The following is a 230,686-nucleotide window of genomic DNA, read 5'->3' as shown; positions in this document are numbered from 1 at the left end:
GGCCTTGCTGAGGTTGCTGGTCCACACACCGGCGGCCAGGCCGAAGATGCTGTCGTTGGCGATGGCCAGGGCTTCTTCCGCGGTGTCGAAGGTGATCAGCGACAGCACCGGGCCGAAGATTTCTTCCCGGGCGATGGTCATGGCGTTGGTCACGCCGTCGAAAATCGCCGGCTCCACGTAAAGGCCACCGGTGGCTTCGAGGGTGCGACGGCCGCCCGCGATCAGTTGCGCGCCCTGGTCTTTGCCGACCTGGATGTAGCGCAACACGTTGTCCAGTTGACGCTGATCGACGACCGCACCGACGGTGGTTTCCGGATCGAGTGCGTGCCCCGGTTTCCAGGCTTGCAGCGCTTCCACCAGCAGCGGAATGAACTGCTCGCGAATCGAACGCTCCACCAGCAAACGCGAGCCGGCGGTGCAGACTTCGCCCTGGTTGAAGGCAATCGCACCGGCCGCCGCTTGTGCTGCCGCGCGCAAATCCGGCGCGTCGGCGAACACCACGTTCGGGCTCTTCCCCCCTGCTTCGAGCCAGACGCGTTTCATGTTGCTTTGCCCGGAATAGATCAGCAGTTGCTTGGCAATCGCGGTCGAGCCGGTGAAGGCCAGCACGTCGACGTCCATGTGCAACGCCAGCGCCTTGCCGACGGTATGACCGTAACCCGGCAGGACGTTGAACACGCCTTTGGGGATGCCAGCGTCCAGTGCCAACTGGGCGATGCGGATGGCGGTCAGTGGCGACTTTTCCGAAGGTTTGAGGATGAACGAGTTGCCGGCCGCGAGCGCCGGGGCGAACTTCCAGCTGGCCATGATCAACGGGAAGTTCCACGGCACGATGGCGGCGACCACGCCCGCTGGCTCGCGGGTGATGAGGCCCAGTTGATCGTGCGGCGTGGCGGCGACTTCGTCGTAGATTTTGTCGATGGCTTCGGCGCTCCAGCGGATCGCGTTGGCGGTCGCCGGGATGTCGATGTTCATGGAATCGTTGATCGGCTTGCCCATGTCGAGGGTTTCGAGCAGGGCGAGTTCTTCCTGGTTGGCCAGGATCAGATCGGCGAAGCGGATCAGGATGCGCTTGCGCTCGGCCGGGGCGAGGTTGGCCCAGATACCGGATTCGAAGGTGCGACGCGCGACGGCCACGGCTTCGTTGGCATCGGCTTCGTCCGTGCTGGCGACGTTGGTGAGGAAGCGACCGTCGACCGGGCTCATGCATTCAAAGGTGTCGCCACTGAGTGCCGGGCGGTATTGGCCGTCGATGAATGCGCGGCCTTCGATAGTGAGGGACTGGAAGCGTTGTTCCCAGTCGCTGCGAGTGTTTGTCATGGTTGTGACTCGACGCAGAGGAATAAGAAGTCGTTGGAAGGTGGTGTATCAGGCGAATTGCATCGCTGACTGCGCGGCCGTCTTCGCGGGCAAGCCTCGCTCCTACAGATATTGCAGCGTGCACGGCTTCTGCGCCAGGCACTTCTCCCTGTAGGAGCGAGGCTTGCCCGCGAAGAGGCCCTCACATTCAATATCGAAAGTAATTGCCCCACCGCTCAACCCATCAGACGGTATGCAGATACCAGTTGTACTCAAGGTCGGAGATGGAGTTCTCGAACTCGGCCAGCTCGCTTTCCTTGCACGCCACGAACACGTCGATGTACAGCGGGTCGATGTAACGGGCCATGACTTCGCTGTCGTCCAGCTCGCGCAATGCATCGCGCAGGTTGTTCGGCAGGCTCTGCTCGTTTTGCTCGTAGCTGTTGCCTTCCACCGGGGCGCCCGGCTCGATCTGGTTGGTCAGGCCGTGGTGAATACCGGCCAGCACCGACGCCATCAACAGATACGGGTTGGCATCGGCACCCGCCACGCGGTGTTCGATGCGCACCGAATCGGCGGAACCGGTCGGCACACGCACGGCAACGGTACGGTTGTCGATGCCCCAGCTCGGCGAGTTCGGTACGTAGAACTGCGCGCCGAAACGGCGGTATGAGTTGACGTTCGGGCACAGGAAAGCCATCTGCGCCGGCAGGGTCTCGAGCACACCGCCGATCGCGTGTCGCAGCGCGGCGTTCTGCTCGGGATCCTCGCTGGCAAAGATGTTGTTGCCTTCTTTGTCGAGAATCGAAATGTGCACGTGCAAACCGTTGCCCGCCTGGCCCGGATACGGCTTGGCCATAAACGTGGTGTCCATCTCGTGGTCGTAGGCGATGTTCTTCACCAGACGCTTGAGCAACACCGCGTAGTCGCAGGCCTTTATAGGGTCGTTGACGTGATGCAGGTTCACTTCGAACTGCGCCGGGGCGCTTTCCTTGACGATGGCGTCGGCAGGAATGCCCTGCTCTTTCGCGCCTTCAAGGATGTCTTGCAGGCAGTCGACGTATTCATCCAGGTCGTCGATCAAATACACCTGGGTCGACACCGGACGCTTGCCCGAGACCGGCGAACGTGGCGATTGCGGGCGACCGTTCACGTTGTCCTGGTCGATCAGGTAGAACTCAAGTTCGAACGCCGCGCAGATGGTCAGGCCCATGTCGTCGAACTTGCGCACCACATTGGCCAGCACTTCACGCGGGTCAGCGAAGAACGCCTCGCCTTCCAGTTCGTGCATGGTCATCAGCAACTGCGCGGTTGGACGCTTCTGCCACGGCTCGATGCTCAGAGTGCCAGGGATGGGATAGCAGATTCGATCCGAGTCGCCGATGTCCAGACCCAGGCCGGTGCTTTCCACCGTAGAACCATTGATGTCCAGAGCAAACAGAGACGCCGGCAGGTTAATGCCTTTTTCGTAAACCTTATGAAGACTGGTGCGTTCGATGCGCTTGCCGCGCACCACACCGTTCATATCCGCAATCAGAAGGTCGACGTACAAAACCTCAGGATATTTCTTAAGGAATGCGTTTGCTTCGTTGAGTTGAACGGTACGCAGAGGGACCGACATGATGCACCTATTAGCTGTTAATTATTATGTTCACTACCTTGTTGCGAGCCCAGTCAACCCGAACGGCAAAGTGAAGTCAATAGCGAACACTTGGCCTCTCCACCTTTATTTTCGGGCCTTTTTGGGGGACGAGAGTGCCGTAACGGTCTTGAGCACCGCGTAAACCCTGAGGATCGGACGATCGGCGTTTAGAATTTTTTACATGAGAGTTGTTAATTAAAATCAACAAGGCTAAGCTCCGGAAAAGCTCGTTCAAGTGTGAAACTTCGAGGTGATAAAAATGGCATTCAAGCCATTGATCGGCGTTACAGCGTGCGTCAAACAGATTGGCCTGCACCCCTACCACATCAGCGGCGACAAGTACTTGCGTGCTGTCAGCGTTGCGGCTTTGGGGCTGCCCGTCGTTATTCCTTCCCTAGGCGAATTGACCGATATCGACGACCTGCTCGCGCAGCTCGACGGTCTGTTGCTGACCGGCTCGCCCTCGAATGTGGAACCCTTCCACTATCAAGGCCCGGACAGTGCCCCCGGCACGGATCACGATCCGGCGCGGGACGCCACCACCCTTCCTTTATTACGTGCAGCCATTACGGCGGGCGTGCCGGTGCTCGGCATCTGCCGCGGCTTTCAGGAAATGAACGTGGCGTTCGGCGGCAGCCTGCACCAGAAGGTGCATGAACTGCCCGGCATGCTCGATCACCGGGAAGCGGACAGTCCCGAGCTGGCGGTGCAATACGCCCCGGCGCATACCGTGACGGTGCAACCGGGTGGCGTGTTCGAAGCGATGGAGTTGCCCGCCGAGTTCAGGGTCAATTCGATTCACAGTCAGGGTATTGATCGATTGGCGCCAGGCCTGCGCGCCGAAGCGGTTGCGCCGGACGGTTTGATCGAAGCCATTTCGGTGGAACACAGCCAGGCGTTTGCCGTCGGTGTGCAATGGCACCCGGAATGGCAGGTCCTGTCGAACCCGCCCTACTTGAGCATTTTCCAGGCGTTCGGTGATGCGTGCCGGCGACGGGCCGCGTTGCGTAAAACCCGCTGACTTAAAACAACCCTTTACTGCCCCCGCGAGTCAGGCGGGCGTGTCTTTGCGCGTCCGTGACTTGCGACAACAACACACTGCGATAACAACAAGTACTACCAGGCAGCCAGGACGGCGGCGCCGAACAAGCCCGATCGATGCGGATCAGGCGAGCGCAACCTCTTGTAGGAGCGAGGCTTGCCCGCGAAGGCGGAGTGTCAGTCGACATCATCGATACCTGATACACCGCCTTCGCGGGCAAGCCTCGCTCCTACAGGGTTCGTGCTCCGACTGAACCTGTCCGGGCTAGCAATCCACTCTTAAGTCAGGCCGCGTTGGCCCGACGACTGAAACCTGTTGGGAGTTTCACATGGCAAACGCCTCCAGCATCTACAGGAAGGCTCTTGAGGGTCACCAGGCACCAAAAAAGGTGCTGGTGAAAGTCGACCGCGTCACCAAGAAATTCGACGAAACCACCGCGGTGGATGATGTCTCGCTTGAGATCCATCAAGGCGAAATCTTCGCCCTGCTCGGTGGTTCCGGCTCCGGCAAATCGACCCTGCTGCGCATGCTCGCGGGCTTCGAGCGCCCGACCGAGGGACGGATTCTGCTCGACGGTGTCGACATCACCAACATGCCGCCGTATGAACGGCCGATCAACATGATGTTCCAGTCATACGCCTTGTTCCCACACATGACAGTGGCGCAGAACATTGCCTTCGGCCTCAAGCAGGACCGTTTGCCCGCCAGCGAAATCGACGCCCGCGTTGAAGAGATGCTGCGCCTGGTGCACATGACCCAGTACGCCAAACGCAAACCCCATCAATTGTCCGGCGGTCAGCGTCAGCGCGTGGCCCTCGCCCGCTCCCTGGCCAAGCGTCCGAAGCTGTTGCTGCTCGACGAACCGATGGGCGCCCTGGACAAGAAGCTGCGTTCGCAGATGCAACTGGAGCTGGTAGAAATCATCGAACGGGTCGGCGTGACCTGCGTGATGGTGACTCATGACCAGGAAGAGGCCATGACCATGGCTGAGCGCATCGCGATCATGCACCTGGGCTGGATCGCGCAGATCGGCAGTCCGGTCGACATTTATGAAGCACCGGTCAGCCGCATGGTCTGCGAGTTCATCGGCAACGTGAACGCCTTCGAAGGCACGGTGGTGGAAGACCTTGAAGGTCACGCGATCATTCACAGCCCGGACCTGGAACAGAAGATTTACGTCGGTCACGGCGTCAGCACCTCGGTGCAGGACAAGTCGATCACCTACGCGATCCGCCCGGAAAAAATGTTGGTCAGTACCCTCAAGCCGGACACTCGCTACAACTGGTCCCAAGGCAAGGTGCATGACATCGCCTACCTCGGCGGTCACTCGGTGTTTTACGTGGAATTGCCTGGCGGCAAAGTCGTGCAATCGTTCATGGCCAACGCCGAACGCCGTGGCGCGCGACCGACCTGGGACGACAAAGTCTACGTGTGGTGGGAAGACGACAGCGGCGTGGTACTGCGCTCATGAAAACACTCAATCAGCGGTTCATGCGGCTGATGCCGAGTGGTCGAAAGCTCGTCATCGGGATTCCTTTCCTGTGGCTGTGCCTGTTTTTCCTGTTGCCGTTCTTCCTGGTGATGAAGATCAGCTTCTCGGAAGCGGCCCTGGCCATTCCTCCTTACTCCGAGATCTACACCTTCGCCGAGCAGAAATTCCAGCTGCTGCTGAACCTCGGCAACTACTCGCTGCTGACTCAGGATGAGCTGTACATCTCGGCCTACTTCGGCTCGTTGAAGGTCGCGTTTTTAAGCACATTGATGTGCCTGGTGATCGGTTTTCCGATGGCCTACGCGATCACCAAGGCCAGCAAGGAAACGCAAAACGTTTTGCTGCTGCTGATCATGATGCCGACCTGGACCGCGATCCTGATCCGCGTGTATGCGTGGATGGGCATCCTCAGCAACAACGGTTTGCTCAACGGTTTTTTGATGTGGACCGGGCTGACCGATCACCCGATCGAGATCCTCAACACCAACACGGCCGTGTATATCGGTGTGGTTTACGCCTACTTGCCGTTCATGGTGCTGCCGCTGTACGCCAACCTGGTCAAGCACGATCAAAGCTTGCTGGAGGCGGCGTCGGATCTGGGTTCGAGCAACTTCAATAACTTCTGGAAAATCACCGTGCCGCTGGCCAAGAACGGGATCATTGCCGGTTGCATGCTGGTGTTCATTCCGGTGGTCGGTGAATTCGTGATTCCGGAGCTGCTGGGCGGCCCTGAGACACTGATGATCGGTCGCGTGCTGTGGCAAGAGTTCTTCAATAACCGCGACTGGCCGGTGGCGTCTGCCCTGGCGGTGGTGATGCTGTTAATCCTGATTGTGCCGATTCTGCTGTTCAACCGCAGCCAGGCCAAAGAGATGGAGGCACGGGGATGAAACGCTTCGGATTTTCAAAGTTCATGCTGATTTTCGGCCTGTCGTTTATCTACTTGCCGATGCTGATTCTGGTGATCTACTCGTTCAACGCTTCCAAACTGGTGACGGTCTGGGGCGGCTGGTCGTTCAAGTGGTACGCCGGTCTGCTCGACAACACGCAACTGATGGGCTCGGTGGTGCGCTCGCTGGAAATCGCCTGCTACACGGCGATTGCGGCGGTGGCGCTGGGGACGTTGGCGGCATTCGTGCTGACTCGCGTGACGCGCTTCAAGGGTCGCACCTTGTTTGGCGGTCTGGTGACCGCGCCGCTGGTGATGCCGGAAGTCATCACCGGCCTGTCGCTGTTGCTGCTGTTCGTGGCGATGGCGCAGTTGATCGGCTGGCCGATGGAACGTGGCATCGTCACCATCTGGATCGCCCACACCACGTTCTGTGCGGCGTATGTCGCGGTGGTGGTCTCGGCGCGTTTGCGTGAGCTGGATTTGTCCATCGAAGAAGCGGCGATGGACCTTGGGGCGAAGCCGTTCAAGGTGTTTTTCCTGATCACCATTCCGATGATCGCGCCGTCACTGGCGGCCGGCGGCATGATGTCGTTTGCCCTGTCGCTGGATGACCTGGTGTTGGCGAGTTTCGTCTCGGGGCCGGGTTCGACGACCTTGCCGATGGAAGTGTTCTCGGCGGTACGTCTGGGGGTGAAGCCTGAGATCAACGCCGTGGCGAGTTTGATTCTGTTGGCCGTTTCGATCGTGACCTTCATGGTCTGGTACTTCAGCCGCCGTGCCGAAGCCACCCGCAAACGTGCGATCCAGGAAGCGATGGACCAGACCGCGAGCGAATCGTGGCAGCAACCTGAAAAGCGAATGGTGGAAGCGGCGGTTTAGGTTGTTGAGTTAACTGTGGCGAGGGAGCTTGCTCCCGCTTGAGTGCGCAGCACTCACACAATTGGCAGGGTTGCCAGAATTCTTGGGGCCGCTTCGCAGCCAAGCGGGAGCAAGCTCCCTCGCCACAGGTTGTGTATTGCCCCACAGGTTTTGTGTTTACCGCATTTTTGCTTTGTGTCACTGAATAAAAAGAATGGAGTTGTACCGATGAAAATGTTTGGCAGGACTCTGCTGACACTGTCCTTAGTGGGCGCGATTGCCACCGTTGCCCAGGCCAATGACAAGGTTCTGCGCGTCTACAATTGGTCGGATTACATCGCCCCGGACACCGTCAAGAAGTTCGAAGACGAGACCGGCATCCGCGTGACCTACGATGTGTTCGACAGCAATGAAACCCTTGAAGCTCGTCTGCTCGCTGGCAAGTCCGGCTACGACATCGTGGTGCCGTCCAACAGTTTCCTGGCCAAGCAGATCAAGGCCGGGGTCTATCAGGAACTGGACAAGTCGAAGCTGTCGAACTGGAAAAACCTCAACCCGGTGCTGCTGAAAAACGCGTCCGCCAGTGACCCGGATAACGGCCACGCTTTCCCGTACATGTGGGGTTCGATCGGCATTGGCTTCAACCCGGCCAAGGTCAAGGAAGTGCTCGGCGCCAATGCACCGACCAACTCCTGGGACTTGCTGTTCAAACCGGAAAACGCGGAAAAACTGAAAGCGTGCGGCATCAGCTTCCTCGACTCGCCTACAGAAATGCTCCCGGCGGCCCTGCACTACCTGGGTTATCCGGTGAACTCCCAGGACAAGGCTCAGATCGCCGAAGCCGAAGCGCTGTTCATGAAAATTCGGCCGTCGGTGGCGTACTTCCATTCGTCGAAATACATCTCCGACCTGGCCAACGGCAACATCTGCGTCGCGGTCGGTTACTCCGGGGACGTGCTGCAAGCCAAGGCGCGAGCCCAGGAAGCGGGCGACAAAGTGAAGATCGATTACAGCATTCCGAAAGAAGGGGCCGGCAGCTTCTACGACATGGTCGCGATCCCCAAGGACGCGGCGAACGTGGAGAACGCCTACCTGTTCATGAACTTCCTGATGCGCCCGGACATCATCGCCGAGATCACCAACAACATCGGCTACAGCAACGCCAATGCGGCGGCCACACCGTTGGTGGATGAGGCCATCCGGGATGATCCGGGGTCGTATCCGCCGCAAGCGGTCATGGCGACGCTGTATGCGATTCCGGATATGCCGATCGGCGTTCAGCGCGTGATGACTCGGGGCTGGACGCGGGTGAAACTCGGGAAATAGTCGCTCAATGATCGTTCCCACGCGTGGGAACGATCACTATCAAAGTTTCCGTTCACGTAGCGCCTTACCACCGCTGCATCCTCTCTGACGAACGGCCTCACCTGGCTTCCTCGGTTAAGGTGAACTTAGGCGCCCTCCTCGGGCGCCTTTTTTTATGCAAGGGCCAGCGGCCATTCCGCCAGCGCCCGATACCGCCCCTTATGGGATTCAAACAAGACAAAGCGATCAGCCCGCAGGACAAACTCGGGCGGCGTCGCGGACTCAGGCACCGGCATTCGATAATCACGCATCAACGTCAGGTGCGGCCGAAACGCCTTCGGCGTCTCTTCAACGCCAAACGGCAACATCGCCTGTTCCAGCGCATACACCAGACGCAACAACTCCGGCGGTGCCTGCTCCGGCGCCAGGACCAACACCCCTGCCCGGCGCCAGACCTCCATTCGATCCAGCGCCAACCTCAGCGGTATACCCGGTATGTGGACCTTCCCGGCCGCCGTACAGATCTCGCCAATCTGCGCCACGCCGACAGCCCCCAAAAACAACAATGTCAGGTGAAAGTTTTCCGCCGGCACCGGACGCCCGCTGCGCAGCTCAAGGGCGCTGCGCCATTGAGCAATGGCCTTGCGCTGCTCCGGCGGGCAATTGAGTGCGAAAAACAGCCGCTTGAACGGTTCACGGGATTCGTCAGTCATGCCTGGCAGCTCCTGACATGCACGTTATAGTTGAACCAACCGAATCAACGGGAGGGGGCCATGCGACAGATCATCAGCAAAGAGCCATGGTGGGCAATGCCGCCGAAACCGGGGCAGGATGAGTCCGAGCTGGAATGGGGCTGGCTGGTTCACTATAGCGAAGGTGAGCCGCGCTTCGAATTCGTCAGGGAGCGGCCGACGGACAGCGAGATCCGCAACCGCAAAAGTTGCAGGATCACCCCGTCGCCGGAGTGATCCTTTCGACGGGATCAGGCCTTCACGATCATTTCAAAACCACCAAAGACCAGGCGCTGGCCATCGAAGGGCATCGGATTGACGTCCGGCTGCATCCGCGGATCGTTCATCATTTTGTCCATGCCCGCATTACGGGTGGCCTTGTCCGGCCAGATGATCCAACTGAACACCACGGTTTCGTCCTCCTTGAGTTTCACCGCCATGGGAAACGAGGTTACTTTGCCGTCCGGCACGTCGTCGCCCCAGCATTCAGCGACGCTGAGCGCGCCACATTCCTTGAAAATGACCGCAGCGGTCTCAGCGTGTTTCTTGAATTTTTCGCGGTTGGCGGTGGGCACGGCAGCGAGGAAGCCATCAACGTAGGACATGGTGTTTCTCCTTCGGTTATGGAACGGTCTGCTGGGTAGTCGATTCTTTCGGGCTCCAATCGACAGCGCCGCCGCCCGAACTGACCGACGGTACGTCGGCGCTCTCCGCCAGGTTGCCCTCGATCTGCGCCGCCATGTACAGCGTCCCCGCCATGACGCCGGAGGTCGGGTTCTGCACCAGTTTCATCCAGGCCTTGTCGAACGTATTGCCCAGGCTGGCGCGAATCAGCGCTTCGCTGTCCGGCCGGTCATTGGCCTGAATAATCGCCCGAATGCCGGCTACCCCCACCGAAATCAGTGCGCCGGCCAGTTTCCCGGCTGCTGCGGCCACCGCACTGGCCGCGCCTCGCGGGGCCATTTCGGCCTCCATCCGTTGACTGGCGCGCTTGGCCACCGGCGCCATGGCGGTGTCGGTCGAATCAACGCCTTTGTCGCCCCCCGCCTTGTGGATTTTCTCGATCAACGCCGCGTAGGCCGGCAACGAATTCAGCGGTTGGGTGTGCACGACCTGATACAGCGACGCATCACGCGCGGGCGGTGGCCCGAGTGCAATCGCGGGAATTTTCTGGATGCGGCCGTTGAGCTGGGCCATCGGCACGCCGTGGCGCTGGGAGATTCGCTGCAGTTCCTCCTGAAGAATGTCCACGTAGAAGGCCGTCGCCAAGCCGAGAATCGCGTCGGGATCGATCTCTACCGCGACCGGCGCCAGCACGCGTTTCTGGTATTGCTCCAGCAGGTAGGCCGCCAGGCGCTTGGCCGAGGCATCCTGCTCACCCTTGGCACTGAGGCTGTACCAGCTGACCTTCACCGATAGCCATTCCTGGGTCCAGTAACTGCTGAACCAGGGAATGAAGTTCTCTTCGGTCAGTTGGTAGACCCGCGTGCGCCAGTAATCCATGGCGCCCCGGGCATAGATTTTGGTCTGCTCGGTCGCGGACTGCGACGCGGCGACAATCTCCTGGTCCACCTGCCGCCAGGTGCTTTGCGACACCACCACGACCGGCGCCACCACCGGGGCACGCACAGGCGTGGCGCATCCCGCCAACACCACCATCACGGGGACGATCAGCGAACGCAGGTTCAAGATCGCGGTTCCTACAGTGTTCCCCGGACGGTATGTCCGGTGTTCAAAGGACTGTTTATTTGAGTATAGGTGGCGGGGTTTGTTCGTTTGGAGCTGGTGGTGTTTTCCAGGGCCTCATCGCGAGCAGGGTCGCTCCCACAGTGGTCTGTGGTGAAACACAGGCTTGCGAACGACGCCAATCCATGTGGGAGCGCGCCTGCTCGCGATGGGGCCCTGAAGATCACCATCAACGGCGTCGATACTCACCATCGCGACGATTGCCTTCCGCTAAAAAACCGCCAGGCGCAGGATCAACCCATCCCAAGGCAAAACCCCACACCGGAGGGGAAAATCATGTTGATCCATCTGCTGACCTGCCTGGCCCTGACGGCCGTTACGCTGACTGTCTTTTCCTACATCGTCCTCGCCAAGGAGCGCAGATCATGATCCACGCCATTACCCTTTGCGTAAGCTTCCCGGTGTTCGGTAACAACTTCTATTCGCAGCCATTCGTCTCTCGCAAAGAGCTGTCACTGGTGTTCGACAAAAACTTCGAGGCATTGCTGATACCGGCAGCCGCGAACCACTTCAACAATGAAGTGGTCGGGCTCAACGATCAATTCCGGTTCCTCAATGACGTGTTGGTTGAACACCTGCTGGAGATCGAATTGGCCCAGAGCGCACCTCGGTCTTCGCGTCAGTTCACGTTTTAGGATCAGGCGGGCCGACGAACGGCCCTCACCTTGCCACTATTGCCTCCGCCGCAAAAAAATCGGTCCGCACCGTCGGACTCAAGCCCTGACACGCCGACGCCGGTTGGTAGCGTGAGGCTTTCCAGCACCTCGCCGGTGTTCGGGTCTACTCGCCGCAATTCACCTTCCTCACCTTCCCAAGTGCCGTGCCAGAGCGCGCCTTCCACCCAGGTGACCCCGGTGACGAAACGGTTGGACTCGATCGTGCGAAGAATCTTGCCGGTGTCGGGGTCGATTTGATGGATCTTGCGCTCGCGATACTGGCCCACCCAAAGCGTGCCTTCAGCCCAGGCGAGCCCTGAGTCGCCCCCACCGCCGGGCGCCGGAATGGTGCCGAGTACACGACCATTCGAAGGATCGATCTTCTGAATGCGATCCTCGGCGATCTGGTACAGGTGCCGGCCGTCAAAGGCTGTTCCGGCATGCGCGGCGACATCGATGGAACGAGGCGTCTTACCGCTTACAGGGTCGAGGGCGTTGAGTTTTTCTCCGGAGGCGAACCAGACATGCTCGCCGTCATAAGAAACGCCATGCACGGCGTCGACGCCCGGAAAAGGTCCGTATTCGTGAATGATCTCGGCAGATGATTGCTTCATGGTTGCATCCTCTTCGTTGGGTGGTGGGATGGATCCTAGTCACCCGGCACCCAAGCTGTGAGTAACAAAGTCGTCGCGAATCCAGGCAGCGGCGGCGTCATCCAGCGCCGGGCGCGCCCGCGACCAAACGATTGCACTTTGCCGGCGGTTGCCAGCGAATCGAGGGCCCGTTGCACCGTGCGTTGACTGGCCTTCAGCGCCAGGGCCAGCGCCGAACTCGACCATGATTCCCCGTCGGCGAGGAAGGCCAGCAGCGCCGCCTGCGGCTCTTCGACGGGCCACGCCAGCACGACAACGTCATCAGCACTCTCTGGTTGCAGCGCAAACCCGCGTTTCGTCGCACTGATACCGGCCAGGGGTTTCAGCGCTTTGCGAAGCCGACCGATTTCGACGCGCAGTCTGGCGCGATGGGATTCATCGGTGAGCTTCTGGCGAAAGGCCTGGGTGATCAGTGTTTCCCGCGCCACATCCTCGGGCCAGGCTTCGGCCAACGCCCGCACGAGGGCGAACAACACCGGTCGTTTGGCCAGGGACACCGACATCCCCGCGCCGCGCACGCCGTATCGGCACGCGTCGACGACCAGAGACGGTGAACTCAGCAATGCTTCCACCTCATCCAGCCGCAGGGGGCGTTCTTCACCCCGGGCAATCAGTCGCGCAGCGGGCGTGTCGAGGACTTGAGCGGCGTGTTCAACTTCGGCGGTGAGCGCGGGAATACCGGCGTCTGAGGCCGCACGTTCGGCCCTTTCGAGCGCAGACCGCGCCCTTCTTGTTTCGAGTCGCCGCACGGCGATCCCGGCCACCACTAATTCATGAACGACGCGCAATGCCGGCGGCAGCGGTGCGGGGTCGAGCTCGGCGAGCAAACGGTCGACCTCATCCAGACGCCCGATCAACAACAAACGTCGAACCTGCAAATACCGCGCATGGGCCGCATTCGCGCCATCGCCATGCGCCTGCAAAGTCACTCGCGCCGCTTCGAGCGCCTTCACCGGCCAGCCGAGATCCCGTGAAGCCAGGGCGATTTCGGCCTCGGCGACCACGCACCGCGCCCGGGCCACAGGCGCTTTCGGACCGAAGGCGCGTGCGGCGCTGCGCACCAACGCCTTGGCCCGGACCAGATCGCCCAATTGCGCCATGGCGATGCCGCGAAGCGCCAGCGCAGGGGCATCGTCGCGCAAGGCAACCCGGTTCAGCGCACCGAGGGGATCGCCCGCCGCGAGTGCGTGCGCTGCGGCGGTGATCAGTGAGTCCATTTAAATTGCGCCACAGGTGTCACTCCCACGGTTCGGTGCCCGTAGATGAGTTTATCTCACGCCCACCCAACCTGTGGGAGCGAGCCTGCTCGCGAAGAGGCCGGCACATCCAACATCGATGACGACTGATCCAGCGCTTTCGCGAGCAGGCTCGCTCCTACAGGGAATGTGCTTGACCAACGGGGGTGGTCACCGCGGGCGTTTGGCGTCTTGCAACCACTCGCGCGGGCTGGAACCGGTTTTACGACGAAACGCCCGGGCCAGCGCCGAGGGGCTTTCGTAGCCGACTTCATCGGCGATCAGCGCGATGGACTTGCCCTCACGCAAGCGTTTCTGCGCCAGGCTGATCCGCCAGCTCACCAGATAGTCGACCGGCGTCTGCCCCACCACCGAGCGAAAGTAGTCGGCGAAACTGGCCCGGGACATATTGGCTGCCGCCGACAGTTCGGCCACGGTCCAGGCCTTGCCGGGCGCGTCGTGCATCAGGCTCAAGGGGCGCGCCAGGCGTGGGTCGGCGAGACCGGCCATCATCCCGGGCGTCTGGTCACGGCTGGTCAGGATGTGCCGCAACAACTGAATCACCAGCAGTTCGAACAGCCGATCCATCATCGCTTCGCGACCACAAATGCCGCCGAACGCCTCGCTGAACAGCCAGTCCAGCGTGCCGGCCAGGGTCGGGATGCTGTCGAGTTTGAGCACCAGGTATTCAGGCAGCGCGGCCGCCAGGGCGTTGCCCGCCCCACCGTCGAACTCCAGAGAGGCGCACACCAATTGAGTGCCCGACGCTTCGCTGGCGAACAAGCGGTGACGATAAGGTCGCGGGAAAAAAATCAGCGTCGGTTCATTGAGCTGCAGGACTCGCTCATCAGCCAGTTTGAGCGTCAGTTCGCCAGCCTGAAGCAAATGCAGGTGTCCGGTGGCCTGGTCGCCATCGAAGGACGTGACGCCGCAAAAATCGCCACTGTGGAAAGTGCCGGCACTGACACCGAAATGCGTGAGCAAGGTGGACAAGCGATCCATGGAACGACTCCCCGGGGAACATATCTGGACGATCTGTCGCATATCCTCGACGATTTGCACCCTTAAGGCCAGCAATGATCCATAGCATGGACCCCGTACCCAGCGCATACCGCGCTTGAATCGACGGAGTCTCAACATGAGCCGCATCGCCCCCCTGAACCTTGAACACGCCACCGACACCACTCGCCCGCTGCTGGAAGGCGTGCAGAAAAAAATCGGCTTCTTGCCCAACGTCTTCAAGACGCTGGCCCATGCCCCCGCCGTCCTGTCGGCCTATCTGCAACAGTCGGTGGCCCTGGGCAAAACGTCCCTGAGCGCCCCTGAAAAAGAAGCGATCTTTCTGGCCACTTCGCAGGTCAACGGTTGCGACTACTGCCTGGCGGCGCACACCGTGTTTGCCGGCAAGGCCGGGCTGTCCGCGCAAGACATCGTCAGTGCTCGACACGGCCAACTCAACGCATTTGCCACGCTGGCCCGGCAAATCACCGAAAGTCGCGGCCACCTGAGTAACGAGCAGATTGAAGCGGCGCGTGCAGCCGGCATCACCGATGCCAAGATCATCGAGGTGGTCGCCCACATTGCCTCGCAGACGCTGACCAATTACCTCAACAACCTGGCCCTGACCGACATCGACTTCCCTGCCATCGATGCTTGAGGCGGATGTCTGACCCGAGGAGTACACCCCATGAGCACTGTGACGCTTTACACCACCGACACCTGCCCTTATTGCCGCAATGCCAAGGCGCTGCTGGCCAGCAAAGGCATCGCCAGCCAGGAGATCAATGTTCAATCGAACCCCGGAAAATTCCAGGAAATGCTCACCCGCAGCGGTCGTCGCAGCGTGCCGCAGATATTCATCGGTGACACCCATGTCGGAGGCTTCGACGACCTGGCCAAACTGGACCGTCAAGGTGCCCTGCTATCGATGCTGGCCTGAAGCTGCAATCCAAACCCCCTCCCTTTAACCGGCAAGACTTCTATCAGCCCATAGAAGTCTTGCCACGTCGTATTGCCACTATTCATTAAATTTTTGCTAGGTTGTACGATGACCGATGAGTCATTCATAACAACAAGGAACTCCCCATGAAAAAAGTGAAAGTGCTGATTGGTTTTCTGTGCCTCTTTAGTGGCTACGTGATGGCAGCCCCTGCTCCGGGCGAGAAGGATGTGGCGCAGGCGGTGGACCATCTGACGCAAGCCATGCTCAACAAGAACATCCCCGAACTGAAAGCGCTTACTGCTGAGAACCTGACCTACGGGCACTCGAGCGGCAAGGTCCAGGACAAGAAAGACTTCATCGCCGATATCGAAACGGGCAAGAGCGCTTTCAAAACCCTGGAAATGCAGAACCAGACCATCACCGTCTCGGGTGATGTAGCGCTGGTTCGTCATCATTTTTCGGCACAGGCGATCAAGGGCACCGAGGTGGTCCCGACTGAAATCGAAAACTTCCAGATCTGGCAAAAGAAAGCTGGCAAATGGTTGCTGGTAGGCCGGCAAGCCTTCCGCATCTGAATAAAAAAATCCCGCCCAAGGTGACTTGAGCGGGATTTTTCATACAGGCAGCCTTATCGAGACAGCTGCTTATCAGGCCACAACCGGAATCATCGGATCCGCAGCCGCCAGCGCAGTTGCGCGGTCAGCGGCCGGCGGATAGATCCACACCGTATTGATCTGGGTCTTCAGCGATTTGCCTTCCTCCTTGACCAGTTTCACCTGGCGATCCCAACCCTCGGTGTACACCGCGCCCCACGCACCCAGATCCAGACAAGTAACGTACTTGGGCTGGCTGTACGCCTTCGGCGACACGCCCAGGATTTGCGCAGCGACGTTGTTGCCGGCATGACGCCCCAGCGAGATCGCGTGCTGGCAGGTCATCATGGCGTAGTTGCCGATGTCATCCGCGGCGGCATAAGCCACATCACCGGTGGCAAAGATGTCGTCCTGACCGATGACTTTCAGGTGGGCGTCAACGTGCAGGCGACCGAGGTGGTCGCGTTCGGCCGGGATCTGCTCGGTCAGCGAGCTTGCCCGCACCCCGGTGGTCCAGACCACAGTCTTGGCGTCGATGCGTTGGCCATCGGCCAGGGTCACACCGTTTTCATCGACAGCAACGACCGACGACTTCAAGCGCCATTTCACGCCCAGCTCAGTGCTGGCTTCGGCGATCGACTGGCTGATTTCGCTGCCCATGGACGCCCCGACTTTTTCACCGCGATCGACAATGATCACTTCAATGTCAGCGTCCTCGCCGAGGATGGCCCGCAGACGCGCCGGCATTTCAGTCGCCGTTTCAATCCCGGTAAAGCCGCCACCGGCCACAACCACGGTGTTTCGAGCTTTACTTTGCGGCAGGTTGGCCAGGGATTTCAGATGGTTTTCCAGGCGTATCGCCTGTTCAATCTGGTCCACGTCAAAGGCGTGTTGGGCCACGCCCGGAGTGTTGGGCAACGCGAGACCGCTGCCGGTGGCCAGAACGAGTTTGTCGTAGCTGCACACCTGTTCGGTACCCGATGCATCGGTGTAGCCGACTTGTTTTTGCTGCACGTCGATGGATTGCGCTGCGCCCTTGATGAACTTCACACCGACGGCATCGAACAGGTCGCCAAGGGGTGCTGCCAGTTGATGAGCATTCGGCTCGTAGAAGCGTGGACGCACCCGCAGCTCGGCCTGAGGCGCCAGTACCGTGACGTCTACGTGGTTGTGATCATGGATGTCCAACAGGCGCGTGGCGCTCAATGCCGTCCACATGCCACCGAAACCTGCGCCGATGACCAGAATGTGCTGTTTCATTGTTTTAACTCCGAAGAAGACCAAAGACTGAACTCGTCGCCGAGCTAACAACGGCGACTATAGTGATCCGAGTTACAGGACGCAACAACCTTCTATCGATGGTTATCATCACACATTCAGATACCTCGACAATCCAGACACAAGCTTCGATCTATATGCAGAACGGGACAGACAGGCGATCAAGGGCATGCCGATGCTTCGTTGCACCCCTGACAATCGGCTGGTAATATTGGCGACTCATTCAGTCGGAGATAACCATGTCTCTCTACAGCGCGGGCGTTGAGTACGGCATTCACTGCCTGCTTTTTCTGGTGGGCGATTACGGCGACAGCCGTGAGGCAAGCGTGCGCGACCTCGCTGAGCTGCAAGGCGTGCCGCTGGACTACCTGGCGAAAATTTTCACCAAACTGGCCAAGGCCAAACTGGTGGTCGCGACCGAGGGTGTGCGCGGCGGGTTCAAACTGGCGCGGCCGGCGGACGAAATCAGCGTGCTGGACATCGTTAACGCCATTGATGGCCAGAAGCTCATCTTCGATTGCCGTGATATCCGTGGGCGTTGCGCGTTGTTTGAAGGCTCCCCGCCGACGTGGGCAGTGGAAGGTCATTGCTCGGTTCACGCCGTCATGATGACCGCGCAGCAACGCATGGAAGACGCCCTCGCCCAGCAGACCATTCTCGACCTTGCCCGCAGGGTCGGACGTAAAGCCCCGGCCGAGTTCGGCGCCCAGGTGGACAACTGGATCAATGATCGTCGGGAAAGGAAAACGGTGACCGGCACTCAGCCCGACGGCGAACAGATCATCCCGGTGACCGATATTTCCGACTGACGATTCGTCTGGGGCGCTCTATGATTAAGGCCCATGACGACCTCCGCTCCGATCCGCTCACCCTGCCCGCCCGGCGCCTGCATCTGCGGGCGAGACCCGTTGCTGGAAACACCGGGCGCGGACGTGCGCATCCTGTTTCTGACCCGACAGGAAGAAAAGCGTCTGCTCGATCGTCTGGAAAACCTGGAAAGCCTGGCTGACCTCGAACGCTTGCAAAACCGCATGTACGCACAACTGGGCATCCGCGTGGACATCGTCCCCAGTTTCAACGAAGTGCGAACCATGCGCGGCATCGGCATCACCCTCGGCGAGTTGCCGGGCTTGTGCCGCAAGACCCGCCAGTCGATCCCCGCCGCGATTCGCCGCAGCCTGGAGAAACGCCCGGAGATCGCCTTCGAGATCCTCAACGCCAATGACCTGTTGCGCGACGCGTGAGGTCCGTACCGATGAATCCCCTTCTCGAATTCCCCGTGACCGACGAAATACTGACGTCCTACGCCCTGGCGATCGGTGCCGATTTGTTGGGTTATCGCAATCACATTTACCGGGTGCTGAACTTCTACCGCGCGATCAGCGGCATTGAAGGCCTGCCCTCCGAAGCCGTGCAGATCGCCGGGGCGTTTCACGACCTGGGCATCTGGACCGATCAAACCATTGATTACCTGGAACCCTCGGTGCGCCTGGCCACCGACTACCTCGCCAATCGGCAACTGTCGCACTTGAGCGGCGAAGTGACGGCACTGATCCTGGAACACCACAAAGTGCGGTCCTATGCTGCCGACCATGCGCTCAGCGTCGAGCCCTTCCGACGCGCCGATATCATTGACGTGTCGCTCGGCCTGCTGACGTTCGGCCTGCCGCGGGCCTACATCAAAACGGTGAAGTCGGTACTGCCCAATCATGGTTTTCACGGGATGCTGCTCCGGCAAACCGCACGGCAATTCCTGCGCTCCCCGCTCAAACCGCTGCCAATGTTTCGCTGGTGATGGAGTCGTCGGGCAGGGATTGGTGCGAAAAGATCAGTTGAATCCGGCCATCGCCAACCATGCTGTAACGCTCATGAGACAGCTGCCCATCACTGTCAATTACTACTGGATATTTCCCAGTTCATACCTACGCTCTTTCGGGGGATACCCCATTTAAAAAAGGTCGGGGGGCCTGACTTCGGTACTTATCAGTACGCAGGAGCTGCTCATGAACCAGACAAAATTAACCCGGTTGTTTGCTGTTTCAATGTTGTTGTCTGCAATGGTTCTACCCGGCATCACCCAAGCGGTCGACAAACCCGCCCCCAACATCGTGGTCATCATGGGCGACGATATTGGCTGGTCCAATATCGGCGTCTACAACCAGGGCATGATGGCCGGCCGGACCCCCAACCTCGACCAGCTCGCTGCAGAAGGCATGCGCTTTACCGACTACTACGCCGAAGCCAGTTGCACCGCCGGGCGTGCCAATTTCATTACCGGTGAACTGCCGATCCGTACCGGCATGACCACGGTCGGCCAGGCCGGCTCACCTGTCGGTATTCCCGCTGAAGCGGTCACCATTGCCACCGCGCTCAAGGCCATGGGTTACTCCACTGGCCAGTTTGGCAAAAACCATCTGGGCGACTTGAACGAATTTCTGCCCACCGTGCACGGGTTCGACGAGTTCTTCGGTTACCTCTATCACCTCGACGCCATGGAAGACCCGGCACACCCCAATTATCCGCAAGAACTTCTGGCCACCGTTGGCCCGCGCAACATGGTCCACAGCTGGGCGACCACCACCGACGATACGACGGTGATGCCGCGCTGGGGCAAGGTCGGCAAACAGAAAATCGAAGACGCCGGTACGCTCTATCCCGAGCGGATGAAAACCGTCGACGACGAAATCCGCGACAAGGCTTTCACCTTCATCGACAAGGCCAAGACCGATAACAAACCGTTCTTCCTGTGGCTGAACCCGACCCGCATGCACATCGTCACGCACCTGTCCGACAAGTACGAAGCGATGCGCAATTCGCAGAATGGCTGGTCGGAGCAGGAAGCCGGCATGGCGCAGCTCGATGACATCGTCGGCGACGTCATGGCCAAGCTGAAAAAAGACGGCATGGATGACAACACCATCGTGATTTTCACCACCGACAACGGCGCGGAGAACTTCACCTGGCCGGATGGCGGCACTACACCGTTTGCCATGGGCAAAGGCACCGTGATGGAAGGTGGCTTCAGGGTTCCGGCGATCGTTCGCTGGCCGGGCAACGTACCGGCCAACACCGTGGCCAATGGCATCATGTCCGGCCTGGACTGGTTCCCGACCCTCGTTGCCGCCGCCGGCAACCCGAACATCGCCACCGAGCTGCTCAAGGGCAAGCAACTGGGCGACAGAACGTACAAGGTCCACCTCGATGGCTATGACCAGACACCGATGATCACCGGTAAAGGTCCGTCGAACCGGCATGAAGTTTTCTACTTCGGCGAAAGTACGCTGGGTGCGATCCGTATCGATGACTTCAAGTACCGCTTCATCGATCAGCCCGGTGGCTGGCTGGGGGCTAAGGTCACGCTGGACATGCCGGTCCTGACCAACCTGCGGCTCGACCCGTTTGAACGCGCCGGGTGGCCGGAAAACATGGCAGCCAGTGGCTCACTGGAGTACTTCGAGTGGTTCAAGTTCCAGTTCTGGCGCTTTGTGTTTGTACAGCAGCAGGTGGTCAAACTGGCTGAAACGGCGGTTGAGTTCCCACCCATGCAAAAAGGCGCGAGCTTCAACCTGGAAGCGGTCAAAGCCAGGATCGAAGCAGCCCGGGCGGCCATGGCCAAGTAGACAGGCGAATTACACGGGTGGCGGATGCCAGCCACCCGCGTTCATGACGGACATCCGCTGAGGTGATCCATGCAATTAAAAACAGCCGTCCTACCCGCCTTCACCCTGTTTGCGCTGTGCTGCCAGCAGGCCCAGGCCGGCGGCATCATGCTCTATGAAATCGGCACCGATAACGTGGGGCTTGCCAACGCCGGTGCCGCCGCCCGTGCACAAGGCCCTTCCACCATCGCCAGCAATCCGGCGGGCATGAGTTATCTGCCAGGTACGCAAATTACCGGCGGATTGCAGGTGCTCTATGGCGACCTGAGCTTTGATCGCGACTCAAACACCAACGGCACGGGCAGCGGCAGTGGCAATGCCTTCGACCCGATTCCCGGCGGCAGCTTTTTCATCAGCCATCAATTCGATGACCACTGGAGCGTCGGATTCGGCAATTACGGCGACTTCGGGTTGGCGGCCAACTACGACAACGACTGGTCCGGGCGCTATTTTGCGCAGAACGTCAGCCTCGCCGGTTTGTCGTTTGTGCCCAGCGTGGCGTATCGCTTCGATGATCAATGGTCGGTAGGCGTCGGTGTGAAAGCCATGTACGGCATGCTGCAAGCGCAAACCGCGATCGATCGTTCACCCTTTGGCTTCACCGACCGCAGCGACGGCCAGTTCAAGTACAAAGACAACGATTGGGGTTTTGGGGCGAATGTGGGAGTGATCTACGCCCCGCAACCCGGCACCCGTATTGGCCTGGCCTACACCGGCAAGGTCGATCTGGACTTCGAAGACCGGCTGGATGTGAAAGGCGACGGCCGTTTGCTGGAGCGCGTCAACAACACCAATACCCAACTCGACATGACCGTGCCGCAAACCGCGACCCTGAGCCTGTTCCAGCAACTCGACCCGCGATGGGCCTTGCTCGCCTCCGTCAACTGGCAGGACTGGTCCGAGTTCGGCGATATCGCGGTGCAAGTCGACACCACCGCAGTCGGTTCACAATCGACCACCGTCGACGCCCATTTCAAAGACACCTGGCAACTGGCCCTGGGCGCGCAGTACCAGGCCACCCCGCAGCTGTTGTGGAATTTCGGCGTGGCTTACGACAGCAGCGCCGTTTCCGACGGCAACCGCACATTTACCGTGCCCATGGACGAATCCTGGCGCGTTGCGGCTGGGGCCACCTATGCTCTGAACAAGGTCACCGACATTAACGTCAGCTGGGCCATGGTCTGGCTTGGCGACATGCCGGTCGACCAGACCAAGTCCACGTCGGGCACTCGAACTTCCGGTCAATTCGACAATGCCTGGATTCAAGCGGTGACCGGAAACATGACCTGGCGTTTTTGATGCCTGCAATCGAAAAAAAAGACAACCCCCATGGAGCACACACCACAATGAACCTGTCCCGGAAATTATTCATCGGCGTCGCATTGACCAGTCTGCTACTCGGGGGCTGCACCTCGAAAGTCACCGAGAAAGACCAGTACTCGGGCTTCCTTACCGACTACAACAACTTGCAGCAAGTCACCACCACCAGCGGCGAAACCGCGATGCGCTGGGTGAGCCCGTCCTGGAATCCAAACGCCTACGACACCGTGGTCTTCAACAAACTGGAGCTCTATCCGGCGCCCAAGCCGACCGAGCGGGTCAATCGGCAAACCCTGGATGAACTGCAGAACTACATGACCAGCAAGGTCAAAGGTGTGTTGGGGCAGAAATACCGCGTGGTATCGAGCGAACAATCAGCGCCGGGCGGTTCAAAAAAACTGATCATGCGCGCGGCGATCACCGGGGTGAATGCCGAAAACGAAGGCATGAGATGGTATGAAGTGGTGCCTGTCGCGGCCGTTGTCGGTGGTGTTTCCGCTGCCAGCGGGCATCGGGATCAGGACTCCACGTTGTTCATCGAGGCCGAGTTTAAAGACGCCAGCACCAACCAGACCGTGGCCAAAGTCGTGCGCAAAGTCTTCGGCAGCACGCTGTCCAATGCCAGCCAGGAAATCACCGCCAAAGACTTCAAAGTGGCGATCGACAAACTGGCCAGCGATTTGCAGGCGTTTGTCCGGTAGCGGCAGCTGCAAAGAACGCGACTAACCAAGACGCTATTTTTTCATTCCGACCCGCCGACGCATGTCGGCGGTGATGGTTTGCCGGGTTTTCTTCAAGTCCGCCCATGGTTCATCACCCACTTCAGCCAGTCGTTCCTGCACGTTGTGGATATTCCACTGATTACCGCCCTTGAGCTCTGCCACCTCTTCCCGAAAAATCGGCACTGACACCGGCAACCCTTCGCGGGTGCGGGCGGCATAGGCGCAGATGGTAGTGGCACCCAGTCCATTGCGCAGGTAATCGATGAAGATCCGCCCGACGCGATTCTTCGGCCCTGACACCGCCGAAAAGCGCTCCGGCAGCAACTTCGCCATGTAGCTGACAATTGCGTGGCTGAAGTCCTTCACCTCGTCCCAACCGTGCTTTCGGGTCAGCGGCACCACCAGGTGAATCCCCTTGCCGCCGCTGGTCTTGAGGAAGGCCTTGAGCCCCAGTTCATCCAGTACCGACAGCGTCAGCTGAGTCGCCTCGACCATGCTTTTCCACGGCAGCGCCGGGTCCGGATCGAGGTCGAGAACGAAGCGGTCAGGTTTGTCGAGATTCTCCGTGGTAGCGTTCCAGGTGTGCAGTTCCACCGTGCTCATCTGCACGGCGCCAATCAGCGCTTCGGCGTTGTTGATGATCATCACCGGTTGGCCGGTGACGTCCTTGTCCAGCGTGGTGATGCCCGGAATGGCCAGGCGCTCGGCGTTTTTCTGGAAGAACAGCTCGCCGGCGATCCCGTCCGGGGCGCGCACCAGCGCCACCGGCCGATCCTTGAGCTCGGGCAGAATCCATTCGGCGACGCTGGCGTAATACTCCGCCAGCTGCACTTTGGTGGTGCCGCTGCTCGCATCGATCACCCGGTCCGGGTGGGTGATGCGCACTTTGCCGTCGCCGAGGCCGACTTGTGAGGGCGCGGGCGCTGCCTTGGCCGTTTTCTTTTTCGTCGCGGTGGCCGGTTTGTCAGCGGCGGATTTCCTGCTGGTCTGGGCTTTCACGGCTTTCGCACGCTCCTCGGTGATGTCTTCGGCGGGCTTGTCATCGCGCAAGCCATGGAATACGGCATGGCGCACCGACCCGTCCTTGGTCATCTCGGCGAACGCGACTTCGGCGAGCAACACCGGTTTGAGCCAATGCACACCCTTGGCGTCGAAACCGGTCGGCGGATTGACCACCGCCGGTTTTTTCACCTGCAACGGTTTGAGCTGTTCATAAATGTGCTTGAGCGTGGTCTCGTTGAAACCGGTGCCGACCTTGCCAGCGTAGCGCAACTCGCCACTGTCCCGGTCATGCAATCCCAGCAGCAACGCGCCGAAGGCATTGCGCGCACCTTGGGGATCGGTGAACCCGACCACGACGAATTCCTGCCGATGTTTGCACTTGAGCTTGATCCAGTCACTGCTGCGCCGTGACACATAAGGCGACCCCAGGCGCTTGCCGATCAGCCCTTCCATCTGCATTTGGCAGGCACTGTTGAGCAAGGCTTCCGGCTCCTCGCCGAACGCGTCGGAGAAGCGCAGCAAAGGATCTTTATTGGGTTTGAGCACCGTTGCCAGCGCGACCCGCCGCTCCTCGACCGGCACCTCGCGCAGGTCCACGCCATTGAGGTAAGGCATGTCGAACAGGTAATAAAGGATGTTGCCGCTGCGATTGGATTCAAAGGCATTTTGCAGCGCCTGAAAGTCCGGCACACCCTGCTCGTTAGCCACCACCATCTCACCGTCGAGCCAGGCGGACTCCAGGCCCAGAGCGGCCAGCGCCTCGGCCTGTTTCGGCAATTTGTGGGTCCAGTCGTGGCCGTTGCGGGTGAAGAGTTTCACCTCGTCGTGGTCGATGCGCGCCATGATCCGGTAGCCGTCGAACTTGATCTCATAGCTCCACTCGCCCGGCGGGGCTTTTTCCACCAGCGTCGCCAATTCCGGTTTGAGCTGGTCGGGCAGCCTGGCCTTGTGAGCCCCGGTGAGTTGCGCCGACTGCTGTTTAGCCGGGGCCTTGCGGGCCGGCTTCTTCACCGGTTTGGGCTTGGCGGCGGTCTTGGCCTTTTTGGGGACAATGGTGCGGTCACTGAGCACGCTGTCGGGCTCGGCGGCGACCACATCGTAATCACTCTCGGGTTTCGCCGCGCTGTCCTGATGTTTGATCAGAAACCACTGCTCCTGCTTGCCCGGCATGTGCGTGCGAACCAGGTTCCACAAGCCGCCGAGTTTCTCGCCTTGCAGCTCGAACTTGAGCTTGCCTTTGGCATAGGCCTTGGCCGGATCTTCCTGGGGGATCCACACGCCCCGGTCCCAGACAATCACATCGCCGGCACCGTAATGCCCTTCCGGAATGCTGCCCTCGAACGTGGCGTAATCGATCGGATGGTCTTCAACGTGGACCGCCAGGCGCTTGACCTTGGGGTCTAGCGAGGGGCCTTTCGGCACGGCCCAGCTTTTCAGTGCGCCATCGAGTTCCAGGCGAAAGTCATAGTGCAACCGCGAGGCATCGTGCTTCTGGATACAGAACTGCAAGGCATGGTCTTTCGCAGTTTTCTTGCCTGAACGTTTCGCGGCGGGCTCAGAGGTCGCCGAAAAATCGCGCATGCGGTTGTAATCATCCAGATTCTTGTTCATGGCGCACCTGTTGGCTCGACGCGTCCCCCAATGCCGGGGCCGATGCGCGTGACGATCAAGGCCACGACCGCAATCCGCTCCACCCGTTGATAGCCGGGCGTCAGCAACTCTTCACCGAACACATCGGGATCGAGTTCGCGATAGGTCCAGCCGAACATCGGCGATTCAAGGCGCGGGGTCAGTGCCTCAAGAAACGGATCCTGGCCATCGATCATTGCCACCCCGGTGTACAACACCAAAGAGCCACCGGGCGCCAGTCGAAGCAACGCCTGCTCGACAATGCGCAACGATAACTGCGCACCGAGAGCGCCGCCACCATGCCGGTAAGCGCGCTCGGTGGGGTCGGCCATGTAGGGCGGATTGGCGACGATCAGGTCGAACTGGCCGTCGACGTCCTGCAGCACATCGCTGGCCTCGACCGTGACGTTAGCGACTTCCGCCAGGGCCGCGTTGACCGCCGTCAAACGCAGAGCCGCGGGATTGATATCGACGGCCAGCACCTCGGCTTCACGGCGTGCGCGGGCAATCACAATCGCCCCGACACCCGCGCCGCAACCAATGTCGACGGCGCGCCGGATCGGCGCGAAGGATTGTTGAAGATGAGCGTGGATCAGCTGCGCAAACCGGTAGCTGTCCGGTCCGAAAAACACCGCGTCCGCCGCGTCGGTGGGAAACCCCGAGTGCACGAACAGCAAATCATCGAGGCTGGACCAGCGCACGCGGCTTTTCAGTCGGCCGTTGCTTTCTTGCAGCACGCCCGCCTCCTGCAACTGCCGCTGTTCATCGGTCGACAGCAGGCCCGGTTCGAATGAGCGCGACCAGCCGAACACGTCGCGCAAGGTCCGGGCGTTTTGCCCAAAGGCACGGTCGTTGACCCGCTGGTGCGTGAGCGGCGTCGGGGTGATAAACCGGTAACCATCGGCCTGCAAACGGCGCCCCAGCTGCACCAGCGCCAGATCGGCAGCGCCCAGTTGTTCTTCCTGATTCATGCCGTGCTCCTATCGCAGGCTGGATTTGAGTTCGATGAACCGTCGCGTAGCCATCAGGCCGGCTGGATGGGAATGCCGATGGGCCGACAACCACGGGATCAGCACGGGCATCTGCTCGTGTGCGGCAAGCCCCTCCAGCGAGGTTTGCAGGCTCTGGATATCCGGGTCGTTGTCGGGCACTGGCGGTTCTGTCGCGACACTCGTGCCTCGGCGGACCGCTGTGGCTGAGCGCTCAGGCGTCCAGTTGCCGGCAATCCAGTCATGCAGCAGCTGTTTTTCATAGGGGCTGAATACGCCGAACATGGCGGCACCATCCCCCTCGATCAACTGCCAGAAGCGACTGGCCTGAGGATCCTGTCCGCGCTTGATCCAGCCCTTTTTTTCCATGGCGGCAAGGAACCCTGGCAACTGCTCCGGCGCGGACAGCCACTGGTTGACGGTCTTGCCTTCAAAACGGCAGTAGTCGGAATGCATGTGCTGGCCGAACGGACGCTTGCGCTCAAGCATGTTGAGCAGCTCGGCGTCGAGGTCGAACGACTCGATGATCGCGCGACTGCCCTGCCCCAGATCATTGAGTCGATAACCCAGCGCAACCCGACGCAGAAAGTCTTCACGATCGCCTTCCACCGGCAGCAGTTGCAGCACCGACTGCACGGCTTTTTGCGCGTGGCCGGTGCTGGCGTTGTCGATGGTCACGTGCAGGGTGAAGTAATACGGATCGATGCCCAATTCGCTGAGTTCATAGGCGCTGATCAGCAGGTGCAATGGCAGCTGTTCGTAGCCCAGGTTGTAGCCGATCACCTCCGGCAAAAACTCGTCGGCGGATTCGCCCAGCGCCAGTTGTATCGCGCCCTGCAGGTAATGCTCATCGGCGATCACCCCAGGGTCTTGCAGACCATGTTCGGCGAGCAGCTTGCGGTAGATCACCACATGATTCTGCGCCGGGTTGCCGTCGCCGAGCTCTTCCAGATAGGTGCAGATCAGCCCTTCGAAACGCGGATCGCGCCACTGACGCAACAGGCCGTACAACCAGGCGCCGTCGACCAGTTTGGTCGGGGCCACGGCTTGCAGGAAAAACAGCGCGTGCGCCTTGTTAGTGAAAAACTGCCGGGGCCCGCCTTCTTTGCGTTGTTGCAGGTAGTCGGCGTATTGGCGGGCAACGTCGACGCTGTGGTGTTCGACGAACGATTGCAGGGCCGACAGGTCCGTTGGCATTTCTTGAGGCAAGTGGGTGGCGTGTTCCAGCTGCACTTCGAGAAAGCTTCGCGCCAGAGCACGCCGTTGCTCGGGATCGACGCCCAGCAGCAGGTGTTCATAGGCTTGTTTAAGGCTCCCGGCGGCCGGGATCGGGTGTTCGTGGGCGGGCCGCGATTCAAGTCGTGTCAGGGCAGTCATGGGCGCATCTCTCGGTCTAAGGCCAGTGGCAGGACGTTGAATCAACACGTCTCTACATCAGCAGAGCGATTTGCCCGGAGAAAAATTCAATCGACGTTGAAATCGCCCTGACGGACGGACCTGTGCAGCACCGCCCGCCCGGTGCACGCGGCCTATAATCAGCGGGTACGGGGTCATCTTCGGAGAGCAATCATGCGAACGGTGCACGTCATCGAGCAATCGCCGGCACCCGTAAATGTCGTGGGCGAGGCGATCACCATCCTCGCGGGCGGCGACCTCAGCAAGCCCTTTGAGATGCATATCCAGGAAGGCGTGCAAGGCGGTGGGCCGCCGCTGCACTTTCATCCGTGGGACGAGGCGTTCTATGTGGTCGACGGCCAGGTCGAAGTGACCGTGGCGGGCAAGTCCACCACCGTCTCGGCCGGGGGGTATGTGCATATCCCCGGGGGTTCGATCCATGCCTACAAGAACATCAGCCCTACCGCGAAGATGATTGGCGTGGTGTCGGATCCGCGGGGCGGGCAGTTTTTTGCGGCGGTGGATCAATTAAGGGTACCGGAGGATTTACCGCGGATACTGGAGATTGCCGAAGCGTACGGGGTTATTTTCCTGGTGCCCAAACCGGCAGTTTGACCGCGTTATCGTTCTTCGCTAGCAGGCTAGCGCCCACAGGGACCTTGCGCACACCGCAAATCCACTGTGGGAGCTGGCCTGCTAACGAAGGCGGCCTGAAAGACAACCCGGTTTAACGGGCCCCTAAACCGCACCACCCTTGGCCTGCTGCTCCAGATGCACTTGCAGCTCAGGGTCGATCTTCAGCGCCGCCGCCAGCTCATCCAGATAGTTGCGCTCGGCATCCTGCTGATCGTCCACCAGCATCACGCTGGCCAGGTACATCTCTGACGCCATGCCAGGATCCGTCGCCGACTGCGCCACATCAGCGGCATCCAGCGGCCGGGCCACTTCGTCATCCAGCCATTGCTGCAATTGCGGGTCGTCGGTGTGACGGCCCAGTTCGGTACTGATCATCTGTTTCTCGGCGTCGTCGATCCGGCCATCGGCCTTCGCTGCAGCAATCAACGCCCGCAGCACAGCATGGCTGTGCTCCTCGACTTCCGGACCAGACAAAAGATCTACGGTGCGCGGTGCCTGTTGCAGCGCAGCCGCCTGACTGCGTTGCCATGCCTGATACGCCTGGAAGGCCATCATCCCGAGCGACGCCAGGGCCGCATAGTTGGTGCCGCCACTTGAGCGGGTCCGGGTCGAGCCGCCCAGCGGTGAGCCACCGCCGAGCAGGCCACCGAGCAAACCACCCAATCCGCCCCCGCCCATGGCTGAACCACCGCCACCGCCCAACAAGCCGCCAAGCAACCCGCCCAGACCGCCGTCGATGCCGCCCTGGGCAGATGCGCCACCCTGTCGCTCCCTGGAGCCCTGGCCGGCCCGCAGGAGTTGTTCGAGCAAATCGCTGGTGTTCATGACGACGTCCTCATCGATGGGAGTGACCCGGTCAGGCAACAATAGTCCTCGCCGGCAAATGCGCCATTACCGTTTGGCCTGTGGCGAGGGAGCTTGCTCCCGCTAGAGTGCATAGCACTCACAAAAACCGGCATTGCTGCCACATTTTTTGGGGCCGCTACGCAGCCCGGCGGGAGCAAGCTCCCTCGCCACAAAAACGGGTAAGCCTGTGTGCCAGTGTTCAGTGAACAGCACTGCAGATTAATCCAAAGTATTTTTTGCCGGCCCAGCTAAGATTTACTGGCGGTGAACCTTATTCCCGGATTTCCGGTCGATACCTGCAACCGAACCGGTTTGCCGCCGCCCTTGATAATGAGGGTGATGACTGGCTTGCTTCATCTTTCTGGAGAACGCCCCCCGTGATATCCACCCTACACATCGCCAGACTCAAAGCATGGGGCGCCCATGGTTTTACCGCCACCGGCGTGGTCACTGCCTTCCTCGCCACCCTCGCCTTGCTGGAAAACCAGGCCACCAACTGCCTGCTGTGGCTGGGCGTGGCCCTGATCGTCGATGGGCTGGACGGTGCCCTGGCACGCAAGGTCAATGTGCAGTCGGTGTTGCCGAGTTTCGATGGATCGATTCTCGATCTGGTGATCGACTACCTGACGTATGTGTTCATCCCCGCGCTGTTCATCTATCGCTACATCCCCTTGCCGGACTACACGCTGCTGCTGACCGTGTCGCTGATTCTGGTTTCGTCGCTGTTTTGCTTCTGCAACGTCAACATGAAAAGCAAAGACAATTACTTCCAGGGCTTCCCCGCCGCCTGGAACGTCGTGGCCCTGTGCCTGTACATCATTGCCCCATCGCCGTGGATTACCTTCCTGACGATCATTGGCCTGGCCTTGCTGACCGTGACCCGCATGAAGTTCCTGCACCCGTTTCGCGTGCGCAAGTTCATGCCGATCAACATTGCCGTGACCGCCATCTGGCTGCTGTGCAGCTTGTCGCTGGTGGTCAATCACCCGGTCATCAACCCGATGGTCATGGGGCTTTGGCTGCTGATGTCGGCTTACTTCCTGGGGATCTGCATCTGGCGCACCGCCATGGAGTGGTTCGACGGATCGCGCCAAAAGTAACGCAGCATGGCCATCCATATCGTTCGACTCGGCTCGCCGCGCCTGCCTGATGAAGGGTTGCGGATCGGCACGGTACGCCGCCCCCCTCGTGGTGTACCGAAAGCCGATTTCGCCCGTCGGGACTTTTATGATGTGTGGCAGCCACTGCTGTCGCCGAGTGCGGAACTGGTGGCCGAAGCCAAAGTGGCCACCGATGACAAAGCCTGGGAAGCCTTTCGGCGCAAGTTCAAGGCGGAAATGAACCACCCGGCGCCCAGTCAACTGCTGGATCTGCTGGCCGCCCTCTCCCATCAAACCGCGCTGGCGGTTGGGTGTTATTGCGAGGATGAAGCGCATTGCCATCGTTCTGTGTTGCGGGAGTTGCTGGCAGCACGCGGCGCACAGATTGCCTAGATCCCTGTGGGAGCTAGCCTGCTAGCGATGACTGCTTTCCAGCCGATGTAGATGTCGACTGACACTCAGCCATCGCGAGCAGGCTCGCCCCCACAGGGGAATTGGATGTTCAAAGGACTGAGGTAGCACCATGAAACCGCAAATACGGCCCGCCACCGCAGCTGACGCGTCCGCCATCAGCCAGGTCATCATCCAGTCGCTGCGCCAGTCCAATGCCCTGGACTACTCACCCGACATCATCGAGCAGGTGGAAAAGAGCTTTTCCACCGAGTCCATTCGCACGCTGCTGACCCAACGCCAGGTCTTCGTCGCAATGATCGACAGTCATATCGTGGCCACGGCCAGCCTTGATCGCGATGTGGTACGTAGCGTCTTTGTCGACCCGACTCAACAAGGACGCGGCCTCGGGAGGCAATTGATGGCCACGATCGAGTCCATCGCCGCCGAAGCCAAAATCGAGGTCTTGCGCGTCCCCTCCTCCATCACCGCAGAAGCCTTCTACTTCAAGCTGGGCTTTCGAAAAGTCCGCGACGAATTCCACGGAGCCGAGCGCACGGTCATCATGGAACGGCGACTGACCTCCCTCTGACTGCCACGCCCACCCAACCCGCGCCGGTCTGACGGACGGGAGGTCGATCATGGTCAATACTTAGGGGATTGAACGACGCGGGAGGTTCGACATGTCTGGTCAATCACGCTTCATGCTGGTCGCCTCGCCACTGATGGAACACAGCCCCGCCTTCGACAGAGCCGCGGCGCTGGCCAAGGCTGAAGATGCGGCGTTGCACATCGTGGCGTTCGATTACCTGGAAGGCCTGGCCACCGCCAGCCTGGTCAACGAAAAGGCCTTGGAACAAATGCGTCTGGGCTACGTCGATCGACACCGCCAGTGGCTCGAAGAACAGGCCCGTCCCCTGCGCAAGATCGGCGTCCACGTCACCACCGAGGTGGCGTGGGTCGAACGCCCGCTGGAAGAAATCCTGATTCACCTCAAAGAGCAGCCGATGGACGTGCTGATCAAGGCGCTGGAGCACGAATCTCTGCTGTCGCGGTTGTTGTTTACCCCGCTCGACGTGCATTTGCTGCGTGAATGCCCGGTGCCGCTGCATTTTGTCAGCCATGCCGTTCACGCCCTGCCACGCAAGGTTGTCGCGGCGGTCGATCCTTTTCATCGCGATGATCACTACAAAACGTTCAATGACCGGATCCTGCACGAAGCGTCGAAACTGGCGAGTGCCTGCAACGCCGAGCTGGACGTGGTCTACGCCTATGACCTTTCCTCGATCAGCGCAGACGAGTTCGGCTTTGACAACGGCTCGGCGTTTTTCAACTCCGGCAAGGCCAAGACCCTGTTCGACTACCAGGAGGACGCCTTCAATGAATTGGCCGAGCGCAACGGCATCGCGCCCGAGCAGCGGCACATGATCATGGGTAACCCGGCCAAGGTCCTGACCCGCTATGTCGACGCCTACGACGTCGACGTGATCGTCATGGGCCGGGTCGGCCATCGCGGTCTGGGCCGGTTGATCGGCAGCACAGTGGAGCACCTGCTGTACAAAATGCCCTGCAGCGTGTGGGTGGTGTACACCGAGCGGGTGGATGAGTAACGCCCTCTACAAAACACCGCATCCCCTGTAGGAGCGAGGCTTGCCCGCGAAGACGGAGTATCAGTCGACAACGATGTTGCCTGACGCTCCGTCTTCGCGGGCAAGCCTCGCTCCTACAGGGTTTTGTGTCGTCTGGTTAACGTCGGGTGATGACGACCTCCAGGTATTCACTCGGCACCACCACCGATTTCTCTCCCGCTCTGTTCATCCGGTTGATCAGCTCAGTCAGGTCGCTTTCAAAGGCTTGGGCTCCCTCGGGAGACAGCGCCGCGAAGGCCTTGTGGACCGGGCCGTACCAGGTGCGAAACGTGTCGATGAAGTGCGCCGCCGAGCGATAACGGAAGTTGAAGGTGCGGCGCGTCACCTGGACCTGAAAGTCACGCTCATCGAAGTGCGAGTGCAACCAGGCTTCGGTTCCCCAGTTTGAAGGCGGTTGTGCGCCTGGCGGTGGCGGCAGGTGTTTGCCCAGGGTCTTGAACATCTGGCCGACAAAACCTTCAGGCGTCCAGTTGGCCAGGCCGATCCGGCCGCCAGGACGGCAGACCCGCGCCAGTTCTGAAGCCGCTTTGGCCTGATCCGGCGTGAACATCACGCCGAAGGTCGAGAGCACCGCATCGAAGCTGGCGTCTTCGAACGGCAGCGCCTCGGCGTCGGCGACCTGGAAGGTCACCTCCAGGCGCTCGGCCCGGGCCCGGTCTTCGCCGCGCTCCAGCAGCGCCGCCACGTAGTCGGTCGAGGTGACGTTGCAACCTCGGCGTGCAGCGGCGAGCGTCGCATTGCCGTTGCCGGCGGCCACGTCCAGCACGCGTTCGTCGCAGAGCAAGTCACAGGCTTCAGCCAGTTGCTCGCCGACAATTTGCAGGGTGGTGCCGATCACGGCGTAATCGCCACTGGCCCAGGAGACCATCTGGCGGTTTTTCAGGGCAGTGAGATCAAGGGGGGTGCTCATTAAATCTGCTCCGTAAGGATTGGAACGCAAGCCCGGCTTACTCCGCCGTGGTCGGATCGATGATGTTCATCACCTGGGAAATGCGGTTGGCCGGGAAACCGCTCTGCCTCGCGTGCTCCTGGATCAGCGCTTCGCTCGGCGAGATGTACACGCAGTACAACTTGTCACCCGTGACATAACTCTGAAGCCACTGCACCTGCGGCAAGTCGCGCAATGCCCGGCAGGACTTTTGCGAAGCGGCTTTCAAATCCCTTTCTGACAGTGTTCCAGCACCTGGAATCTCGCGTTCTATGACGAACTTTGGCATGGCAACCTCTCAGTCTTGTTATTGATGACAGGGTCGGCAGTGGCCCTGTAGGCAAACTATCGCTCCGGCGCGGGCCGGCGTCCTGCCCGATCGTCGGGCAACACTGCCCGATCGTCCGGAGAATTCACGTTACCCGGCAACGCGCTCACAATCAGAAAGCCCTTAGTCGCATGGGAAGTCACCATGGACGCCCTGTCCCAAACCCTGCGCGTCGTCCGCCTGGTCGGCGCGATTTTCATCAATGCCAGGTTCACGGCACCCTGGTGCTACCAGTCGCCCAGTGCCGACACGGCGGCCCCCTTTCTGGAGCCCGGTGCCGAGCGGGTGGTGATATTCCACCTGATCACCGAAGGCCAGTGCTATGTCGAGATGGGAAACGCTGCGCCGCTGCGCCTGACCGCCGGCGATGTGGTGGTGTTCCCCCAGGGCGATGCCCATCGCATGAGCTCGCAACCCGGTCTGACGCCGGTCACCGGCAAGCGGCTGGACGTGGTGCTGGCGCGCCGTCCCCGGCAACTGAGTTACGGCGGAGGCGGCGCGGTCACGCGACTGGTGTGCGGTTATCTGGCCTGCGATACGCGGTTGGCGGGCATGTTGCTGACGGGATTGCCGGCGGTGGTCCGGGTCAATGTGCGCGGCTCCAATGCCGGAATCTGGCTGGAATCATCGGTGCGTTATGCCTTGGCCGAAGCACGCTCGCCCAGGCCCGGGGGCGAAGGTGTGTTGGCGAAACTGGCCGAGGTGTTGTTCATCGAGGTGTTGCGCCTGTACATGAACGAATGCGGTGAAGGCCGGACCGGCTGGCTGGCCGGTGTGGGTGACCGGATCGTCGGTGCCGCCCTGAATGCGCTGCACAAAAAACCCTGTCACGCCTGGACCCTGGATGAACTGGCGCGAACCGCCGGCACCTCAAGGTCGGTGTTGGCGGAACGCTTTGCGCAGTTGGTGGGGAGTTCGCCGATGCAGTACCTGACGCAGTGGCGGATGTTGCTGGCGGCGAACCTGTTACGCAGCAGTAACAGTTCGTTGATGCGGATTGCCGAAGAGGTGGGCTACCAGACCGACACGGCCTTCAGCCGTGCCTTTCGTCGAGAGTACGGCGCGCCACCGGCGGCGTGGCGGCGCAATCAGGAGAAAAAACCAATGGCCCGCGGCGCGCAGCCTGTGAGCCATTGATGTCGAGGGTTACGCCGAAGGTGCCTTGGCCTCTTCCAGCAGTTGCTGGATCATCTTTTCCTGGGTTTCGTAGGCGCCTTCACCGAAGTGGGTGTAACGCACCTGGCCCTTGGCGTCGATCAGGTAGTGAGCGGGCCAGTACTGGTTGTCGAAGGCGCGCCAGATCGCGTAGTTGTTGTCGATGGCCACCGGGTAGGTGATGCCGAGCTTTTTCACCTGGTCCTTGACGTTGTCGATGATGCGCTCGTAACCGTATTCAGGGGTGTGGACGCCGACGACCACCAGGCCATCCTTTTCGTATTTTTTCGCCCAGTCCTTCACATACGGCAGGGTGTGCTGGCAGTTGATGCAGTCGTAGGTCCAGAAGTCCACCAGCACCACTTTGCCTTTGAGCGAATCATTGCTCAGCGCTGGCGAGTTCAGCCACTGGACGGCACCGGACAGCGACGGCATGGCACCCTGGGCGTTGTCCATGGAGTCGGCCTTGACCTTGCTGACGAAGTAGTCGACGACTTTCGGCACGGTTTCTATCACGCCCTTCTCGAGGCTGCTGACGCCTTCGGACGAGGTGCCGGCCAACAGTGTCCGGTCGGCACCGGTGGAAATCACCGCCACGGTCGCCAGCACGGCAACACCGGCACCACGACGCAACCAACCAGTGACCGGGATCGACACTTTCAAGCGATTGACCAAACCGCGACCGGCGAAGATCAAGGTCCCCAGGGACAGTGCGCTGCCCAGGCCGTAGGCCAGCAGCAACAGGCTGGTCTGTGCGTTCGCACCCTGGAGCATGGCGCCGGTGAGAATCACCCCGAGGATCGGGCCGGCACACGGCGCCCAGAGCAGCCCTGTGGCCACACCGATCATGACCGAACCCAGCGGGCCGGACATTTTGCGGGTGTCGGGATCAAGGCGATTGCCCAGCGCCACGAACGGACGGGCCATCCAGTCACCGACACGGGCGGAAATCAGCGACAGAGCAAACAATCCCATCACGAAGAGCGCGACGTGACGACCGGTGTTGTTGGCTTGCACCACCCACTCGCTGCTGACCACCGCCAGGCTGGCGATCAGGGCAAAGGTCAGGACCATGCCGCCGAGGGTCAGCAGAATGGATGAACGGGTGCGTTTGACACCAGCGAACAGGAACGGCACCACCGGGAGGATACAGGGGCTGAGGACGGTCAATATGCCGCCCAGAAAAGCGATGAGAAACATGGTAATCACCTTGAAATAGAGAAGAACAACACACCACCTACCCCCTGTAGGAGTGAGCCTGCTCGCGATGGCGGTGTGTCAGATAACACTGATGTCGATTGACACTCCGCCATCGCGAGCAGGCTCGCTCCTACACTGGAATTGTGGTGTTCACAAAACAGGGTTCGGGCATCAGGCCTTCTGGTTTTCCTGTAGCTGACCTTGCGGCGTGCGGCTCGAGCCGTCCTGTGCGAGCAAGGCATGAGCGCCCTGCTCGGCCACCGGCGTCAGCTGGAAGCAGGTCGCACTGCCACAGCTTTTCTGTTCAACAGCGGCATTGGCATGGGCAGCCGCGCCGGCTGCGGAGAAAGCAACAGCGGTCAAAAAGCGGGTGACGTTGTTCATGGTGTTCTTCCTGTTTCAAAGGGGTTGGCAATCGGTCCGCGAAGGACTCAGTTGTCCGCGTTGCAGCCGTCAGCAAATTTGCGGTAATCCAGCACCTGGGTTTTGTGCTGGGAATCGAGGTAGGTCAGCTGGGCATTCACAACCCCGCAGGAAGGCGCGGCGTCTTCTTTCAGCGACAGCACTTTCTTGATGTCAAGGTGGGTGCCGTAGGTGTAGGTTTTGGCGCTGACATCGGCGGCTTCGGCGCGGGCCGACAAGGTGCAGATGTTCAGGGCGGCAAACAGGCAAGCGGCGTAGATGGCTTTGGTGTTCATGGCGGTTTCCTCAAGGCTTCAATGGGTAGGTCGTTCGATTGAGCAGAGGCGGTGTGGGTTGCCTCGATGGAACCCATTAGAAGCTCGCGAGGTATCTCGTCTGTGTCGAAAACAGCCGCGTGTAAATCGGTACGTATCAAAGCCGGCCCCTGATACAGAGCGATACAAAACCCCTGGAAAACCGCATTTTTGCCTTTGCATGTATCCGTCGCTACGCCAGATACACTGCAATACAAAGGGCTGCGGGCGAGCGGGCCAAGGCCCGATAGACTGCGCAACATCCCCCATTGATAGAGGCTTGGCCCCCATGGAACACGTCGATCACATTCTCATCGTGGACGATGACCGCGAGATCCGGGAACTGGTAGGCAACTACCTCAAGAAGAACGGCCTGCGCACCACGGTCGTCGCCGATGGACGCCAGATGCGCAGCTTCCTTGAGTCCACGCCGGTGGACCTGATCGTGCTCGACATCATGATGCCGGGCGACGACGGCCTGATGCTCTGCCGCGAGTTGCGCGCCGGCAAACACAAGGCCACGCCGGTGCTGATGCTCACTGCCCGCAACGACGAAACCGACCGCATCATCGGCCTGGAAATGGGCGCCGACGATTACCTGGTCAAGCCGTTCGCCGCCCGTGAACTGCTCGCGCGAATCAACGCCGTACTGCGCCGCACGCGGATGCTGCCGCCAAACCTGGTGGTCACCGAAAGCGGTCGCCTGCTGGCGTTCGGGCGCTGGCGCCTGGACACCTCGGCCCGGCACTTGCTGGACGAAGACGGCACCATGGTCGCGCTCAGCGGTGCGGAATACCGATTGCTGCGGGTGTTCCTCGATCACCCGCAGCGGGTGCTCAATCGCGACCAGTTGCTCAATCTGACCCAGGGCCGCGACGCCGATCTGTTTGACCGCTCCATCGATTTGCTGGTTAGCCGCTTGCGCCAGCGCTTGCTGGACGATGCCCGCGAACCGGCCTACATCAAAACCGTGCGCAGTGAGGGCTATGTGTTTTCGCTGCCGGTGGAAGTGCTCGGTGCGCCGTCATGAACCTCACCCTTCGTTGGCCCCGCACCCTGGCCTCGCGCCTCTCGCTGATCTTTCTGATTGGCCTGATCCTGGCGCAGGCGCTGTCCTTTGGCGCGCAGTATTACGAGCGTTACGAAAGCGCAAAAAACACCATGCTTGGCAATCTGGAAACCGACGTCTCGACCTCCATCGCCATTCTTGACCGCTTGCCAGCCGAAGAACGCATGGGTTGGCTGCAACAACTGAACCGCCGCAACTACCGTTATTTGCTCGACGAAGGTTCGCCGGGCGTGGCCATGAGCGACACGCCCATCGCGATGACATCGATCAAGGACGCCATCGGCAAGGATTACCCGATGACCGTGACGGACATTCCCGGCGAACAGAAACACTTTCAGGTGCACCTGAAACTCGCGGACGGCAGCCCGGTGACCATCGACGTCAGGCCATCGATGGTGCCGTTGTCGCCGTGGTTGCCCATCGTTCTGCTGGGCCAGTTGGCGCTGATGATCCTCTGCACCTGGCTGGCGGTGAGAATCGCCATCCGCCCCCTCACCCGCCTTGCCGAGGCCGTGGACAACCTTGATCCCAACACCCACGCGGTGCACCTGGACGAAAAAGGCCCGACCGAAGTCGCCCATGCCGCCATCGCCTTCAATTCGATGCAGGCACGCATCGCCGCGTACTTGAAGGAGCGCATGCAACTGCTGGCGGCGATTTCCCACGACCTGCAAACCCCGATCACCCGCATGAAACTGCGCGCCGAATTCATGGACGACTGCAGCGAAAAAGACAAACTGTGGAGCGATCTCAGCGAGATGGAGCACCTGGTGCGCGAAGGCGTGGCCTATGCCCGCAGCGTTCACGGCGCCACCGAAGAAAGCCGCCGCACCGACCTCGATTCATTCCTCGACAGCCTGGTGTTCGACTACCAGGACGTGGGCAAAGACGTGACATTGGGTGGCAAAAGTGGCGCGGTGATCGACACCCGGCCCCATGCCTTGCGGCGGGTACTGGTAAACCTGACGGATAACGCTCTGAAGTTCGCCGGCGCCGCCGAGCTGTGGGTGGAAGCGAAAAACGGCGGCCTCTCGGTGAAGATCATGGATCGCGGACCGGGCATTGCCGAAGAGGAACTGACCCATGTGATGGAACCGTTTTATCGGGTTGAGAATTCGCGCAATCGCAGCACCGGCGGCACAGGGTTGGGGCTGGCGATCGCGCAGCAATTGGCGTTGGCGCTCGGGGGATCGTTGACGTTGAGCAATCGTGAGGGCGGCGGGTTGTGTGCGGAGTTGAAGTTGCCGCTTCGACCTGGCAGTCAGTAAACAGACACAAAGGCCAAGGAAAGCCTTTATATTGTCGGACACCGTCGTGCAGCAGCCGACGGCGATGCCCTGATAGCAACCGACACTTATATGGATATTGGCAAAATGGATGACAACCGAAGGCCCATCAAGACGCGCTCTGCGGGCTGGGCGAAATACATCACCGACCTTCTGGTGAAACGAGACATCTCCCCCAATCAGATCTCCGTCGCCAGCATCGCCTTCGCGCTCGCCGGGGCGGTGGCACTGAATCTCGATAACGGGCTCATCGGCTCGATCCTCTGCACCGTCGGCATTCAATTGCGCCTGCTGTGCAACCTCTTCGACGGCATGGTGGCGATCGAGGGCGGCAAGAAATCCGACATCGGCAGCCTCTACAACGAATTCCCCGACCGCATTGCCGACAGCCTGCTGATCGTCGCGCTGGGGTATGCCATCGGCTACGCCGATCTCGGCTGGTTCGCGGCGCTGGCCGCGGCACTGACGGCGTATGTCAGGGTGTTCGGCGGTTCGATTGGCCTGAAGCAAAGTTTCATCGGCCCAATGGCCAAGCAGCATCGAATGGCCGTGATGACTGTGGCCCTTCTGTTGAATGCCGTCGAAGCCAGCGTTTATGGCACTCACTACGTGCTGTTGATCGCGCTGGTCGTCATCGCTGTCGGTTCAGCCGCGACCTGCGTCACGCGCACGCTGGCCATCTCGCGCCAGCTCAAGGGGAATGCTCATGTGGATCAGTAACGCGCTGATTTCTGTTCTTCGCTTCCTGATCGGCGTCACCGCCCGATGGGAAAGCCCGCCGGACCTGACACGCCAGCGCATCTATTTCGCCAATCACTCCAGCCACATGGACACCCTGGCAATCATCGCGGCGCTGCCCCCGGAAGCCCGGGTGAACGTGAAACCGGTCGCCGCTGCGGATTACTGGGGAAAGAACAAATTTCTGTCGTACATCTCGCAAAAAGGCCTGAACGCAGTGCTGATCGAGCGAAACCCAGCGCCCGGCGTCAACGTGCTGGAGCCGATTTTCGATGTGGTGCGCGCCGGCCATTCGATCATCATCTTTCCGGAAGGCACGCGTGGTAGCGAGGCGTTGCCCGGTCCTTTCAAATCAGGGCTGTACCGTTTGGCCGAGACATTCCCCGAGGTGGATCTGGTGCCCATCTACCTGGAAAACCTGCATCGCTCCATGCCGAAAGGCAAACACGTCCCGCTGCCCATTATCTGCACGATCCGTATCGGCGACCCGCTGCCGAGGATAAGCGGCGAGGAAAAACAGGTGTTTCTGGATCGGGCGCGTGAAGCGATTGTGAGGTTGTCGGAATGAATCTTGACGAAAAGTTCTTGTGGTTCTTCGGCGCCATTGCCGTCCTGTTGGCAATCGCTTCGGTCATCGGCCGGATTCTGGCGAAGCGCGCCAAAACAGAAAGCTCGATGTCGACCATCGAGAACCTCAACCAGCGGGTGAATGCCTGGTGGGGCATGGTGATCATCTTCTTCGTGTCCTACCTGCTGGGCGGGAACGCGACGGTTATTCTGTTCGGCTTCATTTCGCTGTTCGCGCTCCGGGAGTTCATTACCCTGACGCCGACCCGGCTGGGCGACCATAACGCGCTGTTTTCGGCGTTCTTCATTCTGATCCCGCTGCAATACGTGCTGATCGGCACGCACTGGTATTCGCTGTTCACCCTGTTGATTCCGGTGTACGCGTTCCTGCTGTTGCCGGCGATTGCGGTGCTGAGCCAGGACACCGACGCTTTTCTGGAACGGGCGGCCAAGATTCAGTGGGGGGTGATGATTTGCGTCTACTGCATCAGCCACGCGCCGGCCCTATTGCTGCTGGACCTGGAAGGTTTCAAGGGGCAGAACGCGCTGCTGCTGTTCTATCTCGTGTTCGTCGTGCAACTGAGTGACGTGTTGCAGTACGTGTTCGGCAAACTATTCGGCAAGCACAAAGTTGCGCCGCTGGTGAGTCCGTCGAAAACGGTGGAAGGCTTGGTCGGTGGCGGTCTGTCGGCCACGTTGATTGGCGGGTGCATGTTCTGGATGACCCCGTTCAGTTTCTGGCAGTCGCTGCTGATGTCGCTGGTGATCGTGGTGATGGGTTTTCTCGGTGGGCTGGTCATGTCCGCCATCAAGCGCAGCCTGAGCGCCAAGGATTGGGGGACCATGATCAAAGGGCATGGCGGCATGCTGGATCGGATGGATTCGATCTGTTTCGCGGCGCCGATCTTCTTTCACCTGACGCGGTATTTCTTTTCCGCCCCATAAAATAGACACCACCCCCTGTCAGTGATCGTTCCCACGCTCTGCGTGGGAATGCAGCCCGGGACGCTCCGCGTCCCTGAAGCGGACGCGGAGCGATCGGTGAGGCATTCCCACGCAGAGCATGGGAACGATCATGCAAACCCAATCACCCCTTCCCCATGCATCTGCCGCAACAATGCCGTGCCACTCGCCATAAACTCCGGCGATCCAACGGCCCCCGCCTCCACTGCCAACCCTTCCAACTGCGCCTGCCCGTCCAGCTCGGGAAATTCCTCGATCCGCTGCAACAACCGCCACGCCAGCGGGCTCAGCTCGGAAAATTTCACACTCCAGTCCTCGGCTCGACGCACCAGCAGCAAAGTCGGTTGAGCCGGTGGCGCTTCCGGTTGATGATCCGGCCCCACCAACTGCACCGGCCAGGCATAAGCCAACGGCCACGCCAACGGTGACACCAGCAACGGTCGCGCCAGAATCAACGCCACATCACTCGGCGGCAACGGCTCCGCTTCGGACTGTTGCAACGCCATTTCGACCCACTCGTAATGCGCCAGCTCCACCATGAACGGAGGCCACACACCTTCGCTCAATGCACTCGGTTCCGAGGCCAGGAACTCGACAAACTCCTGGGCGATTTCGCCGAATTTCGGGGTACGCGCACGACAGTCCCGCAGGAAGATCCGTACCAGCGAACGCCAACGCTCATCACCGAGAATCTTGATCAGCACCGGAAAGGTCCCGCTAAGCAACAACGACAGGTTGGAAAAAATCAGGTCGCGGTAAACCTGTGCCCGCGCCACATCCATCCCGGCTGGCGGCGCGCAATGGTCCGGGTCACGCAGGTACAGACCCAATGTGTTTTGCTGGTCAAACAGGCCTGGCTTATCCACGGTTCACCCCCTCGGCCTGCAAGCGACGAATAGTCTGCAATTCAGTCACCAGTTCAGAGAACGCGGGGAAGTTGAAATCCCGCTCCAGCAATGTCGGCTGTGCGCCAAACCGGGCGTAGGCCTGGGCCAGCAACGACCAGACCACCGGTTTCACCGACGCGCCATGGGTGTCGATTTTCAACGTATCGGACTCATCGAAGTGCCCGGCCACGTGCATCGCCACCACCCGGCCCGAATCGATTCCGGCCAGAAAGGTCTGCGGATCGAAGCCATGGTTGATCGAGTTGACGTAGACATTGTTGACGTCCAGCAACAGGTCACAATCGGCTTCACGCAGGACCGCGTTGGTGAAGGTCACTTCGTCCATATCCTGCTGGGGCGCGGCGTAGTAGGAGACGTTTTCCACCGCCAGGCGCCGGCCGAGAATGTCCTGGGCCTGGCGAATTCGCGCGGACACGTGGTGCACCGCTTCTTCGGTAAACGGCAACGGCAACAGGTCGTAAAGGTGACCGTCATCGCTGCAATAACTCAAGTGCTCGCTGTACAGCGGCACGTTGTAGTGATCGAGGAACACCCGCACTTCCTGCAAAAACCCGACGTCCAGCGGTGCCGGCCCACCCAGCGACAGCGACAAGCCGTGGCAAGACAACGGAAAACGCTCGGCCAGGGCCCGCAGCGCATGGCCATGGGCGCCGCCGATGCCGATCCAGTTTTCCGGCGCGACTTCCAGGAAATCGTAATCGCCGGTACGGGCGGCCTGGAGGTCCTTCATTAATCCGCGACGCAAGCCAAGCCCGACGGTCGCTTTCGCTGAGGTGATGGGGGTCTGCATGGTGTCGATCTCAAGGGTTGCCAGTACGGAGTCACAGTTAACCGAAGCGATGTATCGGGGCTGTGTTCCGGTTCGGCAGAACATCGTGGCGGTTGTATCGCCGACGGGCCTGTACACACTCCGGTACAGACCCTTCGGCAGGCGTTACGCCAGGTCGTATTTCTCGCGTACCAGATGGCCGATGCCGATGCGATCGAGCACGTTCATCGGGCACAGGAAGGTCACGCGCACGGTGCCCGGCAGGCGGCTGATGTCGATCGAGCCGGTGATGGTCGCGCGGTTGAGCACTTCGTCATACGGCAAACCGGTGACCGAAGCGGCACGTTTCAAGCCGTTCTCGACGGCGACGTTGAGGTTCTCGCCGCTGCCGATAAAGGTGATCGGCCCGCTCTGCTCGATTTCATGCTGACCCCAGCGCTCGCCCAGTTCGCGGACTTTCTGCCGTTGTCGGGCATTCATGGGCCGGGCCATCGGCGGCAGATCGTCGAGGTTTTGCAGGAGGATCGGCCCGTCCAGGGTCAGGTTCTTCACCACTTGCACCACCACTTCGGTTTCCCCGGAGCAGTCGGTGGCGTGCCCTGCGATCTCGCCGTTGCCTTGCTGGGCGTGCATGTCGCCCATGTACACACCGGCCCCCGGCACTTTCACCGGACAGATCAACACGCAGCCTTCGCGGATCGAGTTGGTGTCCATGTGGCCGTCGGTCTTGGCCGCGTGCAGCTCTTCGCGGGTCATGCCGAAACGGTGTGGGGCGTTGATCAGGTATTGGCCGAAATCGGCGCAGTTGTGCGAATCGGGCAAGTCACGGGACGGCGTGGTGCCGATGTTGCCGAGGAACGGGCGCATGTGCGCGGCAACTCCGGGGATGTCGGCACGGGCCAGAGACAGGATCGAATGCTGGGCGGCGAATTCCGGCAGCGCCGACATTTCAGAGGCATTGCCGGCCAGTCGGTTGGCGACGTCCTGGTTGACGGTCAGGCTGACCTGATTCTGTGCATCGAACACGATCACGTAGCCATGGCTGAAGCGAAACGCACTGACCTCGGCGCCGCAGTTGTTACAGCGAATCGACTCCTCGCCAATGCCTTCGACATGACTGGCCGGGTGGTCGGTGCCGCACTTGGAGCAAAATTTGGCGACAAACGGGTCGCCGTTGTAGCGCCCCTCAACAAAGCTCATGACCCCGGACGACGTCGCCAGCGAGGTGACGCGCATGCTCTTGATCTTGATCGCCACGGCGTCGCCGATTTCCGCGCCAGCGATGGCCACCGGTTGCGTCACTTCGTGGCCGCCCTCGAAGGCGGGCGTGATCATCGGGCCCCAGCAACCCGGCGGTGTGCCGGTGATCAGGGTGCCGCCGTCGGCCAGAGGGCCGAGCATCGGCTGGCTGGGGCCAATGAGACCGTTGGTGTACTGATCGACGCGCAGATGGTTGACGGGAGCGGATTTCAGGTCGGTTTCAGGCACGAGCGTGGTCATTATTGTTCCCTTCACGGAGTCACGAGCAAAGACGGCCGCCTGTTGCGACGACCCTGAAAAGTGCCTCGACAGCCCCGGATTTCGGGCGCTGGTTAGCCTTTACAGTTCATCGCAGGTTTGTATCTGGTCTGTGTTCGGTGGGAGCCGCGAATGAAGTGGAATGTATCGGGACGGCGGCTGGATACAGTGCGATACACATCGCAAATTCTTGCAGGAGCGAGGCTTGCCCGCGAAGACGGAGTGTCAGGCAATACTTTTGTCGACTGACACGGCGACTTCGCGGGCAAGCCTCGCTCCTACAGGGATTTGTGTCGGCCAGGGGAATGGCGCTTTCGTCGCTTCAGGCCGCCGCGCACGGGGCTCGGACTAAACTTACTGCACGCGGGACGTGCACAGCGTCCTGTTCATTCCCACGACCACCGCCCAGAGGTGTACGCCTCGATAAACAAGGCCTCTGGACCGTGATCCTGCTGAAGGAGCACATGTGATGGACGAGGCCAGACTGAATGACTTCATGGGCAAACTGGTGAACGACATGGGCGGCGCGGCGATGCTTGCCAACGTCATCCTCGGCGAAGAGCTCGGCCTGTACCGGGCCATGGCCGACAGTCAGCCGATCACCCCTGAAGCACTCGCCGACAAGACCGGCTGCAACCCCCGCCTGCTGCGCGAATGGCTCAGCGCCCACGCCGCGTCCGGTTACATGGAACACGAGGGCGGCCAGTTCCGCCTGCCCGAAGAGCAAGCCCTGGCGCTGGCGATCGAAGATTCGCCGGTCTATATCGCCGGCGGTATCGGGGTGGTCGCGTCGTTTTTCCATGACAAGGACAAACTGGTCAACGCCATGCGCGGCAACGGCGCCCTGGCCTGGGGCGATCACCATCCGTGCATGTTCAGCGGCACGGAGCGGTTCTTCCGCCCCGGGTACAAAGCGCACCTGATCGCCGAGTGGCTGCCGGCCCTGGAAGGCGTGGTCGCCAAATTACAGGCGGGCGCCAAAGTCGCCGACATCGGCTGCGGACACGGCGCCTCCACGGTGATCATGGCCCAGGCGTTCCCGGACTCGCGGTTCGTCGGCTTCGACTACCACGCACCGTCCGTCACCGTCGCGACCCAGCGCGCCGAAGAAGGTGGCGTGTCCGGGCGTGCGCGGTTCTTTCAGGGCACGGCGAAAAGCTTCCCCGGCGACGACTATGACCTGATCTGCTATTTCGACTGCCTGCACGACATGGGCGACCCGGTGGGCGCGGCGAAACACGCCTATGACGCTCTGAAACCGGACGGCACGGTGCTGCTGGTGGAACCGTTCGCCAACGATTCGCTGGACGACAACGTCACCCCGGTTGGCCGGCTGTTCTACGCCGCCTCGACCTTCATTTGCACGCCGAACTCGCTGTCCCAGGAAGTCGGCCTTGGGCTCGGCGCTCAGGCGGGTGAAGCGCGGTTGCGCAAGGTCTTCACCGAAGCGGGGTTCAAGACTTTCCGGCGGGCCACGGAAACGCCGTTCAACCTGATTCTGGAGGCGCGAAAATAACCACGCCGCTCACGGGCTCGCATTCGGCAGGTTGGCAAGTGCTACGCTGCAAACACTCAAGATACCCGGAGTGTTGAACATGCTTGACCGCCGCATCCACGAACAACTCGACCGGCTCCAGCAGCTGATGGCCGAGCAGCCGTTCATGGTCCTGACCGGCGCCGGCATCAGCACCCCGTCGGGCATTCCAGACTACCGCGACAACGAGGGCGTTCGGCGTGGCCGGCAACCGATGATGTATCAGGAGTTCCTGTCGGCCCCGGAATCACGGCGCCGCTATTGGGCGCGGGCGATGCTCGGCTGGCCGCGCGTGCGCCAGGCTCAACCGAACGTGGCCCACGAAGCCCTGGCCAGTCTGCAAAGCAGCCGGCAGATCAGCGGGCTGATCACTCAGAACGTCGACACCTTGCACGATCAGGCCGGCAGCCATGATGTGATCGAACTTCACGGCAGCTTGCACCGGGTGCTGTGCCTGGACTGCGGACAGCGCAGCGAGCGGGATTCGATCCAGCACCTGATGGAGGCGCAGAATCCCTATCTGGCCGGGGTCGATGCGGTGCAGGCGCCGGACGGCGACACGTTGCTGGATCCGGCGTTCGAGGCGCGGTTCCAGGTGCCGCATTGCCCGCATTGCGCGGGTGAGCGGATGAAGCCGGACGTGGTGTTTTTTGGCGAGAACGTCGCGCAGGTGACGGCGGCCAAAGCCATGGCGGCGGTGGAACAGGCGGCGGGATTGTTGGTGGTGGGCTCTTCGTTGATGGCGTATTCGGCGTTTCGCTTGTGCCGGGTGGTGGCGGATCAGGGCAAGCCGTTGATGGCGATCAATCTGGGCAAGACCCGGGCAGATGACCTCCTGGATATGAAGATTGAGGCCTCGTGCGAACAGCTGTTGCCCTTGCTGGCACAGCACCTCTCCTCTTCATCACCCTAAACCCCTGTAGGAGCGAAGCTTGCTCGCGAAGGCGTCGTGTCAGTCGACTTCAATGTTGAAGGCGCCGGCCTTTTTGCGGGCAAGCCTCGCGCCTACAGGGGATTGTGATCAGGGCATGGACACTCGCTCGCCCAGATTCTCGGCTTTGAGGATATCGAACAACGCCTGCGCCGCCGCCGACAGTTCCACTCCTGGCTTGGTCAGCACCCCGATCGCCCGCTCCACCACCGGGTCGCGCAAGGTAATGCACCGTGCGCCCAACTCGCGCATCTGCCCGGCGCACAGGGCTGGCACGGCGCTGACGCCCAATCCGCTGGCCACCATCCTTCCGACTGTCGCCAACTGATGGCTTTCAAACTCCACCGGCAATTTCATCCCCCGGGCCTGCAAGTGTTCTTCCAGCATCACCCGTACCGTCGACGGACGCTGCAAGGTAATGAACGGTTCCTGGAGCAACGTCTGCCAATCAATGTCGTGCCGTTGCGCCAAGGGAGAGTCGTCCGGCACCACGGCAACGAAACGGTCCATATACAACGGCGTGAATGCCAGCGATGAACTCTGCGACGGCTCAAACGCCACCCCCAGTTCCACCTGCCGGTCGCGCACCATTTCCAGCACTTGCTCGTTGATCACGTCGTTCACCGTGACGTTGACCTTGGGATAACGGGCGCGAAAAGTCTTGAGGATCGGCGGCAGCAGATTGCCGGCAAACGACGGCATTGCCGCCAGGGTCACGCGCCCGCGCTGGAGGGTGAAACGCTGGCGCAGTTCATCCTCGGCGTTGTCCCAGTCCGCAATCAGCCGGCGAGCCAGGGGCACCAGGGATTCGCCTTCCGCCGTCAACGCCACATTACGTGTGTTGCGGGTGAATAGCCGGCCGCCCAGCCCCTCCTCCAGCGCTTTGATGGTCAGGCTCAAGGCCGATTGCGACAGGTGCAACCGCTCGCAGGCCACGGCGAAACTCAGGCTCTGGGCCACGGCCAGGAATGCGCGGATCTGCTTGACTGTCATGGGCGCGGGCTCCAACGTATTAAAGATAAGTGATTGGTGAGTTTTATCTATCAATCAACCTTAAAAATCAACTTAACAAATAAATCATCCAGCGAGACACTCCTACCCCATACGGCTAGCCAGCCGCCCACAAAGAATAAAAGAGGTGCATATGGCAGGTTTCGACAAGCGCGTGAGTTCCTATGAGGAAGCTCTGGCAGGTCTTGAAGACGGCATGACTGTGATCGCCGGCGGCTTCGGCCTGTGCGGGATCCCGGAAAACCTGATCGCCGAGATCAAGCGCAAGGGCACCCGTGACCTCACCGTGGTTTCCAACAATTGCGGCGTCGATGGTTTCGGCCTCGGCGTGTTGCTGGAAGACCGGCAGATTCGCAAAGTGGTGGCCTCCTACGTCGGTGAGAACAAACTGTTCGAAGACCAACTGCTCAAAGGCGAAATCGAAGTCGTCCTGACCCCGCAAGGCACCCTCGCCGAAAAAATGCGCGCTGGCGGTGCCGGCATCCCCGCTTTCTTCACCGCCACCGGCGTTGGCACTCCGGTTGCCGATGGCAAGGAAGTGCGCGAATTCCATGGCCGCAAGTACCTGATGGAAGAATCCATCACTGGTGACTTCGCCATCGTCAAAGGCTGGAAAGCCGACCACTTCGGCAACGTGATCTATCGCCACACCGCCCAGAACTTCAACCCGCTGGCCGCCACTGCCGGCAAGATCACCGTGGTCGAAGTCGAAGAAATCGTCGAACCCGGCGAGCTGGAACCGTCGCAGATCCATACCCCTGGCATCTACGTCGACCGAGTCATTTGCGGCACGTTCGAGAAGCGCATCGAACAGCGCACCGTGCGTAAGTGATCCCCAGCCCCCGGACCTGAAGGAAAAATAACAATGGCACTTTCCCGCGAACAAATGGCTCAACGCGTCGCCCGCGAAATGCAGGACGGCTTTTACGTGAACCTGGGCATCGGCATTCCGACCCTCGTTGCCAACTACATCCCTGAAGGCATGGAAGTCATGCTGCAGTCGGAAAACGGCCTGCTCGGCATGGGCCCCTTTCCTACTGAAGAAACCATCGATGCCGACATGATCAACGCCGGCAAACAAACGGTGACCGCGCGTATCGGCGCGTCGATCTTCTCATCGGCCGAGTCCTTCGCGATGATTCGCGGGGGTCATGTCGACCTGACCGTGCTGGGCGCCTTTGAAGTCGACGTGCAAGGCAACATCGCCTCGTGGATGATCCCCGGCAAACTGGTCAAGGGCATGGGCGGCGCCATGGACCTGGTGGCCGGCGCGGACAACATCATCGTCATCATGACCCACGCGTCCAAGGACGGTGAGTCCAAGCTTCTGTCCAAATGCAGCCTGCCGCTGACCGGCGCCGGGTGCATCAAGCGTGTGCTGACCGACCTGGCTTACCTTGAAATCGAAAATGGCGCGTTCATTCTCAAAGAACGTGCGCCGGGCGTCAGCGTCGAAGAGATTGTCGCCAAGACCGCCGGTAAACTGATCGTGCCGGATCACGTTCCGGAAATGCAGTTCGCTGCCCAGTGAGGAATTCTTCCATGCAAGACGTCGTTATTGTTGCCGCCACCCGAACCGCCATCGGCAGTTTCCAGGGCTCGCTGGCCAATGTGTCCGCCGTTGACCTCGGTGCCGCGGTGATCCGTCAGCTGCTGGCGCAAACCGGCCTGGACGTTGCTGAAGTCGATGAAGTGATCATGGGCCAGGTGTTGACCGCCGGTGCCGGGCAGAACCCGGCGCGCCAGTCCGCGATCAAGGCCGGCCTGCCGTTTACCGTGCCGGCGATGACCCTGAACAAGGTCTGCGGCTCGGGTTTGAAAGCCTTGCACCTGGCCACTCAAGCGATCCGCTGCGGCGACGCCGAGGTGATCATTGCCGGCGGCCAGGAAAACATGAGCCTGTCCAACTACGTCATGCCCGGAGCCCGCACTGGCCTGCGCATGGGTCACGCGCAAATCGTTGACACCATGATCAGCGACGGCCTGTGGGATGCGTTCAACGATTACCACATGGGCATCACCGCCGAGAACCTGGCGGACAAGTACAACCTGACCCGCGAGCAACAGGACGCCTTCGCCGCGGCCTCGCAGCAGAAAGCCACGGCTGCCATCGAAGCCGGGCGTTTTGTCGATGAGATCACACCGATCCTGATCCCGCAGCGCAAGGGCGATCCGCTGTCCTTTGCCACCGATGAGCAACCGCGTGCCGGCACCACCGCTGAAGCGCTGGGCAAACTGAAACCGGCCTTCAAGAAGGACGGTTCGGTGACTGCCGGTAACGCCTCGTCCCTGAACGACGGTGCCGCCGCCGTGATCCTGATGAGCGCCGACAAAGCCAAGGCCCTGGGTCTTCCAGTGCTGGCGAAAATCGCCGCTTACGCCAACGCGGGCGTCGACCCGGCAATCATGGGCATCGGCCCGGTCTCGGCCACGCGCCGTTGCCTGAGCAAGGCTGGCTGGTCCATCGACCAATTGGACCTGGTCGAGGCCAACGAAGCCTTCGCCGCGCAATCCCTGGCGGTGGCCAAGGATCTGGAATGGGACTTGAACAAGGTCAACGTCAACGGCGGCGCCATCGCCCTCGGTCACCCGATCGGTGCGTCGGGCTGCCGGGTGCTGGTGACCCTGCTGCACGAAATGATCAAGCGCGACGCCAAGAAAGGCCTCGCCACCTTGTGCATTGGTGGTGGTCAGGGCGTGGCTTTGGCGATCGAACGGGCGTAAAGCGTTCAACAGACTGCGCGGGGACCCACGAAGAACCGCGCAGTCTGGTAACACCCCCGGTGTTCCTGCGTTGCAGGCTTTTGTGGCGAGGGAGCTTGCTCCCGCTGGGTTGCGAAGCAGCCCCAAAATCCCGGCAATTGTCGAAGATTTTGCGAGCGCTTCGCGCTCGATCGGGAGCAAGCTACCTCGCCACAGTCAGTATCTGTCTGGGCTGACAGTCATCAGAAGCACCGGGTTCTTTTTTGCCCCAGCCTTCAGGCAAATCTCACCAGGTTCAGCGTGGGCAACGGGCCGCCCGGAAAACCGCGTTATCGTTCATCGCGAGCAGGCTCGCTCCCACAGGGTTTTGTGTTCACCTCAGATCCACTGTGGGAGCGAGCCTGCTCGCGATGAGGCCGGCCCAGTCACCCCAAAAATTGCAAGATCAACCAGCTATTCGCCCCACTGATCACCCCAAACAACCCCCACGCCAACACCCGCGTCGGCCAGCGATTCACAAACGGTCCCATCAATTTGTGATCGTTGGTCATGCGAATCAGCGGGTACAACGCAAACGGCAACTGCAGACTCAACACCACCTGACTCAACACCAGCAACTTGCCGATCGCATTGTCACCCATCAGCCAGACGCCGATGAACGCCGGGATCAACGCCAGCCCCCGGGTAATCAGCCGTCGTTGCCAGCACGGGATCCGCAGGTTCAGATAACCCTCCATGATCACCTGCCCCGCGATGGTCCCGGTAAACGTCGAACTCTGCCCGGACGCCAGCAAGGCCACCCCGAACAACACACTGGCCAAGGCGCCGCCCACCAGCGGGTCGAGCAAGTGATAGGCGTCCTGGATGTCCACCACATCGGTATGCCCGCTCTGATGAAAGGCCGCCGCGGCGAGGATCAGGATCGCCGCATTGACCAGCAGCGCCAACGCCAGAGAGCCAATGGTATCGATCCGCGCCAGTTTGACCGCGTCCCGCTTGCTGGCCAGGTCCTTGCCGATCATTCGGGTCTGTACGATCGAGGTGTGCAGGTACAAGTTATGCGGCATCACCGTGGCCCCGAGGATGCCAATGGCCAGGTACAGCGGCGCGGCATCGCCAATGGCAGACAGGGACGGCGTAAATCCACGGGCGACGTCCGGCCAGTACGGCTTGATCAGCAGCAACTCGACGAAGAAGCACACGCCGATGGTGCTCACCAGCACCAGCATGATCGCTTCCAGGCGGCGGAAACCACGGTTTTGCAGGGCCAGCACCAGCAGCGTGTCAAACGCGGTCAGCGCGATGCCGACAGTCAGCGAACAGCCCAGCAGCAAGTGAAAGGCCAGCGCACAGCCGAGCACTTCCGCCAGATCGGTGGCGATGATCGAGATTTCCGCCAGCACCCATTGAGTCCGCGCGGTCCGTGTGCTGTAGCGCTCCCGGGACAGCTGCGCCAGATCGCGGCCGGTGGCGATGCCCAGGCGCGAACACAGACACTGCACCACCATCCCCGCCAGACTCGCCAGCAGCACCACGAACAACAGGCTGTAACCAAAACGCGAACCGGCCTCGATGGCGGTCGCCCAGTTGCCCGGGTCCATGTAGCCGATGGACACCAGCAAGCCAGGACCGGCAAAGCGCAGCATGCGTTTGAAAAATGAAGCGTTGGGATCAACTGCAACGCTGCCCGCCACTTCCGGCGGGCAAAACGGCGCAGTGCCAACCTTGGGCAAACTGAATTTCACGGACACATCCGTCGACAGGTGGAAAAGCGCAGCTTAGACGTTTCAGCCCCTGCGCCCAAGGGGCAAATGCCCGGGTATCAGGCGCCGTGGCGGCGGAAGAACAAGGTCACCTGGCCCAATTCAACACCGAACTTGGTCATGGCGGAGCGATTGGCCATGGTGTTTTCGTCCAGCAAGTACATCCAGTCGTCGAAATGCACCTGGTAGACCTTGTCGTCCACCGGCAGGCTCAGTTCATAGCGCCAGTGCAGCGCGTTGCCGGCGACCTCACCGCGAGACTCGCCGACCACATCGCCGGCCGTACCGCGCCAACGGCCAGGGCCGTCCGGGTACAACGTCCAGACACGGGTCTGCTTCGTGCCGTCGCTGTAGGTAAAGGCTTCATGCATGATCAGGTTCTGACCGTCCATTCGGCTGTTGATCAGCACATGAAAGCGTTTGACCACCTCGCCCGAGCGCTTCTGGAACATTCCCCAGCCATCCACTCGCCCGACGAAGAACCCGGGTAGATCGAGCTTGGGGTTTTGCTCGCTGTAATGCTGCACATCGACGCTGCAACCCGCCAGGCAGACGCACAACACCAGCAGCAGATTTTTCAACATGTCATGCACCTCAAGGCTTGGCGCTGCCCAGCAACTGCTGGCGCAACTCCGGATTACGTGTACGTGGGTCGAGCCAGATATCGAAAAAGGCCCGGGCGAATTGCGGGTCTTTCACTTCGTGTTGCGGCTGCTGGCCGACAAAGAACCGCGCGCCCTGCCCCGGCAAATAAACGCCGGTAATGCGCATGCCGGCTTTTACGTCGACGAACGACTGTTGCATCTGCACCTTCCAGCGCTCGAGTTGCTCGGTGCTGACCGAGGCGCCGGACAACCGCTTGATTTCATCGACACTGGCCTGCACCAAATCATCGCGGGAAATGCTGCGCTGATAGATCAGCTCCAGGGCAAACGGCTGGTCTGGCGCCAAAGGCCGGGCTGCACTCCAGAGCCGAGCGTTGTAGACATCGAATCCGAACACCCGAAACTCGCCGGCACCGATGATCTGCGCGCCGGGCAATGCCTCCTGCCAATTGGCCAAGGCCTGGGTGCATGACAATCCCAGCAACAACACACCGTGATACAGGCGCAACCGGAGTCTGTTCATCGCGTTTTTCTCACCATGGGCATCTGTTAAAAACTTATACGCAAAGCTACGTTTTGTACAATTATTTGAGTTGCAAGTTTTGTATACAAAACCCCCTCATTCCTAGAGCAATCCTGCGTCCGCAGTGCTAACGTTGGCGCCTCACTCAGGTCGGAGACGTGTGCGTGCTGATGCTCAAGCTGCTGGTGATTCCAGGCTTCCTCTTGTTGATTTCCCTGGCTGGCAAACGCTGGGGCCCCAGCGTGGCCGGTTGGCTGTCGGGATTGCCGGTGGTGGTCGGGCCGATTCTGTTCTTCCTTGCCATCGAACAAGGCCGGGTGTTCGCCGCTCAATCAGCGACGGCGGCGTTGTCGGCGATGTCCGCGATGATTGCCTTCTGCGTGACCTACGCCCAGGTCGCTCAACGGGCAGGATGGCCATGGGCGTTGACCATTTCACTGCTGGTCTGGTCCGCCGTGGCCGTGGTGCTCTCGCTGATACCCCCCTCGCTGATGTTCTCGGTGATCGCGGCCGCCACCGCGCTGCTGGCGGCGCCGTACCTGTTTCCCAGTGTGCAACCCATCGTTACAGGCCCGGCGCCGAAGTCCGACAGACTGCTGCTGCGCATGATGGCCGGCGCCCTGCTCACCCTCGCCGTGACCTTACTCGCCAGCACCGTCGGCGAAGGCTGGAGCGGTTTGCTCGCGGTGTTCCCGGTACTCGGCAGCGTGATGGCGGTGTTTTCCCAGCAAACCCGCGGCCCGGCGTTTACGGCAGCATTGCTGCGGGCGACGGCGACCGGCATGTATTCGTTCGCGGCGTTTTGCCTGGTGTTGGCGCTGGCGTTGCCCGACATGGGCATGAGCGCCTTTGCCCTCGGTGTTGCGGTGTCCGTGGGGATGTTGGGCATAACCAGGCGCTTGCTGGCGCGACCGATCAACTCGACGACCGAGACTGGACGATCAGCGATCAAACGCTAAGCTCCTTCACATCCAGAGGGCCAGGATGTCGCCCGCTACGTGCTGAAGGAACAGACATGAGTCTCGCATCGTCCCTCGTCCGTCCCCCCCACTCAGCCACCGCCGTTGGCGTGATCGCGATAGTTCTCTGGTCCTGCCTCGCGCTGTTGACCACCCTCACCGAAGGCATTCCGCCCTTTGAACTGCTGACACTGAGCTTCGGCATAGCGTTTGTGGCGAGCCTGGTGATTCTGGGTCGGCGCGGGCTCGCCGGCTTCAGTAGCTGGCGACAGCCCTGGGCGGTATGGGTGACCGGGTTCGTCGGCATTTTCGTTTATCACGCGCTGTATTTTTTCGCGCTCAAAGTAGCCCCGGCGGCCGAAGCCAGTCTGATCAACTACCTGTGGCCGCTGTTGCTGGTGCTGCTCTCGGCGTTCTCGGCCGGGGAAAAGCTGAACAAACGGCAAATGCTCGGCGCACTGCTGGGGCTGGCCGGCACCGCGTTCATCATGCAACAACACGGTCCGGAGGCTGGCGCCTCGATGCCCATCGCCGGTTATCTCGCGGCCTTCGGCTGTGCGGTGATCTGGGCCGGTTACTCGGTGATCAACCGACGGTTCAACAACGTGCCCAGCAGCATCATCGGCGGGATCTGCGGTATGTCGGCCGTGTCCGGTCTGATTTGCCATCTGGCCTTCGAAACCACGGTACTGCCTGATCCCGGCCAATGGACCGCGATTGTGGTGCTTGGCCTCGGGCCGGTCGGGTTGGCATTTCTTGCCTGGGACCACGCCACCAAACACGGCAGTCTGGCGACGCTGGGGGCGCTTTCCTATCTGGCACCGTTGATATCGACGTTACTGCTGCTTGCCGTGGGACGCAGCCAGGCCGGTCCGATCCTGATCATCCCTGCCGTGTTGATCATCGCGGGGGCGGTGATCGCCACGTCGAGCGCAAGCGATAGAGCGCCCGCAACACGTTCAATTGTTCCGAACGAGTAAAGCTACCGAACCCGATGAACGTTGCCCTGCTACTCGAAGCGTCTGGCTACGCGCATTACATCCTCGGCGAGAACGGCCTGGCGGCCTACCCGAACGTCAAGCGTCTGTTCGATGAAACAGCGCCCGCCCGGGCGCCCAGCGTGCGCAGGATCTCAGGGAGAAATGGGTGTTCAAGACCGAGTTCAACGAAGAAACCCGTCATAACCTGTTAGCGCAAAATCAGGCCTGAGACTGTGGTGAGGATGGTTTTCGGCAGCTGCTACAAATCGTGTTCCATGGGATGATTGCGGCGAATGCGCGATCATCCCTGGAGTTTCCGAATGTCATTGTTGAGTAAAAAAGCCGTTGTCCTGTTACTGACGGCGGCCGCCAGCCTGGGGGCGTTGAATGCCTCTGCCGCCAAGGCCACCGCCAGCGATAAAGCGCCAACGCAAGTGGTCTCGATGCTCGGCGGCAAGTTCAAGTTCACCCTGCCCAAGGGCTTCATCGCCAACCCGCTCCCGGCCGGCGACGCGGCTACCGGTACAGCCGGGGCAACGGGCACCATGTACACCAACCAGACCACCAAAACCGTCGTAATCGCCGCTGAAAACACCATCCCCGGTGGCGCCAACGTCAAGGATAACGACGGTCCGTTCCTCGACTCCGCAGCGGCCGACTTCGCCTCAGAACAAGCCAAGGCACTGCCGGACTTCACCAAACTCAGCGAAAAAAGCCTGACGCAGAAAGGCACCGGTCTGGGCTTGCGGCAGATCGACAGCACCGCCACCCAGGGCGGCGGCAAAACCCTCGACACCACAGTGATGGCCGCGTCCAACACGCGCATGGCGATCGTTCAGGTGATTTCCCGCCTCAGCGACAACGGCGGCCACGAGACGCTGGTCAAGCAGATCGTCAGCGGCAAATAAGCTTCAGGGGTTGAGGCGCTGCAACCAGGCGCTCAAATCCTGCATTTCGGTGGCACTGATGCTGTGACCGACACCGGGGTAGGCATGAAACTCAGGCTTGAGAGACAGGCTCTGTAACAGGCTGTTGGCCTCGGTGCCGTCGATGTACGGCAAGCGTTTGTCTGCCGTGCCATGACCGATGAAGATCGCCAGCTTCTGGCGTTTTTCATCCGGTTTGAGTTCGGATTTCAGCACCGGCAGAATCCGCCCGCTCAGCGCCGCAATCCCGCCGACGGCTTCGGGATGACGCAGCGCCACCTCGTAGGACATGATCGCGCCTTGACTGAAACCCACCAGGAATACCTTGTCGGGTTCGGTGTGATACTTCTTCGCCGCCTGTGCAATGAAGTCCAGCAGCACCTGGCCGCTGGCCTTCAGATCATCGGTCTCACCGTTGTAGGCAGCGTTGCCCTTCTCGCGAAACCACTTGTAACTGCCCTCCTCCATCACCATCGGTGCCCGCACTGACAGGAAGGTGTATTGCGCAGGCAATTGATCCTTGATATCGAACAGGTCCTGCTCGTTACTGCCGTAACCGTGGAGGAAAATCACCAGGGGCTGGTGGCGGGACTCGGGATGCGCCTGCTCAAGGTATTTGAGCGGCAGATCAGTGTGCAGCGGGGTTTCAGCGTGGACGGTGGCCGAGGCCAGCAGCGTCAGCAGAGCGAGAAACTTCAACATAAACCTTCCTTCACAAGTGCAGGATTCGGGGGGAGCCTAACACTGTGCGCACAGCAAGGGGATTTGTGGCGCTGTTGATGCCGTCTTCGCGAGCAGGCTCGCTCCCACAGTGGATGTGTGTCGCACATCAAACCTGTGGGAGCGAGCCTGCTCGCGAAGAGGCCTTTGGCAATGGCGACAACCCTCAGTCGTTAACCAGTTTCCCCACCCGAATCACCTCACGCCCCGCCACCTTCGCCTGCCACGTCCCCGGCTGCGTATACCGCCCGCGATCAATCGCAAACAACACACCGCTGGTCCCGGCGCGCACGGTTGTCACGCGGTCGCTCAGCGGATCAACCACCTCAAACAGCGCATCGCCCTTCTCCACCCACTCACCCGAATCACGCAGAAAACTGACCACCCCGTGATGCGGTGCAAACAGGTATTCGGTGCCCTCGAACGGCATGCCTTCACAGCACTCGCTGGGTGCCGCAGGCCAGGTGCCCGTGATGAAACCCTGCTCGGCGAGAAACCCCAGAATCGCCTCGCAATTGGCCTGGGCCTGATCGACTCGCGTATCGCCCATGCTGCCCAGTTCCAGCGTCGTCGCCAGATTGGCCGGGGGAATCGCCGCCTCGGGGAAGGCCCGCGCCAGGCGCAGCCACGGCGACGAACAGGACTCATCGAATGAACTGCCGCCGGAGTCTTCACAGAGCAACGCCACCCCGGCCTTCAGACGCGCGGCCAGGGATTGCCACTGCGGCCAGTGTTGTGGCAACGCATACAAATGAATGGCCGCATCGAAATCGCAATGCAGGTCCAGCGTGATGTCAGCCTCGCAGGCGTGCCGCAGCAGCAGGCGGTGCATGGCTTCCAGCTGCGAAGCCGGTGCCGGCAAGTCGTCGAGGACTTGGCCCATGGTCTGGCGAATCAGCGCGATGTTGGCCTGCGCATCTTGACCCAGCTGGTCGCCAATCAATGCGGCCACCGGGGTACTGAGTTCAACGAAGGCGCGGTTGAAGTTCTTGCCGCTGCCCAGCTCGAAGCGCCCCATATGGCTGCCTTGCAGGTGCTGGTCAAGGCCGATCGGATTGGCCACCGGCACCAGCTCGATCACGCCCTGCAACTGGCCCTGGGTTTCGAGTTCGGCCAGGCGTTTCTTCAGCTCCCAGGCTGTGCGCATGCCGGGCAACTCGTCAGCGTGCAGGCTGGCCTGGATGTAAACCTTGCGAGGACCCGCGCCGTAACGAAACACGCTGAGGGTGCGTTCGGTGCCCAGGTGGCTCCAGGGCAGAGGATGGTCGATGCGTTGCATGGTCACTCCTGAATGGCTGAACGGCGAAAATCACCTGTGGGAGCGAGCCTGCTCGCGAAAGCGGTGTGTCAGTCAACATAAATGCAGCTGACCTACCGATTTCGCGAGCAGGCTCGCTCCCACAAGGGATTTCATTTCAACACAGAGAGGGCATAAAAAATGGCAACCGCGTCAACGGTTGCCACTTTTTTGAACGGCGTGATTACTGGCCGTAAACGTCAAAGTTGAAGTACTTGTCTTGCACTTGCTTGTACTTGCCGTTGGCGCGGATTTCGGTGATGGCGGTGTTGAATTTGTCGGCCAGCGCAGTATCGCCCTTGCGCACAGCGATACCGGCGCCGCCGCCGAAGTACTTGGCGTCTTCGTAGGTCGGGCCGACGAAAGCGAAGCCTTTACCGGCGTCGGTTTTCAGGAAACCGTCGTCCAGGTTGACCGAGTCGGCCAGCAGCGCGTCTACGCGACCGGACACCATGTCCAGGTTGGCTTCCTGCTGGGAGCCGTAGCGAACCAGGTTGATACCGGCCGGAACCAGCACTTCGGTGGCGAAGCGGTCGTGGGTACTGGCGCGCAGCACACCGACTTTCTTGCCCTTGAGTTCGGTCAGCGGGTCCTTGATGTCGGTGCCTGCCTTCATCACGAAACGGGCCGGGGTGTGGTAGTACTTGATGGTGAAATCGACGTTCTTCTTACGATCGTCAGTGATGGTCATGGACGACAGGATCGCGTCGATTTTCTTCACTTTCAGTGCCGGGATCAGGCCATCGAATTCTTGCTCGACCCAGGTGCACTTCACTTTCATCTGCTCGCACAGCGCGTCGCCGATATCGACGTCGAAACCGGTGAGTTTGCCGTCAGGGGTTTTCATCGAGAATGGCGGGTAACCGGCTTCGATACCAATGCGGATCGGCTTGGCGTCATCGGCCACGGCGGTCAGGGACAACATCGACAGTGCCAAGGCACCAAACATCACTAGCTTCTTCATTTATAACTCCTGTGTGCGGAGGCTTTTATTGGCAGCTTTCGAATGACTTTCGGTCGGTGAAGATCGAAGTGGCCGGCAGTCTAGAATGGCTTCTAATGGGCAAATTGTTTTTAAGCGACAAATACTTATAGAAACGTGGCTGCTCCATTCAAAGCCCTTGAAGCGTGCGCCAAGGCGGTGCAAGGACTGTAGGACAAGCCCTTTTTTCAGACAAAACCTACACGCAAAAACTACAGAGAGTACCGATGCCCACCTTGAATCTGATCCAGCACCACCCCGCCGAAGGTCCAGGCGCCATTGCCGATTGGGTAGCGTCCAGAGGGGTGACGCTGGACATCTTTCGCGCCGACCTCGGCCAGTTACCGCCGGTTAGCGCGGCGCCCGTGATCGTGCTGGGCGGACCTTATGAATCCAACGCCGGGCCGGCGTGGCTGGAAGCAGAACGGCAGTGGCTGGCGGCCAGCCTGGATCAGGGCGCGGCGGTGTTTGCGATTTGTCTGGGGGCGCAGTTGCTGGCGCTGAGCCTGGGTGGAAACGTGCGGCGGATGGATCGATCCGAAACCGGCTGGACCACCGTGACGTTCGTCGATGGCCGGACGCTGAAGGTGCTGGAGTGGCACGAAGACGCAATCGACTTGCCGCCTGATGCGCAAGTGCTGGCCAGCAGCGATCAATGTGAACAGCAGATGTATCGCGTGGGGCCGACGCGGGTGGGCTTGCAGTTTCATCCAGAGTGGAATGCGGAGTCGGTGGCCATGCTCAATGCGCACTTTGGAGAGGAGTCGCCGTTGCCTCGGGGGCAACAGGACAGCGCCGCCCATGCAGCCGTGTTCGAGTGGTTGCAGGCAACGCTGGATGGGTGGTGGGCAGCGTGCTCAAGCAGTCGCTGAACTAAGGATTGACGGGCTCCTGTGGCCAGTGAGCCTTTGTGGCAACGGAGCTTTTGTGGCGAGGGAGCTTGCTCCCGCTGGAGTGCGAAGCGCTCCCAAAAATCTTCGACAATTGCCAAGATTGCGGGGCTGCTGCGCCACCCAGCGGGGGCAAGCTCCCTCGCCACGATGGTTCAGCGGTGTCTGAATATCAGCATTCGCAGCCGATGACGGTGGTGGCAGGCTGTCGCACTGCAACACTCAACTCAAGCCCCTCATCCAGCCACCCGGTCACGCCGCCGATCATCTCCTTGACCGGGTAACCCAGCGCCGCCAGCTTCACCGCCGCCTTGTGCACACCGTTACAGTGCGGCCCGGCGCAATAGACCACAAACAAGGTGGACGTCGGGTAACCCGCCAGGCTCTCGGCGGTGAGCAGGCGTCCGGGAATGTTGATCGCGCCGGGCACATGCCCGCGTTCGAACGCTAACGGTCCGCGAACGTCCACCAGGACAAAATCCACATCGCCGGCCTGTTGGCTGCTGTACACGTCGGAACAATCGGTTTCAAAGGTCAGACGGTTGCTGAAGTGCATCAGGGCAATGGCCGAAGGGGCTGCGGGAATGGCGCGGACCTGGCTGGTCATGGGCTGTACTCCAAAGTCTTGAGTGGGTATGAGAAGACTTTATCCGCCCGACGCTTGCGGCTACAGTGGCGCACAAGACACTTACCGGGAACTTTCCGCCAAATGCAACCGAACCCTGGATTGGTCGCGATTCTGGTCTACGACGGCCTCTGTACGTTCGAATTCGGCATCGCCGTGGAGATCTTCGGCCTGGCGCGGCCGGAGTTCGACTTCCCTTGGTACGAGCATCGTATCGTCGCCGTGGATCAGGGCCCGATGCGCGCCATGGGCGGGATTCAGGTGCTGGCCGATGGCGGCATGGAACTGCTCGAAGAGGCCCGCACGATCATCATTCCCGGCTGGCGTGATCGCAACGCGCCGGTACCGGAACACGTGCTCGCCGCCCTGCGCCAGGCGCATGCGCGGGGAGCGCGGTTGCTGTCGATCTGCTCCGGTGTGTTTGTGCTGGCGGCGACCGGCCTGCTGGACGGTCATGGCGCCACCACCCATTGGCGCTATGCCGCTGAGTTGGCCGAACGTTTTCCGAACATTCGGGTGGACCCGGATGTGCTCTATGTCGATTCCGGTCAATTGATCACCTCGGCGGGCAGCGCGGCGGGGATCGATGCGTGCCTGCACCTGGTGACGCGGGACTTAGGCACGCAGGTTGCCAACTCAGTGGCGCGGCGCCTGGTGATGTCGCCGCAACGCACCGGCGGTCAGGCGCAGTTTATTCCTACGCCCGTCAGCCCGACGCCGCGCAGCGATTTGTCCCGTGTCATGCAGTGGGCACGGGAACGCTTGCACGAACCGCTGGAGGTTCGCGAACTGGCGAGCGAGGCGGCCATGAGTGAACGCACGTTCCTGCGTCGGTTTACCGAGGCCACCGGCATGCCGCCCAAGGCGTGGTTGCAGCATGAGCGGCTGGCGCGGGCGAAGGAGTTGCTGGAGAGCACCGGGCAAAACACCGACCAGATTGCCGCGCAGTGTGGGTATCGCTCGGTGGAAAGCTTTCGCGTGGCGTTTCGTGGGGTGGTGGGCGTGCCGCCGTCAGTCTATCGGGAGCGGTTTGGGCGTGGGGTCAAAGCCATTATTTGAGGTGCGGTTGAGGGCCTCTTCGTGGGCAAGCCTCGCTCCTGCAAAGGCGACGCAATACCTGTAGGAGCGAGGCTTGCCCGCGAAGACATCAGCTCAGGCACCGTTTACCTCAAGGCTTGCGCAACAGGTAAGTATCCATAATCCACCCATTCGCCACCCGCGCCGCCTTGCGCACCCGCTCAATCTCCGGCGCCACGTCCTTGAGCTTGCCGCTGATCAGGATTTCATCCGGCGTCCCCAGATACGCGCCCCAGTAAATCTCCGTCTCCTGATCCGCCACTTGATGGTAGGAATCCTCGGCATCGAGCATCACCACGAGGCTGTCGGCATCGCTCACTTGCCCCGCCGCCAGCCGTCGGCCGGTGGTGATTTCAATTGAGCGGCCGATGCGATTCAGCGGTACCTTGTGCTGCGCCGCCAGCGCCTGAACGCTGGTGATTCCGGGGATCACGTCATACTCGAACGCACAACGGCCCGAGGCCAGGATCGCCTGCAAAATCCGCAGGGTGCTGTCGTACAACGCCGGATCGCCCCACACCAGAAAACCGCCGCACTGGCCGTCGGACAGTTCCTCATTGATCAGCCGCTCGAAGGTCTGCTGCTTGGCGAGGTTCAGATCGTCGACACTGGTCTTGTAGTCCACCTCCCCGCGCTCGCGTTCCGGGCTATGGGCTTGGACGAAGCGGTAGTCGTGACCGGTGATGAAGCGCTCGCAGATCTCACGGCGCAGGTCGATCAATTTGTCCTTGCTCTGGCCCTTGTCCATCAGGAAAAACACGTCGACGAGGTTCAGCGCCTTCACGGCCTGCATTGTGATGTAGTCAGGGTTGCCGGCGCCGATGCCGATGACCAGCAGCTTCTTCATCAAATTTCTCCTTCAAGCAAGCGCAGGCGCCAGCGGCCGGTGAACCGCAACTCGACGGCCGACAACGGTTCGACGTCGATCAGGTTGAATGCCTTGGCCTGCAACACCTGCGTCAGTGCTGCGCGAATGACAAAGGGATGGGTGATGGCAAGGACATGCCCCGGTGTTGCCACAAGGGCCTGGAGCCACTGCGCCACGCGTTCACAGAGTTGCGCGACCGACTCACCGCCATGGGGCGCCGAGGTCGGATCATCTAGCCAGGTTTGCAGTGCCTCGGGTTCGGACTTTTGCAGGTCATTGATCCGCACCCCGCTCCACCGTCCGAAGTCACAATCCCTCAGTGCCGAAACGATTTCAACGTCATTGCCAAACAACTCGGCGGTCTGCTGCGTGCGCAACTCCGGCCCACAGAGCACCCGTGGCGCCCCCTCGAACTGACCGCTGCGCGAACCCTTTGCCAATTGGCCATAAAATTCCAACGGCTCATTCGTAGGAAAACTCGCCAATTTTTGTGCGACTGTTCGCGCGTGGCACATCAGGGTCAAACGGGTTGCCTGCACGGTTTATCACCCTGTCGATGAAATGGAAAACGGCTCGATGCCGCCGATAATCACGCAATTGTGCCGCAAGACGCTTGATCCAGGGCGTTTCGTTTGCATCAGTACCGACGCGACGCGAGCTTGTTTAACCCATTAAGTTAGGCAATCTCTGACACCCGTGTGGGCGATGGACTACAAAGCCAGTCGACTTCCGTGTAGCCCTCAGCGCACGGGCTTTTCGCCCCATTTTGGGGCCTTAAAAAACCACGGAAAAATTCGCTAGACATGTAGCATGCGCTACATAAATACTGTTTTAGCGATTTATGAAACAAAACCGACATACCCATCCAGCAGGAGCCCGGATGCCCTCTCTCAGAGACCTGATCACCGATCCCGCCCTGGACCTTACGCCGGCGGAACGCAAAGTCATCCGTGCCTTGCTGGACCAATACCCGCGTAACGGGCTGGGACCGATGTCACGCTTGGCCGAACATGCCGGTGTCAGCGACCCCACCATTGTGCGGCTGGTGAAAAAACTGGGTTTCAGCGGTTACGCCGATTTCCAGGATGCCTTGCTCAGTGACATGGACCACCGCCTCCGGTCCCCCAGCGCCCTGTTGCAGCTTCGTTCTCATGTTCAGAAAGACGACGCCTGGAGCCATTACCTGGCGGACACCCATCGGGCGCTGGTGGATACCCATGCACTGACCCAACCCGAAGATGTGCGGATTCTGGTGCAGTGGCTGCTCGATACCCGTCATCAGGTTCACTGCTTTGGCGGGCGCTTCAGCAGTTTCCTCGCCAATTATTTGCTCAACCATTTGCGCTTGCTGCGCCCGGGCTGTTTCGCCCTGGAAGACAACGCACAACTGCCGGACCGGCTGTTCGACGTGCAGCGTCAGGACGTGGTGCTGGTGTTCGACTATCGCCGCTACCAGTCACAGGCCCTGCGCGTAGCCAATGCGGCGAAAAGCCGATACGCCCGGGTGGTGTTGTTCACGGACATCTATGCTTCACCGCTGCGGGAAATGGCCGACCTGATTATCAGTGCGCCGGTGGAATCGGTGTCGGCCTTCGACACCATGGTTCCGGCGCTGGCCCAGATCGAGGCGCTGATTGCCTGCCTGACCCTGCGCAGCCCGGAGCTGGCCGATCGCCTGGAAGGCATCGATGCCCTGCGAACCGATTTCGCCACCCACCTGCTGGAGGATAAATAAGGATGTTCACGCTCCCCCACCACTCGCCCCGGGACTTGCCGTTCACTGCCGATCACACCGCGCTGTTGCTGGTGGACATGCAGCGTGCCTGGCTCGAACCGCAGTTCGACCCGCACCTCAACGGACCGGATGGCGAGTACTTCCTGACCCGCACCCACATGCAGGTGGTGCCCAATCAACGCCGGTTGCTCAGTGCCTTTCGCAGCGCGCAGCAAAATGTGCTGCACACGATCATCGAAAGCCTGACCGCCGATGGCCGCGACCGCTCGCTGGACCACAAGCTCTCGGACATGCACTTGGCCAAGGGCAGCCCCCAGGCGCGGATCATCGACGACCTGACGCCGACAGAAAACGAAATCGTCTTGCCCAAGACTTCTTCCGGGGTCTTCAACTCCACCAACATCGACTACGTATTGCGCAACCTTGAAACGCGGCACCTGATCATCGCCGGCATCGTCACCGACCAGTGCGTGGACATGGCGGTGCGTGACGCCGCCGACCGTGGCTACCTGGTGACGCTAGTGGAGGATGCCTGTGCGACCTACACGCCGGAGCGTCATCAAGCCTGCCTGAACGCGATCAAGGGTTACTGCTGGATCACCGACACCCAGACCGTGCTCGGCCGGTTGCAGGAGATGCAAGCATGAGCGAACGCCTGTCGCCGCTGCCCATGACCACCCTCGTCACCACCGACCTGATCGGCGTGACACGTGGCCGTTCGTTCCCGACGGACGAACTTGAACATTACCTGGCGACGGGCTGCGGCTGGGTGCCGGCCAACAGCGCCCTGACCCCGCAAGACATCATCGCCTCCACCAACCCGTGGGGCGCCTATGGCGATTTACGCCTGATTCCCGACCTGAGCAGCCGGGTGACAGTCAGTAACGGCCCGGATGCCGCGGCCCCGGCGCTGGACTTCATCCACAGCGACATTCACGAAACCGATGGCCGCCCGTGGGGCGCCTGCCCACGCACGTTGTTGCGCAATGAAGTGCAGCGGTATCGCGCCAAATTGGGCTTGCAGGTCAACGCCGCGTTCGAACATGAATTCAACCTGAGCAGCGGCGCGGCCGATCAGCTGGCGTTCTCCCTTGAGGCCCAGCGTCAGGGCGCCGAGTTCGGTGGCTGGCTGCTCAGCGCCCTGCGCGCCGGTGGCGTCGAACCGGAAATGTTCCTGCCCGAATACGGCAAGCATCAATACGAAATCACCTGCCGCCCCGCCCTCGGCGTGGCCGCTGCGGACCGTGCGGTGAACGTGCGCGAGATCACCCGCGAGATCGCCCGGCAGATGGCCCTGGACGTGAGCTTCGCGCCGAAGACGTCCGAACATGCCGTGTGCAACGGCGTCCATCTGCATGTCAGCCTGTTGGATCTGGACGGCCAACCGCTGATGTACGACGCCGGCACGATCAATGGCCTGTCGACCCTCGGCCAGCACTGGGCCGCCGGCATCCTTCATTACTTGCCAGCGTTGTGCGCGTTTACCGCACCGACACCGGTGTCCTACGAGCGCTTGCAGCCGCATCACTGGAGCGCCTCCTACGCCTGCCTCGGCCAGCGCAACCGCGAAGCGGCGCTGCGGATCTGCCCGACCGTGAGCCTGGGCGGCAAATCGGTGGCGGCGCAATACAACCTGGAATTTCGCGCCATGGACGCCACGGCGTCGCCGCACCTGGCGATGGCCGCGCTGCTGATCGCCGGTCGCCTGGGCATCGAGCAACGCCTGGCCTTGAACGCGATCACCGATGAAATCCCCGATTCCCTGAACGAAGAACAACGCCAGGCCCACGGCATCGTCGCCCTGCCCGCCTCCCTTGCCGAGGCGCTCGAGTGCCTGCGCAATAGCGAGGCGCTGATCGAAGCCCTGCCGAGCGCGTTGATGGACACCTGGTTCGCCCTTAAAACCGAGGAACTGACGCTGACGGAACAGCTGTCCCCCGCCGAACGCTGTGAGCACTATGCACGCCTGTACTGAATCCGCTGAACTTGGCCTGTACACCGAGCCCGCGTACACCCTGAGCCGCGAAGACTCGGCGCACCCGTTGATTCTGGTGTGTGAACACGCCAGCCGTTTTATTCCATCCGGGTTGAATGACCTGGGCCTGAGTCACGACGCGGCCCGCGAGCATATCGCCTGGGACATTGGTGCGCTGGCGCTTGCTGAAGGTTTGTCCCAGGCACTGGGGGCGACGTTGCTGGCGGCCAATTACTCACGGCTCTTGATTGACCTCAACCGCCCGCGCCATGCCCCGGACAGCATCCCGCTGCAGAGCGAGATTTATCCGATACCGGGTAATCGGGATCTGGACGAAGTCACGCGCGAGTACCGCCGCGAATGCCTGTTCAAGCCGTTTCATGCCCGGCTGCAAACCTTGATCGACCAACGAATCGCCCAAGGGCGGCCGGTCCGGGTGGTCGGCATTCACAGTTTCACCCCGGTTTTCCACGGCCAACCGCGCGCGCTGGAAGTCGGCGTGCTGTTTGGCGAAGCCAGGGACTACGCCCAACGATTGATTGACGGGTTGAGCCAGCACCCCTTGAAGGTTGCCAGTAATGAGCCGTACAAAATCAACCCGCTGGGCGACATGACTGTGCCGGTCCACGGCGATGCACGGGGACTGGAATCGGTGTTGATCGAGGTGCGCAACGATCTGCTGCGCACCGCTGAAAACGTCAGTCGCTGGGCAGGTTATCTGGCTCCGCTGTTGTAAAAAATCGCGTCAAACCCGCAGCATGCAGCTGCTTTCATCCCAAGGAGTAGGGCTTCATGGAATTAGAAGAATTCGGCTACAAGCAAGAGTTGCAACGTAGCCTGTCGCTGACTGACCTGGTGGTGTACGGGATGATCTTCATGATCCCCATCGCCCCGTTCGGTGTGTACGGTTACGTCAACGCCGAAGCACCCGGCATGGTGCCGCTGGCCTACATCATCGGCATGGTGGCGATGCTGTTCACCGCCCTGAGTTACGGCAGCATGGCGCGGGCCTTTCCGATTGCCGGCTCGGTGTATTCCTACGCGCAACGCGGCCTCAACCCGCACGTCGGGTTTATCGCCGGCTGGCTGATGCTGCTCGATTACCTGCTGATTCCACCGCTGCTCTACGTGTACGCGGCCATGGCGCTGAATCACCTTTACCCTGACATCCCCAAAGTCGGTTTCATTCTGGCGTTTCTGGTCAGCGCGACCTTCGTCAACCTGCGGGGGATTACATTCACTGCCCGCATGAACATTGTCTTTCTGCTGGCGCAACTGGTGGTGCTGGGGATCTTCCTGTTCTACGCCTGGAATGCGCTGCACAGCGGCGGCGGTAACGGTCAACTGACCCTGGCGCCGCTGTACAACCCGGACACCTTCAATTTCGCCCTGCTGATGCAAGCCGTGTCGATTGCGGTCCTGTCCTTCCTCGGTTTCGATGCGATCTCCACCCTCGCCGAAGAAATCAAGGGCGACCCTGGCCGCAGCGTCGGCAAGGCAGCGCTGATTACACTGCTGGTGATGGGCGTGATCTTCGTCGTGCAAACCTGGATTGCCACAGACCTGGCGGCCGGCATGGGCTTCACCTCCGCCGACACCGCGTTCTATGAAATCGCCGAAATCGCTGCCGGCAGCTGGCTGGCAACCCTGACTGGCGTGGCCACCGCCCTGGCCTGGGGCGTGGCGGTTGCCATCACCTCGCAAGCGGCGGTATCGCGTCTGCTGTTCGGCATGGCCCGGGACGGCAAGCTGCCGAAAGTGCTGGCCAAGGTTCACCCGAAACACAACACCCCCTACCTGAGCATTTACCTCGTAGCGGTACTGTCGCTGGTGATCTGCTACCTGTTCATCAACTCGGTGGACACCCTCACTTCGCTGGTGAACTTCGGCGCGCTGAGCGGTTTCATGTTGCTGCACCTGACCGTGATCAATTACTACTGGCGTCGGCAGAAGTCCGGCCAGGTGATCCGTCACCTGGTCTGCCCGGTCGTTGGCTTCATCATCGTCGCGGCCATCATGTACAACATGGGGGTCGATGCACAAAAACTCGGACTGATCTGGATTGCCCTGGGCCTGGTGTATCTGTTTTTCCTCAACAAACTGGGCGCCAGCACAGCGTTGCCCGACCCGAGCAACGGCTGACAAGAAAAAGAGCGGCGTCTGACAAGAAATCAGGCGACCGCCGATTTAATGCGTGGAAACCGACAGTGATAGTCAGGTTCGGCACACAGCGCCGAACCCTTTGATACAGGAGTACATCCATGCTGGTCTTACGCCCAGTCGAGTTAGCCGACCTGCCCCAGTTACAGCAACTGGCGCGCGACAGCCTGGTCGGTGTCACGTCCTTGCCGGATGACACTGAACGCCTGCGCCTGCGAATTCTCGACTCCTGCGCCTCGTTCGACAAAGACGTGGAAGGTCATGGCCCGGAGAACTATTTCTTCGTGCTGGAGGATCTCGCGGCCCGGCGTCTGGTGGGGTGCTCGGAGATCCTTGCCACCGCCGGCTTCAACGAACCGTTCTACAGTTTGCGCAACCGTCACTTCAACAGCGCCTCCCGGGAGCTGAACATCGAGCACGGCGTACCGGCGTTGTCGTTGTGTCAGGACCTCAGCGGCCACACCTTGCTACGGGGCTTTCACATCGATACGGCGCTGGTGCGCACGGCGTTTTCGGAGTTGCTGTCCCGGGCGCGCCTGTTGTTCATTGCCGCCCATTCGCAGCGTTTTGCGCGAGCGGTGATCACCGAGATCGTCGGCTTCAGCACCGAGGAGGCGCAATCACCGTTCTGGGATGCGCTGGGCAAGCATTTCTTCGACCTGCCCTACGCCGAAGCCGAACGGCTCTGCGGTCTGGAGAGCCGGACCTTCCTCGCCGAACTGATGCCGCAATACCCGATCTACGTGCCGATGCTGCCCCAGGCTGCGCAGGATTGCATCGGCCGGATCCACCCCGATGGCCAGGAGGCCTTCGATATTCTTGAGCGTGAGGGATTTGAAACCAACAGCTACATCGACCTGTTTGACGGTGGGCCGACGCTGTACGCGCGCACCTCGAACATTCTCTCCATCGCCCAAAGCCAGACCGGCACGGCGCAACGGGCTTCGCTGATCGATGCGTGCGGCCGTTACCTGGTGAGCAATGACGCGCTGAAGGACTATCGCGCGATCGTCGCCGAGTTGAATGTCCAGGCCGGGCAACCGGTGGGGTTGAGCGCCGAGATGTGTGCCGCCCTGAACGTCACCGATGGCAGCCCGATCCGGCTGATTGCCCTGTGAGCAGCACCCGGCCCCATGCCCAACGACAGCGCCCGAACTGGCGCGAAGAAGGAGCTGCATCATGATTGTCCGCCCGGTTCGCATCACCGACCTGCCCGCCTTGATGGATCTGGTGCAACAGGCCGGCCACGGGTTTACCACCCTGCCGGCCAACGAAGAACGCCTGGTGCACCGGGTGCGCTGGGCCCAGCGGACCTTCGCCGAGCAGGTCGAGCGTGCCGATGCCGATTACCTGTTCGTGCTGGAAGATGACGATCAGCAAGTGGTCGGCATCAGTGCGCTGGCCGGTGCCGTTGGCCTGCGTGAACCCTGGTACAACTATCGGGTCGGGCTGACCGTCAGTTCGTCGCCGGACCTGGGTATTCAACGGCAGATTCCGACGCTGTTCCTGAATAATGAAATGACCGGGCAATCGGAAATCTGCTCGCTGTTCCTGCGCCCCGATCAACGCCACGGCAGCAACGGTCGGTTGCTGTCCCTGGGACGCTTGCTGTTCGTGGCCGAGTTCCCGCACCTGTTCGGCGACAAACTCATCGCCGAACTGCGCGGCAGCGCCGACGAATACGGCTGTTCACCGTTCTGGGACAGCCTGGGCCGGCACTTCTTCAAGATGGATTTCAGCCACGCCGATCACTTGTCGGGGCTGGGCAGCAAATCGTTCATCGCCGAACTGATGCCGCGCCAGCCGCTTTACACGTGCCTGCTCACCGAACAGGCCCAGGCCGTCATCGGCCAGGCCCACCCAAACACCGAACCGGCACTGAAGATCCTCAAGGCCGAAGGTTTTGTGCATCAGGGTTACATCGACATCTTCGACGCAGGCCCGGTGATCGAAGCCCCGGTCGCGAAAATCCGCACCGTGCGCGACAGCCAACCGCTGGTTTTGGCTATCGGCACGCCCGACGAGCAGGCCCCGGTGTGGCTGATCCACAATCGCCGCCTGGAGAACTGCCGCATCACCACCGCCCAGGCCAGGCTGGTGGGCAACAGCCTGGTCGTCGACCGACTCACGGCCAAACGCCTGCAACTGCAACCGGGTAACTCGGTGCGGGCCGTGCCGTTACCCAATCGGCAACAGCAGGCGGTGGCAGCGTGATCAGATCCTGAGTCCACCCCCACCCTTGTGGTAAGTGGGGTTCACCTGTGGCGAGGGAGCTTGCTCCCGTTGGGCTGCGAAGCGGCCCCAAAACTGCCACCCTAATCTATTTTTCCAGACACACCGCCCCCATCGTTTTACGACTGCTGCGCAGCCGAACGGGAGCAAGCTCCCTCGCCACAGGTAAACCCGCTCGCCACAGAGGTCCGCGTTTATCTGAGCCCCCCGCAAAATTCGTCATCATCTTCCCCTCCTTCGCGTGATAGCCTTTTGTTCCTTCGGCGTTGACACCTTTGCTCAAGCCTTTCCATTCCTTTGTATTGGTGGAACTCATATGTCCAGGCTTTCTCATCAAGATTTGCGCCGTAACTTCCGCGAGCTGTTTGCTTCCAACACCTGCTATCACACGGCGTCGGTCTTCGACCCGATGTCGGCCCGCATTGCCGCTGACCTGGGGTTTGAAGTGGGCATCCTCGGCGGTTCTGTTGCCTCGTTGCAGGTGCTGGGCGCTCCCGACTTTGCCTTGATCACTCTCAGCGAGTTCGCCGAACAGGCCACGCGCATCGGTCGAGTGGCCCAATTGCCGGTCATCGCCGACGCCGACCACGGCTATGGCAACGCGCTCAACGTGATGCGCACCATCGTCGAACTGGAACGCGCCGGCATCGCCGCCCTGACCATCGAAGACACCCTGCTGCCGGCGCAATTCGGCCGCAAATCCACCGACCTGATCGGCGTGGCGGAAGGCGTCGGCAAGATTCGCGCGGCACTGGAAGCCCGGGTCGACTCGGAAATGGCGATCATCGCGCGTACCAACGCCGGGATCCTGCCGGTTCAGGAAGTCATCAGCCGCACCTGTCATTACCAGCAGGCCGGTGCGGACGGGATTTGCATGGTGGGCGTGCGGGACTTCGATCACCTCGAACAGATTGCCGAACACCTGAGCGTGCCACTGATGCTGGTCACCTACGGCAACCCGCTGCTGCGCGATGACAAACGCCTGGCCGAACTGGGCGTGCGGGTGACCATTGATGGTCATGGCGCGTACTTCGCGGCGATCAAGGCGACGTATGACAGCCTGCGCGAGCAACGGCAGATCTTTACCCAGGCGTCGGATTTGAGCGCTACCGAGCTGACTCATACGTATACGCAGCCTGAGGAATATATCCGTTGGGCAGAAGAGTTCATGAGTGTGAAGGAATAGCGCCGCAGCTTGTTGCGCTGTAGGACATCGATTTTACTAACACCAAAAATCCCTGTGGCGAGGGAGCTTGTCGGATCGCCGCACCGTCCCGCTGGGCTGCGAAGCGGCCCCACGAAAAAGGGGAGGACTGCTGCACAGTCCCGCGGGAGCAAGCTCCCTCGCCACAGGGAACAATTTTCAGCGCTTCGCCAACTCCATGATCATCCGCGACAGCAGATAAATCCGCGGCGCTACGCTCTCTACCTCCGCGTATTCTTCAGGCGTATGAATATTGCCGCCGACAATCCCGAACCCATCCAGTGTCGGCGTACCCACCCCGGCCGAGAGGCTGGCGTCTGCCGCCCCGCCGCTGCCTTCTTCCGTCAACTTGCGCCCGATCTCGCCGTAAATCCCCTGAGCCATGGCCATCAGCCGATCCGATTCCGCCGTTTGCGGCATCGGTGGCAAACCGCGTTGTAGCGTGGTGGTGACTTCGGTATCAGGAATCAGCTTGTCCTTGGACACCCGCGCCAGGTCCTTCTCGATCCGGTCGAACTCTTCCGGTACCGCCGCCCGCACGTCGGCCTTGGCCGTGGCCTGGTCCGGAATCACGTTGGTGCGGTCGCCCGACTTGATCACGGTGAAGTTGATGGTGGTTTTCTTCTCGGCGTCGCCCAGTTTGCCGAGCTGCAGAATCTGGTGCGCCGCCTCCATCGCCGCGTTACGCCCCAGCTCCGGCGCAACACCGGCATTTGCGGCTTTGCCTTTGACTTCCACCACCGCCGTCGCGCTGCCTTTGCGCCACACCACCAGGCCATCCGCCGGGCGGCCCGGTTCGAGGTTGAGGGTCACGTCGTGGGCCTTGGCGGTTTTCTTGATCAGGTCGGTGGCGATGTCCGAGCCGGCTTCTTCGCTGGCATCAAGCAGGAAGGTGATTTGAGCGTAGTCCTTGAAATCGAGGTTTTTCAGGACTTTCAGTGCGTAGATCCCGGCGACGATGCCGCCCTTGTCGTCCATCACGCCCGGCCCGTAGGCGCGGCCGTCCTTGATATGAAAAGGGCGCTCGGCGGCCGAGCCTTCCTTGAACACGGTGTCCATGTGCGCCATCAGCAGAATTTTCGCCTTGCCGGTGCCTTTGAGGGTCGCGATCACGTGGCTGCTTTTGTCCGGTGTGTTGGGTACCAGTTCGATGGTGGCGCCGAGTTTTTTCAACTCGTCGATGGCGATGTCGCGCACTTGCGTCAGCCCGGGTTCATAGCCGGAACCGGAGTCGATGTTTACCAGACGCTCCAACAATTTCAGGGCTTCACCCTTGTACTGTTCGGCGTCGGCGAGGACTTGTTTGTGGGGTTCGGCGAAGGCTGCAGGGGCGAATGCGCCGAGGGCGAGGGTCAGGCCTAGGCTGGTGGCCAGCAGGGAACGAGGGAGATTGAGCGTCATGAATCGATCCTTGTTTCGTGTCGGGGGTCAAAAACACCCTACCTGACTACGGCGCACGGCTCTAGACCGAATGCGACGCACACGAACCTGAGGCCGATCCCGCAGGGGGATGTGTGCAGGCCCTCAGACCGGGTCGAGCAGCTCGTGATGGGGTTTGCCGTCTATGCGGTAGATCACGCGGTTGCGGCCGGTGGTCTTGGCTTGGTAGAGCGCCTGGTCGGCATCATTGAGCCACAACGTGGCGTCGGTGTGTGACGGGTCGAATGCCGCCAGGCCAATGCTCAAGCTGACTTTCAGCGCCGGGTTCTGCTCGTAGCCCAGGGTCGCGAAGCGATCACGCAAGGCGTCCATGGCAGCCGCTGCGCTGTCGAGGGGCAAATCCGGGAGGAGCACGCAGAATTCGTCGCCACCATAGCGCCCCGCCACATCGGTCGCCCGCAGGTTCTGCTTGAGCATTTTGCTCAGTTGCCGCAGCACGATGTCCCCGGCGACATGGCCGTAGGTGTCATTGATGGTCTTGAAATGGTCGATGTCGATCAACGCAATCGCCCCGCCCTGCTGCTGGCGTTGGCAACGCTGGAATTCAACTTCCAGCTGGTCTTTCCAGGCGCCATGGTTCAGCAGGCCAGTGAGGCTGTCGGTACGGCTCAGGGCCAGCAATTCGCGTTTTTGGCGGCCCAGGGTGGTGGCCTGTTGAAAACAGATCCAGCCCAGCGCCAGCGGATACAGGCTCAGCAAGGGCAGACAGGCGTAGAGCTGCAACGGGCTGGTTTGCGCAACGAAGGCCGGTGTGAACACCAGCAGGCCGACACCCACCCCGAGAATCTGCGCAACCGTGCCCACCAGCAGGAACCGCAAACCGCCGATCGCCACGTTGTTCATGGCCATCATGGACAGCGTCGCCGCGCTCGGCAGTGGATTGAACTGCATGGCAGCGACCCAGAATCCACCGAGAAAGGCGTCGACGAGAATGTTGCGATGTTCGGCGTGAAACGGCACCTTCGCCCGACGCGCCCATTGATAGGCAACATGCGGCCAGAGCACGCCATTGACCACCATCAGCACCCAGACCCACGGCGCCGGGTTGAGTGGATACATCGCCGCGCCTACGCACAACAGGCCCAAGGCCAGGCCCAGGGTTCGCGATGTATAGAGCCTTCTGGCCAGTGAAAGCCCTTTTCCTCCCGTTTTTCCCATAAGGGCCTCTGCGTCACACAACGGAACCCGACAAAACACGGGGTGCGGGTGTGGTGGGAGTCTATCAGGGCAACGTTAAATAGCCATCACCGGCGGGCAGCCTGAATCCTGCGCAGTCTTTGTCGGCCATGTTTGGGCTATACATGAAGGAAGAGTTGGATAAACAACGATAAAGGAGACCCATGCAGACTTTTCAGGTGTTGATCATCGGCAGCGGTTTTGGCGGTCAGTGCGCGGCGATCAATCTGCTCAAGGCAGGCATCGACGATTTTCGCCTGCTGGAACGACGGGACTTTTTTGGCGGCACCTGGTGCCAGAACACCTACCCCGGCGCGGCCGTCGATGTGCCCTCGCCGCTCTATTCGCTGTCCTTCGCCCCTTACCGCTGGACGCAAATGTTCGCCGATCAGGCTGAACTGCATCACTACACCCAGTACGTGGTGGAGCACTTCGGCCTGCGGGACAAGGTCGAACTGCAAGCCAATGTCGAGCGCATCGAATGGGACGCCGACGGCCAGCGCTGGGCGGTGCACACCGGCGCCAAAGGCACGTTTTACGCGCAGTTCCTGATCAACGCGACGGGGCCGCTGAGTCAACCGGTGGTGCCTCATTTCGAAGGCCAGGAACGCTTCCAGGGCACGACGTTTCACACCAACAACTGGGATCACACCTTCGATTACCGGCACAAACGTGTCGCCATCGTCGGCAGCGGCGCCAGTGCGGCCCAGGTCATTCCGACCATTGCACCAGACGTCGAGCACCTGCATGTGTTCCAGCGTACGCCGCACTGGGTGTTGCCCCGCGCCGACCGTACCTTCGGGCCTTTCCAGCGTTGGCTGCTGGGCCTCAAACCGGCATACAAACTGCTGCGCTGGATGCTCTACTGGCAGTTCGAATCCCGGGTGATTGCCTTCAAATACTCGAAACCGGCGATCCGCATGGTCCAGCAACACGCCCTGCGCTTCCTCAAGCGCCAGGTGCCTGACCCCGAATTGCGCCGCAAACTGACACCGGACTTCACCATCGGCTGCAAGCGAGTGATCGTATCAAGCACCCTCTACCCGGCACTCGGGCGCAGCAACGTGACGCTGCACAGCCGCGAACAAGGCATCGCGTCCATCGACGAAACCGGCATCGTTACCCTGGACGGTCAGCACATCGACCTGGACCTGATCGTCTGGTCCACCGGGTACGACGCCACCGACGGGGTGATTTCCTACCCGGTCACCGGTAAAAACGGCACCCGGCTCAAAGACGTCTGGGCCCAGTACCCGCGGGCTTATCTGGGCACCAGCCTGCCGGACTTCCCCAACTTGTTTATCGTCACCGGGCCCAATACCGGCATCGGCCACACCTCGGCGCTGTTCATCATCGAGTCACAGATGAATTACATCCTCGATTGCATCCGCACGCTGAAAGAAAAGGGTTTGCGCAGCATCGAAGTACGCCCCGAGGCAGAACGTACCTACACTGAGATGATCCACCGTGAAATGGAGCGTACCGTCTGGAAGTCCGGGGGCTGCCACAGTTGGTATCAAAGCAAGAGCGGTCATGTGATCGCCATGTTCCCGGGGTTCAGTTTCAGCTATCACCGGTTGACCCGGGCACTGAAACCCGCCGATCACATTTTGTCCTGATCACGTAAAAGGAAGATGCCTGATGCTTGTGTTGGTTGTCCTTATCGCGGTTTTTGTGGCCTGGAGCTGGCTGAGTTACCCGGCCATCGGCTATTGGCTCTATGACCTGAATATGGCCCTGGAAGCCAAGCTGTATCGGCTGCACAAAATCGTCGTACCCATCACGGAAATGACCGTCTCGACCTGGCAAGGCGGGCCCTATGAAGCGTCCAGCAGTGTGCTGATGCTGCACGGCTACAGCGCCGACAAGAACATCTGGCTGCGCTTCGCCCGGCATTTTGTCGGCAACTATCGGGTGATCATCCCGGACATCGCCGGTCACGGCGAAACCGGCTTCAAGGCCGGTGGCGGCTATGACATCCCGCTGCAGGCCAAGCGGATGATTCAGCTGCTGGACGTTTGCGGAGTCGAAAAGGTCCATGTGATCGGCAATTCGATGGGCGGCTACATCGCCGCGTGGCTGGCGGCGACGTACCCGGACCGGATTGCCTCCGTCGCCCTGATCGACCCGGCTGGCGTCACCGCCCCCGAGGCCAGCGACCTGGAGCGACATCTTGCCAAGGGGCACAACCCGTTTCTGATCAACTCGCGGGAAGAATTCCAGCGCTTCTACGCCATGACCATGGCCGAGCCACCGTGGGTGCCGGGCGTGGTGCTGGACGCCATCGCCCAGCGTTATGAACAGAGTCGTGATGAGCTGGAAGAAATCTTCAACGACTTCCGCGCCAGCCCGCCGATGGAGCCCAAACTCCCAGACATCAAGTGCCCGGCGCTGCTGCTATGGGGGCGCAAGGACCGTCTGATCGATGTCAGCAGCGTGGCGGTCTGGAGTAAAGGCATTGCTGATTTGCGCGTGGACATCTGGGACCACATTGGCCATATGCCGATGGTCGAACAACCGGCCAATACGGCGCGGTTGTATCGGGAGTTCCTCGGATCGCTGCGTTCGGAGAGCCGTTCGCACCTGTAATCCCCAATCAATCCTGCAGGACCGCCGCCCGCTCGCTCCTACAGGGTTTGTGGGCAACCAATAGTGCGAAGCAGTCCTTGGCAGAATGAAGTCCGTAAGATTCTTCGTTTGTCGGCGTTGCAGAAGGCTGCGATCTTTTCCCCCATCCTTCACGTCACCGCGCCAGGAATTTTTTTCATGAGCCACCCAAGCTTCGTCAGCCCTGACCTGATCCGCCAACGCTTCTCCAAAGCGATGTCCGACATGTACCGCGAAGAAGTGCCGCTGTACGGCGCGCTGATGAAGCTCGTAGAGCAGACCAACCGTCACGTGCTCGACAGCGATCCGCAGGTGGCCCGCCAGCTGAACAGCACCGGCGAAATCGAGCGGCTGGACCTGGAGCGTCACGGCGCAATCCGCGTCGGCACCGCTGGCGAACTGGCCACCCTCGCACGATTGTTCGCGGTCATGGGCATGCAACCCGTGGGCTATTACGACCTGACCCCGGCCGGCGTGCCGGTGCACTCCACCGCGTTCCGCGCCGTGCATGAAACCGCCCTGCAAGTCAGCCCGTTCCGGGTATTCACCTCACTGCTGCGCCTGGAACTGATCGAAGACCTGGAGCTGCGAGCCTTCGCTCAATCGGTGCTGGATAAACGCCAGATCTTCACCCCGACAGCCCTTGCCCTGATCGACCGCGCCGAAACCGCAGGCGGTCTGAACGAACAAGAGGCGCAGGACTTCGTCGAACAGGCGCTTGAAACCTTCCGCTGGCACCACAGCGCAACCGTCACCGCCGAGCAGTACCAGAAACTCAGCGCACAGCATCGCCTGATTGCCGATGTAGTCGCGTTCAAAGGCCCGCACATCAATCACCTGACGCCGCGTACCCTGGACATCGACATCGTCCAGGCGCAAATGCCCGCCCACGGCATCACGCCCAAAGCCGTGATCGAAGGCCCGCCCCGCCGTCAGTGCCCGATCCTGCTGCGCCAGACCAGTTTCAAGGCGCTCGACGAGCCGATTGCCTTCACCGATCAAGCCGGGACACGCGGCAGCCACAGCGCACGCTTCGGTGAAATCGAACAGCGCGGCGCGGCGCTCACCCCGAAAGGACGGGCACTTTACGACCGCCTGCTCAACGCAGCCCGTGATGAGTTGCAGGACTTCCCCAACGAGGCCAATGCCGCACGCTACAACGCGCTGATGACGCAGCACTTTGCAGAATTCCCTGACACGTATGAAGGCATGCGCCAACAGGAACTGGCGTACTTTCGTTATTTCGTCACGGAAAAAGGCCTGGAGGCGGATGAGCTGAAATCGTTGTCGCTAGACGATTTGCTCAGTGGCGGGTACTTGCGGGTCGAACCGTTGGTGTATGAAGATTTTCTGCCGGTCAGTGCGGCGGGGATTTTCCAGTCGAACCTGGGGGATGCGGCGCAGGTGAATTATGGCGTGCATTCGAACCAGCAGGCCTTTGAACAGGCGCTGGGGCGGCCGACCATTGATGAATTGGGCTTGTATGCCGAGACGCAGCGGCGTTCGATCGAACAATGTTTTGAGACTTCGAGATTGTCGCGTCTGATTTGACTCAACGAACTGCCAGCCGATTGCAATGTGTGGCGAGGGAGCTTGCTCCCGCTTGAGTGCGCAGCACTCACAAAATCTCCGTCATACGTAGAATTTTTGGGGCCGCTTCGCAGCCCAGCGCGAGCAAGCTCGCTCGCCACATAGAATCTTCAATCCGCTGAGATTCCGTGTTTAGCGGAGTTTTGCCAACAGCGCCTCAGCGGCAGCCTCGGACGACGCCGGGTTTTGCCCGGTGATCAGCAGGCCATCGGTGAGCACATAACTTGCCCAATCCGCGCCCTTGGAATACTCACCGCCCTTCTCCTTCAGCATGTCCTCCACCAGAAACGGCACGACCTTCGTCAGTTGCACCGCCTCTTCCTCAGTGTTGGTGAACCCCGTCACCCGCTTGCCTTTGACCAATGGCTGGCCATCAGCACCCTTGACGTGACGCAGCACACCCGGTGCGTGGCAAACGGCCGCGACCGGTTTATCCGCCTTGATGAACGCTTCGATCAGCGCGATCGAGTTCTTGTCTTCGGTCAGGTCCCACAACGGCCCATGACCGCCCGGGTAGAAAACCGCATCGTAATCTTGAGCTCTCGCGCTGCTCAGAAGCGCGGTAGACGCCAATGCAGACTGGGCTGCGGAGTCTTTGCGAAAACGATCAGTGGCAGCAGTTTGTGCATCTGGCTCGTCGCTTTTCGGGTCCAACGGCGGCTGGCCACCCTTGGGCGAAACCAGGGTCAGTTGAGCGCCGGCATCCTTAAAGGCGAAGTACGGCGCGGCGAATTCTTCCAGCCAGAAGCCGGTTTTCTTACCCGTGTTGCCCAATTGATCGTGGGACGTTAAAACCATCAGGATTTTCATGTCGTTCTCACTCCACTTCCAGGTTGTTCGGACGCTCGACGGCGCTGTTTTTATGGACCACTCAGCCCATCGATTCGTTGCACCGAGTTCCAGACACCTTCACGTGATGGCGCAAAGCCTTGCTGTGCAAGAAGTTGCGCACTGCTCGCACCAAACACGCTTGCAGGATCGCTGATCGCCCGGCCTGCCAGGCTCTCCGGCCAAGTGCGCAAGTTCTTGCGCAGTGCTGCGCAAGAACTTGCGCACATTCATGCGGCGCTCCTTGCAAAAACCTTCCCGGCACTTTAAAAAAATCCTCAACACCTTGATTTATATAGCCTTAACCGTTTCTGGCACGGACCTTGATAACAGTCAGGCACCCACCGGGCGATACCGCCTCCCGGGCACCCTCACTATATTCAGCAAGGAGCACATCCATGGCTACTCCAGCGTACATGTCCGTCACTGGCGAAAAACAAGGTCTGATCACCGCCGGCGCATTCACCGCCGACTCGGTTGGCAACACTTATCAAGAAGGTCACGAAGACCAGGTCATGGTTCAGGCTTTCAGCCACGACGTGATCATCCCGCGTGACCCACAGTCCGGCCAGCCAACCGGTCAGCGCGTTCACAAGCCAGTCGTGATCACCAAGGTCTACGACAAGGCTTCGCCACTGCTGCAAGCGGCTCTGACCTCCGGCGAGCGCATGAGCGAAATCGTTATCCAGTGGTACCGCACTTCGGCTCAAGGTACCCAAGAGCACTATTACACCACCAAACTGGAAGACGCGATCATCGTCGCCATCAACAACAAAATGCACAACTGCCAGGATCCGTCGAACTCGCACTTCACTCACCTGGAAGAAGTGCAATTCACCTACCGCAAAATCACCTGGACCCACGAAGTATCCGGTACTTCGGGTTCCGATGACTGGCGTCTGCCGGTCGCCTAAGTCAGGCTGACCGTCACAAGCATCGGCCAGCTCTGCTGGTCGATGTTGTTTCCGCCCTTCCAGAATTTCGCGTCCGTTGACCCGGTTTCCGGGTGTCAGCGCATGCCGCAGCACTGCACGAGGAACAAGGGATGTTCGCGCCGGCCAATCAAACTCACTTTGCCCTGACCATCGAAGGTCTTTCCAGCGACTTCCAGGTCTTTTCCCTGCAAGGTCGGGAAGCCATCAGCCAGCCTTTTGTGTTTGAGGTGGAGCTGGTCAGTGAACAGCCGTCCCTGGACCTCGAGACCCTGCTGCACAAACCGGCCTTTTTGCAGCTCTCGCCTGACGGCAGCGGCATCCATGGCCTGATCTATCGCGCCGCCCAGGGTGATTCCGGCAAACGCCTGACCCGCTACGCGGTGACCCTGCGCCCGCAACTGTCCTACCTTGCGCACCGCATCAACCAACGCATCTTCCAGAACCTCAGCGTGCCGAAAATCATCGGCATGGTCCTTGAAGAGCACGGCATCCAAAGCAACGCCTATGAATTCAAGGTCGGGGCGATCTATCCCGAGCGCATTTATTGCGTTCAGTACGATGAATCGGACCTGCAGTTCATCCAGCGCCTGTGCGAGGAAGAAGGTATCCACTACCACTTCCAGCACAGCGCCACAGCCCACAAACTGGTGTTCGGCGATGACCAGACGGTGTTCCCGAAACTCGCACCCGTGGCCTACCAGCAAGACTCCGGCATGGTCGCCAACAACCCGGTGATCAAGCGCTTCGATCTGCGCCTGGAAACCCGCACCAGCCGCACCACCCGCCGCGACTACGACTTTGAAAAACCGCGCCTGACCCTCGAAAGCGAAAACCGCGGCGACGCCCTGCCCGACCTCGAAGACTACGACTACCCCGGTCGCTTCATCGACCGTGAGCGCGGCAAACACCTGGCCAAGCGCAACCTGGAACGCCACCGCAGCGACTTCCAGCTTGCCGAAGGCAAAAGCGATCAGCCGTTGCTGATCAGCGGCCATTTCCTGGCCCTGACCCAACACCCGAAAGCCAAATGGAACGACCTGTGGCTGCTGACCGAAGTCCTGCACGAAGGCAAACAGCCTCAAGTGCTGGAAGAGTCGGTGACCAGCGACACCACCAGCCTCAAGGGCGATTTCCACCAGGGTTATCGCAACCGCTTCCAGGCCACCCCGTGGGACGTGCCGAACCGCCCGCCGCTGACGCAGAAGAAGCCACGCATCCTCGGCAGCCAAAGCGCCGTGGTCACCGGGCCCAAGGGTGAAGAGATTCACTGCGACCAGTACGGCCGAGTCAAAGTGCAATTCCACTGGGACCGCGAAGGCCAGGCCGACGACAAGACCAGCTGCTGGCTGCGCGTATCCTCCGCCTGGGCCGGCGCCCACTACGGCGGCATCGCCATCCCGCGGATCGGCATGGAAGTGCTCGTCACCTTCCTCGAAGGCGACCCCGACCAACCGCTGATCAGCGGCTGCCTGTACCACAAGGAAAACGTCGTCCCCTACCCGCTGCCGGCGAACAAAACCCGCAGCACTTTCAAAACCCTCAGCTCCAAGGGCGGTGGTGGCTTCAACGAACTGCGCATCGAAGACAAAAAAGGCCAGGAACAAATCTTCCTGCACGCCCAGCGCGACTGGGACGAAAACGTCGAACACGACCAGAAAATCCGCGTCGGCAACGAACGCCACGACACCGTCGAGCAAAACAGCTACAGCGAATTCAAGGCCGAAGAACACCACACCGTCTACGCCGACCGCAAAGTCGAAGCCCGGGCGAACGACCACCTGACCGTGGGCGTGAACCAGCACATCAAGATTGGTACCGGGCAATTCATCGACGCGGGCCAGGAGATTCACCTGAGCAGCGGCATGAAAGTCGTGTTGGAAGCGGGCAGTGAGTTGACGCTGATCGGGGGTGGCAGCTTTATCAAGATCGATGCTGGCGGCGTGACCATTAGCGGGCCGGTGATCAACATGAACTCCGGGGGTGGGCCGGGAAGCGGGACGGGGGCTGCGCCGTTGTTGCCGGGGGTGTTGAAGCAGGCGGATGCGGATAAGGCCGGGGCGGTGTTGACACCGGCGCAGATCAATACGTTGAAGCGGAATGCGCCGTTCTGTGAAGAGTGCGAGAAGTGTAAGGCAGGTGCTTGTGCGATCTGATCTGTTGACTCCGCAGGCGTGGCTTGCTGAAAAACCGTTGCAAGCAGACGAACGCCTGTACCTGATCGTCAGCGCCGCCAGCGATGCTGAACCACTCAAGGCTTTTTATCAGCAAGAGATGGCACCGGAACTGATACCCATCTGGGGTGGCACGCCTTACGCCGATTGGCAGCCCGTCATGCCTTATCTCGCCGAGCTGAAGCCAAACGCTGGTTTTATGCAGTGGATTACCGAAACCGATGCTGAGGATTGGGGTTGGCTGGCGGTGTCTACTAGTACCTCCTACGTTGTGTTCGAACATCTACGCAGTTTGACCCAGGTGCGTACGCCCGATGGCACCGAGGTGTTTTTCCGGTTCTGGGACGGCCGGCATATTTACCCGATTCTTGAAGGCCTGGGCGCCGGTGCTGGCGAGGTCCTACCAGTGTTCGACCGTTACCTTATCAACGGACAAAGCCTGGAGGTGGGGCCAAGATCCGTTCCTCCAGCAAAGGAATGGCCGTGGTGGGAAGTGCCACAGAAGCTGCTCGATTCGTTGGCGGAAAAAGACCATACCACCGTCGTCGACAACCTGATGCAGTGGCTGGGCGAGGACTGCCCTGAACTGTTCTTTGCCTTCCCCGAAAGTAATTTGCGCCACAAGGTCGAGCGTTTCGTCCGCCAACAACCCAACACAGAAGATATGGCAGAGCGTCTTGCTGCTCAGCTGACAAAGGAAGTCACGTCATGAATACCCCGATTGGTACCTTGGTCCTGCGCGTGCTGGACGCCAAAACGCCTGACGTGAATCTGATTCTCAAAGATTTCAAGAACTGCCTGAGCGATTACAAGGAGTGGGCGGACGGTTTCCTCACTGGTTGGGCACTGGATGTCGACCAGACATTCAAAGTCGGCAATGAAGTCAGCCTCACCAAACGCAAGACCAAAACCGGCGCAGTCGAGACCTACGCGACCTGCCCCCTGGCGGGCGACTTCACCCTGATCCACATGTTCGAGTCAGCGCGTTTCGTCCCCATCGGCAACACGCCAGTGAAATTGGAGCCTGTCACCAAAGGCACGCTCTACGACGACGTCACCGGCCCTGTTATTGAAACGACTATAGGCCCCAGCGGCATCAAGGTGATCGACGGCTGCAAGAAAGGCCAGATGTACCGCATCACCTTTTTCCCCAACGTTTCCCAGAGTGACGTCAAAGCGCTCTACGATTCCTATCAGGGCGTAATCGGCAATCTCGAAGGCTGGCTGCAAAGTGAATGGTCGGGCAAGTTCCAGCCACAGTGGGCCAGCTACTCGGCGGCCGACCGCATGGGCCGTTCGGTCATTCTGTTGAAACAAGCGATGGATGGCCTGGAGAAAGCATTGCTCAGGCTGTGGGACGACATCAAAAGCCTGTTCGAACTGCTCGCACATCCGAAGGAAAACCTTGAGAAACTGCGTAAATACTTGTCGGACGTCGAAATCGACAAGCTCTATGCGGCCTCCAAGGAGTCCATTGCGTCAGGCCTGTTGATCCTCAGTGACGAACCACTGATGTTCATCTACGTTTCGGCAATTGTCGCCTGGGTCGGCATGTTGCCTCCGCAGGTCATTGTCGACGTGGTGACGGCGATCGCAGCAGAGTTCCTGATCAACGTGGTGCTGGGCATCTGCCTCACCGGTGGCGCCGGGATCGCGGTGCGGGTGGGCACCAAAGCCCTTTCCACCGTCAAGTCGGGTACAGCCATCAAGTACCTTGAGGAACTGGCCGCGAAACTGATGACGTTGAGCGGCAAGCACAGCCTGCCGGCACATGCTGAAGTGTCGAAACCGTTGATTGCCAGCGCCAAGAATGTGCCGATGAAGCCTACCAAAACGGCGGCGATTAAAATCGACGAGGCTGCCGCCAACGGGTCCAAAAGTCAGGTTCCGAAAACCACGGATACGCCGAAGCAGGAAGTGAAAGACGCTTCTTCGTTTCCGCGTGGCAAGAAAGAAAAACAGACCACCCTCACACCCAAGGAAAAGGTCGACGACGTTCCGACGCAGTCGAAGACGCCCGACGATAAAAGCGCCACCTGCGCCAAGAAAACCTGCACCAATGGTTGCCCCGTGTCGATGGTTACGGGCGAAGAGTTGCTGACCCTGACCGATGGCGAACTCGGCGGTTTGCTGCCCTTCAGCTGGACGCGACTCTATCGCACCAGCGCCGCAGAAATCGATTGCGGCCTCGGCTACGGCTGGAGCCATGCCTTGGCCCAACGCGTCGACATCCACGACGACGAAGTCCTCTGGACCGACCATGAGAACCGTGTCACCACGTTCCCGCTGCCAAGCGTGCAGCGTCCAGCGATCACCAATAGCCTCTCGGAAGCGGCCATTTTCATCGGTGACGACCCTTCCGAGCTGGTGCTCACACAGGCCGGTGAACGCAAGCAGTTTTACCACTTCCGCTACAACAGCAAGGGCGCCACGCTAATCGCCATCAGCGACGATTACGGCAATCGCCTGCACATCACCCGTGACATCCACGGGCGAATCAAGCGTGTCGATAACGGTGCCGGTCGCGCCCTCCTCGTGCGTTATGACCGCAGGCACATCGTTGCCATCGACTATCAGCAGTTCAGCCCGGCGGACAATCTGGAAGATGCCTGGAGTACCGTTCAGACTCTGGTCACCTATGGCTACGATGCCCAGCACCGCCTGATCGAAGCCCGAAACGCAGCGGGCGAAGCAGAACGCTACGCCTACAACGATCAAAACGTCATTCTTGAGCGCCAACTGGCCGGTGGCGCGAGTTTCTACTGGGAATGGGAAAAGGAAGGCAAGTCGGCACGCTGCATCCATCACTGGGCAAGCTTCTCGCAGATGGACGCGCATTACGCCTGGGATGACAAGGGCAGCGTCACGGTTACCAACGCGGACGGCAGCGAAGAAATCTACACCCACGACGATCAGGCTCGACTGGTCGCCAAGGTTGACCCGGATGGTGCCGAACACCTCAAGGCCTACGATGACAAGGGCCGGTTGATTGCCGAAAAAGATCCACTCGGAGCAGTTACCGAATACCAGTACAACGAAGCCGGCCGACTGGTCGCGGTGATTCCACCGGAAGACGCTCCCACCACTTACGAGTACTACCACGGGTTCGTCCGTGTAGTGAACCGTGGTCCGGCCACCTGGACCTACTGGCGCAACGATCAGGGCGACATCACCGAACAAATCGACCCGGACGGCAACTCCACCCACTACAGCTACAACCGCCAGGGCCGTCTGCTGGAGATTCGTCATCCTGATGGCAGTCGCCACCAACTGGGCTGGAACAACCTTGGCCAACTGCTCGAAGAACAGCTTCCCGACGGCGGCCAGCGCAAGTATCGCTACGACGCGTTGGGCCGACAGATCACGCGTCAGGATGAAAGCGGCGCGATCACCCACTATCAATGGGACGCCGCGAACCGCCTCGCGCAAATCACTCTGCCCGGCGGTGCAACCCGTGCGCTCACCTATAACGCTTACGGCAAAGTCACCGCCGAACGCGATGAACTGGGCCGCGTCACCCGCTACGAGTATGCGGATAACCTGCATCTGGTCAGCCGTCGCATCAACCCGGACGGCAGCCAACTGCGTTACCACTACGACAACTCGCGCCTGTTGCTCAGCGAGATCGAAAACGAACGTGGCGAGCACTACCATCTCGATTACTACCCCAACGGCCTGATCCAGCAGGAAACCGGCTTCGACGGTCGCCGCACCGCTTACGAGTACGACCTCAACGGCCAACTGCTGAAGAAAACCGAATTTGGCGACGACGCTAGCGAACTGATTACCGAGTACCAGCGCGACGCCGCTGGGCGCTTGCTGGCAAAAACCCTGGCCGATGGCGAAGCAATTCACTACAGCTACGATGCATTGGGTCGCCTGGTTAACGTCGACGACGGCCACTGGCCTCTCGCCTACGAATACGATCTGCAAGACCGACTGATCACCGAACACCAAGGCTGGGGCACCACGCGTTACGAGTACGACAAACTCGGCCAACTGAGCCACTGCCGCCTCCCCGACGGCAGCAAACTCGACTACCGCCACCAATCCGGCGGTCGCCTGAGCAGCATCGACCTCAACGGCTCGCGCCTGACCACTCACCAGTTCAGCGCCGGCCGCGAGCAGCAACGTCAACAAGGCCTGCTGCTCAGCCAATACCAGTACGACGAACAAGGCCGACTGCAAGCCCACACGGTGGGTCAGCAAGATCGCAACCTGTTCCAGCGGCGCTACGCCTACGATGCCAATGGCAACCTTGCGGGCATCGACGACAGCCGCAAAGGCAATCGCAGCTACCACTACGACCCGCTCGACCGACTGATCAACGTCCGCGGCACCACCCCGGAAAGCTTTGCCCACGACCCGGCGGGCAACCTCCTGGGCCAGGGCGACCAGCCAACCGCAAACCTGGCCAACGTCAAAGGCAACCGCCTGCTCATGCAGGGCGACCGCCACTACGATTACGACGCCTACGGCAACCTGGCGCGCGAACGTCGAGGAGCCGGCCAGAAACTCGTCACCGAATACCGTTACGACTGCCAGCACCGCCTGATCGGCGTCAGCCTCCCCGGCGGCAGCAATGCAACCTACAAATACGACGCCTTTGGCCGCCGCATCTCCAAAACCGTCGATGGCCACACCACGCAATTCCTGTGGCAAGGCGAACGCCTCATCGCCGAGAGCGCCGACAACCGCTATCGCAGCTACATCTACGAACCGGGCACCTTCCGCCCATTGGCCATGCTCGATGGTGAAGGCCCGCTCAAAGCCGAGCCGTTCTACTACCAACTCGACCACCTCGGCACCCCGCAGGAACTCACCGACTACAGCGGCCAGATCATGTGGTCGGCGAAATACCGCGCCTACGGCAACCTCGCCACCCTCGACGTCGCCGAAATCGACAACCCGTTGCGCTTCCAGGGTCAGTACTTCGATGGGGAAACGGGCTTACATTACAACCGGCATCGCTACTACAATCCCGGGACCGGGCGGTATTTGACGCCGGATCCGATCAAGCTGGCTGGGGGGTTGAATAACTACCAGTACGTGCCTAACCCTACGGGGTGGGTGGATCCGTTGGGGTTGAGTTCAGGATGTCCGGGGCCTGATTGCAAGATACCTACTAACTCTGCGAATGCGACCAAGCCTGATCATTTGCCAATGAGTCAGGAAAAATTCGACGAAATTATTGACATGAATAAGGCTGACCGGCCGCCGAATCCTGGTGATTACCTACCAGACAGTTACATCAGCGCTCACCGGGAGCTTTTTGCAAAAGAGGGTGGTTCTTTCATCGCGATCAAAAGTTGGATCGAAGGCGGTCACGCAAATCTGCCACCGCGAAAATTCGTAGGATTGACATCAGAAATGGACGATGTAGTTGCCAAATATCGAGCTGCAGGTAACGACTGGAAAGTACTAAACAAAGAGCTAAATCTTGGATCAAACGATCTGTCGCGCGACACTATATACATAGTAAAGATCAAACCTAACGACCCACGATTCAGATATGAAATGCCGAATGGGCAGGAACGTGGCGCCTATCCAAACGAATGGGTTCCAGGAGGACACACCAAAAGCGGAACAAAAGAAGCAGCTTTAATCGGATCAGAGAGCATCACGCACAACAGCAACCTAGACACATTACTTAGCAACTTCACGGACATTGAAAAACTCCAATGAAAACTACATTCGAAACTGCTTTGGACCAACATGAAATTTCCGACTTCTTTAAAGGAAATGGAATTTACTTCGCTCGAGGATCCGAGTGGGGCGACCACTTACATATAAATAACTGGCAGGGAATGTGCAGCGTTCTAGAAACACAGAAATTCGCACAAAGCTTATTGACCAATATATTCGAAGAGTATGTGAAATACCTCAAAGAAAACTATGAGGACGCAGTCGGATTACTTGCTAATGTATCGGCCTACTACTCAGCAAGAAGCATGTATCCTTTTTTATCGGCGGACAATTACGACCTAATTGACGAGATCAATAACGAAAGCAAGAAAAACATAGCAAAACTAATAAAATTGTTAAGAAAAGAGTACGATATAAAAACCAAAGACTTACAGATGATTTCATTCGAGCAACAGCTTCAAAAACTAAAACGAAATGGCTGCACCATTGATCTTGAAGCTCTTTAAATTACAAAATTGAACAGATTTATGTTCTGCACTCGAAAATAAATCTATCCAATTTTTCGTTCCATTTTTCTTATTTTGAGCCAATTTGATGATTGGGAACAACTTCAATGATCAGTAATTTTGAAAAGGCGCTAAACAGAGATGAATTCCCAGAGTATTTCAGAGGTACCGGCATTTATTTCACAAGAGATCCTGACTGGAGAACTCAGTTACACATCATTAACTGGCAGGGCTTTGCAGCTTTCTCAACACACAAAAAAAACCAGTATCAGTCCTAAAAAATGCATTTGAAAAATACGTAATGACTGTAGACAGCAACGTAGAAGACGTGAACGACCTTCTCGAAAATATAGGGTGCTATTACTATATGCGAAAAAAGGTTCCAGCCTTATCGGAAAATGGATTTGACCTAATCCGGGAAATGTCTAGAAAGGAAAAGCTGACAATATCTAAATATATGAAACTCCTGCATCAAGAAATAAACAAAACGACGAACGCACAGGACATCGAGCTTTACAACAGCCGACTATCAAAACTGATTAATGATGGCGGACCAAGTGACTTACAGAATCTTTACCCATAAAGCCCTCGAAAAAAGCCATTAAATGGACTTAATTATTTCATGACGGGAGCATACCGATGCCTTACCCCGAACTGAAAAATGCAATTCAGCGCGCCGGTTTCACCATTACTGAATTCTCGGACCAGAGAGCATTTTTCGGCTATTGGTCACTCACTGTCGAAGATTATAGACACTTCTACTTAATCGTCAACGAAGGACGTGAGGGCTGGATGATGTTCTATATCAAGGATACGGATGGGCCTTTATTGAGCTGGATAAAAAAAGAATCGACCTGGATGGACGACGCTGACAGGGCGACCCAATCCCTTATCTGGCTTTCCGGCTCCCGCCCACCGCGGCTAAAAAGTGAAGAACGATGTTAGATACAAATAAAGAAATCATCCTGCCCGGAAAATGCGCACTCGAAGCACTAGCAGAAATAGAGTTTATTTTAATTTCGCTACATAAAATTGGAAGAATCCTATTGCAGACTACCAACGCGCGACAACTTTTATAGACAACGAAAAAATCACACAAAAACTCGCCAAAGTACGACGAATATTAAGTGAAAGCTTTGATAACACACTTGGCGAAGATGATATGGACGACATAGAAAGACAAATGGGAAACATTGAGCTCTGGAAACCTTAACCCCCAGAAAAAGCTGACACCCTCGAGTTAATCCACAGAGAGGGCTCAACCCCAAAACTCCACGCATCGGACATTTCCCGCAACTCCTGTCGACTTCCATGAACTGGTACGCCCACCTAATCCCAGATAACCTCCTCCAGCCGCTGCAATATCAGCGACCGGTTTTGACAGACCGAACACGATCAAGGCATGCGAATGCCGCTTTGCGGCTCCGTTTATTCAGGAGCTTCACCATGAAGAAATTTCCACCCGATTCCCTCGATCCAACCCAACCCAACCCAACTCAGCAAAGCCACCCAACGCGCCGTCAGCGCCCGCCTCCGCGACCCAAAAAAACCTGACCCCGTCAGCCACGTCTTCACCATCCTCCCCAACATCGACACCGAAACCCTGCTAAGTCATGCCTGCGAAACCCTCGCTTCACTCAACGTTCTCACCACTGACCTGGCCTGTGAACTCGAGGGTTCACACCGCAGCCTCGCGCTGTCGATTCAGCAATTGGCCGTCCTGGCGAGCTGCTGGTAAACCGAGCGCTGGATAACCTCGATCCACCCGGCGAGGCGTCCGACGTTCCGTCGGGCACTGAGTCTTGAGAGAAAGGAGAATCAGCCATGGCTCGATACATGCCTATCACCGGCATCGACTGCATGATCCCTTCCCTGCTGATTGATGCTGAGGCTCCCCTCGACGTATTACATGACACGGCGGCACATCGAATCCGCAGCGTGACCCAACTGCTGGAAACAATGGCACTGAACGAATCGCTCACCGGCGACGCCACGCTATTGCGGGACTTCGCTCAGGTAATTGCAACTCAACTACGCGACGGCTGCGATTTGCTGGATGTCATCGGTCGACGATTACAGGCACGAACTTAAACAAACAAAAAAAGGGCGATCTTAAGATCGCCCGTTTTTTATACATTCACCGCCAACAAACTCTCCCCAGCCTCATACTTAACAACCACCCGATTCCTATAAAGCCGTTCATTCTCCAATACCTCACTCCCCTGCCCCTTACTCTTAACCTCCCGCCAAATCTCATTCTCCCGAAACATCCTACCCCCCTCGCGCAAAAACCGATGCCCAACCTGGTAAACGTGATACCGAAACTCCCGCACCCGATCACACAACAATTCCCCTTCCAACTGCTGCTCGCCAACCTTCAACTTCAACTGAAAATGCCGATCCGTCGGGTTATGCAGCACCAGATCAACATAGTTATAAAAAATCGCCGCACCTGAACCGAACGGTAACACCCGCCCTTCATCAGGAAACGGATCGAAGCTGTGGTTCGAGCGTTCAACCACCACCAGCGGCGAGTGAATGGCCATCCAGTGGATGAGGTTGCTCAGTTGGCAGACTCCGCCACCGATGCCGCTGCGTGCTTCACCAAATGACAGTTCCATGCCTTCGACGTAACCGCGTTTTCGGGTCGGTCGGCCGACCAGGCGGCAGAAGGAAAAGTATTCGCCTAGTGCGATGACTATGCCGTTTATTGATGACACGGCCAGTTTGAGGTTGATGACTTTGTTGTGTTGCAGCGCAATATCGGAGTTGCCGAGTTTACGAATCAGCTTGGAGGTGTGTTTGAGGTAGCGAAAGGGCAAGCTGGATTCGGCGTTGATCGAAACGGCGTAATGCCGGCTGGAGAAGCGCCAGGCTATTTGCCTGAACAGTCTTTTTTGCCACACGCGCAGCCAGTAGAGGGCCGGGTGATAAAGGGAGAGTGGTTTCATCCGTGTCAGAACGGCAGAGGCCGTTTTCATCCTTGATCTGAATGCCGCGCATCGTGACGTATTGCTGCAGGTGCGTATCGCCCCTCAAGAAGGTGTTCGCCCAGTGTAATGGCCTCGGCAATCCATGCACTGGTAAAGAGCCTTGCCACTGGGCGAACGGGAAGTATTTTAATGGAAGTTGGCGAAGTTGTCCGCACACATAATCATGAAATTTATCGATACAACATTAATTAAATGTCATCTTAAATATTATTTGTACGACAACAAAAACTCACCAGTTCGACCATTAAAAATGATTGTTCTTATACAAAAAAACTGTACGAGAACAATCAATATATAGAGCTAATACTCAACTTCAGTGTTTACTGGTCACTGTGAGGATATCGGTGTAGGTCACGACGACACTCTGTCCAACTTTCAGGTCTTTCAATTTTGCTTGAACTTCGGGTCGTACAACGTCGATGGTCTTGGACTGGCCAGCAGGATTTTCAAAGGTCAGCTGGTTTTTCTTCAAGTCGATTTTGGTGATTTTCAGCTGAACCTGCACCTGACGGTAGGCTTCGCCGCCCGGGTTCTCGCTGCCGGGGGCGGCACGGACTTCGCCGGTGCGCTCGACAGTGCCTGGCAAGCCTTTGTCGACATCGGTGTCGAGGTGGGCGGCGACGGAACTGGTGACCTTGATGTCGACTTGATCGCCGACTTTCAGATTACCGAGGTTTTTCGCCTTATCGGTCAGCTGTACATGAACCTGACGACCTTCCGGCCCTTCCAGGACAACCCGGTGATTAGCCGCGTCGACCGAGACGACTTTGGTGGTGACTTGATCCGCTTCCACAACGGCAGACAGCGGAATATCCGCAGCCATGGCGCCAAGGCTGGTGGCAGACAGCAAGGTAGCGAGGGTGATGGCTTTCGTCAGTGCGTGGAGTTTCATAAGCATACTTTCCCTGTGATTGGGTGGCAGCAGACGGCTCTGGCCCGAGGGTCAGCGCCGACTGTGCAACTCAGCATAGACGCAGTTCAGGGATTTTTTGCAGTTTCTTGCGCGGTGGATTCACCGCTTTGCGTGCCCTTGCCGCTTTCCTTGCGCCGGGTCGGATCGGTGGGGCGCAGGGCATCGTTGTCGCGTTCGACTTCGCCGGGTGGTCGCGGTTCGTCAGGGTGTTCGGCGGTGTCGGGGGATTGGGGTTTCATGGTGGTTCTCCTCAGGCTTCGGGATCATCGACTTCTTGTGCAACGTTCACCGCGGGCGAGTCTTTGTGGGATTGCTCGGCCTTGGCCTTCAAGGTCTGCCACTGTTCCAGGTCAATGGCGCCCTGCCCCAGCAAGTCGTCGGCCACCCGCAGCAGTTCGCTGTAGTGGGCGTCGGGGGATTGCTGCCAGTAGGCCTTGTCTTCGAACAGGCGCTGCCAGGCATCGAGGTCAGGTGGCTTGAGGTCTTCGCTCATGACGGGCTCCATTGAATGGGCTTGTTAACTTAGGAGGCCGTCGCCGAACCGAGAGTTCCGACTCAATACCCGGTCATTTCCAGATAACCCGTGCCACCTTTGAATTGCACGGGGCCTTCCCAGTAAGGAATGCGCAAATCCATCCAGGCGTTGGGATTGAGGGCGGTGATGGAGATGTCGAGGTGTTTGGCCGGGATTTTGATCGCCCAGCGCAGCGGCATTTCACGCCCGGCGACTTTGGCGGTGTCTTGCGGTGTGAGGCTGATGTCCGAGGCGTGCAATGACTGAGCCTGGCCTTGAGCATCGATCCACGTGCCTGTGAGGTAAGGCGCGCCGTCCTTTTGCCGCATGCGATAAAGCATGACCTGTTCGCCGCTGTCCAGGTGCAGCGAAAACCAGTCCCATCCTGTCTGGTTCGCAGTCAGCGGCTGACTGCTCCACTCGCGATCGAGCCAGGCCGGACCACTGACCTGATAAGTCTTGCCGTCGATTTCCAGCGCGCCGCTGGCCTGGAAAAACGGTTGGCTGTAGTAATACGACGCCTGCCCTTGTTCGGATTTCTGACTGAAACCCTTGTCACCCTGAAGCACCAGCGGGCGGGTGGACGTTAGCCGCAGTTGGTAGCTGAAGCCCTTGTCCCGGGCGCTGAGTTGCAGGTCTGCCAAGGCATCGGCCCCCTGACTGCTGAAGCGCCAATCGTCGATCCAGGCATTGAACGGTGCGAGACTCACCCCCGCCTGACCCACGCCACCACGGGCGTAACGTTCGGCCGCGTGATGGGCCGTTGCCGACGTCACGGCTGCGTGCCCCAGCCAAATGGTCTGATTGCCCCAACCCGACTGCTCCGGGACAGCTTTCAACGCGCTGCGAAACAACGTCCATTGCACGCCGAACTCGCGACCCTGATCGTCCTTGAGATTGGCAGTGACGTACCACCATTCGATGCGAAAGCCATCGTGAGGACCGTGATCTGCCGGGAAGCTGAATTCTCGCCCGGGCACTACCGGTGTGAATACGGAGGCGTCACCACCCAGACCTGCGAAGCCTTTCTCGTCAGGCGCGGGGTTGTCGCAGCCGCTCAACAAAACCAATAGCAACACGCCGACCTTAATCCTCATGCGCAAACGTCCTCAGCAGGTCCGCCGGTTGCGTGCGGTACAGCGAATACAGCGGCCACGCCGACGCCAGCAATGTTGCGAGCAACGCCAGCCCCATCAATTGCAGCAGCTGCAACGGAAACACCCGCAACGGCAATCGCCAGCCAAACGCTTGCACGTTGATCACCGTGTCCAGGCACCACGCCAACGCGATCCCCAACGGCAATGCCAGCACCAGCGTCAGCACCGCCAGCAGCCAGGTTTGTCCGAGGTTGAGCAGCATCAGTTGCCGGCGCGTCACGCCCAGCGCCCACAGCGGCGCGAGTTGGCCGAGGCGGCTCTGGCTCTGCGTCAGCAGGCTGATGAACAACGCCACACCGGCGACGGCCAGGGTCAGGCTGTTGAGCGCGGCGGTGGCGGCGAAGGTGCGTTCAAACACCTGCGTGGACCAGCCCTTGAGGCGCGCCTGATCGACGATACGGCTGTCGTCCAGGGTAAAACGGCTTTGCAGCGTTTTGAGGAATGGCGCAATCAACGCGGGCTCGATGCGCAGGTTGAAACGATTGGGCGTGAGCTGCGGCCACCCGCGCAGCAAATGGTTGGCGTTCACCAGAAGGTGCCCCTTGGGATTGCCGTAGTCGGCGTAAATCCCGACGATCCGAGGTGACCAGGGGCCGCCCGGTGTGGGGATGGTCAAATGATCGCCGAGCCGCACCTTCAACCGGCGGGCCAGTTGTTCGCTGAGCATCAGCGCATCGTCCTTGGCCAAGCGGTCCCAGGGATTGTCGCCCAAGGCTTCCAGCAGCGGCCAATGCTGGCGATAAGTCGGGTGATCGATCACGCCGAAGATATCCGCCGGCCAGCCTTGCAGCTGGATCGATACCTGCCAGTTGGGCAGCACGGCAGTCAATGAAGGTTGCTGTTTGAGCCAGCTGTGCAGCTCTCGGGACTGGGCCGGGTTTTGCGGATTGACGTAAAGTTCGGCGGTCAGGCGTTGTTCGAGCCAGTCATTGAAGGTCTGGCGAAAACCGGCGGTCATGCTGCCGGCACCGATGTTCGCCGCCAGCGCCAACAGCAGCGCCATCAGCGCCAGGCTCAGCGCCGGCAGTTGCTGACGGCAGTCGGCGAGAAACCATTGGCCGAGCACCGAATGACTGCGGCTCAGTGCCAGGTTCAAGACCAGATTCAGCACCACCGGCAAGGCCAGTGCGGCCCCGATCAGCAGAGCTGCCATCAGCACAAAACCACTGGCCAGGCTGTCCCCCCGGAACAAGGCGATAAGCGCGATGACAGCGGCCAGTGCCGCGACCCAACCCTGACGCCGTAACCAGCGCGCGTGAGCCTGATGCCAGGCTTGCGGATCGGCCAGGGCCAGCAACGGCAGGCGCGCCGCCCGCAGCAGACTGTTGGCCCCGGCCAGCAGCGCACCCAGCAGGCTCAAGCCCACCCCGCTGAACCACCACCACGGACTGAGGCTCAACTGCCCCGCCACTTCGGCGCCGTACAAACCGCGCAGGCTGGCGGCCACGTCCGGCAACAACACGCTGGCCAGCAGGTAGCCGCTGGCGACGCCGGCAATACCGCCGATCATCGCCAGTGCTCCGAGTTCAACCACCAGACAGGTGATCAACATTCGGGCGCTGACCCCACAGGCGCGCAGGGTTCTGAGCAAGCCTCGACGTTGCTCCAGCGCCAGCCCGATTGCGGCGTGAACGATGAACAGGCCGACCATGAAGGACAGAAAACCCAAGGCATCGAGGTTCAAGTGAAAGCTTTCCGTCAGCCGCGAGAGATTGTTTTCTTCACCGCTGGTTTTGAGCTGCAACAGGCCTTTGTATTGATCGGGCAGTGCGGCGCTGAAATCCTTGGGCAACAACAGGCGTGACAGTTGCTCCGGCAGGCCGAGAATCTGCTGGGCGAAGCCGATGTCCACCAGCAACATGCCGGGGGCCATATCGGTTTGGACGTGCAGCGGTGGCAGAATCTCGCCATTAGAGTTCACTGGCCGTTCACCTTCGTGCAGACCCAACGTCTGCAAGGTCTGCGGCGAGATCCAGGTGCGGCCCGGCGGGGTGAAAAATTCGACAATCTGCTCGATCGCCAACGACCGCCCCGCCACCGCCGAGCCGGCCGGCAGCGACACCGGTTCGATGCCCATCAGCTGCAGACGTTGCTCCTCATGGCCCTTGAGCGTCACCCGCCCTTGCAGCACGGGCGAGACCGGCCAGCCCGCGCGTCGCAGGTCGACAAACACTTGCTGGGAAAAGGTCGCGCCACTGGGCGCACTGAGGCTGGCCTGCGGTTCACCGCCGATCAACTGACTGGCTCGCGCATAACTTTCACGCGCCTGGCTGTTCAGCGCCTCTACACCGGTCAGCAGGCTGGTGGCGAGCCAGAGCCCGGTCAGCACACTGAAAAATTGCACCGGGTGCTGCCACCAATGGCTGAGCAACGCCCGCAGCGTTTCGCGAAAGACGCGCACCTCAGTGTTCGCCCGCGCCAGCCAGGCGGCCGCGATGCAGCACCACTTTCTCCGCCAGCCGTGCGGCAACGCGATGACTATGCGTGACCATCAACAAGGTGGTCGGACTGTCGTCGAGCAATTCCAGCAGCAACTTCAACACTTCATCGCTGGTGGCTTCATCGAGGCTGCCGGTGGGCTCGTCGGCCAGCAACAATTTGGGCTTCGACGCCAGGGCGCGGCCCAAAGCGACTCGCTGCTGTTGCCCACCGGAGAGCTGCTCCGGGTAACGCCGCAGCAAATCACTCAAGCCCAGCCGCTGCACCAGGTGCGCCTGCCAGCGCGGATCATGCCGCCCGGCCAGGCGTGCCTGAAAAGCCAGATTGTCCTCGACCCGCAAGCTGCCGATCAGGTTGAACTGCTGGAACACCAGGCCGATTTCAGTCCGTCGCCAGTTCGCCAGCTGCCCTTCGTTCATCTGGTCCAGCCGATGCTCGCCGCTTTGAATGCTGCCGCGATCGACCTTGTCGAGGCCGGCGATCAAGTGCAGCAAGGTGCTCTTGCCACTGCCCGACTCCCCCATCAGCGCCAGGCTGCTGCCGGGTTTCAATGTCAGGTCGACACCTTGCAGCACCGGCAAAGGACCTTGCGGAGTGGCGTAGCTTTTAAAGACGCCTTGGACCTGAAGCATGAAGGGAGGCTCGCTGAAGTCAGAGCGCCTAGGATAGCCGAGAGTACATCCGAAAACTTCTCTCTGATCTGGCTGACGCCATCGCGAGCAGGCTCACTCCCACAGGGGACTTTTGAACGACACACACCCCTGCAGGAGCGAGCCTGCTCGCGATGAGGCCGGATCAGTCAACCAAAAACCTCACTGCCCCACCGCAACATTTGTAGGCGCCTGCGAAGGCGTCACAATGCTGTTCAGATCAATATACTTCCACTCAGGCTTCGCCCCCAGCCGCGCATTGAACCGATAGTTGAACGTAAAGTCGTCCGCCGTCGGCACACTCAACGGCTTGCCATAAACCGCCTCGATCCCCGCCAGGTCATAGCCCATCAACTGCAACAATGTCGGGAAGATGTTGTAGTGACTCGACCGATCCTTGTTCGCGGCCAGCGCTTTCTGCCAATCCAGCGTGCGCAACTGATCCCCTTGAATCACCACCAGCGGCACCAAGCCCTCCTCCGCCACCGGATCACCGCCGCAGTGCAAATTCAACCCGGGATTGCCCCGTTCATGCAGGTCCTGCCCATGGTCCGAGGTGTAGATCAGCAGCGCATTGCTCATGTCTGCCTGGGCAAACACCCGTGAGAAAAACTCCCCGACGTTCCACAGCAAGGTGTTCTTGTAGGCGTTGCGGTAGAGCACCCAATCATCCGGCTGTCCGTTGAAACCATCGCGCTTGGCGGTGTCCGCAACCTCGACAAACTGGCCCCGAGGCAAGGTCGGGCGATAGGCCATGAACGCATCCGGGTACTTGTCATGCACCGGAAAATGCGCGCCCACCTTGTTGATCACCACCAGCTCGGGCTTGCCGTCGTTGAGCAGGTCGATCAGTTTCGCCGCGGCCGCCATGTCGCGATCACGCACGCTGGCCTGGTCGAATTGCACAAACTCGTCGATGTCCTTTTTCTCGGCGTCGTTCATCAGGTTCTGCAAGTTGCCCCCGGTGCGCTGGGCATCGATGTAGACGGTGCGCAGGCCGGCCTTCTTCGCGTACTGCCAGATCGACGGCATCGTGCTGTTGATGCGCATGTAGTCGGCGCGGGTGCCGCCGTACCGCAGGGTGATGTTGGTGTCGGCGCTGCAATTGGCAATGGACGCGGCGTAACCGTAATTGAAGATCGCGACGCCCGGGCGCGGTTCCTTGAGGTTGCTGTGCACACCGAACGGGGCGTTGATGTCCAGGTAGTTGCCGGAAATGCTTTCGTCGATGATCAGAACGATGTCGTGCCCCGGCGGCGCGTCGTTGCGCGCCAGGCTCACAGGCTCGCGTGGGCCGACGGTGTTGTGCAGGGCTTCATAGGTGAACAGGTTCAAGTAGGCCAGCGGCGTGTACATGATCGGCAGGCCACGGGCGCCTTCGCCGGCTCGCACGAACAACACCGCACTGAGCAGCAGCACTCCGAGCACCGGCGCCGCCACCAGCAACGCACCGGGCAGCGGCATTCGTCGACGCGGTTTGAGCCCGATACCGAACAACAGCAGCAAGCCGCCGACCACCCCGCTGATGATCGCGTCGCGGTACTGGTACGCCGCCTCCTGAATGAACCCGCCGGAATACACCAGCGACACGAAGCTGCTGTAGGTCAGGTAGTCGGCCGTGACGCGGGTATAGACATCGAAAAACACGGCAGACACAAACATCATCAGAGCTAATAGATGACGGATCAGCGTCTGGCGAATGTACGCGGTCATGAACAGCGCCACGGTCAGCGCGATAAACATCCCGCCAAACAGCAGCACCGGCAAACCCATTCCCAACGCGCTCAGGCGCTCCAGGTAATAGTCGTAATTTTTGAATAAGTAGAGAACTAAGAGCAGTTCTTTGAGATATCGAATCATAGTATTTCCGATGCTCGCGGCCGTCCGTTGGCCAATAGATTGTCAGCCATTTTTTGACACTAGCACCGGGCCATCAAAGCGCAAGAAATGTCGGGTTTTTACACAAAGCGTCAAAAAAACGTTGACTCAAATCTGACACACCTGACCGGCTACAACCCTTGTGTTTCAAGCCCTACGACCGTTTATCGTTTTCTTCGAATTGTGAAAAACCCGTCAAAACCGCGGCAAATCCAGCAGTGGCAAGCACTTGATGGCAAAACGCCCCAAAAATGGGGCTGTTATAGCTGCGCAACATGTCATTTTGCTGACACGTTTTCCCAACGCTGGGCTATACCCCTTTTGACAGTCTTATTTCAGTTCTTTCAACCGTCTTACGAGGCACGCCAATATGGACGTGAGCGTATTTGGTACGGGCTACGTCGGCCTGATACAAGCAGCGGCACTGGCCGATGTCGGACATCGTGTCTTATGTGTCGACATCGATCCAAACAAGATCAAGCAACTGCAACAGGCCGTGCCGCCGATCAGCGAACCGGGGTTATCCGGCACGCTGGAAGAGAACATCAAGGCCGGCCGTCTGCTGTTCACGACCCAGGCCAGCGATGCGGTCGAACACGCCGAGCTGATTTTCATCGCCGTCGGCACGCCCGCCGATGAAGACGGGTCGGCCGACCTCAGTCACGTACTGAATGTGGCCCGCCAGATCGCCAGTTACATGGAGGCCGATCGCACCCTGATCATCAAGTCCACCGTGCCGGTCGGCACCGCGGACCAGGTGGCCGCCACCGCCCACGAAGAACTGATTCGGCGCGGCAAGAGCACCCTCAATGTGCGGGTGGTCTCCAACCCCGAGTTTCTCAAGGAAGGCAGCGCCCTCGCCGATTGCATGCGCCCGGACCGGATCATCGTCGGCACCGACGACGAGGAAGCCCGCGGCCAGCTCAGCGAGCTCTACGCGCCGTTCTGCCGCAACCATGAAAAGCTCATGTTCATGGACAACCGCAGCGCCGAGCTGACCAAATACGCGGCCAACGCGATGCTCGCCACGCGCATCAGCTTCATGAACGAACTGGCGAACCTCACCGAACTGCTGGGGGCCGATATCGAAGCGGTTCGCAAAGGCATCGGTTCGGACCCGCGCATCGGTTACCACTTCATCTATCCAGGTTGCGGTTTCGGTGGCTCGTGCTTCCCCAAGGATCTGCGCGCCCTGCTGCATACCGCCGAACACAATGGCATGCCGCTGCGCTTGCTGCGTAGCGTCACCGACGTCAACGACAGCCAACGCCACATTCTTTTCAGCAAACTGAAAGCACAATTCCCCGATGGGCTGGCCGGCAAATCCATCGCGATCTGGGGCCTGGCGTTCAAGCCCAACACCGATGACATGCGCGAAGCCCCCAGCCGCTACCTGATGGATGCGTTATGGGCTGAAGGCGCGAGCGTGCAGGCCTATGACCCGGAAGCCATGTCCGAATGCCGACGCATCTACGGCTACCGCAATGACCTGCACCTGTGCGCCACCCGCGACGACACGCTGGAGGACGCCGACGCCTTGGTGATCTGCACCGAGTGGAAAAACTTCCGCGTGGTCGACTTTGAATTGCTGGCAAGCAAACTGCGTTCGCGGGTGATCGTCGACGGTCGCAACCTCTACAACCCGGAACAGGTGGCGGCCGCCGGTTTGCACTACAGCGGCATCGGCCTGCGGCACATCGTTCCCGAGGCGCCGCGGCCATGAAGATTCTCGTCACCGGAGCGGCCGGTTTCATTGGTGCCCATTGCGTGTTGCGGTTGATCCGTGACGGGCACCAGGTGTTCGGCCTCGACAATTTCAATGATTACTACGACCCGCAACTCAAACACGACCGCGTGAATTGGGTGCAGGAGCAGGTTGGCGCTTTCCAGCTCGCGACGGTTGACCTGGCCGACGGTCCTGCCATCGAGGCCCTGTTTGTCCGTGAAAAGCCCGAGGTGGTGATTCACCTCGCGGCCCAGGCCGGGGTGCGTTACTCCCTGGAGAACCCACGGGCTTACCTCGACAGCAATTTGAGCGGGTTCCTCAACATTCTCGAAAGCTGCCGCAACCACCCGGTCAAGCACCTGGTCTACGCCTCGTCCAGTTCGGTGTATGGCGCGAACCAGCACACGCCTTACTCGGTGAAGGACGGCGTCAACCATCCGCTGTCGCTATACGCCGCGACCAAGAAAGCCAACGAGCTGATGGCCCACAGCTACAGCCACCTGTTCGGCATTCCCTGCACCGGCCTGCGTTTTTTCACCGTGTACGGGCCCTGGGGTCGGCCGGACATGTCGCCGATCCAGTTCGCCCGGGCGATTGCCGAAGGGCAGCCACTGAAGTTGTTCAACTACGGCGAACACCAGCGCGATTTCACCTACATCGACGACATCATCGAGAGCATCGCACGCCTGATCGACCGTCCACCGCAAGCCAACGCCGAATGGAACCGTGAACAACCGGACCCGGCCAGCAGCATGGCGCCGTGGCGGATCTTCAACATCGGCGGCCAGCACCCGGTGGAACTCAAGGATTACCTGGCGCTGCTGGAAAAACACCTTGGACAAAAAGCCCTCGTCGAGTTGCTGCCACTGCAGCCGGGCGACGTGCTCAACACCTGCGCCGATGCCAGCGACCTGGCTCGGGCAACCGGATTTCAGCCTTGTATCGAGCTGGATGAAGGACTCGGGCGCTTCATCGCCTGGTTCCGCGATTACTACCTACTGCCTATCGCCCACGCGCCGCTAGCGGCTGAACTTCAGCGGAGGATTCTATGACTGGACATGAAAAAACGGTGCCGATGCAACAGATGCGCCGAGACAAGCGCCTGGACCCGGAGCACCGAATGCGCCTCGACACCGCGATCCATATGCAGGGTCGTGGCTGGATGACCGGCCGTGACGGCGGTCGCCCCTGGACGCTGTCGCGCACCAATCGCGTGGTCGCCTGCCTCGGTGCGTTGGTGATTCTGCTGCTGATCTCGCCCATCTTGTTGGGCCTGGCACTGGCGATCAAATTCAGCAGCCCGGGACCGGTGATGTTCGTGCAGAAACGCACGGGCTACCGCGGTCGCATGTTCGGCATGTACAAGTTTCGCACCATGGTGGCCAACGCCGAGGAGCTTAAAGAATCCCTGCGTCACCTGAACAAGCACGGAGCCGACGCGATCGATTTCAAGATCGACAAGGACCCGCGCATCACCGGCATCGGTGGTTTCCTGCGGCGCAGCAGCCTGGATGAGCTGCCGAACCTGATCAATGTGGTGATGGGCGACATGCGCCTGGTGGGCCCGCGGCCAACCTCGTTCAACGCCTACCGCTACAAGGACAATCACCTTGCACGCCTGAGCATCTACCCCGGCATGACCGGCCTGTGGCAGATCTCCGGGCGCAGCAACATCGACTTCGACCAGCGCGTTGAGTTGGACCTCAGCTATATCGCCGAGCAGAGCCTGTTGCTTGATCTGAAGATCCTGTTGAAAACCCCCTTCAAAGTATTCAGCGGCCACGGAGCGAGTTAAATGGACGGTTCATCAGCCAAAAGCCTAAGCATTGCCAACCCGAGCGAGTCCAACCTGACCTCGACCGTGCTCGATCAAGATCTGCGGATCCTATTTCTGACCGCCGCCAACCCCGGCGCCGGCACCACCACCAGTGCCCTGGCGCTGGCCAGTCAGCTGGCGAAAATGAGCAGCGGCGAAGTGTTGCTGGTCGATGCCAGTCAGTCATCGACCAACCTCACGCAACAGATGGGGCTGACCAAGGAGCGCGGTTTTCGCGACCTGCTGTTCAACACCCAGAGCCCGCCCCTGCTGCAGGACTGCGTGGTGAACGTCTCCAGCCTGCCCTTCCACATCCTGCCCAACGGCCGGTATGTGCGTGGCACCGAGCACCTGACCCCTGAACGCCTGGGCCCGTTGCTCGATCAGCTCGGCAGTCAGTATCGCTTTGTGGTGATCGACGGCGACGCGGTGTATTCCGCCGCCGACACCATGATCATCAGTACCCAGGTGGACGGCGTGATCATGGTCGTGCGCTCCGAAGACACGCGCTGGGAAGTAGCCCAGGCGGCGGTTCAGCGCTTGACCCAGGCCGGCGCGAAACTGGTCGGCAGCGTCTTCAACCGGCGCAAGTACTACATGCCGAAATGGCTCTACAAAAACCTGTGAGCAATCAGAAAAGGATGACGACATGAACGCCAAAATGCTTGTCCTGCTGTTGCTGCCGCTTGCAGGTTGCTCCAGCACTTCCGAAACCCAGAACATGCCGGTGAATATCCTCACGGCCTCACCGGCCAACGCCCAGGCCACTGACATGCCCAAGGTCGAACAGACCTTGCGGCCACAGGATGTGCTGGACGTGATCTTTCACATCAGCACCAGCGGCTCGGACGCCTACCGCATCCAGTCCGGCGACCAGATCGGCCTGAACTTCACCGCTGCCAGCCAGCTCAACGGCAATCAACTGGTGCTGCCCGATGGCACCATTGAACTGCCGGGCGCCAACACCTCGGTGAAAATTGCCGGGCTGACGTCCGAACAGGCGCGTGAGGAAATCCAGCGCGCCTACCAGCGCAAACAACTGTTCCAGCCGAACCGCAACCAGTTGTCCGTGCAGGTCATTAGCCCGCTGAGCAACGAGTCGAACCTCAAAAGTGCCCTGAACCACCCCGCTACCGGCATGAGCCGGGAGATCACCGTGGGCACCGACGGTTACGCCAGCTTCCCGGAAATCGGCGCCGTGCCGCTGCAAGGCATGACCGTCAATCAACTGGAAACCTTCCTCAACCAACGCTACGCGAAGCTGCCGGGGCGGATGACCGTCGACGTGCTGCTGAAGTCCACGGCGGGTAACGAAATCTATGTGCTGGGCGAAGTTGGCCAACCGGGGTCCTACCCGATCCGCCGGCCGGTCTCGGTGCTTGAAGCGCTGACCCTGGCCCGTGGCAGCAACACCAAGGCGCGGCTCGATTCGGTGATGATCATGCGCCGCAATGGCAACCAGGTGCAGGCCGTGCGCTACGACGTCGAAAAGGCTTTGGCCGGCGATGCGTCGCAGATTGCGTACCTGCAACCGGACGACATGCTCTATGTGCCGAAGACCAAACTGGCGAGCGCCGGTGAGCTCGCGCGGCAACTGGCAGACGTGGTGTTGTTCCAGGGCGTGGGCTTCAGCTTCGGCTACCGCGTCGACAACAAAGACAGTGACAGCAACTAACTCTCAGGTGACCGACCATGAATCCAAAGGAAAACTACCTGCACGAGTTCTTCAGGATCTTTTTCGCCAACAAGCAGTTGGTGAAACGAGTCTTCCTGGTCTTTGCAGTGATCGCGCTGGTCCTGCCGCTGATGCTCAAACAGAGCTTCGATATCACCGCCCAGGTGATCGTGCAGTCCAAAAAACTCTCACAGGGAGACGCCACAACCTCCCTCAACCAGGAGAACGCCTCGTTCATTCCACCGTCCCTGGCGGACATGGAAACCGAGAGCAATATCCTGCGCTCGCCGGCGTTGATCCGGCAGACCATCAGCGAGTTGCGCGACAAGGGTGAGTACACACCTACCCCTGGCGTCTTCAACAAACTGGTGACCCAGCCGTTCAAGCAGTACGTGACCACGCCGCTGCGTGAATACGTGATCAACCCAATGAAAGCCACCCTGGGCCTGGAAACCGACCCGGTACGCGACACGGCGCTGGATGCCCTGACCCAACAGGCGATCGACAGTCTGAAAATCGAGACCCTGCCAGGCTCCAACGTGATCTCCATCATCTACAGCTTCGACAATCCAACCCAAGGCACCAATTTCGTTGCAGCCTTGCTGCAGAACTACCTGACGAGCCGTCAGGCACTGCAATCGATCGATTTGCCGCAGTCGTTCTACGAAACCAAGAAGAAGCAATACCAGGTGCGTCTCGATGGCCTGGAAGGCACTCGGCTCGGCTTGCTTGAAGCGGTCGGCTCGTCCGATCCGAAGGAAGAAATCACCTTCCGCCTCAATGCCATCAACACCGAGGAGCAGGCGCTCAACCTGTACCGCGATCGCCTGCTGCAAAGCCAACGCTGGCTCGACTACCTGAAAACCAGCCTGGCCGCAGCGAGCAACTCGAAACTCAACGACTACACCTTCCCCTACACCTTCACCACCACCGTGGACAATGTGGCGTTCGAGGATCGTGAGATCAAACAGATGGGTGAGGCCCTGACCACACAGGTCAGCCGCTACATGAACGACCTGGCGATCTTCCAGCCAAGCAGCGAACCGATGTTGCTGACCCGCGAGCAAATCGCCCGCACCCGTCAGCAGTTTCTGAAAGTGGTCAGCAACCGGATTCAGGAACGCAACACTGATCTGGCGATTGTCAGCTCGGTGATCGACCAGAAAACCAAGCGCATTGCCGAGTTCAAGGAGCGCATCCACCAGTTGCAGGAAACCCAGAGCAAGCTGCGGCAGATGGACACCGAGATCAACGCGTTGCACGCGGCGTTCTCGACCTATGCCCAACGCTTCGCCGAAAGCAGCAGCGCACGTTCGCTGGACAACGACCTGTCCAACGCACGGGTGCTCAGCCCGCCGTATGAGCCCACCGAAGCGGCGTTCCCGAAACCGATGCTGATCATTCCGTTCGGCTTGTTCACCGGTCTCTTGCTGGCGATTGCCCTGGTCTACGTGCGTGAGTTCTTCGATCACCGTTTCAAACACCCAGCGCAAATCACCCACGAACTGGGCTTGCCGGTGCTGTTGGTGATCAACGATCAGAACGTGGAACCCACCAATCCGCACAGCAACTGGTCCTTACCGCGCCTCGTGCATTGGGTGCGCAATTGAACGCGCCGCTCATCCCTTCCCTGCCGATCATTCATTTGCTCAGCAGCGGCGGCTTCTACGGGGCTGAGCGGATGCTGCTGGACCATTGCCTGGCGACGCCGGGGCAGCACCAGGTGCTGTTTCTCGATGCGCCGCCAGACTTGATCGCGCGGTTTCGTCAGGCGGGGGTCGACTGCCGGGGTTGCGCGGGGTTGGGGGAATTACTGGCGCATTTGCGCCAGCGCCGGGCGGAACGGCCGTTGATCAATACGCACAACTTCAAGGGCCTGTTGTTTGGCTGGGTGGGCGCAACGTTGTTGCGCCTGCCGCTGGTGATTACCCAGCACGGTTTCACACCGCGCAGCCGCAAGCAGAAGTTCTACACCTGGCTGAGCCTGCAACTGTGCCGCACCGCGTCGGTGAATCGCGTGGTCTGCGTTGCCGAAAGCATCGCAGTGCTGTGCCGTCAGGCCAGCGTCCGGGCGGAAAAGCTGCAGGTGATTCCCAATGGTCTGCCGGCGACTGACGGACTGTTGCCGCGTCACGCGAAACGCCAGCGTTGGCTGGCCGGTTACGTCGGGCGGCTGAGCAGTGAAAAGGGCCCGGACTTTTTTCTAGATGCGCTGATTCCACTCTGCCGGCAACACCCGCAACTGGACGCCGTGATGCTCGGCGACGGCCCGGAACGGGAGACGTTGCTGGCGCGTATCAACGAAGCGGGTTTACAGGACCGCATCACCCTGCCGGGTTACCAGACCGACATGAGTGTGTGGTGGCGACAACTCGATGCGCTGGTGATCAGCTCGCGCACCGAAGGCACGCCGATGATTCTGCTCGAAGCGATGCAAGCCGGTGTGCCGGTGGTGGCGTTCGGCGTCGGCGGGATTCCCGATGTGCTGCAAGACCGGCACAACGGCCTGCTGGCGACACCCGCCGACAGCGCCGCCCTCGCCCGCCAGATCGGCTCGTTGCTGACTGAACCGGCCATGGCCCGCGACCTGATCGACAACGCAAAACGTACGCAATTGGACCGTTACGACCTCAAGGCCCTGGCCGAACGCTGGTCGCAACTTTATCTCCGTACTGCACGGGAGGCACGCGCGTGATCTTTCCGCTCTCGATCGTCAGTTTGTTTGGCCTGGTCTGCCTCGCTTTGCTGGCCAGCCCTTATCCGTATCTGGCGCCGGGAGCGGTGCTGGGCCTGGTCGGTGTCGCGCTGCTTTACCGAAAACCCACCTGGGGTTTGCTCGGGATCGCGGCGCTGGTGCCGTTCGAAGGTTTCTTCAAGGACAGTTCGCTGTCGGGCACCAAGTTCCTCGGCGCGTCACTGGCCGTGATCCTGATGCTGCAACTGGCCATCCACCAGATACCCTCCGAACGCCTGCGCAGCAACATCTGGCGCTACCTGATCTGGTTCATGGTCTTGTACCTGCTGAGCGTGATCAACACCGACAACATGGGCATGTCCATGGGGCACCTGCGAGAACTGAGTGTCGGCCTGGTGCTGTTTGTGATCACCCTGCTGATCGGCCGCGAGCTGAACATGGACCTGTTCGCCAAGATGGTCACCCTCAGTGTCACGGCGACCTGCGTGTTGGCGATGTTCTCCAGCAAATACCAAGACCAGGGACGCGCCGCCGGCCTGCTGGAAGACCCGAACGCCTTTGCCATGCTGATCGCCTTCGCCGTGCCGCTTGCCTTGCTGCTGGTGGTGCGCAGCCCGCACTTTCTGCATCGAATTTTCTGGGTCGCTTGCTGCATTTTGCTGCTGGGCGGCATGACCAAGACTGAATCCCGTTCGGGGCTGGTGGTGCTGTTCCTCAGCCTGATGATCGGCGTCTGGCATTACCGCGCCGAGCTTAAACGCATCCGTCCTCGGCACCTGGGGTTTGCCATGCTGGGCCTGGTGATCGTGATTCCGCTGGCCATTTATGCGATGCCCAAGGGTTACATCGAGCGCATTCAGTCCTTGAGCATCTTGAGCGCCGGCGCCAAGAGCCAGGACCAATCCCTCGGCCGTCGCGCCTCGTACATTGTGGTCGGCAGCGAGATGATCCGCGAGAACCCGTTGCTGGGCACCGGCCCCGGGACGTTCCCGCTGCACTACGCCACCACCGGTTATGCCAAGGCGTTTTCGGCCAACCGCAAAATCGGCGACCTCTACCGTCGCGCCCACAACACCTACCTGGAAATCTTCAGTGAGCTGGGGATTCCCGCCGGCCTGTTGTTCGTCGGCATGCTCGGCCTGGGCTTGTACAACCTGGTCCGCGCCCGTCGTGCATGGATGCAGCGACGCAACCGCGAACAGGCAGATTTGCTGACGCACCTGAGCATGAGTTTCCTGTCGTTGACGCTGTTTTTGATGTTCCTCAGCGCACCCAATCAGAAGTACGTGTGGATCATGCTCGCCCTGACTAGCGTGCTGCGTTTGAAAGCCGAAGAAAGCCCACTCGCGGAGACCAAGGCATGAGCCGCATCAGTATCGTTATTCCGATGTACAACGAATCTCGCCACATCGCTCGGACCTTGCTGGCTGCGCAACGCGCTGCCATCGCCGCCGGTCTGGAATGCGAGCTGATCGTGGTCGATAACGGTTCCGACGATCAGGGCCCGCAGATAGCCCGGCAATTCGGCGCTCAGGTGCTGGTGCTGCCGGGCGTGCTCATCGGCGCCTTGCGCAATCGCGGTGCGGCCATCGCCACCGGCGATTGGCTGGCTTTCATCGATGCCGACGTCGAGATGCCCGAGGACTGGCTCACGCTGTTGTTGAAAATCGAGCCCGCGGTTCAGGTCGACGTCCTCGGGCTGGACTTGCACACCCCGGCCGAAGCCCCCTGGTATGCCAATGCCTGGCAACGTCGCACCTTGCGTCCGAACAACGAGACGGTGCAGACGGTGCGCTGGCTGCCCAGTTCCAACCTGTTGATGCGCCGCCCCTGGTTCGACAAGGTCGGCGGCTTCAACGAAACCCTGCGCACCGGCGAAGACAAGGATTTCACCATGCGCCTTTCCCACGCGGGGGCTCGCCTGCTGTCGGTCAATCAGACCGTCGCCCTGCATTGGGGTTATGAGGGCAGCTGGCGTGAATGGATGGGCAAGGAATTCTGGCGTCAGGGCAGCCATCTGCAGTTACTGCGCCGCCATGGGCTGAGCATGCGTCTGCTGCGCTTCCCGCTGGTGTCGCTCGCCGCCTGGATGTTGGATTTCCTGGCAATCTCCGCCCTGCTCGATGGCTTCCCCCACCATGCGGCGCTCATGGTGTTCCTGACCAGCCTACCGGCGCTGGCCTTGAGCATGCGCCAGACCTTCAAACACCGTGATCTGCTATTGACCCTGCAACTCTGGGGCCTGCATTGGTTGCGTTTGCATCTGGCCGGTGCCGCGTTTGTTCTCAGTTTTTGTCATTGGAAAGCCAGGAGGCCTGCCCGTGGCTGAATTCATTTTCTGGTTGTGCCTGTTGCTGCCGGTTTACGCCTATCTCGGTTACCCCTTGCTGTTGACGCTGCTGGCGCCATTGTTTGCGGCGCGGCGTAACGCAATCGCGGAACCGATGAACATCAGCATCGTGATTGCCGCGCACAACGAAGCGCGGCACATCGAACACAAGTTACGCACGTTGCTCGCTCAGGATTATGAGCCGGCCTCGCTGCAGATCATTCTGGCCAGCGACGGTTCGACCGATGACACCGTGGCCTGTGCGCGCAAGGTCATCGACCCGCGCATCACCATCCTCGACCTGCCTCGCCAGGGCAAGGCCGCGACCCTGAATGCCGGCGTGGCGTTGAGCACCGGGGATATTCTGGTGTTCACCGATGCCGACAACCAATGGTCCCGCGACACCCTCGGTCACCTGCTGGCGCCGCTGTGCGATCCCCAGGTTGGCGCGTGCGCCGGGCACATGGTGATCCCGGTCACCGGCGGTGGCCTGAGTATCGGCGACAGTCTCTATCGGCATTACGAAGGCTGGCTGCGCAGGGTGGAAAACCGCACCGGCTGCATGGTCTCCGCCGACGGCGCCCTGCTTGCCCTGCGCCGCGAGTTGTTCCAGGAGGTGCCGGCCGAGGTCAACGATGACTTCTTCATCAGCACCTGCGCGCCGGTGGCGTTCAAGCGCATTGTCTATGTGCCCGAAGCGCAAGTAATCGACCAAGGCGTCGATGAAGCAGACAAACAATTCCGCCGCCGTCAGCGCGTCACCGTCGGGGGCTTGCAAAGCCTGGCCCAACGTAGCGAGCTGCTCAATCCGCTGAAACATGGCCTGTATTCGATTGCCTTGATCAGCCACAAGTTGATCCGCCGTCTGGCACCGATTCTGTTGCTGCCGCTGTTGCTGAGCAATTTCTGGCTGTGGGAAGAACACGGTTTCTATCGCCTGAGCCTGATCGCGCAACTGCTCGGTTACGCCGTGGCCATCGCCGGCCTGCTGGATTCGCAACACCGGCTGCCCAAACCTTTCCGCCTCGCCGCGTTCCTGCTAGTGACCCTGGCCGGGATGAGTATCGGTCTGTGGCAGTTCCTGCGGGGGCAGCGGTACGCCCAGTGGAACCCTGAGCAAAACCGTTGAAAGGACTGAGCCATGGCGATCAAACAACTATTAAAACGTACCAGTGGCTGGCTTTATCTCAACTCGCCGGTGGGCCGCAATCAACTGCAAGGCGCCGGTGTGATCCTGATGCTGCACCGGGTGCTGGCCAGCGACCACGCGGCCGAACTGCCCCATCGCAATGAGCTGTGCGTCGGGCCAAAAGCCTTCGAACACTTGCTGGTGTGGCTGAAAAAACACTTCGATTGCGTGTCGTTGATGGACATCTTGCAACCCGGCACGGTGAGATCGGATCGCCCGAAAATCACCCTGACCTTCGACGATGGTTGGCGCGACAACGCCCTGAACGCCTTCCCGTTGCTGCAAAAATACCAGGTGCCTGCGAGCATTTTTCTCTCCACCGATTTCATCGGCAGCCGCCAGCGGTTCTGGTGGGAGAGCATCGGCGAAACCCTCTGGGGCAGCCACGGTGAACGGGCGCGGATGCAATTGATCGATTGCCTGCGACAAGTCGGTCGGCCGTTGCCGGTGGCCTTCGATGAACTGGAAGTGGAGCGTCGCAGCCTGGCCTTGCTGCATTTTCTGCACAGCCTGAAAACCCTCAGCCCTGCTGACTTGAATCACCTGACCGACGAGTGCCCGGACGAGTCATTGCCCCAGGCGCTGGACTGGCAGCAGGTGCGCATGCTGGAAGGCTCGGGGCTGGTGCGGTTCGGTCCCCACGGCGCCAGCCATGCGATTCTCACCGGCCTCGATGATCAGCGTTTGCATGAAGAACTCAGCCGCAGCCGCGACGCCTTGCACAATGGCTGCAACCGTCCGCTGCCGGTCTACTGCTACCCCAACGGCGACAACGATGCGCGGGTACGCGAACACGTTGCCGATCACGATTACCCGTTCGCCCTGGGCACCGGCACCGGGATTTATCGGGGCACCGATGACCCCTTGAACCTGCCCCGTTTCGGCGTCAGCCAACGGGTGGCGCGCAATCCGCAGCTGCTGTCCTGGCGCCTGTTCCGCGGGGCCCGCACATGAGCCGCAGCCATTACCTCAAGCATCTGGCCCTGAGCATGGGCACCAAACTGGCGATGATCGGTTTGCGGCTGATGCGCAACGTGTTGCTCGCAAGGATCCTCGGGCCGAGCGAACGGGGTTTGTTTGCCCTGCTCAGCACCTTGCCCGACCTGATCAGCGCCGCCACCAGCGGCGGGCTGAATTCGGCGGTGGGTTTTCAGGCGGCCAAGCAACGCCCCATGGGGTTGCTGCTGAGTCAGGTGCTGGTGTTCGGTTGCTTGCTGGCGGGTCTTTTGACTTTGCTGGTGGTCGCCCTGGTGCGTGAGTTCGGCAGTGAACTCGACATCACCACGCAACTGGGCCTGCTCGCCTGGCTGTTGTTGCTGGCGGTGCCACTGACCGTACTCAAGAGCGGACTGCTGACCTTGCACAACGCCTCCGGCGGCGTGGTGGCCTTCAACGCGTTGCGCCTGGTGGAATCCCTGGCGCCGCTGCTGTTGTTTCTCGCCTTGTTCTGGATGTGGAAAGACGCCGCGCTGGAAGCAGCGCTGATCAGTTGGCTGGCAGGCATCAGCCTGGTGGTACTGGCAGGCTGGTTCTGGCTCAAACGCGCTCAGCCCCTGAAATTGCAATGGGACCGCGCCAGCCAGAACGAGCTGCTGCGCTACAGCGCTCGCAGCCATCCCGACCTGCTGTTCCAGCAAGTGATCCTGCGCTCCGATTACCTGTTCATCGGCGCCCTGCTCGGCAGCACCGCGCTCGGTCATTACGCCATGGCCAGCGCCGCCGCCGAGTTGCTGCTGATTGTCCCGGAAGCCGTGACCACGCCGTTGATGAAACGCCTGCTGCAACAGGAAGAAGGCATCGACAAAGTGACGCCGCTGGCCCTGCGCCTGACCGCCACGGTGATGCTCGGCGCCTGCGTGACCATGGCGGTGATCGGCGAATGGCTCATCGTGACGCTGTTCGGCGCGGCCTATCAGCCGGCGTATCCGGCCTTGCTGGCACTGCTGCCGGGCCTGTTGGGCCTGTGCTACGCGAGCATCCTGCGCCTGGACTTGCTGGGCAAAAACCGTCCCGGCACGATTTCGCTGTTGATGGGTCTGGGCGCCTTGCTGAACCTGGCGCTGAACCTGGTGTTGATTCCGGCCTACGGGATCGTCGGCGCGGCGGCGGCCTCGTCCATCGCCTACCTCGCGGTCACCCTCGCGCTGCTGGTGATGTACTGCCGGTTGAGCGGCGTGCCGGTCTGGCAAACCCTGATCATTCTGCCCAGCGATGTAACGCCGATGCTGCACATGCTGCAACGGAAGTCGGCATGAAACGCCTGGTCCTGCTGTTTAGCCTTGGCCTCGCGCTGAGCGCCCAGGCGGCGCCCATGCGTTGGGCCGATATTCGCGACGGCAGCCTGTACCTGCAACCGGATCGTCCCGACACGCTGACCATTCGCTGGGCGCCGGCGTGGCAAGCGGATGCCAACGAAGAACGCCTGTACCTGCTCGACGGCCAGGGCAAACTCCAGGGCGAGCGCCTGATCGCCCCCAGCGAATCGCGCGGCAGCCAGAGCTGGCCGTTGACCCCGAGTGCCTCCAGCTATCAACTGGAAATTCCGGGCTACAGCTTCCGTCGCTACCGGGTTGAACACGACGAACACACGGTGGCGTTGTTCGCCCCGGCCAAGGTGCATTTCAGCGCCGAAACCCACAACGGCGATGAGCTGTACTTCAAGGTAGCGCCGGGTGAGCGCGCAGTGCTGGCCGGCAAGTTCCACGGCGGTGTCAGCGCCTTGCAAGCGCAGCGCGTGGGCGACGGCAAACAAGTGGCGCTGACGCTGAAACCGTATCGGGGTTATTGGCAGTTCGACAAGGTCGAGTTGCCCGTCGCCACAGAAGCACAGGTCTGGCGCTTGCGCCTGCAAGGCAGCGGCAAGGTGGCGTTCTGGCTAGATGGCACCGCCAACCTCTTCGCCCAGAATCCGCAGCAACTCAAGCCCCTGCGCGAGGACGATGGCCAGGTCCGGCTGACATTGCACAATAAAATGCTGGGGCCGACCCCGAACCTGGGCATCGCCCTGCCCTACGTCAAGGTGCCGGAATCGAGTTATGCAGTGCTCGATGCACTCAAGCCACAGGCGGGCACTTACTACAGTTTCGTCGACATCACGGCGAAGAATCCGCACTACGAAGATGAATTCCGTCGGCTGTATCAGGACCGCTTCGGCATCACCCAGGACATCACCTTGTTGGCCGGGAGCCAGCGCCAGGCTGACTTGCGCGCCGACACCCTGAGCAACGCCGGGCTCGACGCCTGGCTCGCGTCGACCCGGGCCCTGGGTGGCAAAGGCACGCACTACATCGGTTTTGCCGACGAGCCGAACCTCAATTACCCGGACTACGCCAACTACCAAAGCATCTTCAACAGCATGGCCCGGCAAGTGCGCAGCAATCCCGCCAATGCCAAGGCCGGCGTGCGCATCGCCATGCCCGCCAGTTCGCGGCTGGTCAACGGCCCGTTTGCTGACAACGCCGCCGACAAACGCGGCATCGATTGGGCCAAACGCTTGCTGGCCGAATCCGGCGACAACATCGATGCCCTGGCCTGGCACGAATGGATGATTCGCGACCTGCTGGCAACACGGGTCTACCGTGACAGCGTGCGCCGCGCCGCCGACCTGGTCGGCCTCGACGCCCAGGGCCGGCCGCGCAAAGCCTTGCTGCTGGACCAGACCAACATGTCCAGCGGGTCCAGCCTCAGTCCTTACGATCAGGAAACCCACTTCGCGTCGTTGTGGTGGACGTCGGTCGTCATCAACTCGTCTCAGGATGGCTTGCTGGAAATGCTGAGCTGGTTCCAGGCTGCCGACGAACCGAACTACCCCAAAGGCATGTTGCGTGTCCTCGGCGACGATCGCTTCGAGCTCAAGCCTGTGGGTCTGGCTCAGCAGTTCATCCGCCAGCATTGGCTGCACGACGTGATGCTCCTCGATAACGACGCCTTCGAGGTCGACGTGCTGGCCATGGCCGAGGACAAGAAGCGCAACCTTCTGGGCGTCAATAAAGCCACGCGCTTGCAGCGTGTGGCCCTGACTGGAGTCCAGTGTCCGCTGGCCAACGGTTCATTAAGCTACTTCGGTGCCGACAACCGCGCCCGCGACGCACCCTTCAATTGCCAGGACGGTCGCGTCAGCTTCGAGCTGCCAGGACGGACCCTGTTCAATCTCAGCTGGAGCGCCTCATGAATTGCCAAGTATTGAATAGCGAAATCGGCCATTGGCCGCACCTCGCATCACTCCACTCGCGGCCGAGACCGTCAGGAGTCAATAACATGAGCGTTTTGCAGAAACTCAGCCAACACATCAGACAAAAGGGTTGGCGTGCCACCCTCAATAAAATCTGGAAGCACTACGTGTTTTCCCACGAGGAACTGTTGTGGATGGAGCGCGATCTGGTCACTCCGGTGCCGCCTTACAAACTCAGGCCCTACCCGCCGCTGCAGGTAGTGCGCATCACCCCGGAAAACGCCGTGGCGTTCACCCGTTACTTCGGTGACCGCGTGGAGACCATGGCCGAACTGGCCCGTGAAGGCTACACCGGGCATATGCACCTGGACGACAAGGGTGATGCGGTGGCCTTCATCTGGGGCGCGGCGCGCAACTATCACGACAAGCACTACTACGGCTGCTGGTTTCCGGTGAAAGAAGGCGAGTTCTTCGAATTCGGCGGCGAGCTGACCCGCGCGTACTGGGGCACCGCGCTGTCGATGGACGTGCAGACGCAATTGTGGAAAGCCATGCTGGACCAGGGTTGCCACACAGTGGTGGATGTCTGTGAGTCCCACAATGTCCCTGCCCTCAAGCTGCACATACGCACCGGCTACAAGGAACAAGGGCGGATCATGAACGTCTACGAGCTGTTTGGTCGCTGGCGCTTCTACCGCGAAACCCATTACAGCGGCTCACGCCTGGATGCCTTGCGCAAACCGGCACGTGAACCCGCCACAGCAGCGGTGAGCTGACCCTATGGCAGCACGATTCGAATGGCGCACTTCGTTGTGCGCCGCTGATTTCCCGGAAACGGCTTATGAAGCGTTGCGTCTGCGAGTGACGGACCACACACCGTTCAACACACTGGCCTGGATGCGTGCATCCGAACAGGCCCTGACCACCGGGCAACGTTTGCATGTGTTGCTTGGCTGGCAGGGTCATGAGCTGGTCTTGTGTTTGCCGTTAGTGGCCTCCGTCGAGCGTTTCGCCAGGCTGCCGTTTCGCGTGCTGCATCACCTTGGCTACCCACTCGCCGACCGCCTCGCGCTCCTTGCAAAAACGGACTCGGAGAATATCCGCAAGGCACTGATCGAGATCCGCCGACAACTTCCCCACGCCCTGCTGCAACTCAACGAGTTGTCGGAACCGGTCGGCGAAGAAAGCGTGCTGACCGAGTGGATGGCGCACAGCTCGACCGGTGAACGGCGCCTTAGCTGTCGGGTGCCGGTGCACGTGATCAGCGACGCGGACCACCAGGAAGTTTCGGGTGACCCCCGCTATAAACTGCGCCGCGCACGCAAACGCATCGCAGCCTGTGGTGCCCAGGTTCGACGGATCACCCCCGATGCGTCGACCATGGGCCCGTTGTTGCAGGCCATCAGTGAAGTCGAAGCGGTCAGTTGGAAAGGCGATGAAGGCGTCGGGATTTTCGCCGACGAACGTCACCGACAATGGATGGACCGAGCCTTCACCGCCCTCGCCGAACAGGGGCTGGTGCGGGTCGTGGTGCTGGAGCTGGACGGGCGCTGCATCAGCTACCGCCTCGGGTTGCTGGAACAAGGCCGGTTGTACGATTACAACCTGGCGTTCCTGCCGCAATACGCCGATCTGGGCAGCGGTCGGGTGCTGCTCGACGAGTGGATTCGCTGGGGGCTGGACGAGCACTGGCGCTGGATCGATGCCTCGCGGGTGAGCCTGGAAAATTCCAGCCATCAACTGCACGAACGCATGACCGGGCAACTCGAACACTGGCGCTGGAGTTTCTATTCCTGGCGCCCCAGCGGTCTGGCGCTGGGCCTGGCCCTGAGACTCTGGCAGCGGCTCAAACCCTTGTTGCAGAAATGGCAAGCCAAACGGGCAGCAGCGACCGTTGCCACTGCACCGGCGCCCGTTGCCGCAGTGGTCAAAGCAACGAAGCCAACCGACACAAACAGGGAGGGCGACCATGCCTCGCCAAGTCATAGTCAACGCTGACGATTTCGGTCTCAGCCCGTGCGAAAACGCGGTAATCCTGGGCGCCTTCCAGGCGGGGGTGATCAGCTCCGCCACGGCCATGGCCAATATGCCGGCCTTCGAAGCGGCGTGCATCATGGCCCAGCATCCGTTGCTCAAGGACCGGATCGGCCTGCATTTCAACCTCACGTATGGGCGTCCGTTGAGTCAGTCGATTCTGGGTCGAAGGAACTTCTGTGACAGCCATGGGGTGTTCGATCTCAACCTGTCCCGCCATCGCCTCTGGCTCAGCCGGGGGGACCGCGACGCAGTGCTGGAGGAGCTCAACGCCCAATGGCAACGCTGCGTGGACAACGGTGTACGGCCCAGCCACATCGATTCCCATCAACACGTTCACAACATCTGGCCCATTGGTGAGATCGTCGCCCGCTTCGCCGCGAGCCAAGGAGTGCCCGTGCGCCTTGCGCGCAATCTGGGGCAAAACCTGAGCTTGCCCAAGCGTGTGTTCAAGACCTTGCTGAATAATCGCTTGCAGAGCCTGGCGGGTGTGACCGCGGATTATGTGTGCACACCGGTGGACCTGCGCAATGACGCCATGCCGACCGATGGTGTGCTGGAAATCGTGGCTCATCCGACTCAGCTTGGCGCTGATTTCGGTGATGCCTATTTGCAGCCAGAAGAGTCTCTAACCCTTGTTCTAGAAAGGCGTCTTCACGGTGTGCCGCGGGCTTCCTATGGTGCTTTGAACAGCCATTTGGTGACCGGTGAAGCCGCGCTCGAATGAGTTACATACGTTGCAACACATTCAAAGCTGGCGCTTTGATATGAACTTTCAAGCTTGATCTATACCCATCAAAAGCGTTTCCACCCACACCCTGGCTTAGGCTAAGGAGAGCGTCATGAGCATCATCGAAAAGCTTCGCGAACGCATAAAACAAAAAGGCCTGAGCCGCACGTTCAACACGCTGTGGAAACGCTACGTGTTCTTCCACTGGGAGCTTTTATGGATGGAACGGGACCTGATCAGCCCGGTACCGCCGCACAAACTGCGTCCTTATTCGGGACTGCGCATGGTGACCATCACCCCTGAAAACGCCAGCGCCTTCGGCAAGCATTTTGGTGACCGCGTCGGGACCATGGCCGAACTCGCCACCGAGGGTCACACCGGGCACATGTATCTGGACGAAGAAGGCCACGCTGTTGCGTTCATCTGGGGCAGCGTCCGCGACTACCACGACCGTCACTATTACGGCTGCTGGTTCCCGGTCAAACCTGGTGAGTTCTTCGAGTTCGGCGGCGAAATGGCCCGCCCCTACTTCGGCACCAGCCTGTCGGTGGATGCTCAGGTAGACCTCTGGGCGGCAATGGCAGCCCAAGGCTGCAACAAGGTGGTGGACGTCTGCGAAACCCACAACATCCCTGCCCTGAAGCTGCACATCCGCATGGGCTACCACGAACAGGGTCGCGTCACCCACGTCTACGGCCTGTTCGGACTCTGGCGCTTCTACCGCGAAACCCGCTACACCGGCTCACGGCTTGATCCGCTGCGCAAACCGGGACGGCCAGTGGTAACAGGGGCGGCTAGCGCCTGATATCCGATAGACAGACCGAGTTGCGGCCATCGCGAGCAGGCTCGCTCCCACAGTAGATCCTCAGCGCACGCAGATTTTGTGTTCGACGACGATCCAATGTAGGAGTGAGCCTGCTCGCGATGGCGGCGGCACATTCGGCATTGATGTGACTGACAGAGAGCTATCGCGAGCAGGCTCGCTCCTACAGTGGATCTCCAGCGCACGCAGATTTTGTGTTCGACGACGATCCAATGTAGGAGTGAGCCTGCTCGCGATGGCGGCGGCACATTCAGTATTGATGTAACTGACAGATAGCTATCGCGAGCAGGCTTGCTCCCACAGTGGATCTCCAGCGCACGCAGATTTTGTGTCCGACGACGATCCAATGCAGGAGCGAGCCTGCTCGCGATGGCGGCGGCACATGCGGCATTGATGTGACTGACAGAGAGCTATCGCGAGCAGGCTTGCTCCCACAGTGGATCTCCAGCGCACGCAGATTTTGTGTCCGACGACGATCCAATGCAGGAGCGAGCCTGCTCGCGATGGCGGCGGCACATGCGGCATTGATGTGACTGACAGAGAGCTATCGCGAGCAGGCTCGCTCTCACAGTGGATCTCCAGCGCACGCAGATTTTGTGTCCGACGACGATCCAATGCAGGAGTGAGCCTGCTCGCGATGGCGGTGGCACATTCGGTATTGAGGTGACTGACAGAGAGCTATCGCGAGCAGGCTCACTCCCACAGTGGATCTCCAGCGCACGAAGATTTTGTGTTCGACGACGATCCAATGTAGGAGTGAGCCTGCTCGCGATGGCGGCAGCACATTCGGCATTGATGTGACTGACAGAGAGCTATCGCGAGCAGGCTCGCTCTCACAGTGGATCTCCAGCGCACGAAGATTTTGTGTTCGACGACGATCCAATGCAGGAGTGAGCCTGCTCGCGATGGCGGCGGCACATTCAGTATTGATGTAACTGACAGAGAGCTATCGCGAGCAGGCTCGCTCCTACAGTGGATCTCCAGCGCACGCAGATTTTGTGTTCGACGACGATCCAATGTAGGAGTGAGCCTGCTCGCGATGGCGGCGGCACATTCAGTATTGATGTGACTGACAGAGAGCTATCGCGAGCAGGCTCGCTCCTACAGTGGATCTCCAGCGCACGCAGATTTTGTGTTCGACGACGATCAACTACAGGAGGGCCGGGTGATTTCGCTGCTGAAAGCGTGATACGTCCCACACATCTATGGGAAAAGCCATCCCTGGCGAAGGAAGCGCCTGACTGCTCATTCGTATCCAAGTGGATACATTTGAGCAATAAATTATATTGTTCAACAAACTATGATCTTCGTGGCATGGCATGCCTCAGTTCGTGACTTGCGGGCGAAGATTGCTATCGCTCGTCGCATTGATCGTGCCTCTGCAGGTAACCTGGGTGATATCAAGCCGGTGGGAGACGGCGTTTCCGAAATGCGCGTGGACGTCGGCGGCGGCTATCGGGTCTACTTCACTTTGCGAAACAGTGTCGTCATTGTGCTTTTGGCCGGTGGTGATAAATCTTCGCAAACCGCCGATATCAGGCGGGCTAAAAAATTGGCAAAGGAGGTTTAAACATGAGCCAGACTTTGACTACTTTCGATATGGCGGCACTGCTGGACAGTGACGAAGCCATTAGCGAGTACCTCTCACAAGTGCTCGCAGAGGGCGATAACGAGGAATTTCTTCGTGCTATCGGATACGTGGTGAAAGCGCGCGGAATGACACAGATTGCCAAGGACTCGGGTATGGGTCGCGAAAGCCTGTACAAGGCCTTCGCGCCCGGTGCAAAACCACGCTTTGATACGGTTTTGAAGGTCATCCATGCCCTCGGCATCGATCTCTGTGCGCAGCCAGGTCATTCGATCAATCACTCGGTGCTTTGAGAGATTCTTCTGGCTAGGCTGCTCGCTTCACCCCCACCCACGTAAAACACAACGGCAACTGCGCCGTCTGCCGCTCATACCGGTCATAGAGTTCCTCGCGGTTGGAATGCGGGTACTCCTTGAAATGGCTGATCTGCAGTCCCGCCTCGATGGCGCCGGTGAAGATGGCGCCCAGGGTGTGGACGAACCAGTAGGACGACGCGGTGTGCTGGTCGACTTTGCCTTCGTAGACGATCGGCTGGTCCTGCACGAACGGCTCGCTGCGAAAGTACGAGCTGTCCAGACGATAGGGATCGGCGGCCTCGGGGTCGACCATTTCCAGGAAGGGGTGGGTTTCGTACACCACCAACGCACCGCCGGGCTTGAGGGTCTGCGCGACATGGTGGAAGAATTCGCCGATGTCGGGCATCCAGTTCAAGACGCCGATGGTGATCAGTGCCACGTCGAAGCGGTCATGCAATTCAGCCGGCAGGTGATGAATGTCGGCCTCGATGAATTCGGGCTCATGGGGTGAGAGTCCAGCCAGTTCCCGCGCCTGATCGAGAAACGCGTCGGACTGGTCGACGCCCACCACGCTGCGAGCCCCCAGCGCAAACAGCGAAAGACTTTCCCGTCCGTTGTTGCAGCCCAGTTGCACCACGTCCCTGCCCTCGACGCCGACCTGCTCCAGTACACCGCGAAGTGTGTCATCGATGCAGCAAAAATCGCGATGACTGACCGCCTCCACCAGAGCCTGCCAATCGGGCGCGTCCTTGTGGTGTCGGGCGGAGTCGTTCCAGGCATCGCGGTTGCTGGCGATGGCATTTTTTTTGGTCGGCATTTCCATTGCACACTCCAGAATCCGGGTCATTGTTGACCGGCACGAGTCTAGATCAGGGTGCTGAAAAACCCCATTGGGCGTTTGTTGGAATGTTGTAATCCGGGCGTCGCGAACGCGTGCCCGTAGGGCAGCTATAGTTAATGGCCTTGGGGAAGTGCGGGAAAACCGATTTCACAGGTGTTGCCATGAAAAAAACTGATCTGACGCTGTTGTTCGCCCTCAGCCTGACCGCCCTCACCGGCGCCCAGGCGGACGATATCCTGACACCCACCACTGACTACAGCAGTGAGTTCAATTATTACGGGGCCGACCAGCCCTTCGCCCACCCGGTGCCGCCCTCCCTGAGCACCGTGCCGCCTCGGTCATACATCCCGACCGCACCTCAGGATTTCATCCCGATTGCCAGCCAGCATGAGTTCCACGACTCAATATTACCGACCGTCGCGGATGCCTCAGTCCGGGTATTCATCCGCTCCTACGATCCGGTACGTGGCGTCTACGTCAACCAGGAAGTCCTCGACCCCACATGCGTGCTCGAATGCCTCATCCGTCAGGGGGCAACGTTGCAATAAACCTCACCACTGGCGTTTGTCCGGGCGTGCGAGGCCGAGCTTTTCGATCCGGTAACGCAGCATGTCGCGGCTCAGGCCCAGCAAGCGTGCGGACTTGGTGACGTTCCAGTCGGTCTTGTCGAGCATCTTGCGCACCATGTCGCGCTCGACTTCCGGCAGGTTCATCGACTCGGTGCCGTTGTAGGCCGGTCGCGGTTCGTGGTGCTGGGGTTCTTGCAGCACGATCGGATCATCCACCAGGCTCAGGCAGACGTTGAGCTGATGGGCGGCAATCGTATCGCTTTGCGCCAACAACACGGTTTGCTCAAGCATGTTGCGCAATTCACGCACGTTGCCCGGCCAACTGTAGCTGAGCAGCAACTCTTCAGCCTGGTCACTGAAATGCAGGTGCGGTTTGCCATAGCGTTTGCCGTGGATCGCCAGGAAATGCCGGGCCAGCAGCAGGATATCGGCGCCGCGGGCATACAGGCGCGGCACCTTGATCGAAATAATGCGCAAACGGAAGAACAGGTCACGACGGAACTTGCCCTGTTGCACCATTTGTTCGAGGTTGCAGTTGGTCGCGCTGATTACCCGCAAATCGACCTTGCGTTCCTTGACCGAGCCGACCCGGCGGATGGTCCGGTCTTCCAGCAGCTTCAGCAGTTTGGCTTGCAGCAGCAGGTCCATTTCACCGACTTCATCGAGGAACAGCGTGCCGCCATCGGCCGCTTCCACCAGACCAACTCGACGGTCCTTGGCGTCGGTGAAGGCGCCCTTCTCGTGGCCGAACAGTTCCGACTCCACCAGATTGGAAGGGATCGACGCGCAGTTGAATTCAATGAACGGACCTTTGCTGCGCGGACCGTCGAAGTGCAGCGCCCGGGCCACCAGTTCCTTGCCGGTACCGGTCTCTCCTTCCACCAGCACGGGCGGCAGGTCGGTGTTGGCCATGCGCCGCTCGGCGTCGAGCAACTGGGTAATGGTGTTTTTCAAGTATTGCATCGGCGCCGATTCGCCGATCAATGCCTGTACGCCTGACTTCTGCGCCTCGCGCTCCTGATAAAACGACAGCGTGCGCTCCATTCGATCAGTGGCCAGGGCCTTGTCCAGCAGCAGCTTGAGCTCCGGCAAGGCCACCGGTTTGGTGACGTAATGAAAAGCGCCCTCTTTCATCGCCACCACGGCATCTTCGACGTTGCCGTAGCCGGTCATCATGATCACCTTCAGATCCGGCGCGCTGATGCGCAGCTTCTGGATCAGGTCGTGACCGCTCATGCCCGGCAGCGAGTTGTCGGTCAGCACCACATCAGGGGTGAACGTACCCAGTTTATCCAACGCCTCTTCAGCCGAATGGCAGACCGTCACCTCGAAGTCTTTGCGCTCCAGGTAGGTCTGAATATTCTCGGCCAGGAGTTCATCATCCTCGACCAGCAGTATGCTGTGCTCCATATTCCCCTCCCGTTGCCACTTTGAAATTGAGACAGACGCGGGTTCCTTCCTGCTCCTGGCTGGTCAGTTCGACCGAGCCTTCGAAACGCTCCATTATTCGTTTGACGAGGGCCAGGCCAACGCCCAACCCTCCCTGTTTGGTGGTGAAAAACGGCTTGAAGACCGATTCTTGCTGCTGCTTGCTCATGCCTTTGCCGGTATCGCTCAAGGTCATGCGCACCAGTCCGGGTCGGGGTTGTTCAATGGCGATAGTGAGCATGCCGCCCTTGGGCATGGCCTCCAGGGCGTTGGCGAACAGGCTATTAAGAATCTGGGTCAGCAGCACCTGTTGGCTGACGACCGGCGGACAGAATTTCGGTGTGAAGTGCACGTGCACGTTTGAGCGCCTGATCAGCGCGTCAAACGCGCTCAGGGTGTCATCAATGGCCAGCACCAGGTCCACCGTTTCGGAGTCGTCGTTTATCGGCCGCAACGACACCAGCAACTCCCGGACCCAGCGCGACATGCGATCGACCTGGTTGATGATGTCGCCGATGTTTTTCTGCGCACTCTGGCTGGCGATTTCCTGGGCCAGTTCGGCGCTGGAGCGTATGTTTGCCAGCGGATTGCGCAAGCTGTGGGCGACGGCCGAGGACATTTCTCCCAAGGCGACGAAGGTCTCGTTAGTGATCAATTGTTTTTGCTGGCTCTGCAGCAACACGGACGCACGCCGCACGATCCAGAACAGCCCTAGGTAGATAAGCAGGCCACCGAGCAAGGTCGCCAGCCAGATCGCCTTGAAGCCACGCTGAATGCGTTCCACCAGGTCCGCCGGTTCCTTGTAGATCTCGACCATGGCAATGACCTTGCTTTTGTCGGCATTGAACATCGGGATGTAATTCTCGATGAACAGGTACTTGGGCTCGCGCAACAGCATCTGTTCGGGACGTTCCTCGTCGATCTGGTGATAGCTGGTGGAGACCGGTTCCTTCATTTCAAAGGATTCGTCCAGTTCTTCATCACCTTCGACGCGCATGCCGATCATCTGTGGATTGGTCGACCAGACCACCGTGCGATCCAGGGCATACACCACCGCCAACAGCGTGTCCGGCAAGTGTTCGACGTGATCGAGAAACTCAATGCGGGCAGCGGCACGGGCACCTGGGTTTACGTCGAGATAGGCGTTGTCTTCGCGCGGATCGAGCATCTCGCCCATGGTTCTTTTCAGGGTGATGCCGGCGTGGCGAATTTCCGCATCACCGATGGCCTGAATGAATTGCGCAGTCAGCATGGAATCACGCTCGATGCTCTCATCGACAACAAACCGCGTGGACACATAACCCAACCCCATCGCCACCACCGCAATGATGAGAAAGCTTCCCAGCGAAAACCAGCGCAGCAGATTGAACTGTCCACTTCGACTTTGGCCTTCTGCTGCCGGGGCGTCCGGCGCAGGTACTTTTTGTTGTTTCAGTATCTGCATGGGTCTTGTCCAGGGTGCTTGCATCAAGCCTTTTCAGTCATGTTTCGGATCAGTGTAGGTGGCATTGATCGTGGTCGACGGCTTCACTGATAGTATTTCGCCGCTATGGCACCTGCGCCGCTTGTAGCGGTTGCTGGCGATCGGTTTCTTCCTGCAAAAACCCAAGAATTGACTGCGCAGCATTCTCGTCCAGACGCAGATTGGGCATGGGGATTTTGTCGAAGCGTTCAAACAGTGCCAGCGCGAGCGGGTCCTTTTCAGCGAGCATGCGGTCCGGTTCGCGAATCCAGCGGTTGAGCCAGGCCAGATCCCGTTGGCGCGTCACGCCGACCAGTTCCGGGCCGAACGCCTCAAACAACACCATCTGCTGAGTGAACGGCTGAGCGCCAAAGAGAGGGCTCGGTTTGCCATTGGTGGGGTAGTTGAAACTGGTCTGCATGGCAGGCGGCAGGATGTTTTCCGTGCGCGTCGTGTCTCGGCTGCCTTTGACGCCGTCGGGCAAATCGAAGGAATCTGCGTTGGCCTCGGGCAGGGTCAAAATGGCGTTCAGCGCCGCGGCTTCGTCAGCCGGTTCATCGTAGTAAGCCGAGGGCTCGGAACGTTCTGGCTGTCGCTCGTCAACGATCGGGCTGGCCTGTAGCGTCGTGGTGCCGAGCGTCATTGTCAGGAGGACGCTCGAAGGTGTCAGGAGTCCGAACCACTTGCAGGGGGGCCGCGCGTTTCTGTCCATCACCAGCCGCCTCGACGTCATGAAGGAGGTGGTGGTGGCTTTGCAAGGAGCTCGCCAGATCCATAACACTTTTATACAACAGCATTAACACCTGAAAAAACAATGGCTTATCAACAACGATGCACCCCGACCGGCGAAACGACTGGGTGCTGGTACCCGCTAGCGGGGAAAGTTCACACCCATGTTCAGGGAATCCGCTTGAACGACAGACGGACGCAAGTGCCCTCGCCTTCACGGCTACCCAGGCTTACCCCGCCGCCGAAACGCTCCATGATCCGCTTCACCAGCACCAACCCGACACCCAGCCCGCCCTGCTTGGTGGTGAAGAATGGGCGGAACGCCATCCGGCGTTGTTCTTCGTTCATGCCTTTGCCGGTGTCGCACACGGCGACGCCGATGCCCCGGGTATCGGTCGGCTCCAGGGTAATGGTCAGTGTGCCACCCCGTTCCATCGCTTCCACGGCATTGGCCAACAGGCTGTTGAGGATCTGCGTAAGCTGCACCTGCTGGCTCAACACCATCGGCGTCTCCTGCGGCTCGAACACCACCTTCACCCCGGCCTTGGCAATCTGATGCTCGAAAGCCATGAGGCTGTCATGCAACGCCGCCACCAGGTTCACCGGCTCGGCGTCATCATTGAGCGGGCGTAAGGACTGCAGCAATTCCCTGACCCACTTCGACATGCGATCCACCTGACCGATGATGTCGTTGATGTTCTTGTGGGCCAGGCCAGTGTCGAACTCCAGGGCCAGTTCGGCGCTGGAGCGTATGGTCGCCAATGGGTTGCGCAGGCTGTGAGCCACCGCCGAGGACATCTCCCCGAGCGCCACGAAGGTTTCGTTGGTAATCAGTTGTTTTTGTTGCACTGCCAGCAAAATGGCTGCCCGGCGCACGATCCAGTACAACCCGAGATAAATCAGTCCGCCGCCCAGGGCCGTGGCCAGCCAGATCAGTACCAGGCCGCGCTCCATGCGATCGATCAGGTCCCTGGGTTCCTTGTAGATCTCGACCATCGCCGTGACGGTATTGCCATCGGCATCGAACAGCGGGATGTAATTCTCTATGAAGATGTAGTCCGGGGGCGTGATGAACTTCTGCTCCATGCGGCTTTTGTCGACGTTGTGATAACTGGCCGACACTGGAGTCTTGGAAGCGAAGGCCTGGTCCAGGTCTTCGTCGGCATGGATCGTGGTGCCCATCAGTGCCGGGTTGGTGGACCAGATCACCATGCGGTCAGGGGCATAAATGTTCGCCAGAATCACGTCTGGCAAATGATGGATATGGTCGAGGAATTCACCACGGGCACTGGCGCGGGCCATCGGATCAACGTCAGGAAAATCCCTGTCCTTGCGCGGGTCCAGCAGCTCGCCCATGGTTCGCACGTTGGGGATCGAGACATGGCGCACCTCGGCGGAGGCAATCGCTTGAATGAACTGGGAGGTGAGCAAGGCATCGCGCTGCACGCTTTCGGTAATCACGAACCGCGTCGACACCGCCCCCAGCGCCACGGCCACCGTGCCGATCACGGCCATGCTGATCAGCGAGAACCAGCGCAGCAGATTGAACGGCTGTTTGCGCGAGCTCAGGCGGATATCGCCCTCTTCTTTCAGGAGGGTGGTGGTCTGACTGGTCATGGACGTTGTTCCCGGAAACTCCCTATAGGGTTATAGCCCACTGTCCGGTCTTTGCCCGACATCGGGTTTTTGTCCCCCCCACCCAATTCCCCACATACCCCACTGCCCCCACCTACCCCCAATGCTGGGGACAGTCGCCCGCTTACGCCCTCGCCCCCGCGAAACCGTTTGCGCGCTCCACGCCTTCACTGCGGGCCTCTACCGGCCGTTTTGAAAGATTGGTATGGAAGTTGCCGAAGCCCTCCCAACTGACCCATCCCTACGGGGCAGGTACTCTGATAGAGGGAATACTCATGCACCCTTTACTGTCCAAAACGGCGGCCGCCCTGGTTGTCAGCGCTCTCGCCCAAAGTGTTGCCCAGGCAGCGCTGTTTGCGGTCGACCCCGGTCCCTATGTGCCAGCCAACGGCTCGTTTGCCGCCTGGTATCAGGACACCCATGGCCGCACCCTTGATCTGTGCCTGTCCAAGGCCGTCAGTTCGCGAGTCCCCGGCGCTCCCGGTGCACAGTCGTACATGTGCAACCTGCTGCCGACTCCCGGGGTTTTTGATGATGCGCAACCGGTCGTCTTTCCGACCAACTTCCCCGACGAAGCATTCTGGTTCACAGGCGACGGCGCCATTGTCGATGCCGCCCGGGGCATCGACCTGACCTACGTCAGTGCCATCGAAGCGGCCTTCAGCGGCGGCGACCCGGTCGAAGGTGATCAAATCAGCTTTGCGCGCATCCGCATCCGGGTGGACGTGCCCACCGCTGGCACCTACGTGATCACCCACCCCTACGGCGTCGATGTATTCAACGTCGACACCCCTGGGCGGCGGGCGATCAACATGACCCGGGACATCGGCATCGGCTCACCGAAAACCTACGACGGCGCTCTCAAGGGTGACATCGGACCGTTCCTGCGCAGTGTCAACGGCCCTTACACCGAAACCAATCCGGTGACCGGTGCTGCGGAGCAATTCGTCGGCGACCCGAACCTTTCGGAAGCCTTCACCGGCAGCCCTTTCAATACCAACTACATCCGCATCGAAGGTCCGAACGGACTGGACTTGCGCACCACGGTGATGGCCATCTCCGGCAAGTTATCGACGGTGGTCCGTCCGACTCCGATGATCACCCAGCGCAGCACCTACTCGCGCAAGGCCGGTGAAAGCGCCCCGGTGGCCCAACAAGACGTGTTCGTCATGGCCCCGCCGCCACCAGCCACTGTGACCCTGGACAGCAACAACCCGGCACTGCACCTGACCGAGGCTGACACCACCGGAAACTGGTATGCGCAGTCCTCGAACAACCCGACGTTGCCAAGCACCCTGCAACTGACAGCCGACAACCACGTGGCCATCCCCAGCAGCACGCCGACCACCTTGTCCATGCCCCTGACCGACCTGGTGGTGATCCAGCGTGCCGAGTACAGCCTGAGCTCCGGGCAATTGACGCTCGTGGCCTCGACCAGCGATGAAACCTCGCCGCCAGTGCTCACCGCCACCTCCGCCAGCGGTGCCGCCATTGGCGCCCTGAGTGGCGATGGCGCAGTGAAATCCCTGGCGACCGGCATCTCGCCGATTCCACCCGCCAAGGTTCGAGTGACGTCATCCAATGGCGGCAGCGACATCGAAGAAGTGGTCATCGTGCAATGAACGCTCACATGCGCAGATCCTCATCAGGAGGCATCATGAACAATTGGCCACGCCTGGCGCTCAACGCCCTGGGACTGACTCTATCGCTGTCCGGCAGTGCATTCGCGCAACTCGCGGCTGTCGACCCCGGCCCTTATACCTTCGCCACCGGGAAATTCCCGATGTGGTATCAGGACAACAATTTACTCTCGATGGAACTGTGCCAGTCCCGGGCAGTGAGCTCACGGGTAGGGACCACTGTGCCGCCGGCCTACATGTGCATCCTGCTGGCTGAGCCGGGCATTTACGACGATGCCCAGCCAATGATCTTCCCCGACAACTGGCCGCCGGAAGCGTTCTGGTTCCTGGCTGAGACTGCGATCCCGCAAATTGGCAACAGCGGCTATGAACTGGATGCCTACGTCGCCGGGATCGAGGCTGCATTCGGTGGCGGCAATCCGCTCGATGGCGATCAAGTGGCCTTCGCGCGGATTCGCGTTCGGGTCTCGGTGCCCACTGCCGGGGTTTACACCATCACTCACCCTTACGGGGTCGAAACGGTCAACGTCACCACGCCTGGCCGTCGTGCCATCAACATCACCCGGGACATCGGCATCGGTGCGCCTGGAAATTTCAGCGGCACGCTGAATGGCAACATCGGGCCGTTCCTGCGCAGCGTCAACGGTCCTTATACCGAGGTGAACCCGGACACCGGCGCCATCGAAACCTATGTTGGCGACCCGAACCTCACCGAACAGGTCACCGGCAGTCCCAATGACACCAACTTCGTCCGCATCACAGGTCCGGCCGGGACCATTCAAACCAACTTGTTCAACTTGTCCGGTAAAGTCCTGGACAGCCGAGCGCAAACCCCCGTGGAAGTTGATCGCGCTACTTACCGGCGCACCACTTCGGGTACAGGCACCAGCACCCGGGTCGAAGTCTTTGCCAAATCAGACAACAGTTCGACCCTGTGCTTTCGCGAAACCATCGCTCTGGTGCCGGGTCCGCCACTTTCGCCATGCCAGACCAACCTGTTGGGCGACAACAACGGCGGGTTCTTCGGTCAGCACCTGGCCAGCGGCACGCTGCCTTCGATCGTGGTCGTCACCGCCACCAATCCGTCGGGCACCACCCGGCCGACGGCGGTATCGAGCAAGGTCACTGACCTGGTGAAAATCCAGACCGCTCGCTACAACTGGAGCGATCACAGCCTGCTGATCGAGGCCACCTCCACGGATGAAGTGGCCGTGCCGGACATGGTTGCGCAAGGTTACGGACGTCTGTCGAAATCCGGCACCCTGCAACGACTGACCATTGCAGACCTGACTCAGCCACCGGCTACCGTCACCGTCAAATCCGCTGCTGGCGGCAGTGACACCGAACCTGTCGTGGTGGTCGGGACGGCTCCGGATACCGGTGAGAACCAGGCGCCGCTCTCAGTCGCCGACACTGGCAGCACCAGCTTCGGCGTGCCGCTGACCCTCAACCTGCTGGCCAACGACAGTGATCCCGATGGCAACACGCCGCTGAGCATTACCGCGCTGACCCCACCGGCTGCCGGGCAAGGCACCGTGGCATTGAGCGGCACGACTTCGGTGGTCTACACCCCGCCAGCCGTGGTCAATGCACCGCTGACAGCGACCTTCACCTACAAGGCTCAAGACGTCAAAGGCCTGGCCTCGACCGCTCCGGCGACCGTGACCATCACCGTGGCGCCCAACCAGTCTCCGGTGGCCGTCGCCGACAGCATCGCGACCCTCGGCGTGGCGATACCGATCAACGTGCTGGCCAACGACACCGATCCGGAAGGCAACGTGCCGCTCGCCGTCGCCAGCCTGACCCAACCGGCACTCAATCGCGGCAGCGTCAGCACCGACGGCACCGTCATCACCTACACCCCACCAGCGACGGTCACTACGGCCTTCACCACAACCTTCACCTACGTCGCCCGGGACAGCTTCGGCGCCCTGTCGGCTCCCGCTACCGTCACGGTGCAAGTCTCGCCACGGCCTGCTGCGGAAACCTTCACGGTCACCACGGCCACGGTGTCGGCGCGCTCCAACAACCGCTTCACCTGGGACTTTGCAGGTACCTCATCGGTGATTACCGGCAACGTCATCACCGTCAAGGTCAGCACCCCGACAGGGCTGGCAACTCTGGGCACCACCACGGTGCCGGTGACCGGTCGCTGGCGGTTGACGGTGAGCAACAGCACCACGGTGATTCCGTCGGCGAACCCGACAGCCACCATCACCTCGTCCCAAGGCACCGTGCGTACCGTGACGGTCATCTCCAACTGAGCCCTCGCCCCACCCGCCGATTCGGTGGGTGGGGCCGGCCTCTTCCCACAGGACAGCGCCATGAAAACGCCGACCGCCGCCCTGCTCTGCCTGCTTCTGCTTTGCAGCAGTGCAGGCGCGCGTGCCGACGATTTGATGGAGAACGACGACCTGGCACCCTCCGCCGACCTCGGCGAGTTGCCTCCACCGGTTGGCCAGCACGCGCTGATCGACCAGAACGGCCAGGCCAACGTGGCGCTGGTGCAACAGAACGGCCAGTCGTTGCTCGGCACCATCGTCCAGTCGGGCAGTAACCAGGAAGCCTGGATCCTGCAACAAGGCAGCGACCTCATGGCATTGATTACCCAGCAAGGTTCCGGCAACGCCGCTTCAATCACGCAAAACGGCAGCCACAACCGCGCGCAGATTTCGCAGAACGGCAATAACAACGACGCCAGCATCGACCAGGCCGGTACGGGACTTTCAAGCGCCGTGACCCAGTCGGGAAATGGCATGAGCGTTTCGGTCAAACAATATCGCTAAAGCACTGCACCACTTGGAGGTTTCATCATGTTCAAACTGACGCCCCTCACCGCTGCCATCCTGGTCATTGTCAGTGCCCAGGCAATGGCCGACGACAGCGTTTCCAACCAGTCCCAGGTCGGCACCGCCAACATTGCCGAAGTGAAACAGACCGCGGCCCCGTTCAGTACCGCAGCCCAACAGCAACTCGGCGAGGGTAACGATGCCATGGCGGTGCAAGACACCGCCACCGGCACCATCACCCAGGATCAGGCCGGCGACTTCAACGCCGGTTACGCTGAGCAACTGTTCGAGAACGGCAGCACCATCGTCCAGCAACAGGTCGGCAGTCTCAACATCAGCCATGCCAGTCAATCGATCGGCATGGGCGAAAACCAGGCGCTGCAACAACAGACGGGCAGCGGCAATTTCTCGTTCCTCTATCAGGACAGCCAGGAAGCCACCAAAGGCCAGACCTTCCAGTTCGGTGACGCCAACGAGGCCAATATCGAGCAGATTCAACTGGGCATCGCCAACAACGCGACGATCATCCAGTACGGCACCGCCAACTACGGCACCACTGAGCAGATCGCGCACATGGGCGGCGAGATCGGCATCAACCAGGCCGGCGAAGGCAACTATGCCTATGGCGACCAACGCGACGGCAACGGCGGCGTCATCACGATCAACCAGTTCGGCGACTTCAACGGCAGTGAAGTCTGGCAAGGCGGGCAAACCGCTAATAGTCAAGCCACCGTCAACCAGTACGGACAGACCAACGAAACCGTGGTCGACCAAAGCTTCGGCCAAAACAACAACGCCCAGGTCCTGCAAGTTGGCGACGTCAACGCCATCTACGCCGACCAGTTCGACTCCGTCGGCTCGGTGCTCGCGCTGTACCAGCAAGGCACCGGCAACGTGCACTTCACCTACCAGAGCGGCGACAGCCATGTGCTGAACGCCACCTCCGTGGGCACTGAAAACAAGGTCTACGCCAGCAACTGGAAAGGCCCGCAACTGGGCGGCCAATTCGGCAGCAACCAGCGTGCGACCGTCACCCAGGCCGGCAATGGCAACATCGCCAGCTTCAACCAGGATGGCGTCGGCCACATCATGACCACCAACCAGACCGGCACAGGCAACAAAACCACCATCAGCCAGGCCGACTCCTATAACGAGCTGTACTTCGACCAGAACGGCAGCGACAACATCCTGATCGCCGACCAGCGCGGCACCACCAACCTGGCCCAGGGCACCACCAACGGCACCGGCAACACCACCGAGTTCGACCAGTCCGGCACGGGCAACCAGGCATTCACCACGCAGCTGTATGGCAGCGACAACATGATCAGCGTCAAACAGGCTGACACCATGAACGTCGCCTACGTGACCCAGGGCGGTACCGGGAACATGGCCAGTGTCGATCAGAGCGGCGTGACCCAAATGGCGACGGTTCAGCAGTTGGGCAGTGACAACCGGGCGACTGTGCTGCAGCAGTAATCGCAAGGCATAAAAAACCGCGGCCCTCGGGGGTGGGTCGCGGTTTTTTTGTGTGAGGCTGCGGCGAATTGGATGCCTGACAAGCCGCTTTCGAACGATTCGCGGCCCACTTGATGAACTCATACTGTGGCGAGGGAGCTTGCTCCCGCTGGGCTGCGCAGCAGACCTAAACCCGGCAAACGCATCTCCATTGACACACCGCATTCACTGGTTTTACGACGGCTTCGCCGCCGAGCGGGAGCAAGCTCCCTCGCCACAGAAACCCTCCCGCTCCAGACTCAGCGTTTACGCCTGCGGAACGACGTTATCCAGCGCCCGATTCACCGCCAGCTCGCCCAGCATAATGATTTGCTGGAGGGCCAGCATCGTGTTGCGTTGCGGGCCCTCGAGAAACCCGGCGAAGTCGCTGGCCATGACACTGGCTGAAGCCAGGGATTCGCAAGCGTTGACCAACAGGGTTTCGGTGTCGATATCCGGGGCGATGAGGTAAATGGTGCTGGGCTTGCGTGGCGGGATCGCGCTTTTCAGCGGATTGAGATAGTGATCCAGCGCACGGTCGGCGGCTTCGTTGAGCTTTTTGGGATCAAGGGGATCGTAGGGAGAAACGTCGTCGGAGTGCGGGGGGTTGGGTGTGGCTTTGAACATGGTGAAACTCCTTTGAAAATTGGCGCCACCAAAACCCGTCGCTAAACAAATAAGGGTGGCGACTGTATGCAGGTTAGCGAACCGGTCAAAGGCACCCGGTAGACCCGAAGGTCTCCCGCACACAGTCACCATGACGAAATTACAGACGTAAAAGCCTGCTAGAAAGTCTGGAGCATTGATGCACTTTGAATGGTCCGAGTCGCTAAACCCGACCGCTGATTGGCAGCGATGCGGAAACGATAAAGACCAGGCACAAAGCGCACAAGCCGGCGGATTCTGGCGCAGTCGTAGGCAACGGCGCAAGGAACTGTAGCTTTCAGGAAGTAACGCTAAACACAATTAAACACACCCCTCAAATCAGCACACATTCCCTGTAGGAGTGAGCCTGCTCGCGATGGCATTGGATCAGCAGAAATCAATGTTGAATGACACACCCCCATCGCGAGCAGGCTCGCTCCCACAGGGAATGACCTACATCTGCAAGTGATTGTTCGGCTGTCAGACCGCCTTCGCGGGCAAGCCTCGCTCCTACAGTGGAATGGGAGTACCTGCAAAATATTGGTCGGCTGTCAGGCCGCCTTCGCGGGCAAGCCTCGCTCCTACAAGGGGTTCGGTGTACACGCTTCGCTTTTCACCACTCATTAGGCCGAGCGTTAGCTCGCCTGCTTTTGATCTTGATCTGCTCGCCCCGTCGGGAGGCCGAGTGGAGGCGTTCATCTGGGGGGTGGGCGCGTAGCGCCGTGCGGCGAAGCCGCACACATCGAGAGGAGGTCGAAGCGAAGCCGACCGGAGGCGATGCCCCCAGATGAATGCCGGAGCGAGGGTACGCCGAGCCTAGGCGAGGGGCCGGACGTTGGGGCGAAGCCTTTTGCTTACTTTTCGGCGTTTGGAAAAGTGAGTCGCTGTAAGAGCGAAACCATAAGCAGCCGTTACCGCAGCAATGGATATGTACTCAGTCAACAAGAACCAGGTCGGCCCGAAGGCCGCCTAGGTTCACTCTTCCTCACCCTCAGGCACAACCTTGTTCTGGGTCAGGTAACGATCCAGCGTCGCATTGTTGTCAGGTGAAGAATTATCCCCCGCCACCTGCCACAAACGCCGTTCGATCCCCTGGGCCAACAGGTGCCCGACAGCCGCCTCGATCGCCGACAACACACACAACTGCGCCGGCTCGTTCGTGGTGTACCCGACCTCAGCCTCAAGCAACTTCTTGAACTCGATAAACTTGAACACCCCGGCACTGCGGCCCACGGAATAAATCGTCTTGCTGGTCATCACATTCGCCAGCACCTGCCCACTGCGTACATCCACCGCCCGCAGGTTGACCGTGACCTGATCTATCCGATACTCCCGGGAAATATCGATCCCCAGGTAGCGCGCCCCTTCCCCGCCACTGCGCACATTGGTGTCGTAGGCGATGATCCCGCCTTCGAGCATCATGTTCGCCGCTTGCAGCGGTGGCAGCTCGCCCTGAATGTTCACCGGCGTATTGGGCTTCTTCTGCGAGGCGCGAATGATCTTGCGCTCGGTCAGCAGGTTTTGCAGCCCTTCACGTTCCAGCACCACAAACCAGCCGCTGGCCTGCAACGCATCCATCAACATGCTCGCCGCGCCCTGGGTCACGCTGGTCGAAAACGAACTGGCCGGGGTCGGTTTGTACTGCCCGGTCTGGTCCCGGAAGCCGTACACCACCGCCATCAACCGGCCCTTGGGTCGTGGCATGTTGATCAAGTCGTAATAGGTCGACGCCCGGGGTGTCAGGGTCGGTGATTCGGTGTCCTGCTCGGCACCCACGTTCTCGCGCAAACTGCACCCTTGCAATGCCGCCAACATCAGCCCCAGCGCTATTATTTTTTTCATGTCCGTCTCTCCCCATCAACCCTGATCCCCGTCAAGGGGCGAGGCCATTCACCTGGATTTCCGAAATTTCACCGGTCGCTCGGTCGGTCACTTCAATGGTCAGTGCACCGGAGTCGTCGACGACGTTGACGATAAAGGCGTCGGTGGACAGGCTCCCGGTGTTGCCCGTGGAGATGTTGTCCAGCAACTGCCCCAGCAGCCGCGACTGCAACTGGCTGGTGAAGCGTTCGAGCGCCGAAGTCCCGGCCACAGACGTGCGGTTTTTCAGGTCAGGATCGTCGTAGTCGTTTTGTGCCTGGGCGTTGTTCAGCAACCAGGTGCCGTTCAACGGGTTGCCGCCGAACGAAGGGTTGATGGGCGTGTAAACCAGCTCCGTGGCCTGCACCAGGCTGCAACTGCCCAGCCCGATCAACCAGAGCCCGAGGTTCCGTGAGACCGTTGTCGTTTTCATAATTCGTCCCTCTCAAGGTCCGTAGTGTCCTGCAACAAGGCTTCCAGCTTGCGCTGGACAATCTGTCCGCGAACCCAGTCGGCGGCGTCATAGGCCTCGTCCTTGAGTTCCACGGTGTTCGGCGGCAGGAAGCGTCGATAAACCAGTCGCTGCTGATATTCCACGGTCACCAGGCTGCCCCAGCGTGCCGAAGGTCGTTCGCGTACCACCAGGTTGAAATCCATCGGGCTGGTGGCACGCAGGCGTTCACTGAACGAGTAGTAAAAGTCGTGACCGATGTGCGAGATCGTGTCATCGACGATAAAGCCCAGCATCTCGTCTTCCTCCCCGGCGCTGGCGAACGTCGCCACGCACGCGAGGATCAGGGCCGGCAGCCAGTGGCGGTTCATGGCGACACCGCCTGAGGCGATCCGGCCTGGTTTTTCACCGGCCCCGAAGCACCATCGAGGAAGGCTTTCTCGGCCACGAACTGCCAGTCCTTGTAGCTCGCCATGCCGGTGAAGTCCGACCACTGGCTGGGAAAATCCGACTGCTTCAGCGGCAGGTCCGTGGAAGGACTGCTGAGGCCGGTGATGCGTCCGTCGAACCCTCGCATCAGTGTCCATTCACCGCCGCCGATCGGGTCCGGGTAGAGCTGGCGAATGTGATGTTTAGGCGTTGGAAAACGCTCGTCCTGCAACAGGTCTTCAAGTTCTTTCGGGTACTGCGCCAGCCCCGGAGAACTGCGGTAATAACTGCGCAACGCCTGGGCGTATTGCGTGCCGACCCACAGCAACTGACGTTCGCGATCACGGCGCGAGGCGGTTGACCACAACTCGCCGGCACTGGCCAGGCCCATGCCCATCAGCATGATCAGAAACAGCACGCCCAGGTACGTGAACCCGGCCTCGTCGGCGGGCTTACCACTCGGAATAAAGGCTGCCATCACGCGCCCTCCCTGTGGCACCGCTTTTGATATCGGCGACCCCGCCCGGTACGCCGTCAGGCGGCGCGACCAGCACCCAGAGGTCCTTGCGTTCGGAAATCGGGTCCATCGGCGGGTTGCGCAAGTAGCGCTGCTCCACCAGTTGTTCCAGGGAATCGGGATAGCGCCCGGTGTCGCCGTAGTAGTGATCCAGGGCTTCGCGCATGGCCGACAGGCTCTGGCGCAGCGTGGTTTCTTTCGAGGCCTCGAGGCTGTTGAAATAGCGTGGCAAGGCGATGGTCATCAGGGTCGCGATGATTGCCATGACCACCATCAGCTCTAGCAGGGTAAAACCCTTTTCCCGACGCATGATTCACCACTCCTTGTACGCGATGCCGTTGAGACCCTTGCCGCGTGCATGGGAGTAAACGTCAAAGACGTCTTCGCCCTCCCGCGGGTTCTGAGCCGTACTGTCGTAAGAGCGCAAGCCCCAACCACCTTCATCGTCACGCTTGACCGGCGTCAGCGGGTCATGGGGCACGCGCCGTAAAAAGTAGAACTTGGCACCCTTGGCGCTGCGCACATCACGCACACCTTCCACCAACACTTGCAGGTTCGGTGGATAGCCGCTGCTGTTCAGCGACTTCTCGATGTAACCGGCGTCGAAGGCGCGTTTGTAGGCGTCGATGGCGTCGCGGATCTGGTACAGCGCCGCACGCAATTCCTGCTCTTTGCCCCGGCGCACCACGGTCTCGGTCAGCGGCGCGGCCATGCCGGCCAGCAGGCCGATCAGGGCCAGCGTCACCACGACTTCGATCAAGGTAAAACCACGTTGCGAGGCGTTCATGATCAAGGCTTCTCGACGACAACAGTGGTGGAATTGACCGCAACCGGCCGATCGATGTGTTCATTCTGAATCGGCGCCTGCATCCGCCGGTCAGGCGCCTGGATGTGCATGCTGGTTTCGGTGCCGGTGGGGAATTCCATGTCCGACGGGCTCTGGTACGGCAGGTTGCGCACGATGCGCGGGGTGATGGAAAGCACCAGTTCCGATTTGCCGACGGTGTCCTTGTTGCTGCCGAACAACCGGCCAAGACCGGGAATGTCGCCCAGGCCCGGAATCTTGTTGCCGGTGGCGCCATGGTCGTTACGTACCAGGCCAGCAAGGATCTGGGTTTCGCCGTCATGCAAGCGCAGCGTGGTTTGGGCATTGCGGGTGTCGACCTGAACCGGAATCGTGCCTTGGCGGGTCGGTTCCAGTGGCGTGGCGTTACTGACTTCGAGTGCGATCTTGATCGCCACTTCGTTGTTCAGATGGATGGTCGGCTGCACTTCGAGCTTCAGACCGACGTCCAGGTAGGTGACGCTTTCAGTGATCACCGGACCTTGGGTCGACGGCACGGAGGTGGCGCTGATGATGGGCACACGCTGACCGATGTGGATGCGCGCCTGTTCACGGTTGCTCACGCGAATCACCGGGCTGGCCAAGGTGTTGATGTCATTGTCCTGGGCGTTGATCTTGGCCTGAGGCGATGGCGAGATGGTGATCCGGCTGGAGTTGATGCCTTTGAGTTGATCGAGCAGGGTCACGGCCGAGCCGTCGCTGTTGACCACGCCGAAGGTGTTCGGCCATTGCAGTCCCAGGTCGAGAATCCGCTGAGTCGCGACTTCCATCACCTCCACTTCCAGCACCACTTCAGGGTTGGACTGGTCCTGCGACTGCAAGAGTTTTTCGGCCATGCGTATGGCGTCTTCGGTGTCGCGCATGGTCAGGGTGTTCAGGCGTTCATCGACGAACACGTCACGGGTCTTGAGCATGGTCTTGATCATGTTCAGCGCAGTGTTGGCATCGATGCTGGTCAGGTAGAACGTGCGCATCACCAGCTCTTGATAATCCTTGAGCTTCTGCGGCGAGTCCGGGTAGATCAGCAAGGTGTTTTCATTCACCACTTTCTGATGCAGCTGGTTCTGTTGCAGCAGCAGTTCCACGGCGTCTTCGATGCGCACGTCTCGCACGAAGATGGTGGCTTTCATGTCCGGGCGCAGATCCTTGTCGAAGATGAAGTTCAAACCGGCGACCTGGGACAGCACTTCGAAGATGGTTTTCAGGTTGGCGTCGCGAAATTCCAGGGTCACCGGCCGGTCGAGACGGGTGCGCAGTTGCGGATAAGGAATGACGTTGCGGCTTTGCACCAGACGAATATTGTCTTGCAACTCCAGGGCACCGCCATTCTTGGGGTCCAGTTCGAGGATCTGTTTCACCTGACGGTCGGCGCCGTAGATGTCGCCGCGACGCAGGTCACCCCGGGCCAGTTCGAGTTTGTCATCCAGACTGCGCATGTGCTCTAGCTGGCGCATTGAATCCTGGGCGCGGCGGTTGTTGGGTTCAATGGTCAACACCCGGCCATACTCCAGACGGGCCGAAGCGAAATCACGCTGGGCGCGATCCATGTCGGCCTGGGTCAACAATGCCGTCACGGCACGGGCACGGCCGCTGGTCAGGGCCAGGTGCAGCTCGGTATCCCGGGGGTTTTCTTTCAGCCCTTCCTCAATACGCGCCAGGCCGGCTTCGTACTGCCCCGACTCCATCAGGTCGGTTGCTTCCTGCTTGGCCACCTGCGCCGAACTGCACGCAGCCAGCCCTGCGCATATACAAAGGTTCATCAACAAACGGGAACTGTTCATTGCGTGCTCCCCACAGACAAGGTCTGGGACAAATGCAGAGGCAGGTAGACAAAGCTGAGTTCCACATCGGAAATCCCCTCGATCCGCCAGGTGTCGTCGATCACATCCCCTTTGCGCACGACGTATATTTTCTCGCCGTTCTGCAAAAACACTTGCAGGTCGGAACGGTCATTGAGCTTGCCGACGAACTGGAAAGGCATCGGCGGTACGCTGGGGACTGGCACCACCGGGGTCTGGTTGACGGGTTGTTCGGTGACGCTGGCCAGCATCGGTGCAGCCTTCCAGCTGCGGGCGGCGAACAGATCGCCGGACGGGCTCAGGTCCTTGATCACCGCGGGTTTGCCACTGGCTGAAGCGGCCGGCAGCGTGCCGCGAATTTTGCTTTTGGCGGGCGTGGCAGCGGTCGCAACCGACGCCTCGCCTTCGTCCGAAGGCATGAAGTAATCAGGCCCCCAGGTCAGCGCCGCAGCTACGCCGAAGAACGCCACCCAGCCCACTACGCGTTTGGTATTCATCATGACCTCGACAGGTAAAGGGTCATGCGGATCCGCCCGGTCAGGTCGGTGTCGGCGATTTTTTTACGCTGAAACTCCACGTCCTCCACCACCACGGCCGGCAACTGGCCGAGCAACGCGTGCAGGAAGCGCCGCAGTTGCGGGTAGCTGCCCCGCACCGGCAGCAGAATCTGATAACGGGCCAAGTGGGTCTTGGGGTCGATGCCCAATGAATATTCACCGCGCGCCAGGGTGATGTGTTCCTGGGCCGCCAGCGCGTAGATCTTGTCGATGGCCACCGTGGCCTGGGGCTGCGACGGCAGTTTGCTGCGGAAGTCGTCGAGCTGACGTTGCGGCACCACCGGGGCGGCGACACTGCCGTCTTCAACCTTGGCCAGGTACTCGCCGGCTTCGCGGGTCTGCTGGCTGAGGGTTTGCAACGAATTCCAGTCCGGCATCAGGCCACCCAGTGCCCAGGCCAGCGCCAGCAGCAACATCGCCAAGCCTGCCAGGCCGGGCATACCCAGGCCTTGCAGGTATTCGTGGACGATCAATCTAGGGATTCGCATCGCCGATCTCCCAGCTAGCCGACAGGTTGAATTGCACCGGTTGTTCCGGCGATTTCACGACAATTTCGTGGCTGAGCAGCGACACATCGGAGAGCTCGTCGCTGGCTTCGAGACGGCGGTGGAAGTCGAGCATCGCTTCCAGGTCCCGTGCTTCGGCGCTGATGCGCACCTGACCCTTGCGGGCATCCGGGGTCAGGGTCAGCAAAGCGATGTTGTCGCGCGGCATCGCTTCGAGCATGGCGAACAGACGTTCCCAAGGCCGGCGCAGTTGCTGCGAGACCTTGCGCATTTCTGCCAGGTTCTGTGCTTGCTCGCGGGTTTCGGCCGGGCTCAAAGTGACTTTGCTGCCGGTGTCGCCGGTGAGTTCGCGCTGGGCACTTTGCAGATGGCCTTGCTGTTGCGAGGTCTGTTCGGCGACGTGCTGCTGGGCGACAAAACAGGTCACCACCAGCACCACGCCGCCCGCCAGCAGGCTCCAGCCCAATGGGCCCGAACGGCGGCGCGGCTGGAAGTCGAGCGTCAGGGCGCGCATATCAGGCCACCGCCCGGGACATCACGTACAAACAATCGTGTACGGCTGTCCGGTCTTCTTCGAGGGTGCGCAAGTGCACACCGGGCACGTCGGGCTGTACCTCGATCCGCGCTGGCGCGTGCAGGTAAACGTTCAGCGGCCGCTCGCTGATGGAGGCTTGCAACTGGCTTTCCCGGCCGATCAGCGCGGTCAGTGCGGCATCGCTGTCGCTGCTGCCCACCGAACGCACCGAGGTCCAGCGCCCTTCCCTGGCCAGCAGCAAGACACTGCGTACGGGCTCGGCGACCACGAACAGGAAGTCACCGGCGTCGAGGCTTTTATCGAAGTGATTGAACGCCGCCATCAGGTACGGCTGCACCGACCGCAGGCGCAGGCCGCGACCGCTGACCAGGTTGCGCAAACGCGTCAGCAAGTCTTGCGGCAGCGCGGTGGCGATCCGGTCGTAACCCGCAGGTTCAGCCGACAGCACCATGCTCCAGGGTTGGGCCGGTACACCGTAGAGGTCTTCGAAACACAGTTGGGCAAACCCGAGCAATTCGTCGGGGCTGCTGATCTGTTCGCTCCAGGGCACCAGGCAGAAGCGGCTGAAGTGACCGGAGACCACCACGCTCAGTTCCGCACCGGCCGGGGCGTGTTCGCCCAGCAAACGGTCGAGGGTTTCGAGGGCGACGGCCCAGGCATGGAAGCCTTCGTCGATAAAGCCGACGCTGCCCAGCCACAAGGTGTCGCCACCCTTGCGCTGACCCAGGCCGACACCACTGGCGCCGAGTACGGCGACATAACGATCACGAGACAAAAGTGACACGATTGATCTCCTCGAGCGTGGTCCGCCCCTCAGCTACCAGTTCCAGAGCGGACTCGCGCAACAAGCGCAAGCCACGATTGCAAGCGTGTGCCTTGATTTTCGAAACGGGTTGGCGCTCGACGATCATCTGCCGCAGTTCGTCGTCCAGGTGCAGCAGCTCGGCAATCGCGGTCCGCCCGCGATATCCGGTGCCGCGGCAATGGCCGCAGCCTTTGCCATGGACGAAGTGGTAGTGATCGACCTTTTGCGGATCGAGCCCTGAGAGGCGTAGTTCTTCATCGGTCGGGGTGCTCGGCGCGCTGCAACTGGCGCACACCAGGCGGATCAGCCGCTGGGCGAGCACGGCGTTGAGGGCCGAGACGAGGCTGTAAGGGTCGATTTCCATCTGGGTGAACCGGCCAATCACGTCGAACACGTTGTTGGCGTGAATGGTGGTGAACACCAGGTGCCCGGTCAGGGCCGATTGCACGGCGATCTGTGCGGTGTCGGGGTCGCGGATCTCACCGACCATGATCTTGTCCGGGTCATGGCGCAGGATCGAGCGCAGGCCACGGGCAAAGGTCAGGCCTTTCTTTTCATTGACCGGGATTTGCAGCACGCCCGGCAGTTGGTACTCCACCGGGTCTTCAATGGTGATGATCTTGTCCACGCCGTGGTTGATCTCGGTGATCATGGCGTAGAGCGTGGTGGTCTTGCCGCTGCCGGTCGGGCCGGTCACCAGCACCATGCCGTAGGGTTCGGCGGCCAACCGGCGCAGCTGGCGCAGGGTGTTTTCTTCAAAGCCCAGGGCTTGCAATTGCACGCCGCTGACCTTGTCCGCCAGGTCCTGTTTGTCGAGCACCCGCAGCACCGCGTCTTCGCCAAAAATGCTCGGCATGATCGAGACCCGGAAGTCGATCTGCCGGCCGCTGATGCCGATCTTGAAGCGACCGTCCTGGGGCACGCGTTTTTCGCCGATGTCCAGTTCGGCCATGACTTTGACCCGGGAGATCACCTGCTCGGCGAACTCGCTGCCCTGGATTTTGCTGATGTTGTTCAGCACGCCGTCGATCCGGTACTTGATCACCAGACCGCTGCCGGTGGTGCCCAGGTGGATGTCGCTGGCGTGCATTTTCAGCGCGTCGTAGAGGGTCGAGTTGACCAGTTTGACCACCACGCTGGCGTCTTCACTGATGCTGGTCAGGGACAGGCTTTGCAGGGTGTCGATTTCGACATTGGCGTCGGCCTGGGCGTTGAGCGATTCCACCGCGTGGAAACTCTCTTCGTGACGCGCCAGGTAGGCTTTCAGGTCGTCGGCATGCACCAGGTACAGCGGCGCGCCGTGCAGGCAGTCGTCGATCCACGCCAGACGGGTTGTGTCGAACGGATCGGCAAACACGCCAATGACCGCATCGTCATGACGCAGCAGGATGAATTCGCGCTTGAGGCATTGGGCCAGGGTGACCCGGTCGAACACCGGGGTGGCTTGAAACAGGGTGTCGGTGTCGAGCACCGGATAATGCAGGGTAGCGCCGAGGCACTGGATGAAGGGCATGGGGGCCAGTTCGCACAACCCCCCGAGGGCCTCCAGAACCCGCTCGCCGGAACCGGTTGCCAGGGCCCGGGCCTGGGCCAGTTGTTCACTGGAAAAGCGAGACGGTACACATTCCAACTGCGCCGGTTCTACGGCAAGGGATAGACGGTCCATGGCATGCTCTCCAACGCCGGGGGCTTTGAGCCCTGTCGACGCGGCAGGCCATTGCGGCGTATGCCGGAACGTCTTGTCGCGCCACTACTCCCCGGTGAGCAATTGTTGGTCGTCTGGTGCCTTGGAGGTCGATGGAGTTCGTCGACGATCTGCCAGCACCCAACTGCCGTCGTACAACTGCAGCGGGAAGCTTTCGGTCCTGCTCTGGCGTCGTTCGACGAATCCTTCGGACTTGCTCATGCCTGCTTTGGGTTCGCGCTCCATCCCCAAAAGGTCACAGACTGCACGGGCCAATTCCGCCAATGGAAACGGTTTGAACAGGATATGGCTGACTCCCAGTTGCCGGGCCCGCTCACAGACTTCAGCGGTTGGGTGCCCGGTAATCAGCACAAAATGGCAGTTCCTGTTCTGGCGGACGGCATCGAGCACCTGAAAGCCTTCCATGTCTGGCAAGCGGTAATCGAACACCATCACATCGGGTGAAAAACTTTTGGCTTCGCCGATAGCTGTTTCACCGTTGTGAGCTATCCGGACTTCCAGCGCTTGCGCCTGCAGGTAACCCTGGAGGTTTTCCGCCAGCAGCTGTTCGTCTTCAACAACCAGTACTTTGTTTAACAAGGTGGACTCCTTGAAACCGCAGGTCCGATATTCGTGCCTGGGAGTACGCGCCTTAATTAGGCTAACGCACACTTCATGCCAGACTGAGCGCCGGTTTTCGACCGCTTCATCTCTATGATTTTCATGAAAAAATCTTTTCGTTCAGGAACCCCGTCCCCCAAAGGCGGGGAAGCGCTCGGAATTGCCCCTGAAGCTTTCCCCACATTTGGGGGGGAACCTTCAATCGTCGTCAATCCGCTCGATTCGATTGCTTGATCGCAACTGCCCCAGAACTTGTAGACGAGCCTGGGACTTTTGCTGTCGGGCAAGGTAAGCCCGAACCATTTCAAGTCCCTGAGCTTCTGAGACATCGGCCGCCTCCTGGTGGTTCTGTAGGTAGATCAAATGCCAGCCCAACGGTGTGCGCACTGGCGCGCTGACGGCCCCCGGCGCCAGCGCAAATGCCGCGGCTTCGAATTCCGGCATCATGCGCCCACGGGGGAAATAGCCCAGATCCCCGCCTTCGGTGGCGGAAGCATCTTCGGAGCCGGCCCGGGCAATGCTGGCAAAGTCCTCGCCCTGGCTGATTTTCACCCGCATCTCCTCTAAGCGTAGCCGGGCGGCTTCAACGGTGGCGGCATCGGCGCCCTGAGGCACTTTGACCAGGATGTGCCGCGCCTGGATTTGCTCGGGAGTGCTCATTTCGGCGCGGTGTTCCTCGTAGAACGCGCGGACCTGTTTTTCGTCCGGCTCAGCCACCTGGAGCAGGTCGGCGAACACCTTTTGCGCCGCGAGCTCACGGCGCGTGTACTCGATAAAGGTGGCTTCGTTGAAACCGGCGTCTTCCAGCCGGCGGGCGAACACCTCGGCCCCCCCCATCGCTTGCCGCGTCTGCTCAACCTGGCTTTGTACGACCTCATCGCTGATCTTCACCCCGCGTTTGCGCGCTTCCTGCCACAGCAACTCCTTGTCGATCAGCGCATCCAGTGCTTTCTGGCGCAATTGCTTGTACGCCTTGGGGTTGCGAATGCTGCCCACTGCGCGGCCCTGGTCCTCCAGGTATTCGGCAAAATAGCGCTCGAGACGGAACTCGGAAATTTCCTCGCCATTGACCCGTGCGGCAGCCGGGCCGTTGCTGCAGAAGGCCACGGGGACCCACATCGTCAGCAGAATCAGCAGCGTCTTGAGTTTCATCATCAGCCCTCTTTTCAGGGTGTCACGGCAATCGGTTTGTACGGTGCGACCAGAAAGAAGCGCTGGTCGGGCAAATCTACGGTGACGATGTGGGCACCGCTCAAGCCCAGTCGGCGACCCGGACCGAAGCTGAGCAGCGGGGTCAGCCCGGTGTCGAAATCGTGCAACCCTTCCAGGGCACTGATGAGTTTTTCGCGGCTGGCGTCGCGCCCGGCCTGTTTCATGCCTTCGCTGAGCAGCAGCATCGAACTGTAGGCGCCGACTTGCAGCACCGCGTGCTCACCGCCGAGCCCCTGGTGCTCGCGCAGTTGCGTCAAGGCCAGGCGCCCGGCCAGCGTCCAGTCACTGGGCACGAACGGATAGGCCAGAAACACTCGCCGGGAAAACCCGCTGGGCAATTGAAACAGGTCACCTGCCACCTGATTCGACGCGGCGAACAGGTAAGGCACCTGCCCCGCCGTTTGCAGGCGCTCGGCGAAGCGACTGAAACCGACGCCGCTGCCCAGGTAAAACACCGATCGCGAGCCCAGCGGCAACTCGTCCTGCGCCGAGTTGTAGGCCTGCAGCCGCACTTGCTGCCAGGCGTGATCTTGCAGGTACTGGCCGAGGTGCTGCGCCGCCTCCTGTTGGCTCGGCTCGTCCGGGTAGACAATCAGCGTCGGGCCCTGGAGCAAGCGCAAATTGGCGGCACCGTAGTCGGCCAAGGCGATCAGTTGCTCGCGCAGCCCTGACAGCGGTTCGAAAATCTGCCGACTGGCCGGGGCCATGCCCTGCAACGAGAGCGGCCCGATCAGTGGAATGCCGGCGCGTTCCAGCCGCGTGACCAGTTCGGTGTCGAGCGCAGGTGCCAGTGGTGCGATCAGGGCGAACACCTGTTCCTGCTCAATCAAGCGATCCAGCGCCTGTTTGGCACTGGCGCGGTCCGGGCCCGGATCGAGGATGGTCAGGCGCAATTGCCGGCCATGGATCCCGCCCGCCTCGTTAATCCGCGCCACGCTGCCCTTGAGCACCGCCGCCACCGTGGCGCCCTCCGTGCTCAGCGGCCCCTGCCTCGGCAACAAGGTGCCCAAGTGCAGGCTGTCGGCGGTCAACCCGGGGTCGCGATCATCGGCCACGCGCTTGAGGTAGGCCGTGAGGTTGCGCTGATCATTCATCGACAGCACGAACCGGGGCATCGCCGGGTCGAGCCGATTATTCGCCGAATCGCGCCCTTCCTGGATAGCCCGGGCCAGTGCGGCCTCGGTGTAGGCCGGGTAATTGCGACCGTTGATCTGCTGTTGCCCGTAACTGCTGGAGAGCCGCGACCAGCTGATGTCCGGCGGCCGTACCCCGCCTTCGGGTCGCCCCTGGGCATCGGCGCCATGGCAATTGGCGCAGGGCAGGCTGGTGGCGGGCAGCAACATGCCCGCCGCGCCCACCCGAGCCATGATCGGCTCACCGCTTGCCGACACGCCCTCGCGATACAGCCGTTTACCGGCGCTTTCGCTGGGGCTCAGCGGCAACGCATTGGCGGCGAGATTGATGCCGCCAATCAGTAGCAGGCCGAGGACGAGGGCAATGTTCATGGCGCGTGCTCAACGACTGGCCACGGGCATTGTCAGCAACTGCAAGCGCTGGGCAATGGCGGCGGCCGGTGCATCGGGACGGATCTTGCTCCAGCGCTTGTTGGCCACGTCACCGACAATCAGCTGCGTCGAGTGCTGCTCGGGAGTCGGCACAATCTGGCCGATGCGCCCCAGTACAAGGTCCATTTGTGCCTTGTCGCCGGTGAGAAAAAGCCAGTGGGGGCCATCGACGCCCTGCTTCAAGGTGTAAGCCTTGAGTACCGCCGGCGTATCGCGCAGCGGATCACTGGTAAGGGAGATAAAGGTGATGCCATCGGCCTTGTCGCCCAGCACTTCGCGGACTTCCTTGAGCTTTTGGGTGATCAGCGGGCAGGCATCGTTGCAACTGGTGAAAATCACGTTAAGCAACACCACGCGGTTTTGTAGCGCGTCACTGTAGAAACGCAGCGTGTTGCCGTTCTGGTCCTGCAACGGCGTGTCGGTGAACCAGGTTTTCGCATCCCGGGTGCCGCCGGCCGGTTGCGCAGCGGCCACCGCCGGCGCCGGCTCCTGGTGTCCTTCGTGGGAAAACGCCATAAAGCTGATGACGCAAAAACACATCGTAAGGAAGATCAAGGCGAGGGCTTTCATGGTTGGTGCTCCATGGCAATGGCCGTGTGTTTGGCGTGGGCGTTGCGCTGGCCGCTGAGTTTCTCGACCTGGCGGGTCAGCACGGTCGGGTCGGTAAAACCGTAATAGCGTGTCCAGTGGCGGCTGTTGCCGTCCCCCACCAGAATCAGCGGTTGATGGCTTTTGAAGTCACCGCTGAAGGAGCCGAGGCCCTTGAGGGTTTCGTTGATCGACTGCGAGCTGCCAGTCAGCCAGCTCCAGCCCGGCCCCTTCTGGAAGCTGCGGGCGTAGTCGTTGAGACGCTTGGCGTCATCGCGCTGCGGGTCGATGCTGATGGACACCAGTTGCACCTCCTCGCCGACCCGGGCGCCGAGTTGCTTCTGCACCTTGCCCATGATCGAGGACACCACCGGGCACACCGTGGTGCAGCTGGTGTAGATGAAACTCATGACCACGATTTTGTCGGTCACCAGGTCCTTTTCCAGACGCACCGGTTTGCCGTTCTGGTCCACCAGCGCAACGTCGGCGAATTTGACCTGGGCGCTTTCCGAACTGGCACTTTTGGCCGGCATGTCATGCCCGGCGTGTTCATCCGCCGAGTGCGCCAGGGCCTGGCCGATGCCGACGGCCAACAGGCAGAACGTCAGCAGTCCACGGTGTGCGAATCGGTTCATGTCGGTTTCCTCTTCAGTGGGCATCGCCGGGAATCACCCGAACGCTGGCAAAGGTCTTGTCATCGAAACTCGCGCCAAGGGACGCCGCACGCACGTGCAGGTACCAGGCGCCGTTCTGGTCGAGGGTCACCGGGGCTTCATAGATGCCATTGCCCACGTCAAGGGCCGCGACCTGTTGGGCCCGGGAAGTCGGGGCGCGGGAAGTAGCGCACTTGAACGTCCTTGACCCCGCTGCGCTGTGCCTTCTGCTGGCCCTGAACAATGCGAAACCGCACGGTGTAAGGGCTGCCGAGGGCGGCCGTGGACTTATCGAGCATGAACTCGACTTTTGGCACGCCGGGGAGCGTGGCGAGGTTCGGGTCTGGCTCAACCAACGCCGTGAAGCAATGGATGATGTTCGGCTGGTTGAGCAGGAACGCCACGTCGAAACGCCCGGCGGCTGGCAGCTTGATCCGCGAACTGTAAAGCCCTGGCTCGACCTCGCGCAGGCTGCGGTCGATGACCATGGCGGCCCGCGCCACCTGCCCGCGATTGGGGTAGCCGGACATCGGCGCGTTCATGCCTTCGGCGTAGAAATAGGTGGTGTTGTCCACCGGGTTGACCACGAACACCGCGTTGTCGTCCCGCGACACCGCCAGGCTCGAAGCCAGGGGCAAATCACCGGCCAGTCGTGGCGCCTGGGGCCCGGCTTCGAAACCCTGACTGATCGGCGTGCGGCCGGCCCCCAACGACGAAAGGTTGATCATCGTGACCTTGGCCGAGGCCAGTCCACGGATGTAGGCGTAGGCCTTGGTGAACACCACTTGGTAGGGTTCGGCGGATACGTCCAGCTCGTGGATCATCGAATCGGTGGCCGCGTCGATCACCGCCACCCGGTTTTCCAGGGTGTTGAGGACGATGCCGAAACGCCCGTCCGCACTGAACCCCATCGGGCCCAGGCCCTGTTTCATTTTGATCACCCGCCGAACCGCGAGGCTGGCGGTATCGACCACGGTCACGCTGCCGTCCTTGCCGTCGGCGACATACACCGCCTGGGACAGCGGCGAGTACGCCACCGACAGCGGGTGCGAGCCGGTCTTGAGTTGCTTGCTGATGGTCAGGCTGGCGATGTCGATGATGCTCAGGGTGCCGTCGTCGCGGTTGCTGACGAAGGCAAAACGGCTGTCTTTGCTGAAGGCGATTTCATGGTGCCCGGCCCCGGTGGCCAAGTGTTTGAGTGGCTTGAGGCTGCGGGTGTCGATCACCGTGACCCCCGACTGCTCGGCAGTCTTGGCATTGTTGCCGACCCACAGCAGGCGCTCGTCCGGCTGCAAGGCTACGCGCACCGGGTTGCTGCCAGCGGCGACCGAGTCGACCAGCTTGAACTGCTCGCTGTCGATCACCGCCACTGCATCGGCGGTCGGCATGGAGACGAACACCCGTTTGTTGTCCTTGGGCGTGGTCCAGTCCATCGGCGGTTGCTTGATCTCAATCCGCGTCATGGTGCTGGTGATGCCGCCCACCGACACCGACGGGTCGACCACCGAGACACTGGCGTCGCGGTTCATCACCAGCAGGAAGTAGCTGTTCAGATCGAGCAGCGGCCGCGCGCCAATGCTCGATTTGAGGAAGACCCCGACCCGGGATTTGCAGCTTTGCTCGCGGCCCTGAGCCTTGTCGGCGGCGATGGTTTCCGGGTCCAGCCAGGCGCCGGGGTTGACGCCTGACAACGGCTGGCCCGAGGCACTGTCGCTGACGCGGAACTGCAAGTCGGCAAACTCGCCTTCACGCAACACACCGTCCTTGGCCAATGACTTGACCTCAAGCGCCACCGAAATCCCGTCTCGGGAGAGGTTCTGACCGCTCCAGGTGTTCGGCAGTGCGACTTCGCTCAGCAGGTTGGGCGGCGCGGTGCGCCAGACGCCGAAGCTGATGAGTGCCACTGCGACGACCAGCCCACAACCGGCGATTTTTGTAGTCCTGTTCATTACCCTCTCCCCTTACAGATCTGTGCCTGCCTTGTCCCTTGTAGGTACGAGCGGTGTCAGCCCCCCAATCCCTGGCTTTACGGTGCCGGTGCAGGTTCTGGCTCGTTGGTCACCCGCAGCAATCCCCAAAGCCCGGCGGTGTTGCCGTAGGCGCCGTAATCGCGGAACAGGTAGTCGCCCGGTATTGCGTTGCTGCCCCCGGCGCTCGGGTGCATGAAGCTGAAGTGCGCCGCCGGCAGGATGCTTTCACGAGCGCCGATGTACATCGACATCGGGTTGTAGCCGAACCGCACCGACCCCACCCCTGGTGTCATCATCGGATAGCCACCGGTATCGCTCTTCTCCGACTGGAACGGGTTGACCGACCAGACGTGACCGTCCAGTTGGAAGGTCGTGCCGCGACTGCCACCGGTCGGCATCAGGATATGGGTGCGGAACGGTTGCCCCGGTTTCACATACAGCACCGGTGTCTGAGGATCGCCCCCGATAAGCGCATTGCTGTACGCCATATGCGCGTTAGGCACGTCACCGTAACCGGCGCCATTGGCGTGCCCGAACGGCGCATCCGGCGCCAACCCGAAGCGGAACCAGATCGGCTCGGCCTTGTAGTTGATGGCCATGCTCGAGTTGTCCTGTGGATCGGTCGGCACACCAAAGCCTTCGGCGGCAATACCTTCCACCGGCCGACCGTTGGCCCAGCGGATGTTCAACGCTTTCTGCCAGACCATCGCGAAGTCGCGGTAAGTGGTCTGCCCTGGTGCCGTGACCGTTGCGTTGGTTTTACGCGCATCCTCAACCCAGGTTGCGCCGATCGGCAGGATGGTCATCGCCCCACCCAAGCCTTTCTGCGGTTGTTTGATGAGGTCCGCCGGCGTGATATTCAGTCCGCCGAACTCCACCGCCGTGGCGTTGATGTTGTCGACACTGCGGCCCAGTTGCGAGATCGGCTTGCCTTCACGCTCCAGGTGCCCGGCGTAGTACTGATAAGTACGGGTCGGGTATGCGCCGCTGTTGCCGATGCGCGGTGGCACGGTCTGGATCGGGTTGGCGCCGACATTGGTGCCATCGGATTTGGTGATGTCATACGCCAGCAGTTGTGCATGCAGGCCAACATGGCTCGAAGGCCGCAGCAGGTTGTTGGTGAAGATGGTCGAGCCCTGGCCATTGTTGCGATCTCGCTTGACCAGCCCTTGCATCACGGCAGTCTGGGTCAGGTCGGGCATGACCACAGGCAAGCGGTTTTCCAGGGTGACGTTGATGCAGTCACCCGCCGCCGCGCGCAATACCAGCGGCTCCACCGGCACACCTGGTTTCATTTTTCCAGTGAGCGGATCGAGGTCGGATTTGCGCACGTACAGGATCGCAGTCGGATCATGCAACGGGCCGCTTTGACCGCCGATGGTGATGGTTTCGCCATCTTCAGGATCGACCACGGTGACCTGAGGGATGTTCACCGGCCGCGAGTTGAACACCAGGGTGCCACCCGCCGGGTTCAACGGCCCACCCACGTGTTGCCCGATACCGGCCGGATCGCCGATGGTCAGGTTCAACGGATTGCGCAGGATGTCGTTGGCCAGCGCCGCAACCACTTCATAGTTGCGTTGCACGGTCGGCCGGGTGCCGATGCCGTTCGGGTTGGCGCCGTACCGTGGGCAGATGCCATCGAACGCCACGGTGTTGCGCATACCGGTCGGTTTCGGGTTGTTTGGCAGTGCGAACAGATCGCTGCGCTGGGTCGTGTAGTTGCGCATCACGCCCCAGATACCGTTCCAGTAACCTTCAATCGAAGCGTCCATCGAGTACAGGTAATCCCCCGTGGCCGCCGCCGAACTGGAGAGCATCGAGACCGGCGCGTTGAAGCCCAACTGTTCGGAGATACCGACCATCTGCGACGAGCGCCAGCCGGAGTTGGAGCTGTTGCCGAAGCCGGAACCGCTTTGCAGCCATTTCACGCCGTGCAGGGTCACGTTGTGCTCTTCTTCGTGACCGCCGGCATGCACCCGCAGCCGCACGTTGTCACCGGTGTAAGTGCGCAACATTGGCGTGAACGGGTCACCCGGTTCCGCGCCGCCACGGTTCACGTGTGGCGGGAACAGTGTGGTGCCGCCGGTTGGACCGGTGGCGGCGGTGACCAGGTTCGGTGCCAGGTTCATCGCCGGGATGGCGCGGTCGGTACGGCTTTGCATGGCGTACGCCAGGTCGCCGCCGAGGCCGTCGGCCTGCATGCCGCGCTTGCCGTCCGGGCCGACCTTGTTCGGGTCGTAGACCCGCAGGGCCAGCGGTTCGTTGCGGTAGTTGACCACGAACATGCCGGGGTCATCGACCGAGATCGCCTGTGGGCATGGCCGAGTCGGGCAACCCGGCACCATACCGCCCTGCACTTCGATGATGCCGTCGAGCAAGGTGCTGGCGTTGTTGCGCACTGGCGGGTTGATCGCGTAGCGGAAGCTGTCCGCGGTGGCCGGGAAGGTTTGTGGATCAGGCACGCCGTTAGGACCGGCGCCCACATACACTCCGGCTTCATAGGCGTGCTGGAAGTCGCTGTACTCGAGGAAGAACTCACGGAAGCTGTCGTTCTTGCCGTCGCCGTCGATGTCCCCGGTGGACACCACCGCTTGCCACGACGTCGGCCCGCCGTCCTGGCGCGCGCCGCTGTACAAAGGCTCGCCGGTTTCGGCATGGAACCAGGTGGAACCGGCCGGTTCAGCCAGTACGGTGGCGTACAGGCCAATCTGTTGGTGAGTCGATGGGCCCAGGTGGTCATGGGTAAAAATGGTCCCCAGTCCACGGTCGACACCTTTGGCGTTTACCACCGGATCGGCGAACCAGCGCTGCATCGCCGTGCGCGCGCCCACCCAGTCCGCCCGGCCAAATTGGCCGAAGTACGGGTGATTCCTGGCTTTTGGACAGGCCGGTGTGCCGTCACGTGGATCGGTGCCTTCGCACTGGTTGAACTCGCGAATGGCGCGGATGCGTTCTTGCACGGCCCCCGGGGAAAGCACGCCGTCTTCGTAGTTCCAGCCGTTGGCCGAACCGTCGGCCGCCGTCAGGTCCCATTTGGGCAGGTGAATGTGCTGACCGATCACGTCGGTCGGCGTGCGCACCTGATAGTCATCCATCTCATAGACGGCCGGCACCAGGTTGGTTTGCTGGTATTGCACGCAATCGAAGGTGTTCATGCGCATGACCAGCGGCTCTGGCGGACGCTGCTTGGTGATGACCGGCCAGGCGTCTTCCCACAGGGCCAGAATGCGCGCTTGCGGGAAGTGGTAGCCGACCTTGTTGTACACCGCGTCGAACTGGATGTTCGCCGCTTTGTAGACCCGTGGACGGTCGGCGGTAAAGGTCGAGGAGCCGGTATAGGACATGCCGTCGATGCGTTCACCGCTGGCAAACTCGCCGGTGCCGGCGCTGCTGGTCAGGCGTTTTTGCCGGTCGTCCATGCACGGTTCGTAATAAGGCGCGCCGGCAATCGGCAAGGCACCGTTGGTGCGGAAGGCCTTCGCCACGATTTGATTGCCGGGCAGCAAGGCAAAGCTTGGGTGGTCCTTTTTGGCGTGGAAGGCCATGGCCGCCTGTTCGACTTCGGTGCCCTCTTCCGGCATGTAGATCGGTTTGGCGCGGGTCACTTCCTTGGAGAAATCCAGCGACGTGGTAATGGTGTGCGCCACGCCACCGGCGGAGAAACCGTCCAGGGAATGACGCCCCAGGCCGCCATCCCAGCCACCGGACTGCGCCGGGTCGAGGTTGGCCCACAGGGCGTTGCCGCTGGTTTTCAAGGACTGGGCCTTGGCCGCGTCGAGCATGTCCAGCGGTGGCGTCGGCGGACGTTGGCCGACCGAAGTTTCCATGCCGCCGATCCAGAACGGATAGCCAGGGTTTTTCAGGCTGCCGTCGGCATTGCGGTTGGCTTCGCTGCGATCCACCAGGGCCAGGGAACCGATGGCCTGAGCGCCGCCGCTGCTGCCGCTACCGCCGCCGTCGTCATCTTCTTCGTCATCGTCGTCACCACCACCGGCGACCAGGGTCTCGCCGATTTTCGGCACCACCGCGACCTTGCCTGGCATCGGCGCCATGGCTTTGCCCGGCAGCGGCACGACCGCTGGAATCGGCGTACCGGCAATGATTTCGCCATCGGGCAAGGCCCGCGCACCTGCCGCCGGTTTACCGCTGCGTAGCGCGTAAGGTTCGCTGTGGAACCCGTCGGCACCTTGCTGGGACACTTCGAGTCGGGTGCCTTCTTCAAACACGTCATGCACCCGCCACATGCTCCACATACCTTGTGCGAAGTGCGGATAGAAGTGGCAGTGGTAAATCGCATCGCCCGCTACGCGGTTACGGTTGCCCGAACCACCATTGGCGATTTCATAGGTGTAGCCGGCACCCGGGCCGATGCCCTGGGCATCCACATAGTCGGAGTTGTCATCGTTGGGGTTGAACAGCCATTGATGACCGTGCAGGTGGAAGATGTGCTGCTCGTGGCCGTTGTGGGTGTTGCGGAATTTGACGAAGTCGCCAATGTAGCTGTGGTTGACGTTGGACGGCTCGGATGGATACAGCGCCATGGTCGCCTTGACCCCAATCTGATCGGCGCTCGGTACCTGCCCTGGAAGAATGCCTTCCAGGCCAGCGTTGGCCGGCACGTCCACCAGCATCGCCACGTCGCCGACAGTGTGCGAACTGAGGAAGAATTCTTCATAGGCGCAGGACAGGCAATCGTGCATCGGCCCGACACCCAGCCGGTTGGCCACCACCTCGGCGCCCATGCCGCCGGAGCCATAGTTGATCATGAACGAGTCGCGGGTCGGCTCCAGCACATGGGCCATGACCGGGTCGGCCCAATATGCGGGGAACGCCTGGGTCGCGGCGGTTTCATCCTGGAACTGCGAGGCGAAATCGCGGAACGGTTCCAGCCGGTTCGGAATCGCCGGGTTGCGTTTGCCGACGGCTTCCAGCGGATAGGTCGACGGCGGGAAGCTGCCGTCGGCGTTGCTGCCCATCACAATCGCGTCGCTTTCGCTGGAGATGATTTCATTGCCGTCGACCATGTTGATGATCGGTGTGCCGGCCTTGCCTTCACGGATCCACGGTTCGCGTTGCGGGTAGCGCGCCTGGTAGTCGACGATCGGTTGACCGGCCGGGGTGCGGCCGCTGCTGGCCAGGCGCATCTCTTCTTCGGTCACGGTGTTGCGGTAGCTGCGGCCTCCCTTGGGCACCACCACGACCTGGCCGAACAGGCCGTTGGCAACGTTGCCCGCATCGCCTTCACCACCGAAAGTCGCGCCACGGCTGCTGGCGGCGAATGCACCTTCGCGCTCGGCGAACAAGGTGTAGGAACGGGTGCCGCCGGGGGCGACCAGCGAATTGCCGTTGCGCCCGGTGTACGAGGCGATGTCATCGATGCTGTTGACCGCTTGCATGCCGTTGACCTGGAAGCCGACGTGGCGGTCGGTGACCTGCTCATCGACTTTGAACTGCTCGACGTCACCTATTTCGACCTCCCCCTCAACCCCTTCCTCGCCGTTTTCGTGGCTGCCGGGATTGGCCTGATACGCCAGCAGGTTCTGCAGGTTGACGGTCAGGCAGTCACCGGCGGCCACCCGCAACACCAGGGGACGCGGACGCTTGTCGGGCCGCAGCGAGACTTTGCCCGGCACTGCCGCGCCGCCCTGAGCCAGGGACACATTGTGGTCGTCGACCACGTCACGGCGCAGGGCGAACATCATGCCGTTGGCGTTCTGCGCCCCGAGGCGGTTGAACATCAGCGGCTGATCCAGCGCCACGACGTTCGCCACCAAATTGCGCTCGCAGCGCAGGGCCGCCTCAGCCAGCTCGATGCCGAACATCGACACCACCAACAGCGCGAATTTAAACAAGGACGAAGTGTTGGGTATGCCGGTCATGATCACGGGCCTCGCTGTGGGTGCTCACAGGGAATAATTCTCGACAAATCCGCTTGAGCAATCCGCATGCCATAAATAATTCAGTTAGTTTTCAGCCACTTGAAGCGACGATCTGAGAACCCGGGGGATATTCCCCACTTATTCCCCACTTTTCGGCCCAGTCCTTGTTGCCCCACTATTGGGGGACGTTCCCCACACTCGCCAATCACAGCGGTGCGTCCATGGCCAGGCCCTGCAAGCGCCGGTACTGACGCAAGACGCTGGGCACATAACGTTGGGTTTCAGCAAACGGCGGGACCACTCCGCCACGGCTCAGCACCGCTTGCGGCCCGGCGTTGTAGGCCGCCACGGCGAGGGTGATGTCGTTGTCGAACAGGGTCAGCAGGCGCTTGAGGTATTTGGCGCCGCCCTGGATGTTGGCCTTGGGGTCATAGACGTTTTTCACCCCCATCTCCCGGGCGGTATCGGGCATCAATTGCATCAGCCCGCCGGCGCCTTTGGGGGACGTCGCATCCGAGTTGTAGCGGGACTCTTCGCGGATGACCGCGTGCAACAACGCGGCCGGCAATTCATTGGCCGTGGCGGCCGCCGACACCAGCTCTGCATAGGGTTGCCTGGCAATCATCTGGGGCTGCTGATCAAGACCGACCAGCGAGGATTGGGGCTCGTGAATCACCCGTTCATAGGTGCGGCCGGGACGGTGAACATTGGACAGTACGTAACTGCCCTTGGCGTCCACGGAAACGAACACATCGGCCTGTACGACGCTCGTCAGCAGCAAACAGCCGAGCAGTCCTGTGGTGAGTGTTTTCATTTTTTTGTCTCCCCTGCCCGGCCCCGAAAAATGGGGGTAATGCCCCAATGGCCGGTAGTAAACAAGCCATACGCAAGCACTGTGCCGAAAGCGCAAAGGCCCGGAATACAGGGGTTGTGGAAGAATGACCGGGGGTGAGCATGGCAATTGCATACGCCTCCATGGCGACCCTTCTGCCACTGTGTGAGGTCATCATGAATCAGCGTTTGCGTTCCGCCCCGCGTCCTCAAGGCGGGTTCACCCTGCTCGAACTGTTGGTGGTGCTGGTGGTGCTGGGGCTGTTGGCCGGCATCGTCGCGCCGAAGTATTTCGCCCAACTGGGCCGCTCCGAAGTGAAGGTGGCCAAGGCGCAAATCGAAGGCTTGGGCAAAGCGCTCGACCTGTACCGTCTGGAGGTCGGTCATTACCCATCGACCGAACAAGGTTTGCAGGCGCTGGTCACTGCGCCAAGCGATGAAACCAAATGGACCGGTCCTTACTTGCAGAAAAAACTGCCGCAGGATCCGTGGGGCCGTAACTACAACTACCGCTACCCCGGCGAAAACGGCGAATACGATCTGCTGTCCATGGGCAAGGACGGCCAACCCGGCGGCGAAGGCGAAAACGCCGAAGTCACCAGCTGGCAATGACGGGGGGGCCGACCATGCGCTTTCATCTCAAGGCAGTGGGCAAGGCTGGCGTGGTCTCGATGACCGTCGAGGCTCCCGGCCACAGCGAGGCCCGGCGCATCGTCGAAGACCAGGGCTTGCGGGTGGTCAGCCTGCACGTCGAGCGGCACTGGCGCGCGTTGCGCCTTCGACAGCGCGAGACATTCAATCTGGTGTTGTTCAGCCAGGAACTGACCACCTTGCTCAACGCCGGCCTGCCGTTAATCGATGCGCTGGAAAGCCTCGCAGAAAAAGAGAACGCGCCACAGGCCCGTAAAACGTTGAGCGAACTAGTGCGCCTGCTGTATGAAGGCAAATCGTTCTCCCAGGCATTGGCCCAGCTGTCGGCGGTGTTCCCTCCGCTCTACGTGGCGCTGGTGCAGTCCAGTGAGAAGACCGGCGCCGTGGGTGATGCCCTGGGCCGCTATGTCAGCTATCGCCAGCGCATGGACGAGGTTCGGCAAAAAATCGTCAGCGCTTCGATCTACCCCCTGCTGTTGCTGGTGGTGGGCGGTGGCGTGGTGTTGTTCTTGATGGGTTACGTGGTGCCGCGCTTCAGCCTGGTGTTCGAAGGGCTGGGGTCGAATCTGCCGTGGCTGTCGCAAGTGCTGATGAGCTGCGGGATGTTCCTGCACGCCCACCAGGGTGAGTTCTTCGGCGCATTGGCGGCAATCATCGTCGCCCTCGGCTTTCTTCAGCGACAACCGGCTTTTCGTCGGGGCGTCGACCGTGTGATCGAAAAACTCCCGGCGGTCCATCAACGCATTTTCATGTACGAACTCGCGCGCTTCTATCGCTCCCTGGGCATCCTGTTGCAGGGCGGCATTCCCCTCGTCACCGCCATGGGCATGGTTCGCGGCCTGCTCACCCCCGCCTCCCGCGTGCGCCTGGACCAGGCCTGCGAACGGGTACGCGAGGGGCAATCGCTGTCGGCCGCGCTGGAGCTCAATCACCTGGTGACCCCAGTCTCCCTGCGCTTGCTTCGAGCGGGCGAACAATCCGGCAACCTCGGCCAGATGATGGAGCGCAGCGCTGACTTCTACGACGAAGAAATCAGCCGCTGGATCGAATGGTTCGTGCGGCTGTTCGAACCCTTGCTCATGACCTTCATCGGCCTGCTGATCGGGGTCATCGTGATCCTGATGTACATCCCGATCTTCGAACTGGCCTCGAGTATTCACTGACCCGCTGGAACAGGGTCGATGTGTACCGTTCATCGTTCATACGCGTTGCCACTGAATTAATCAGCGCGTTGCGGTGTTCTCCCATTGAATCGAGCAGCAAGTTGCATTGTTCATCAACGTTCCAACCTGAATAAGAAGACGGAGAACGACATGCACATCAACAAGCTTTTACTGGCAGTAGCTATTGGCGCAGTTCTGTCGGCGTCTACCGTATTGATCCCGGACAGCTTGTCCGGGGTATCGAGTGCCCAGGCCAAGGACGGTGGTAGTGGTGGCGGCGGTGGTGGTCACGGCGGCGGTGGGTCTGGCGGTGGTGGCGGAGGTCACGGCGGCGGTTCTGGTGGCGGTGGCGGAGGTCACGGCGGCGGTTCTGGTGGCGGTGGCGGAGGTCACGGCGGCGGTTCTGGTGGCGGTGGCGGCGGTCACGGCGGCGGTGGTTCCGGGGGCGGCGGCAATGGCGGTGGTCACGGTGGCAGCGGCGGCGGTGGCAATGGCGGCGGCCACAGTGGAAACGGCAGCGGCGGCAGCGGCGGCAACAGCGGCAGCGGTCACAGCAGCGGCGACCATGGTTCGGGACACTCAGGCAGCTCAGCCTCATCCGGGCGCAGCGGCACTCACTCTGAGCCCGGCGACGATCACGGTGTACACCGCTCGGGCGAAATCGGCGACGACCACGGTGTGCACCGCGCGGGCGAAATCGGCGACGACCGCGGTGTGCATCGCGCGGGCGAAATCGGCGACGACCGCGGTGTGCATCGCGCGGGCGAAATCGGCGACGACCGCGGTGTGCATCGCGCGGGCGAAATCGGCGACGACCGCGGTGTGCATCGCGCGGGCGAAATCGGCGACGACCGCGGTGTGCATGTCGGTGGCGAGCCAGGCGATGACAAAAGGTCCTGACAGGGGCTGATCTTCAAACCCCCACAATCCCTTGTAGGAGCGAGGCTTGCCCGCGAAGGCGTCGTATCAGTCAGCGCTTGTTTTGAATGTCACGACGCCTTCGCGGGCAAGCCTCGCTCCTACAAGGAGATGTGTAATCCGGCGTCCTACAACCCACACTCAACCCGATCCAGCCGCTCGCGCAAAAACTCGATCAACGCCTGCACCGGCCGCGAACTCTGGCGGTGCTGCGGATACACCGCCGACAACGTCAGCGGCGGCGGACGAAACTCATCCAGCACCGGCACCAGCCGACCCTCTTTCAGCGCCGAACCGACAATGAACGTCGGCAAATACGTAATCCCCATCCCGGCCACCGCCGCATCCTTGAGCAACTCCCCGTTGTTGACCCGCATCCGGCCCGTCACGTTGACGCTCAGCGGCTTGCCCTGCCCTTCAAAACGCCATTGCACCTGACGCCCGTGGCCGTAAGGCAGGCAGTCATGGTTGTGCAAATCTTCGGGTTTGAGCGGCGTGCCGCGCTCAGCCAGATAGGCCGGGCTGGCGCAGTACACGCGCTGGATGGAGGCGATGCGGCGGGCGATCAGGGTCGAGTCCTCCAGGATGCCGATGCGCAACGCCAGGTCGTAACCCTCGCTGAGCAAGTCCACCGGCCGATCGCTCAAGTCCACTTCCACCGTGACATCGCGATAGCGCTGCAAAAACAACGGCAGCAAGCAACCCAGATGCGCCAGCGCAAACGACAACGGCGCACTCACGCGGATGGTGCCGCGCGGCTCGGTGGTCTGGCCGGCGATGCCCTGCTCCACTTGCTCGACTTCACCGAGCAAACGTAACGCGGACTCGTAATAACTCTGGCCCAGCGGCGTGACGTCCAGCCGCCGCGTGGAGCGATTGAGCAGGCGCACGCCCAGACGCTCTTCGAGCTGCATCAAGCGCCGGCTGACAAACTGCTTGGACAGGCCCAATTGATCGGCTGCCGAGGTGAAGCTGCCGGAGTCCATGACCTGGCAAAAAATACGCATATCTTCGAACGGGTTCATTGTCACGCCTTGGTTGACAGTCAAACACTTTATAGCTGCTTTTTCCCTTTTGGGCGACCTATTAATCTGTGTCCACGGTGTTGCTGAGGCCTGACCTACAGCGCCAGCAGCGACCTGACCTCAGGTAATCAAACGCTCATTAATTAAAAAGGATTTGCCCCATGAACATCGTCAAACAAACCCTGACCGCTTCCCTTCTCGCCCTTTCCATCGGCAATGCATTCGCCGCCGGCAGCCCGGGTGTCGAACACAATACCCAGGCCTTCCTCGAAGCCCTCGCCGCCGGCGGTGGCAAGCCGCTTGAGCAGTTGAGCCCCAAAGATGCCCGTGCGGTGCTGACCGGTGCGCAAAACTCGGTGAAGGTTGATCTGTCGGGTGTGGACGTCAGCGATCGTGCGATCAAGGTCGACGGGCAAACCATCAACCTGAAAATCGTCCGGCCGGCCAAGGTCAAAGGTGAATTGCCGGTGTTCATGTTCTTCCACGGTGGCGGCTGGGTGTTGGGCGATTACCCGACTCACCAGCGTCTGATCCACGATCTGGTGGTCGGCTCCGGCGCTGTCGCGGTGTATGTCGATTACACGCCGTCGCCGGAAGCGCATTACCCGACTGCGATCAACCAGGCCTACGCCGCGACCCGTTGGGTGGCCGAGCATGGCAAGGACATCGGCGTCGATGGCAAGCGCTTGGCGGTAGCCGGCAACAGCGTCGGCGGCAACATGGCGGCGGTCGTGGCGTTGATGGCCAAGGAACAGAAAGCCCCGGCGCTGCGCTTCCAGTTGTTGATGTGGCCGGTGACCAACGCACAGTTCGACAGCGGCTCGTACCAGCAATTTGCCGAAGGCCACTTCCTGACCAAGGGCATGATGAACTGGTTCTGGGACAACTACACGACCGACCAGGCCGAGCGTGCGCAGATCCATGCCTCGCCGTTGCAAGCCAGCGCCGAACAGCTCAAAGGCCTGCCCGCCGCCCTGGTGCAAACCGCCGAGTTCGACGTGTTGCGTGACGAAGGCGAAGCCTATGCCCGCCACCTCGACGCAGCCGGTGTGCCGGTCACGGCGGTGCGATACAACGGCATGATCCACGACTTCGGCCTGCTCAACCCGCTGAGCCAGATTCCGGAGGTGAAAGCGGCGGTTCGTCAGGCAGCACTGGAACTCAAGACTCACTTGAACTGAGTCACCTCGCCTCGCCACACAGCAATGTGTGGCGAAGCTGCTTTTGTAGGAGCCAGGCTTGCCGGCGAAGGCGTACTTGAGGGCGCCTTCGCCGGCAAGCCTGGCTCCTACAAAAAACTACCGCCAACAACAACCAGTCTGCCGGAGTTCCCCCATGTCTTTTGTCCTCGCTCACCTGCTGTCCTGGAGTGCCCTGCTGCTGGTGATCGACACCGTGCTCTGGCACCTCGCGCCGTTCAAGCATCGCGTCACGCGGGTTGGCGTGCGGCTGGCGTTGTTTGTGCTGTTCAGCGCGCTGGTGATCAATGCCGGTGTGAGCCCGTTGCAGGCACCGTTGTTCGCCGAGGATCGTGTCGCGCAATTGGGCGCCACGGCGTTGGGGATTCTCTGGTGGCTGTACTCCGCGCGGGTGCTCACCGAAGTCATCGGCCTGGTGCTGATGCGCCGCATCGGTCACAGCGGTCGCTTGTTGCAGGACGTCATCGGCGCGCTGGTGTTCCTGATTGCAGTCGTCGCGGCGGCCGGTTACGTGCTGGAGCTGCCGGTGAAAGGCTTGCTGGCGACGTCCGGTGTCGTGGCCATCGTCGTCGGTCTGGCGTTGCAAAGCACCTTGAGCGACGTGTTTTCCGGGATCGTGCTCAACACCACCAAGCCGTATCAGGTGGATGACTGGATCATGATCGATGGCGTCGAAGGCAAAGTCCTCGACATCGACTGGCGCGCCACGCACCTGCTGACCAGCGCCGGCAGCACCGCTGTGGTGCCGAATTCGGTGGCGGCCAAGGCGAAAATCGTCAACCTCAGCCGGCCGACCAACATGCACGGCGTGTCCATCAGCATTCAAGTGCCCAACCACATCCGCCCGCGTCGGGTGCTGGATGCGCTGGAGCGCACGCTTCAAGGCAGCAGCAGTTTGCTGCTCAACCCGGCGCCGAAAGCCGTGCTCAAAGAGGCTGGCGAAACCATGTCCGAGTACGTGGCCAGCGGCTTTATCGCCGAGCTCGGCAAGAAGAGCGAGGTGCGCAATCAGCTGTTCGACCTGGCGCACCGGCACCTCGAAGCGGCGGGAATTTCCCGGCAGATCGATGGTGTTATTGAACCGACAACCCGCGCACGGGCGTTGCTGGATGAAGTGAAAGTCTTCCGCTCCCTGAGCGAGGACGAGCGTGATCAATTGGCTCAGTCCATGGTCCCGCAGCAATACGCGGCGGGTCAGGTGGTGCTGGAGTTGGGCGAAGTGCCGGACAGCCTGATGGTGATCGCCACAGGCGTGGTCAGCGCCACCGTGCCCGATGGCACCGGGCAAACCGAAGCCGGGCGCATGGGGCCGAGTGAGGTGATGGGTGAACAAAGCGTGCTCACCGATACACCGTCCCAGGCCACCTTCACCACCCTGACCTCGTGCATCATTTACCGGATCGACAAATCCCTGACCCGTGGTTGCATGGAACAACGGGTTGAAGTGGGTCGGGCGCTGAACAAGCTGCAAGCGGTGCGGCAGCAGAACAGCCGGTTGGCGCTGATGGCCAAACCGGTTCCGATCAAGAAAAACGGCTTCCTCAACTGGCTGCAAAAACGCCAACAGGCCTAGTTTTTGTGGCTGCCTGAATGTTGTGGTGGCGTGCTTTTGTGGCGAGGGAGCTTGCTCCCGCTTGAGCGCGCAGCGCTCACCAAAAGGGGCTGCTTCGCAGCCCAGCAGGAGCAAGCTCCCTCGCCACAAAAAACCTCACCACCCCAATGAGGTTGTCCCAGACATAAAAATGCCCGCACAGTCGCGGGCATTTTTATGGATCGCCGGGCTTACTTCGAAGTCAGCGCCACGTAGCTGTTCATCAAGTTGCGATAGTTCGGAATACGCGGCGACAGCAGGTTCGCCAGGCCTTCCATGTCGTTACGCCAGTCACCCTGCAGCTCGCACGCCACCGAGAACCAGTTGACCAATTGTGCTCCGGCCGCCGACATGCGAGCCCAGGCCGCTTGCTGCACGGTTTCGTTGAAGGTGCCCGAGGCGTCGGTCACTACAAACACTTCAAAGCCTTCCGCCAGTGCCGACAACGTCGGGAAAGTCACGCATACGTCGGTCACCACACCCGCGATGATCAGTTGCTTGCGGCCAGTGGCTTTAACGGCTTTGACGAAATCTTCGTTGTCCCAGGCATTGATCTGGCCTGGACGCGGGATGTACGGCGCGTCCGGGAACAGTTCCTTGAGCTCAGGCACCATCGGGCCGTTCGGGCCATTTTCGAAACTGGTGGTGAGGATGGTCGGCAATTTGAAGAACTTGGCCAGGTCCGCGAGGGCCAGCACGTTGTTCTTGAATTCGTTCGGCGAGAAATCCTGGACCAGCGAGATCAGGCCGGTCTGGTGGTCGACCAACAGGACTACGGCATCGTCTTTGTTCAGGCGCTTGTACGGAACGTTGCTCATGTGAAACTCCTCGATGGATGGGTATTACGCAAGGCGCCGACGCAGCGCATCGGCGCGTTTTGTGATCGTCAGAACGCGAAGCACGAGCAGCCGAACGCGCCCCAGAAACCGGCGAAATCGCTGACCGGCGCGTTCGACAACCGGGCCTTTTCATGGCTGTGGGCATGCACGCCGCACGGCCCGCTGCAATGGTGAACCTGCGCCTGCATCGGCGACGTCGGACGCCAATGACCCGGCACCTTGACCACCGGCGACCAGTCCGGCAGCACCGGCACGCTGGCAGGTCCCAGTTTTTCGAAATCGCCGGCGGCGTACACCACCTTGCCGCCGACCACGGTCAACACCGATTCGATCCACTTGATCGCTTCTTCATCGACGCTGAAAAAGTCAGCGCTGAGCGCCGCGACATCCGCCAGTTGGCCAATCTTGATCTGGCCTTTCTTGCCCTGCTCGGACGAGAACCAGGCGCTGCCGTGGGTAAACAGCTCCAGCGCGGTCTGCCGGGACAGGCCCTCGGCATGCAGTTCCAGGCCACCGACGGTGCGGCCACTGACCATCCAGTACAACGATGTCCAAGGATTGTAGCTCGACACCCGCGTGGCATCCGTACCGGCGCCGACCGGTACCCCTTCGGCCAACATGCGCTTGATCGGCGGGGTCGCCTCGGCGGCCTTGGCGCCATAACGCTCGACGAAATACTCGCCCTGAAACGCCATGCGATCCTGAATCGCAATACCGCCACCCAGCGCCCTCACCCGCTCGATGTTCTGCGGCGTAATGGTTTCAGCGTGGTCGAAAAACCATGGCAAACCGTTGAACGGAATGTCGCGGTTGACCTTCTCGAACACGTCGAGCATGCGGCTGATGGATTCGTTGTACGTGGCGTGCAAACGGAACGGCCAGCGCTGCTCGACGAGGTGGCGAACCACCGGTTCCAGCTCATCTTCCATGGTCTGCGGCAGATCCGGACGTGGCTCGAGGAAGTCCTCGAAATCCGCCGCCGAAAACACCAGCATTTCCCCGGCGCCGTTGTGTCGCAGGTAATCGTCGCCCTGATGCAGGGTCACGCTCGACGTCCAGTTCTTGAAGTCGGTCAGCTCTTCTTTCGGCTTCTGCGTGAACAGGTTGTAGGCGATGCGAATGGTCAGCTGCTGGTCCTTGGCCAACTGTTCGATCACCTGATAATCGTCGGGATAATTCTGGAAACCACCGCCGGCGTCGATGGCGCTGGTCAGGCCGAGGCGATTGAGTTCGCGCATGAACTGGCGCGTCGAGTTGACCTGGTACTCCAGCGGCAACTTTGGCCCCTTGGCCAGCGTCGAGTACAAAATCATCGCATTGGGACGGGCGACCAGCATGCCGGTCGGCTCACCGTTGCTATCGCGCACAATCTCGCCACCCGGCGGGTTCGGCGTGTTGCGGGTGTAACCGGCCACGCGCAATGCGGCGCGGTTGAGCAAGGCGCGGTCGTACAAATGCAGGACAAACACCGGAGTGTCCGGCGCGGCCTGATTGAGTTCTTCGAGGGTCGGCATGCGCTTTTCGGCGAACTGGAATTCGTTCCAGCCACCGACCACCCGCACCCATTGCGGTGTGGGCGTGCGATCGGCCTGGTCCTTGAGCATGCGCAAGGCATCGACCACCGATGGCACGCCTTCCCAACGCAGTTCGAGGTTGTAGTTCAGACCGCCGCGAATCAGGTGCAAGTGCGAGTCGTTGAGGCCGGGAATGACGCAACGACCCTTGAGGTCGATGACCTGCGTGCCCGACCCGCGCAGGGCCATGGCTTCGGCGTCGGTGCCGACCGCGACGAAGCGACCTTCGCGGATCGCCACCGCGCTGGCGCGTGGGTTTTCACGGTCAACGGTATGAAATTGGCCATTGAATAAAATCAGATCGGCGTTCATCGCGTTTCCTTGGACGGAGTGGATTGAGACAGCCAGGGCGCGAACAGACGCGTCGCCATCGGCATGAACAGGTACACCACCGAAACGACGATGGTCAGCGTGATCAGGAACGTCGCGACCACGTAATTGGACAGGATGGCGTTAAGTTGCAGCAGCGGGCCCCAGAGCAGCGGCACCAGCAAGGTGTGCGGCAGAATCACCAGCAAGGTCACCACGGCCTGCTTCCAGCGCGGCGGCGGTGGCGAAGCGGCGTCGGCCTGCGGCGCGAACCAGAATTCGTTGACCGGATTGACCTCGGTCTGGTCGCCATCGGCGAGCATCGGCGTGGCTTCGTTGACCAACTCAAGGCGCTGCGGCGAATCGAGCCAACGCTGCATCGCGTCGGTGGAACAAAAGCGCAGCACGCAGGTGTACATGTCCAGGCCAGCGTTTTTACCGCGCATCACATCCACGCCCAAGTGCCCTTCCTGCTGCCCGGCGATGCTGACAATGTTGCGCAACCAGGCTTCATAGGGCGCTTCAAAACCGGCTTTGACCCGGTGCTTGATGACCAGGGTCACGACTTCCTCGAAACGATTGGATTCAGGCATAACGCAAAGCTCCGGCAAATCGGACATTGAGCGCCAGCCGTCCCGGCCCGGCGATAAGTAGGCTGGTGAACACAATCAACAGCAGCCAACCGAACTGCCCTTCATCGAGACTCCATTGCGCATGCACCACCAGCAGCGCGATCAGCAACACTGCCAAAATCGGCAGACACGCCAAACGCACCAACACCCCTGCGATAATCAGCAACGGGCACAGCACCTCGGCAAAAATCGCCAGCATCAGCGTGACGTTCGCGCCGAGGTGAAACGGGTCTTCGATGACTTGCAGTTGAGCGCTGAAGTTAAGCAGCTTCGGCAAACCGTGCACCCACAGTAGAAACACACCGCCAGTGACCCGCAAAAACAGCAGTCCGAAATCCTGCGCCCGCTCATCCCATCGCGATGTATTCATGGGCTACCTGCACAAATGAAAAACCACCGACGTTCATGCGCCGGGACCTGGTTTGATAGTGCCGGGACGGGACTGGGGAAAATTGGATGTACGTGCTGTTTTGCGGATGAGCCAGATCTACAACCGACGAAGATCCTGTGGGAGCGAGCCTGCTCGCGATAGCGGTGGATCATTCAGCCTTGATGGTGGCTGATACGCCGCCATCGCGAGCAGGCTCACTCCTACAATTGGATTGGGTGCATCTGCGAAATATTGGTCGGCTGGCAGGCCGCCTTCGCTGGCAGGCCAGCTCCCACAGTGGAATGTGGGTACCTGCAAGAGATTGGTCGGCTGTCAGGCCGCCTTCGCGGGCAAGCCTCGCTCCCACAGTGGAATGTGGGTACCTGCAAGAGATTGGTCGGCTGTCAGGCCGCCATCGCGAGCAGGCTCACTCCTACAGTGTAATGGGAGTACCTGCAAAATATTGGTCGGCTGTCAGGCCGCCTTCGCGGGCAAGCCTCGCTCCTACAGTGGAATGGGTGTACCTGCAAGAGATTGGTCGGCTGTCAGGCCGCCTTCGCGGGCAAGCCTCGCTCCTACAGTGGAATGGGTGTACCTGCAAAAGATTGGTCGGCTGGCAGGCCGCCTTCGCGGGCAAGCCTCGCTCCTACAGTGGAATGGGTGTACCTGCAAGAGATTGGTCGGCTGGCAGGCCGCCTTCGCGGGCAAGCCTCGCTCCTACAAGGGTTCGGTGTACACGCTGCGCTTTTCACCACTCATTAGGCCGAGCGTTAGCTCGCCTGCTTTTGATCTTGATCTGCCCGCCCCTTCGGGAGGCCGAGTGGAGGCGTTCATCTGGGGGGTGGGCGCGTAGCGCCGTGCGGCGAAGCCGCACACATCGAGAGGAGGTCGAAGCGAAGCCGACCGGAGGCGATGCCCCCAGATGAATGCCGGAGCGAGGGTACGCCGAGCCTAGGCGAGGGGCCGGACGCTGGGGCGAAGCCTTTTGCTTACTTTTCGGCGTTTGGAAAAGTGAGTCGCTGTAAGAGCGAAACCATAAGCAGCCGTTACCGCAGAAATGGATATGTACACCTGAAAGAGATAGGTCGGCTATCAGGCCGCCTTCGCAAGCAGGCTCGCTCCCACATTGGGGATGGGGTACATCAAGGGGAACCTGGTCGGCCCGAAGGCCGCCACGTTCAAGCCGAAACCACCAAAGGCCTAGACATGAACTCACTGATCCGCGACCGCAACCACCGCTCCGCCGGATCATTGTCATGCACCCCACTCCAGGCCATCGACAACTGCGCCGCATCAATGGGAAACGGCGGATCCTCCGCCCGCAACGCACACCCCTCCACCAGCGCACACGCCGCATAATCCGGCACCGTGGCAATCATCTCAGTCCCGGCCAACAACGCCCGCAACCCGCTGAACTGCGGCACACCCAACACCACCCGACGGCTGCGACCGACCTTGGCCAGATCCAGATCGATATTGCCGCTCAAATCACCCGAGAACGACACCATGGCATGCGGACGTTCACAATATTCGTCCAGCGTCAGCGTCCCCGGCCGCTTGTCCCCGCGCAGCACCTTGCAAGGAATGTCCCGCAACTTCTTGCACTTGGCATTCGCCGGCAAATCCGTGGTGTAACTCACCCCCACGGAAATCTCACCCGAGGCCAGCAACGCCGGCATCAGCAGATAGTTGGCGCGACGCACCACCACCACGATCCCCGGCGCCTCTTCCTGCAATTGCCGCAACAACGGCGGAAACAAACCGAACTCGGCATCGTCCGACAACCCGATGCGGAACACATCGCTACTGGTCGTCGGATCGAATTCCTTCGCCCGACTGACCGCCCCGGAAATCACATCCATCGCCGGTTGCAGCTCCTTGAGAATAGCCAGTGCCCGCGCCGTCGGCTCCATGGCGCGACCATTGCGCAGCAACAACGGATCGTCGAACAAATCCCGTAACCGCCCCAGCGCCGCACTCACCGCCGGCTGCCCCATGAACAGTTTTTCAGCGACCCGGGTCAGGTTCTTTTCGAACATCAACGCTTCGAAAATCACCAGCAGGTTCATGTCGACGCGACGCAGATCGTTACGGTTCATAGGCACGGTTTCCTTGTGTGTTCAGCCAGGCTTGAGGGTAACGATTGTCTCTGACTTTACGTAAGACTGCCCACCCGGCATGAGGAATTAACAACGTTTAACTCGCCTGACAAGGCCTCGCAACCAAGAATGAAGCTCACCGACACGGACAATTGTCATGGCCCATTCTCAGCAAAACGTCGCCCGTGCTGCAGTCGATGAAGCACCCAAAAAAGCCACCGGCGGCTTGACCCCATGGCGTGAAGAGCTGGCCAAGCAACTGATCCTCGAACGCCTGGGTGAAACCGTTGAAGTCACCGAACTGGCCCGCGCCTGTGCCCTGTCGCGCAGTCATTTTTCCCGAGCGTTCAAGTGCAGCACCGGGCTCTCGCCCCAGGACTGGATTCGTCACCAACGCGTCGCCCGGGCCAAGCAATTGATCCAGAACACCGACATGACGCTGACGCAAATCAGCCTCGAATGCGGCTTCTGCGATCAGGCGCATTTCTGCCACATCTTCACCCGCAGCGAAGGCATCAACCCGTTTGCGTGGCGTTGCCGTGCGGTGCGCGCCCTTCCCCCACGTCGCGCCTGCACCGCTCAAACTCACGCGTTATAAAACCTGTTTTATCAGAGCGAAAACCGGCGCGGGCCCATGCCCGCGCCGGGGTACATCAACCCTTGAGAAACGCCAGCAGATCAGCGTTGAGCTGATCCTTGTGGGTATCCGTCAAGCCGTGGGGCGCACCGGGGTAGACCTTCAGCTGCGAACCTTTCACCAGTTTTGCTGAGGCGATACCCGCCGCTTCGAAGGGCACCACCTGGTCCGCGTCGCCGTGCACCACCAGCGTCGGGATGTCGAACTTCTTCAGGTCTTCGGTGAAGTCGGTTTCCGAGAACGCCTTGATGCAGTCGTAGGCGTTCTTGTGGCCGGCCATCATGCCTTGCATCCAGAACCAGTCGATCATGCCCTGGGACGGCTTGGCGTCCGGTTTGTTGAAGCCGAAGAACGGCCCGCTGGCGAGGTCGATGTACAGCTGCGAACGGTCGGCCAGAGATGCCTGGCGAATGCCGTCGAACACTTCGATCGGCAGGCCACCGGGGTTGGCTTCGGTCTTGAGCATCAGCGGCGGCACCGCGGAAATCAGCCCGGCCTTGGCTACGCGACCGGTGCCGTGGCGACCGATGTAGCGCGCCACCTCGCCGCCGCCGGTGGAGAAGCCGAACAGCACGGCGTCTTTGAGGTCGAGCAACTCGATCAACTGCGCCAGGTCATCGGCGTAGGTGTCCATGTCGTTGCCGGTCCACGGCTGGCTGGAGCGGCCATGACCACGACGGTCGTGGGCGATCACCCGGTAGCCTTTGGAGGCCAGGAAGATCATCTGCGATTCCCAGCTGTCGGCGTTCAACGGCCAGCCGTGGCTGAAGACGATGGGTTGGCCGGTGCCCCAGTCCTTGTAGTAAATCTCGGTGCCATCTCGGGTCGTGAACGTACTCATGCGATGTCTCCTTTGCGAGTGTTGGGGGTGTATCAAAGCGGTGATGGGTTCATTCGTTCAGCCAGCCGCGCCACCCGCTCGCCGAGGTGCGCGGCGGTGCAACGGTCTTCGGGAGGTGGGGCGAGGTCCGGGGTCTGTTCGACATTCGACTGGGCCATGGCGCCGAGCGAGCTGCCGAGGCGATTCATTTGCCCGTCGAAGGCGCCGGTGCTGGAGCGCGCCGGCAGCAGGTCGAGGCCGACCCAGATCATCGAGTGCTGCGCGGCGAATACCGCCATCTGCAGCAAGGTGTTGAGTTTGTCGCCGCACAGGCAGCCGGAATTGGTGAAGCCGGCGGCCAGTTTGTCGCGCCACGGCTGGGCGAGGTAGAACGCCGCCGTGGACTCCATGAAGCCTTTGAACTGCGCCGACGCGCTGCCCATGTAGGTCGGGGCGCCGAAGATGATGGCGTCGGCGCTGTGCAACCGGTCCCAGTGCTGGTCCACTTCATCGACCGGAACCAGCAGGCAGGTGCTGCCCACATGCCGTTCCACACCCAGGGCCACGGCTTCGGCCATGACCCGGGTGTGCCCGTAGCCACTGTGATAGACCACCACCACGTTGCTCATCCCGGTGTCCTCATGACAAGTTGATCCCTTTGCTACATGCCCCACTCGCCAGCCCGGCACAATTCCCTGTGGGAGCGAGCCTGCTCGCGATGGCGGCGGCACATTCAACATCGAAGCAAGCTGACCCACTGCTATCGCGAGCTGGTTCGCGCCTACAAGACCAGCGGGTGTTGAAGCAGCAGAGTTTTGGGCGTAGACCAGACGCAGGACGAGTTAAACGTTGTTAATTTTCGTTGGCGCGCCAAAAGCCTCAACAGCGGCTTTGCCAAGGTTGCCCCTCAATAAATGCGGCGCCTGCCAGGGACGCCAGGTACAGGCAGTCGCAGCGGACACCCGACAGTCAGGCGAACACCTCGTTGCGTTGCCGGAAAAACCTGAGGAATATGCTCGGAAACCGCGTACCAGACGGCTGCAAGCAGGAGCGACACGTTGACCCTTTCCCCAGAACAGGCCATCCATTTCGGCCCCTACCGGATCTATCCCGGACAACGCCTGGTGCTGGAGGCCGACCAGCCCCTGCGCCTGGGCCGGCGCGCCATGGATATTCTGCTGATCCTGCTGGAGCACGCCCCAAACGTGGTCAGCAAACAGCAACTGATCGCCGGGGTATGGCCCAAAAGCGTCGTCGAAGACATCAACCTGCGCGTGCACATGGCGGCGCTGCGCAAAGCCCTCGGCGACGGCCAGGCCGGCCAGCGCTATATCGTCACTGTCGCCCAGCGCGGCTACAGTTTTGTCGCGCCCTTCTCCCTCGAGTCCATCGAGCAGCACCCTGCGAGCGAAAGCCTCCAGCCGAGCGCCCATAACCTGCCGATCCGCCGGACGCGCATGATCGGTCGTCAATCGCTGGTCGAAAACCTGGTCACTCAGCTGTCACGCCAGCGCTTCATCACCCTCGTCGGCCCCGGTGGCATCGGCAAGACCACCGTGGCGCTGCGCGTCGCCGAACTGTTGATCGGCCGCTACCGGGACGGTATTCGCCTGCTGGACCTGGCGCCGCTCAGCGATCCGAGCATGATCAGCGCCCAGTTGGCGACGCTGCTGGATTTGTCCCTGCACGATGCCGAATCTACAAACGGACTGGCCACGTTCCTGCGCGAGCGGCGGATGCTGCTGGTGATCGACAACTGCGAGCACCTGCTCGACGCGGTCGCGCTGCTCTGCGAAAGCATCCTGCGCGCCGCGCCGCACGTGCACATCCTGGCCACCAGCCGCGAGAGCCTGCGGGCCGAAGGTGAGTTCGTCCAGCGTCTCGAATCGCTTGATTGCCCACCCCCCATCGCGGTGCTGGACCGCGCCCAGGCGCTGACCTTTTCCGCATTGCAACTGTTCGTCGAGCGGGCCATGGCCAGCCAGGACAGTTTCGAGCTGAGCGATGACGACCTGCCGTTATTGATTGACATCTGCCACCGCCTGGACGGCATTCCGCTGGCCATCGAACTGGCGGCGGCGCAAGTCAGCCACTTTGGCCTGAGCGGGTTGCTGACGCAGTTGCAAGGCAGTTTTCGCCTGCTCACCCAAGGCTGTCCGTCGACGCTGGGCCGGCACCAGACCCTGCGCGCCACGCTCGACTGGAGTTTCGAACTGCTGAACGCCTGCGAGCAAACCTGCCTGCGCCGACTGGGGGTGTTCAGGGGCGGTTTTACGCTGGAGTCGGCCGCGGCGGTGATCGTCGGCGAACACATCGAGCCCGGCGAGGTGTTTGGCTCGATCACGCAACTGGTGGCCAAGTCGTTGCTGAACGTGGAAGTGGGCGACGAAGAAGTGTTCTACCGCTTGCTCGACACCACCCGCAGCTACGCACTGGAAAAACTCGACCAGACCCTGGACCTGCCGGACACCCGAAAGCGCCACGCCGAACGCTGCCTGGCCTTGATGCATCAGGCTCAAACTGACTGGGAGCTGATTTCCACAGGCCTGTGGATCGAGCGTTACGCCCGCAGTCTGGATGACATTCGTTCGGCCCTCGACTGGGGCTTTAACGCCCAAGGTTCGCAGGCGCTGGCGATCCGGCTGACCGCGACGTCGACGCCGCTGTGGCAGGAGTTGTCGCTGCTCAAAGAACATGGCGTTTACGTGCGCAAGGCGCTGGCCTTGCTGGAGGCGGCGCCCGAGCCCTGTCCTCACCTGCAAATGGCCCTCAAGCTCGCCCTCGGCAGTTCCTGCTACCACACCCAGGGCGGCACGGCCGAAACCATTGCCGCGTTCGTCAGCGCCAGAACCCTGGCCAGGCACAACAACGACGTGGCCGGTCAACTGCGGGCGGTGTCCGGGCACATGGCGGTCAATCTCAGTTGCGGCCACTACCAAATGGCGCTGGAGCAGAGCCAGCTGTTCGACCGCCTGGGCGCCCAGGGTGACCCCGTGCTGTCGCTGAGCACGCACCGCTTGCGCGTCCTGGCCCTGCACTTTGCCGGCAATCAGCAACTGGCCCGGGTGAATGCCGAACAGGTCATCCAGCGCATGGCCCAGAGCGGGCACCTCAACCGCTTCACCCACGGCTTTGGCGTGCAATACGATCAGAGCGTGGCCGCCCTGACAATTCTGGCGCGCATCCTCTGGTTGCAAGGTCAGCCGGAGCAGGCGTGGCGCACCGCCCGCCAGGCGCTGGACATCGCGCTGCAGATCAACCACGGCACCTCCATTTGCTACACCCTGGCGCTGGCCGGCTGCCTGATCGCCCACTACAACGGCGACAGTACAACCGCACGCAAACTGTTACGGCTGCTACTGGAACAGGCGCAGAAACATTCGGTGCTGCTGTTTCATACGTGGGCGCAACACTACGCGCAAGTGATCGACCAGGCTGGAGCACCGTCGGCGCCACCGCCGGGTGCCGGGCTGATCAAGGAAATCATGGTCACGCTGGACGCCACGTTCGTCGATGACGCCTTGTGGCAACGGGCCGATACCGGGGCAGCGGGCTGGAGCACGGCGGAGATACTGCGGGCCAGGGCTGATGCGTTGCTGACTGAAGAAAATGCGCAGGCAGTGGATGACCCGAGTGAACGCGTTCGCGAGCAAGCTCGCTCCCAAAAAAGCGAGATGGCGGAGGAGGTATTGCTGCGAGCGTTGAATGTCGCCAGGCATCAGGGCGCCCTGGCCTGGGAGCTGCGCAGCGCCACTTCGCTGGCGCAATTGTGGCAGCGTCAGGGTCGGCATCAGCAGGCTCATGAACTGCTGACGCCGATCTACAACCGGTTCACCGAAGGCTTTGCTACCCCGGACCTGAGCAAAGTCCGTCGGCTACTCGACGAGCTGCATGGGCACCTGAACGCCTGAGACCCAGCGTGCCCGGCTGATGTAATGCGAGTAGCGCTGTTCGAACGTACGCAGGTGGCCGCTGTGTTCGAGTTTCTCCAGGGCATAGGTGCGCGTGGTATTGAGCAAGCGGTACCGCGTGGTGCCGTTGACCTGATCCATCGACAGCAGCGACTTGGCGACCAACCGCTGCACCAGCGTCGCCAGTTGATCGGGTTTGAGCAGCTCGCAACTGCTGACGCCAATCGCCGCCTCCAGGGTGAAGGACATCTTGAACACCGAGAGACGCTGCAACACGGTTTGCTCCCCCTGGCTCAGCCGTTCATAGCTCCAGTCCAGCGCGGCCTTGAGGGTTTGATGCCGGGGCACGGCCGTGCGTCGCCCCTGAGTCAGCAGTTGAAAACAGTTATCCAGCTGAGCCTGCAAGCCGACCAATGCCAGCGCATCGATCTGCGCCGCTGCCAGTTCAATGGCCAGCGGCAAACCGTCAAGTCGTCGACAGATTTCACGCACTGCCTTGAGGTCCTGTTCGCGCAAGGCAAACCCTTGTTGACGGGCTCGGGCTCGACTGACGAACAACTGCACCGCCGAGTAGCCCATGGACTCGGCCACGCTGTGCAACGCCGACGCGGGCGGCAACGCCAACGACGGCAAGCGCTGAACTGTTTCCCCCGCTGCCATCAGCGGTTCACGACTGGTGACGAGAATCGACAGCCGAGGCGCCGACGCCAGCAAATCGTCGACCAATGCCCGGCAGCGTTCCAACAGGTGTTCGCAGTTGTCGAGCACCAGCAACATATGCCGATTCGCCAACACCTCCAGGGACGTGCCGACCTCCAGTTCCAGGGTTTGTGTCAGGTGATCCACCACGCGTGCGGGATCATCGAGCACCGCGAAATCCACCAGCCAAACGCCATCTTTATAGTGCTGCAACAGCAGTTCGGCCACGCGGAGCGCCACGGTGGTCTTGCCGATGCCAGCGGGGCCGACCAGGGTCATGAGCCGCCGAACCGGTAATTGCCGGACCAGGCTGCCGACCATCGAGTCCCGTCCGGTCACGGGTGTGAGCCGCGCAGGCAGGTTATGTTGATGTTTTTGCGCGGTCTCGATCGAGACCACGGTGGTCGCCGGCACCGACTCCACCGGGGCGACAAAGCTGTAGCCGCGCTGGGGGATGTTGACGATGTAGCGCTCACCGTTCTGCCCGTCGCCAAGCGCCCGGCGCAGCGCCGCAATATGCACGCGCAGGTTGATTTCTTCGACCACGGACGTCGGCCAGACGTGGGCAATCAACTCGTCCTTGCTGACCACATGGCCGGCGCGCTCAACCAGCACCTGGAGGATATCCAGGGCGCGACCGCCCATGCGCAGCGGCCGATCACCGTCCAGGATCAGCCGTTGCCGCTGGTGAAAGGCGTAGGGGCCGAACCGCAGCACCGTATCGCTGTTTAAATCTCTGAAGCTGTTCATGCACGTTTGCGTGCTGAAAACCTGGCCCGGCTCACAGTGCAGAAATATCGATCGCACCCACCTTCCAGGCTCCCGCACCTCCATTGCAAAGAGTTCACGGCTATCTTGGCAGGCCTCGGTGACGGTACAACTGCCATGGGGGGAGCGTCACGGCCATTGCGGTGCGCACAACGGCCAAGAACGCTCTAGCTGAACTGTTCGCGGTATTGCGTCGGGGTCAGACCGAGCTTTTCAGCGAACAGGAAGCGCATATGACGCACGCTGCCAAAGCCACTTTTGAAGGCCACGGTCTTGAGTGGCAGATCGCTGGTTTCCAGCAGATTCCTGGCGCAATCGATGCGCGCGCTTTGCAGAAACTCCATGGGCGTCATGTTCACGTCCCGGGCAAACATCCGGGCGAAGTGCCGCGTGCTCATGTTCGCCAGGCCGGCCATGCGTTCGATGCTGAAGGCTTCGTCGAGGTGTTCGAGCACATGGTTCTGCACGCGGGTGATCGGCGTTTCCTGCGGCGCGACAGTGGCCATCAACGGACTGAATTGCGCTTGCCCGCCCTGGCGTTTCATCACCACCAGCAACACCTTGGCCACGTCCTGGGCGACTTTCTTGCCGTGGTCTTTGGCGACCACCGCCAGTGCCAGGTCAATACCGGCAGTGACGCCGCCGGAGGTGATGAGGTTGCGGTCCTGCACGTAAATCTGATCGGTCTCCACCGTCGCCTTGGGAAAGCCTTTGATCAGCCGTTCGGTGTAATGCCAGTGGGTGGTGACGCGATAACCGTCCAGCAAACCGGCATGCCCCAACACGAACGCGCCGGTGCAGATAGAGCCGTAGCGCCCGGCGCGATCGACAGCGGCTTTGAGCCAACACAGCAACGGCGGATGTTTTTCGTTGTACGCGCCCGGGCCGCCCGGCACCAGCAGCAGGTCATAGGCTTGATCGGCCTGATCGATGTGCAGATCGGCCTGCACGCTGACGCCGTTGGAGGCCCGCAACGCGCCATGCTCGGTGCCGATGGTCGCCAGTTCATAACGGTCATCTGCTGCCAGGTATCGATTGGCGATGGAAAACACTTCCATGGGCCCGGCCATGTCGAGCAGCAGAAAGTCCGGAAACAACACCATAGCCACGGTTTTCATGGGTTCAAAATCACTGAAGTCAAAAGAAGGTCCCTCTAACAAACACCAATCCCCTGTAGGAGTGAGCCTGCTCGCGATAGCGGTGTGTCAGTCAGCATAAATATTGAATGTAATGACGCTTTCGCGGGCAAGCCTCGCTCCTACAGGGTTCTTGCCAGGCATTGCTGTGCATTATGGCTAATGTCCGGCGCCAGCGTCGGAGGAAAATGCCTGAATGCCCGTTCATTATTGTCAACCACAAAGCGACAGTATTTCAATTTCCATCTACTTATTGCACCAGCCAGTAACCATTAACCTTCTCCTCACTCGGACGAATCAACGTCCCCACAGGAGATTTCATCATGCTGACCCTTCGCAAAGCCTCGGATCGCGGCGCCGCCAATCATGGTTGGTTGAAGTCGTTCCACACCTTTTCCTTCGCCAATTACCGCAACCCGAAAGAGCAGGGTTTTTCTGACCTGTTGGTTATCAACGATGACCGTGTGGCGGCCGGTAAAGGCTTCGGCCAGCACCCGCACCGCGACATGGAGATTTTCTCCTACGTGCTCGAAGGTGCTTTGGAACACAAGGACACCCTGGGCACCGGTTCGGTGATCCGTCCTGGCGACGTGCAATTGATGAGCGCCGGCAGCGGCGTGGCCCACAGCGAGTACAACCACTCGGCCACGCGGCCGGTGCACTTTCTGCAAATCTGGATCGTGCCGGACGTCAGCGGCGCCAAACCGCGTTATCAGCAAGAGCACTTCAGCACCCAGAAAAAACGTGGGCGCCTGCAACTGATCATCTCCCCCGACGGGGCCAAGGGTTCGCTGAAGGTGCGTCAGGACGCACGGGTGTATGCCGCGCTGATCGACGGCAAGGAAAGCGCCACACTGGAACTGGCCGCCAACCGCTACGCCTATGTGCACGTGGCCCGTGGCAGCGTCGAACTCAATGGCGTGCAGCTGCAAGAAGGTGATGGCGTGCGGGTTCGTGATGAGCAGGTGCTGGCGTTGAGCAACGGTGTGGATGCCGAAGTGCTGGTGTTTGACCTGCGCCCGCAAGAACTGCCGGAAATGCCATGACCGTGACTGACCTGGGGGCTTCTGTGTCCCCAGGCTTTTACCAGCCAATCACATCATCTGTGGCGAGGGAGCTTGCTCCCGTTGGACTGCGAAGCAGTCCCCTTCTCTTTAGATAGATAGGGGGCCGCTCCGCAGCCAGCGGGAGCAAGCTCCCTCGCCACAAGGGTTGTGTGGGTCCTTCGATTAGCGACGACTCACTCGCCGGTACCGGAAAACACCGCGACAATTTCATCGATGACCGCCCGGACCCTGGCCGTGTGCCGCAGGTCCGCGTGGGTCACCAGCCAGACGTCATAGGGCACCGGTCGCGTGCGCTCCGGCCATAACCTGACCAGCCCGTCCCTCTCTCCCATGTACACCGGAATTTCCCCGACCCCGAGCCCCGCCGCGATGGATCGGCGCACCAGCAGACTGGAACTCAGACTCGCCACAATCCGCCCGCGCCCCAGCGGTTCCGAGACCAGGGTCATGTCTTTATTGCCTTGCAGGTACGGCTGATACACCACCAGGTCGTGCCCTTCGAACGCCGAGCCCGGCGTTGGCACGCCATGGGCATCTACGTAATGCTGAGAAGCAAACAAACCCACCGGCCAGCGTGCGATGCGACGGGCTATCAGGTCCGGGTTGTCCGGCCGGGTGTTGCGCACGGCGATGTCGGCTTCACGTTTGGCCAGGCTGAGAATCTGCGTGGAGGCGTCCAGTTGCACGCGCACGTCGGGGTGCTGTTCATGTAAGTGGGCAATGGCCGGGATCAGAAAATCGATGGCCAGGGAATCGGTGGTGCTGACCCGCACCAGCCCGGTCAGTCGATCGTCGAGCCCCTGAATCCGACGCTCCAGTTCCAGTGCCGAATGCTCCATTTTTTCCACGGCCGTCAGCGCCGCCTCCCCCACCGCTGTCAGCGCATAGCCTTCAGAGGTGCGCAGAAACAGCGTCGCACTCAACGACTTCTCCAGCGCCGTGATCCGTCGACCGACCGTGGCCTGATCAACCCCCAGCACCCGCGCCGCGCCCCGCAGCGTCGACTCTCGGCACACCGCCAGAAACACCCGTGCGTCATCCCAATTCATACGGCTCCCCCACTGATGCAGATTTGCATCACCATAGCGCAAACTCGCTGCGTTATTACATCAACCGATCGGGATAGTCTGAAGGCCAGCGTAAAACCTTCTCAGGACCTTTCCCATGCACAGCATATCGACTACCCCGCGCAGCGCGATCTGGCTGCCGATCTTCGCCGGCCTCAGCGCCAGCCTGGTGAGCATCGGCCTGGCGCGGTTTGCCTATACGCCGCTGATTCCCTCATTGATCCAGGCGCACTGGTTTTCCGCCAGCGACGTGGTGTACCTCGGCGCCGCCAACCTCGTGGGTTACCTGATCGGTGCGCTGATCGGCCGGCCAGTGGCCAACCGCACGTCGAACAAAACCGCGTTACGCCTGATGATGCTGGCCGTGACCTTGTCGTTTTTCGCCTGCGGTTTTCCATTGTCGGTGAGCTGGTTCTTCGGCTGGCGATTGCTGTCGGGGGTTGCCGGTGGCGCAATCATGGTGTTGGTGGCCGCGACGGTATTGCCCCACGTGCCGGCGTCCCGCCGAGGTCTGGCCAGCGGTGCGATTTTCCTCGGCATCGGCCTGGGCATCGCCGGCTCGGGGACGATTGTGCCGCCGCTGCTGAGCCTTGGCTTGCAGCAAACCTGGTTTGGCCTGGGGCTGCTGTCACTGCTTCTGACAGCCACGAGTTGGTTCGGTTGGCCGAAAGAGGCGCATCATCAAGCCGCTGCGGTGTCGATCGAGAAAACCACCACACCAACCGACCCGGGGGTGTACCTGCTGTTCGCTCAATACGCCTTCATGGCGGCCGGGCTGGTGCCGGCCATGGTGTTTTTGGTGGATTACGTGGCCCGCGGCCTCGGCGCCGGCCCGCACATCGGAGCGCTGATCTGGGTGATGTACGGACTGGGCGCGATCATCGGGCCGGTGAGTTACGGTTTTCTGGCCGATCAACTGGGCGCAAAGCTGAGCATCCGCCTGGTGCTGGTGGTGCAGGCGATTGCCGTTGGCCTGCTGTCGATTTCCAGTTCGTTTACGGCGCTGGCCGTGCTGGCCGTGATCCTCGGTTCGTTCCCGCCGGGCATCGTTCCACTGGCGCTGGCGCGGGTGCATGAACTGCTGCCGAACCATCACCAGCAGCAGATTGCCTGGAGCCGTGCGACGGTTTCATTCGCCACCTTCCAGGCGATTGCCGGGTTTGCGTATTCGGCGCTGTTCAATGCCAGCGGTGGTCAGCATGGGTTGTTGTTTGTGATTGCGGCGGGCGCGATTGTGGTTGCACTGTTGCTGGAACAGGCCATGCGTTTGCTGAACAGCCCCACTGTAGGAGTGAGCCTGCTCGCGAAGACGTAGGCAGATCCTGCAGCAATGTGACTGACACACCGCTTCGCGAGCAGGCTCGCTCCTACAGGGGGTCGGTGGTTTGGACTGAATTATTGGTTCACTGATGCGATCCCATTTACAGACGACTTTCTCCACAGGACTCCAACATGACTTTGCCGCAAACCATGACCCTGATTGAAATCACCGAGCCCGGCGGCCCCGAGGTGTTGAAGCCGCGCCAGGAACCGGTGCCCACGGTCGGCGCAGGCGAAGTGCTGATCCGTGTGCACGCCGCCGGGGTCAACCGTCCCGATGTGATTCAACGCGCTGGCAAGTACCCGATGAAACCCGGCATGAGCCCGATTCCCGGGCTGGAAGTGGCCGGTGAAGTGGTGGCCGTCGGCACAGGCGTCAGCGAATTCATCGTCGGCGACAACGTCTGTGCGCTGACCAATGGCGGTGGTTACGCGCAGTATTGCGTTGCACCGGCCAGCCAGACGTTGCCGATCCCTGAGGGCATGGATTGGGTGCACGCAGCGGCCGTCCCGGAAACCTTCTTCACGGTGTGGGCCAACCTGTTCGACATGGGCGGCGCCAGCAAAGGCCAGCGCGCGTTGATTCACGGCGGCACCAGCGGCATCGGCACCACGGCGCTGATGCTCTGCCGCGAATTCGGCGTCAAGGCCTTCGCCACGGCGGGCAGTGAGGAGAAGTGCGCGGCGATCCGCAAGCTGGGTGCCGAAGCGATCAACTACCGCGACCAGGATTTCGTCCAGGTCATCGCGGAAAAAACCGCTGGCAAAGGCGTCAACGTGATCCTCGACATCATGGGCGGCTCGTACCTGAATCAGAACATCGCGGCACTGGGCATGGAGGGTCGCCTGGTGATGCTCGGCTTCCTCGGCGGAGCCCGCGCCAACGATGTCGACCTGATGGCGATCATGGGAAAGCGAGCGACGATCACCGGCTCGCTGATGCGCTCGCGCACCCGTGAAGAAAAAGCCTCGATCGCCGAACAGCTGCGCGAGTATGTGTGGCCGGTACTGGCTGCCGGGCGTTGCCTGCCGATGATCGATAAGGTTTACCCATACACCGAGGCCGCGCAGGCCCATGCACGGATGGAAGCCGGCGATCACATCGGCAAGATTGTGTTGCAGGTGGACTGATCAGTAACCCTCGCCAGCCGCCAATGCGCCGCCGATGATCGCGATGCCCGAGCTGGTGCCCAGTCGCGTGGCGCCGGCTTCGATCATCGCCAGGGCGGTCGGGTAATCGCGCACGCCACCGGAGGCCTTGACGCCGATGTCGGGGCCGACGGTGCGACGCATCAGCGCAACGTCTTCCACGGTGGCGCCGCTGCGGCTGAAACCGGTCGAAGTCTTGACGAACGCGACCTTCAGTTCACGACAGATCTCGCAAGCCTTCACCTTTTCGGCATCGGTGAGCAGGCAGTTTTCCAGGATGACTTTCAGCGGCACCCTGCCGCACGCCTGCAACACCTGGGCGATGTCGTCGCGCACCTGATCAAACAAGCCGTCCTTTAACCAGCCTATGTTCAACACCATGTCGACTTCCCCGGCACCGGCGGCGATCGCCCGCTCGGCTTCAAAGGCCTTGGTGTCGCTCAGGCCGGCGCCCAGCGGGAAGCCGACCACCGCGCAGATATTCACGCGCTGCCCTTCAAGGCACTGAGCCGCATGAGGGACTTGACCCGAATTCACGCACACCGAATAGAAGCCGTGTTCGGCAGCTTCGCGGCACAACGCAGCGATTTGCTCGCGGGAAGCATCAGGCGCCAGCAAGGTATGATCGATGTACTGCGCCAGCGCTTGGGGTTCGAGGTGTGCCATCGCAAAAACTCCTGTTTGTATATTCAAATGCCCCTGCGCCACAATCGAGGGTGATTCGCGCAAAAACGTTACAAAACTCACAAATAATGTTACTTAAATAACATCAACAATCAACCCCGGAATGCCTGTGGACAGTAAAAAAGCCGAGCGTCTCAAGCTGATTCAACAAGCCCTGCAAGACCAGAGCGCCATTCATCTGCGCGAGATGGCGGCATTGCTGGACGTGTCCGAGATGACCCTGCGCCGCGACCTCAACAAATACACCGACCACCTGCGCCTGCTCGGTGGCTACATCACCAGAATCCACGATGGCAACGAGCCCGGCGATTACCGCGTGGCCGAGCAGGACACCCGCCACGTCGAAGAAAAACGCCGTATCGGCAAACTCGCCGCCGGGTTTATCCAGCCGGGCGACACGGTGTTCTTCGACTGCGGCACCACCACGCCTTTCGTGATCGATTTCATTCCCGACGAGCTCGAGTTCACCGCGGTGTGCAACTCCCTGAACGTGCTGACCAAACTGTCGCAAAAACCCAACTGCCACATCGTGGTGTGCGGCGGCACGTTCCATCGCAAGAACCAGGTGTTCGAGAACACCCGCGAAACCGGCATCCTCGACAGCGTGCGCCTGACCTGGGCCTTCGTTTCCGCCGCCGGCATCAGCCAGGACTTCGGCGTGACCTGCTTCAATTTCAATGAAGTGGAGGTCAAGCAGAAGGTCCTGCGCCAGGCGCAACAGCGGCTGCTGCTGGCTGACCACAGCAAGTTCGACACGGTACGTACCGCGCATTTCGCCAACCTCGGGGATTTCCAGTTCGTGGTCAGCGACAAGAAAATCCCCAAGGCCTACCGCGACGCCATCACCGCCAGCGGCGCGCAGTTGATCATCTGATCAAGGCCTGTTGTTCCGCTGCACTCAGGTAACCGGTGGTGACGCAAAAATCCGCCGTCGCCCCTGCCGCCAGCGAACGCACATGGCCCTTGGCGGACTCGGCGCGATAGCCTTCCGGCTCGCAAGTGGACGGCAGCACAAACGCTGCCACTTGCTGATCGGCGTTGTGCAGGATCCAGCGCGCGGCGTGGTCGAATTGGTCTGGACGGTAGCGGGTGTAGAACGCCGCACCGTCGGGATGGCTCAGCAGAAAATGCGCATGACCGCTGTCGTCCGCCCGCACGCCGTCGAAGAAAAACACAATCTCGGGGTCGTAGAGCCTCGGCTGATCCAGGCAGGTGAACTGCTCCGGGTCTTTGGCCAGCACCTGCATGTATTCAGTCCAGGCCGGCGTCGGTTTGACGTGGGCCGGCACGCTGCTGCGCAAGCGCACGCGCTCGACACCCAAGGGCTCGATGAAGCGGGCGCCGTCGACATAGGCGTAATTCATGTGCGCCATGTACATCAGGTCCATCGGCTTGCCTGCCAGATTGGTCACCTGCATGGCGATGTCGAACAGCCCGGAATCAGCGCGCAAGGTCACGCTGGGCGTGGCCAGGTATCGGTCACCAAACCCCTGCGCATATTCGTACTCGCCGCCGAGTCGCAGGAAACCGCCAGCGCTGTCTTCACCGACCTCCAGCCAGGCACGATCCATCACTGCGCAAGGCATCTCGCCGTGCAGCGGATGATCGTCCTCGGGGCTCGGGCAACCGTTGCGCAACAGGCCACTGTGAAACATGAAACAGCCGTAAGTGCCGATCACCGTAGGGCTCGGTCGGGGCTGGCTGAACAGGTTGCTCATGGTCAGGTCGCAACCGTCGAACACGGCGGACCAGATCATCTGTCCCAGATACGGCAACACCACCAGACGGCCGCGACTGTTGGCCAACTCCAGCGCCAGCACACCACTGGGGTAAACCCAGGAACTGACCGTGAACGCCTCCGACTCCAGCAAAGTTTTGCGCGCCTCGCCGAACTGCGACGGCTGCAGGTTGATCCGCGTGTTCATGAAGTCACCACCGCACCCACTGGCCTCCGCTCGCTGTCGGAATGACGCAGGCAACGCACCGCGTACATCACGATCACGATGAAGCACAACAACGGCACGCTGTACGCCAGTTGCATGTTGCCGTCGCTGTAATCGGACAGCAGGCCCTGGAAGATCGGGATCACCCCGCCACCGACAATGCTCATCACCAGCAGCGAACCGCCGACGCCGGTGTCTTCGCCCAGGCCGTCAATGGTCAAGCCGTAGATGGTCGGCCAGCAGGGACCGAGGAATACGCTGACGCCAACGGCGGCGTACACCGCCGTGATGTTCGGCACCAGGATCGTATACGCCAGCAACACGATGCACAGCACGCCGTACACCGCCAACACCTTGGCCGGGTGCAGTTTGCGCATCAGCACGTTGGCGATCAGTTTGCCGACAAAATAGGCGGCGAAGGTGGTCAGCAAAAACCACGACGCGCTGCGCTCATTCATGCCGCCCAACTGCATCGCCAGGCGAATGGTGAAACTCCAGACACCGACCTGGGCGCCGACGTACAGAAACTGCGCCAGCACGCCAAAGGTGAAACGCTTGTTGCGCCACAGTCGCGACAGGCTCTGGCCGAGACTGGCGGATTTCTTGCTGGCCACCTGATTGCCCTTGCACTTCGGAAACCGGGTGATGGCGATCAGGATGAACATCAGCACCAGCACCGCGATCATCCATTTGTACGGCAGCAAGGTGGACTGGATCATTTGCAATTGCTGGACCGCCGCGTCGGATGCGCTCATTTGCGTGAGCTGCTCGCGGGTGGCGTCGGTGTCCTTGAACATCACGAAGCTGCCGACGTAGACCCCGGCCATCGCGCCGAACGGATGGAAGGTCTGGGAGATATTCAGGCGACGGGTGCCGGTTTCACGCGGGCCCATCAGCGTCGAATAGGTGTTGCACGCGGTTTCCAGAAACGACAGCCCCGCCGCGATCACAAACAGCGCCAGCAGGAACATGCCGTACTTGGCGGTCGACGCCGCCGGGAAGAACAGCAGGCAACCGAACATGTAGAGCATCAGGCCAATGAGGATGGTGGTCTTGTAACTGAAACGGCGGACCACCAGCGCGGCCGGGATCGCCACGAAGAAATAGCCCAGGTAAAACGCCGACTGCACGAACGCGGTCTGGAAATCGCTGAGCAGAAAGGCCTTCTTGAAATGCGCGATGAGCACGTCGTTCATGCTCGCGGCGGCCGCCCACAGCGCGAAGATGCTGCACAGCAAAATGAAGGCGAACCAGGGCGTGCGGTTCAGGTAGAAACCATCGGCCGTCTGTTGGAGCGGAGGCTTTGTCATTGTTGTTCTCCGTGGTGAGTGTTGAGGGGTAAATCAGCTTGATTTCAAGCGCCGGGCTGGCGCTGGAATTCAGCGAATGCAGTGGCGTCAGGGTAGGAGGTCTGGGTGCCCAGGCCGGTGACCGAGCAGGCGGAATACGCCACTGCCTGGATCATGGCGGCGCGGATGTCGCGGTCGCGGCTCCAGTGATGAATGAAGCAACCGATGAAGGCATCGCCTGCGCCGGTGGTGTCGCGCGCGGCAACCGACAGGCCGGGAATCTGGAACTCGCCTTCCTCGCCGACGTACAGCGCGCCTTGCTGGCCGAGGGTCACGATGACGTGGCGAATGCCGTCGGCGACCAAGGTCTGGGCGGCTTTATGGGCCGACGCCGGGGAGTCCACGACCTGGCCGGTGATCAGCGCCAGCTCGGATTCGTTGGGCACCAGGAAATCCAGGTGCGCCAAATGCTCACGGCTCAGGCCGGACAAGGCTGGCGCCGGGTTGAGCAAGACTGGAATGTTGTGCGCGCGGCCGAATTCGATGGCGTGGTAAACGGTGTCGACATTGATTTCCAGCTGCAGAACGATCAGCGAGCACTCGCACAACGCCTGGGCCGCCCCGTCGATATCCGCCGGGACCAGGTGCGCGTTGGCGCCTTTGACGATGAGGATGCTGTTGTGCGAGTCGGCCTGGACGAAGATCGGCGCCACACCGCTGGACACGCCGGGCACGCGCTGCACGTAACGGGTGTCGATGCCAAAACGCTGGAAATTGGCCAGGGTGTTGTCGGCAAACATGTCATCGCCGACCTTGGTGAGCATCAGCACATCCGCCCCGAGCTTCGCCGCGGCAACCGCCTGATTGGCGCCCTTGCCGCCGCACCCGAGGGCAAACCCCGGCGCTTCGAGCGTCTCACCCTGGGCCGGCATGCGGTCGATGTAGGTGATCAGATCCACCATATTGCTGCCGATGACTGCGATCTTGCTCATTGCTATCCCACCTTGATCCGGCTTGCCAGACTGACGCTGGACGTTGTTGTTTTGTTATTTAAATAACATTTTGTGTGATTATTCAATCTTTTTGTTGAGCGGGGTTTGAGGCAAAGACGAATGGCTTTGCGAGATGCGTGGGCAGAAGGGGCGCCATCGCGAGCAGGCTCGCTTACACATTGGAATGCGTTCCCCTGTAGGAGTGAGCCTGCTCGCGATGGGGCCCTACGCATCACCGACTGATCCGTGCCCTTCATACGACTGTCGAATTTATCCCCACCTCCCCCACGCATCTGTTAAAACCCGAACTTTCCTTTTCACCCTCAGGCCGCCTGCATGTTTTCAAACCTGATGAGCCGCATAAGCCGCCGCTGGCTGCCCTGGCTGTGCATGGCCACGCTGGTCGTCGGCTTGCCCGTCGGGTGCGGCGCACTCAAATACAAAGAGCGTGAGCTGTTGTTCCGCATCGAGCCGGGCACCGCCGGCTGGTATCGCGGTTTACCAACAGACGTCCAGGAATTCGATATCAAGCCTGCCAGCTTCAAGGACGGGCAAAACCTGCATGCCTGGTGGTGGCCGGCCGCGCGCCGCGATGCGCCGTCGATCCTGTATTTGCATGGCGTGCGCTGGAACCTGACCGGTCAGGCGTTCCGCATCGAGCAATTGCGGGCGATGGGTTATTCGGTGCTGGCCATCGACTACCGCGGCTTCGGCCAGAGCAAGGGGGACCTGCCGTCGGAAGCCAGTGTCTACGAGGACGCCCGCGTCGCCTGGGAGCGCTTCAAGACGATGCAACCGGACGCCAACAAGCGCCTGATCTATGGCCATTCACTGGGCGGCGCGGTCGCCATCGACCTCGCGGCAGACCTGGCGGCGCAGGCGAAAAAACAACGCGACCCGATACCGGTGCGCGGTCTGGTGATCGAGTCCACGTTCACCTCGCTAGGCGATGCCGTGGCGCAAGTGGCCGACAGCAACCTGCCGGTGAAATGGTTGCCGGTGCGCTGGCTGCTGTCGCAGAAATTCGATTCCATCGACAAGATCGTCGACATCGACATGCCGCTCCTGGTGGTGCATGGCCTGGCCGACCCGTTCATGCCCTCGCGGTTCAGCCAGCAGCTGTTCAACGCCGCCAGCGAACCCAAGCGTCTGCTGTTGATCCCCGGCGGCACGCACAACAACAGCATGAGCCGGGGTGGCAGCCAATACCGCCAGGCACTCGAAGGCCTGATGAAAGCAAAACCACCGCAGATCGCCGGGCCTAGCGGTAACCCCGGGCTTGCAGGTTGAACAGCTGCGCATAGCGCCCGCCCGCCGCCACCAGACTGCCGTGATCGCCGCGCTCAAGGATCGCCCCCTGATCCAGCACGATGATGTGGTCGGCGTTGCGCACGCTGGAAAACCGGTGCGAGATCAGCAGCGTCATGCGGCCTTCGGTGTGCTGGCTGAAATGCTCGAACACCGCCGCTTCCGCTGCCGGGTCGAGTGCCGAGGTCGGCTCGTCCAGAATCAGGATGTCCGCGTTACGGCGCATGTAAGCGCGAGACAAGGCAATCTTCTGCCACTGCCCTCCGGACAACTCCTGGCCACCGGCAAACCAGCGGCCCAGTTGAGTGGCGTAGCCTCGATCCAGCCCCTCGATGAACGGCGCGGCCATGCCTTCGGTGGCCGCTTCCTTCCAGCGTTGCTCATCGTTGAACGCCAACGTATCGCCAACGCCGATGTTCTCGCCGACGGAAAACTGATAGCGGATGTAATCCTGAAAAATCACGCCGATGCGCCGGCGTAGCGCGTCTTCTTCCCAGGCCTGCAAATCGCTGCCGTCGAGCAGAATGCGCCCGTGATTGGGGCGATACAGACGGGTCAGCAACTTGATCAGCGTGGTCTTGCCCGAACCGTTCTCCCCCACCAGCGCCAGGCTGCGCCCCGGCACCAGGTGCAAGTCGATGCCTTCAAGGGCCGCGCGGCTCGCCCCCGGATAACGAAAACCAACGTTCTCGAATCGCAAACCATCGCCGGGCACGGCGCCCACCGTGAGATGCCCGGCATCGGCCACCACCGGCTCGGCGAGGTATTCGTAGAGGCTCGACAGGTAAAGTCCATCCTCGTAGAGGCCGCTGATGGCGCTCAAACTGTTGCTCACCGCCGTTTGCCCCTGCTTGAACAGCACCAGGTACATGGTCATCTGCCCGAGGCTGATCTGGCCGTGGACGGTATCGACCACCACCCACGCATAGGCGAGGTAAAACGCCCCCGTGCCGAGCAACCCCAGCACAAATCCCCAGCCATCGCGGCGCAAGGTCAGCCGCCGGTCTTCGGCATACAGGCGAGCAAACGTCTCGCGATAGCGCTTCAACAGCAGCGGCGCGAAGCCGAACAGCTTGACCTCTTTGATGTAGCCCTCGTGGGAGAGCAGCGTCTCGATGTAGTTCTGCTGCCGACTCTCCGGCGCCCGCCGCGTGAACAGCCGGAACGCATCCCCGGAAAAATGCGCCTCGGCGAAAAACACCGGCAACGCACCCACCACCAGCAACACCAGTGCCCAAGGCGAAAAATGCACCAGCAACACGCCGAAGCTGATCAACACGATCAGGTTCTGGACCAGCCCCAACGACTTCATCACCAACGCCAAAGGCCGGGTCGACGCCTCGCGCCGCACCCGCACCAACTTGTCGTAAAACTCGGAATTCTCGAACTGCACCAGCGACAACGTCTGGGCCTTCTCCAGAATCATCGTGTTGACCTTCTGCCCCAACTGCACCCGCAACAACGACTGCTGAACCGACAACGCCCGCTGCGTCCCGGACAACAACGCCAGCACGCCAGCCTCGAACAACACGTAACGCACCACCGGCCACAACGGCGCACTGCCCTGCTGCGCGTGCAATTGCATGGCGAAAACCACTGCGTCAACGATGCGCTGGCCCAGCCACGCGGCCAGCGCCGGAAGGACACCAGCGATCAGGGTCGCCAGCACGAGGCCGAGAAACAGCCCACGAGAAGTGCCCCAGACCAGCAGCAAGGCGCGCCGGGCCTGGTCGAGTAATGAGGTGAAACGGGAAAGTGCCGCAGGCATGGATTGATGAACTCGGCAAAGGAAGTCGCTGAACACTACAAAGACGTCATGGTACTTCAGCCAGAAATTCCACAGGCGAGAAACACCTGTGGCGAGGGCGCTTGCTCCCGCTGGGTCGCGCAGCGGCCCCAAAAAAGGCACCGCTGCACACCCCAACATCAGTTGCCACTCACCCCGGCAAACCGCACCTACTTGGACAGATCAATCCTATCCAATACCCGGTTCGCCGTAATCTCCGCCGTCATGATGCTGTTGGAAATACCCAACAGCGCATAACGCGACTCACCCTCCAGATGATCCACCAACTGATGGACCATCACATCGACCGAGGCCAGCGTCTCAACCAGATACACCGCCAGCGTTTCGGCCGTGGCTTCGGGGTCCACGGAAAACAGGCTGCTGCGTATTCGCGGGGTGGCCTTGATGTCGGCATTCGACGGGAAGTGGAAGTCGAGCGCGCGCTCGGCGGCTTCGTTGAGCTTCTTTGAATCAGGTTCGTAGGGAGAGACCGGATCGGTGTCCGGTGGGTTGGGTGTTACCTTGAACATTGGCTCTAACCTCATCTAAGAGTGAGGCTGCAACCCGTTCGCGACTAAACGAAATGGAGGCAGCTGTGCACAGGTTAGTCGACCGATGAGCCAAGAAATCGGCGCGCCCGAAGGCGCCCTGCGCACAGCCACCATCAGGAGCAGGATGAGATACCCGACTGATAGAGACATCGTGCGACTTGACTACAACGGGCGACTAAACCCGACCACTGATGAGCAGTGGCAGGGAAACGATAGAGTCCGGGGTCAAACCGCACAAGCCGGCGGATTCTGGCGCAGCCGTAGGCAACGGCGCAAGGTTTTGTAGCTTTCAGGACGTAACCTTGACGGGTTTTAAACAAGCCCCGTTTCATGGTTAAACAACCGAGTCAGATGGCTCACAAAATGCCCGTTCAAAACGCTCACTGGGAATCCTGAAACCGCGCCCGATACCGTCCAGGACTCTCCCCCGTCCACTTCTTGAACGCCCGATGAAACGCGCTCGGTTCCTGAAACCCCAGCTGCTCAGCAATGTCACTGATACTCGCCCGGCTCTCACGCAGCTGCTCAAACGCCACCCCGCGCCGCACTTCATCCTTGATCTCCTGATACGAACAGCCTTCCCGCTCCAGTTTGCGGCGGAAGGTGCTGGGGCTCAGGTGTTGTTCCAGGGCGAACGCCTGCAAGGTCGGCCATTGGCTGTAATGGCTGTTGCGCAGGCGCTGATGGACTTGTGATGCCAGGCCATGCTGGTTGCGGAAGCGGATCACCAGCCATTGCGGTGCCGTGCGCAGGAACACTTTCAGTGAAGCCAGGTCCTGGACCACCGGCAGGCGCAGGTAGTGGCTGGCGAATTCGATTTCGGTGCGTTCGGCGCCGAAGGTCAGGTTGGTGCCCCAGAGCAGTCGGTCGTCGCTGAGGGACACGCGCTCGTGGCGAAAGTCCGCGCGGTCGATCGGGATGCGCCGCCCGCCCAGCCAGCACAGCAGGCTGATCATCAACACCAGGAACGTCTCTTCACCGAAACGGCTGGCGTCTTCGTTTTGCGCGTGGCTGTCCAGGCTGATGATCGCGCGTTTGCCGCGCACCGTCAGGGTGCCGCGAAAGTCGCGCAGGAACAGCGCGAAGTTGGCCAGGCACTGGCGCATGGCTTTGTGCAGGTCGGGTTCCTGGATCAAGGCGCGGCAGATCAGCGCGAAGCTGCCGGGGGGCATGCCGTGGGAGTCGAGTCGGAAGAACTCATCGTTCAATTCGCGGATCTGAATCAGCCATAGCGCAGCAAACGCGCTCGCCGGCACGCGGGCGGTCGGCTGCTCGATCAATGCCGGGTCGATGCCCGCCTCTTCCAGCGCAGCTCGCGAACGCTGCGGATTGTCCCCCTGCCCATGGATCATCGCCTGCACGAAGTAGGCCGCCACTGAGTCCTTTTCCCGCATTTGAACGCTTCTCTCCCCATCGCCCGACTGGCAAAAAACACCAGCACCGTTGAACAGTTGCGGCATAGGACAACCGCCCTGCCGGTTCTAGACTCGCGGCCAATAGTACGCCTTCGGCCGTTACGTCGGCCAAGGTATCGCAGGGTTTGATCGGAAGGACGGAACATGAATCTGCAAAACATCGGCGTGATCGGCGCGGGCACCATGGGCAACGGCATTGCGCAAGTCTGCGCAGTGGCCGGCTTCAACGTGACCTTGATCGACATCTCCGAGAGCGCGCTGCAAAAAGCCCTGGCCACCGTTGGCAAAAACCTCGACCGGCAGATTGCCAAGGAAACCCTGACCGAAGCGCAAAAGCTCGACGCCCTCGCCAGGATCCGCACCAGCACCGATTACAGCAGCCTGCACAACGTGCAGCTGGTGATCGAAGCCGCCACCGAAAACCTCGACCTGAAACTGCGCGTGCTGCAACAGATCGTCGCGCAGGTCAGCGCCGAGTGCGTGATTGCCTCCAACACCTCGTCGCTGTCGATTACTCAACTGGCCGCCAGCGTCAGCCAGCCTGAGCGTTTCATCGGCCTGCACTTCTTCAACCCGGTGCCGGTGATGGGCCTGATCGAAGTGATTCGCGGCCTGCAAACCAGCGACGCGACCCACGCCCTGGCGTTGGACATGGCCACCACCCTCGGCAAAACCGCGATCACCGCCGGCAACCGTCCGGGGTTCGTGGTCAACCGGATTCTGGTGCCGATGATCAACGAAGCGATTCTGGTGTTCCAGGAAGGCCTGGCCAGCGCCGACGACATCGACGCCGGCATGCGCCTGGGCTGCAACCAGCCGATCGGTCCGCTGGCGTTGGCCGACCTGATCGGCCTGGACACCGTGCTGGCCATTCTCGAAGCCTTCTACGACGGCTTCAACGACAGCAAATACCGCCCCGCTCCGCTGCTCAAGGAAATGGTCGCCGCCGGCTACCTGGGACGCAAGACAGGACGTGGCTTCCATGCCTATGCCTGAGCGTTGCTCGCGCTTCGCCGAGTACCGGGACATCGTGCTGGAGTTGTTCGCCAGCAAGGGGTTCGGGCAGGTCGGCATGCGTGAGCTGGCAACGTGCCTGGGGCTGTCCCCGGGCTCGTTGTATCACCATTACCCGAGCAAGCAGCACTTGCTGCTCGACCTGATCGAGGAGTTCTACGAAGAACTGCTGTCGACCCTGGGGCGCATCGACCAAAAAGGCTCGGCGAAACGCGACAAACTGCCCAACCTGATCCGCGCGCATTTGAATCTGCACCGGGAAATGCCGTGGCATTTTCGCCTGGCGGAGCGCGACAGCGGCTGCCTGAACGCCGAGCAGCAAGCGCGTGTTCGACAGTTGCGCGAGCAATACGAGCGCACGCTATTGAAGATGCTCGGCGCCCCGTCCCGCCTCGGCGAACAGGGTTTGATCGCCGCCGGACACGCCATCGCCAACTTGCTCAACAGCGCCCCCGGCTGGCTGGCACATCATCCGCTGGAGGAAGCGCAGCGCGATGAGTTGCTGGAAAGCCTGGTGATCGGCGCCGTCGAGCGTCTGCTGCGCCCATCGCCCGCCACGCGTGCGGCGGCCTGAGTGTTCAAGCAATAAGCCTCGCTTCTTCCATAGAAAAAACGTCTAAACAAACCCGGCACGATTCCACGTCTAACGCTTTGCTACTTGGAGTCCATTCAAAGGCCAATGTGGGTCTCCAGACCCACGGTTACCGGGAGCAAAACATGAAAATCAATCCCTACCTCATCTTCAACGGCGACTGCAAAGCCGCCTTCACCTTCTATGAGCAAGCCCTGCCAGGCCAGATCGAAATGATGATGACCTTCGGCGAAAGCCCGGCGCGCGAACACTTCCCCGCAGACTTGCACAACCTGATCATCCATACCCGTCTGGCCGTGGGTGATCAGGCGATCATGGGTTCGGACACCACACCGGATCGCCCCACGGATGACATGAGCGGTTGCTCGGTCTCGCTGAACGTCGACAGCATTGCCGAAGCGCAACGTGTGTTCGACGCGTTATCAGAAGACGGCAAGGTGCAAATGCCACTGGAAGAGACTTTCTGGGCGGCACGCTTCGGAATGCTGGTGGACCGGTTCGGTGTGTCGTGGATGGTGAATTGCGAAAAGGATCAGTGACGAGTTCCAGACATCCAACAGCCCGATCAGGAAAGGTTGGGCTGGCGCAGTAGCGCCTATCCCTTCACGCACACCACCTGACGCAAGGTGTGCAGCACTTCCACCAGTTCGCGCTGGGCGTGCATGACGTGGTCGATGTTTTTGTAGGCCATGGGGATTTCATCGATCACCGATGCATCTTTGCGGCACTCGACGTGGGCGGTGGCGCGGACCTGATCTTCGACGGTGAACAGGCTTTTCGCTTTGGTGCGGCTCATGACGCGGCCGGCGCCGTGGCTGCAGGAACAGAACGATTGCTCGTTGCCGAGCCCGCGAACGATGAAACTTTTCGCGCCCATCGAGCCTGGGATGATCCCCAACTCGCCCTTCTGCGCCGACACCGCGCCCTTGCGGGTGACCAGAATATCCTGGCCAAAGTGCCGTTCTTTCTGCACATAGTTGTGGTGGCAGTTGACCGCTTCCAGAGCGACTTCGAACGGCTTGCTGATCACTTTACGTGTGGCCTGAATCACCGCGTGCATCATCAAGGCCCGGTTCTGTCTGGCGAAATCCTGGGCCCAACCGACGGCTTCGACGTAATCATCAAAATGCCGGCTGCCTTCTTCGAAATAGGCCAGATCACGGTCCGGCAGGTTGGCGAGGTGCTGGCGCATGTCGGCCTGAGCCAGTTGAATGAACAGGTTGCCGATGGCGTTGCCAACCCCGCGTGAACCGCTGTGCAGCATGAACCAGACGCGGTTGGTTTCATCCAGGCACACCTCGATGAAGTGGTTACCGCTGCCCAGCGTGCCCAAGTGCCCGCGATTGTTGGTGTTGGCGAGCTTCGGGTATTTGTCGGTGATCGCCTTGAACCGCGGGTTCAGTGCGGCCCAAGCCTGATCGGCCTGTTTCGGAACGCTATCCCAAGCCCCTTTGTCCCGCACGCCACGCCCGACTGTGCGGCCATGGGGCACGGCTTTTTCGATTGCGCAGCGCAATCCATGCAGGTTATCCGGCAAGTCAGCGGCGGTCAGCGATGTGCGCGCGGCGATCATGCCGCAGCCAATGTCCACGCCGACAGCGGCGGGAATGATCGCACCCACCGTCGGAATCACACTGCCAATCGTCGAGCCTTTGCCCAGGTGCACGTCAGGCATCACCGCCAGGTGCTTGAAGATGAACGGCATCTTTGCGGTGTTGATCAATTGTTGCCTGGCTTCGTTTTCGACCGGGACGCCTTCGGTCCAGAGCTTGATCGGTTTGCCGTGGGCGACTTCCAGCAGTTGGTAGGTAGGTGCTTGCATGTTTTCGAACAAGTGGCGCCTCGGCCCCTTGAGTTCCTTGGTTATTTCCTGGTTTCCAGGATCTTGTCAGCGAGCGCTTAGGCCCGCTTGATCGACAGGTTGCGTGGGCACCGTCTGATGAAAGAAGCGCCTCTATCTTACGCCCGAATATTCCCCTGAAAACCTCAACGTGATCACAGAACCAGTGGGAGCGTGGCTTGCCCGCGAAGAACGATGACACGCAATACCTGAAAAACCGCGGTGGTGCTTCGCGGGCAAGCCTCGCTCCCACTGGATTTTCGTCGCTTGTGGACTTAACGGCATCCGCCGAGGCCGCAGATGTTGAATGTCGAACGCGCTCTTCAGAGCTTGGCGATGGAGACCTCGGTGGATTTGACGAAGGCAATCACCTCGCTGCCCACGCGTTTAAACCGTCGCGCTGAAGCCGACAACCCAGCAGCACGACAACCATTCGTCGCCTATGAAAACCTGGCGCACAACAGGCGGCCCTCTCTGGCTTAGGGATTGCACAAGCCGTCTTGGCAGCCCCGGAACGACGTAATTCTGACGCGGCGGCCCTCTAATCAATGCTTGGTCAGTCCCCCCGGAGATGTAACGTGTCAACTCTCAATGAAATCGCAGCGAACCACGCGAGAATGGCTATGGCAAAGGCGCAAGAGTCGACCGGACTGAGTGAGCGACATCTTCAAATCGTCGGCAGCGTCGAAATCCGCACCAGCGATGAACAACCGCACGTTCCACTGCACTTCATCACCGTGACGCCGGAAAACCACCTCGCCCAGGCGGCTGGCTACTAACGCCGTCCCCTGACGATAGAACCCGGCGCAATGGCCGGGTTTTTCTGTTAATCAACCCAAGCCCTTGCCCACGATTGGCGCCGACGCGCCTAAACTCAACTGACAACGAACTCGCCCTGCGATTGGAGGATGAGGCACTGTCATGTTTGAAATCTCAGCGGTGGCGCGGGTGAAGCGCTTCGCCGCAAACACGGCCGGCCGAGATTTCGCAGTTGGCGACATCCATGGCCACTTCACTCGGCTGCAGGCTGCGCTGGATGCCGCCAGGTTCACCCCTTCGGTCGATCGCCTGTTCAGTGTTGGCGATCTGATTGACCGCGGGCCCGAATGCCGCGCCGCGCTCGATTGCCTGGACAAGCCGTGGTTCCACGCCGTGTGCGGCAACCATGATGACTACGTGGTTCACTTCGATACCTGTGCCGTCGATAGCTGGATCTTCAACGGCGGCTTATGGTTCACGCACCTGTCGCTGCCCGAACAGAAAACATTCGCCGCGACGTTCGCCGAGTTGCCAATCGCAATCGAAGTCGAAACCGCCCAGGGCCTGATCGGCATCGTGCACGCCGATTGTCCGTTTCCATCATGGGCTCAACTGCGAAACGAACTGCAATCGCCCAAGAGCAGCCAGCGCCTGATGCAAGTCCAGAACCGCTGCCTATGGTCCCGCAGCCGCCTCGAACAGCGGGAAACACAGGGCGTTGCGGGCCTGCGTGCGCTGGTGGTCGGGCATAGTCCCATTCCCGTGCCCGTCAGGCTTGGCAATGTGATTCATATCGACACGGCGGGATGGAGGCCGGCGGAGGGCTATTTCACCCTGCTGAATCTCGAAACGCTTGAGCCGGCGCCTTGAGCATCCTGTACCGCTCGTCCTGACCTCGGCACGTTCACCTTCCATGCTTTTCCAATGGGTACATCCACTCGCACAGCAGGTGCAAACGATGAACAGCAAAATTGCTCCTCTCATGCTCGCCGGACTTGTCTCGATCTGCCCGCTCTACTCGCTCGCAACCGAGAAAACCACGGAAGACGCCACCCTCCCACCCAGCGCACTTCCCGGGCTCAACCAAGGCGAGTCGAATGCAGAAAAGGCTGACAAAAAGGGCGAGGAAGCATCGGGTTCCAATTCCGGCGCGGAATCGCATGAGATAGAAAAAGACGCCGCTGGTTCGAGTGGTTCAGGGAATGAAGGAGCCAAGTCGAAGCCGCAACAGTAAGCCTGCAGGCGAGTGGTGCACGGGCGTGAGTACGATAAAGGGCATCCCCCACGGCGCGAACTCATCCCGGCACTGACGGTGATTGCCCCAAAACCCGTCACTTTTTGTGGCGGGCTTTTTTGCGTACGGCGCGTCGGATCGACGTTAGTCAGCCTTTTTTATATTGAGGACGTCGTGCACATGAGCCATCAGTTGCTCACCATTGAAGGGCTTCCTGAAATAACCCCGCGCACCCAATTCCCGCGCCCTGATTTCCGTACTCTCTCCCACGCTGGCAGTGATGAAGATGACCGGGAAACGCATCGCACGCGCTTGCAGTGCTTCAACCAATTGAATGCCGTTCATGCCGGGCATCCGGATATCCGAAATAAGGCACGCCGTTAAATCCAGCGCCTTGCAAGCCAGAAACTCTTCGGCACATGAAAAAGTACGACAGGCATACCCCATCGACCTCACCAGGCTGTCCAGTGAGGTACGAACAGTGTCGTCGTCATCAACGATCGAAATGATTGGAATGTTTGACAATTAATTCAACCTTGAAGTGATGCGAGCTAATCGATAAAGCGCCTCTTTTTCTTGAACACGCTCGTTCTGACGGGTGGCGTTGAAACCTGCATCGCTCATGGCCCTCAATGCCTGAATGGTTTCTCTGCCCCCCCTTCATGCTGCTTTAAAAAATCAATGAACACGCGCAGCTTTGGCGGCATGGCGCTGCGGCTGAAATAGTAAAGTGACAAACTGCGCCTGGGGCTCCAGTCCTCCAGCACCCTGACCAGGCGGCCATTGGCAAGGTAGTCCTGAACATAGCGGTCATACACATAGACAAAACCACAGCCATCAAGCGCAGCGCCGAGCAAGGTCATCCCGTCGTTGCTGGAAATGCGCCCTCTTGTCTCGATCTCGACATCCTGCCCCTCGCATGAAAACGTCCACCGCTCGCAGGCACCGGTCACGGCGCTGTTGTAGCGGACGCAATCATGGTCCAGAAGTTCTGCCGGAACCTTCGGTATGCCGTGAGCGTTGACATAGGCGGGCGATGCCACCACAGCCATCTGGATATCGGCGCCCAAAGGAACGGTCACCATGTCCTGTTCCAGCATTTTGTTCACTCTTATGCCGGCATCGAAACCGTCATTGACGATATCGACCACACGACTTTCGATGGCGATATCCAGATTGATGTCTGGATAGGCCGCCAGGAACCTGGGCACCAACGGTTCCAGAAACATCACATAGGCGCTGCGTGACATGGTCAACCGCAGCGTACCTGAAGGGTTCGCCGCGACCTCAGCCAAATCTGAAAAGGCGCTTTTCAGCTCAAGCACCAGCGGCGCAACCTTTCGATAGAACACTTCACCGGCCTCGGTCAGGCCCACGCTGCGCGTCGTTCGGTTGAACAGTCGAACGCCGGCCCGTTTTTCCAACTGGCGGATGGCGTGACTGATCGCTGATTTGCTCACGCCCATCATGACCGCTGCCGCGGTAAAACCGCGCGAATCAGCCACGCAAACGAAGACTGTCAGCAGCTCGAATCCATCCGTATCGATTGTCAAAGCGGGTTCACCTGATAGTCAGAACAGCGCGTCAGGACAGTCGCAGCCCCGTGATGCCTAACATGATCGACAGGCTGGTCAGCACGCCGATAACGGCGCCACTCCACCAACAGATATTGGCTTTAGACAGGGAAACGCCGTGCGCCAGCATCACCACCCTGAGCCCTGAAAACAGGTGAGCAATGATAAAGAACACGCCAATTGCATAATGCGGCAGCAAACGAATGCCCCAAGGGTCATGAATCATTCCCACCGGATCACCGGACGCAAAGTCCCAGCCCGTTTCAATTCCGGCGTAGGTTCTTGCAAATACAAACACGGCGTTGAGGTGGCCCAGGATGAAGATGGACAGGAACACCCCGGAGCCCACTTGGAAAATACGATAGTTGTCGCCACCGACCGAGCTCCAGTTCCAGGCAAGGCGCAGGCCGCTGACCACCTGAAACAGCAGAGCAACGACCAGGATCGGTTCGACAAAGGATGAACGATAAACGGTGCGTCCCAGCTCCATGACCTTCGCGTGAACGTCCGGTCCGGCCAGGCCGAACAAATGATTGAACAAGTGAAAGACCACGAACAACAACACGATCACCCCGGCAATGCCGTGGGCCACTCGCAGTGCCGGCATGGAACGAATGGGCTTGATTGGCTGCTCGTTCTTGCCACCGTCTCTACTGAGATAAACTCCCAGCCCTATCCAGGACGCCGCCCAGAACCACTCATCCGGCACTGGGCTGCCCAACATGATCAGATTGACACCGACAAAACAGTACAGCGTCGGCGCGCACATGATGAAGAGTGCCAAGCGTCTTGCTCTGAGCTGTGCTGCCGCGTTCTGTTGACGCGTAATGCGTTGGCACGCCAAGGCAAACCCCATGGCCGGCACCGCGAAAACGGCCACCATCAAGGCAATGGCCAGAAGCATGGAACCCAGCGGCATCGTCGAGCCCGGTTCAACCGACATGACCTGCGCGTGGAAGGCATTCAGGAAATAAGGGTATACGGCGGTCACCAGCACAGGCACCCAGATAGCCCATTTATGCGGCGCGTTTTGTACCGCCCTTTCGTAAGGGCTGACTGCCCACTTATCGACCATCCAACAACCCTCGAAAATAAGATAGTTATCGCAAGGATTGTAAAAGCCTATTCGCCCTGTGATATTCCAAGCAGAATGCCAGAGAAACGAAAAAACTAATGACTAACTAAGTATAGTCACACTATATGAAGGTATTAATCCTCAGAAAAAAACACACTTACTCTAGCGACTCACAAGTACTGACACACCCGTAAATCCATTCAACCGACGATTGTCCAATTTCATTACACAGTCTGTGCACTGTCAGGATGATTGTCGCCTCAGCGCCAAGCCCTATAATTCGTTTGCCCCTATTGGCTACTTACAAATACCTGACTCCCTGAGTTGGCTGCTCACTCGAGCAGACACACACTCGCAATCATCAAGGAATCCAACATGACTCATCGTGCAAGAGCAGCTCGCATCCATGCTTACGGTCCGCCTGAAGTACTGGTATTTGAAAACATCGAAGTAGCGGAGCCCGGCCCCACTCAGGTATTGATCCGCAACACGGTCATCGGTTTGAATTTCGTCGAGGTTTATTACCGACGCGGGACATTTCCAGTGCCTGCATTCCCAGCCATTCTCGGTAATGAAGCGGTGGGTATCGTCGAGGCCGTCGGCGTCGATGTCGTGGGTATCAAGGTTGGAGACCGGGTCGTTTATTCGGACGATGTGCATGGCGCCTATTCAACGCTGTGCCTTTATCCCGCCGATCGCGTGGCAATCGTTCCGGATGACATCAGCGACAAACAAGCAGCGTCCAGCTTCCTGAAGGGCCTGACCGCACGTTACCTGCTCAAGGAAACCGTCAACCTCAAGGCGGGCGATACCGTGCTTTATCATGCCGCGGCAGGCGGCGTCGGGCAGTTGTTCACCCAGTGGGCAAAGGCGCTCGGTATACGGGTGATCGGTACGGTGTCTTCGGATGAAAAGATGGCTATTGCTTTAGCGGCAGGCTGTTCGCATGTCATCAACTACCGCACGGAAAACTTCGCCCATCGCGTCATGGAGCTCACCAATAATGTCGGCGTGAAAGCCGTATTCGACTCCGTGGGCAAGGACACTTTTGTCGACTCGTTGTCGGTGCTGCAGCCGAGGGGAACGCTTGTGGTATTTGGCAAGGCCTCCGGCAACCCTCCGTTGATCAACCCGTTCGACCTCGCACCGCGTTCGCTGAACCTGACCTGGCCGGTATTGCCCGTGTACGTGGCAACAGCCGAACAGTTGGCGGTCGCGGCGCAAGACCTGTTTAACGCAATTACGACGGGAATAATCAATGTTGAGCCTGGGCGGGTTTATCCATTCGATCAACTAGTAGACGCCCACAGAGACCTTGAAGAACGCCGCACTACCGGTGCTACTGTTTTAATCGTTTGAACGACTCAAGTACGCTCATCCCGCCACAGGCCATACCAAGGGATGAGCAACTTATACGAAGATGCCTGCGCAGAGACCGTAGGCATAAGTGACGTCTCTGTTCATTCCTTTACTATTTGAATGGCTCTAACGAAACCAGCTTTTCACACGTTACCCGTTCAACTACATAAATAGCGCCTCGCAAACTTAAGGTTATTTATGAATTGAGCCTACTGACTAATCAGGGTGAATATAATGAAAACTTCCGAATTGGGTCTGGCCATCGCCTTTCTTGCCGCGACGGGTTTGATCGCTACCCAAGCTATCGCCTCCGAAGGGTACGCCGAACAAAATATTGCCGTCGGCCGGGAAAATAATGCACCGGATGATCGTGACCCACCGGTGCAACAACATCGCGCCAGATCGGCGCCAACTCGTGTCGCCGAAGGCGGATCGGATCGCCTGATCGAGCGCCGCAGTGTTGCCGAAGGCGGATCGGATCGTCTGATCGAGCGCCGCAGTGTTGCCGAAGGCGGATCGGATCGTCTGATCGAGCGTCGCAGTGTTGCCGAAGGCGGATCGGATCGTCTGATCGAGCGCCGCAGTGTTGCCGAAGGTGGATCGGATCGCCTGATCGAGCGTCGCAGGGTTGCCGAAGGCGGATCGGATCGCCTGATCGAGCGCCGCAGTGTTGCCGAAGGTGGATCGGATCGCCTGATCGAGCGCCGCAGTGTTGCCGAAGGTGGATCGGATCGCCTGATCGAGCGTCGCAGGGTTGCCGAAGGCGGATCGGATCGCCTGATCGAGCGCCGTGTTGCCGATGTTGGCAATGCATACAACGGCGGGATGGATATCAATGCCCACTTTTCCATGGACTGACAGCTGTCGCGGGGGCGAGGACTCATTTCGCCGCTACGGTTACGCCCAGAAGCGTAAACATTCCGGGCGTAACACGGCGAATGCGAGCGGTGTCAGGTTCAATCCGTCGCAACAGGCAGCGTGAATTGGACCGTGGCCCCGCAAGGTTGATGAGCGCTTGCCCACAACCGGCCACCATGGGCCTCGATGATCGAGCGACAGATCGACAAGCCCATCCCCAGACCCGCAGGTTTGGTGGTGTAAAACGAGGTGAAGATCCGCTCAGCGGTTTCTGCCTCAAACCCGGGGCCCGAATCGCTGACGCTGATCAGCAAGTAGCCTGAGTCGCCCTCACCTGCGCTGATCAACAGTCGACGTTCGCCTTCAGGGTTGCTACTCATGGCTTCCAACGCATTCATGATCAAGTTGAGCAGAACCTGTTGCAGCTCGACCCGATCCCCCTCAATGGATGGCAACCCGTCCATGAGTCGAGTGTCCAACAACACCCCGTTTTTCATCATCTGGCCCCGGGTGAACTCGATCATTTCGCCGACTGCCGAATGAATATCGACTGGCCCCTTGGGCTGCGGCGCCTTGCGAATATGACCGCGGATTCGTCCCAGCACATCAGCCGCGCGATTGGCATCCTTGATGAGGCTGTCGAGTACCTGACGAACCTCGACGAGTTCAGGGGGCTGGGCGTTGAGCCAGCGTTTCGCCGCATTGGCGTTAAGGATGGCGGCGGCAATGGGTTGATTGACTTCATGAGCGATGGACGCCACCAACTGGCCCATGGTCGCCACGCGGTTTGCATGGGCCAACTCCGTCTGAACCTCGCGATATCGACGTTCGCTGTCACGGATTTTTTCTTCCGCCTCCTTGCGCTCGGTGAGATCCAGCACAAAAGCGACCCCTTCCGTGCTGCCAGGTTCGATCATGGCCAGGCCCACGATAACCGGCAGGCGACTGCCGTCCTTTTTGAAGTATTCCTTTTCGAAAGGCTGGGCATGTCCGGTTTGCACCGCCATCACCATCGAGCGTTCGCTGTTGTCGCGAAACTCCGGGACCGTCAGGTCACGCCAACTCAAAAGGCCCTTGTCCAGATCCTCCCGGGCGTAACCCAGCATGCTGAGAAAAGCGTCATTGGTTTCCAGAATGTCGCCGTCGGCGTTCCACACGACGATCCCGATAATGTTGGCATCAACGAGGCGCCGGATCTTCGCTTCGCGCTCCCCGACCTCGCGGTACAGACGGGCGTTTTCCAGTGAAATGGCCGCCTGCGACGCCACCAGTTTGAGAATCGCGACGCGGTCCGGACTGAACACCCGCACGCTCAGATTGTTTTCGAGGTAGAGCGCGCCGACCAGATTGGCCTGGTTCATCAACGGCAAGCACAGAACAGAACGGGTGCGATGCTGACGAATATAAGCGTCTGCGGCGAAGGGCGACTGCGTCACGGCATCGTCCAGAAACACACTCTCCCGGGTGCGCATGACATGGTTCAACACGGATTCGGGCATCAGTTCCATGCTGACCGGCGCATCGCGCAGTTGCGCAGCGCTGTCACCGGCGGTCACCTGCGCGGCGATGCGGTACTCGGCGCCCTTGCACAGAATCAACAGGCCGCGCTCGGCACCCGCCAATTCAATCGCCGTGCGCATCACCGTATCAATCAGTTTCTCCAGCACGATTTCACTCGACACGGCCTGCGACACCTTGAGAACGGTGGCGAGGTCAAGGTGCTCGACCGGGGTGGCCATGGTCGTTATCGCGCCAGGCGCGTGTTCTTCAGTCCTGAGCGACGGATACTTGGCTTCAAGCTGACGCACCTTGCCATCGCTGCCCCAGCGCAAGTAGCCATACCGGGCATCCTGCAAATAGACACGGGCAATCTTGCCAAGACCGCGGGCCGCGTAGAAGCGTGAGGCAAGTTCGTTGGCCAACGCTTCGATGTGGATGAAACCGCTTTCCTGCGCCGTTTTGATCGCCTGCTCGTACAGCAGCTCGGCCTCAATGAGGCGCCCTTGCAGACGGGCGATTTCGGCACCGACCAGTGCGGCCCGGCTCGCGAAATTCTCAGGACATTGCTGCTCCCACGTCTGCAGCTGCGCATGGTCGGCCTGCATGGCGAGCAGGTTCTGCGCACGTTGCTCACCCGAAACGCCATCACACGAGGCGGCCCGGGCCAGCGCGTCGTAGAAGTGATACTCGGCTTCCTCGAAAAACGAGTAGGACGTCCAGAGCAACTGCCGCGCCTTGGCGGAAGCGGACATTGCCGCCTCGATTTCGTCGGCCATGTAGTGCGCTTGCAGTTTACGAACCCAGTACCAACAAGCGGCCAATGCCAGGTCCGGACTGCTGGACAGATGGGCTTCGGTCTCGCGTTCCTCGAACTGTCCGTCGTCGAAGCAACCGAAGGCAGGCGTCAGGCCTCGGAGCATTCGGATCAGGGCAAGCTGCGTCACCATGAAATCAATGACCAGACCAAAACGGACTTTCCTCGCGTACGCCAGCCCCCGTTCGGCTTCGGCCTGGAGCTCGGGAAGCGAATCCCCGGCGAACAGTGAATCGGAGGTGAGGCAATTGCCTGCATAAGCGCCGTATGGAAGGTCGCCTATGCGGTTCGCCGCGACAAAGGCCCGATGCAGCAGGTCGCGACATTGCTCTACGGGTTTCATCCAGCGGACGGCAAAACTCGAGAAGCATAAATAGGTGCTGGCCTCGAATCGCTTAAGGCCGCGTTGCTCCACAAGATCACAGCCGAGTTGCCCAAACCGGAACCCCGCCTGGTAGTCACCGAAGCGCCTTCCGGCCACTCTGAAGACGTTGGCATAAAGCACACATGAGGCGTCGCAGTTACCCCGTTCGAGGCTGAGACTGACCGCTTTGCAAATCAGCAGGCAAGCCAGGTTCGCGTCCGTCTGCAAGGCGGGTGCAAAGAGCTTGCCCAGTGTGTTGACGGTCATCAGTGACGCCGCATCGTCCATCAACGGCAGGTCGATGAGTTCCTCGATCTGTCGGCTGCCCAGCAACGACCAGATGTGGTCATATTCTTCGCGCACTTCATCGTCGCTCGGATGGGCAGACCACTCGATGCCCACATGCCGCAGGTAAGCGAGGCAGACCGCCACGGCGCCGTCGCTGCGGTCCAGAAGCAAGTAGACGTCCATCTGCAAGCAAGCGACATTGGCTCGTTCGACCGTCGTCGTCGCGTGTGCCGACAGTGTCGTCAGGCGAGTGTCCGCGACGGCCAGTTGCCCGGTCAGGAACTCGCACTCGGCCCGGTTCAACTCCATTTCAAAGCGCAACGTGTGGCGCCGCACCCAACACTCCTCGTCCAGCAACTGGACGCCGGTGGTGAGGTAGTTGAGCGCTGACGCATAGGCGCTAGATGCCTTCGCGCGCTGGCCGGCGATCAGGTTGAACTCGGCCAGTTGTTCCTTTTCACTGGTGTCGGTGAGCAGTGCCGCGCCTTGATTGAGTTGACCCACGATGTCAAAGATCGCCTCATCCAACACTGACACCGGCGTTTGTGCGGCCAGTAACCGCCCTATTCGCAGGTGCGTGTGGGGGCGCAGTTCGACGGGGATCAGCGAATACGCCGCCTCATGGATGCGGTCGTGGACGAAACCGAACGCCCCGTCCAGGCGCTCGACCAGTTCCAGTCGGATCGCCTCCCACATCACCGCACGCAACTGTGACTTCGACAGGCCCAGTGCCAGGGAAAGCGTAGCGATTGCAGCGACGTTGCCCAGGCACGCCAGATGCTGCAGCGCCCGCTGTGTCTCGGCAGGCAGTCGGGCGAGTTTAGCGACCATCAGGTCTACAACGTTGTCTGTGTAGCCCATGGCGTGGATGCGATTGGGGTCCCAGCACCAGCGGCGTGCGCCATGATCGAAGGTCAGCAACTGCGCTTCGGCGAGTGCCTGCAGAAACTGAATCACGAAAAAAGGATTGCCGGCGGTCTTGTCCTCGATCAGCTGCGCCAAAGGTTCGACTCGCACGATCTCTTCGTGAAGGGTCTCGGCAATCAACTGCTCAATGTGGGTCCTGGCGAGCGGTGCCAGCATGATCTCATGGACCCGGCCCCCAGCCTTGCGGATGGACTTGAGCTTGGTCGTCAGTGGATGCGTGACATCCACCTCATTGCTGCGATAAGCCCCAACCAGCAACAGATGTCGCATGTCGGCGCTGGTGAGCAGATCCTCCAACAGGTCGAGCGTGGCGACGTCGAGCCATTGCAGATCATCAAGAAACAATGCCAGCGGATGTTCGGCCCGGGCGAAAACGCCGATGAAGTTGCGGAACACCACCAGGAAACGCCGTTGCGCCTGTTGCGGATCGAGTGTGGGGACCGGTGGCGGTTCGCCGATGACCAGTTTCAGCTCCGGGATGAGATCGGTCATGAGCCGTGCATTGGCCTCCAGTGCCTTATGCAACTTCTCACGCCAGTCCGCCAGTTCGGCGTCACTCTTGCCCAATAGCGTGCGCACCAGGCTTTGAAAGGCCTGCACCAACGTTGCGTAGGGAACATCACGGCGATACTGATCGAACTTGCCGGACACGAAAATTCCGCGTGGCGGCACTAACACTTTGTGCAGTTCGTTGACCACCGAAGACTTGCCGATGCCCGAATACCCGGTGACCAACACCAGTTCCGGCGCGCCGTTGGCAACGATCCGACCGAATGCGGCAATCAGTGTGTCGACCTCTTGCTCGCGACCGTACAGTTTTTCGGGGATCAGCAGGCGTTCCGAGGTGCCATGCTCGCTCAACGCGAAGGCGTTGATGGTGCCCAGGCGCTCCCAATCCGCCAGGCACTGGCGCAAATCATGTTCCACGCTGGACGCGGTCTGATAGCGCTCCTCGGCGGTCTTGGCGAGCAGCTTCATGACGATATCGGAGATCACTGGCGGTATGGTTTCAACGCGCAAACCAGGCGCCACCGGTTTTTTGGCGATATGGCAATGCACCCATTCCATCGGATCGGTCGCCGTGAATGGCAGCGAGCCGGTCAACATCTGGTAAAGCGTGATGCCAAAGGAATACAGGTCGCTGCGCGAATCGATCGAGCGATTCATCCGGCCGGTCTGCTCCGGCGCCATGTAAGCGAGTGTTCCCGCCATGGTTTCGGGCGCCTGCCGCTCGCGCGGTAACCGCGAGGTCAACCCGAATCCGGTCAGGCGCGCTTGCCCGTCGGCACAGTTCACCAGGATATGGCTGGGCTTGATGTCTTTGTGAACAAGCCCGCGCTGATGGAGCTTGCCCAACGCCACCGCAATGCTGATGGCGTGCTGCAAGAACGGCGACGTTTGCATGGGTGCGGCAAGCAGCTGCACCAGCGGTTCACCGCCGACATCCTCAAGCACCAAGTGCATCTGGCCAGCTTCGCGCACCAGTTCGAGGGGCCTGAGCGCCCAACTCTCGTCCAGTTCGTCCTTCAGGCCGAACTCATGCACGATGCGGCCCAGGCAGGCTGGATGCGGTTGCTCCGCTGCCGCTCGCGCCAGGAGAACCGTGCGATCACTGCCGCCCTGGCAGCGTCGCTCCCGACTGAACGTGCGCTCACCATCGTCCCACAGTATTTGCATTCTGGAATCCATTAGAGTTGGACATGCCGCAGTATGGCCTGCTGCTTTAATCTGTCGACTGATCGTCCAATGAATTCCAGTTGCCGGCACCATCGCACGGACGTGGCTTCCGGGGCTGCCAAGGGTCTGAGTACTGCGCAAGATGGCACTGAACGGCGGCTGCGGCATCAACACCTAAAGGTTAGTCAGTCATACATAGGTATACTTTCCCCCCCATCTGGACTGCGTATCTTGTAGTGACGACAAGTGCTGTCACGAGAAAACCCAATGACGCAAACCACTGCCATCCGTACGACAGCAATTATTGCGATTGTCGACGATGACGACTCCGTACGGAGTGCCCTGCAAAGCCTGTTAAGGTCCGGCGGTTATCAGACCCGAACCTACAGCAGCGCCTTGGCGTTTCTCGACGCAAACGTGTCGGCTGAAACCCATTGCCTGGTGTCCGATATTCAAATGCCGGGAATGAGCGGTGTCGAGATGTGTGAGCGGCTGGTCTCGATGGGCTTTCACATCCCCACGATTCTCATTACCGCCTACCCTGGTGCGGCGCCCGCCCTGAGTGCCCACAATCCAGAGCTGATCGCCTGCCTGTCCAAACCCTGTGACGCCGACAGACTGCTGAGCTGCATCGAAGCCGCCCTGCTCCAGCGGCATTGAGGGCCGACTAAACCTATGGATGATGGTGACGCTGTCCGAAAGATGATGTATTCACGGACAACGCATCTTCCATTCCTGCCTGACGCCGCGACTCACTCGCCAAGGAAGACCAATGTTAATCGGTTCCACCGCATCGAAAAGTGCGATGTCTGCCTACACGACTGCCGTCGACACTCAATCCGCCACTGAAGCTCAGCAGCGCATGGCCCAGGACGAGGCGCCACCGGTCAAAGCGAAAGAGGCCGATTCGGTAAGTCTCTCCAGCACCTCTACCGACTACAGCAAATCGATCGCAGGCAATGCGCCGTATTTCCCCGTGCGCGAAGGCATGAATGCCGATGCCCTGGTGTTAGGCGCCTCCAAGCCGGGCGCGGTCTCGAGTTCGAAGGACAAGACGTTTGAGCAAGTGGCCACCGATGCTCGCAAGCGCATGGATGAGAAATACGCCCAGATGAACGCCAGCGGCAAACCGTACACCGGCAGCGATGAGGACCGTAATGGCCTGATGGGTGATCTGGATCGTCGTTCGCTGAATGCAGTGGCCACCAATGAAGGCGGGATTTTCACGGCGCAGGAACAGGCCTCGGCACAAGCCTTGATGCGTCAGCAGGGGCGGCTTGCCACCGGCTATTACAGTGGCCCGGCGGACCAACAGCAAAACTGGAAAGATCCGTTTGCCAACGACCCTTTTGGTCGCGCCCGGGCGGCACTGGATTTTATGAATAACATGAGCCCGGAAGAAAAGGCCACGCCCGAATGGCTGTCACAACGCCTGTCTCTGGAAGCCGCCTTGAACCTGGGTCACAACACTGGCGCAGACCCAGTGGACAAGAAAAGCGGACACTTTCACAACCTGGCTGAAATTCTGGCGGGGGTGGTGACCGAGCCGGATACCCGGCAATCCAGCCAAGCCAAATACGGCGATCCCTCCGCGCAGATCTTGAAGAAACTCCAATCGCTGATCGCCTGAGCCAGAGATAACGAAAACGCCGCCTCATCGGGCGGCGTTCTCATTTATCGGACAAAGTCCCCAACCATTGATCTTATGAGCTTCGATGCTCAGGGCACGCTTTCAGCCAGAGGGGCGTCGCTGAGGCCTTGTGTCAGGTCGGTATAACGGGCGACACCCAAGTCGAACAGACCGGCCATGCGCGCGGCCTCGAAATCCAGTGGATCTGTATCCAGATCGGATGGCAGCGCCGCATACCGGAGCTGTACGTGATGGCGATGGGCAAACGCCGTGGCCATCGCAACGTGCATGCGCAGGTTGGCGCGACTCAGCGAGTCGAACGAACGCCCCATGATAGCGACGGCACCGCCACTCAATTGATTGTTACGGGGCGCCATCGGCGCGTTGATGATGATGAAAATCTTGCCCGGCATCAGGCTCGGCTGATTGATCTGCCACTGCACCAACGCTTCCGGCAACAGCAGGAAAGGCACATTGACTCCGCCATCGGCATGGATCTCCGAGGTATTACCATCAGCAATCGGTATCGGCGGAAAAATCCCCGGGACGCTGGCTGAAGCGGTCATGATCGTGCGAAACAGCGCCAGCGCCTGGTGTTCGTTTCCGGGTTCTTGAGCGGACAGCGCAATGGCCCCCATGTCCCAGATGTGCGTTTCCTGGGTATCGAGGTTGGTGGTCGCCACCAGCAGACGGCGACCCAGACGGTGCTGATCCGCCACGGCGTGCAACAACGCCGCACTGGTGTAGTGCTCAATGATCGCTGCAAGCGGTTCACCACTGTAAAGCGAGGGTCGCGCCAGCATGCCCAGGCCGCGCTCGGTCAATTGCGTCGCACCGACATTGCGGTAACCCCGAATCAGGCGCGGGTCCCAGTATTTCCCGGCAAAGGCCAGTGGCGCGATCAACGCACCGGTGCTGACGCCGGTCACGAGATCGAAATCAGGGCGGGTGCCACTGCGACTCCAGCCCACCAGAACCCCAGCGCCAAACGCGCCATTGGCCCCCCCGGAGATCGCCAGCGCAGTGATGCTCGTTCTCCCGGCCTTTTTGCGATCCGCCTCCCAGGCTTGCATGAACGCCATGGATTGCTGCGCGTTATCGGCCACAAAACGGAAGCGATTCAACGACGCGAATTCGCGAGTCGGCTGCGGGGTGGAAACCGTATCAATCATCGGGCGGCGGAGCGAGCCGCAGCCGCTCAACATCAATTCGAAAGTGATCATGATCACCAGCAACGGCTGGCGAAATTTCAGGCGTAGTGACTGATCGACCATGACAACGGATCTCTTGGCGAATGCTGGGGAAATTCAGGGAGAGCGCCCTGGTGAAGACAGCGCTCTACATAACAAACGTCAGTTTTTGCCAACCCTGAAAAGAAACAGCCAGACAGGTTTTGGGCGATATCTTTTTAGTTCTTAGTCGCTTAGTGAATTCGGTTACGAATCGTCGACTAACAGGAAATATTATCGATTGGCGCCGTTATTCGATATGACATATAACCCTGAATTACGGCCAGGAAAACGGGGCCTGCTCCTGCGTATAACCATTCGCAGATTGAGTGATCGCGAAAACTTGACAGGTTTTCAATACCGGCTTATTTCAATCGCGCCAGTCAAACCCCTTCATCGCCAATAACAGCGATAACCGAGTCTCGACGCAGCCATGAATTCCATTGTTCACGACACCGCCCCGCTCCATGAATCACTCTCTCAGCCGCGCAGCCTGGTGTTCCTGGCGTACCCCCAGATGGGCTTGCTTGACCTGACCGGCGCACAAACCGTGTTCTGGGCCGCCTCCAAAGCCATGGCCGAACGCGGTCTGCCAGGCTACTCGCTGCACACGGCAAGCCACGACGGTGGATTGATCGCTACCGCCGAAGGCCTATCGGTCCACACCACAGCCCTGCATTCACTCAACGGGATGGCGATCGATACGCTGATCGTGCCCGGAGCGCCGAACATCCGTCAGGCCATGATTGACAGCGTCGACCTGGTGAATTGGTTGCGCGAGGCGTCGGTCAAGGCCAAACGCACGGCCTCGGTGTGCAGCGGCACATTTCTGCTCGCCCAGGCAGGGCTACTTGAAGGCCTGCGGGCCGCCACGCACTGGGCAATGTGCGACATGCTCAAGAGCGGTTTCCCGACGATTGATGTCGACATCGATGCGATTTTTGTCCAGCAAGGAACTGTCTGGACATCGGCCGGGGTCACCACCGGCATCGACATGGCGCTGGCGTTGGTCGAGGCCGATTGCGGTCGTGAGGTCGCGTTGCAGGTGGCTCGGGAACTGGTGGTATTTCTCAAGCGCCCCGGTGGTCAGGCGCAGTTCAGCCAACTGCTGCAATCTCAAACGGACGACAGCGCCGGCTTCGACGATTTGCACCTGTGGATCAGCGCGAACCTCAGCGATGCCAGCCTGACGGTTGAAGCACTGGCTCGACAAGCCCAGATGAGTCCGCGCAACTTCTCCCGCGTCTACAAACGCAAGGTGGGACGGACACCGGCGAAGGCACTTGAGCTGTTTCGCATGGAAGCTGCACGGCGGATGCTCGAAGACTCTCAGCGCAACATCGACCAGATCGCGCAGTTGTGCGGTTTCGGCGATGAGGAGCGCATGCGCTACACCTTCCACCGCCACCTCTCGATTTCGCCTCGGGAATACCGCAGCCGCTTCTCACGCTGACGGCAGGCGTTTTTTCTGCAGCCAGCCGAGTAAGCCGCTGCGCTTGATGTGCGGCGTTTTTTTCGCAACCACCGACTCACGAATCTCCTCGCGCTGGTGCTGCAAATTATCCAGCGCGAGCTGCAGATCACTGTGGTGTTCCAATTGCGAGCCGAGCATGGCCTTCTCGATACGGAACAGACGCCCGCTGGTGAGGCTGCGAAATTCCGCTCTTGAGCGTCCTTGCGCGAGGATGCCCTCCTCGCCCATGACTTCGCCCGGGCCCAGGCGTCCGGCTTCGATGAAACGCTCGCCATCATGGATCGACGCTGAGATCACGCCGGTACTGATGAGCATGAGGCAGTCGGCGATTTCTTCGAACGCAAGAATCACTTGATCGGCCTGATAGTCCACGGCCGTCATGTGGTCGGCGAGTCGGTCACGGTCTTCCATGCTCAACGACCGGAACACTCTCACGTCTTCCAGCAAGCGTCGTGGCCGGCTCCATGCCTGAACGGCCGGTTCTGAAAGCCACGTCACCCCCGCCGCTTCGAGGTGCCGATGCGCGAGGTCGAACATCAGGTTGCGCACTTCGGTCTTGTGCGAAATCGATTCGATAAAGCCTTTGAGTTCGTATTCGTTGTATTCCAGGTGTGAGCTTTTCACCGACACTTTCGGCTTGAATCCGGGGAGCAAGGCGCGGGTGCCCTGCAAGGCTTTTTCCAGCGCGTCCATGGCCCGCCGTGGGCGCACATGACTGGGAATCGCGATGATCACAACGACCCCGTGCACATTGCCGGGACGGCTGAAATTGAGGATTTTGGTTTTCGCCGCCAGTGAGTTGGGCACGACGGCCATACTGCCCAGATCGGTCAGCAGGTGGGTGGAACGCCAGTCAATTTCCACCACTTTGCCTTCAATGCCGTCGATGGAAATCCAGTCGTCCAGGTCGTATGGCTTGGTGGTGTTGAGCACAATGCCGGAAAACACATCACTCAAGGTGCTCTGCAACGCAAGGCCGACAATGATCGCCATCGCCCCGGAAGTCGCCAGCAACCCTTTGACCGGCAACTGCAAGACATACGCCGCAGCGCCGACGATGGCGATCAGGAAAACGCCAGCCCCCATCACGTCATGCAACAAGCGTGCGGTGTGCCCTTCGCGCGAGGTCAGGCCATTGCCCAGAACCACCGTCAACGTCCTGGCCGCAAACAGCCACCAGGCGATGCCCAGAACGGTCGCCGCCAGATTCAGAATGGCGTCGTCAGGCCACAGCGGTGGCTGCAACGGGCTGATGCCGGCTGCCATCAATACCCAAGAGAACGCCACAAACAACACCATTCGTGAACAGATCCGCAACACAGGTTGGGTGGCGTCCAGGCAGTGCCACAGTGACAAGTCCAGCAGCATCAGGACGGCACCGATAATCAGCGGGTGTTCTTGCAAGAACATGAGCATTATTTCTTCCCGGAAGTCTGGATCGTCTCAGGCAACGGCGTAAGTGAAGGCCTCGGCCGACGCCGGGCGGCAGAGCGTTCCATCCTGCTCAGCCAGAAACGCGCTGCAGCGCGAGCGCAACCAGCGTTCGGCGGGGTCGTTGTGCGTCGCTCCGCGCCAGACCATTGAAAGTTCCTGCTGCGGCAGTTCGAGCGGCGCTACTTCGGCCCTCAGGCCACCGATCAAGGCCATGGACCGGGCAATGTAGTCCGGGACGATGGCAATCATGTCGCTGTTGGCCAAGAGCACCGGCAACGCGCTGAATTGCGGCACGGTCAACACGACCTTGCGATGACGGCCCAGGTGACTCAGCGCGCTGTCCGCGTCTTCAATGACATTGCCCATCGACGACACCACGGCATGTGGGCGTCGGCAGAATTCGTCCAACCCCAATTCACCGGCCTGCGAATCGGCGCGCAACAGCATCGGGCGAATCGAGCGCAGCGTTTTGCGCCGGGCATTGGCCGGCAGCTCAAGGGTGTGACTGATGCCCAGGGAGATGTCCCCTGAAGTCAACAGCTGCGGCATCTGCCAGTGATCCGCTCGGCGCACCACCAGCGTCATGTTCGGCGCCTCTGTCCGCAGGCGGCGCAGCAGCGTCGGCAGCAGCGCGTATTCGACATCATCCGAGAGACCGACATGAAAGGTTGCTTCGCTGGTCGCCGGATCGAAGGCCTGGCAACGACTCAGGGCCGCCGCAATGCCGTCCAGTGCTGGCGCAAGGTTGGAAAAGATCTCTTCCGCACGGGAGGTAGGCTCCATGACCCGACCGGACCGGATGAACAGCGGGTCGTCAAACATCAAGCGCAAACGCCCCAGGGCGCTGCTGATGGTGGGCTGGCCCAGAAACAGCTTCTCGCCGACACGACTGACATTTCGTTCGTGCATCATCGACTCGAAAACCACCAGCAGATTGATGTCAGCACGACGCAGGTCATTTCTGTTCATCATGGAAACCGCCCGACCATCAGGTCATTGAGGTTAAAGGATGCGGTGTCACCTCGCCCCTTCAAGCAATCCGGAGCAGCGATGCGCGGTGTATGAACAGGTTATGCAAGTGGCCGCAGAACGTCTGTCGTACCTGAGGACAGCGCATTCATCCATGCGTCTAGCGTTCGATACTTGAGTATAGGGAGGGGGCATGAGCGGGAGCGCGGGAAGACTACGCGCGCGCACTTGGCGGTATTTCAGGGGTTTATGTCCTATTAGATGGAAACCATTGCTTTTACGATAGGCATCCATGCTCCGCCCCCATGACATCAGGAATGCATGACCACGATGAAAAACAACAGGTCAGCTACTGCGCGCAAATCGTCGCCATTTTTCTTCAACTTATTCGCCGCCACGCCGCGCACCTCCGACACGAGGACCGTTGACGCGGCCTCCAGCATTAGTCCCAATCCACTGATCAACGCATTGGGTTGGCTGGTCGGCCTGGTGGTGGTCATCGGCATCCTGGTGATCAACTCCGAAACCCGATCCGACTTCGCCCCGACGATTCTTTACATCACCTTGTTGTTGATGGCGGCCAATCTGTTCTCCATTAACGTGGTGATCAACATTGCACTAATGTGCATAGTGCTGCTGACAGCCACGTATTTTTACAACGGCGGTTATGAACGCTGGGAGTCGACCACTGGTTTTTTCCGGTGCCTGACGGCGCTCTCGGCAATCACCTTTCTCGCCCTGCGCAGCAAACACGCCGCGGACCGGCTGCGCCATAACGAGCTGTACCTGATCGGCGCGCAGCGCTTGAGCCAAACCGGCAGCGTCGGTTTCTGCGGTGACGACGAAGCAATGAGCTGGTCCGACGAATCGGCGCGGATTTTCGAATACCCCCTGACCCAACATCCGACGGCGGCGATGGTTCTGGCGCGGACTCATCCCGACGATCTGCCCTTGGTGCAGGGGGTGTTTGCCAAAGCAGCGCGCCATGAGCCGCTGCTCGAAATCCAGCACCGACTGCTGATGCCCGACGGCCGCATCAAGCATGTACATATGATTGCCAGCCCACTCTTCGAACAGCAGGACCGTTGTGAATACATTGGCGCGCTGATGGACATCACCGCCAGCAAGGAAGCCGAGACGGCGCTGTTCGGCATGCAGGCGCAATTGGCACATGTCACGCGCGTCACTTCACTCGGTGAGCTTGCTGCTTCCATTGCCCATGAAGTGAACCAGCCACTGACGGCGATCACCAGCAGCGGCGAAGCGTGTCGGCGCTGGCTTGATCGCCCAGTGCCGGATCAGAACGAAGCCCTGCAATCGCTTGATCGCATCATCGCCAGTTCGTGCCACGCCAGCGATGTCATCCGCCGAATCATCGCGCTGGCGCGCAAATCCGATCCACTGCGACAGCGCGAGTCGCTGGAGGACATCGTCAGCCAGACGCTTGGCCTGGTCCAGCATGAGCTGGCCCTGCACAAAATCAGCTTGAAAGTCGAGCTCCCGGAGCACTCGAACTACGTGCATGCGGACCGGGTGCAATTGCAGCAAGTCATCATCAATCTGGTCGTCAATGCCTGCCACGCAATGGACGGGGTCAAGGTTGGCGACCGTTTTCTGCAGGTGCGCACGTGGGCAACGGATGATGAGGCCGTGGTGGAAGTGGCGGACCAGGGTTGGGGCATCGCGCCCGACGTTTTGTCTTCATTGTTCAACCCATTCTTCACCACCAAGGAACGCGGGTTGGGCATGGGGCTTTCCATCTGCCGCTCAATCATCGATTTCCATGGGGGACGGATCTGGGTAACCAGTACAGTCGGGCATGGCGCGTCATTCAAATTCGCGCTACCGCTTCTCTCCCAATGCGAATCGGACTAAATTGCTTTGACGCAGAACATTTCGCTTGAATCAGGATTACTGCTCTCTATGGATGCCTCATGAACGAACATCACCCTATGAACAAAGTCGTGAACCATGAGCCGCTGGTCTATATCGTCGATGATGACGCCCCGCTGCGCGAAGCACTCGGCAGCCTGTTGCGCTCCATCGGATTACAGGTGGCGCTGTTTGGCACGGTTACCGAGTTCATGAACTACGCCCGCCCCGACATCCCCAGCTGCCTGGTGCTGGATGTGCGACTGCAAGGTACCAGCGGGCTGGATTTCCAGAATGAGTTGGTGGCCGCCAATATCAACGTGCCGATCGTCTTCATGACCGGCCACGGCGACATCGCCATGACGGTCCGGGCCATGAAGGCAGGCGCCGTGGATTTTCTGGCCAAACCGTTCCGCGAGCAGGATTTGATTGATGCCGTTTCCGCCGCGCATGCCCGAGACAAACTGCGCCGCGAATCCGAACGTGGCAATGAGGAGTTGCGCAGCCGCTACGCGACACTCACACCGCGCGAGCAAACCGTCATGGCGCTGGCGGCCTCGGGGCTGATGAACAAACAGATTGCGGGAGAGATCGGCCTGAGCGAAATCACGGTAAAGATTCACCGTGGTCAGGCCATGCGCAAGATGTTCGCCCGCTCCTTCGCCGATCTGGTACGAATGGCGCAAGCACTTGGCGTCGATCGTTCTCAGTAAGGTTTTATACGCACGTATAGTACGTCCCCCGGGTGGACGGCGTATCTTGCGCTGATGGCGGGCGCCCTTGATGGGCTGCCTGATATCAGTCCAGGGATTGAAATGCCCCATACCGCTGTTGTTTCCGTTGTCGACGATGATGAGTCCGTGCGCATGGCGCTCGACAGTCTGTTGCGCTCCAACGGTTATACCGTGCGGGTGTATGCCACCGCCGAAGCGTTCCTCGCCGCCACCGGGACGCAAGACACCGGCTGCCTCATCTCCGATATACAAATGCCCGGCATGTCAGGCATTCAAATGTATGACGAGTTATCGGCCAGGGGGATCAGGATGCCGGTCATCTTCATCACCGGCTACCAAGGCTCGCCGCCCCGGGTCAGCGACAGATCCCCCGAGCCCGTCGCTTATTTCCCCAAGCCCTTCCCCTGCGGCGAGCTGATGGCCTGCCTCGAAGACATCCTCGATCGCAAGGCCTGAGCGTCGACGCTCCCTTGCTTTAATACCTTGGTATACACACCCCACACTTAGGCGTGTCGCAAATTACCCTATGTAGAAGTGCCCTGCCCATCCCCCCTCGATACCATCTCCTACAGCGAACCAAGCCGGATTAAGTGTTGCGGTTTTCCATTGAAGCCACGCACCTGGATCAAGCCGCATCACGGTCACGCTTAAACCGACAAACCCTTCAATGATCGACTTTTGTCTTCAGGAGCAACCCCATGAAACAGAACATTTTAGTAATCGGCGCAGGGTTTGGTGGTGTGTGGAGCGCATTGAGCGCTGCCCGTCTGTTAGACAAACATGACCGTAAAGACGTGCAGATCACCGTTTTGGCTCCCCAGGCAGAATTGCGCATCCGTCCGCGCTTCTATGAAGCGGATGTCCACACCATGATGGCGCCGCTCGGCGACCTGTTCGACGCTGTGGGCGTGAAATTCGTCAAAGGCAGCGCTGATCATATTGATGTGGAAAACAAGCAAGTCGCCTACAGCGACGTGTTTGGTACCCAAGGCACGCTGAGCTACGACCGACTGGTGCTCGCCGCTGGCAGCCGCGTGATTCGTCCAGCGCTTGAAGGCATGATCGAACACGCTTTCGACGTCGACCAGATCGAAGAAGCCAGCCGTCTTGAAGCCCACATCAAGTCACTGAAAAACCTTCCGTACAGCACCGCCCGTAACACTGTGGTGGTCGCCGGTGGTGGCTTTACCGGGATTGAAACGGCCACCGAAATGCCCGCCCGTTTGCGTGCCGCGCTGGGTAGCGATGCCTCCATCAGAGTCATCGTGGTGGATCGCGGACCGCAAATTGCCGCCTCGATGGGCGATGGTATTCGTCCATCCATCATCGAAGCGTCGAACCACCTGGGGATCGAATGGGTGCTCAACAGCTCGGTCGCGTCGGTCGATGCCGGCGGCGTGACGCTCGCCGACGGCCAGCGCATTGAATCCAACACCGTGATCTGGACCGTCGGCTTTCGCGCCAGCCCGCTCACCGAACAAGTGGTGGGCACTCGCGACCCGCAAGGCCGTCTGCACGTCGACGGCAACCTGAAGGTGCTGGGCCATGCCGACGTTTTCGCCGCGGGTGACGTGGCGTACGCCGCCACCGACACCCTTGGCAACTTCGCCGGGATGTCCTGCCAGCACGCCATTTCACTGGGCCGCTATGCCGGCAATAACGTCGCGGCGGATTTGCTGGGCGTCGAACCGATAACCTACAGCCAGCCCAAGTACGTGACCTGCCTGGACCTAGGCGCCTGGGGCGCGGTATTCACCGAAGGCTGGGATCGTCAATTGAAACTGGTCGGGCATGAGGCCAAGGAGCTCAAGACCCAGATCAACACCGTGTGGATTTATCCGCCGGCGGCTGATCGCGCGACTGCGCTGGCTGCTGCCGATCCGTTGATTCCAGTGGCCTGAACCTCTTCACAATGACCGCTCGCGGCCTCGGGAGACCGAGCCGCAACTCGGCGAACGACAACGCTGCGAGCGTTCATTGTGCTTCACGACATCCACCAGGGGCTGACCGACATGTATGACTTTTTCGAAAATCCGCACCGTGTGTTGAAGCTGTCGCACCTATTGCTGATCGGCGGGCTGGTGATGCTGTTGGTCGGGATCATCCTGGCGTATGGATGTGAGGCCTACCTGAAGTTACCCGAACTGATAGGCGCCCATGCGATGACGATTCTCGGTCCGACCGCGATCAAGCTGGGTTACGTCATGCGATTGCTGGCTTTCAACCGCTTGCGCCTCGACGGGATCGCGCAAGGCTATGGCGTCGCCGTTTGATCTGAATGTTCTTCCCTGACCGGTTCGGCTCTCTCCTTGCCGAACCGGCACTTCCCAAGCGCCCGCCACTGTTTTTTTTGGCGGGCGTTTTTTTGCCTGGAATTCACCGGTGCTCAGCACTCACTTTTGAGCGCAGGCAACGCGATCGAGAACACCGCCCCTTCACCTTGATTGCTGGTTGCCCAGATGCGTCCCTCATGGAACTCGATGATGGAGCGGCAGATGGAAAGCCCCATGCCCAGCCCGTCAGCCTTGGTGGTGAAGAACGGATTGAACAACGATGGCAACGCCTCGGCTGTGATACCGGTGCCACAATCCCTGACTTCCAGAATGGCATCGTCGTTATGCACCCACGTGCGGATCTTCAATATCCGCGTGCGTGGATCCACCTCGGTCATTGCCTGACAGGCATTGATGATCAGGTTCAGGATCACTTGCTGAAGCTGCACCCGGTCGGCGCCGACGTGCACCGGTATCACGGCCAGCTCCACACGCAACTTCACATGGTTGCGGCTCAGTTCGTATTGCACCAGGGCCAGCGTGTCACTGACGATCTCGTTGAAAGATTCACGCTGACGTTCAGGGTCGCCGTTACGCGAAAGCGTGCGGATGCGCCGAATGACTTCGCTGGCGCGATTGGAACTGCTGATCATGCGGTCAAGCGATGTGCGCACTTCACCGAGATCAGGTTCGCTGCGGTCGAGCCAGCGATGACAGGCTTCACCGCTGGTTCTGATCGCGGCAAGTGGCTGATTGACCTCGTGAGCAATGGACGCAGCCAGTTCGCCCAGCGAGGTCACGCGCGTGACATGCGCCAGCTGTGACTGTGATTGGAACAGCGCGTCTTCAGACTTTCTGGCTGCCGTGACATCCATCACCGCGCCGACGTACTCGAAGCCGTTATGTTGAGCCGGCAAGGGGTGAGCAATCATGTGGATGTACTTGATGCGACCATCCGGCATCTGCAACCGATGCTCGACTTCCAGGCGCGGTTCATGATGCGAGACCTGGTCGAAAACGCTTTCGACCAAATGCCGGTCATCGGGGTGCGTGCGCGCCAGAATCTTCAGCATGCTGGGGGTTTCTTTTACTGAGTACTCGAAGATCCTCGCGGTCTCCGCCGACCAGAAAATCTCTGAACGGTCGACCCGAAACCCGACGCTGCCGACCTGGCTGAGCCGTTGGGCACCCACCAGATAAGTCTCGTTACGACGCAACGTGTCCGCCAGTTGCTTGCTGCGCAAGGCTAGAAAAGTGATGGCAGACAACGAAACGATACAACGCACATAAGCCCCCACGGCTTCAGTGTTCAGGTAATCGCGTTCGACGATAAAAATGAAGGTCAGCACTGACAGACACGCCAAAGCGACGCAGATCACCAGTTTCACCGAAAACACATTGGCGGACATCAGCACCAGGGTCACGTACAGGACCGTCGTCGCCACGCTCAAGTTGGTAAAGAATTTGAACACGACGACGAAAGAGGCGACCAGCAAGGCGATCAGCAGCGCCATGGCATCGGTCTGGAAGTAATCTTTTCTAAGGGTCAGGGGCGGCATGAATTGTCCGGGCGTAACGGGTTGGCAACATACCCGCAGCGGACCGTGAGCTCCGCACCGAGCGACTGAAAGTCGACGTATGGAACGTTCGAAATGTGGACCGAATATAGTAAAAACACAGGCCTGGTGACAGGACGAATAACCCTGAAATCAAGACGTGTCAGCGCCCAAGGCGCTGACCTGTTGCACCCGCCACGCCTTTCAACTCGATACGCTTTTCCGGATGAGTTTCTTGTCAATCTTCCCGACGCTGGTTTTGGGGATTTCGGCGACGAACTTGAACTGCTTGGGGATCGCCCATTTGTTGATGCGGCCGCGCTCGACAAACCCTTGCAGGTGCGTCTCCAGGATCTTGCGGTCGAGGTACTGCCCCGGTTCGGACACCACCAGCGCCATGGGCCGTTCGCCCCATTGCTCATCGGCGATGCCCACGACCGCGACCGACATCACGGCGGCGTGCTCGCTGATCAGGCTCTCCAGTTCCAGGGAGCTGATCCACTCCCCGCCTGTCTTGATCACGTCCTTGATTCGATCCTTGATTTCCACACCGCCCAACCCGTCGATGGAAGCCATGTCGCCGGTGTGCAGCCAGCCATCGCGCCAAAGTTCTGCACCCTTTTCCGGTTCCTTCAAATAGCCCTGGGTCAGCCACGGCGCGCGCACCACGATCTCTCCCAGCGACTCGCCGTCATGGGCAACGTCTTTGCCACTGGCGTCGATGATTTTCAGGTCGACCATCGGCACCGGCGTGCCCGTCTTGATACGAGCAGTCAGTTGGGCTAGCGGGGATTGTTCGAGGTCTTCGTCACGCAGGTACGTCAGGCACAGCAATGGACAGGTTTCCGACATGCCGTAACCGCTGTGCACCTGCATACCTTTGGCGTTCGCTTCGCTGGCTATGCCCAAGGTCAGCGCGCTGCCGCCCAGGAGCATTTTCCAGCCATCAAAACGGGTGTGTGCCGCTTCCTCACAGCCCAGGATCATTTGCAGAAGGGTCGGCACACAGTGAGAGAACGTGACTTTCTCCTCCCGATACAGCCTGACCAGGCTGTTGGGTTCGTAGCGACCGGGGTACACCTGCTTGATTCCCATCAGGGTGGCAACATAGGGCACGCCCCAGGCATGCACGTGAAACATCGGCGTGATCGGCATGTAGACATCATCCGAGCGCAGCAGCGGCAACCCCTGATAGACGCCCAAAGTGCCCACGGCATTCAAGGTATGCAGGACCAGTTGGCGATGGGTGAAATACACGCCTTTAGGGTCGCCAGTGGTGCCCGTGGTGTAGAAAAGGGTCGCCACCGAGTGTTCATCGAAATCGGGAAAGTCGTATTGGTCTGCGGCCCCGGACAACAGGTTTTCATATTCCCCCAGCACCGGTAGCGACGTGTCGGTTGCTGTGTCGTCCGTGAGCTGCAGGTAACCTTTGACGGTTTCAAGCCGCCCGTGAATCTGTTCAACCAGCGGCAGGAAATCATCATGCACCAGCACCAGGTCATCCTCGGCATGGTTCATGGTGAAGAGCACCTGATCCGGCGAAAGACGGATGTTCACGGTGTGCAGCACAGCGCCGATCATCGGTATGGCAAAGAAGCACTCCAGGTAGCGATGACTGTCCCAGTCGAGCAGGGCCACCGTATCCCCGGCCTTGACGCCGGCAGCGGTCAAGGCGTTGGCCAGTCGGCGGATCCGCTGGTTGAGGGTCTGGTAGCTGTAGCGCAGTTTGTCGGCATACACGATTTCCCGGCCCGGCTCGTAGCGCACGCCGGACAGCAGCAATTGCTTGATCAGCAAGGGGTAGGCATAGGCGCCGTCGGCGGGCGGAATTATTTTTGTCGCCATCATGGTTGTGGTTCCCGGTCCTTTTTACGTGGGCTCAGAACTGCTCTGCATCCAATTGATAGAGGCATTCGCTGCCCGCCTTGGCCGACGCGCTCAACGAGTGGATACGTGGCAGCAAACGGGCGAAGTAGAAGCGCGCGGTCGCCAGTTTGCTGGCGTAGAAATCATCTTTGGAATGCGTGCTCATGGCAGCCTTGGCCATTCGCGCCCACATGTAGGCGTACGCGGTGTAGCCGAATACATGCAGGTACTCGACCGACGCCGCACCGATTTCATTCGGGTTGCTCTGGGCTCGGTCCAGCAGCCATGCGGTCAGTTCGTCGAGGGTGTCGAGGGCGGCGTTCAACGGTTGGGTGAACTCGGCGAGGTCAGCGCAGGCGTTGGCGGTAAAGTTGCGGATTTCCGAAGCGAACAGCCGGTAGAGCGCCCCGTCGCTGCCGACGATTTTGCGCCCGACCAAGTCCAGGGACTGGATACCGTTGGTGCCTTCGTAGATCTGGGTGATGCGCACATCGCGCACCAATTGCTCCTGGCCCCACTCGCGAATATAGCCGTGGCCGCCGAGGATCTGCTGACCGTGGAGGGTGGTTTCCAGGCCCATGTCGGTGAGGAATGCCTTGGCCACCGGGGTCAGCAGCGACACCCGTTCCTGGGCGCGACTGCGGATCGCTGCGTCATCACTGTACTTGGCGATATCGAGTTGCAGCGCCACGTAGCTGGAGAACGCCCGCCCGCCTTCGTTCAAGGCCTTCATGGTCAACAGCATGCGGCGTACATCCGGGTGAACGATGATCGGATCGGCCGCTTTGTCCTTGTTCTGCGCGCCCGTCGGCGAACGGCTTTGCAGACGGTCACGGGCGTATTCGACGGCGTTCTGGTACGAACGCTCACCCAACGCCAGCCCCTGGATACCCACGCCCAGACGTTCGTAGTTCATCATGGTGAACATTGCCGCCAGGCCCTTGTTCGGCGCATCGATGATCCAGCCGGTCGCCCCGTCAAAGTTCATCACGCACGTGGCCGAGGCCTTGATGCCCATCTTGTGCTCGATGGAACCGCAGGACAGCGCGTTGCGTTCGCCCAGCGAGCCGTCGGTATTGACCAGCACCTTGGGCACCAGAAACAGCGAAATTCCCTTGGGACCGGCGGGTGCATCCGGTAACCGGGCCAGTACCAGATGAATGATGTTTTCGGTCAGGTCGTGCTCGCCGCCGGTGATGAAGATCTTGCTGCCGCTGATCTTGAAACTGCCGTCGGCCTGAGGTTCGGCACGGGTGCGAATCAGGCCCAGGTCCGTGCCGGCATGCGCCTCGGTCAGGCACATGGAACCGGTCCAGGTGCCGGCGTACATGTTCGGCAGATAGCGTTCCTTGAGCTCCCGACTGGCGTGGGCATTGATCGACAGGCACGCACCGGCGGTCAGCATCGGGTACAGGCCGAACGACAGACTGGCCGAGTTGACCATCTCCTCGACCTGAGCCGAAATGGCCTTGGGCATGCCCATGCCACCGAACTGCGGATCACCACCAACACCCACCCAACCGCCATCGGCGAATGCCTGGTACGCCGCGACAAAACCGTCCGGCGCCGTGACCGTGCCGTTGCTCCAGGTGCAGCCCTGCTCGTCGCTGCTGCGGTTCAGCGGTGCGATAACCTCACCACTGATTTTGCCAGCCTCTTCAAGGATCGCAGCGGCCGTTTCTTCATCGATCACCTCGCCAAGGCCAGGCAATTTGGCCCACAACCGGGACACCTGGAAGACCTCGTTGAGTACGAAGCGCATGTCGCGCAAAGGAGCTTTGTAATCAGACATCGTTGGCTTACTCGGAAGTGGTCAGGGCATGTGGCATGCCGGGACGTTGAGAGATCGGGGGGTTGTCGGCCTGCGTAACAGGCCCGGGTTCCAGCGCTCGTTCGCGAAGGAGGAAATAAGACAGGGCAGGAATCAGCACCAACGCGCCCAGCATGTTCCACAGGAACATGAAGGTCAGCAGGATGCCCATGTCAGCCTGGAACTTGATCGGCGACCAGACCCAGCACACCACGCCAGCCGCCAGGGTGATGCCCACCAGGCCCACGACCCGTCCGGTAAACGACACGGCGTTGCGGTAAGCCTGAGACAGCGGCAGGCCCTGGCGCTGGTAATGCAGTTGCACGCTGAGCAGATACAACGCGTAGTCCACGCCGATTCCCACGCCCAATGCGATCACCGGCAGGGTCGCGACCTTCACGCCAATGCCCATGGCCACCATCAACGCCTCGCAGAGGATCGACGTCAGCACCAGTGGCAACAGGGCAACCAGGGTCGCGCGCCAACTGCGGAAGGTGATCAGACAGAACAGCGTCACCGCCGCATAGACGTACAACAGCATGGTGCGATTGGCCTCGCGCACCACAATGTTGGTGGCTGCCTCAATCCCGGCCGACCCGGCCGCCAACAGGAACTGGCGATCTTCGCTGTTGTTCTCCCGGGCGAATTTTTCCGCGATGCCGACCACGGCATCCAGCGTCTCGGCCTTGTGGTCCTTGAGGAAGGTGATCACCGGCATCAGCGAACAATCGGTGTTGAACAACTCCGGCGAGTTGACCGAGGCTTGCTGCGCAGCGTAATTGAGCACGTCCTGATTGCGCTGGATGCTGTTGAGCTTGGGGTTGCCTTCATAGGTGCCAGCGGTGATTTGGCGCACCGCGTTCACCAGCGAAGCCGTCGCCTGCACGCCCGGATACTGCTGCAGCTCCCAGGCCAGTCGGTCGGCGAGAATCAACGTCTTGTAGTTCAGACAGCCTTCCGGTGCGGTCTTGATCATCACTGCGAACAGGTCGCTGGACAGCGCGTAGTGGCGGGTGATGTAGGCGTTGTCACGGTTGTAGCGCGAGTCGGCACGCAACTCCGGTGCGCCACTTTGCAGATCGCCGATTTTCAGTTGCAGGCTGACCATGAAGCCGCCGATGCCCATCAGCACCGCGACCAATACCGCCCCCGTGGCCCATTTTTGCGTGGTGAAGCGGTCGAGCACGTCCCACAGTTTGCCGAAGCCTTTGTGCCCTTCTGCGCGCGTGTCGATGTTCAGTGCACGCTCGGCCGCCTTGGCGCCGACGCCGACATAAGACAGCGCCACCGGCATCAACAATAGCGAGGTGAAAATCAGCACCGCCACACCGATACTGGCGGTGATCGCCAGGTCCCGGATCACCGGAATATCGATCAGCATCAGCACCGCGAATCCGACGGCGTCGGCCAGCAGCGCCGTGACGCCGGCAATAAACAGACGGCGGAAGGTGTAGCGTGCGGCGATCAGTTTGTGGGTGCCACGGGCGATGTCTTGCATGATCCCGTTCATCTTCTGCGCCGCATGGGACACACCGATGGCGAAGATCAGAAAAGGCACCAGCACCGAATACGGGTCGATGGCATAGCCGAGCCAGGCGACGATGCCGAGTTGCCAGACCACAGCGATCAACGAGCAGCCGACCACCAGCAGGGTGCTGCGCACGCATCGTGTATAGGCGTAAATGATGACCAGCGAAGTGACCACGGCCAGGCCGAAGAACATCATCACTTGAATCAGTCCGTCGATCAGGTCGCCCATCAGTTTGGCGAAACCGATCACCCGGACTTTGTACGGGCCCTTGCCCTCCTCCCCGGCCTTGTGTGCAGCGCTGTCGCCGGCAAACTCGATCTTGTCGCGCAACTGCTCCTCAAGCATCTGCGAAAAGGCGTGGTAGTCGATGCGCTGACCGCTGGCCGTGGCCTTGTCCAGCAACGGCACGATCAGCATGCTCGATTTGTAGTCGCTGGCCACCAGACTGCCGACGATACCGGCGCGGGAAATGTTCTGGCGCAGTTGTTCTATTTCTTCAGGCTTGCCCTGGTAGGTATCGGGCATCACCGGGCCACCCTGGAAACCTTCCTCCGTCACTTCGGTCCAGCGCACCGCCGGGCTCCACAACGACTTCATCCAGGCGCGGTCGACGCCTTCGGTGAGAAACAATTGATCGTTGACCTGTTTGAGCACGTCCAGGTAAGCAGGGTCGAAGACATCGCCCTGAGTGGTCTCCACCACCACCCGCACCGAATTGCCCAAACCTCGCAGTGACTGGCGGTTTTCCAGGAAGTTCTGGATGTAGGGCTGGCTCTGCGGAATCATTTTCTCGAAACTTGGACGCAGCTCCAGCCGAGTCGCGGCCATGTAACCGAAGACCAGAGTGGCCAGCGCCATCAACAGCATGAACAGCGGACGGTAGTTGAACACCAGCCGCTCCAGCCGATTGCCGGAATCGCGGTCGAAATCATGCAGATCGCGGATCACCGGCATGGCGTCTTGTTTGATATTGCCCATGTCTGGGTTCTCGCTTTAAGGGTTCGAGGACTTATTCAACGGACAGCGTCCGCGCACCACGGCTGCCGACCACCACCAGCGCATCGTTAACGGCGCGCGTGACGCCCGTCACTGGCACCGGCTGGGCTTGCTGCACCCAGCGCTGTTGCGCACCGGTGCCCTGGCTCGCCAGCATCTGCCCGCCCTGGGTAAACAAGCGGTAATCACCATGGGCATCGACGAGGCCGGCGGTGATGCTGACGTGCAGGCCAGTGTCCAGCGAGGTCCAACTGAGGCCGGCATCGGTGCTGCGCAGCACATTGCCGCGCAAGCCGTAGACGAGCACTTCGCCGGGTTTGCCGACGACGCCGAAAAAGCTGCCCTGATAAGGTGTTTGCAGGGCGGCGAATCGCTGCTGGGCGTCATCCCACTTCAGCAACAGGCCCTGCTCGCCGGCGATGTACAGCGCATCGCCGGTAGAGGCGATGGCGTTGAGGTGAAAGCCCTGCGGGTTGTCGGTGCGATCCTGGAACGGCGTCCAGCTCTGGCCGCCATCCTCGGTGCGCAGGATCAGGTTGAACACCCCGACCACATAGCCGAGGCGGTCGTTGGCGAACCAGACATCGAGCAAGGGTTTGTCGGCACCCTGCGCCTCCAGCCGCTGACCTTCGGCGACCCGCAGCGGCCATTGTTCATTGCCAGGTTCGGCACGGGCCATCGCCTGGTAATGCTTGACCAGCAAGGCACCGATCTCGCGGCCGTCGAGTTGCTTGCTCCAGGTTGCACCCGCGTCACTGCTGTGCAACACCACCCCGTCGCCGCCCACCGCCCAGCCCTGAGTGGCGGAAGGAAAACTCACGGCATTGAGGTCGGCACTGACCGGCACAGCGGCCTGCTGCCAGTGCTGGCCGGCATCATCGGAAAACAGAATGTGGCCACGCTGGCCGACGGCGACCAAGCGGTCGCCGGCGCGGGCCATGTCGGATAACGGGCTGTTGACGGCCAAGGCGCTGACCCTGGCCGGCAGATCCAGCACGTCGACATAAGCGGACGCCTGGCTCAGGCCCTGCAACACTGCAAGCAGAGCGCCGAGCGCCAGCTGCAGGTAACTTTTGTACGAACACATACCGCGTCCTCTTCGGAAAACTGCGCCGGGACACACGTCCGTGTGCCTGACGTTCCAACCTGGCGTCCGAAACGGTCGGTATGCGCCGACCGTCGCGCGATCCCCTGCCTTGCAGGCAGCGGACCGAATGGACGCTTGTCACGGTTTGCTTAACGAATCCCGCTACCTGCCAGAGACTCCGACGACCATTGCGCCTTGGAAAGCGGATCGGTGTACTTGATGCCGCCATAAGGCCCGACCACACCGTTGATGTTGTAGGAACCACCCACCAGGTCGTAGATCATGAAGGGCGTGGAATCCGGGATCTGCTTGTCGTAGCTCTGGCTGAGGAACGCGAAGGAGCCACGGTACAACTGACCACGTGCGTCGTATTGATCAGAGGCCAGCGCGGTCCAGCTGTCTTCATCGAGGTAGAAGCGGCGCTTCTGATAGATGTGTCGGGCGCCGGACTTGAGGTTGCCTTCCACCACCCAGACGCGGTGTTTTTCCCAACGCACGTAGTCGGGTGCCAGGTGATTGGCCGTGGTCAGCGATTTGGGATCCTGGGCGTAGGTCAGCTTGTAAGTGTTGTAGGGCACGATCATTTCCTGCTTGCCCACCAGCTTCCAGTCGTAGCGATCCAGCGCACCGTTGAACACGAAGACATCGTCGTAAGTGCCCGCGCCAGCGGTGCCAGGGTTAGGCGTGTCGTAGGCCAGGTTCGGTGCCAGCTTGACCCGACGCTGGCCCGGCAGGTACTGCCAGGCACGGCGCGGTTGTTGCAACGGGTTGGCGGCGTCCTTGAGCATCACCGCTTCGCCGGCCCGGCGCGCAGGGCCGGTGTAGGACAGCTTCATCTGGTAATACACGTCGGCGCTGCTGATCGGCTGCGCGAGGTTTTCGTAGATCGGGTAGGAAATGAACGCCTGCCCAGTGGTCGCCAGACTTGGCACGCCAGCGGAATCGACGTTCCAGGAGTCGTACTTGGAGCTGATGCTCACGCCCTGATATCGCAGCAGGAAGTTCCACATCGCTTCGTTGCCCGACTGCGGGATCGGGAACGGCACGCCCGGCAGTACGTTGTCGATGGCCAGCCCGTTTTCGAGGGATTTGGCGCCGCTGGCGTTTTTCACGCCGTTATCCAGAATGGCCTGGGGCAGCGAAACGGTGCGGTGGGTCGGGAACACATCGACACGGAAAGTCGGGAAACGCTTGGCCAGTTCAACAGTGGTAGCGCTGAGCATGCCCTTGTACTGCTCGACGTTTTTGCCGTCGATCTGCAGCAACGGTTTTTCACTGGCAAACGGATCCGGACGCATGCTGTCACCGGATTTGAAGCTGGCCGGCGGCGTGGTCAGGCCACCGTTGTAGGCGGGGATGGAACCATCAGCGTTCCCGGCTTTTTCAGCGCCCACCAGGGTCAGGCTGGTGCCCAACCGGGCAGCGTCCTGAGTTGAAACAGCGGCCTGTGCCTGAGCGGCAAGGACCATGGCCAGCGAAGCGGCCAACACGGTTTTTGCGAATGTCATCTTGTTATTCTCCTGCTTGCATTGAGCAAATCAGTGGTGAATCAAAAAGTGGTTTTCATCGTCAGGTAAACGGCGCCACGGTCCTCAGTCGTGGCCCCGCCACCGGAGAAGGCGGAGTAGCCACCGGCGTAACAGGCGTAGTTTTCGTTACCGCTAAAGGCATTCGGCGCAGCGCCGTCGCCTCCGGTCGGGCCGGTACTCACGCCGCTGACGTTGCACTTGTCGGCCTTGCCGAATGAGTCCACGTACTTCAGGTCGACAAAGTATTTGTTGTACACAACGGCCCCGAGGCCGATGGCGTAGTTACCGGTGTCTTTGGCGCCGCCAC

Annotated in this window: 207 protein-coding genes and 5 pseudogenes (2 of these 212 cut by a window edge); 108 read left to right on the top strand and 104 right to left on the bottom strand. The window is 60.5% G+C overall.

Annotation, left to right across the window (positions count from 1 at the left end; genetic code table 11):
- Both AB4N91_RS08895 and AB4N91_RS08890 read right to left on the bottom strand, forming a co-directional pair.
- Positions 1–1,320, bottom strand: partial view of an aldehyde dehydrogenase gene (locus AB4N91_RS08895; RefSeq protein ID WP_083376437.1) — the 5' portion only. 171 nt of this gene lie to the left of the window's left edge; the window shows 1,320 of its 1,491 coding nt (coding positions 1–1,320); the start codon lies at positions 1,318–1,320; its stop codon lies off the left edge, out of view.
- 223 nt (positions 1,321–1,543) lie between these two features.
- The gene (locus AB4N91_RS08890) at positions 1,544–2,920 is read right to left on the bottom strand and encodes a glutamine synthetase family protein (RefSeq protein WP_010455434.1); all 1,377 of its coding nucleotides are present in this window, start codon (positions 2,918–2,920) and stop codon (positions 1,544–1,546) included.
- A gap of 280 nt (positions 2,921–3,200) precedes the next feature.
- Here AB4N91_RS08890 and AB4N91_RS08885 point away from each other — a divergent pair, with 280 nt between their 5' ends.
- The 5 genes from AB4N91_RS08885 to AB4N91_RS08865 all read left to right on the top strand — a co-directional run bounded on the left by AB4N91_RS08885 (position 3,201) and on the right by AB4N91_RS08865 (position 8,551).
- Positions 3,201–3,962: a gamma-glutamyl-gamma-aminobutyrate hydrolase family protein gene (locus AB4N91_RS08885; RefSeq protein WP_460112317.1), complete on the top strand. Its 762-nt coding sequence runs from the start codon at positions 3,201–3,203 to the stop codon at positions 3,960–3,962.
- Between the two features lie 349 nt (positions 3,963–4,311).
- Complete coding sequence (locus tag AB4N91_RS08880) at positions 4,312–5,454, top strand: ABC transporter ATP-binding protein (protein WP_460112316.1); 1,143 nt, start codon at positions 4,312–4,314, stop codon at positions 5,452–5,454.
- A 29-nt stretch (positions 5,455–5,483) separates the two neighbouring features.
- On the top strand, positions 5,484–6,365 hold the full coding sequence (locus AB4N91_RS08875) for an ABC transporter permease subunit (protein ID WP_162179703.1): 882 nt from the start codon (positions 5,484–5,486) through the stop codon (positions 6,363–6,365).
- A complete protein-coding gene (locus AB4N91_RS08870) occupies positions 6,362–7,246 on the top strand; it encodes an ABC transporter permease subunit (protein WP_282411867.1) in 885 nt (294 codons plus the stop codon). The genes AB4N91_RS08875 and AB4N91_RS08870 overlap by 4 nt, the downstream gene beginning before the upstream one ends.
- 207 nt (positions 7,247–7,453) lie before the next feature.
- Positions 7,454–8,551, top strand: a complete 1,098-nt coding sequence (locus tag AB4N91_RS08865; RefSeq protein ID WP_154913584.1) for a polyamine ABC transporter substrate-binding protein — start codon at positions 7,454–7,456, stop codon at positions 8,549–8,551.
- A gap of 152 nt (positions 8,552–8,703) precedes the next feature.
- On the opposite strand, the gene thpR is transcribed toward AB4N91_RS08865, so the two are convergent.
- The gene (thpR, locus tag AB4N91_RS08860; protein ID WP_460112315.1) at positions 8,704–9,243 is read right to left on the bottom strand and encodes an RNA 2',3'-cyclic phosphodiesterase; all 540 of its coding nucleotides are present in this window, start codon (positions 9,241–9,243) and stop codon (positions 8,704–8,706) included.
- 60 nt (positions 9,244–9,303) lie between these two features.
- On the opposite strand from thpR, the gene AB4N91_RS08855 reads away from it, so the two are divergent.
- Positions 9,304–9,498, top strand: a complete 195-nt coding sequence (locus AB4N91_RS08855) for a hypothetical protein (RefSeq protein ID WP_010455448.1) — start codon at positions 9,304–9,306, stop codon at positions 9,496–9,498.
- Positions 9,499–9,512: 14 nt separating this feature from the next.
- Here the strand turns inward: AB4N91_RS08855 and AB4N91_RS08850 are convergent, their stop codons facing one another.
- Together AB4N91_RS08850 and AB4N91_RS08845 are read right to left on the bottom strand one after the other, a co-directional pair.
- A complete protein-coding gene (locus AB4N91_RS08850; RefSeq protein ID WP_010455450.1) occupies positions 9,513–9,866 on the bottom strand; it encodes a DUF1428 domain-containing protein in 354 nt (117 codons plus the stop codon).
- 16 nt (positions 9,867–9,882) lie between these two features.
- Positions 9,883–10,950 (bottom strand): hypothetical protein, encoded by a 1,068-nt coding sequence (locus tag AB4N91_RS08845; RefSeq protein WP_460112314.1) that lies wholly within the window; start codon positions 10,948–10,950, stop codon positions 9,883–9,885.
- A 422-nt stretch (positions 10,951–11,372) separates the two neighbouring features.
- On the opposite strand from AB4N91_RS08845, the gene AB4N91_RS08840 reads away from it, so the two are divergent.
- A complete protein-coding gene (locus AB4N91_RS08840) occupies positions 11,373–11,642 on the top strand; it encodes a hypothetical protein (protein WP_010455456.1) in 270 nt (89 codons plus the stop codon).
- A gap of 2 nt (positions 11,643–11,644) precedes the next feature.
- On the opposite strand, the gene AB4N91_RS08835 is transcribed toward AB4N91_RS08840, so the two are convergent.
- From AB4N91_RS08835 to AB4N91_RS08825, 3 genes are all read right to left on the bottom strand, one after another.
- Positions 11,645–12,277, bottom strand: coding sequence for a Vgb family protein (locus AB4N91_RS08835; protein WP_010455457.1), 633 nt, complete (start codon positions 12,275–12,277; stop codon positions 11,645–11,647).
- A gap of 35 nt (positions 12,278–12,312) precedes the next feature.
- Positions 12,313–13,533: a helix-turn-helix domain-containing protein gene (locus AB4N91_RS08830; RefSeq protein WP_460112313.1), complete on the bottom strand. Its 1,221-nt coding sequence runs from the start codon at positions 13,531–13,533 to the stop codon at positions 12,313–12,315.
- A 189-nt stretch (positions 13,534–13,722) separates the two neighbouring features.
- On the bottom strand, positions 13,723–14,553 hold the full coding sequence (locus AB4N91_RS08825) for a helix-turn-helix domain-containing protein (RefSeq protein ID WP_460112312.1): 831 nt from the start codon (positions 14,551–14,553) through the stop codon (positions 13,723–13,725).
- 136 nt (positions 14,554–14,689) lie between these two features.
- Here AB4N91_RS08825 and AB4N91_RS08820 point away from each other — a divergent pair, with 136 nt between their 5' ends.
- From AB4N91_RS08820 to AB4N91_RS08810, 3 genes are all read left to right on the top strand, one after another.
- Entirely contained in the window at positions 14,690–15,208 is a 519-nt protein-coding gene (locus AB4N91_RS08820) for a carboxymuconolactone decarboxylase family protein (RefSeq protein WP_077749112.1), read from the top strand.
- 30 nt (positions 15,209–15,238) lie between these two features.
- The gene (gene grxC, locus AB4N91_RS08815; RefSeq protein WP_154912696.1) at positions 15,239–15,490 is read left to right on the top strand and encodes a glutaredoxin 3; all 252 of its coding nucleotides are present in this window, start codon (positions 15,239–15,241) and stop codon (positions 15,488–15,490) included.
- A gap of 146 nt (positions 15,491–15,636) precedes the next feature.
- Complete coding sequence (locus AB4N91_RS08810) at positions 15,637–16,068, top strand: nuclear transport factor 2 family protein (RefSeq protein WP_102595028.1); 432 nt, start codon at positions 15,637–15,639, stop codon at positions 16,066–16,068.
- Between the two features lie 72 nt (positions 16,069–16,140).
- Here AB4N91_RS08810 and AB4N91_RS08805 read toward each other — a convergent pair whose 3' ends face one another.
- Complete coding sequence (locus AB4N91_RS08805) at positions 16,141–17,346, bottom strand: NAD(P)/FAD-dependent oxidoreductase (protein WP_102595027.1); 1,206 nt, start codon at positions 17,344–17,346, stop codon at positions 16,141–16,143.
- 257 nt (positions 17,347–17,603) lie between these two features.
- Here AB4N91_RS08805 and AB4N91_RS08800 point away from each other — a divergent pair, with 257 nt between their 5' ends.
- The 6 genes from AB4N91_RS08800 (at position 17,604) to AB4N91_RS08775 (ending at position 23,044) form a co-directional block, all read left to right on the top strand.
- On the top strand, positions 17,604–18,173 hold the full coding sequence (locus AB4N91_RS08800; protein WP_010455470.1) for an RrF2 family transcriptional regulator: 570 nt from the start codon (positions 17,604–17,606) through the stop codon (positions 18,171–18,173).
- Positions 18,174–18,206: 33 nt separating this feature from the next.
- Positions 18,207–18,608, top strand: a complete 402-nt coding sequence (locus AB4N91_RS08795; RefSeq protein WP_010455472.1) for a hypothetical protein — start codon at positions 18,207–18,209, stop codon at positions 18,606–18,608.
- An 11-nt stretch (positions 18,609–18,619) separates the two neighbouring features.
- Positions 18,620–19,159: an HD domain-containing protein gene (locus AB4N91_RS08790; protein ID WP_077749107.1), complete on the top strand. Its 540-nt coding sequence runs from the start codon at positions 18,620–18,622 to the stop codon at positions 19,157–19,159.
- 208 nt (positions 19,160–19,367) lie between these two features.
- The gene (locus AB4N91_RS08785) at positions 19,368–20,984 is read left to right on the top strand and encodes an arylsulfatase (RefSeq protein WP_460112311.1); all 1,617 of its coding nucleotides are present in this window, start codon (positions 19,368–19,370) and stop codon (positions 20,982–20,984) included.
- A 69-nt stretch (positions 20,985–21,053) separates the two neighbouring features.
- Positions 21,054–22,322 carry an OmpP1/FadL family transporter gene (locus tag AB4N91_RS08780; RefSeq protein ID WP_460112310.1) on the top strand — a complete coding sequence of 423 codons (1,269 nt, stop codon included), beginning with the start codon at positions 21,054–21,056 and terminating at the stop codon, positions 22,320–22,322.
- A 47-nt stretch (positions 22,323–22,369) separates the two neighbouring features.
- Positions 22,370–23,044, top strand: a complete 675-nt coding sequence (locus tag AB4N91_RS08775) for a DUF3313 domain-containing protein (RefSeq protein ID WP_010455479.1) — start codon at positions 22,370–22,372, stop codon at positions 23,042–23,044.
- 33 nt (positions 23,045–23,077) lie between these two features.
- On the opposite strand, the gene ligD is transcribed toward AB4N91_RS08775, so the two are convergent.
- From ligD to AB4N91_RS08760, 3 genes are read right to left on the bottom strand one after another with little or no spacing between them, the layout of a single operon-like run.
- A complete protein-coding gene (gene ligD / locus AB4N91_RS08770; RefSeq protein ID WP_460112309.1) occupies positions 23,078–25,678 on the bottom strand; it encodes a DNA ligase D in 2,601 nt (866 codons plus the stop codon).
- Positions 25,675–26,667 carry a methyltransferase gene (locus tag AB4N91_RS08765; RefSeq protein ID WP_083376422.1) on the bottom strand — a complete coding sequence of 331 codons (993 nt, stop codon included), beginning with the start codon at positions 26,665–26,667 and terminating at the stop codon, positions 25,675–25,677. The genes ligD and AB4N91_RS08765 overlap by 4 nt, the downstream gene beginning before the upstream one ends.
- Positions 26,668–26,676: 9 nt before the next feature.
- Positions 26,677–28,062 (bottom strand): iron-containing redox enzyme family protein, encoded by a 1,386-nt coding sequence (locus AB4N91_RS08760; protein WP_172791263.1) that lies wholly within the window; start codon positions 28,060–28,062, stop codon positions 26,677–26,679.
- 192 nt (positions 28,063–28,254) lie between these two features.
- Between AB4N91_RS08760 and AB4N91_RS08755 the strand changes: the two genes are divergently transcribed.
- A complete protein-coding gene (locus tag AB4N91_RS08755) occupies positions 28,255–28,695 on the top strand; it encodes a cupin domain-containing protein (RefSeq protein WP_077749101.1) in 441 nt (146 codons plus the stop codon).
- A 123-nt stretch (positions 28,696–28,818) separates the two neighbouring features.
- Here the strand turns inward: AB4N91_RS08755 and AB4N91_RS08750 are convergent, their stop codons facing one another.
- Positions 28,819–29,541, bottom strand: a complete 723-nt coding sequence (locus AB4N91_RS08750) for a tellurite resistance TerB family protein (RefSeq protein WP_460112308.1) — start codon at positions 29,539–29,541, stop codon at positions 28,819–28,821.
- A 398-nt stretch (positions 29,542–29,939) separates the two neighbouring features.
- Here AB4N91_RS08750 and pcsA point away from each other — a divergent pair, with 398 nt between their 5' ends.
- The 4 genes from pcsA (at position 29,940) to AB4N91_RS08730 (ending at position 32,662) form a co-directional block, all read left to right on the top strand.
- Positions 29,940–30,662, top strand: a complete 723-nt coding sequence (pcsA, locus tag AB4N91_RS08745) for a phosphatidylcholine synthase (protein ID WP_010455490.1) — start codon at positions 29,940–29,942, stop codon at positions 30,660–30,662.
- A 6-nt stretch (positions 30,663–30,668) separates the two neighbouring features.
- Positions 30,669–31,055: a DUF488 domain-containing protein gene (locus AB4N91_RS08740; RefSeq protein WP_460112307.1), complete on the top strand. Its 387-nt coding sequence runs from the start codon at positions 30,669–30,671 to the stop codon at positions 31,053–31,055.
- A gap of 130 nt (positions 31,056–31,185) precedes the next feature.
- The gene (locus AB4N91_RS08735) at positions 31,186–31,644 is read left to right on the top strand and encodes an N-acetyltransferase family protein (protein ID WP_460112305.1); all 459 of its coding nucleotides are present in this window, start codon (positions 31,186–31,188) and stop codon (positions 31,642–31,644) included.
- A 91-nt stretch (positions 31,645–31,735) separates the two neighbouring features.
- Positions 31,736–32,662 (top strand): universal stress protein, encoded by a 927-nt coding sequence (locus AB4N91_RS08730; protein ID WP_010455496.1) that lies wholly within the window; start codon positions 31,736–31,738, stop codon positions 32,660–32,662.
- Between the two features lie 136 nt (positions 32,663–32,798).
- Here the strand turns inward: AB4N91_RS08730 and AB4N91_RS08725 are convergent, their stop codons facing one another.
- Both AB4N91_RS08725 and AB4N91_RS08720 read right to left on the bottom strand, forming a co-directional pair.
- Positions 32,799–33,611 carry a class I SAM-dependent methyltransferase gene (locus AB4N91_RS08725; RefSeq protein ID WP_010455498.1) on the bottom strand — a complete coding sequence of 271 codons (813 nt, stop codon included), beginning with the start codon at positions 33,609–33,611 and terminating at the stop codon, positions 32,799–32,801.
- A 37-nt stretch (positions 33,612–33,648) separates the two neighbouring features.
- Positions 33,649–33,918 carry a DUF4242 domain-containing protein gene (locus tag AB4N91_RS08720; RefSeq protein ID WP_010455500.1) on the bottom strand — a complete coding sequence of 90 codons (270 nt, stop codon included), beginning with the start codon at positions 33,916–33,918 and terminating at the stop codon, positions 33,649–33,651.
- Between the two features lie 183 nt (positions 33,919–34,101).
- On the opposite strand from AB4N91_RS08720, the gene AB4N91_RS08715 reads away from it, so the two are divergent.
- Positions 34,102–35,094: an AraC family transcriptional regulator gene (locus AB4N91_RS08715; protein WP_460112304.1), complete on the top strand. Its 993-nt coding sequence runs from the start codon at positions 34,102–34,104 to the stop codon at positions 35,092–35,094.
- 9 nt (positions 35,095–35,103) lie between these two features.
- On the opposite strand, the gene AB4N91_RS08710 is transcribed toward AB4N91_RS08715, so the two are convergent.
- The 3 genes from AB4N91_RS08710 to AB4N91_RS08700 all read right to left on the bottom strand — a co-directional run bounded on the left by AB4N91_RS08710 (position 35,104) and on the right by AB4N91_RS08700 (position 37,010).
- On the bottom strand, positions 35,104–36,312 hold the full coding sequence (locus tag AB4N91_RS08710) for a cytochrome c biogenesis protein DipZ (RefSeq protein ID WP_154501183.1): 1,209 nt from the start codon (positions 36,310–36,312) through the stop codon (positions 35,104–35,106).
- Positions 36,313–36,483: 171 nt separating this feature from the next.
- Positions 36,484–36,696, bottom strand: coding sequence for a hypothetical protein (locus AB4N91_RS08705; protein WP_460112303.1), 213 nt, complete (start codon positions 36,694–36,696; stop codon positions 36,484–36,486).
- Positions 36,697–36,743: 47 nt separating this feature from the next.
- The gene (locus AB4N91_RS08700) at positions 36,744–37,010 is read right to left on the bottom strand and encodes a DUF2790 domain-containing protein (RefSeq protein WP_077749095.1); all 267 of its coding nucleotides are present in this window, start codon (positions 37,008–37,010) and stop codon (positions 36,744–36,746) included.
- Between the two features lie 307 nt (positions 37,011–37,317).
- Between AB4N91_RS08700 and AB4N91_RS08695 the strand changes: the two genes are divergently transcribed.
- The 5 genes from AB4N91_RS08695 to AB4N91_RS08675 all read left to right on the top strand — a co-directional run bounded on the left by AB4N91_RS08695 (position 37,318) and on the right by AB4N91_RS08675 (position 41,633).
- A complete protein-coding gene (locus AB4N91_RS08695; RefSeq protein WP_010455506.1) occupies positions 37,318–38,058 on the top strand; it encodes a response regulator in 741 nt (246 codons plus the stop codon).
- A complete protein-coding gene (locus AB4N91_RS08690; RefSeq protein WP_077749094.1) occupies positions 38,055–39,365 on the top strand; it encodes a sensor histidine kinase in 1,311 nt (436 codons plus the stop codon). Before AB4N91_RS08695 ends, AB4N91_RS08690 begins: the two co-directional genes overlap by 4 nt.
- A 105-nt stretch (positions 39,366–39,470) precedes the next feature.
- On the top strand, positions 39,471–40,103 hold the full coding sequence (locus AB4N91_RS08685) for a CDP-alcohol phosphatidyltransferase family protein (protein ID WP_010455508.1): 633 nt from the start codon (positions 39,471–39,473) through the stop codon (positions 40,101–40,103).
- Positions 40,090–40,689, top strand: a complete 600-nt coding sequence (locus tag AB4N91_RS08680; RefSeq protein ID WP_077749092.1) for a lysophospholipid acyltransferase family protein — start codon at positions 40,090–40,092, stop codon at positions 40,687–40,689. The genes AB4N91_RS08685 and AB4N91_RS08680 overlap by 14 nt, the downstream gene beginning before the upstream one ends.
- A complete protein-coding gene (locus AB4N91_RS08675; RefSeq protein ID WP_200666500.1) occupies positions 40,686–41,633 on the top strand; it encodes a phosphatidate cytidylyltransferase in 948 nt (315 codons plus the stop codon). The genes AB4N91_RS08680 and AB4N91_RS08675 overlap by 4 nt, the downstream gene beginning before the upstream one ends.
- Before the next feature lie 128 nt (positions 41,634–41,761).
- Here the strand turns inward: AB4N91_RS08675 and AB4N91_RS08670 are convergent, their stop codons facing one another.
- The 3 genes from AB4N91_RS08670 to AB4N91_RS08660 all read right to left on the bottom strand — a co-directional run bounded on the left by AB4N91_RS08670 (position 41,762) and on the right by AB4N91_RS08660 (position 44,828).
- On the bottom strand, positions 41,762–42,517 hold the full coding sequence (locus AB4N91_RS08670) for an HvfC family RiPP maturation protein (protein WP_460112301.1): 756 nt from the start codon (positions 42,515–42,517) through the stop codon (positions 41,762–41,764).
- Positions 42,510–43,349 carry an HvfB family MNIO-type RiPP peptide maturase gene (locus AB4N91_RS08665; RefSeq protein ID WP_460112300.1) on the bottom strand — a complete coding sequence of 280 codons (840 nt, stop codon included), beginning with the start codon at positions 43,347–43,349 and terminating at the stop codon, positions 42,510–42,512. The genes AB4N91_RS08670 and AB4N91_RS08665 overlap by 8 nt, the downstream gene beginning before the upstream one ends.
- Before the next feature lie 144 nt (positions 43,350–43,493).
- Positions 43,494–44,828, bottom strand: coding sequence for an acetamidase/formamidase family protein (locus AB4N91_RS08660; protein WP_077749089.1), 1,335 nt, complete (start codon positions 44,826–44,828; stop codon positions 43,494–43,496).
- 487 nt (positions 44,829–45,315) lie between these two features.
- Between AB4N91_RS08660 and AB4N91_RS08655 the strand changes: the two genes are divergently transcribed.
- Positions 45,316–46,362, top strand: a complete 1,047-nt coding sequence (locus AB4N91_RS08655; protein WP_010455519.1) for a class I SAM-dependent methyltransferase — start codon at positions 45,316–45,318, stop codon at positions 46,360–46,362.
- Between the two features lie 79 nt (positions 46,363–46,441).
- The gene (locus AB4N91_RS08650) at positions 46,442–47,293 is read left to right on the top strand and encodes an NAD-dependent protein deacetylase (protein ID WP_460112299.1); all 852 of its coding nucleotides are present in this window, start codon (positions 46,442–46,444) and stop codon (positions 47,291–47,293) included.
- A gap of 108 nt (positions 47,294–47,401) precedes the next feature.
- On the opposite strand, the gene AB4N91_RS08645 is transcribed toward AB4N91_RS08650, so the two are convergent.
- Positions 47,402–48,304: a LysR family transcriptional regulator gene (locus AB4N91_RS08645; RefSeq protein ID WP_102595014.1), complete on the bottom strand. Its 903-nt coding sequence runs from the start codon at positions 48,302–48,304 to the stop codon at positions 47,402–47,404.
- Between the two features lie 151 nt (positions 48,305–48,455).
- Here AB4N91_RS08645 and AB4N91_RS08640 point away from each other — a divergent pair, with 151 nt between their 5' ends.
- Genes AB4N91_RS08640 through AB4N91_RS08630 form a run of 3 tightly spaced genes read left to right on the top strand, consistent with a single transcriptional unit; the run spans position 48,456 to position 51,046 of the window.
- Positions 48,456–49,154: a CoA transferase subunit A gene (locus tag AB4N91_RS08640; RefSeq protein WP_010455522.1), complete on the top strand. Its 699-nt coding sequence runs from the start codon at positions 48,456–48,458 to the stop codon at positions 49,152–49,154.
- Positions 49,155–49,187: 33 nt separating this feature from the next.
- Entirely contained in the window at positions 49,188–49,853 is a 666-nt protein-coding gene (locus AB4N91_RS08635) for a CoA transferase subunit B (protein ID WP_010455523.1), read from the top strand.
- An 11-nt stretch (positions 49,854–49,864) separates the two neighbouring features.
- On the top strand, positions 49,865–51,046 hold the full coding sequence (locus AB4N91_RS08630; protein WP_083376409.1) for an acetyl-CoA C-acetyltransferase: 1,182 nt from the start codon (positions 49,865–49,867) through the stop codon (positions 51,044–51,046).
- A gap of 404 nt (positions 51,047–51,450) precedes the next feature.
- Here the strand turns inward: AB4N91_RS08630 and AB4N91_RS08625 are convergent, their stop codons facing one another.
- The 3 genes from AB4N91_RS08625 to AB4N91_RS08615 all read right to left on the bottom strand — a co-directional run bounded on the left by AB4N91_RS08625 (position 51,451) and on the right by AB4N91_RS08615 (position 53,916).
- Positions 51,451–52,770 (bottom strand): Nramp family divalent metal transporter, encoded by a 1,320-nt coding sequence (locus tag AB4N91_RS08625; protein WP_077749086.1) that lies wholly within the window; start codon positions 52,768–52,770, stop codon positions 51,451–51,453.
- A 77-nt stretch (positions 52,771–52,847) separates the two neighbouring features.
- Positions 52,848–53,372 carry a DUF3833 domain-containing protein gene (locus AB4N91_RS08620; RefSeq protein WP_010455527.1) on the bottom strand — a complete coding sequence of 175 codons (525 nt, stop codon included), beginning with the start codon at positions 53,370–53,372 and terminating at the stop codon, positions 52,848–52,850.
- 10 nt (positions 53,373–53,382) lie between these two features.
- Positions 53,383–53,916, bottom strand: a complete 534-nt coding sequence (locus AB4N91_RS08615) for a chalcone isomerase family protein (RefSeq protein ID WP_010455529.1) — start codon at positions 53,914–53,916, stop codon at positions 53,383–53,385.
- A gap of 164 nt (positions 53,917–54,080) precedes the next feature.
- On the opposite strand from AB4N91_RS08615, the gene AB4N91_RS08610 reads away from it, so the two are divergent.
- From AB4N91_RS08610 to AB4N91_RS08595, 4 genes and pseudogenes are all read left to right on the top strand, one after another.
- Entirely contained in the window at positions 54,081–54,875 is a 795-nt protein-coding gene (locus AB4N91_RS08610; protein WP_460112298.1) for a hypothetical protein, read from the top strand.
- A gap of 56 nt (positions 54,876–54,931) precedes the next feature.
- Complete coding sequence (gene yddG, locus AB4N91_RS08605) at positions 54,932–55,855, top strand: aromatic amino acid exporter YddG (RefSeq protein ID WP_460112297.1); 924 nt, start codon at positions 54,932–54,934, stop codon at positions 55,853–55,855.
- Between the two features lie 41 nt (positions 55,856–55,896).
- Positions 55,897–56,084, top strand: a pseudogene (locus tag AB4N91_RS08600) (glutathione S-transferase family protein); the annotation flags it as partial.
- A 91-nt stretch (positions 56,085–56,175) separates the two neighbouring features.
- On the top strand, positions 56,176–56,763 hold the full coding sequence (locus AB4N91_RS08595) for a DcrB/PsbP domain-containing protein (RefSeq protein WP_460112296.1): 588 nt from the start codon (positions 56,176–56,178) through the stop codon (positions 56,761–56,763).
- Positions 56,764–56,766: 3 nt separating this feature from the next.
- On the opposite strand, the gene AB4N91_RS08590 is transcribed toward AB4N91_RS08595, so the two are convergent.
- From AB4N91_RS08590 to AB4N91_RS08580, 3 genes are all read right to left on the bottom strand, one after another.
- The gene (locus tag AB4N91_RS08590) at positions 56,767–57,483 is read right to left on the bottom strand and encodes an alpha/beta hydrolase (protein WP_010455540.1); all 717 of its coding nucleotides are present in this window, start codon (positions 57,481–57,483) and stop codon (positions 56,767–56,769) included.
- 184 nt (positions 57,484–57,667) lie between these two features.
- Positions 57,668–58,780, bottom strand: a complete 1,113-nt coding sequence (locus AB4N91_RS08585) for a succinylglutamate desuccinylase/aspartoacylase family protein (RefSeq protein WP_010455542.1) — start codon at positions 58,778–58,780, stop codon at positions 57,668–57,670.
- Between the two features lie 202 nt (positions 58,781–58,982).
- Positions 58,983–59,762, bottom strand: a complete 780-nt coding sequence (locus tag AB4N91_RS08580) for an ABC transporter substrate-binding protein (RefSeq protein ID WP_010455544.1) — start codon at positions 59,760–59,762, stop codon at positions 58,983–58,985.
- Positions 59,763–60,007: 245 nt separating this feature from the next.
- Here AB4N91_RS08580 and AB4N91_RS08575 point away from each other — a divergent pair, with 245 nt between their 5' ends.
- Positions 60,008–60,652, top strand: a complete 645-nt coding sequence (locus tag AB4N91_RS08575) for a type 1 glutamine amidotransferase (RefSeq protein ID WP_460112295.1) — start codon at positions 60,008–60,010, stop codon at positions 60,650–60,652.
- Positions 60,653–60,842: 190 nt separating this feature from the next.
- Here AB4N91_RS08575 and AB4N91_RS08570 read toward each other — a convergent pair whose 3' ends face one another.
- Positions 60,843–61,277, bottom strand: a complete 435-nt coding sequence (locus AB4N91_RS08570) for a rhodanese-like domain-containing protein (RefSeq protein WP_200666512.1) — start codon at positions 61,275–61,277, stop codon at positions 60,843–60,845.
- Positions 61,278–61,379: 102 nt separating this feature from the next.
- On the opposite strand from AB4N91_RS08570, the gene ftrA reads away from it, so the two are divergent.
- A complete protein-coding gene (gene ftrA, locus AB4N91_RS08565; protein ID WP_010455550.1) occupies positions 61,380–62,354 on the top strand; it encodes a transcriptional regulator FtrA in 975 nt (324 codons plus the stop codon).
- Between the two features lie 109 nt (positions 62,355–62,463).
- On the opposite strand, the gene cobF is transcribed toward ftrA, so the two are convergent.
- Together cobF and AB4N91_RS08555 are read right to left on the bottom strand one after the other, a co-directional pair.
- Entirely contained in the window at positions 62,464–63,219 is a 756-nt protein-coding gene (cobF, locus tag AB4N91_RS08560) for a precorrin-6A synthase (deacetylating) (protein ID WP_145308246.1), read from the bottom strand.
- Positions 63,219–63,779, bottom strand: a complete 561-nt coding sequence (locus tag AB4N91_RS08555; protein ID WP_169858090.1) for a histidine phosphatase family protein — start codon at positions 63,777–63,779, stop codon at positions 63,219–63,221. The genes cobF and AB4N91_RS08555 overlap by 1 nt, the downstream gene beginning before the upstream one ends.
- Before the next feature lie 341 nt (positions 63,780–64,120).
- On the opposite strand from AB4N91_RS08555, the gene AB4N91_RS08550 reads away from it, so the two are divergent.
- The 8 genes from AB4N91_RS08550 to AB4N91_RS08515 all read left to right on the top strand — a co-directional run bounded on the left by AB4N91_RS08550 (position 64,121) and on the right by AB4N91_RS08515 (position 72,528).
- Positions 64,121–64,975 carry a MurR/RpiR family transcriptional regulator gene (locus AB4N91_RS08550; RefSeq protein WP_010455555.1) on the top strand — a complete coding sequence of 285 codons (855 nt, stop codon included), beginning with the start codon at positions 64,121–64,123 and terminating at the stop codon, positions 64,973–64,975.
- 2 nt (positions 64,976–64,977) lie between these two features.
- Positions 64,978–65,622: a cysteine hydrolase family protein gene (locus AB4N91_RS08545; RefSeq protein ID WP_010455557.1), complete on the top strand. Its 645-nt coding sequence runs from the start codon at positions 64,978–64,980 to the stop codon at positions 65,620–65,622.
- Entirely contained in the window at positions 65,619–66,950 is a 1,332-nt protein-coding gene (locus AB4N91_RS08540; RefSeq protein ID WP_314639758.1) for a glutamine synthetase family protein, read from the top strand. Before AB4N91_RS08545 ends, AB4N91_RS08540 begins: the two co-directional genes overlap by 4 nt.
- Complete coding sequence (locus AB4N91_RS08535) at positions 66,934–67,686, top strand: N-formylglutamate amidohydrolase (RefSeq protein ID WP_460112292.1); 753 nt, start codon at positions 66,934–66,936, stop codon at positions 67,684–67,686. Before AB4N91_RS08540 ends, AB4N91_RS08535 begins: the two co-directional genes overlap by 17 nt.
- Before the next feature lie 56 nt (positions 67,687–67,742).
- Entirely contained in the window at positions 67,743–69,092 is a 1,350-nt protein-coding gene (locus tag AB4N91_RS08530; protein WP_077749072.1) for an APC family permease, read from the top strand.
- 119 nt (positions 69,093–69,211) lie between these two features.
- Positions 69,212–70,228 (top strand): arginine N-succinyltransferase, encoded by a 1,017-nt coding sequence (locus AB4N91_RS08525; protein WP_460112291.1) that lies wholly within the window; start codon positions 69,212–69,214, stop codon positions 70,226–70,228.
- A gap of 61 nt (positions 70,229–70,289) precedes the next feature.
- A complete protein-coding gene (gene astA / locus AB4N91_RS08520; RefSeq protein WP_460112290.1) occupies positions 70,290–71,324 on the top strand; it encodes an arginine N-succinyltransferase in 1,035 nt (344 codons plus the stop codon).
- 334 nt (positions 71,325–71,658) lie between these two features.
- A complete protein-coding gene (locus AB4N91_RS08515; protein WP_010455567.1) occupies positions 71,659–72,528 on the top strand; it encodes an isocitrate lyase/PEP mutase family protein in 870 nt (289 codons plus the stop codon).
- Between the two features lie 177 nt (positions 72,529–72,705).
- On the opposite strand, the gene AB4N91_RS08510 is transcribed toward AB4N91_RS08515, so the two are convergent.
- Both AB4N91_RS08510 and AB4N91_RS08505 read right to left on the bottom strand, forming a co-directional pair.
- A complete protein-coding gene (locus AB4N91_RS08510; protein ID WP_460112289.1) occupies positions 72,706–73,947 on the bottom strand; it encodes a M20/M25/M40 family metallo-hydrolase in 1,242 nt (413 codons plus the stop codon).
- Between the two features lie 123 nt (positions 73,948–74,070).
- Positions 74,071–75,144 carry a diguanylate cyclase gene (locus AB4N91_RS08505; RefSeq protein WP_042932758.1) on the bottom strand — a complete coding sequence of 358 codons (1,074 nt, stop codon included), beginning with the start codon at positions 75,142–75,144 and terminating at the stop codon, positions 74,071–74,073.
- 182 nt (positions 75,145–75,326) lie between these two features.
- Here AB4N91_RS08505 and AB4N91_RS08500 point away from each other — a divergent pair, with 182 nt between their 5' ends.
- From AB4N91_RS08500 to hglS, 3 genes are all read left to right on the top strand, one after another.
- Entirely contained in the window at positions 75,327–76,781 is a 1,455-nt protein-coding gene (locus tag AB4N91_RS08500) for a flavin-containing monooxygenase (protein WP_460112288.1), read from the top strand.
- 22 nt (positions 76,782–76,803) lie between these two features.
- Entirely contained in the window at positions 76,804–77,751 is a 948-nt protein-coding gene (locus AB4N91_RS08495; protein WP_010455571.1) for an alpha/beta fold hydrolase, read from the top strand.
- Positions 77,752–77,928: 177 nt separating this feature from the next.
- The gene (gene hglS / locus AB4N91_RS08490; protein WP_145308224.1) at positions 77,929–79,320 is read left to right on the top strand and encodes a 2-oxoadipate dioxygenase/decarboxylase HglS; all 1,392 of its coding nucleotides are present in this window, start codon (positions 77,929–77,931) and stop codon (positions 79,318–79,320) included.
- Between the two features lie 171 nt (positions 79,321–79,491).
- Here the strand turns inward: hglS and AB4N91_RS08485 are convergent, their stop codons facing one another.
- Positions 79,492–80,169 (bottom strand): type 1 glutamine amidotransferase domain-containing protein, encoded by a 678-nt coding sequence (locus AB4N91_RS08485; RefSeq protein ID WP_145308222.1) that lies wholly within the window; start codon positions 80,167–80,169, stop codon positions 79,492–79,494.
- A gap of 416 nt (positions 80,170–80,585) precedes the next feature.
- Here AB4N91_RS08485 and AB4N91_RS08480 point away from each other — a divergent pair, with 416 nt between their 5' ends.
- The 8 genes and pseudogenes from AB4N91_RS08480 to AB4N91_RS08445 all read left to right on the top strand — a co-directional run bounded on the left by AB4N91_RS08480 (position 80,586) and on the right by AB4N91_RS08445 (position 91,536).
- On the top strand, positions 80,586–81,101 hold the full coding sequence (locus AB4N91_RS08480; RefSeq protein WP_033058787.1) for an Hcp family type VI secretion system effector: 516 nt from the start codon (positions 80,586–80,588) through the stop codon (positions 81,099–81,101).
- A gap of 131 nt (positions 81,102–81,232) precedes the next feature.
- A complete protein-coding gene (locus AB4N91_RS08475; RefSeq protein WP_154912674.1) occupies positions 81,233–83,275 on the top strand; it encodes a type VI secretion system Vgr family protein in 2,043 nt (680 codons plus the stop codon).
- The gene (locus tag AB4N91_RS08470; RefSeq protein ID WP_460112287.1) at positions 83,220–84,005 is read left to right on the top strand and encodes a DUF4123 domain-containing protein; all 786 of its coding nucleotides are present in this window, start codon (positions 83,220–83,222) and stop codon (positions 84,003–84,005) included. The genes AB4N91_RS08475 and AB4N91_RS08470 overlap by 56 nt, the downstream gene beginning before the upstream one ends.
- Positions 84,002–88,978, top strand: a complete 4,977-nt coding sequence (locus AB4N91_RS08465; protein ID WP_154912672.1) for an RHS repeat-associated core domain-containing protein — start codon at positions 84,002–84,004, stop codon at positions 88,976–88,978. The genes AB4N91_RS08470 and AB4N91_RS08465 overlap by 4 nt, the downstream gene beginning before the upstream one ends.
- The gene (locus AB4N91_RS08460; RefSeq protein ID WP_145308214.1) at positions 88,975–89,445 is read left to right on the top strand and encodes a hypothetical protein; all 471 of its coding nucleotides are present in this window, start codon (positions 88,975–88,977) and stop codon (positions 89,443–89,445) included. The genes AB4N91_RS08465 and AB4N91_RS08460 overlap by 4 nt, the downstream gene beginning before the upstream one ends.
- Before the next feature lie 639 nt (positions 89,446–90,084).
- Positions 90,085–90,390 carry a hypothetical protein gene (locus AB4N91_RS08455; RefSeq protein WP_154912671.1) on the top strand — a complete coding sequence of 102 codons (306 nt, stop codon included), beginning with the start codon at positions 90,085–90,087 and terminating at the stop codon, positions 90,388–90,390.
- Positions 90,391–90,910: 520 nt separating this feature from the next.
- Positions 90,911–91,251, top strand: a pseudogene (locus AB4N91_RS08450) (DUF6124 family protein).
- Between the two features lie 18 nt (positions 91,252–91,269).
- Positions 91,270–91,536, top strand: coding sequence for a hypothetical protein (locus AB4N91_RS08445; RefSeq protein ID WP_010455597.1), 267 nt, complete (start codon positions 91,270–91,272; stop codon positions 91,534–91,536).
- Positions 91,537–91,574: 38 nt separating this feature from the next.
- On the opposite strand, the gene AB4N91_RS08440 is transcribed toward AB4N91_RS08445, so the two are convergent.
- The 8 genes from AB4N91_RS08440 to AB4N91_RS08405 all read right to left on the bottom strand — a co-directional run bounded on the left by AB4N91_RS08440 (position 91,575) and on the right by AB4N91_RS08405 (position 99,971).
- Positions 91,575–92,396, bottom strand: a complete 822-nt coding sequence (locus tag AB4N91_RS08440) for a VanW family protein (RefSeq protein ID WP_460112651.1) — start codon at positions 92,394–92,396, stop codon at positions 91,575–91,577.
- A 355-nt stretch (positions 92,397–92,751) separates the two neighbouring features.
- A complete protein-coding gene (locus AB4N91_RS08435; protein ID WP_154912670.1) occupies positions 92,752–93,330 on the bottom strand; it encodes a hypothetical protein in 579 nt (192 codons plus the stop codon).
- Positions 93,331–93,416: 86 nt separating this feature from the next.
- Complete coding sequence (locus AB4N91_RS08430) at positions 93,417–93,590, bottom strand: hypothetical protein (protein WP_010455603.1); 174 nt, start codon at positions 93,588–93,590, stop codon at positions 93,417–93,419.
- 11 nt (positions 93,591–93,601) lie between these two features.
- Positions 93,602–93,844 carry a hypothetical protein gene (locus AB4N91_RS08425; protein WP_145308208.1) on the bottom strand — a complete coding sequence of 81 codons (243 nt, stop codon included), beginning with the start codon at positions 93,842–93,844 and terminating at the stop codon, positions 93,602–93,604.
- A 62-nt stretch (positions 93,845–93,906) separates the two neighbouring features.
- The gene (locus AB4N91_RS08420) at positions 93,907–94,962 is read right to left on the bottom strand and encodes a lipocalin-like domain-containing protein (RefSeq protein WP_154912669.1); all 1,056 of its coding nucleotides are present in this window, start codon (positions 94,960–94,962) and stop codon (positions 93,907–93,909) included.
- Positions 94,952–97,423, bottom strand: coding sequence for an FtsX-like permease family protein (locus AB4N91_RS08415; protein WP_460112286.1), 2,472 nt, complete (start codon positions 97,421–97,423; stop codon positions 94,952–94,954). The genes AB4N91_RS08420 and AB4N91_RS08415 overlap by 11 nt, the downstream gene beginning before the upstream one ends.
- Before the next feature lies 1 nt (position 97,424).
- Positions 97,425–98,093 carry an ABC transporter ATP-binding protein gene (locus AB4N91_RS08410; RefSeq protein ID WP_077749058.1) on the bottom strand — a complete coding sequence of 223 codons (669 nt, stop codon included), beginning with the start codon at positions 98,091–98,093 and terminating at the stop codon, positions 97,425–97,427.
- 180 nt (positions 98,094–98,273) lie between these two features.
- Positions 98,274–99,971, bottom strand: coding sequence for a sulfatase-like hydrolase/transferase (locus AB4N91_RS08405; protein WP_154912667.1), 1,698 nt, complete (start codon positions 99,969–99,971; stop codon positions 98,274–98,276).
- Positions 99,972–100,359: 388 nt separating this feature from the next.
- On the opposite strand from AB4N91_RS08405, the gene AB4N91_RS08400 reads away from it, so the two are divergent.
- The 19 genes from AB4N91_RS08400 to AB4N91_RS08310 all read left to right on the top strand — a co-directional run bounded on the left by AB4N91_RS08400 (position 100,360) and on the right by AB4N91_RS08310 (position 121,058).
- Entirely contained in the window at positions 100,360–101,712 is a 1,353-nt protein-coding gene (locus AB4N91_RS08400) for a UDP-glucose dehydrogenase family protein (RefSeq protein ID WP_154912666.1), read from the top strand.
- Positions 101,709–102,767, top strand: a complete 1,059-nt coding sequence (locus tag AB4N91_RS08395; RefSeq protein WP_200666534.1) for an NAD-dependent epimerase — start codon at positions 101,709–101,711, stop codon at positions 102,765–102,767. The genes AB4N91_RS08400 and AB4N91_RS08395 overlap by 4 nt, the downstream gene beginning before the upstream one ends.
- The gene (locus tag AB4N91_RS08390; protein WP_010455619.1) at positions 102,764–103,510 is read left to right on the top strand and encodes a sugar transferase; all 747 of its coding nucleotides are present in this window, start codon (positions 102,764–102,766) and stop codon (positions 103,508–103,510) included. The genes AB4N91_RS08395 and AB4N91_RS08390 overlap by 4 nt, the downstream gene beginning before the upstream one ends.
- The gene (locus tag AB4N91_RS08385; protein ID WP_010455621.1) at positions 103,511–104,158 is read left to right on the top strand and encodes a CpsD/CapB family tyrosine-protein kinase; all 648 of its coding nucleotides are present in this window, start codon (positions 103,511–103,513) and stop codon (positions 104,156–104,158) included.
- Between the two features lie 22 nt (positions 104,159–104,180).
- Positions 104,181–105,206 carry a polysaccharide biosynthesis/export family protein gene (locus AB4N91_RS08380; RefSeq protein ID WP_010455623.1) on the top strand — a complete coding sequence of 342 codons (1,026 nt, stop codon included), beginning with the start codon at positions 104,181–104,183 and terminating at the stop codon, positions 105,204–105,206.
- A 17-nt stretch (positions 105,207–105,223) separates the two neighbouring features.
- Positions 105,224–106,816 carry a GumC family protein gene (locus AB4N91_RS08375; RefSeq protein WP_010455625.1) on the top strand — a complete coding sequence of 531 codons (1,593 nt, stop codon included), beginning with the start codon at positions 105,224–105,226 and terminating at the stop codon, positions 106,814–106,816.
- Positions 106,813–107,901 carry a glycosyltransferase family 4 protein gene (locus AB4N91_RS08370; protein WP_083376386.1) on the top strand — a complete coding sequence of 363 codons (1,089 nt, stop codon included), beginning with the start codon at positions 106,813–106,815 and terminating at the stop codon, positions 107,899–107,901. The genes AB4N91_RS08375 and AB4N91_RS08370 overlap by 4 nt, the downstream gene beginning before the upstream one ends.
- Positions 107,898–109,265, top strand: a complete 1,368-nt coding sequence (locus tag AB4N91_RS08365; RefSeq protein WP_460112284.1) for an O-antigen ligase family protein — start codon at positions 107,898–107,900, stop codon at positions 109,263–109,265. The genes AB4N91_RS08370 and AB4N91_RS08365 overlap by 4 nt, the downstream gene beginning before the upstream one ends.
- A complete protein-coding gene (locus tag AB4N91_RS08360) occupies positions 109,262–110,230 on the top strand; it encodes a glycosyltransferase family 2 protein (RefSeq protein WP_077749053.1) in 969 nt (322 codons plus the stop codon). Before AB4N91_RS08365 ends, AB4N91_RS08360 begins: the two co-directional genes overlap by 4 nt.
- The gene (locus AB4N91_RS08355) at positions 110,223–111,359 is read left to right on the top strand and encodes a glycosyltransferase (RefSeq protein ID WP_010455633.1); all 1,137 of its coding nucleotides are present in this window, start codon (positions 110,223–110,225) and stop codon (positions 111,357–111,359) included. The genes AB4N91_RS08360 and AB4N91_RS08355 overlap by 8 nt, the downstream gene beginning before the upstream one ends.
- Before the next feature lie 12 nt (positions 111,360–111,371).
- Positions 111,372–112,373 (top strand): polysaccharide deacetylase family protein, encoded by a 1,002-nt coding sequence (locus AB4N91_RS08350; protein ID WP_077749051.1) that lies wholly within the window; start codon positions 111,372–111,374, stop codon positions 112,371–112,373.
- On the top strand, positions 112,370–113,674 hold the full coding sequence (locus tag AB4N91_RS08345) for a lipopolysaccharide biosynthesis protein (protein ID WP_077749050.1): 1,305 nt from the start codon (positions 112,370–112,372) through the stop codon (positions 113,672–113,674). The genes AB4N91_RS08350 and AB4N91_RS08345 overlap by 4 nt, the downstream gene beginning before the upstream one ends.
- Positions 113,671–115,590, top strand: coding sequence for a hypothetical protein (locus AB4N91_RS08340; protein WP_460112283.1), 1,920 nt, complete (start codon positions 113,671–113,673; stop codon positions 115,588–115,590). Before AB4N91_RS08345 ends, AB4N91_RS08340 begins: the two co-directional genes overlap by 4 nt.
- A gap of 86 nt (positions 115,591–115,676) precedes the next feature.
- Positions 115,677–116,366, top strand: a complete 690-nt coding sequence (locus tag AB4N91_RS08335) for a GNAT family N-acetyltransferase (RefSeq protein WP_010455641.1) — start codon at positions 115,677–115,679, stop codon at positions 116,364–116,366.
- Between the two features lie 4 nt (positions 116,367–116,370).
- The gene (locus AB4N91_RS08330; RefSeq protein WP_010455642.1) at positions 116,371–117,588 is read left to right on the top strand and encodes a GNAT family N-acetyltransferase; all 1,218 of its coding nucleotides are present in this window, start codon (positions 116,371–116,373) and stop codon (positions 117,586–117,588) included.
- A complete protein-coding gene (locus AB4N91_RS08325) occupies positions 117,560–118,351 on the top strand; it encodes a ChbG/HpnK family deacetylase (RefSeq protein ID WP_460112282.1) in 792 nt (263 codons plus the stop codon). Before AB4N91_RS08330 ends, AB4N91_RS08325 begins: the two co-directional genes overlap by 29 nt.
- A 115-nt stretch (positions 118,352–118,466) precedes the next feature.
- Complete coding sequence (locus AB4N91_RS08320) at positions 118,467–119,159, top strand: GNAT family N-acetyltransferase (RefSeq protein WP_077749045.1); 693 nt, start codon at positions 118,467–118,469, stop codon at positions 119,157–119,159.
- 1,294 nt (positions 119,160–120,453) lie between these two features.
- A complete protein-coding gene (locus AB4N91_RS08315) occupies positions 120,454–120,747 on the top strand; it encodes a type II toxin-antitoxin system RelE/ParE family toxin (RefSeq protein WP_145308185.1) in 294 nt (97 codons plus the stop codon).
- A gap of 2 nt (positions 120,748–120,749) precedes the next feature.
- Entirely contained in the window at positions 120,750–121,058 is a 309-nt protein-coding gene (locus tag AB4N91_RS08310) for an addiction module antidote protein (RefSeq protein ID WP_010455651.1), read from the top strand.
- Between the two features lie 13 nt (positions 121,059–121,071).
- Here the strand turns inward: AB4N91_RS08310 and AB4N91_RS08305 are convergent, their stop codons facing one another.
- On the bottom strand, positions 121,072–121,884 hold the full coding sequence (locus AB4N91_RS08305) for a class I SAM-dependent methyltransferase (RefSeq protein WP_458368665.1): 813 nt from the start codon (positions 121,882–121,884) through the stop codon (positions 121,072–121,074).
- Between the two features lie 179 nt (positions 121,885–122,063).
- Between AB4N91_RS08305 and AB4N91_RS08300 the strand changes: the two genes are divergently transcribed.
- The gene (locus tag AB4N91_RS08300) at positions 122,064–122,450 is read left to right on the top strand and encodes a hypothetical protein (protein WP_077749042.1); all 387 of its coding nucleotides are present in this window, start codon (positions 122,064–122,066) and stop codon (positions 122,448–122,450) included.
- A 3-nt stretch (positions 122,451–122,453) separates the two neighbouring features.
- Here AB4N91_RS08300 and AB4N91_RS08295 read toward each other — a convergent pair whose 3' ends face one another.
- From AB4N91_RS08295 to AB4N91_RS08275, 5 genes and pseudogenes are all read right to left on the bottom strand, one after another.
- Positions 122,454–123,881 carry a sigma-54-dependent transcriptional regulator gene (locus AB4N91_RS08295; RefSeq protein WP_077749041.1) on the bottom strand — a complete coding sequence of 476 codons (1,428 nt, stop codon included), beginning with the start codon at positions 123,879–123,881 and terminating at the stop codon, positions 122,454–122,456.
- Complete coding sequence (locus AB4N91_RS08290) at positions 123,850–125,343, bottom strand: sensor histidine kinase (protein ID WP_154912657.1); 1,494 nt, start codon at positions 125,341–125,343, stop codon at positions 123,850–123,852. Before AB4N91_RS08290 ends, AB4N91_RS08295 begins: the two co-directional genes overlap by 32 nt.
- A gap of 103 nt (positions 125,344–125,446) precedes the next feature.
- Positions 125,447–125,686 (bottom strand): annotated as a pseudogene (locus AB4N91_RS08285) (SCO family protein); the annotation flags it as partial.
- Positions 125,663–126,073, bottom strand: a pseudogene (locus tag AB4N91_RS08280) (copper oxidase); the annotation flags it as partial. The pseudogenes AB4N91_RS08280 and AB4N91_RS08285, both read right to left, overlap by 24 nt.
- A 185-nt stretch (positions 126,074–126,258) precedes the next feature.
- Positions 126,259–127,707, bottom strand: coding sequence for a sensor histidine kinase (locus AB4N91_RS08275; RefSeq protein WP_154912655.1), 1,449 nt, complete (start codon positions 127,705–127,707; stop codon positions 126,259–126,261).
- A 293-nt stretch (positions 127,708–128,000) separates the two neighbouring features.
- Between AB4N91_RS08275 and AB4N91_RS08270 the strand changes: the two genes are divergently transcribed.
- From AB4N91_RS08270 to AB4N91_RS08255, 4 genes are read left to right on the top strand one after another with little or no spacing between them, the layout of a single operon-like run.
- A complete protein-coding gene (locus tag AB4N91_RS08270) occupies positions 128,001–129,347 on the top strand; it encodes a hypothetical protein (protein WP_077750528.1) in 1,347 nt (448 codons plus the stop codon).
- Between the two features lie 35 nt (positions 129,348–129,382).
- Positions 129,383–131,629 carry an Ig-like domain-containing protein gene (locus tag AB4N91_RS08265; RefSeq protein WP_010455667.1) on the top strand — a complete coding sequence of 749 codons (2,247 nt, stop codon included), beginning with the start codon at positions 129,383–129,385 and terminating at the stop codon, positions 131,627–131,629.
- A 60-nt stretch (positions 131,630–131,689) separates the two neighbouring features.
- Positions 131,690–132,151, top strand: coding sequence for a curlin (locus AB4N91_RS08260; protein ID WP_077750527.1), 462 nt, complete (start codon positions 131,690–131,692; stop codon positions 132,149–132,151).
- Between the two features lie 27 nt (positions 132,152–132,178).
- Positions 132,179–133,630 (top strand): curlin, encoded by a 1,452-nt coding sequence (locus AB4N91_RS08255; protein ID WP_010455670.1) that lies wholly within the window; start codon positions 132,179–132,181, stop codon positions 133,628–133,630.
- Between the two features lie 285 nt (positions 133,631–133,915).
- Here AB4N91_RS08255 and AB4N91_RS08250 read toward each other — a convergent pair whose 3' ends face one another.
- The 21 genes and pseudogenes from AB4N91_RS08250 to AB4N91_RS08150 all read right to left on the bottom strand — a co-directional run bounded on the left by AB4N91_RS08250 (position 133,916) and on the right by AB4N91_RS08150 (position 157,585).
- Positions 133,916–134,275, bottom strand: a complete 360-nt coding sequence (locus tag AB4N91_RS08250) for a DUF6124 family protein (protein WP_010455672.1) — start codon at positions 134,273–134,275, stop codon at positions 133,916–133,918.
- A gap of 993 nt (positions 134,276–135,268) precedes the next feature.
- Positions 135,269–136,135 (bottom strand): CsgG/HfaB family protein, encoded by an 867-nt coding sequence (locus AB4N91_RS08245; RefSeq protein ID WP_010455674.1) that lies wholly within the window; start codon positions 136,133–136,135, stop codon positions 135,269–135,271.
- A 31-nt stretch (positions 136,136–136,166) separates the two neighbouring features.
- Complete coding sequence (locus tag AB4N91_RS08240; protein ID WP_010455676.1) at positions 136,167–136,586, bottom strand: curli assembly protein CsgF; 420 nt, start codon at positions 136,584–136,586, stop codon at positions 136,167–136,169.
- Positions 136,583–136,975, bottom strand: coding sequence for a curli production assembly/transport protein CsgE (gene csgE, locus AB4N91_RS08235; RefSeq protein ID WP_077750410.1), 393 nt, complete (start codon positions 136,973–136,975; stop codon positions 136,583–136,585). The genes AB4N91_RS08240 and csgE overlap by 4 nt, the downstream gene beginning before the upstream one ends.
- Positions 136,972–137,511, bottom strand: a complete 540-nt coding sequence (locus AB4N91_RS08230) for a type II secretion system protein (RefSeq protein WP_077750409.1) — start codon at positions 137,509–137,511, stop codon at positions 136,972–136,974. Before AB4N91_RS08230 ends, csgE begins: the two co-directional genes overlap by 4 nt.
- Positions 137,486–137,860, bottom strand: coding sequence for a type II secretion system protein (locus AB4N91_RS08225; RefSeq protein ID WP_042932745.1), 375 nt, complete (start codon positions 137,858–137,860; stop codon positions 137,486–137,488). The genes AB4N91_RS08230 and AB4N91_RS08225 overlap by 26 nt, the downstream gene beginning before the upstream one ends.
- A gap of 3 nt (positions 137,861–137,863) precedes the next feature.
- Complete coding sequence (locus AB4N91_RS08220; RefSeq protein WP_042932743.1) at positions 137,864–138,337, bottom strand: type II secretion system protein; 474 nt, start codon at positions 138,335–138,337, stop codon at positions 137,864–137,866.
- A gap of 2 nt (positions 138,338–138,339) precedes the next feature.
- Entirely contained in the window at positions 138,340–140,175 is a 1,836-nt protein-coding gene (locus AB4N91_RS08215; RefSeq protein WP_077750408.1) for a type II secretion system protein GspD, read from the bottom strand.
- Positions 140,172–140,690 carry a hypothetical protein gene (locus tag AB4N91_RS08210; protein WP_010455686.1) on the bottom strand — a complete coding sequence of 173 codons (519 nt, stop codon included), beginning with the start codon at positions 140,688–140,690 and terminating at the stop codon, positions 140,172–140,174. The genes AB4N91_RS08215 and AB4N91_RS08210 overlap by 4 nt, the downstream gene beginning before the upstream one ends.
- Complete coding sequence (locus AB4N91_RS08205) at positions 140,690–141,238, bottom strand: GspMb/PilO family protein (RefSeq protein ID WP_010455688.1); 549 nt, start codon at positions 141,236–141,238, stop codon at positions 140,690–140,692. The genes AB4N91_RS08210 and AB4N91_RS08205 overlap by 1 nt, the downstream gene beginning before the upstream one ends.
- A complete protein-coding gene (locus AB4N91_RS08200) occupies positions 141,225–141,770 on the bottom strand; it encodes a PilN domain-containing protein (RefSeq protein ID WP_010455690.1) in 546 nt (181 codons plus the stop codon). The genes AB4N91_RS08205 and AB4N91_RS08200 overlap by 14 nt, the downstream gene beginning before the upstream one ends.
- 1 nt (position 141,771) lies before the next feature.
- Positions 141,772–142,575, bottom strand: coding sequence for a hypothetical protein (locus tag AB4N91_RS08195; protein WP_042932742.1), 804 nt, complete (start codon positions 142,573–142,575; stop codon positions 141,772–141,774).
- Positions 142,556–144,262: a GspE/PulE family protein gene (locus AB4N91_RS08190; protein WP_169857027.1), complete on the bottom strand. Its 1,707-nt coding sequence runs from the start codon at positions 144,260–144,262 to the stop codon at positions 142,556–142,558. Before AB4N91_RS08190 ends, AB4N91_RS08195 begins: the two co-directional genes overlap by 20 nt.
- Positions 144,263–144,346: 84 nt before the next feature.
- A complete protein-coding gene (locus AB4N91_RS08185) occupies positions 144,347–144,880 on the bottom strand; it encodes a response regulator (RefSeq protein ID WP_077750405.1) in 534 nt (177 codons plus the stop codon).
- Between the two features lie 219 nt (positions 144,881–145,099).
- Positions 145,100–146,053, bottom strand: coding sequence for a peptidylprolyl isomerase (locus AB4N91_RS08180; protein ID WP_077750412.1), 954 nt, complete (start codon positions 146,051–146,053; stop codon positions 145,100–145,102).
- Positions 146,054–146,067: 14 nt separating this feature from the next.
- Positions 146,068–147,618 (bottom strand): cytochrome c/ABC transporter substrate-binding protein, encoded by a 1,551-nt coding sequence (locus AB4N91_RS08175; RefSeq protein ID WP_154912652.1) that lies wholly within the window; start codon positions 147,616–147,618, stop codon positions 146,068–146,070.
- A 9-nt stretch (positions 147,619–147,627) separates the two neighbouring features.
- Positions 147,628–148,248, bottom strand: coding sequence for an SCO family protein (locus AB4N91_RS08170; protein WP_010455702.1), 621 nt, complete (start codon positions 148,246–148,248; stop codon positions 147,628–147,630).
- Positions 148,245–148,901 carry an SCO family protein gene (locus AB4N91_RS08165; RefSeq protein WP_042932740.1) on the bottom strand — a complete coding sequence of 219 codons (657 nt, stop codon included), beginning with the start codon at positions 148,899–148,901 and terminating at the stop codon, positions 148,245–148,247. Before AB4N91_RS08165 ends, AB4N91_RS08170 begins: the two co-directional genes overlap by 4 nt.
- Before the next feature lie 13 nt (positions 148,902–148,914).
- A pseudogene (locus tag AB4N91_RS08160) lies at positions 148,915–150,868 on the bottom strand (cytochrome D1 domain-containing protein).
- A gap of 77 nt (positions 150,869–150,945) precedes the next feature.
- On the bottom strand, positions 150,946–156,771 hold the full coding sequence (mnxG, locus tag AB4N91_RS08155; protein WP_460112280.1) for a manganese-oxidizing multicopper oxidase MnxG: 5,826 nt from the start codon (positions 156,769–156,771) through the stop codon (positions 150,946–150,948).
- Positions 156,772–156,976: 205 nt separating this feature from the next.
- The gene (locus tag AB4N91_RS08150) at positions 156,977–157,585 is read right to left on the bottom strand and encodes a lytic transglycosylase domain-containing protein (protein ID WP_010455720.1); all 609 of its coding nucleotides are present in this window, start codon (positions 157,583–157,585) and stop codon (positions 156,977–156,979) included.
- Between the two features lie 194 nt (positions 157,586–157,779).
- Between AB4N91_RS08150 and gspG the strand changes: the two genes are divergently transcribed.
- A complete protein-coding gene (gene gspG, locus AB4N91_RS08145; protein ID WP_077750400.1) occupies positions 157,780–158,214 on the top strand; it encodes a type II secretion system major pseudopilin GspG in 435 nt (144 codons plus the stop codon).
- 14 nt (positions 158,215–158,228) lie between these two features.
- Entirely contained in the window at positions 158,229–159,416 is a 1,188-nt protein-coding gene (locus AB4N91_RS08140) for a type II secretion system F family protein (RefSeq protein ID WP_010455722.1), read from the top strand.
- Positions 159,417–159,584: 168 nt separating this feature from the next.
- Here the strand turns inward: AB4N91_RS08140 and AB4N91_RS08135 are convergent, their stop codons facing one another.
- The 3 genes from AB4N91_RS08135 to AB4N91_RS08125 form a co-directional block, all read right to left on the bottom strand.
- A complete protein-coding gene (locus tag AB4N91_RS08135; protein WP_460112279.1) occupies positions 159,585–159,995 on the bottom strand; it encodes a hypothetical protein in 411 nt (136 codons plus the stop codon).
- A 15-nt stretch (positions 159,996–160,010) separates the two neighbouring features.
- Entirely contained in the window at positions 160,011–160,280 is a 270-nt protein-coding gene (locus tag AB4N91_RS08130) for a hypothetical protein (RefSeq protein WP_460112278.1), read from the bottom strand.
- Between the two features lie 182 nt (positions 160,281–160,462).
- Positions 160,463–161,359 (bottom strand): LysR family transcriptional regulator, encoded by an 897-nt coding sequence (locus AB4N91_RS08125; RefSeq protein WP_102595902.1) that lies wholly within the window; start codon positions 161,357–161,359, stop codon positions 160,463–160,465.
- A 161-nt stretch (positions 161,360–161,520) separates the two neighbouring features.
- Between AB4N91_RS08125 and AB4N91_RS08120 the strand changes: the two genes are divergently transcribed.
- Positions 161,521–162,540: an alpha/beta hydrolase gene (locus tag AB4N91_RS08120; protein ID WP_010455725.1), complete on the top strand. Its 1,020-nt coding sequence runs from the start codon at positions 161,521–161,523 to the stop codon at positions 162,538–162,540.
- Between the two features lie 154 nt (positions 162,541–162,694).
- Positions 162,695–164,131 carry a mechanosensitive ion channel family protein gene (locus AB4N91_RS08115; RefSeq protein ID WP_154912648.1) on the top strand — a complete coding sequence of 479 codons (1,437 nt, stop codon included), beginning with the start codon at positions 162,695–162,697 and terminating at the stop codon, positions 164,129–164,131.
- Between the two features lie 209 nt (positions 164,132–164,340).
- Here the strand turns inward: AB4N91_RS08115 and ycaC are convergent, their stop codons facing one another.
- The 5 genes from ycaC to AB4N91_RS08090 form a co-directional block, all read right to left on the bottom strand.
- Positions 164,341–164,967 (bottom strand): isochorismate family cysteine hydrolase YcaC, encoded by a 627-nt coding sequence (gene ycaC / locus AB4N91_RS08110; RefSeq protein WP_010455729.1) that lies wholly within the window; start codon positions 164,965–164,967, stop codon positions 164,341–164,343.
- Positions 164,968–165,035: 68 nt separating this feature from the next.
- Positions 165,036–166,874 (bottom strand): amidohydrolase, encoded by a 1,839-nt coding sequence (locus AB4N91_RS08105; protein ID WP_102595899.1) that lies wholly within the window; start codon positions 166,872–166,874, stop codon positions 165,036–165,038.
- Positions 166,871–167,464: an antibiotic biosynthesis monooxygenase gene (locus tag AB4N91_RS08100; RefSeq protein WP_102595898.1), complete on the bottom strand. Its 594-nt coding sequence runs from the start codon at positions 167,462–167,464 to the stop codon at positions 166,871–166,873. Before AB4N91_RS08100 ends, AB4N91_RS08105 begins: the two co-directional genes overlap by 4 nt.
- A complete protein-coding gene (locus AB4N91_RS08095; RefSeq protein ID WP_077750469.1) occupies positions 167,457–167,873 on the bottom strand; it encodes a DoxX family protein in 417 nt (138 codons plus the stop codon). Before AB4N91_RS08095 ends, AB4N91_RS08100 begins: the two co-directional genes overlap by 8 nt.
- A gap of 1,178 nt (positions 167,874–169,051) precedes the next feature.
- Positions 169,052–169,972, bottom strand: a complete 921-nt coding sequence (locus AB4N91_RS08090) for a LysR family transcriptional regulator (RefSeq protein ID WP_145306316.1) — start codon at positions 169,970–169,972, stop codon at positions 169,052–169,054.
- 157 nt (positions 169,973–170,129) lie between these two features.
- Here AB4N91_RS08090 and AB4N91_RS08085 point away from each other — a divergent pair, with 157 nt between their 5' ends.
- The gene (locus tag AB4N91_RS08085) at positions 170,130–170,570 is read left to right on the top strand and encodes a helix-turn-helix domain-containing protein (protein ID WP_154912646.1); all 441 of its coding nucleotides are present in this window, start codon (positions 170,130–170,132) and stop codon (positions 170,568–170,570) included.
- Between the two features lie 55 nt (positions 170,571–170,625).
- Here AB4N91_RS08085 and AB4N91_RS08080 read toward each other — a convergent pair whose 3' ends face one another.
- Together AB4N91_RS08080 and AB4N91_RS08075 are read right to left on the bottom strand one after the other, a co-directional pair.
- The gene (locus AB4N91_RS08080; RefSeq protein WP_077748146.1) at positions 170,626–171,450 is read right to left on the bottom strand and encodes an alpha/beta fold hydrolase; all 825 of its coding nucleotides are present in this window, start codon (positions 171,448–171,450) and stop codon (positions 170,626–170,628) included.
- 32 nt (positions 171,451–171,482) lie between these two features.
- The gene (locus tag AB4N91_RS08075) at positions 171,483–172,058 is read right to left on the bottom strand and encodes a flavodoxin family protein (protein ID WP_102595815.1); all 576 of its coding nucleotides are present in this window, start codon (positions 172,056–172,058) and stop codon (positions 171,483–171,485) included.
- A gap of 429 nt (positions 172,059–172,487) precedes the next feature.
- Between AB4N91_RS08075 and AB4N91_RS08070 the strand changes: the two genes are divergently transcribed.
- Entirely contained in the window at positions 172,488–175,340 is a 2,853-nt protein-coding gene (locus AB4N91_RS08070) for an ATP-binding protein (RefSeq protein ID WP_154912645.1), read from the top strand.
- On the opposite strand, the gene AB4N91_RS08065 is transcribed toward AB4N91_RS08070, so the two are convergent.
- Together AB4N91_RS08065 and AB4N91_RS08060 are read right to left on the bottom strand one after the other, a co-directional pair.
- Entirely contained in the window at positions 175,305–176,789 is a 1,485-nt protein-coding gene (locus tag AB4N91_RS08065; protein WP_460112277.1) for an ATP-binding protein, read from the bottom strand. The two genes, AB4N91_RS08070 and AB4N91_RS08065, sit on opposite strands and share 36 nt — an antisense overlap.
- A 185-nt stretch (positions 176,790–176,974) precedes the next feature.
- Positions 176,975–177,925 carry a GlxA family transcriptional regulator gene (locus AB4N91_RS08060; RefSeq protein ID WP_042932737.1) on the bottom strand — a complete coding sequence of 317 codons (951 nt, stop codon included), beginning with the start codon at positions 177,923–177,925 and terminating at the stop codon, positions 176,975–176,977.
- Positions 177,926–178,266: 341 nt separating this feature from the next.
- Here AB4N91_RS08060 and AB4N91_RS08055 point away from each other — a divergent pair, with 341 nt between their 5' ends.
- The gene (locus tag AB4N91_RS08055) at positions 178,267–178,989 is read left to right on the top strand and encodes a pirin family protein (RefSeq protein WP_010455748.1); all 723 of its coding nucleotides are present in this window, start codon (positions 178,267–178,269) and stop codon (positions 178,987–178,989) included.
- Between the two features lie 194 nt (positions 178,990–179,183).
- On the opposite strand, the gene AB4N91_RS08050 is transcribed toward AB4N91_RS08055, so the two are convergent.
- Positions 179,184–180,059: a LysR family transcriptional regulator gene (locus tag AB4N91_RS08050; RefSeq protein ID WP_154912643.1), complete on the bottom strand. Its 876-nt coding sequence runs from the start codon at positions 180,057–180,059 to the stop codon at positions 179,184–179,186.
- 115 nt (positions 180,060–180,174) lie between these two features.
- Here AB4N91_RS08050 and AB4N91_RS08045 point away from each other — a divergent pair, with 115 nt between their 5' ends.
- Together AB4N91_RS08045 and AB4N91_RS08040 are read left to right on the top strand one after the other, a co-directional pair.
- Complete coding sequence (locus AB4N91_RS08045; RefSeq protein ID WP_154912642.1) at positions 180,175–181,392, top strand: YbfB/YjiJ family MFS transporter; 1,218 nt, start codon at positions 180,175–180,177, stop codon at positions 181,390–181,392.
- 137 nt (positions 181,393–181,529) lie between these two features.
- Positions 181,530–182,528 carry an NAD(P)H-quinone oxidoreductase gene (locus AB4N91_RS08040; RefSeq protein ID WP_010455755.1) on the top strand — a complete coding sequence of 333 codons (999 nt, stop codon included), beginning with the start codon at positions 181,530–181,532 and terminating at the stop codon, positions 182,526–182,528.
- On the opposite strand, the gene deoC is transcribed toward AB4N91_RS08040, so the two are convergent.
- Positions 182,529–183,212 carry a deoxyribose-phosphate aldolase gene (deoC, locus tag AB4N91_RS08035; protein ID WP_010455756.1) on the bottom strand — a complete coding sequence of 228 codons (684 nt, stop codon included), beginning with the start codon at positions 183,210–183,212 and terminating at the stop codon, positions 182,529–182,531.
- Positions 183,213–183,339: 127 nt separating this feature from the next.
- Between deoC and deoR the strand changes: the two genes are divergently transcribed.
- A complete protein-coding gene (deoR, locus tag AB4N91_RS08030) occupies positions 183,340–184,104 on the top strand; it encodes a DNA-binding transcriptional repressor DeoR (RefSeq protein WP_083376359.1) in 765 nt (254 codons plus the stop codon).
- On the opposite strand, the gene AB4N91_RS08025 is transcribed toward deoR, so the two are convergent.
- Genes AB4N91_RS08025 through rbsK form a run of 3 tightly spaced genes read right to left on the bottom strand, consistent with a single transcriptional unit; the run spans position 184,097 to position 187,454 of the window.
- Positions 184,097–185,155, bottom strand: a complete 1,059-nt coding sequence (locus AB4N91_RS08025; RefSeq protein WP_154912641.1) for an aldose 1-epimerase family protein — start codon at positions 185,153–185,155, stop codon at positions 184,097–184,099. The two genes, deoR and AB4N91_RS08025, sit on opposite strands and share 8 nt — an antisense overlap.
- Positions 185,152–186,483: an L-fucose:H+ symporter permease gene (gene fucP / locus AB4N91_RS08020; protein ID WP_154912640.1), complete on the bottom strand. Its 1,332-nt coding sequence runs from the start codon at positions 186,481–186,483 to the stop codon at positions 185,152–185,154. Before fucP ends, AB4N91_RS08025 begins: the two co-directional genes overlap by 4 nt.
- A gap of 44 nt (positions 186,484–186,527) precedes the next feature.
- Positions 186,528–187,454, bottom strand: a complete 927-nt coding sequence (rbsK, locus tag AB4N91_RS08015; protein ID WP_154912639.1) for a ribokinase — start codon at positions 187,452–187,454, stop codon at positions 186,528–186,530.
- A gap of 336 nt (positions 187,455–187,790) precedes the next feature.
- Here rbsK and AB4N91_RS08010 point away from each other — a divergent pair, with 336 nt between their 5' ends.
- Complete coding sequence (locus tag AB4N91_RS08010; protein WP_154912638.1) at positions 187,791–188,744, top strand: alpha/beta hydrolase; 954 nt, start codon at positions 187,791–187,793, stop codon at positions 188,742–188,744.
- Here AB4N91_RS08010 and AB4N91_RS08005 read toward each other — a convergent pair.
- From AB4N91_RS08005 to AB4N91_RS07995, 3 genes are all read right to left on the bottom strand, one after another.
- Entirely contained in the window at positions 188,716–190,530 is a 1,815-nt protein-coding gene (locus AB4N91_RS08005; protein WP_154912637.1) for an ABC transporter ATP-binding protein, read from the bottom strand. The two genes, AB4N91_RS08010 and AB4N91_RS08005, sit on opposite strands and share 29 nt — an antisense overlap.
- A 188-nt stretch (positions 190,531–190,718) precedes the next feature.
- Positions 190,719–191,078: a DUF6124 family protein gene (locus AB4N91_RS08000; RefSeq protein WP_102595833.1), complete on the bottom strand. Its 360-nt coding sequence runs from the start codon at positions 191,076–191,078 to the stop codon at positions 190,719–190,721.
- 401 nt (positions 191,079–191,479) lie between these two features.
- Positions 191,480–192,493 (bottom strand): AraC family transcriptional regulator, encoded by a 1,014-nt coding sequence (locus AB4N91_RS07995; RefSeq protein ID WP_460112275.1) that lies wholly within the window; start codon positions 192,491–192,493, stop codon positions 191,480–191,482.
- Between the two features lie 165 nt (positions 192,494–192,658).
- Here AB4N91_RS07995 and AB4N91_RS07990 point away from each other — a divergent pair, with 165 nt between their 5' ends.
- The 3 genes from AB4N91_RS07990 (at position 192,659) to AB4N91_RS07980 (ending at position 194,659) form a co-directional block, all read left to right on the top strand.
- On the top strand, positions 192,659–193,510 hold the full coding sequence (locus AB4N91_RS07990; protein WP_077748132.1) for a 3-hydroxybutyryl-CoA dehydrogenase: 852 nt from the start codon (positions 192,659–192,661) through the stop codon (positions 193,508–193,510).
- Positions 193,497–194,102 carry a TetR/AcrR family transcriptional regulator gene (locus AB4N91_RS07985; protein WP_077748131.1) on the top strand — a complete coding sequence of 202 codons (606 nt, stop codon included), beginning with the start codon at positions 193,497–193,499 and terminating at the stop codon, positions 194,100–194,102. The genes AB4N91_RS07990 and AB4N91_RS07985 overlap by 14 nt, the downstream gene beginning before the upstream one ends.
- 143 nt (positions 194,103–194,245) lie before the next feature.
- Positions 194,246–194,659, top strand: a complete 414-nt coding sequence (locus AB4N91_RS07980) for a VOC family protein (RefSeq protein WP_010455786.1) — start codon at positions 194,246–194,248, stop codon at positions 194,657–194,659.
- A 56-nt stretch (positions 194,660–194,715) separates the two neighbouring features.
- Here AB4N91_RS07980 and AB4N91_RS07975 read toward each other — a convergent pair whose 3' ends face one another.
- On the bottom strand, positions 194,716–195,942 hold the full coding sequence (locus AB4N91_RS07975) for an RtcB family protein (protein WP_077748153.1): 1,227 nt from the start codon (positions 195,940–195,942) through the stop codon (positions 194,716–194,718).
- A 596-nt stretch (positions 195,943–196,538) separates the two neighbouring features.
- Between AB4N91_RS07975 and AB4N91_RS07970 the strand changes: the two genes are divergently transcribed.
- From AB4N91_RS07970 to AB4N91_RS07960, 3 genes are all read left to right on the top strand, one after another.
- Entirely contained in the window at positions 196,539–196,739 is a 201-nt protein-coding gene (locus AB4N91_RS07970) for a hypothetical protein (protein WP_077748130.1), read from the top strand.
- A 142-nt stretch (positions 196,740–196,881) separates the two neighbouring features.
- Positions 196,882–197,589, top strand: coding sequence for a metallophosphoesterase (locus tag AB4N91_RS07965; RefSeq protein WP_460112274.1), 708 nt, complete (start codon positions 196,882–196,884; stop codon positions 197,587–197,589).
- An 88-nt stretch (positions 197,590–197,677) separates the two neighbouring features.
- On the top strand, positions 197,678–197,953 hold the full coding sequence (locus AB4N91_RS07960; RefSeq protein ID WP_010455793.1) for a hypothetical protein: 276 nt from the start codon (positions 197,678–197,680) through the stop codon (positions 197,951–197,953).
- A gap of 144 nt (positions 197,954–198,097) precedes the next feature.
- Here AB4N91_RS07960 and AB4N91_RS07955 read toward each other — a convergent pair whose 3' ends face one another.
- From AB4N91_RS07955 to AB4N91_RS07945, 3 genes are all read right to left on the bottom strand, one after another.
- Entirely contained in the window at positions 198,098–198,478 is a 381-nt protein-coding gene (locus AB4N91_RS07955; protein ID WP_010455795.1) for a response regulator transcription factor, read from the bottom strand.
- 104 nt (positions 198,479–198,582) lie between these two features.
- Entirely contained in the window at positions 198,583–199,506 is a 924-nt protein-coding gene (locus AB4N91_RS07950) for a LysR family transcriptional regulator (RefSeq protein ID WP_010455797.1), read from the bottom strand.
- Positions 199,507–199,537: 31 nt separating this feature from the next.
- Complete coding sequence (locus tag AB4N91_RS07945) at positions 199,538–200,602, bottom strand: hypothetical protein (RefSeq protein WP_010455798.1); 1,065 nt, start codon at positions 200,600–200,602, stop codon at positions 199,538–199,540.
- Positions 200,603–200,977: 375 nt separating this feature from the next.
- Between AB4N91_RS07945 and AB4N91_RS07940 the strand changes: the two genes are divergently transcribed.
- Both AB4N91_RS07940 and AB4N91_RS07935 read left to right on the top strand, forming a co-directional pair.
- The gene (locus tag AB4N91_RS07940) at positions 200,978–201,961 is read left to right on the top strand and encodes a quinone oxidoreductase family protein (protein ID WP_010455799.1); all 984 of its coding nucleotides are present in this window, start codon (positions 200,978–200,980) and stop codon (positions 201,959–201,961) included.
- 381 nt (positions 201,962–202,342) lie between these two features.
- A complete protein-coding gene (locus AB4N91_RS07935; protein WP_460112650.1) occupies positions 202,343–202,819 on the top strand; it encodes a phage infection protein in 477 nt (158 codons plus the stop codon).
- Positions 202,820–202,917: 98 nt separating this feature from the next.
- On the opposite strand, the gene AB4N91_RS07930 is transcribed toward AB4N91_RS07935, so the two are convergent.
- Complete coding sequence (locus tag AB4N91_RS07930) at positions 202,918–208,389, bottom strand: trifunctional serine/threonine-protein kinase/ATP-binding protein/sensor histidine kinase (protein WP_154912633.1); 5,472 nt, start codon at positions 208,387–208,389, stop codon at positions 202,918–202,920.
- A gap of 267 nt (positions 208,390–208,656) precedes the next feature.
- On the opposite strand from AB4N91_RS07930, the gene AB4N91_RS07925 reads away from it, so the two are divergent.
- Positions 208,657–209,049, top strand: coding sequence for a response regulator transcription factor (locus AB4N91_RS07925; RefSeq protein ID WP_010455803.1), 393 nt, complete (start codon positions 208,657–208,659; stop codon positions 209,047–209,049).
- Positions 209,050–209,161: 112 nt separating this feature from the next.
- Entirely contained in the window at positions 209,162–210,019 is an 858-nt protein-coding gene (locus tag AB4N91_RS07920) for a hypothetical protein (RefSeq protein ID WP_154912632.1), read from the top strand.
- Between the two features lie 89 nt (positions 210,020–210,108).
- Here the strand turns inward: AB4N91_RS07920 and AB4N91_RS07915 are convergent, their stop codons facing one another.
- The gene (locus tag AB4N91_RS07915; protein WP_460112273.1) at positions 210,109–211,293 is read right to left on the bottom strand and encodes a patatin-like phospholipase family protein; all 1,185 of its coding nucleotides are present in this window, start codon (positions 211,291–211,293) and stop codon (positions 210,109–210,111) included.
- Between the two features lie 388 nt (positions 211,294–211,681).
- Between AB4N91_RS07915 and AB4N91_RS07910 the strand changes: the two genes are divergently transcribed.
- The gene (locus AB4N91_RS07910; RefSeq protein ID WP_010455806.1) at positions 211,682–212,701 is read left to right on the top strand and encodes a GlxA family transcriptional regulator; all 1,020 of its coding nucleotides are present in this window, start codon (positions 211,682–211,684) and stop codon (positions 212,699–212,701) included.
- On the opposite strand, the gene AB4N91_RS07905 is transcribed toward AB4N91_RS07910, so the two are convergent.
- Complete coding sequence (locus AB4N91_RS07905) at positions 212,693–214,138, bottom strand: mechanosensitive ion channel family protein (protein ID WP_042932733.1); 1,446 nt, start codon at positions 214,136–214,138, stop codon at positions 212,693–212,695. The two genes, AB4N91_RS07910 and AB4N91_RS07905, sit on opposite strands and share 9 nt — an antisense overlap.
- Positions 214,139–214,165: 27 nt before the next feature.
- Complete coding sequence (locus tag AB4N91_RS07900; RefSeq protein WP_049870754.1) at positions 214,166–215,128, bottom strand: LysR family transcriptional regulator; 963 nt, start codon at positions 215,126–215,128, stop codon at positions 214,166–214,168.
- Positions 215,129–215,455: 327 nt separating this feature from the next.
- Here AB4N91_RS07900 and AB4N91_RS07895 point away from each other — a divergent pair, with 327 nt between their 5' ends.
- From AB4N91_RS07895 to AB4N91_RS07875, 5 genes are all read left to right on the top strand, one after another.
- Positions 215,456–217,000: a sensor histidine kinase gene (locus tag AB4N91_RS07895; RefSeq protein ID WP_460112272.1), complete on the top strand. Its 1,545-nt coding sequence runs from the start codon at positions 215,456–215,458 to the stop codon at positions 216,998–217,000.
- Between the two features lie 59 nt (positions 217,001–217,059).
- The gene (locus AB4N91_RS07890) at positions 217,060–217,710 is read left to right on the top strand and encodes a response regulator transcription factor (RefSeq protein WP_042932731.1); all 651 of its coding nucleotides are present in this window, start codon (positions 217,060–217,062) and stop codon (positions 217,708–217,710) included.
- A gap of 102 nt (positions 217,711–217,812) precedes the next feature.
- Entirely contained in the window at positions 217,813–218,187 is a 375-nt protein-coding gene (locus AB4N91_RS07885; RefSeq protein WP_042933056.1) for a response regulator transcription factor, read from the top strand.
- Between the two features lie 242 nt (positions 218,188–218,429).
- The gene (locus AB4N91_RS07880) at positions 218,430–219,632 is read left to right on the top strand and encodes an NAD(P)/FAD-dependent oxidoreductase (RefSeq protein ID WP_010455816.1); all 1,203 of its coding nucleotides are present in this window, start codon (positions 218,430–218,432) and stop codon (positions 219,630–219,632) included.
- Between the two features lie 111 nt (positions 219,633–219,743).
- A complete protein-coding gene (locus tag AB4N91_RS07875; RefSeq protein WP_010455820.1) occupies positions 219,744–220,004 on the top strand; it encodes a hypothetical protein in 261 nt (86 codons plus the stop codon).
- Between the two features lie 113 nt (positions 220,005–220,117).
- Here AB4N91_RS07875 and AB4N91_RS07870 read toward each other — a convergent pair whose 3' ends face one another.
- The 7 genes from AB4N91_RS07870 to AB4N91_RS07840 all read right to left on the bottom strand — a co-directional run.
- On the bottom strand, positions 220,118–221,563 hold the full coding sequence (locus AB4N91_RS07870) for a sensor histidine kinase (protein WP_010455821.1): 1,446 nt from the start codon (positions 221,561–221,563) through the stop codon (positions 220,118–220,120).
- Positions 221,564–221,764: 201 nt separating this feature from the next.
- On the bottom strand, positions 221,765–223,408 hold the full coding sequence (locus tag AB4N91_RS07865; RefSeq protein ID WP_010455822.1) for a fatty acid--CoA ligase: 1,644 nt from the start codon (positions 223,406–223,408) through the stop codon (positions 221,765–221,767).
- Between the two features lie 31 nt (positions 223,409–223,439).
- Complete coding sequence (locus tag AB4N91_RS07860; RefSeq protein ID WP_083376326.1) at positions 223,440–225,218, bottom strand: acyl-CoA dehydrogenase C-terminal domain-containing protein; 1,779 nt, start codon at positions 225,216–225,218, stop codon at positions 223,440–223,442.
- Positions 225,219–225,225: 7 nt separating this feature from the next.
- Positions 225,226–227,745, bottom strand: coding sequence for an efflux RND transporter permease subunit (locus AB4N91_RS07855; protein ID WP_460112271.1), 2,520 nt, complete (start codon positions 227,743–227,745; stop codon positions 225,226–225,228).
- Between the two features lie 31 nt (positions 227,746–227,776).
- The gene (locus AB4N91_RS07850) at positions 227,777–228,850 is read right to left on the bottom strand and encodes a WD40/YVTN/BNR-like repeat-containing protein (protein ID WP_460112270.1); all 1,074 of its coding nucleotides are present in this window, start codon (positions 228,848–228,850) and stop codon (positions 227,777–227,779) included.
- Positions 228,851–228,999: 149 nt separating this feature from the next.
- Positions 229,000–230,358 (bottom strand): DUF1329 domain-containing protein, encoded by a 1,359-nt coding sequence (locus AB4N91_RS07845; RefSeq protein WP_010455826.1) that lies wholly within the window; start codon positions 230,356–230,358, stop codon positions 229,000–229,002.
- A 41-nt stretch (positions 230,359–230,399) separates the two neighbouring features.
- Positions 230,400–230,686, bottom strand: partial view of a DUF1302 domain-containing protein gene (locus AB4N91_RS07840; RefSeq protein ID WP_010455827.1) — the final stretch only. Its footprint extends 1,717 nt past the window's final position; only the last 287 of its 2,004 coding nucleotides appear in the window; the start codon falls outside the window, past its right edge — the gene reads right to left on this strand; its stop codon occupies positions 230,400–230,402.

The sequence above is a fragment of the Pseudomonas sp. H3_D04 genome, from assembly GCF_054669175.1.
This window is presented reverse-complemented; position numbering and strand designations above follow the sequence as displayed.

Coding starts and splice junctions, on each gene's coding strand:
- AB4N91_RS08720 (WP_010455500.1), bottom strand. CDS start 33,918: ATGCCAAAGTTCGTCATAGAACGCGAGATTCCAGGTGCTGGAACACTG.
- AB4N91_RS08840 (WP_010455456.1), top strand. CDS start 11,373: ATGATCCACGCCATTACCCTTTGCGTAAGCTTCCCGGTGTTCGGTAAC.
- AB4N91_RS08290 (WP_154912657.1), bottom strand. CDS start 125,343: ATGCAGATACTGAAACAACAAAAAGTACCTGCGCCGGACGCCCCGGCA.
- AB4N91_RS07940 (WP_010455799.1), top strand. CDS start 200,978: ATGACTCATCGTGCAAGAGCAGCTCGCATCCATGCTTACGGTCCGCCT.
- AB4N91_RS08115 (WP_154912648.1), top strand. CDS start 162,695: ATGTCTTTTGTCCTCGCTCACCTGCTGTCCTGGAGTGCCCTGCTGCTG.
- AB4N91_RS07945 (WP_010455798.1), bottom strand. CDS start 200,602: ATGGTCGATAAGTGGGCAGTCAGCCCTTACGAAAGGGCGGTACAAAAC.
- AB4N91_RS08590 (WP_010455540.1), bottom strand. CDS start 57,483: ATGTTGAAGTTTCTCGCTCTGCTGACGCTGCTGGCCTCGGCCACCGTC.
- AB4N91_RS08375 (WP_010455625.1), top strand. CDS start 105,224: ATGAATCCAAAGGAAAACTACCTGCACGAGTTCTTCAGGATCTTTTTC.
- AB4N91_RS08310 (WP_010455651.1), top strand. CDS start 120,750: ATGAGCCAGACTTTGACTACTTTCGATATGGCGGCACTGCTGGACAGT.
- AB4N91_RS08130 (WP_460112278.1), bottom strand. CDS start 160,280: ATGCACACCGCGGTCGTCGCCGATTTCGCCCGCGCGATGCACACCGCG.
- AB4N91_RS08515 (WP_010455567.1), top strand. CDS start 71,659: ATGTCCAGGCTTTCTCATCAAGATTTGCGCCGTAACTTCCGCGAGCTG.
- AB4N91_RS08535 (WP_460112292.1), top strand. CDS start 66,934: ATGCACGCCTGTACTGAATCCGCTGAACTTGGCCTGTACACCGAGCCC.
- AB4N91_RS08800 (WP_010455470.1), top strand. CDS start 17,604: ATGTCTCTCTACAGCGCGGGCGTTGAGTACGGCATTCACTGCCTGCTT.
- mnxG (WP_460112280.1), bottom strand. CDS start 156,771: ATGACCGGCATACCCAACACTTCGTCCTTGTTTAAATTCGCGCTGTTG.
- AB4N91_RS08435 (WP_154912670.1), bottom strand. CDS start 93,330: ATGAAACTCCACGCACTGACGAAAGCCATCACCCTCGCTACCTTGCTG.
- AB4N91_RS08065 (WP_460112277.1), bottom strand. CDS start 176,789: ATGAACAGCTTCAGAGATTTAAACAGCGATACGGTGCTGCGGTTCGGC.
- AB4N91_RS08500 (WP_460112288.1), top strand. CDS start 75,327: ATGCAGACTTTTCAGGTGTTGATCATCGGCAGCGGTTTTGGCGGTCAG.
- AB4N91_RS08595 (WP_460112296.1), top strand. CDS start 56,176: ATGTCATTGTTGAGTAAAAAAGCCGTTGTCCTGTTACTGACGGCGGCC.
- AB4N91_RS08780 (WP_460112310.1), top strand. CDS start 21,054: ATGCAATTAAAAACAGCCGTCCTACCCGCCTTCACCCTGTTTGCGCTG.
- AB4N91_RS08430 (WP_010455603.1), bottom strand. CDS start 93,590: ATGAAACCCCAATCCCCCGACACCGCCGAACACCCTGACGAACCGCGA.
- AB4N91_RS07855 (WP_460112271.1), bottom strand. CDS start 227,745: ATGGGCAATATCAAACAAGACGCCATGCCGGTGATCCGCGATCTGCAT.
- AB4N91_RS08850 (WP_010455450.1), bottom strand. CDS start 9,866: ATGTCCTACGTTGATGGCTTCCTCGCTGCCGTGCCCACCGCCAACCGC.
- AB4N91_RS08190 (WP_169857027.1), bottom strand. CDS start 144,262: ATGGACCGTCTATCCCTTGCCGTAGAACCGGCGCAGTTGGAATGTGTA.
- AB4N91_RS08260 (WP_077750527.1), top strand. CDS start 131,690: ATGAAAACGCCGACCGCCGCCCTGCTCTGCCTGCTTCTGCTTTGCAGC.
- grxC (WP_154912696.1), top strand. CDS start 15,239: ATGAGCACTGTGACGCTTTACACCACCGACACCTGCCCTTATTGCCGC.
- AB4N91_RS07985 (WP_077748131.1), top strand. CDS start 193,497: ATGCCTATGCCTGAGCGTTGCTCGCGCTTCGCCGAGTACCGGGACATC.
- AB4N91_RS07890 (WP_042932731.1), top strand. CDS start 217,060: ATGAACGAACATCACCCTATGAACAAAGTCGTGAACCATGAGCCGCTG.
- AB4N91_RS08220 (WP_042932743.1), bottom strand. CDS start 138,337: ATGAACGCCTCGCAACGTGGTTTTACCTTGATCGAAGTCGTGGTGACG.
- deoC (WP_010455756.1), bottom strand. CDS start 183,212: ATGGCACACCTCGAACCCCAAGCGCTGGCGCAGTACATCGATCATACC.
- ftrA (WP_010455550.1), top strand. CDS start 61,380: ATGCAACCGAACCCTGGATTGGTCGCGATTCTGGTCTACGACGGCCTC.
- csgE (WP_077750410.1), bottom strand. CDS start 136,975: ATGAACCGCCACTGGCTGCCGGCCCTGATCCTCGCGTGCGTGGCGACG.
- AB4N91_RS08700 (WP_077749095.1), bottom strand. CDS start 37,010: ATGAACACCAAAGCCATCTACGCCGCTTGCCTGTTTGCCGCCCTGAAC.
- AB4N91_RS08540 (WP_314639758.1), top strand. CDS start 65,619: ATGAGCGAACGCCTGTCGCCGCTGCCCATGACCACCCTCGTCACCACC.
- gspG (WP_077750400.1), top strand. CDS start 157,780: ATGAATCAGCGTTTGCGTTCCGCCCCGCGTCCTCAAGGCGGGTTCACC.
- AB4N91_RS08080 (WP_077748146.1), bottom strand. CDS start 171,450: ATGAGTACGTTCACGACCCGAGATGGCACCGAGATTTACTACAAGGAC.
- AB4N91_RS08305 (WP_458368665.1), bottom strand. CDS start 121,884: ATGGAAATGCCGACCAAAAAAAATGCCATCGCCAGCAACCGCGATGCC.
- AB4N91_RS08875 (WP_162179703.1), top strand. CDS start 5,484: ATGCCGAGTGGTCGAAAGCTCGTCATCGGGATTCCTTTCCTGTGGCTG.
- AB4N91_RS08680 (WP_077749092.1), top strand. CDS start 40,090: ATGTGGATCAGTAACGCGCTGATTTCTGTTCTTCGCTTCCTGATCGGC.
- AB4N91_RS08855 (WP_010455448.1), top strand. CDS start 9,304: ATGCGACAGATCATCAGCAAAGAGCCATGGTGGGCAATGCCGCCGAAA.
- AB4N91_RS08705 (WP_460112303.1), bottom strand. CDS start 36,696: ATGAACAACGTCACCCGCTTTTTGACCGCTGTTGCTTTCTCCGCAGCC.
- AB4N91_RS08040 (WP_010455755.1), top strand. CDS start 181,530: ATGACTTTGCCGCAAACCATGACCCTGATTGAAATCACCGAGCCCGGC.
- AB4N91_RS08385 (WP_010455621.1), top strand. CDS start 103,511: ATGGACGGTTCATCAGCCAAAAGCCTAAGCATTGCCAACCCGAGCGAG.
- AB4N91_RS08760 (WP_172791263.1), bottom strand. CDS start 28,062: ATGACTGCCCTGACACGACTTGAATCGCGGCCCGCCCACGAACACCCG.
- AB4N91_RS08170 (WP_010455702.1), bottom strand. CDS start 148,248: ATGAAAGCCCTCGCCTTGATCTTCCTTACGATGTGTTTTTGCGTCATC.
- AB4N91_RS08665 (WP_460112300.1), bottom strand. CDS start 43,349: ATGCAGACCCCCATCACCTCAGCGAAAGCGACCGTCGGGCTTGGCTTG.
- AB4N91_RS07925 (WP_010455803.1), top strand. CDS start 208,657: ATGACGCAAACCACTGCCATCCGTACGACAGCAATTATTGCGATTGTC.
- thpR (WP_460112315.1), bottom strand. CDS start 9,243: ATGACTGACGAATCCCGTGAACCGTTCAAGCGGCTGTTTTTCGCACTC.
- AB4N91_RS07875 (WP_010455820.1), top strand. CDS start 219,744: ATGTATGACTTTTTCGAAAATCCGCACCGTGTGTTGAAGCTGTCGCAC.
- AB4N91_RS08655 (WP_010455519.1), top strand. CDS start 45,316: ATGGACGAGGCCAGACTGAATGACTTCATGGGCAAACTGGTGAACGAC.
- AB4N91_RS08225 (WP_042932745.1), bottom strand. CDS start 137,860: ATGCGTCGGGAAAAGGGTTTTACCCTGCTAGAGCTGATGGTGGTCATG.
- AB4N91_RS08675 (WP_200666500.1), top strand. CDS start 40,686: ATGAATCTTGACGAAAAGTTCTTGTGGTTCTTCGGCGCCATTGCCGTC.
- rbsK (WP_154912639.1), bottom strand. CDS start 187,454: ATGAGCAAGATCGCAGTCATCGGCAGCAATATGGTGGATCTGATCACC.
- AB4N91_RS08805 (WP_102595027.1), bottom strand. CDS start 17,346: ATGAAACAGCACATTCTGGTCATCGGCGCAGGTTTCGGTGGCATGTGG.
- AB4N91_RS08715 (WP_460112304.1), top strand. CDS start 34,102: ATGGACGCCCTGTCCCAAACCCTGCGCGTCGTCCGCCTGGTCGGCGCG.
- AB4N91_RS08890 (WP_010455434.1), bottom strand. CDS start 2,920: ATGTCGGTCCCTCTGCGTACCGTTCAACTCAACGAAGCAAACGCATTC.
- AB4N91_RS08460 (WP_145308214.1), top strand. CDS start 88,975: ATGAAAACTACATTCGAAACTGCTTTGGACCAACATGAAATTTCCGAC.
- AB4N91_RS08510 (WP_460112289.1), bottom strand. CDS start 73,947: ATGACGCTCAATCTCCCTCGTTCCCTGCTGGCCACCAGCCTAGGCCTG.
- AB4N91_RS08585 (WP_010455542.1), bottom strand. CDS start 58,780: ATGCAACGCATCGACCATCCTCTGCCCTGGAGCCACCTGGGCACCGAA.
- AB4N91_RS08125 (WP_102595902.1), bottom strand. CDS start 161,359: ATGAACCCGTTCGAAGATATGCGTATTTTTTGCCAGGTCATGGACTCC.
- AB4N91_RS08465 (WP_154912672.1), top strand. CDS start 84,002: ATGAATACCCCGATTGGTACCTTGGTCCTGCGCGTGCTGGACGCCAAA.
- AB4N91_RS08785 (WP_460112311.1), top strand. CDS start 19,368: ATGAACCAGACAAAATTAACCCGGTTGTTTGCTGTTTCAATGTTGTTG.
- AB4N91_RS08425 (WP_145308208.1), bottom strand. CDS start 93,844: ATGAGCGAAGACCTCAAGCCACCTGACCTCGATGCCTGGCAGCGCCTG.
- AB4N91_RS07865 (WP_010455822.1), bottom strand. CDS start 223,408: ATGATGGCGACAAAAATAATTCCGCCCGCCGACGGCGCCTATGCCTAC.
- AB4N91_RS08175 (WP_154912652.1), bottom strand. CDS start 147,618: ATGAACATTGCCCTCGTCCTCGGCCTGCTACTGATTGGCGGCATCAAT.
- AB4N91_RS07965 (WP_460112274.1), top strand. CDS start 196,882: ATGTTTGAAATCTCAGCGGTGGCGCGGGTGAAGCGCTTCGCCGCAAAC.
- AB4N91_RS08620 (WP_010455527.1), bottom strand. CDS start 53,372: ATGTTGAAAAATCTGCTGCTGGTGTTGTGCGTCTGCCTGGCGGGTTGC.
- AB4N91_RS08480 (WP_033058787.1), top strand. CDS start 80,586: ATGGCTACTCCAGCGTACATGTCCGTCACTGGCGAAAAACAAGGTCTG.
- AB4N91_RS08865 (WP_154913584.1), top strand. CDS start 7,454: ATGAAAATGTTTGGCAGGACTCTGCTGACACTGTCCTTAGTGGGCGCG.
- AB4N91_RS08505 (WP_042932758.1), bottom strand. CDS start 75,144: ATGGGAAAAACGGGAGGAAAAGGGCTTTCACTGGCCAGAAGGCTCTAT.
- AB4N91_RS08420 (WP_154912669.1), bottom strand. CDS start 94,962: ATGAGGATTAAGGTCGGCGTGTTGCTATTGGTTTTGTTGAGCGGCTGC.
- AB4N91_RS08200 (WP_010455690.1), bottom strand. CDS start 141,770: ATGCGCGCCCTGACGCTCGACTTCCAGCCGCGCCGCCGTTCGGGCCCA.
- AB4N91_RS08395 (WP_200666534.1), top strand. CDS start 101,709: ATGAAGATTCTCGTCACCGGAGCGGCCGGTTTCATTGGTGCCCATTGC.
- AB4N91_RS08575 (WP_460112295.1), top strand. CDS start 60,008: ATGCCCACCTTGAATCTGATCCAGCACCACCCCGCCGAAGGTCCAGGC.
- AB4N91_RS08240 (WP_010455676.1), bottom strand. CDS start 136,586: ATGAAAACGACAACGGTCTCACGGAACCTCGGGCTCTGGTTGATCGGG.
- AB4N91_RS08570 (WP_200666512.1), bottom strand. CDS start 61,277: ATGACCAGCCAGGTCCGCGCCATTCCCGCAGCCCCTTCGGCCATTGCC.
- AB4N91_RS08740 (WP_460112307.1), top strand. CDS start 30,669: ATGGCCATCCATATCGTTCGACTCGGCTCGCCGCGCCTGCCTGATGAA.
- AB4N91_RS08400 (WP_154912666.1), top strand. CDS start 100,360: ATGGACGTGAGCGTATTTGGTACGGGCTACGTCGGCCTGATACAAGCA.
- AB4N91_RS08470 (WP_460112287.1), top strand. CDS start 83,220: ATGCGCCGTTCTGTGAAGAGTGCGAGAAGTGTAAGGCAGGTGCTTGTG.
- AB4N91_RS08295 (WP_077749041.1), bottom strand. CDS start 123,881: ATGGAGCACAGCATACTGCTGGTCGAGGATGATGAACTCCTGGCCGAG.
- AB4N91_RS07895 (WP_460112272.1), top strand. CDS start 215,456: ATGAAAAACAACAGGTCAGCTACTGCGCGCAAATCGTCGCCATTTTTC.
- AB4N91_RS08485 (WP_145308222.1), bottom strand. CDS start 80,169: ATGAAAATCCTGATGGTTTTAACGTCCCACGATCAATTGGGCAACACG.
- AB4N91_RS08410 (WP_077749058.1), bottom strand. CDS start 98,093: ATGCTTCAGGTCCAAGGCGTCTTTAAAAGCTACGCCACTCCGCAAGGT.
- ligD (WP_460112309.1), bottom strand. CDS start 25,678: ATGAACAAGAATCTGGATGATTACAACCGCATGCGCGATTTTTCGGCG.
- AB4N91_RS08795 (WP_010455472.1), top strand. CDS start 18,207: ATGACGACCTCCGCTCCGATCCGCTCACCCTGCCCGCCCGGCGCCTGC.
- AB4N91_RS08215 (WP_077750408.1), bottom strand. CDS start 140,175: ATGAACAGTTCCCGTTTGTTGATGAACCTTTGTATATGCGCAGGGCTG.
- AB4N91_RS08005 (WP_154912637.1), bottom strand. CDS start 190,530: ATGCCTGCGGCACTTTCCCGTTTCACCTCATTACTCGACCAGGCCCGG.
- AB4N91_RS08345 (WP_077749050.1), top strand. CDS start 112,370: ATGAGCCGCAGCCATTACCTCAAGCATCTGGCCCTGAGCATGGGCACC.
- AB4N91_RS08000 (WP_102595833.1), bottom strand. CDS start 191,078: ATGTTCAAGGTAACACCCAACCCACCGGACACCGATCCGGTCTCTCCC.
- AB4N91_RS08775 (WP_010455479.1), top strand. CDS start 22,370: ATGAACCTGTCCCGGAAATTATTCATCGGCGTCGCATTGACCAGTCTG.
- AB4N91_RS08735 (WP_460112305.1), top strand. CDS start 31,186: ATGAAACCGCAAATACGGCCCGCCACCGCAGCTGACGCGTCCGCCATC.
- AB4N91_RS08045 (WP_154912642.1), top strand. CDS start 180,175: ATGCACAGCATATCGACTACCCCGCGCAGCGCGATCTGGCTGCCGATC.
- AB4N91_RS08885 (WP_460112317.1), top strand. CDS start 3,201: ATGGCATTCAAGCCATTGATCGGCGTTACAGCGTGCGTCAAACAGATT.
- AB4N91_RS08050 (WP_154912643.1), bottom strand. CDS start 180,059: ATGAATTGGGATGACGCACGGGTGTTTCTGGCGGTGTGCCGAGAGTCG.
- AB4N91_RS08635 (WP_010455523.1), top strand. CDS start 49,188: ATGGCACTTTCCCGCGAACAAATGGCTCAACGCGTCGCCCGCGAAATG.
- AB4N91_RS08255 (WP_010455670.1), top strand. CDS start 132,179: ATGTTCAAACTGACGCCCCTCACCGCTGCCATCCTGGTCATTGTCAGT.
- AB4N91_RS08710 (WP_154501183.1), bottom strand. CDS start 36,312: ATGTTTCTCATCGCTTTTCTGGGCGGCATATTGACCGTCCTCAGCCCC.
- AB4N91_RS08440 (WP_460112651.1), bottom strand. CDS start 92,396: ATGAAACCACTCTCCCTTTATCACCCGGCCCTCTACTGGCTGCGCGTG.
- AB4N91_RS07910 (WP_010455806.1), top strand. CDS start 211,682: ATGAATTCCATTGTTCACGACACCGCCCCGCTCCATGAATCACTCTCT.
- AB4N91_RS08245 (WP_010455674.1), bottom strand. CDS start 136,135: ATGAAAAAAATAATAGCGCTGGGGCTGATGTTGGCGGCATTGCAAGGG.
- AB4N91_RS08830 (WP_460112313.1), bottom strand. CDS start 13,533: ATGGACTCACTGATCACCGCCGCAGCGCACGCACTCGCGGCGGGCGAT.
- AB4N91_RS08550 (WP_010455555.1), top strand. CDS start 64,121: ATGCCCTCTCTCAGAGACCTGATCACCGATCCCGCCCTGGACCTTACG.
- AB4N91_RS08880 (WP_460112316.1), top strand. CDS start 4,312: ATGGCAAACGCCTCCAGCATCTACAGGAAGGCTCTTGAGGGTCACCAG.
- AB4N91_RS08790 (WP_077749107.1), top strand. CDS start 18,620: ATGAATCCCCTTCTCGAATTCCCCGTGACCGACGAAATACTGACGTCC.
- AB4N91_RS07905 (WP_042932733.1), bottom strand. CDS start 214,138: ATGCTCATGTTCTTGCAAGAACACCCGCTGATTATCGGTGCCGTCCTG.
- AB4N91_RS08095 (WP_077750469.1), bottom strand. CDS start 167,873: ATGAATACATCGCGATGGGATGAGCGGGCGCAGGATTTCGGACTGCTG.
- AB4N91_RS08755 (WP_077749101.1), top strand. CDS start 28,255: ATGCGAACGGTGCACGTCATCGAGCAATCGCCGGCACCCGTAAATGTC.
- AB4N91_RS08210 (WP_010455686.1), bottom strand. CDS start 140,690: ATGAATACCAAACGCGTAGTGGGCTGGGTGGCGTTCTTCGGCGTAGCT.
- AB4N91_RS08695 (WP_010455506.1), top strand. CDS start 37,318: ATGGAACACGTCGATCACATTCTCATCGTGGACGATGACCGCGAGATC.
- AB4N91_RS08750 (WP_460112308.1), bottom strand. CDS start 29,541: ATGAACACCAGCGATTTGCTCGAACAACTCCTGCGGGCCGGCCAGGGC.
- AB4N91_RS08055 (WP_010455748.1), top strand. CDS start 178,267: ATGCTGACCCTTCGCAAAGCCTCGGATCGCGGCGCCGCCAATCATGGT.
- AB4N91_RS08405 (WP_154912667.1), bottom strand. CDS start 99,971: ATGATTCGATATCTCAAAGAACTGCTCTTAGTTCTCTACTTATTCAAA.
- AB4N91_RS08165 (WP_042932740.1), bottom strand. CDS start 148,901: ATGAACCGATTCGCACACCGTGGACTGCTGACGTTCTGCCTGTTGGCC.
- AB4N91_RS08300 (WP_077749042.1), top strand. CDS start 122,064: ATGAAAAAAACTGATCTGACGCTGTTGTTCGCCCTCAGCCTGACCGCC.
- AB4N91_RS07885 (WP_042933056.1), top strand. CDS start 217,813: ATGCCCCATACCGCTGTTGTTTCCGTTGTCGACGATGATGAGTCCGTG.
- AB4N91_RS08275 (WP_154912655.1), bottom strand. CDS start 127,707: ATGACCAGTCAGACCACCACCCTCCTGAAAGAAGAGGGCGATATCCGC.
- AB4N91_RS08340 (WP_460112283.1), top strand. CDS start 113,671: ATGAAACGCCTGGTCCTGCTGTTTAGCCTTGGCCTCGCGCTGAGCGCC.
- AB4N91_RS08230 (WP_077750409.1), bottom strand. CDS start 137,511: ATGGCAGCCTTTATTCCGAGTGGTAAGCCCGCCGACGAGGCCGGGTTC.
- AB4N91_RS08455 (WP_154912671.1), top strand. CDS start 90,085: ATGCCTTACCCCGAACTGAAAAATGCAATTCAGCGCGCCGGTTTCACC.
- AB4N91_RS08495 (WP_010455571.1), top strand. CDS start 76,804: ATGCTTGTGTTGGTTGTCCTTATCGCGGTTTTTGTGGCCTGGAGCTGG.
- AB4N91_RS08835 (WP_010455457.1), bottom strand. CDS start 12,277: ATGAAGCAATCATCTGCCGAGATCATTCACGAATACGGACCTTTTCCG.
- AB4N91_RS08580 (WP_010455544.1), bottom strand. CDS start 59,762: ATGAAGAAGCTAGTGATGTTTGGTGCCTTGGCACTGTCGATGTTGTCC.
- AB4N91_RS08730 (WP_010455496.1), top strand. CDS start 31,736: ATGTCTGGTCAATCACGCTTCATGCTGGTCGCCTCGCCACTGATGGAA.
- AB4N91_RS08630 (WP_083376409.1), top strand. CDS start 49,865: ATGCAAGACGTCGTTATTGTTGCCGCCACCCGAACCGCCATCGGCAGT.
- AB4N91_RS08100 (WP_102595898.1), bottom strand. CDS start 167,464: ATGCCTGAATCCAATCGTTTCGAGGAAGTCGTGACCCTGGTCATCAAG.
- AB4N91_RS08335 (WP_010455641.1), top strand. CDS start 115,677: ATGAGCGTTTTGCAGAAACTCAGCCAACACATCAGACAAAAGGGTTGG.
- AB4N91_RS08810 (WP_102595028.1), top strand. CDS start 15,637: ATGAAAAAAGTGAAAGTGCTGATTGGTTTTCTGTGCCTCTTTAGTGGC.
- AB4N91_RS07995 (WP_460112275.1), bottom strand. CDS start 192,493: ATGCGGGAAAAGGACTCAGTGGCGGCCTACTTCGTGCAGGCGATGATC.
- AB4N91_RS07990 (WP_077748132.1), top strand. CDS start 192,659: ATGAATCTGCAAAACATCGGCGTGATCGGCGCGGGCACCATGGGCAAC.
- AB4N91_RS08320 (WP_077749045.1), top strand. CDS start 118,467: ATGAGCATCATCGAAAAGCTTCGCGAACGCATAAAACAAAAAGGCCTG.
- AB4N91_RS07930 (WP_154912633.1), bottom strand. CDS start 208,389: ATGCAAATACTGTGGGACGATGGTGAGCGCACGTTCAGTCGGGAGCGA.
- AB4N91_RS07900 (WP_049870754.1), bottom strand. CDS start 215,128: ATGATGAACAGAAATGACCTGCGTCGTGCTGACATCAATCTGCTGGTG.
- AB4N91_RS08725 (WP_010455498.1), bottom strand. CDS start 33,611: ATGAGCACCCCCCTTGATCTCACTGCCCTGAAAAACCGCCAGATGGTC.
- AB4N91_RS08350 (WP_077749051.1), top strand. CDS start 111,372: ATGGCGATCAAACAACTATTAAAACGTACCAGTGGCTGGCTTTATCTC.
- AB4N91_RS08075 (WP_102595815.1), bottom strand. CDS start 172,058: ATGAGCAACGTGGTGGTGGTCTATCACAGTGGCTACGGGCACACCCGG.
- AB4N91_RS08060 (WP_042932737.1), bottom strand. CDS start 177,925: ATGAAAACCGTGGCTATGGTGTTGTTTCCGGACTTTCTGCTGCTCGAC.
- AB4N91_RS08085 (WP_154912646.1), top strand. CDS start 170,130: ATGGCCCATTCTCAGCAAAACGTCGCCCGTGCTGCAGTCGATGAAGCA.
- AB4N91_RS07920 (WP_154912632.1), top strand. CDS start 209,162: ATGTTAATCGGTTCCACCGCATCGAAAAGTGCGATGTCTGCCTACACG.
- AB4N91_RS08870 (WP_282411867.1), top strand. CDS start 6,362: ATGAAACGCTTCGGATTTTCAAAGTTCATGCTGATTTTCGGCCTGTCG.
- AB4N91_RS07870 (WP_010455821.1), bottom strand. CDS start 221,563: ATGCCGCCCCTGACCCTTAGAAAAGATTACTTCCAGACCGATGCCATG.
- AB4N91_RS08270 (WP_077750528.1), top strand. CDS start 128,001: ATGCACCCTTTACTGTCCAAAACGGCGGCCGCCCTGGTTGTCAGCGCT.
- AB4N91_RS07845 (WP_010455826.1), bottom strand. CDS start 230,358: ATGACATTCGCAAAAACCGTGTTGGCCGCTTCGCTGGCCATGGTCCTT.
- AB4N91_RS08650 (WP_460112299.1), top strand. CDS start 46,442: ATGCTTGACCGCCGCATCCACGAACAACTCGACCGGCTCCAGCAGCTG.
- yddG (WP_460112297.1), top strand. CDS start 54,932: ATGAGTCTCGCATCGTCCCTCGTCCGTCCCCCCCACTCAGCCACCGCC.
- AB4N91_RS07850 (WP_460112270.1), bottom strand. CDS start 228,850: ATGTGTTCGTACAAAAGTTACCTGCAGCTGGCGCTCGGCGCTCTGCTT.
- AB4N91_RS08250 (WP_010455672.1), bottom strand. CDS start 134,275: ATGTTCAAAGCCACACCCAACCCCCCGCACTCCGACGACGTTTCTCCC.
- AB4N91_RS08090 (WP_145306316.1), bottom strand. CDS start 169,972: ATGAACCGTAACGATCTGCGTCGCGTCGACATGAACCTGCTGGTGATT.
- astA (WP_460112290.1), top strand. CDS start 70,290: ATGATTGTCCGCCCGGTTCGCATCACCGACCTGCCCGCCTTGATGGAT.
- AB4N91_RS08445 (WP_010455597.1), top strand. CDS start 91,270: ATGGCTCGATACATGCCTATCACCGGCATCGACTGCATGATCCCTTCC.
- AB4N91_RS08640 (WP_010455522.1), top strand. CDS start 48,456: ATGGCAGGTTTCGACAAGCGCGTGAGTTCCTATGAGGAAGCTCTGGCA.
- AB4N91_RS08545 (WP_010455557.1), top strand. CDS start 64,978: ATGTTCACGCTCCCCCACCACTCGCCCCGGGACTTGCCGTTCACTGCC.
- AB4N91_RS08690 (WP_077749094.1), top strand. CDS start 38,055: ATGAACCTCACCCTTCGTTGGCCCCGCACCCTGGCCTCGCGCCTCTCG.
- AB4N91_RS07860 (WP_083376326.1), bottom strand. CDS start 225,218: ATGTCTGATTACAAAGCTCCTTTGCGCGACATGCGCTTCGTACTCAAC.
- hglS (WP_145308224.1), top strand. CDS start 77,929: ATGAGCCACCCAAGCTTCGTCAGCCCTGACCTGATCCGCCAACGCTTC.
- AB4N91_RS08820 (WP_077749112.1), top strand. CDS start 14,690: ATGAGCCGCATCGCCCCCCTGAACCTTGAACACGCCACCGACACCACT.
- fucP (WP_154912640.1), bottom strand. CDS start 186,483: ATGACAAAGCCTCCGCTCCAACAGACGGCCGATGGTTTCTACCTGAAC.
- cobF (WP_145308246.1), bottom strand. CDS start 63,219: ATGAAGAAGCTGCTGGTCATCGGCATCGGCGCCGGCAACCCTGACTAC.
- AB4N91_RS08685 (WP_010455508.1), top strand. CDS start 39,471: ATGGATGACAACCGAAGGCCCATCAAGACGCGCTCTGCGGGCTGGGCG.
- AB4N91_RS08765 (WP_083376422.1), bottom strand. CDS start 26,667: ATGAATCAGGAAGAACAACTGGGCGCTGCCGATCTGGCGCTGGTGCAG.
- AB4N91_RS08390 (WP_010455619.1), top strand. CDS start 102,764: ATGACTGGACATGAAAAAACGGTGCCGATGCAACAGATGCGCCGAGAC.
- AB4N91_RS08140 (WP_010455722.1), top strand. CDS start 158,229: ATGCGCTTTCATCTCAAGGCAGTGGGCAAGGCTGGCGTGGTCTCGATG.
- AB4N91_RS07960 (WP_010455793.1), top strand. CDS start 197,678: ATGAACAGCAAAATTGCTCCTCTCATGCTCGCCGGACTTGTCTCGATC.
- AB4N91_RS08330 (WP_010455642.1), top strand. CDS start 116,371: ATGGCAGCACGATTCGAATGGCGCACTTCGTTGTGCGCCGCTGATTTC.
- AB4N91_RS08120 (WP_010455725.1), top strand. CDS start 161,521: ATGAACATCGTCAAACAAACCCTGACCGCTTCCCTTCTCGCCCTTTCC.
- AB4N91_RS08010 (WP_154912638.1), top strand. CDS start 187,791: ATGTTTTCAAACCTGATGAGCCGCATAAGCCGCCGCTGGCTGCCCTGG.
- AB4N91_RS08660 (WP_077749089.1), bottom strand. CDS start 44,828: ATGACCACGCTCGTGCCTGAAACCGACCTGAAATCCGCTCCCGTCAAC.
- AB4N91_RS08265 (WP_010455667.1), top strand. CDS start 129,383: ATGAACAATTGGCCACGCCTGGCGCTCAACGCCCTGGGACTGACTCTA.
- AB4N91_RS08105 (WP_102595899.1), bottom strand. CDS start 166,874: ATGAACGCCGATCTGATTTTATTCAATGGCCAATTTCATACCGTTGAC.
- AB4N91_RS08205 (WP_010455688.1), bottom strand. CDS start 141,238: ATGCGAATCCCTAGATTGATCGTCCACGAATACCTGCAAGGCCTGGGT.
- AB4N91_RS08525 (WP_460112291.1), top strand. CDS start 69,212: ATGCTGGTCTTACGCCCAGTCGAGTTAGCCGACCTGCCCCAGTTACAG.
- ycaC (WP_010455729.1), bottom strand. CDS start 164,967: ATGAGCAACGTTCCGTACAAGCGCCTGAACAAAGACGATGCCGTAGTC.
- AB4N91_RS07980 (WP_010455786.1), top strand. CDS start 194,246: ATGAAAATCAATCCCTACCTCATCTTCAACGGCGACTGCAAAGCCGCC.
- AB4N91_RS07880 (WP_010455816.1), top strand. CDS start 218,430: ATGAAACAGAACATTTTAGTAATCGGCGCAGGGTTTGGTGGTGTGTGG.
- AB4N91_RS08825 (WP_460112312.1), bottom strand. CDS start 14,553: ATGGATCGCTTGTCCACCTTGCTCACGCATTTCGGTGTCAGTGCCGGC.
- AB4N91_RS08150 (WP_010455720.1), bottom strand. CDS start 157,585: ATGAAAACACTCACCACAGGACTGCTCGGCTGTTTGCTGCTGACGAGC.
- AB4N91_RS08180 (WP_077750412.1), bottom strand. CDS start 146,053: ATGAAACTCAAGACGCTGCTGATTCTGCTGACGATGTGGGTCCCCGTG.
- AB4N91_RS08645 (WP_102595014.1), bottom strand. CDS start 48,304: ATGACAGTCAAGCAGATCCGCGCATTCCTGGCCGTGGCCCAGAGCCTG.
- AB4N91_RS08380 (WP_010455623.1), top strand. CDS start 104,181: ATGAACGCCAAAATGCTTGTCCTGCTGTTGCTGCCGCTTGCAGGTTGC.
- AB4N91_RS07915 (WP_460112273.1), bottom strand. CDS start 211,293: ATGGTCGATCAGTCACTACGCCTGAAATTTCGCCAGCCGTTGCTGGTG.
- AB4N91_RS08475 (WP_154912674.1), top strand. CDS start 81,233: ATGTTCGCGCCGGCCAATCAAACTCACTTTGCCCTGACCATCGAAGGT.
- AB4N91_RS07975 (WP_077748153.1), bottom strand. CDS start 195,942: ATGCAAGCACCTACCTACCAACTGCTGGAAGTCGCCCACGGCAAACCG.
- AB4N91_RS08360 (WP_077749053.1), top strand. CDS start 109,262: ATGAGCCGCATCAGTATCGTTATTCCGATGTACAACGAATCTCGCCAC.
- AB4N91_RS08025 (WP_154912641.1), bottom strand. CDS start 185,155: ATGAACACGCGGATCAACCTGCAGCCGTCGCAGTTCGGCGAGGCGCGC.
- AB4N91_RS08325 (WP_460112282.1), top strand. CDS start 117,560: ATGCCTCGCCAAGTCATAGTCAACGCTGACGATTTCGGTCTCAGCCCG.
- AB4N91_RS08530 (WP_077749072.1), top strand. CDS start 67,743: ATGGAATTAGAAGAATTCGGCTACAAGCAAGAGTTGCAACGTAGCCTG.
- AB4N91_RS08615 (WP_010455529.1), bottom strand. CDS start 53,916: ATGAACAGACTCCGGTTGCGCCTGTATCACGGTGTGTTGTTGCTGGGA.